At 59.1% G+C, this 230,686-nt stretch carries 213 protein-coding genes, 5 tRNA genes and 1 pseudogene (2 of these 219 cut by a window edge); 52 read left to right on the plus strand and 167 right to left on the minus strand.

Features of this window, described 5'->3' with window-relative positions; translation table 11 throughout:
- From nuoI to rpsO, 20 genes are all read right to left on the minus strand, one after another.
- Positions 1-428 carry the 5' portion of an NADH-quinone oxidoreductase subunit NuoI gene (gene nuoI, locus CLU90_RS09725; protein ID WP_010399726.1) on the minus strand. The gene continues 61 nt to the left of window position 1, outside the view, so 428 of the gene's 489 nt are visible here — the first part of the coding sequence; its start codon is at positions 426-428; the stop codon falls past the left edge of the window.
- Positions 429-442: 14 nt separating this feature from the next.
- Positions 443-1,525 (minus strand): NADH-quinone oxidoreductase subunit NuoH, encoded by a 1,083-nt coding sequence (gene nuoH, locus CLU90_RS09730; protein ID WP_034749983.1) that lies wholly within the window; start codon positions 1,523-1,525, stop codon positions 443-445.
- A complete protein-coding gene (gene nuoG, locus CLU90_RS09735; RefSeq protein WP_092710075.1) occupies positions 1,525-3,858 on the minus strand; it encodes an NADH-quinone oxidoreductase subunit NuoG in 2,334 nt (777 codons plus the stop codon). Before nuoG ends, nuoH begins: the two co-directional genes overlap by 1 nt.
- 22 nt (positions 3,859-3,880) lie before the next feature.
- Positions 3,881-5,176, minus strand: a complete 1,296-nt coding sequence (gene nuoF, locus CLU90_RS09740) for an NADH-quinone oxidoreductase subunit NuoF (protein WP_010399729.1) — start codon at positions 5,174-5,176, stop codon at positions 3,881-3,883.
- Positions 5,173-5,652 carry an NADH-quinone oxidoreductase subunit NuoE gene (gene nuoE / locus CLU90_RS09745; RefSeq protein ID WP_035820520.1) on the minus strand — a complete coding sequence of 160 codons (480 nt, stop codon included), beginning with the start codon at positions 5,650-5,652 and terminating at the stop codon, positions 5,173-5,175. Before nuoE ends, nuoF begins: the two co-directional genes overlap by 4 nt.
- Positions 5,653-5,664: 12 nt before the next feature.
- Positions 5,665-6,918, minus strand: coding sequence for an NADH-quinone oxidoreductase subunit D (locus tag CLU90_RS09750; protein WP_034749992.1), 1,254 nt, complete (start codon positions 6,916-6,918; stop codon positions 5,665-5,667).
- On the minus strand, positions 6,918-7,511 hold the full coding sequence (locus CLU90_RS09755; protein WP_092710077.1) for an NADH-quinone oxidoreductase subunit C: 594 nt from the start codon (positions 7,509-7,511) through the stop codon (positions 6,918-6,920). The genes CLU90_RS09750 and CLU90_RS09755 overlap by 1 nt, the downstream gene beginning before the upstream one ends.
- A 17-nt stretch (positions 7,512-7,528) precedes the next feature.
- Positions 7,529-8,005 (minus strand): NuoB/complex I 20 kDa subunit family protein, encoded by a 477-nt coding sequence (locus tag CLU90_RS09760; protein ID WP_010399733.1) that lies wholly within the window; start codon positions 8,003-8,005, stop codon positions 7,529-7,531.
- Between the two features lie 3 nt (positions 8,006-8,008).
- Positions 8,009-8,368 (minus strand): NADH-quinone oxidoreductase subunit A, encoded by a 360-nt coding sequence (locus tag CLU90_RS09765; protein WP_010399734.1) that lies wholly within the window; start codon positions 8,366-8,368, stop codon positions 8,009-8,011.
- Positions 8,369-8,545: 177 nt separating this feature from the next.
- A tRNA-Leu gene (locus tag CLU90_RS09770) sits at positions 8,546-8,630 on the minus strand.
- A gap of 202 nt (positions 8,631-8,832) precedes the next feature.
- Positions 8,833-9,234, minus strand: coding sequence for a preprotein translocase subunit SecG (gene secG, locus CLU90_RS09775; RefSeq protein ID WP_092710079.1), 402 nt, complete (start codon positions 9,232-9,234; stop codon positions 8,833-8,835).
- A 28-nt stretch (positions 9,235-9,262) separates the two neighbouring features.
- A complete protein-coding gene (gene tpiA, locus CLU90_RS09780) occupies positions 9,263-10,012 on the minus strand; it encodes a triose-phosphate isomerase (protein WP_100427790.1) in 750 nt (249 codons plus the stop codon).
- Between the two features lie 72 nt (positions 10,013-10,084).
- Positions 10,085-11,065 (minus strand): NAD(P)H-quinone oxidoreductase, encoded by a 981-nt coding sequence (locus CLU90_RS09785; RefSeq protein WP_100427791.1) that lies wholly within the window; start codon positions 11,063-11,065, stop codon positions 10,085-10,087.
- A 73-nt stretch (positions 11,066-11,138) separates the two neighbouring features.
- Positions 11,139-11,747, minus strand: coding sequence for a tetratricopeptide repeat protein (locus CLU90_RS09790; protein WP_092710088.1), 609 nt, complete (start codon positions 11,745-11,747; stop codon positions 11,139-11,141).
- Between the two features lie 64 nt (positions 11,748-11,811).
- Positions 11,812-12,573, minus strand: coding sequence for a GIN domain-containing protein (locus CLU90_RS09795; protein WP_092710091.1), 762 nt, complete (start codon positions 12,571-12,573; stop codon positions 11,812-11,814).
- A 121-nt stretch (positions 12,574-12,694) separates the two neighbouring features.
- A complete protein-coding gene (locus CLU90_RS09800) occupies positions 12,695-12,904 on the minus strand; it encodes a hypothetical protein (RefSeq protein ID WP_092710094.1) in 210 nt (69 codons plus the stop codon).
- Positions 12,905-13,057: 153 nt separating this feature from the next.
- Entirely contained in the window at positions 13,058-15,010 is a 1,953-nt protein-coding gene (locus CLU90_RS09805; protein WP_198511187.1) for a methyl-accepting chemotaxis protein, read from the minus strand.
- Positions 15,011-15,129: 119 nt separating this feature from the next.
- Positions 15,130-15,495, minus strand: a complete 366-nt coding sequence (locus CLU90_RS09810; protein ID WP_100427792.1) for a hypothetical protein — start codon at positions 15,493-15,495, stop codon at positions 15,130-15,132.
- Between the two features lie 86 nt (positions 15,496-15,581).
- The gene (gene pnp / locus CLU90_RS09815) at positions 15,582-17,699 is read right to left on the minus strand and encodes a polyribonucleotide nucleotidyltransferase (protein ID WP_010399742.1); all 2,118 of its coding nucleotides are present in this window, start codon (positions 17,697-17,699) and stop codon (positions 15,582-15,584) included.
- 220 nt (positions 17,700-17,919) lie between these two features.
- Entirely contained in the window at positions 17,920-18,189 is a 270-nt protein-coding gene (gene rpsO, locus CLU90_RS09820) for a 30S ribosomal protein S15 (protein ID WP_010399743.1), read from the minus strand.
- A gap of 185 nt (positions 18,190-18,374) precedes the next feature.
- On the opposite strand from rpsO, the gene bamE reads away from it, so the two are divergent.
- Both bamE and CLU90_RS09830 read left to right on the plus strand, forming a co-directional pair.
- Positions 18,375-18,872 (plus strand): outer membrane protein assembly factor BamE domain-containing protein, encoded by a 498-nt coding sequence (gene bamE / locus CLU90_RS09825; protein WP_092710100.1) that lies wholly within the window; start codon positions 18,375-18,377, stop codon positions 18,870-18,872.
- 77 nt (positions 18,873-18,949) lie between these two features.
- Positions 18,950-21,043 carry an Ig-like domain-containing protein gene (locus CLU90_RS09830; RefSeq protein WP_198511188.1) on the plus strand — a complete coding sequence of 698 codons (2,094 nt, stop codon included), beginning with the start codon at positions 18,950-18,952 and terminating at the stop codon, positions 21,041-21,043.
- A gap of 39 nt (positions 21,044-21,082) precedes the next feature.
- Here CLU90_RS09830 and CLU90_RS09835 read toward each other — a convergent pair whose 3' ends face one another.
- From CLU90_RS09835 to CLU90_RS09875, 9 genes are all read right to left on the minus strand, one after another.
- Positions 21,083-22,627, minus strand: coding sequence for a 2-isopropylmalate synthase (locus tag CLU90_RS09835; protein WP_100427793.1), 1,545 nt, complete (start codon positions 22,625-22,627; stop codon positions 21,083-21,085).
- Between the two features lie 48 nt (positions 22,628-22,675).
- On the minus strand, positions 22,676-23,527 hold the full coding sequence (gene pssA, locus CLU90_RS09840) for a CDP-diacylglycerol--serine O-phosphatidyltransferase (RefSeq protein WP_086136413.1): 852 nt from the start codon (positions 23,525-23,527) through the stop codon (positions 22,676-22,678).
- 154 nt (positions 23,528-23,681) lie between these two features.
- Positions 23,682-24,437 carry an SIMPL domain-containing protein gene (locus CLU90_RS09845; protein ID WP_092710111.1) on the minus strand — a complete coding sequence of 252 codons (756 nt, stop codon included), beginning with the start codon at positions 24,435-24,437 and terminating at the stop codon, positions 23,682-23,684.
- Between the two features lie 101 nt (positions 24,438-24,538).
- Complete coding sequence (locus CLU90_RS09850; protein ID WP_092710114.1) at positions 24,539-25,294, minus strand: SIMPL domain-containing protein; 756 nt, start codon at positions 25,292-25,294, stop codon at positions 24,539-24,541.
- A gap of 206 nt (positions 25,295-25,500) precedes the next feature.
- Complete coding sequence (locus CLU90_RS09855; RefSeq protein WP_092710117.1) at positions 25,501-26,739, minus strand: MFS transporter; 1,239 nt, start codon at positions 26,737-26,739, stop codon at positions 25,501-25,503.
- 205 nt (positions 26,740-26,944) lie between these two features.
- Entirely contained in the window at positions 26,945-27,394 is a 450-nt protein-coding gene (locus CLU90_RS09860) for a hypothetical protein (protein WP_157808785.1), read from the minus strand.
- 84 nt (positions 27,395-27,478) lie between these two features.
- Entirely contained in the window at positions 27,479-28,495 is a 1,017-nt protein-coding gene (gene ilvC, locus CLU90_RS09865; RefSeq protein WP_034750044.1) for a ketol-acid reductoisomerase, read from the minus strand.
- Between the two features lie 75 nt (positions 28,496-28,570).
- On the minus strand, positions 28,571-29,062 hold the full coding sequence (gene ilvN, locus CLU90_RS09870) for an acetolactate synthase small subunit (RefSeq protein WP_010399754.1): 492 nt from the start codon (positions 29,060-29,062) through the stop codon (positions 28,571-28,573).
- A 2-nt stretch (positions 29,063-29,064) separates the two neighbouring features.
- Positions 29,065-30,816, minus strand: a complete 1,752-nt coding sequence (locus CLU90_RS09875; RefSeq protein ID WP_082127698.1) for an acetolactate synthase 3 catalytic subunit — start codon at positions 30,814-30,816, stop codon at positions 29,065-29,067.
- Positions 30,817-31,311: 495 nt separating this feature from the next.
- Between CLU90_RS09875 and CLU90_RS09880 the strand changes: the two genes are divergently transcribed.
- From CLU90_RS09880 to CLU90_RS09900, 5 genes are all read left to right on the plus strand, one after another.
- On the plus strand, positions 31,312-31,881 hold the full coding sequence (locus CLU90_RS09880; RefSeq protein WP_034779551.1) for an RNA polymerase sigma factor: 570 nt from the start codon (positions 31,312-31,314) through the stop codon (positions 31,879-31,881).
- On the plus strand, positions 31,878-32,282 hold the full coding sequence (locus CLU90_RS09885; RefSeq protein WP_092710123.1) for a DUF3619 family protein: 405 nt from the start codon (positions 31,878-31,880) through the stop codon (positions 32,280-32,282). Before CLU90_RS09880 ends, CLU90_RS09885 begins: the two co-directional genes overlap by 4 nt.
- A gap of 2 nt (positions 32,283-32,284) precedes the next feature.
- Complete coding sequence (locus CLU90_RS09890; RefSeq protein ID WP_092710126.1) at positions 32,285-33,046, plus strand: DUF3106 domain-containing protein; 762 nt, start codon at positions 32,285-32,287, stop codon at positions 33,044-33,046.
- Positions 33,036-33,569, plus strand: coding sequence for an RDD family protein (locus CLU90_RS09895; protein WP_100427794.1), 534 nt, complete (start codon positions 33,036-33,038; stop codon positions 33,567-33,569). Before CLU90_RS09890 ends, CLU90_RS09895 begins: the two co-directional genes overlap by 11 nt.
- 64 nt (positions 33,570-33,633) lie before the next feature.
- The gene (locus tag CLU90_RS09900) at positions 33,634-34,062 is read left to right on the plus strand and encodes a group III truncated hemoglobin (protein ID WP_100427795.1); all 429 of its coding nucleotides are present in this window, start codon (positions 33,634-33,636) and stop codon (positions 34,060-34,062) included.
- Here the strand turns inward: CLU90_RS09900 and CLU90_RS09905 are convergent.
- The 13 genes from CLU90_RS09905 to CLU90_RS09965 form a co-directional block, all read right to left on the minus strand.
- The gene (locus CLU90_RS09905) at positions 34,059-34,817 is read right to left on the minus strand and encodes an rRNA pseudouridine synthase (RefSeq protein ID WP_100427796.1); all 759 of its coding nucleotides are present in this window, start codon (positions 34,815-34,817) and stop codon (positions 34,059-34,061) included. The genes CLU90_RS09900 and CLU90_RS09905 overlap by 4 nt on opposite strands.
- 178 nt (positions 34,818-34,995) lie before the next feature.
- Positions 34,996-35,913 (minus strand): class I SAM-dependent methyltransferase, encoded by a 918-nt coding sequence (locus CLU90_RS09910; RefSeq protein WP_100427797.1) that lies wholly within the window; start codon positions 35,911-35,913, stop codon positions 34,996-34,998.
- On the minus strand, positions 35,900-36,094 hold the full coding sequence (iscX, locus tag CLU90_RS09915) for a Fe-S cluster assembly protein IscX (RefSeq protein WP_034750067.1): 195 nt from the start codon (positions 36,092-36,094) through the stop codon (positions 35,900-35,902). Before iscX ends, CLU90_RS09910 begins: the two co-directional genes overlap by 14 nt.
- Before the next feature lies 1 nt (position 36,095).
- Positions 36,096-36,437 (minus strand): ISC system 2Fe-2S type ferredoxin, encoded by a 342-nt coding sequence (gene fdx / locus CLU90_RS09920; protein WP_034750070.1) that lies wholly within the window; start codon positions 36,435-36,437, stop codon positions 36,096-36,098.
- A gap of 61 nt (positions 36,438-36,498) precedes the next feature.
- Positions 36,499-38,385, minus strand: a complete 1,887-nt coding sequence (hscA, locus tag CLU90_RS09925) for a Fe-S protein assembly chaperone HscA (protein WP_092710138.1) — start codon at positions 38,383-38,385, stop codon at positions 36,499-36,501.
- Positions 38,386-38,493: 108 nt separating this feature from the next.
- A complete protein-coding gene (gene hscB, locus CLU90_RS09930) occupies positions 38,494-39,009 on the minus strand; it encodes a Fe-S protein assembly co-chaperone HscB (protein WP_100427798.1) in 516 nt (171 codons plus the stop codon).
- 66 nt (positions 39,010-39,075) lie between these two features.
- Entirely contained in the window at positions 39,076-39,396 is a 321-nt protein-coding gene (gene iscA / locus CLU90_RS09935) for an iron-sulfur cluster assembly protein IscA (RefSeq protein ID WP_034750079.1), read from the minus strand.
- A 51-nt stretch (positions 39,397-39,447) separates the two neighbouring features.
- Positions 39,448-39,837, minus strand: a complete 390-nt coding sequence (iscU, locus tag CLU90_RS09940) for a Fe-S cluster assembly scaffold IscU (RefSeq protein WP_034779562.1) — start codon at positions 39,835-39,837, stop codon at positions 39,448-39,450.
- A gap of 53 nt (positions 39,838-39,890) precedes the next feature.
- Positions 39,891-41,147 carry an IscS subfamily cysteine desulfurase gene (locus tag CLU90_RS09945; RefSeq protein ID WP_046683833.1) on the minus strand — a complete coding sequence of 419 codons (1,257 nt, stop codon included), beginning with the start codon at positions 41,145-41,147 and terminating at the stop codon, positions 39,891-39,893.
- 40 nt (positions 41,148-41,187) lie between these two features.
- Positions 41,188-41,664 (minus strand): Fe-S cluster assembly transcriptional regulator IscR, encoded by a 477-nt coding sequence (iscR, locus tag CLU90_RS09950; RefSeq protein WP_100427799.1) that lies wholly within the window; start codon positions 41,662-41,664, stop codon positions 41,188-41,190.
- 349 nt (positions 41,665-42,013) lie between these two features.
- Positions 42,014-42,565, minus strand: a complete 552-nt coding sequence (locus tag CLU90_RS09955; RefSeq protein ID WP_092710143.1) for an NADAR family protein — start codon at positions 42,563-42,565, stop codon at positions 42,014-42,016.
- Positions 42,566-42,602: 37 nt separating this feature from the next.
- Entirely contained in the window at positions 42,603-43,382 is a 780-nt protein-coding gene (locus CLU90_RS09960) for a hypothetical protein (protein ID WP_100427800.1), read from the minus strand.
- Complete coding sequence (locus tag CLU90_RS09965) at positions 43,379-43,597, minus strand: hypothetical protein (protein WP_100427801.1); 219 nt, start codon at positions 43,595-43,597, stop codon at positions 43,379-43,381. Before CLU90_RS09965 ends, CLU90_RS09960 begins: the two co-directional genes overlap by 4 nt.
- A 50-nt stretch (positions 43,598-43,647) precedes the next feature.
- Between CLU90_RS09965 and CLU90_RS09970 the strand changes: the two genes are divergently transcribed.
- Positions 43,648-45,387, plus strand: coding sequence for a diguanylate cyclase (locus CLU90_RS09970; RefSeq protein ID WP_232731149.1), 1,740 nt, complete (start codon positions 43,648-43,650; stop codon positions 45,385-45,387).
- A 27-nt stretch (positions 45,388-45,414) separates the two neighbouring features.
- Here CLU90_RS09970 and maiA read toward each other — a convergent pair whose 3' ends face one another.
- Genes maiA through CLU90_RS09985 form a run of 3 tightly spaced genes read right to left on the minus strand, consistent with a single transcriptional unit; the run spans position 45,415 to position 47,683 of the window.
- Positions 45,415-46,065, minus strand: a complete 651-nt coding sequence (gene maiA, locus CLU90_RS09975) for a maleylacetoacetate isomerase (protein WP_100427802.1) — start codon at positions 46,063-46,065, stop codon at positions 45,415-45,417.
- A 13-nt stretch (positions 46,066-46,078) separates the two neighbouring features.
- Positions 46,079-47,101, minus strand: coding sequence for a fumarylacetoacetate hydrolase family protein (locus tag CLU90_RS09980; protein WP_100427803.1), 1,023 nt, complete (start codon positions 47,099-47,101; stop codon positions 46,079-46,081).
- A 48-nt stretch (positions 47,102-47,149) separates the two neighbouring features.
- A complete protein-coding gene (locus CLU90_RS09985; protein ID WP_092710160.1) occupies positions 47,150-47,683 on the minus strand; it encodes a VOC family protein in 534 nt (177 codons plus the stop codon).
- Between the two features lie 126 nt (positions 47,684-47,809).
- Between CLU90_RS09985 and CLU90_RS09990 the strand changes: the two genes are divergently transcribed.
- Entirely contained in the window at positions 47,810-48,745 is a 936-nt protein-coding gene (locus CLU90_RS09990) for a LysR family transcriptional regulator (RefSeq protein WP_092710162.1), read from the plus strand.
- 62 nt (positions 48,746-48,807) lie between these two features.
- Positions 48,808-49,395 (plus strand): gamma-glutamylcyclotransferase, encoded by a 588-nt coding sequence (locus CLU90_RS09995; RefSeq protein ID WP_092711265.1) that lies wholly within the window; start codon positions 48,808-48,810, stop codon positions 49,393-49,395.
- A gap of 4 nt (positions 49,396-49,399) precedes the next feature.
- Here CLU90_RS09995 and CLU90_RS10000 read toward each other — a convergent pair whose 3' ends face one another.
- The 12 genes from CLU90_RS10000 to CLU90_RS10055 all read right to left on the minus strand — a co-directional run bounded on the left by CLU90_RS10000 (position 49,400) and on the right by CLU90_RS10055 (position 62,260).
- On the minus strand, positions 49,400-50,542 hold the full coding sequence (locus CLU90_RS10000) for a PA0069 family radical SAM protein (RefSeq protein WP_100429423.1): 1,143 nt from the start codon (positions 50,540-50,542) through the stop codon (positions 49,400-49,402).
- 128 nt (positions 50,543-50,670) lie between these two features.
- Positions 50,671-51,375 carry a tRNA-uridine aminocarboxypropyltransferase gene (locus CLU90_RS10005; protein WP_314606750.1) on the minus strand — a complete coding sequence of 235 codons (705 nt, stop codon included), beginning with the start codon at positions 51,373-51,375 and terminating at the stop codon, positions 50,671-50,673.
- An 86-nt stretch (positions 51,376-51,461) separates the two neighbouring features.
- Complete coding sequence (locus tag CLU90_RS10010; protein WP_100427805.1) at positions 51,462-53,219, minus strand: methyl-accepting chemotaxis protein; 1,758 nt, start codon at positions 53,217-53,219, stop codon at positions 51,462-51,464.
- A 265-nt stretch (positions 53,220-53,484) separates the two neighbouring features.
- Entirely contained in the window at positions 53,485-53,997 is a 513-nt protein-coding gene (locus CLU90_RS10015; protein ID WP_100427806.1) for a lipocalin family protein, read from the minus strand.
- A gap of 34 nt (positions 53,998-54,031) precedes the next feature.
- A complete protein-coding gene (locus CLU90_RS10020; protein WP_100427807.1) occupies positions 54,032-54,832 on the minus strand; it encodes a substrate-binding periplasmic protein in 801 nt (266 codons plus the stop codon).
- A gap of 33 nt (positions 54,833-54,865) precedes the next feature.
- Entirely contained in the window at positions 54,866-55,897 is a 1,032-nt protein-coding gene (gene tssA, locus CLU90_RS10025; RefSeq protein WP_100427808.1) for a type VI secretion system protein TssA, read from the minus strand.
- A 20-nt stretch (positions 55,898-55,917) separates the two neighbouring features.
- The gene (gene tssH, locus CLU90_RS10030) at positions 55,918-58,560 is read right to left on the minus strand and encodes a type VI secretion system ATPase TssH (protein WP_100427809.1); all 2,643 of its coding nucleotides are present in this window, start codon (positions 58,558-58,560) and stop codon (positions 55,918-55,920) included.
- Positions 58,557-59,033 (minus strand): type VI secretion system baseplate subunit TssE, encoded by a 477-nt coding sequence (tssE, locus tag CLU90_RS10035; protein ID WP_100427810.1) that lies wholly within the window; start codon positions 59,031-59,033, stop codon positions 58,557-58,559. The genes tssH and tssE overlap by 4 nt, the downstream gene beginning before the upstream one ends.
- Before the next feature lie 66 nt (positions 59,034-59,099).
- On the minus strand, positions 59,100-59,591 hold the full coding sequence (locus tag CLU90_RS10040) for an Hcp family type VI secretion system effector (protein ID WP_034750126.1): 492 nt from the start codon (positions 59,589-59,591) through the stop codon (positions 59,100-59,102).
- 31 nt (positions 59,592-59,622) lie between these two features.
- Positions 59,623-61,122: a type VI secretion system contractile sheath large subunit gene (gene tssC, locus CLU90_RS10045; RefSeq protein WP_092710178.1), complete on the minus strand. Its 1,500-nt coding sequence runs from the start codon at positions 61,120-61,122 to the stop codon at positions 59,623-59,625.
- A 1-nt stretch (position 61,123) separates the two neighbouring features.
- Positions 61,124-61,633 (minus strand): type VI secretion system contractile sheath small subunit, encoded by a 510-nt coding sequence (gene tssB / locus CLU90_RS10050; RefSeq protein ID WP_100427811.1) that lies wholly within the window; start codon positions 61,631-61,633, stop codon positions 61,124-61,126.
- A gap of 36 nt (positions 61,634-61,669) precedes the next feature.
- Positions 61,670-62,260 carry a tetratricopeptide repeat protein gene (locus tag CLU90_RS10055; protein ID WP_100427812.1) on the minus strand — a complete coding sequence of 197 codons (591 nt, stop codon included), beginning with the start codon at positions 62,258-62,260 and terminating at the stop codon, positions 61,670-61,672.
- Positions 62,261-62,539: 279 nt separating this feature from the next.
- Between CLU90_RS10055 and tssJ the strand changes: the two genes are divergently transcribed.
- Genes tssJ through icmH form a run of 3 tightly spaced genes read left to right on the plus strand, consistent with a single transcriptional unit; the run spans position 62,540 to position 65,320 of the window.
- Entirely contained in the window at positions 62,540-63,127 is a 588-nt protein-coding gene (gene tssJ, locus CLU90_RS10060) for a type VI secretion system lipoprotein TssJ (RefSeq protein ID WP_100427813.1), read from the plus strand.
- A gap of 37 nt (positions 63,128-63,164) precedes the next feature.
- Positions 63,165-64,535 (plus strand): type VI secretion system baseplate subunit TssK, encoded by a 1,371-nt coding sequence (tssK, locus tag CLU90_RS10065; RefSeq protein ID WP_100427814.1) that lies wholly within the window; start codon positions 63,165-63,167, stop codon positions 64,533-64,535.
- On the plus strand, positions 64,532-65,320 hold the full coding sequence (gene icmH / locus CLU90_RS10070) for a type IVB secretion system protein IcmH/DotU (protein ID WP_100427815.1): 789 nt from the start codon (positions 64,532-64,534) through the stop codon (positions 65,318-65,320). Before tssK ends, icmH begins: the two co-directional genes overlap by 4 nt.
- Here the strand turns inward: icmH and CLU90_RS10075 are convergent, their stop codons facing one another.
- The 4 genes from CLU90_RS10075 to CLU90_RS10090 form a co-directional block, all read right to left on the minus strand.
- Positions 65,321-66,100, minus strand: coding sequence for an OmpA family protein (locus CLU90_RS10075; RefSeq protein WP_100427816.1), 780 nt, complete (start codon positions 66,098-66,100; stop codon positions 65,321-65,323). It abuts the gene before it with no gap.
- A 9-nt stretch (positions 66,101-66,109) separates the two neighbouring features.
- On the minus strand, positions 66,110-67,090 hold the full coding sequence (tagF, locus tag CLU90_RS10080; RefSeq protein ID WP_100427817.1) for a type VI secretion system-associated protein TagF: 981 nt from the start codon (positions 67,088-67,090) through the stop codon (positions 66,110-66,112).
- Complete coding sequence (gene tssM, locus CLU90_RS10085) at positions 67,087-70,887, minus strand: type VI secretion system membrane subunit TssM (RefSeq protein ID WP_100427818.1); 3,801 nt, start codon at positions 70,885-70,887, stop codon at positions 67,087-67,089. Before tssM ends, tagF begins: the two co-directional genes overlap by 4 nt.
- A 195-nt stretch (positions 70,888-71,082) precedes the next feature.
- On the minus strand, positions 71,083-71,922 hold the full coding sequence (locus CLU90_RS10090; protein WP_100427819.1) for a M15 family metallopeptidase: 840 nt from the start codon (positions 71,920-71,922) through the stop codon (positions 71,083-71,085).
- A 139-nt stretch (positions 71,923-72,061) separates the two neighbouring features.
- Here CLU90_RS10090 and CLU90_RS29885 point away from each other — a divergent pair, with 139 nt between their 5' ends.
- Positions 72,062-72,715, plus strand: a complete 654-nt coding sequence (locus CLU90_RS29885; protein WP_232731150.1) for a hypothetical protein — start codon at positions 72,062-72,064, stop codon at positions 72,713-72,715.
- Between the two features lie 15 nt (positions 72,716-72,730).
- On the opposite strand, the gene CLU90_RS10100 is transcribed toward CLU90_RS29885, so the two are convergent.
- Positions 72,731-73,108 (minus strand): VOC family protein, encoded by a 378-nt coding sequence (locus tag CLU90_RS10100; RefSeq protein WP_100427820.1) that lies wholly within the window; start codon positions 73,106-73,108, stop codon positions 72,731-72,733.
- On the minus strand, positions 73,105-73,896 hold the full coding sequence (locus CLU90_RS10105; RefSeq protein WP_100427821.1) for an alpha/beta fold hydrolase: 792 nt from the start codon (positions 73,894-73,896) through the stop codon (positions 73,105-73,107). The genes CLU90_RS10100 and CLU90_RS10105 overlap by 4 nt, the downstream gene beginning before the upstream one ends.
- Positions 73,897-74,225: 329 nt before the next feature.
- Here CLU90_RS10105 and CLU90_RS10110 point away from each other — a divergent pair, with 329 nt between their 5' ends.
- A complete protein-coding gene (locus CLU90_RS10110) occupies positions 74,226-74,609 on the plus strand; it encodes a hypothetical protein (protein WP_232731151.1) in 384 nt (127 codons plus the stop codon).
- Between the two features lie 121 nt (positions 74,610-74,730).
- Here CLU90_RS10110 and CLU90_RS10115 read toward each other — a convergent pair.
- Positions 74,731-74,806, minus strand: a tRNA-Asn gene (locus tag CLU90_RS10115).
- 259 nt (positions 74,807-75,065) lie between these two features.
- Between CLU90_RS10115 and CLU90_RS10120 the strand changes: the two genes are divergently transcribed.
- Positions 75,066-75,773: a GntR family transcriptional regulator gene (locus tag CLU90_RS10120; RefSeq protein ID WP_100427822.1), complete on the plus strand. Its 708-nt coding sequence runs from the start codon at positions 75,066-75,068 to the stop codon at positions 75,771-75,773.
- 67 nt (positions 75,774-75,840) lie between these two features.
- Here the strand turns inward: CLU90_RS10120 and CLU90_RS10125 are convergent, their stop codons facing one another.
- The 6 genes from CLU90_RS10125 to CLU90_RS10150 form a co-directional block, all read right to left on the minus strand.
- Positions 75,841-77,139, minus strand: a complete 1,299-nt coding sequence (locus tag CLU90_RS10125) for an NCS2 family permease (protein WP_100427823.1) — start codon at positions 77,137-77,139, stop codon at positions 75,841-75,843.
- 68 nt (positions 77,140-77,207) lie between these two features.
- Positions 77,208-77,609, minus strand: a complete 402-nt coding sequence (locus tag CLU90_RS10130) for a GtrA family protein (protein WP_092710227.1) — start codon at positions 77,607-77,609, stop codon at positions 77,208-77,210.
- A gap of 140 nt (positions 77,610-77,749) precedes the next feature.
- Positions 77,750-79,219, minus strand: a complete 1,470-nt coding sequence (locus CLU90_RS10135; RefSeq protein WP_332870861.1) for a c-type cytochrome — start codon at positions 79,217-79,219, stop codon at positions 77,750-77,752.
- Positions 79,216-80,874, minus strand: coding sequence for a GMC family oxidoreductase (locus CLU90_RS10140; RefSeq protein WP_100427824.1), 1,659 nt, complete (start codon positions 80,872-80,874; stop codon positions 79,216-79,218). Before CLU90_RS10140 ends, CLU90_RS10135 begins: the two co-directional genes overlap by 4 nt.
- A complete protein-coding gene (locus tag CLU90_RS10145) occupies positions 80,871-81,530 on the minus strand; it encodes a sugar dehydrogenase complex small subunit (protein ID WP_100427825.1) in 660 nt (219 codons plus the stop codon). Before CLU90_RS10145 ends, CLU90_RS10140 begins: the two co-directional genes overlap by 4 nt.
- 119 nt (positions 81,531-81,649) lie before the next feature.
- Entirely contained in the window at positions 81,650-82,654 is a 1,005-nt protein-coding gene (locus CLU90_RS10150; RefSeq protein WP_100427826.1) for a hypothetical protein, read from the minus strand.
- Between the two features lie 156 nt (positions 82,655-82,810).
- Between CLU90_RS10150 and CLU90_RS10155 the strand changes: the two genes are divergently transcribed.
- The 3 genes from CLU90_RS10155 to CLU90_RS10165 are packed head-to-tail and all read left to right on the plus strand — an operon-like array spanning position 82,811 to position 85,037.
- The gene (locus CLU90_RS10155; protein WP_100427827.1) at positions 82,811-83,299 is read left to right on the plus strand and encodes a GNAT family N-acetyltransferase; all 489 of its coding nucleotides are present in this window, start codon (positions 82,811-82,813) and stop codon (positions 83,297-83,299) included.
- On the plus strand, positions 83,284-84,021 hold the full coding sequence (locus tag CLU90_RS10160) for an aspartyl/asparaginyl beta-hydroxylase domain-containing protein (RefSeq protein WP_100427828.1): 738 nt from the start codon (positions 83,284-83,286) through the stop codon (positions 84,019-84,021). Before CLU90_RS10155 ends, CLU90_RS10160 begins: the two co-directional genes overlap by 16 nt.
- The gene (locus tag CLU90_RS10165; protein ID WP_100427829.1) at positions 84,018-85,037 is read left to right on the plus strand and encodes a sulfotransferase; all 1,020 of its coding nucleotides are present in this window, start codon (positions 84,018-84,020) and stop codon (positions 85,035-85,037) included. The genes CLU90_RS10160 and CLU90_RS10165 overlap by 4 nt, the downstream gene beginning before the upstream one ends.
- On the opposite strand, the gene CLU90_RS10170 is transcribed toward CLU90_RS10165, so the two are convergent.
- The 3 genes from CLU90_RS10170 to CLU90_RS10180 form a co-directional block, all read right to left on the minus strand.
- Positions 85,038-85,340, minus strand: coding sequence for a hypothetical protein (locus tag CLU90_RS10170; protein ID WP_198511189.1), 303 nt, complete (start codon positions 85,338-85,340; stop codon positions 85,038-85,040). It lies immediately after the preceding gene.
- Between the two features lie 151 nt (positions 85,341-85,491).
- Positions 85,492-85,567, minus strand: a tRNA-Asn gene (locus tag CLU90_RS10175).
- Positions 85,568-85,640: 73 nt separating this feature from the next.
- Positions 85,641-85,967 (minus strand): Dabb family protein, encoded by a 327-nt coding sequence (locus CLU90_RS10180; RefSeq protein WP_092710249.1) that lies wholly within the window; start codon positions 85,965-85,967, stop codon positions 85,641-85,643.
- Between the two features lie 194 nt (positions 85,968-86,161).
- Here CLU90_RS10180 and CLU90_RS10185 point away from each other — a divergent pair, with 194 nt between their 5' ends.
- On the plus strand, positions 86,162-87,079 hold the full coding sequence (locus CLU90_RS10185; RefSeq protein ID WP_269800059.1) for an alpha/beta fold hydrolase: 918 nt from the start codon (positions 86,162-86,164) through the stop codon (positions 87,077-87,079).
- Positions 87,080-87,452: 373 nt separating this feature from the next.
- Here the strand turns inward: CLU90_RS10185 and CLU90_RS29220 are convergent, their stop codons facing one another.
- The 5 genes from CLU90_RS29220 to CLU90_RS10200 all read right to left on the minus strand — a co-directional run bounded on the left by CLU90_RS29220 (position 87,453) and on the right by CLU90_RS10200 (position 93,192).
- Positions 87,453-87,896: a hypothetical protein gene (locus CLU90_RS29220; protein WP_157808786.1), complete on the minus strand. Its 444-nt coding sequence runs from the start codon at positions 87,894-87,896 to the stop codon at positions 87,453-87,455.
- An 11-nt stretch (positions 87,897-87,907) separates the two neighbouring features.
- Entirely contained in the window at positions 87,908-88,897 is a 990-nt protein-coding gene (locus tag CLU90_RS29225; RefSeq protein ID WP_143450356.1) for an endonuclease/exonuclease/phosphatase family protein, read from the minus strand.
- Positions 88,898-89,760: 863 nt separating this feature from the next.
- Complete coding sequence (locus tag CLU90_RS10190) at positions 89,761-91,815, minus strand: hypothetical protein (RefSeq protein WP_100427831.1); 2,055 nt, start codon at positions 91,813-91,815, stop codon at positions 89,761-89,763.
- A complete protein-coding gene (locus tag CLU90_RS10195; RefSeq protein ID WP_100427832.1) occupies positions 91,812-92,273 on the minus strand; it encodes a hypothetical protein in 462 nt (153 codons plus the stop codon). Before CLU90_RS10195 ends, CLU90_RS10190 begins: the two co-directional genes overlap by 4 nt.
- A complete protein-coding gene (locus CLU90_RS10200) occupies positions 92,266-93,192 on the minus strand; it encodes a hypothetical protein (RefSeq protein ID WP_100427833.1) in 927 nt (308 codons plus the stop codon). The genes CLU90_RS10195 and CLU90_RS10200 overlap by 8 nt, the downstream gene beginning before the upstream one ends.
- A gap of 606 nt (positions 93,193-93,798) precedes the next feature.
- On the opposite strand from CLU90_RS10200, the gene CLU90_RS29230 reads away from it, so the two are divergent.
- Together CLU90_RS29230 and CLU90_RS10210 are read left to right on the plus strand one after the other, a co-directional pair.
- Positions 93,799-95,142 carry a hypothetical protein gene (locus CLU90_RS29230; protein ID WP_157808787.1) on the plus strand — a complete coding sequence of 448 codons (1,344 nt, stop codon included), beginning with the start codon at positions 93,799-93,801 and terminating at the stop codon, positions 95,140-95,142.
- 106 nt (positions 95,143-95,248) lie between these two features.
- On the plus strand, positions 95,249-95,617 hold the full coding sequence (locus CLU90_RS10210) for a hypothetical protein (protein ID WP_157808788.1): 369 nt from the start codon (positions 95,249-95,251) through the stop codon (positions 95,615-95,617).
- A 229-nt stretch (positions 95,618-95,846) separates the two neighbouring features.
- Here CLU90_RS10210 and CLU90_RS10215 read toward each other — a convergent pair whose 3' ends face one another.
- The gene (locus tag CLU90_RS10215; RefSeq protein ID WP_100427836.1) at positions 95,847-96,665 is read right to left on the minus strand and encodes a DNA translocase FtsK; all 819 of its coding nucleotides are present in this window, start codon (positions 96,663-96,665) and stop codon (positions 95,847-95,849) included.
- Positions 96,666-97,737: 1,072 nt separating this feature from the next.
- Between CLU90_RS10215 and CLU90_RS10220 the strand changes: the two genes are divergently transcribed.
- The gene (locus CLU90_RS10220; protein ID WP_100427837.1) at positions 97,738-98,031 is read left to right on the plus strand and encodes an H-NS histone family protein; all 294 of its coding nucleotides are present in this window, start codon (positions 97,738-97,740) and stop codon (positions 98,029-98,031) included.
- 165 nt (positions 98,032-98,196) lie between these two features.
- On the opposite strand, the gene CLU90_RS10225 is transcribed toward CLU90_RS10220, so the two are convergent.
- The 12 genes from CLU90_RS10225 to CLU90_RS10280 form a co-directional block, all read right to left on the minus strand.
- Positions 98,197-99,468: a PDDEXK-like family protein gene (locus CLU90_RS10225; protein WP_100427838.1), complete on the minus strand. Its 1,272-nt coding sequence runs from the start codon at positions 99,466-99,468 to the stop codon at positions 98,197-98,199.
- Positions 99,469-99,673: 205 nt separating this feature from the next.
- Entirely contained in the window at positions 99,674-103,426 is a 3,753-nt protein-coding gene (locus CLU90_RS10230) for an SNF2-related protein (RefSeq protein ID WP_100427839.1), read from the minus strand.
- Entirely contained in the window at positions 103,427-105,100 is a 1,674-nt protein-coding gene (locus CLU90_RS10235; protein WP_157808789.1) for an EH signature domain-containing protein, read from the minus strand.
- Positions 105,097-105,813: an OmpA/MotB family protein gene (locus CLU90_RS10240; protein WP_100427841.1), complete on the minus strand. Its 717-nt coding sequence runs from the start codon at positions 105,811-105,813 to the stop codon at positions 105,097-105,099. Before CLU90_RS10240 ends, CLU90_RS10235 begins: the two co-directional genes overlap by 4 nt.
- Positions 105,810-107,873, minus strand: coding sequence for an anti-phage ZorAB system protein ZorA (gene zorA / locus CLU90_RS10245; RefSeq protein ID WP_232731153.1), 2,064 nt, complete (start codon positions 107,871-107,873; stop codon positions 105,810-105,812). Before zorA ends, CLU90_RS10240 begins: the two co-directional genes overlap by 4 nt.
- Entirely contained in the window at positions 107,870-108,103 is a 234-nt protein-coding gene (locus CLU90_RS10250) for a type I restriction-modification system subunit M N-terminal domain-containing protein (protein WP_442906687.1), read from the minus strand. Before CLU90_RS10250 ends, zorA begins: the two co-directional genes overlap by 4 nt.
- A gap of 174 nt (positions 108,104-108,277) precedes the next feature.
- Positions 108,278-108,883: a DUF6037 family protein gene (locus tag CLU90_RS10255; protein WP_100427843.1), complete on the minus strand. Its 606-nt coding sequence runs from the start codon at positions 108,881-108,883 to the stop codon at positions 108,278-108,280.
- 15 nt (positions 108,884-108,898) lie between these two features.
- A complete protein-coding gene (locus CLU90_RS10260; protein WP_100427844.1) occupies positions 108,899-110,314 on the minus strand; it encodes a CBASS cGAMP synthase in 1,416 nt (471 codons plus the stop codon).
- Entirely contained in the window at positions 110,311-111,318 is a 1,008-nt protein-coding gene (locus tag CLU90_RS10265) for a CBASS cGAMP-activated phospholipase (RefSeq protein WP_157808790.1), read from the minus strand. The genes CLU90_RS10260 and CLU90_RS10265 overlap by 4 nt, the downstream gene beginning before the upstream one ends.
- A 16-nt stretch (positions 111,319-111,334) precedes the next feature.
- Positions 111,335-111,811 carry a Mov34/MPN/PAD-1 family protein gene (locus tag CLU90_RS10270; RefSeq protein ID WP_100427846.1) on the minus strand — a complete coding sequence of 159 codons (477 nt, stop codon included), beginning with the start codon at positions 111,809-111,811 and terminating at the stop codon, positions 111,335-111,337.
- Positions 111,799-113,439 (minus strand): ThiF family adenylyltransferase, encoded by a 1,641-nt coding sequence (locus CLU90_RS10275; RefSeq protein ID WP_100427847.1) that lies wholly within the window; start codon positions 113,437-113,439, stop codon positions 111,799-111,801. The genes CLU90_RS10270 and CLU90_RS10275 overlap by 13 nt, the downstream gene beginning before the upstream one ends.
- A 1-nt stretch (position 113,440) precedes the next feature.
- Positions 113,441-114,583, minus strand: coding sequence for a CBASS cGAMP synthase (locus CLU90_RS10280; RefSeq protein ID WP_100427848.1), 1,143 nt, complete (start codon positions 114,581-114,583; stop codon positions 113,441-113,443).
- A 210-nt stretch (positions 114,584-114,793) separates the two neighbouring features.
- On the opposite strand from CLU90_RS10280, the gene CLU90_RS10285 reads away from it, so the two are divergent.
- Together CLU90_RS10285 and CLU90_RS10290 are read left to right on the plus strand one after the other, a co-directional pair.
- Positions 114,794-115,690 carry a WYL domain-containing protein gene (locus tag CLU90_RS10285; protein ID WP_100427849.1) on the plus strand — a complete coding sequence of 299 codons (897 nt, stop codon included), beginning with the start codon at positions 114,794-114,796 and terminating at the stop codon, positions 115,688-115,690.
- Positions 115,691-115,819: 129 nt separating this feature from the next.
- Positions 115,820-117,046, plus strand: a complete 1,227-nt coding sequence (locus CLU90_RS10290) for a hypothetical protein (RefSeq protein ID WP_100427850.1) — start codon at positions 115,820-115,822, stop codon at positions 117,044-117,046.
- Between the two features lie 262 nt (positions 117,047-117,308).
- Here CLU90_RS10290 and CLU90_RS10295 read toward each other — a convergent pair whose 3' ends face one another.
- The 6 genes from CLU90_RS10295 to CLU90_RS29235 all read right to left on the minus strand — a co-directional run bounded on the left by CLU90_RS10295 (position 117,309) and on the right by CLU90_RS29235 (position 126,038).
- On the minus strand, positions 117,309-117,593 hold the full coding sequence (locus CLU90_RS10295) for a hypothetical protein (RefSeq protein ID WP_100427851.1): 285 nt from the start codon (positions 117,591-117,593) through the stop codon (positions 117,309-117,311).
- Positions 117,594-118,146: 553 nt separating this feature from the next.
- Complete coding sequence (locus tag CLU90_RS10300; protein WP_100427852.1) at positions 118,147-121,260, minus strand: type I restriction endonuclease subunit R; 3,114 nt, start codon at positions 121,258-121,260, stop codon at positions 118,147-118,149.
- Entirely contained in the window at positions 121,260-122,594 is a 1,335-nt protein-coding gene (locus CLU90_RS10305) for a restriction endonuclease subunit S (RefSeq protein WP_100427853.1), read from the minus strand. The genes CLU90_RS10300 and CLU90_RS10305 overlap by 1 nt, the downstream gene beginning before the upstream one ends.
- Entirely contained in the window at positions 122,591-124,429 is a 1,839-nt protein-coding gene (locus CLU90_RS10310; RefSeq protein ID WP_100427854.1) for a type I restriction-modification system subunit M, read from the minus strand. The genes CLU90_RS10305 and CLU90_RS10310 overlap by 4 nt, the downstream gene beginning before the upstream one ends.
- Before the next feature lie 86 nt (positions 124,430-124,515).
- On the minus strand, positions 124,516-125,442 hold the full coding sequence (locus CLU90_RS10315) for a Kiwa anti-phage protein KwaB-like domain-containing protein (protein WP_100427855.1): 927 nt from the start codon (positions 125,440-125,442) through the stop codon (positions 124,516-124,518).
- Positions 125,442-126,038, minus strand: coding sequence for a hypothetical protein (locus CLU90_RS29235; protein WP_157808791.1), 597 nt, complete (start codon positions 126,036-126,038; stop codon positions 125,442-125,444). The genes CLU90_RS10315 and CLU90_RS29235 overlap by 1 nt, the downstream gene beginning before the upstream one ends.
- Before the next feature lie 288 nt (positions 126,039-126,326).
- Between CLU90_RS29235 and CLU90_RS29240 the strand changes: the two genes are divergently transcribed.
- Positions 126,327-126,932 carry a hypothetical protein gene (locus CLU90_RS29240; RefSeq protein ID WP_157808792.1) on the plus strand — a complete coding sequence of 202 codons (606 nt, stop codon included), beginning with the start codon at positions 126,327-126,329 and terminating at the stop codon, positions 126,930-126,932.
- Positions 126,933-127,972: 1,040 nt separating this feature from the next.
- Here the strand turns inward: CLU90_RS29240 and CLU90_RS10320 are convergent.
- The 3 genes from CLU90_RS10320 to CLU90_RS10330 form a co-directional block, all read right to left on the minus strand.
- On the minus strand, positions 127,973-128,641 hold the full coding sequence (locus tag CLU90_RS10320) for a hypothetical protein (protein WP_157808793.1): 669 nt from the start codon (positions 128,639-128,641) through the stop codon (positions 127,973-127,975).
- Between the two features lie 91 nt (positions 128,642-128,732).
- Complete coding sequence (locus CLU90_RS10325) at positions 128,733-129,578, minus strand: OST-HTH/LOTUS domain-containing protein (RefSeq protein WP_100427857.1); 846 nt, start codon at positions 129,576-129,578, stop codon at positions 128,733-128,735.
- A 92-nt stretch (positions 129,579-129,670) separates the two neighbouring features.
- Positions 129,671-130,312 (minus strand): hypothetical protein, encoded by a 642-nt coding sequence (locus CLU90_RS10330; protein WP_100427858.1) that lies wholly within the window; start codon positions 130,310-130,312, stop codon positions 129,671-129,673.
- 449 nt (positions 130,313-130,761) lie between these two features.
- On the opposite strand from CLU90_RS10330, the gene imuA reads away from it, so the two are divergent.
- From imuA to CLU90_RS10350, 3 genes are read left to right on the plus strand one after another with little or no spacing between them, the layout of a single operon-like run.
- Positions 130,762-131,439 carry a translesion DNA synthesis-associated protein ImuA gene (gene imuA, locus CLU90_RS10340; RefSeq protein ID WP_442906739.1) on the plus strand — a complete coding sequence of 226 codons (678 nt, stop codon included), beginning with the start codon at positions 130,762-130,764 and terminating at the stop codon, positions 131,437-131,439.
- Positions 131,372-132,841, plus strand: a complete 1,470-nt coding sequence (locus tag CLU90_RS10345; protein WP_100427861.1) for a Y-family DNA polymerase — start codon at positions 131,372-131,374, stop codon at positions 132,839-132,841. The genes imuA and CLU90_RS10345 overlap by 68 nt, the downstream gene beginning before the upstream one ends.
- 3 nt (positions 132,842-132,844) lie before the next feature.
- Complete coding sequence (locus tag CLU90_RS10350; RefSeq protein ID WP_100427862.1) at positions 132,845-136,009, plus strand: error-prone DNA polymerase; 3,165 nt, start codon at positions 132,845-132,847, stop codon at positions 136,007-136,009.
- A 160-nt stretch (positions 136,010-136,169) separates the two neighbouring features.
- Here CLU90_RS10350 and CLU90_RS10355 read toward each other — a convergent pair whose 3' ends face one another.
- Both CLU90_RS10355 and CLU90_RS29245 read right to left on the minus strand, forming a co-directional pair.
- Positions 136,170-136,949, minus strand: coding sequence for a RuvA C-terminal domain-containing protein (locus tag CLU90_RS10355; protein ID WP_232731154.1), 780 nt, complete (start codon positions 136,947-136,949; stop codon positions 136,170-136,172).
- Positions 136,950-137,287: 338 nt separating this feature from the next.
- Positions 137,288-138,031 (minus strand): hypothetical protein, encoded by a 744-nt coding sequence (locus tag CLU90_RS29245; RefSeq protein WP_157808794.1) that lies wholly within the window; start codon positions 138,029-138,031, stop codon positions 137,288-137,290.
- 205 nt (positions 138,032-138,236) lie between these two features.
- Between CLU90_RS29245 and CLU90_RS10360 the strand changes: the two genes are divergently transcribed.
- From CLU90_RS10360 to CLU90_RS10370, 3 genes are all read left to right on the plus strand, one after another.
- Positions 138,237-138,899 carry an SOS response-associated peptidase gene (locus tag CLU90_RS10360; protein ID WP_100427863.1) on the plus strand — a complete coding sequence of 221 codons (663 nt, stop codon included), beginning with the start codon at positions 138,237-138,239 and terminating at the stop codon, positions 138,897-138,899.
- 709 nt (positions 138,900-139,608) lie between these two features.
- Entirely contained in the window at positions 139,609-140,043 is a 435-nt protein-coding gene (locus CLU90_RS10365; protein ID WP_100427864.1) for a hypothetical protein, read from the plus strand.
- Between the two features lie 216 nt (positions 140,044-140,259).
- Entirely contained in the window at positions 140,260-140,580 is a 321-nt protein-coding gene (locus CLU90_RS10370; protein ID WP_157808795.1) for a hypothetical protein, read from the plus strand.
- 802 nt (positions 140,581-141,382) lie between these two features.
- On the opposite strand, the gene CLU90_RS10380 is transcribed toward CLU90_RS10370, so the two are convergent.
- The 6 genes from CLU90_RS10380 to CLU90_RS10400 all read right to left on the minus strand — a co-directional run bounded on the left by CLU90_RS10380 (position 141,383) and on the right by CLU90_RS10400 (position 146,045).
- On the minus strand, positions 141,383-142,006 hold the full coding sequence (locus CLU90_RS10380) for a hypothetical protein (RefSeq protein ID WP_157808796.1): 624 nt from the start codon (positions 142,004-142,006) through the stop codon (positions 141,383-141,385).
- 105 nt (positions 142,007-142,111) lie between these two features.
- Positions 142,112-143,698: an IS66 family transposase gene (tnpC, locus tag CLU90_RS10385; RefSeq protein ID WP_100427868.1), complete on the minus strand. Its 1,587-nt coding sequence runs from the start codon at positions 143,696-143,698 to the stop codon at positions 142,112-142,114.
- Between the two features lie 29 nt (positions 143,699-143,727).
- Positions 143,728-144,075: an IS66 family insertion sequence element accessory protein TnpB gene (gene tnpB, locus CLU90_RS10390; protein ID WP_100427869.1), complete on the minus strand. Its 348-nt coding sequence runs from the start codon at positions 144,073-144,075 to the stop codon at positions 143,728-143,730.
- Complete coding sequence (gene tnpA / locus CLU90_RS10395; protein ID WP_100427870.1) at positions 144,072-144,458, minus strand: IS66-like element accessory protein TnpA; 387 nt, start codon at positions 144,456-144,458, stop codon at positions 144,072-144,074. The genes tnpB and tnpA overlap by 4 nt, the downstream gene beginning before the upstream one ends.
- A 170-nt stretch (positions 144,459-144,628) precedes the next feature.
- Positions 144,629-145,105 carry a surface-adhesin E family protein gene (locus CLU90_RS29250; RefSeq protein ID WP_157808797.1) on the minus strand — a complete coding sequence of 159 codons (477 nt, stop codon included), beginning with the start codon at positions 145,103-145,105 and terminating at the stop codon, positions 144,629-144,631.
- A gap of 265 nt (positions 145,106-145,370) precedes the next feature.
- On the minus strand, positions 145,371-146,045 hold the full coding sequence (locus tag CLU90_RS10400; RefSeq protein ID WP_100427871.1) for a hypothetical protein: 675 nt from the start codon (positions 146,043-146,045) through the stop codon (positions 145,371-145,373).
- A gap of 200 nt (positions 146,046-146,245) precedes the next feature.
- On the opposite strand from CLU90_RS10400, the gene CLU90_RS30120 reads away from it, so the two are divergent.
- Complete coding sequence (locus tag CLU90_RS30120; RefSeq protein WP_269799993.1) at positions 146,246-146,695, plus strand: helix-turn-helix domain-containing protein; 450 nt, start codon at positions 146,246-146,248, stop codon at positions 146,693-146,695.
- A 125-nt stretch (positions 146,696-146,820) separates the two neighbouring features.
- Here CLU90_RS30120 and CLU90_RS10415 read toward each other — a convergent pair whose 3' ends face one another.
- Both CLU90_RS10415 and CLU90_RS29255 read right to left on the minus strand, forming a co-directional pair.
- A complete protein-coding gene (locus CLU90_RS10415) occupies positions 146,821-147,381 on the minus strand; it encodes a hypothetical protein (RefSeq protein ID WP_157808798.1) in 561 nt (186 codons plus the stop codon).
- Between the two features lie 332 nt (positions 147,382-147,713).
- A complete protein-coding gene (locus CLU90_RS29255) occupies positions 147,714-148,262 on the minus strand; it encodes a hypothetical protein (protein WP_157808799.1) in 549 nt (182 codons plus the stop codon).
- A gap of 1,503 nt (positions 148,263-149,765) precedes the next feature.
- Here CLU90_RS29255 and CLU90_RS10425 point away from each other — a divergent pair.
- The 5 genes and pseudogenes from CLU90_RS10425 to CLU90_RS10445 all read left to right on the plus strand — a co-directional run bounded on the left by CLU90_RS10425 (position 149,766) and on the right by CLU90_RS10445 (position 154,557).
- Entirely contained in the window at positions 149,766-149,972 is a 207-nt protein-coding gene (locus tag CLU90_RS10425) for a helix-turn-helix transcriptional regulator (RefSeq protein ID WP_232731155.1), read from the plus strand.
- Between the two features lie 219 nt (positions 149,973-150,191).
- Entirely contained in the window at positions 150,192-151,829 is a 1,638-nt protein-coding gene (locus CLU90_RS10435) for a VapE domain-containing protein (RefSeq protein WP_100427876.1), read from the plus strand.
- Between the two features lie 674 nt (positions 151,830-152,503).
- Positions 152,504-152,710, plus strand: a pseudogene (locus CLU90_RS30215) (hypothetical protein); the annotation flags it as partial.
- 822 nt (positions 152,711-153,532) lie between these two features.
- Complete coding sequence (gene parA, locus CLU90_RS10440; protein ID WP_100427877.1) at positions 153,533-154,201, plus strand: ParA family partition ATPase; 669 nt, start codon at positions 153,533-153,535, stop codon at positions 154,199-154,201.
- A complete protein-coding gene (locus CLU90_RS10445) occupies positions 154,198-154,557 on the plus strand; it encodes a hypothetical protein (protein ID WP_100427878.1) in 360 nt (119 codons plus the stop codon). Before parA ends, CLU90_RS10445 begins: the two co-directional genes overlap by 4 nt.
- Before the next feature lie 340 nt (positions 154,558-154,897).
- On the opposite strand, the gene CLU90_RS29265 is transcribed toward CLU90_RS10445, so the two are convergent.
- Positions 154,898-155,224: a hypothetical protein gene (locus CLU90_RS29265; RefSeq protein WP_157808801.1), complete on the minus strand. Its 327-nt coding sequence runs from the start codon at positions 155,222-155,224 to the stop codon at positions 154,898-154,900.
- A 514-nt stretch (positions 155,225-155,738) separates the two neighbouring features.
- On the opposite strand from CLU90_RS29265, the gene CLU90_RS29270 reads away from it, so the two are divergent.
- Positions 155,739-156,047, plus strand: coding sequence for a hypothetical protein (locus tag CLU90_RS29270; protein WP_131688159.1), 309 nt, complete (start codon positions 155,739-155,741; stop codon positions 156,045-156,047).
- 1,686 nt (positions 156,048-157,733) lie between these two features.
- Complete coding sequence (locus CLU90_RS10455; RefSeq protein WP_100427880.1) at positions 157,734-158,489, plus strand: hypothetical protein; 756 nt, start codon at positions 157,734-157,736, stop codon at positions 158,487-158,489.
- Between the two features lie 82 nt (positions 158,490-158,571).
- Here CLU90_RS10455 and CLU90_RS10460 read toward each other — a convergent pair whose 3' ends face one another.
- Complete coding sequence (locus CLU90_RS10460) at positions 158,572-158,790, minus strand: hypothetical protein (RefSeq protein ID WP_100427881.1); 219 nt, start codon at positions 158,788-158,790, stop codon at positions 158,572-158,574.
- Positions 158,791-159,059: 269 nt separating this feature from the next.
- On the opposite strand from CLU90_RS10460, the gene CLU90_RS10465 reads away from it, so the two are divergent.
- Together CLU90_RS10465 and CLU90_RS10470 are read left to right on the plus strand one after the other, a co-directional pair.
- Positions 159,060-160,196 (plus strand): hypothetical protein, encoded by a 1,137-nt coding sequence (locus CLU90_RS10465; RefSeq protein ID WP_100427882.1) that lies wholly within the window; start codon positions 159,060-159,062, stop codon positions 160,194-160,196.
- Between the two features lie 2 nt (positions 160,197-160,198).
- Complete coding sequence (locus CLU90_RS10470) at positions 160,199-160,432, plus strand: helix-turn-helix transcriptional regulator (RefSeq protein WP_100427883.1); 234 nt, start codon at positions 160,199-160,201, stop codon at positions 160,430-160,432.
- Positions 160,433-160,611: 179 nt separating this feature from the next.
- Here the strand turns inward: CLU90_RS10470 and CLU90_RS10475 are convergent, their stop codons facing one another.
- The 4 genes from CLU90_RS10475 to CLU90_RS10490 all read right to left on the minus strand — a co-directional run bounded on the left by CLU90_RS10475 (position 160,612) and on the right by CLU90_RS10490 (position 163,913).
- On the minus strand, positions 160,612-161,916 hold the full coding sequence (locus tag CLU90_RS10475) for a tyrosine-type recombinase/integrase (protein WP_100427884.1): 1,305 nt from the start codon (positions 161,914-161,916) through the stop codon (positions 160,612-160,614).
- A gap of 364 nt (positions 161,917-162,280) precedes the next feature.
- Positions 162,281-162,356, minus strand: a tRNA-Asn gene (locus CLU90_RS10480).
- Positions 162,357-162,491: 135 nt separating this feature from the next.
- Positions 162,492-162,567 (minus strand) — tRNA-Asn (locus CLU90_RS10485).
- A 131-nt stretch (positions 162,568-162,698) separates the two neighbouring features.
- Positions 162,699-163,913 (minus strand): amino acid aminotransferase, encoded by a 1,215-nt coding sequence (locus CLU90_RS10490; RefSeq protein WP_198511190.1) that lies wholly within the window; start codon positions 163,911-163,913, stop codon positions 162,699-162,701.
- A 112-nt stretch (positions 163,914-164,025) separates the two neighbouring features.
- Between CLU90_RS10490 and uvrB the strand changes: the two genes are divergently transcribed.
- Positions 164,026-166,119, plus strand: a complete 2,094-nt coding sequence (uvrB, locus tag CLU90_RS10495; protein WP_100427885.1) for an excinuclease ABC subunit UvrB — start codon at positions 164,026-164,028, stop codon at positions 166,117-166,119.
- Between the two features lie 135 nt (positions 166,120-166,254).
- Here the strand turns inward: uvrB and CLU90_RS10500 are convergent, their stop codons facing one another.
- Positions 166,255-166,653, minus strand: a complete 399-nt coding sequence (locus CLU90_RS10500; RefSeq protein ID WP_092710258.1) for a DUF3224 domain-containing protein — start codon at positions 166,651-166,653, stop codon at positions 166,255-166,257.
- A 152-nt stretch (positions 166,654-166,805) separates the two neighbouring features.
- On the opposite strand from CLU90_RS10500, the gene CLU90_RS10505 reads away from it, so the two are divergent.
- Positions 166,806-167,645, plus strand: a complete 840-nt coding sequence (locus CLU90_RS10505) for a helix-turn-helix domain-containing protein (RefSeq protein WP_232731156.1) — start codon at positions 166,806-166,808, stop codon at positions 167,643-167,645.
- Positions 167,646-167,653: 8 nt separating this feature from the next.
- On the opposite strand, the gene CLU90_RS10510 is transcribed toward CLU90_RS10505, so the two are convergent.
- A complete protein-coding gene (locus CLU90_RS10510) occupies positions 167,654-168,568 on the minus strand; it encodes a LysR family transcriptional regulator (RefSeq protein ID WP_092710260.1) in 915 nt (304 codons plus the stop codon).
- Between the two features lie 112 nt (positions 168,569-168,680).
- On the opposite strand from CLU90_RS10510, the gene CLU90_RS10515 reads away from it, so the two are divergent.
- From CLU90_RS10515 to CLU90_RS10525, 3 genes are read left to right on the plus strand one after another with little or no spacing between them, the layout of a single operon-like run.
- Positions 168,681-169,772, plus strand: coding sequence for a porin (locus tag CLU90_RS10515; protein WP_100427886.1), 1,092 nt, complete (start codon positions 168,681-168,683; stop codon positions 169,770-169,772).
- A gap of 17 nt (positions 169,773-169,789) precedes the next feature.
- On the plus strand, positions 169,790-170,587 hold the full coding sequence (locus CLU90_RS10520; RefSeq protein WP_198511191.1) for a substrate-binding domain-containing protein: 798 nt from the start codon (positions 169,790-169,792) through the stop codon (positions 170,585-170,587).
- 34 nt (positions 170,588-170,621) lie between these two features.
- Positions 170,622-171,956 (plus strand): MFS transporter, encoded by a 1,335-nt coding sequence (locus CLU90_RS10525; RefSeq protein WP_100427887.1) that lies wholly within the window; start codon positions 170,622-170,624, stop codon positions 171,954-171,956.
- A 2-nt stretch (positions 171,957-171,958) separates the two neighbouring features.
- Here the strand turns inward: CLU90_RS10525 and CLU90_RS10530 are convergent, their stop codons facing one another.
- On the minus strand, positions 171,959-172,585 hold the full coding sequence (locus CLU90_RS10530; protein ID WP_100427888.1) for a flavin reductase family protein: 627 nt from the start codon (positions 172,583-172,585) through the stop codon (positions 171,959-171,961).
- 201 nt (positions 172,586-172,786) lie between these two features.
- On the opposite strand from CLU90_RS10530, the gene CLU90_RS10535 reads away from it, so the two are divergent.
- The 3 genes from CLU90_RS10535 to CLU90_RS10545 all read left to right on the plus strand — a co-directional run bounded on the left by CLU90_RS10535 (position 172,787) and on the right by CLU90_RS10545 (position 176,083).
- Positions 172,787-173,848 (plus strand): AI-2E family transporter, encoded by a 1,062-nt coding sequence (locus CLU90_RS10535; RefSeq protein WP_100427889.1) that lies wholly within the window; start codon positions 172,787-172,789, stop codon positions 173,846-173,848.
- Between the two features lie 275 nt (positions 173,849-174,123).
- Complete coding sequence (locus tag CLU90_RS10540) at positions 174,124-174,582, plus strand: hypothetical protein (protein WP_157808802.1); 459 nt, start codon at positions 174,124-174,126, stop codon at positions 174,580-174,582.
- 67 nt (positions 174,583-174,649) lie between these two features.
- Positions 174,650-176,083 (plus strand): Dyp-type peroxidase, encoded by a 1,434-nt coding sequence (locus CLU90_RS10545; RefSeq protein WP_100427891.1) that lies wholly within the window; start codon positions 174,650-174,652, stop codon positions 176,081-176,083.
- Positions 176,084-176,116: 33 nt separating this feature from the next.
- Here the strand turns inward: CLU90_RS10545 and CLU90_RS10550 are convergent, their stop codons facing one another.
- From CLU90_RS10550 to ndk, 19 genes are all read right to left on the minus strand, one after another.
- A complete protein-coding gene (locus tag CLU90_RS10550; RefSeq protein ID WP_034752016.1) occupies positions 176,117-176,422 on the minus strand; it encodes an NIPSNAP family protein in 306 nt (101 codons plus the stop codon).
- Entirely contained in the window at positions 176,419-177,345 is a 927-nt protein-coding gene (locus CLU90_RS10555) for a WD40 repeat domain-containing protein (RefSeq protein ID WP_100427892.1), read from the minus strand. The genes CLU90_RS10550 and CLU90_RS10555 overlap by 4 nt, the downstream gene beginning before the upstream one ends.
- Positions 177,342-177,851, minus strand: coding sequence for a GNAT family N-acetyltransferase (locus CLU90_RS10560; protein WP_092710290.1), 510 nt, complete (start codon positions 177,849-177,851; stop codon positions 177,342-177,344). The genes CLU90_RS10555 and CLU90_RS10560 overlap by 4 nt, the downstream gene beginning before the upstream one ends.
- Before the next feature lie 65 nt (positions 177,852-177,916).
- Positions 177,917-178,462 (minus strand): phosphoribosyltransferase, encoded by a 546-nt coding sequence (locus CLU90_RS10565; protein WP_034752020.1) that lies wholly within the window; start codon positions 178,460-178,462, stop codon positions 177,917-177,919.
- 66 nt (positions 178,463-178,528) lie between these two features.
- Entirely contained in the window at positions 178,529-179,842 is a 1,314-nt protein-coding gene (locus CLU90_RS10570; protein WP_034752021.1) for an adenylosuccinate synthase, read from the minus strand.
- A gap of 3 nt (positions 179,843-179,845) precedes the next feature.
- A complete protein-coding gene (locus tag CLU90_RS10575) occupies positions 179,846-181,006 on the minus strand; it encodes an ATP phosphoribosyltransferase regulatory subunit (protein WP_035820702.1) in 1,161 nt (386 codons plus the stop codon).
- A gap of 270 nt (positions 181,007-181,276) precedes the next feature.
- The gene (gene hflC, locus CLU90_RS10580) at positions 181,277-182,164 is read right to left on the minus strand and encodes a protease modulator HflC (protein WP_034752023.1); all 888 of its coding nucleotides are present in this window, start codon (positions 182,162-182,164) and stop codon (positions 181,277-181,279) included.
- Positions 182,164-183,456: an FtsH protease activity modulator HflK gene (gene hflK, locus CLU90_RS10585; protein ID WP_092710295.1), complete on the minus strand. Its 1,293-nt coding sequence runs from the start codon at positions 183,454-183,456 to the stop codon at positions 182,164-182,166. Before hflK ends, hflC begins: the two co-directional genes overlap by 1 nt.
- A 2-nt stretch (positions 183,457-183,458) precedes the next feature.
- Complete coding sequence (gene hflX / locus CLU90_RS10590) at positions 183,459-184,682, minus strand: GTPase HflX (RefSeq protein ID WP_100427893.1); 1,224 nt, start codon at positions 184,680-184,682, stop codon at positions 183,459-183,461.
- A gap of 114 nt (positions 184,683-184,796) precedes the next feature.
- Entirely contained in the window at positions 184,797-185,033 is a 237-nt protein-coding gene (gene hfq / locus CLU90_RS10595; RefSeq protein WP_008450615.1) for an RNA chaperone Hfq, read from the minus strand.
- A 241-nt stretch (positions 185,034-185,274) separates the two neighbouring features.
- Entirely contained in the window at positions 185,275-186,621 is a 1,347-nt protein-coding gene (gene der, locus CLU90_RS10600; RefSeq protein WP_070221915.1) for a ribosome biogenesis GTPase Der, read from the minus strand.
- Between the two features lie 4 nt (positions 186,622-186,625).
- Positions 186,626-187,771, minus strand: a complete 1,146-nt coding sequence (bamB, locus tag CLU90_RS10605; protein WP_100427894.1) for an outer membrane protein assembly factor BamB — start codon at positions 187,769-187,771, stop codon at positions 186,626-186,628.
- Positions 187,772-187,856: 85 nt separating this feature from the next.
- Positions 187,857-188,525: a YfgM family protein gene (locus CLU90_RS10610; RefSeq protein WP_092710303.1), complete on the minus strand. Its 669-nt coding sequence runs from the start codon at positions 188,523-188,525 to the stop codon at positions 187,857-187,859.
- Positions 188,526-188,579: 54 nt separating this feature from the next.
- Positions 188,580-189,941 carry a histidine--tRNA ligase gene (gene hisS, locus CLU90_RS10615; RefSeq protein ID WP_100427895.1) on the minus strand — a complete coding sequence of 454 codons (1,362 nt, stop codon included), beginning with the start codon at positions 189,939-189,941 and terminating at the stop codon, positions 188,580-188,582.
- A 57-nt stretch (positions 189,942-189,998) separates the two neighbouring features.
- Positions 189,999-191,273 carry a flavodoxin-dependent (E)-4-hydroxy-3-methylbut-2-enyl-diphosphate synthase gene (gene ispG, locus CLU90_RS10620; RefSeq protein WP_100427896.1) on the minus strand — a complete coding sequence of 425 codons (1,275 nt, stop codon included), beginning with the start codon at positions 191,271-191,273 and terminating at the stop codon, positions 189,999-190,001.
- A 38-nt stretch (positions 191,274-191,311) separates the two neighbouring features.
- The gene (locus tag CLU90_RS10625; RefSeq protein ID WP_332870862.1) at positions 191,312-192,220 is read right to left on the minus strand and encodes a helix-turn-helix domain-containing protein; all 909 of its coding nucleotides are present in this window, start codon (positions 192,218-192,220) and stop codon (positions 191,312-191,314) included.
- 67 nt (positions 192,221-192,287) lie between these two features.
- Positions 192,288-193,085: a type IV pilus biogenesis/stability protein PilW gene (gene pilW, locus CLU90_RS10630; protein ID WP_232731157.1), complete on the minus strand. Its 798-nt coding sequence runs from the start codon at positions 193,083-193,085 to the stop codon at positions 192,288-192,290.
- A gap of 11 nt (positions 193,086-193,096) precedes the next feature.
- Positions 193,097-194,272, minus strand: coding sequence for a 23S rRNA (adenine(2503)-C(2))-methyltransferase RlmN (rlmN, locus tag CLU90_RS10635; RefSeq protein WP_092710317.1), 1,176 nt, complete (start codon positions 194,270-194,272; stop codon positions 193,097-193,099).
- Between the two features lie 125 nt (positions 194,273-194,397).
- The gene (ndk, locus tag CLU90_RS10640) at positions 194,398-194,814 is read right to left on the minus strand and encodes a nucleoside-diphosphate kinase (RefSeq protein ID WP_070223377.1); all 417 of its coding nucleotides are present in this window, start codon (positions 194,812-194,814) and stop codon (positions 194,398-194,400) included.
- 221 nt (positions 194,815-195,035) lie between these two features.
- Between ndk and CLU90_RS10645 the strand changes: the two genes are divergently transcribed.
- Positions 195,036-195,722, plus strand: a complete 687-nt coding sequence (locus CLU90_RS10645; protein WP_034752039.1) for a Bax inhibitor-1/YccA family protein — start codon at positions 195,036-195,038, stop codon at positions 195,720-195,722.
- A 61-nt stretch (positions 195,723-195,783) separates the two neighbouring features.
- Here CLU90_RS10645 and CLU90_RS10650 read toward each other — a convergent pair whose 3' ends face one another.
- From CLU90_RS10650 to CLU90_RS10790, 29 genes are all read right to left on the minus strand, one after another.
- Positions 195,784-196,629, minus strand: a complete 846-nt coding sequence (locus CLU90_RS10650; RefSeq protein WP_092710320.1) for a LysR family transcriptional regulator — start codon at positions 196,627-196,629, stop codon at positions 195,784-195,786.
- A gap of 12 nt (positions 196,630-196,641) precedes the next feature.
- Positions 196,642-197,802, minus strand: coding sequence for a cyclopropane fatty acyl phospholipid synthase (gene cfa, locus CLU90_RS10655; RefSeq protein ID WP_100429430.1), 1,161 nt, complete (start codon positions 197,800-197,802; stop codon positions 196,642-196,644).
- A gap of 243 nt (positions 197,803-198,045) precedes the next feature.
- Positions 198,046-199,092 carry a cupin-like domain-containing protein gene (locus CLU90_RS10660; protein WP_100427899.1) on the minus strand — a complete coding sequence of 349 codons (1,047 nt, stop codon included), beginning with the start codon at positions 199,090-199,092 and terminating at the stop codon, positions 198,046-198,048.
- Between the two features lie 78 nt (positions 199,093-199,170).
- The gene (locus CLU90_RS10665) at positions 199,171-201,159 is read right to left on the minus strand and encodes a glycosyl hydrolase family 18 protein (RefSeq protein ID WP_442906688.1); all 1,989 of its coding nucleotides are present in this window, start codon (positions 201,157-201,159) and stop codon (positions 199,171-199,173) included.
- Positions 201,160-201,555: 396 nt separating this feature from the next.
- Entirely contained in the window at positions 201,556-202,899 is a 1,344-nt protein-coding gene (rlmD, locus tag CLU90_RS10670; protein ID WP_100427900.1) for a 23S rRNA (uracil(1939)-C(5))-methyltransferase RlmD, read from the minus strand.
- 132 nt (positions 202,900-203,031) lie between these two features.
- Entirely contained in the window at positions 203,032-204,063 is a 1,032-nt protein-coding gene (gene rpoS, locus CLU90_RS10675) for an RNA polymerase sigma factor RpoS (RefSeq protein ID WP_092710331.1), read from the minus strand.
- A gap of 8 nt (positions 204,064-204,071) precedes the next feature.
- On the minus strand, positions 204,072-204,989 hold the full coding sequence (locus CLU90_RS10680; protein ID WP_100427901.1) for a peptidoglycan DD-metalloendopeptidase family protein: 918 nt from the start codon (positions 204,987-204,989) through the stop codon (positions 204,072-204,074).
- A 42-nt stretch (positions 204,990-205,031) separates the two neighbouring features.
- Positions 205,032-205,922 (minus strand): protein-L-isoaspartate(D-aspartate) O-methyltransferase, encoded by an 891-nt coding sequence (locus CLU90_RS10685; RefSeq protein ID WP_092710337.1) that lies wholly within the window; start codon positions 205,920-205,922, stop codon positions 205,032-205,034.
- A gap of 9 nt (positions 205,923-205,931) precedes the next feature.
- Entirely contained in the window at positions 205,932-206,669 is a 738-nt protein-coding gene (gene surE, locus CLU90_RS10690) for a 5'/3'-nucleotidase SurE (RefSeq protein WP_058049368.1), read from the minus strand.
- A gap of 94 nt (positions 206,670-206,763) precedes the next feature.
- The gene (locus CLU90_RS10695) at positions 206,764-209,229 is read right to left on the minus strand and encodes a tetratricopeptide repeat protein (RefSeq protein ID WP_100427902.1); all 2,466 of its coding nucleotides are present in this window, start codon (positions 209,227-209,229) and stop codon (positions 206,764-206,766) included.
- A 19-nt stretch (positions 209,230-209,248) separates the two neighbouring features.
- Entirely contained in the window at positions 209,249-209,854 is a 606-nt protein-coding gene (locus CLU90_RS10700; protein ID WP_034752049.1) for a toll/interleukin-1 receptor domain-containing protein, read from the minus strand.
- A gap of 271 nt (positions 209,855-210,125) precedes the next feature.
- Positions 210,126-212,180 (minus strand): ATP-dependent DNA helicase, encoded by a 2,055-nt coding sequence (locus tag CLU90_RS10705; RefSeq protein WP_442906689.1) that lies wholly within the window; start codon positions 212,178-212,180, stop codon positions 210,126-210,128.
- 43 nt (positions 212,181-212,223) lie between these two features.
- Entirely contained in the window at positions 212,224-212,424 is a 201-nt protein-coding gene (locus CLU90_RS10710) for a YdcH family protein (protein WP_034752051.1), read from the minus strand.
- Positions 212,425-212,561: 137 nt separating this feature from the next.
- On the minus strand, positions 212,562-213,284 hold the full coding sequence (locus CLU90_RS10715; RefSeq protein ID WP_139178159.1) for a hypothetical protein: 723 nt from the start codon (positions 213,282-213,284) through the stop codon (positions 212,562-212,564).
- 16 nt (positions 213,285-213,300) lie between these two features.
- Complete coding sequence (gene zapE / locus CLU90_RS10720) at positions 213,301-214,398, minus strand: cell division protein ZapE (RefSeq protein WP_092710347.1); 1,098 nt, start codon at positions 214,396-214,398, stop codon at positions 213,301-213,303.
- A 70-nt stretch (positions 214,399-214,468) separates the two neighbouring features.
- On the minus strand, positions 214,469-215,899 hold the full coding sequence (lpdA, locus tag CLU90_RS10725) for a dihydrolipoyl dehydrogenase (RefSeq protein ID WP_100427903.1): 1,431 nt from the start codon (positions 215,897-215,899) through the stop codon (positions 214,469-214,471).
- Positions 215,889-216,278 (minus strand): PspC domain-containing protein, encoded by a 390-nt coding sequence (locus CLU90_RS10730; protein ID WP_092710354.1) that lies wholly within the window; start codon positions 216,276-216,278, stop codon positions 215,889-215,891. The genes lpdA and CLU90_RS10730 overlap by 11 nt, the downstream gene beginning before the upstream one ends.
- A gap of 92 nt (positions 216,279-216,370) precedes the next feature.
- Entirely contained in the window at positions 216,371-217,627 is a 1,257-nt protein-coding gene (gene odhB, locus CLU90_RS10735) for a 2-oxoglutarate dehydrogenase complex dihydrolipoyllysine-residue succinyltransferase (RefSeq protein WP_034752061.1), read from the minus strand.
- A 116-nt stretch (positions 217,628-217,743) separates the two neighbouring features.
- The gene (locus tag CLU90_RS10740) at positions 217,744-220,596 is read right to left on the minus strand and encodes a 2-oxoglutarate dehydrogenase E1 component (RefSeq protein ID WP_100427904.1); all 2,853 of its coding nucleotides are present in this window, start codon (positions 220,594-220,596) and stop codon (positions 217,744-217,746) included.
- Between the two features lie 257 nt (positions 220,597-220,853).
- Positions 220,854-221,828: a LysR family transcriptional regulator gene (locus CLU90_RS10745; RefSeq protein WP_092710361.1), complete on the minus strand. Its 975-nt coding sequence runs from the start codon at positions 221,826-221,828 to the stop codon at positions 220,854-220,856.
- A 235-nt stretch (positions 221,829-222,063) separates the two neighbouring features.
- Positions 222,064-222,606, minus strand: a complete 543-nt coding sequence (locus CLU90_RS10750) for an NAD(P)H-dependent oxidoreductase (protein ID WP_092710364.1) — start codon at positions 222,604-222,606, stop codon at positions 222,064-222,066.
- Positions 222,607-222,821: 215 nt separating this feature from the next.
- On the minus strand, positions 222,822-223,163 hold the full coding sequence (locus CLU90_RS10755; RefSeq protein ID WP_100427905.1) for a winged helix-turn-helix transcriptional regulator: 342 nt from the start codon (positions 223,161-223,163) through the stop codon (positions 222,822-222,824).
- A gap of 98 nt (positions 223,164-223,261) precedes the next feature.
- Positions 223,262-224,563, minus strand: a complete 1,302-nt coding sequence (gene gltA / locus CLU90_RS10760) for a citrate synthase (protein WP_034752071.1) — start codon at positions 224,561-224,563, stop codon at positions 223,262-223,264.
- Between the two features lie 121 nt (positions 224,564-224,684).
- A complete protein-coding gene (locus CLU90_RS10765; protein ID WP_034752073.1) occupies positions 224,685-224,966 on the minus strand; it encodes an FAD assembly factor SdhE in 282 nt (93 codons plus the stop codon).
- A 117-nt stretch (positions 224,967-225,083) separates the two neighbouring features.
- Positions 225,084-225,794 (minus strand): succinate dehydrogenase iron-sulfur subunit, encoded by a 711-nt coding sequence (locus tag CLU90_RS10770; RefSeq protein ID WP_034752075.1) that lies wholly within the window; start codon positions 225,792-225,794, stop codon positions 225,084-225,086.
- A 9-nt stretch (positions 225,795-225,803) separates the two neighbouring features.
- Positions 225,804-227,585 carry a succinate dehydrogenase flavoprotein subunit gene (sdhA, locus tag CLU90_RS10775; protein ID WP_100427906.1) on the minus strand — a complete coding sequence of 594 codons (1,782 nt, stop codon included), beginning with the start codon at positions 227,583-227,585 and terminating at the stop codon, positions 225,804-225,806.
- Between the two features lie 2 nt (positions 227,586-227,587).
- A complete protein-coding gene (gene sdhD / locus CLU90_RS10780) occupies positions 227,588-227,953 on the minus strand; it encodes a succinate dehydrogenase, hydrophobic membrane anchor protein (protein ID WP_034752078.1) in 366 nt (121 codons plus the stop codon).
- Between the two features lie 2 nt (positions 227,954-227,955).
- Positions 227,956-228,378, minus strand: a complete 423-nt coding sequence (gene sdhC / locus CLU90_RS10785) for a succinate dehydrogenase, cytochrome b556 subunit (RefSeq protein ID WP_034752080.1) — start codon at positions 228,376-228,378, stop codon at positions 227,956-227,958.
- 303 nt (positions 228,379-228,681) lie between these two features.
- On the minus strand, positions 228,682-229,548 hold the full coding sequence (locus CLU90_RS10790; protein WP_100427907.1) for a GntR family transcriptional regulator: 867 nt from the start codon (positions 229,546-229,548) through the stop codon (positions 228,682-228,684).
- A 305-nt stretch (positions 229,549-229,853) separates the two neighbouring features.
- On the opposite strand from CLU90_RS10790, the gene CLU90_RS10795 reads away from it, so the two are divergent.
- Positions 229,854-230,686: the 5' portion of a malate dehydrogenase gene (locus tag CLU90_RS10795; RefSeq protein ID WP_034752084.1), read on the plus strand. 157 nt of this gene lie beyond the right edge of the window; 833 of the gene's 990 nt are visible here — the first part of the coding sequence; it begins with the start codon at positions 229,854-229,856; its stop codon lies off the right edge, out of view.

A 230,686-nucleotide genomic window follows, 5' to 3' on the forward strand; every position in this document is an offset into this window, starting at 1 on the left:
ACGGCCAGCAACATCTCTTTCGTGTAATACAAATCCCCGCGTTTCTCGCCGTGGTATTCCAGGATTTGCGTCTCGACGATCGAATCGACCGGGCAGGACTCTTCGCAGAAACCGCAGAAGATGCACTTGGTCAAGTCAATATCGTAACGCGTGGTACGGCGCGAGCCGTCGTCACGCTGTTCCGATTCGATCGTGATGGCCATCGCCGGGCAAACCGCTTCGCACAGTTTGCAGGCGATGCAACGTTCCTCGCCGTTCGGGTAGCGGCGCAGCGCGTGCAAGCCACGGAAACGCGGCGAGATCGGTGTCTTCTCTTCCGGGAATTGCACCGTGATCTTGCGCGAAAACATGTACTTGCCTGTCAGCGCCATGCCCTTGATCAGCTCGCCTAACAAGAGGCTGCTGAAGAAATCTTTTACCTTATCCATTCGTATGCACTCTCTTACTTCCAAATATTCCAGGATGTCTGCATCCAGGCAGCGACGAAGACCAGGTAGACCAGCGTCAACGGGATAAATACTTTCCAGCCCAGGCGCATGATCTGGTCATAACGGTAGCGTGGGAAAGTACCGCGCACCCAGATGAACACCGAGACGATGAAGAAGGTTTTCGCGAACAGCCAGAAGAAGCCGCCGAAACCACCCCAGAACTCGAGGAAAGCAAATGGTGCGGACCAGCCACCGAGGAACATGAGCGAAGTCAGCGCGCCGATCAGGATCATGTTGGCGTATTCGGCCAGCATGAACATGGCGTAGGCCATGCCCGAGTACTCGACCATGTGGCCGGCAACGATTTCCGACTCGCCCTCGACGACGTCGAACGGGTGACGGTTGGCTTCAGCCAGGCCCGACACCATGTAGATGACGAACATCGGCAGCAGCGGCAGCCAGTTCCACGACAGGAAGTTCACGCCCTTGTCGGCGAAGTAGCCGATTTGCTGGCCGCCGACGATGTCGATGAAGTTCAGGCTGCCCGAGACCATCAGCACGATGACCATCACGAAGCCCATCGGGATTTCATACGAAATCATCTGCGCCGAAGCGCGCATGGCGCCCATGAACGAGTACTTCGAGTTCGAGGCCCAGCCGGCGATGATGATGCCGTAGACTTCCATCGAGGTAATCGCCAGCAGCATCAGCAAGCCCGCGTTGACGTTGGCCAGCACGGCTTGCGGACCGAAGGGCACGACCGACCAGGCGGCCAGGGCCGGCATGATGGTCATGATCGGGCCAATCACGAACAGGCCTTTGGCGGCCTTGGACGGGATGATGATCTCTTTGAACAAGAGTTTCAGCGCATCGGCGATCGGCTGCAGCAAGCCCAATGGGCCTACGCGGTTCGGGCCGACGCGGATCTGGATCCAGCCGATCAGCTTGCGTTCCCACAAGGTCAGGTAGGCAACCAGGCCCATCAGCGGCAGCAGCACGCACAGGATCTTGATCAGGGTCCAGAAGAACGGCCACGAGCCGCCCAGCAAATCCTGGCCGCTGCTGTTGATGACGTTTACAAATTCAGGCAGAGCCATCAGATTTTCCCCTCTGCTGTTTCAACTGTGATGTCACCGAACATGCCGCCCAGGCCAGCCGTCGAGGCATGCGCCGCCGACACCTTGACCACATTGGCCGGCAGGCCGGCGTGAATTGCCGCCACCAGGATGGCGCTGCCGGAGCCTTGCGCCACTTTGACCTTGTCGCCCGCCTTGATGCCCAGCTTGCCAGCCAGTTCGGCGGACAGGTGTGCTTGCGGCGCGGCGCCATCGACCGTGCGTTGCAAAGGTTCGGAACGGCGTACCAGCGCGTCGGCGAAGTAGATCGGCACGTCGGCGATGCGTTGCAGCGCAGGCGAGGCCGGTGCGTACGTTGCCGCTTCCGGTGCGTTCTTGGCGATGTTGTTCAGCTGTGCCGACAGATCGGTCACGCCGGCACCAAACGCTTCGTCGCGGATCGCTTCGGAGGTGTCGTAGTCGAAACCGGCCAGGCCCAGGATGTTGCCCAGGACGCGCAGCACTTTCCAGGCTGGGCGGGTTTCCGCCAGCGGTTTCACGGTGCCGTTGAAGCTTTGCGCGCGGCCTTCGCAGTTCACGAAGGTACCCGAGGTTTCGGCGAACGGCGAGATCGGCAGCAAGACATCGGCGTACTCCATGCCGTGCTTGAAGGCGGACATGGCCACGACCATGTCGGCGCCATCCAGGGCGGCGCGGGCCGCTTGCGGATTGGCGGCATCGAGTTCCGGCTCGGCGTGCAGCAGCACGTAGGCTTTTTTCGGTACGGCAAACGCAGCTTGCACGTTGGCGCGCGGCTTGGCGACCAGGTGCGCGCCAACCGTGTTGGCCGCTTCCGTCAGGTAGCCGAGCTTGGCGCCCGTCTGTTCGGCGATCCATTGCGCGGCAGCGTGCAGTTGCGACGCTTGCGGGTGTTGCGTTGCCGCGTTACCCAGCAGCACGGCGCCATGGTCGCCAGCCATCAGGCTGGCGGCGATGGCCGTTGCCACGTCCGAAGCGGCGACCGCTTCGAAACCGGCTGGCGCGGCGATTTCTTTGGCTTTGGCAACGGCGACAACCACTTCCGACAAGGCCGCCAGCCAATCGCTTGGCGCCACGATCATCTTGTTGGCGATGGTGATCAGTTGATCATCGTCGGAGGCGTGCAGGATCGACAGCTTGGCGCCGCCCTTGACGGACGCGCGCAAACGCGTGGCCAGCAATGGGTGATCCTTGCGCAGGAACGAGCCGATGACGAAGGCGCGCTTGATCTGGCCAAATTCGCTGATCGGCATGCCCAGCCATGGTTTCACATTCGCGTCGAGCGCGAAGTCGGTCTGGCGCAGGCGGAAGTCGACGTTCTCGGAACCGAGACCGTTGGCCACTTTTTGCAGCAGGACCAGCTCTTCGACGGTCGAGTGCGGCGTTGCCAGCGCGGCGATGGCGTCGGCGCCATGTTCGTGCTTGATGTTTTTCAGGCCGTGCGCCACGTATTCCAGCGCGGTTTGCCAATCGACTTCTTTCCACTCGTTGCCTTGTTTCAGCATCGGGGTCGTCAGGCGTTCGGCACTGTCCAGCGCTTCGTACGAGAAACGGTCCTTGTCCGAGATCCAGCATTCGTTGACGGCTTCGTTTTCCAGCGGCAGTACACGCTTGACCTTGCCAGCTTTCACTTGCACGATCAGGTTCGTACCGAGGCCGTCATGCGGGCTGACCGATTTGCGGCGCGACAGTTCCCACGTACGGGCGCTGTAGCGGAACGGCTTCGAGGTCAGTGCGCCAACCGGGCACAGGTCGATCATGTTGCCCGACAGTTCGGAGTCGACGGACTGGCCGACGAAGGACACGATTTCCGAGTGTTCGCCGCGGCCGATCATGCCCAGCTCCATCACGCCGGCCACTTCCTGGCCAAAGCGTACGCAACGGGTGCACTGGATGCAGCGCGACATTTCCTGCATGGAAACCAGCGGACCGGCTTCCTTCGGCGTGACAACGCGCTTGTCTTCCTTGTAGCGCGATTCGCTCTTGCCGTAGCCCACTGCCAAGTCTTGCAACTGGCATTCGCCGCCCTGATCGCAGATAGGGCAATCGAGCGGGTGGTTAATCAGCAAGAATTCCATGACCGACTTTTGCGCCTGCACAGCTTTATCGCTGGCGGAGCGCACGATCATGCCGGCACTGACCGGGGTCGCACAAGCGGGCAAAGGCTTGGGCGCCTTTTCCACTTCGACCAGGCACATGCGGCAGTTCGCTGCGATCGACAATTTCTTGTGATAGCAGAAGTGCGGAATGTAGGTTCCCAATTTGTTGGCGGCGTCCATCACCATGCTACCAGCAGGGACTTCGACTTTTTTGCCGTCTATTTCGATTTCAACCATGGTGATCGTTACCTGACGCAGCTTAGATATATGCGGGCACTAAGCAATGCTTGTGCTCGATATGATATTCAAATTCTTCACGGAAATTCTTAATGAAGGCCCGTACCGGCATGGCAGCCGCATCGCCCAGCGCGCAAATGGTGCGGCCCTGGATGTTGTCGGCGATCGAGTTGAGCATGTCCAGGTCGTCTGGACGACCCTGCCCCTGCTCGATGCGGTGCACCATGCGGTACATCCAGCCTGTGCCTTCACGGCAAGGCGTACACTGGCCGCACGATTCTTCAAAGTAGAAGTAGGACAGGCGTTCCAGCGCCTTTACCATGCAGCGTGTTTCGTCCATCACGATGACGGCGCCCGAACCCAACATCGAACCGGCTTTCGCGATCGAGTCGTAGTCCAGGTCGGTCTGCATCATGATGTCGCCGCGGATCACCGGAGCGGACGAACCGCCAGGGATCACGGCCTTGATCTTTTTGCCACCGCGCATGCCGCCTGCCAGTTCCAGCAGGGTCGCAAACGGGGTGCCGAGCGGCACTTCGTAGTTGCCCGGTTTTTCCACGTCGCCCGAGATCGAGAAGATCTTCGAACCGCCATTGTTCGGCTTGCCCATCGCCAGGTATTTCTCTGGACCGATGTTCAGCACGAAGGGCACGGCCGCGAAGGTTTCCGTGTTGTTGATCGTCGTCGGCTTGCCGTACAGGCCAAACGAGGCAGGGAAAGGCGGCTTGAAGCGCGGCTGGCCTTTCTTGCCTTCCAGCGATTCGAGCAGGGCCGTTTCTTCGCCGCAGATGTAGGCGCCATAACCATGGTGCGCGTGCAACTGGAACGAGAACTCGCTGCCCATGATCTTGTCACCGAGGAAGCCGGCGGCGCGCGCCTCTTCCAGCGCTTCTTCGAAACGCAGGTATTCCTGGAAGATCTCGCCGTGGATATAGTTGTAGCCCACGGTGATGCCCATCGCATAAGCGCCAATGGCCATGCCTTCGATCAGGGCATGGGGATTGTAACGAATGATGTCGCGGTCCTTGAAAGTGCCCGGCTCGCCTTCATCTGTATTGCAGACGAGGTATTTCTGGCCCGGGAACTGGCGCGGCATGAAGCTCCACTTCAAGCCGGTAGGGAAACCCGCGCCGCCACGGCCGCGCAAGGACGACGCCTTGAGGTCGGCGATGATCTGTTCCGGCGTGATTTTCTCTTCCAGGATACGCCGCAGGGCGCTGTAGCCGCCGCGGTTCACATAATCTTGCAAATGCCAGTTCTTGCCATCCAGATCCTTCAGGATCAATGGATCGATATGGCGGTTGTGGAGTGACGTCATTTCTTGAGTTCCTCCAGCATGGCGTCGATCTTCTCGTTCGACATCCAGCTGCACATGGTTTTATTACTGACCAGCAAGACAGGCGCATCGCCGCAAGCACCCATGCACTCGCCTTCAACCAGCGTGAACTGGCCGTCTGCGGTGGTTTCGCGGAAATCGATACCCAGTTTCTGCTTCAGGTACTCGGCAGCGCGCACGCCGCCCGACAGGGCGCATGGCAGGTTGGTGCACACGGTGATCTTGTGCTTGCCCACGGGTTTCACGTTGTACATATTGTAGAACGTGGCCACTTCCTGCACGGCAATCGCCGGCATGCCGATGTAGTCGGCCAGTTCCTTCATGGTTTCCGGCGCCAGCCAGCCCAGTTCATCCTGGGCATGGGCCAGCGCGGCCATGACGGCCGACTGACGCTGGTCGGCCGGATACTTGGCCAGCTCGCGGTCAATTTTCTTATAGCATTGCTCTGATAACAACATACTTTTTGCCTCTTAGCGGTCAATACTGCCGAACACGATGTCTTGCGTCCCGATGATGGTCACGGCGTCGGCAAGCATGTGCCCACGCGCCATTTCGTCGAGCGACTGCAAGTGGGCGTAGTCTGGCGCGCGCAGTTTCATGCGGTACGGCTTGTTGGCGCCATCGGACACCAGGTACACGCCGAACTCGCCCTTCGGGTGTTCCACGGCGCTGTAGGCCTCGCCTGGCGGCACGTGGAAACCTTCCGTAAACAGCTTGAAGTGGTGAATCAGGGATTCCATGTTGGTCTTCATGTCGACGCGACCCGGAGGCGCCACCTTGCGGTTGCTGGTCATGACAGGACCTTCATTGTTGCGCAGCCACTCCACGCATTGCTTGATGATGCGGTTCGACTGGCGCAACTCTTCCACGCGGACCAGGTAACGGTCGTAGCAATCGCCGTTGGTGCCGATAGGGATGTCGAAATCCATCAGGTCGTACACTTCGTACGGCTGTTTCTTGCGCAAGTCCCACTGCACGCCCGAGCCGCGCAGCATGGCGCCCGTAAAGCCCATGGCCAGCGCATCTTCCGGCGAGACCACGCCGATGCCGACCGTGCGCTGTTTCCAGATACGGTTGTCGGTCAGCAGGGTTTCGTACTCGTCCACCGAGTTCGGGAAGCGGCGCGCGAAGTCTTCGATGAAGTCCAGCAGCGAACCCTGGCGGTTTTCATTGAGCTTGCCGATCGCTTTTGCGTTGCGGATGATCGAGGCCTTGTGCTGCGGCATCGCGTCCGGCAGGTCGCGGTAGACGCCGCCCGGACGGTAGTAGGCCGCGTGCATGCGCGCGCCCGACACCGCCTCGTAGGCGTCGAACAAGTCTTCGCGGTCGCGGAAGCAATACAGGAACGGGCCCATGGCGCCAACGTCCAGCGCGTGGGTGCCGAGCCACATCAGGTGATTCAGGATGCGCGTCATCTCGTCGAACATGACGCGGATGTATTGCGCGCGCAGCGGCACTTCCAGGCCCAGCATCTTTTCGATGGCCATCACGTACGCGTGTTCATTGCACATCATCGACACATAGTCGAGACGGTCCATGTACGGCACGGATTGCAGATAGGTCTTCTGCTCGGCCAGCTTTTCGGTGGCGCGGTGCAGCAGGCCGATATGCGGGTCGGCGCGCTGGATGACTTCGCCATCCATCTCCAGCACCAGGCGCAGCACACCGTGCGCGGCCGGATGCTGTGGCCCAAAGTTCAGGGTGTAGTTCTTAATCTCAGCCATTATTTCATCCCGTAATGTTCTTCGCGGATCACGCGCGGCACGTTTTCCCGCGGCTCGATCGTCACGGGCTGGTAAATCACGCGCTTTTGTTCCGGATCGTAGCGCATCTCGACATAGCCGGAGACGGGGAAATCCTTGCGGAACGGATGGCCGATGAAACCGTAGTCGGTCAGCAGGCGGCGCAAGTCGTTGTGGCCTTCGAAGAGGATGCCCAGCAGGTCAAATGCTTCGCGCTCGTACCAGTTGACGGCACGCCAGATGCTCACCACGGAAGGCAGCAACGGCATGTCGTCGTCCGGTGCGAACACGCGCACGCGCACGCGCCAGTTGTGCTTGACCGACAGCAAGTGCGACACGGCCGCGTAACGCAGGCCATCCCAGGTGCCATCGCCATAGGTCGAATAGTCGACGCCGCACAGATCGATCAATTGCTCGAAATGCAGGGCCGGATCGTCGCGCAGGGTCAGCATCACGGCCAGGTAGTCTTCCGCCTTGACCTGCAAGGTGACTTCGCCCAGCGTTACCGTCGTGCTAACGCGATCGCCCAGGGCAGTGCCGAGGGCGTTTTGCAATACTTCTAAATGTGTTGTCATAATCTGAAGCGGCCCCGTTAGCGTGCGATCGTGCTGGTACGCTTGATCTTGTTCTGCAACTGCATGATGCCGTACAGCAAGGCTTCAGCGGTCGGAGGACAGCCAGGCACATACACGTCGACGGGCACGATGCGGTCGCAACCGCGCACCACGGAATAGGAGTAATGGTAGTACCCGCCGCCATTGGCGCAGGAACCCATCGAGATGACCCAGCGTGGCTCCGCCATCTGGTCGTAGACCTTGCGCAGGGCCGGCGCCATCTTGTTGCACAGGGTGCCGGCAACGATCATGACGTCGGACTGACGCGGCGACGGACGAAACACGACGCCGAAACGGTCCATATCGTAGCGGGCTGCGCCCACATGCATCATTTCGACCGCACAGCAGGCCAGACCGAACGTCATCGGGAACATAGACCCGGTGCGCGCCCAGTTGATCAGCTTGTCGGCCGAGGTGGTGATGAAACCTTCGCTTAATACGCCTTCAATAGCCATGGCTTATTCCCAGTCAAGGGCACCTTTCTTCCAAATGTACCAAAATCCGACCACGAATTCAGCGATGAACACCATCATCGTGACGAAACCGGCCCAGCCCAGGTCGCGCATTGCAACGCCCCATGGGAAAAAGAATGCCGTTTCCAGATCGAACAAAATAAACAGGATTGCGACCAGATAGTAGCGCACATCGAATTTCATGCGCGCGTCTTCGAATGCTTCAAAACCACATTCGTACGGGGAGAGTTTTGCTGCGTCAGGCTTGTTAGGACCTAACAGGCGCCCCAGGAGCTGGGGAGCGATACCGACACCAAGGCCGATAATAATGAACAGCAGGACGGGGAAGTAATTTTCGAGGTTCACGATTGATGAGCTTATATTGAACGATCGGTTAAATGAGGACGCTGCGATCATTTGCAGCGTATCTAACGCACGACCCCAATCAAAGCTAAGACCAGGATCGAACGACACATCCTCGTAAAAAAAGCCAGCAACTTTGTACGAGCCATGGCTCGTGCGCCGTTGCTGGCTTCTGATTTCTGGTGCCGACGACGAGACTCGAACTCGTACAGCTTTCGCCACTACCCCCTCAAGATAGCGTGTCTACCAATTTCACCACGTCGGCGGTAAGGCCCGTATTCTACTCTGCTTTGCCGCTAAAGTTAATGCACAAATGCATCAAAACACAGATAAAAACGATAAATTTTTACATCTTCCAGCGCGCCACGATTTTTTCCTGCCGCACTGCCAAAACATTGAGCAATAATCTGCTCGTAATGAGAATTACTCTCGATGAGGTATCGAGTTATTACTCGGTAAATACCAAATTACTTCGGAATCGCGCCGGCAGGGGTGCTGGCAACCGGAGCAGCCGCTGCCGGAGCGCTGGCCGCCGGAGCTGCAGGCACCGTCGTCGGGATCGCGCCCGCGCCGGTGACCGGCACTGGCTTGACGACTTTGTCCATCACGCCGCCGCCGACCGTCGTGGCGCGCTGATTGGCCATCAGCGACAGGGCCAGGGTGGCGCCAAAGAAGATCGCGGCGGCAACGCCCGTCGATTTCGACATGAAGTTCGACGAACCCGTCGCACCGAACAGGCTGCCCGAAGCGCCCGAACCGAAGGCGGCGCCCATGTCGGCGCCCTTGCCGTGCTGCAGCAACACCAGCGCGATAATCGACAATGCCGAAAGAACCTGTACTACCACTACCAGATTGAACATCATGTTCATTGCAATTCCATTCTCAGTTTAAATTAATTCAATCGGCGGCGTGAATAATCGCCAGGAAATCCGCCGCCTTCAATGCCGCTCCACCGATCAGACCGCCATCGATATCCGGCATCGCCATCAATTCCTTTGCGTTCTCCGGCTTCATGCTGCCGCCGTACAGGATCTGCACGCCGGCGGCCGCTACCGCATTCTTTGCCGCCAGCTGGCCGCGCAATACCTGATGCACGTCCTGCGCCATTTGCGGCGTGGCCGTCTTGCCCGTACCGATGGCCCAGACCGGCTCATAGGCCAGCACCAGTTTCGCCACGTCGTCGGCGGAAATCGCCGCCAGCACGGCGCCCAGCTGCTGCGCCACGACGGCGTCGGTCTGTCCCGCTTCGCGCTGGGCCAGGGTTTCGCCGATGCAGACGATAGGCGTGATGCCCGCCGCCAGCGCGGCAACCGTCTTGGCCGCCACTTGCGCATCGCTCTCGCCATGGTAGGCGCGGCGCTCGGAATGCCCGATCACCACATAGCCGCAACCGAAATCCTGCAGCATGGCGGCCGAGATTTCTCCCGTGTAGGCGCCGCTGGCGTGCGCGGACATATCCTGCGCGCCCCAGCCGAGAGCCGTGCCTGCCAATTGCGCCTGGCACTGCGCCAGATACGGCGCAGGCACACAGACGGCGCTGGCGGCGCCAGAGGCGGCCAGACCAGCAACTATTTCAGACAATAACACCGCGTTCGAGGTGCGACTGCCGTTCATTTTCCAATTTCCGACGACGAGTTTGCGACGCATAGTAGCCTAAATTCTAATAACCCGTCATTCTAACTCCGGCACCGATGCCGGTCAAACAGGCAGTGCCCCGTTTCAAGCAACTTGCAACATGATCTTGCCCACGTGCGTGCTCGCTTCCATCAGGGCATGCGCTTCGTTGGCTTTCTCCAACGGGAAAGTTTGATAGATCACGGGCGTGATCTTGCCCGCCTCGATCAGCGGCCAGACGGTCGTGCGCAAATGGTTCGCGATGGCCGCCTTGAAGGCCACGGAACGGGGACGCAGGGTGGAACCCGTCACCGTCAAACGGCGGCGCAGCAAGGTGCCCAGGTCCAGCTCCGCCCTGGTGCCGCCCTGCACGGCGATCAGGCCGATGCGGCCGTCGTCGGCCAGGCAGCTGATCTCGCGCGGCAGGTAGTCGCCGCCCACCATGTCGAGGATGACGTCGACGCCCTTGCCACCGGTCAATTCCTTGACGACGGCGACGAAATCTTCCGTGCGGTAATTGATGCCCCGTTCGGCGCCCAGCGCCTCGCAGGCGCGCGCCTTCTCGTCGCTGCCCGCCGTGGCGAACACGCGGTGGCCCAGCGCTGTCGCCAGTTGAATGGCCGTCACGCCGATGCCGGACGTGCCGCCCTGCACCAATAACGTTTCGCCATCGGCCAGCGCGCAGCGGTCGAAGACATTGCTCCAGACGGTAAAGAAGTTTTCCGGCAGGGATGCGCCTTCCAGCGCCGTCAAGCCCTTCGGCAAGGGCAGGCACTGGCCGGCAGGCGCGGCGCAGTATTCGGCATAGCCGCCGCCCTGCACCAGCGCGCAGACGAGGTCGCCCTTTTTGAATGCGATATTGCTGAAATCGCCATCGACGACTTCGCCCGCCACTTCCAGGCCCGGCAAGTCGGATGCGCCGGCTGGCGGCGCGTACTTGCCCAGGCGCTGCAGCACGTCGGGACGGTTGATGCCGGCCGCGTGCACCTTGATCAGCAGTTCACCGGCCTTGAAGGCGGGAACGGGACACTCGACGATCCGCAAGACGTCGGCGGGACCTGGCTGACTGATGGCAACTGCACGCATGGCGGGACTCTTTCAAGGGAAAACGGCGATTGTACGCCATGCCGCCAGCCCTTGCAGACCGCCGCTTCCTCCCTTAGCCGCCGCCCGTCTTCGACTGGCGCGGCAACGGCGTGCCGGGCTTCCATTTCGCCGACAGGGCCTGCCCTTCCTCGACTTGTTCGTGCGTCATCTTGCGCACGACGGCGGCGCGCTGGTCGGCCGCATTCGTGTTGCCGTTCGCCGCCGCCAGGTTCCACAGCATGTAGGCGATGACGTTATCCTGCTGCACGCCGCCCATGTGATAGCGGTACATCAGGCCCAGCACCTGCTGCGCCTCGGCGTGGTTCTGCTCGGCCGCCTTGCGGAACCAGGCCACGGCCTGCTTGTGGTCCTGCAGCACGGCGTTGCCCGTGTAATACATGGCGCCCACGACGTACTGGGCGTCGGCCTTGCCCTGGTCGGCCGCCTTGCGGTGCCAGAACATGGCCTGCTTGTAATCCTGCGGCAAGCCGCGGCCCATGTAATACATCAAGCCCAGCAAATGCTGGGCATCGGCGTTGCCGGTCTTGGCCAGTGGCAGGATTTCCTTGTAGGCCAGCGCGTAATTCTTGTTGTTGTAGGCACTGGCGCCTTCGACGAAGCCAGCCCGCGCGGGTAGCTGTATCGCCAACAGCATGAGTAATGTAATGATCAGTTTTTTCATCGGAATGGGATGTGGTCTGACTACTTATTCTTGTTTTGCCAATATGGCCTGCGGCAGGATGCGTTTACTTCCAGCTGACTTTGCCCAGACCCTCGACGCTGACGTCGCGGTTAGCCGGCTTGCCGTACACCACCACCGAACCGAGTCCACTCAGGTTCAGCTTGGCATTCGTATGGGCATTCACCAAGGCATTGCCAAGGCCGCTCAATTCCAGGTTGACGGCATCGGCCTCGAATTGCTTCGCATTCAAGCTGCCCAGGCCACCCAGGCTGGCTTTCAGGATGCGCCCGCGGCCGCCCAGCACCACCGAGCCCGCGCCCTGCAAGTCCAGCTCGGCCCGGTCGTTATTGCCGATCCACAGCTGCATACTGCCCACGCCGCCCAGGCTGGCATTAAGCTTGCGGTAATCGCCGACCACCTTGATGCTGCCCGCCCCTTCCAGCGACAAGGTCAGTTCCTCGCCCGTGAATCCCGTGACGTCCGTGCTGCCGTAGCCTTCCGAGCTCACTTCACGCAGATTCGGCAGCACCAGTTCCGCGCGGATCGACGAAGGACCGAGCTTGAAGCCGCGCACTTCCGTTTCGATGTGCAGGGTGTCGCCGCTTTGCGCCGTAGTGACATCGGCGATGTAGCGCTTGTCGGCCGTGATGCTCAGCGACGGCACGCTGCCCTGGCGAATGCGTACTTCCATCACGCCATCGAGCTTGACGCGCACCACGCGGGCGTCGACGTTGCGCATTTCCAGCAAGCGGGTCTCGGCGGCGACGCCGCGCACCAGGCCCAACGTCGCCAGGAACAGCAGCGCCAGTTGCAGTATTCTTTTCATGTAGTACATCCTCGGTATCTTGTTTTTATGTGTCGCGGCGCCCTCGTGGGGCTTGCGCGCATTGCCATTGACCACCACTGTAGCAGCGTCGAAAACGGCTGACAATCAGGCTGACAATCGATCAGGCAAAACGGGCTTTTTCGGCAGCGTTCAGGCGCTTGGCCTTGACGACCACCACTTGCATGGCGGCCTTGTTCGCGGGCGCGGCCAGGGTGGCCGTGGAACTGGCCACTTGCAGGGCCGGGGCGGCCGGGGCAATGGCGTAGCAGCTGGCGCCAAGCAGGATGGCGGCGGCAACGGCGATGATTTCCATGTTTTTAGCGACGTTCATGTTGTTCTCCTCGGGTGTCTGGCAGTGGGCTTGCGGTATGGTGTCACTATAGCCATACCGCCCCCGGCAGACACGCCGATTGCGACGAACTGCAATTTTGGCAGGCTGGCCTGACAAAATCGCGGATGAACGTGCGGATCGCTGCGCTTCTTCTTAAAACTCTTCCCACTCGTCGGCGCCGGACTTGGCCGCCTTGACGGGCTTGACCGACGCCAGCGCGCGGGCCGGCGCGCGCGGGGCGGAAGCCGGAGCGGCTGGCTTCGCCTTGAGGCGCGTCACGGGCGCGGGCGCCGCGGCAGGACCGGCATCGCCCAGGCGGAACATGCCGACGGCTTGCGCCAGATCCACGGCTTGCTCCTGCAAGCTTTCCGCGGCGGCGGCCGCCTGCTCGACGAGGGCCGCATTTTGCTGCGTCATGGTATCCATGTGCGTGACGGCCGTATTGATCTCGCCGATGCCGGCGCTCTGTTCGCGGCTGGCCACCGTGATCTCGCTCATGATGGTCGTCAATTGCTGTACCGACGCCACCACCTGATCCATGGTCTGGCCCGCTTCATCGACAAGACGGCCCCCGGCATCGACCTTCTCCACCGAATCGCCGATCAATTCCTTGATTTCCTTGGCCGCGCCGGCGGAGCGCTGCGCCAGGTTGCGCACTTCGGACGCCACCACGGCAAAGCCCCTGCCCTGCTCGCCCGCGCGCGCCGCCTCGACGGCCGCATTCAGGGCCAGGATATTCGTCTGGAAGGCGATGCCGTCGATCACGCCGATGATGTCGACGATCTTGCGCGAACTTTCCTGGATGCCGGCCATGGTGCCGACCACCTGCTGCACCACGCGGCCGCCCTTGGCCGCCACTTCCGAGGCGGACACGGCCAGCTCATTGGCCGCGTGCGCGTTTTCCGCGTTCTGCTTGACGGTCGACGTCAGCTCGTCCATCGAGCTGGCCGTCTCTTCCAGCGCGCCGGCCTGCGCTTCCGTGCGCGAAGACAGGTCGGCATTGCCGGCGGCGATGTCGGCCGACTCGCTGCGCACCAGGGTGCTGATGCTGCGGATCTGCACGAGCACGGTGGCGATCTTTTCGACGAACAAGTTGAATGCCTTGGCGATCTGCGCCAGCTCGTCCGCGCCTTCCGCGTCGAGGCGGCTGGTCAGGTCGCCGTCGCCCGTGGCGATCGCTTCCATCGCATCGCGCACCAGGCCCAGGCGGCGCAAGGCGCGCGCCACCAGCACGCTCAATACCGTGGCGGCCAGGGCCAGCACCAGCAAGGCCGTCAGGGCCGAGGCGCGCAGCATGGAGGTCAATGCCTGCGTCGCTTCCGCGCGGTCGAGCACGGTCGCCAGCAGCCAGTCGCTGCCCGGCACTTTACTCACATGCAAGATGCCGTTCCGGTCGCCCAGGCGTATGGCGGCGCCGTCGCCGCTCTTTTCGATATCGGCCAGCGCCTGCGCGCTCAGGCCCGGATCCAGCTCGGCCAGCGGTTTCAGGGTCAGCTTGCCGTCCGGGTGGGCGATGATCTTGCCGCCGCCATCGACGAGGAAGGCGTAGCTCGATGCCGTCGGCTTGATCGAGGCGACGTTTTGCACCACCGCATCCATCATCACGTCGGCCGCCATCACGCCCGTCACGCTGCCCTTGCCGCCCAGCGGCTCGGCAAACGTCACCACCAGCTTGCCCGTGCTGGCGCCGATGTACGGTGCCGTGATGATGGGGCCGCCCACTTCGGATGCCAGCTTGTACCAGGGCCGCGCCGTGGGATCATAGTCGGCGGCGCGCTTGCGCTCCTGCGAAAACACGGCGTGCTTGTCGGCAAAGCCGATATACGCCATGTCGAAGGTGCCGGCCTGCTCGGCCGCCTTCAGGGCCGGCAGCGGATCGGCCGCCGTGGCGCCCTGCTTGAGCGAGCCCACGACGGCTTGCTTGGAGCGCAGCCATTCGGCGATGGCTTGCGCGTGGCTGTGCGACAACTGCAGCATCTGCGTGTCGAGCGCGGCCAGGGTGCTGGAGCGCGTAGTAAAGAAATTGGCGATGGCGACAGCCAGCATGGCCAGCACGACGATGGAAACGGCGATGGCGATCAGCCGCGCCTTAAGGGAGGACAACATGGTGCATCCAATAAAAAAGAGAAAATCGGGAGGAATGCACCATGGTCGGGGAATAAGATTTTGTCGTCAAGCAATACTGACAGTCGATTACCCATAAACAACAATTGATACCATATAGTTCATGTCTGGCCGCGCAACTTGCGCAAGCCCGGCGATTCGCCGCCCGCCGCCTCGATGCGGAAACGGGCAAACGCCTGCTCCGGCTCGGCATAGCGGCGCAGACTGCCTTCATTAACATAGCGCCCGACGGGGATATCGCCCGCCCCGCCCTTGCGCCGCACCAGCCCGCCCAGCTCCTGCGTCGGCGCCACCTGGCTGACAAAGACGTTGACGGTGCCCTTGGGCATGATCCGATACACATCATACAGCGGCGCCTCGCTCTTCAAGGGCAAGGCGTCGAGGTCTTGCGCCGGCATGGCCGCGGACGCGGCGGCGATGGGCAGCGGCACCGGCGTGGGCGCGTTGTCCAGCTGCGCGCAGCGCAAACAAGGCGTAAAAAAAACGCCAGGGCTTGCGCGCTGGCGGTTTTGATCATGCGGCCGGGGCCGCATTCAGACTAACGTAGACTAACTTAAGCGGCTGGCGCTTCGTTGCCTTCGGCAGCTTTCATCGACAGTTTCAGACGGCCGCGGTCGTCCGTTTCCAGAACCTTGACGCGAACCAGCTGGCCTTCTTTCAGGTAGTCGGCCACGGCGTTGACGCGCTCGTTGGCGATCTGCGAGATGTGCAGCAAGCCGTCCTTGCCTGGCATGACTTGCACGATGGCGCCGAAGTCCAGCAGTTTCAGCACGGTGCCTTCGTAGGTCTTGCCCACTTCGACGGAAGCGGTCAGTTCTTCGATGCGGCGCTTGGCTTCCTGGCCGGCGGCAGCGTCGACGGAAGCGATGGTGACCACGCCTTCGTCGCTGATGTCGATCTGGGTGCCCGTCTCTTCGGTCAGCGCGCGGATCACGGCGCCGCCCTTGCCGATCACGTCACGGATTTTTTCCGGGTTGATCTTGATGGTGATCAGACGCGGTGCGAAATCGGACAGTTCGGTTTTGACGTGCGGCATGGCTTTTTGCATTTCGCCCAGGATGTGCTCGCGGCCTTCCTTGGCTTGCGCCAGTGCCACTTGCATGATTTCCTTGGTGATGCCCATGATCTTGATGTCCATCTGCAGCGCCGTGATACCGTTGCGGGTACCGGCTACCTTGAAGTCCATGTCGCCCAGGTGATCTTCGTCGCCCAGGATGTCGGACAGCACGGCAAACTTGCCGCCTTCCTTGATCAGGCCCATGGCGATACCGGCCACGTGTTCTTTCATCGGCACGCCGGCGTCCATCAGTGCCAGGCAGCCGCCGCACACCGATGCCATCGACGAGGAACCGTTCGATTCCGTGATTTCCGATACCAGGCGCACCGAGTAGCTGAACTCTTCAGCTGCCGGCAGGGCGGCGATCAGCGCGCGCTTGGCCAGACGGCCGTGGCCGATTTCGCGGCGTTTCGGCGTACCGACGCGGCCCGTTTCGCCGGTGGCGAACGGAGGCATGTTGTAATGCAGCATGAACGAATCGGTAAACTCGCCCATCAGCGCATCGATCTTCTGGCTGTCGCGGGCGGTGCCCAAAGTTGCCACGACCAGCGCCTGCGTTTCGCCGCGCGTGAACAGGGCCGAACCATGGGTGCGTGGCAGCACGCTGGTGCGGATCGAGATCGGACGCACGGTGCGCGTGTCGCGGCCGTCGATGCGTGGCTCGCCGTCCAGGATTTGCGTACGGACGATTTTCGCTTCGATGTCGAACAGGATGTTGTTCACTTCTGCGCTATCAATCGACGCGCCGCCGGCGGCAGCCGCTTCAGCCGACAGGTCGGCGATCACTTCCGACGTCGCCGCTTTCAGCTTGGCCGTACGCTCTTGCTTGTCCTTGGTTTGATACGCGTCATTGATCTTGGCGTTGGCGAAATGCGCGACGCGGGCGATCAGTGCTTCGTTTTTCGGCGCAGGCGCCCATTCGACTTCCGGCTTGCCGCCGTCACGCACCAGGTCGTGAATCGCGTCGATGACGACTTTCATCTGGTCGTGGCCGAAGACCACGGCGCCCAGCATGATTTCTTCGGACAGCTGTTTCGCTTCCGATTCGACCATCAGCACGGCCGTTTCGGTACCGGCGACAACCAGGTCCATTTCCGACGTTTTCAGTTGCTGGACGGTCGGGTTCAGGATGTACTGGCCATTGGCGTAACCGACGCGCGCGGCGCCGATAGGACCGTTGAAAGGCACGCCCGATACGCACAGGGCGGCCGATGCGCCGATCATGGCGGCGATGTCCGGATCGATTTCAGGGTTGACCGACAGCACGTGAATGATGACTTGCACTTCATTCAGGTAGCCTTCCGGGAACAGCGGACGGATAGGACGGTCGATCAGACGGGAGGTCAGTGTTTCTTTTTCGGAAGGACGGCCTTCGCGCTTGAAAAAACCGCCCGGGATTTTACCGGCAGCATAGGTTTTCTCGACATAATCAACCGTCAAAGGGAAGAAATCCTGGCCTGGCTTGGCATCTTTGCGTGCCACCACCGTTGCCAGAACGACGGTATCTTCGATCGACACCAGCACTGCGCCGGATGCCTGACGTGCGATTTCGCCGGTTTCCAGGGTCACTTGATGTTGACCGTACTGGAAGGTTTTCGTAACTTTGTTAAACATGGGGTATCCCTTTTCTAATTGCCGACAGATTTTCAGGGGCTGTCGTTCACCTCACCACAGGCGGCGGAAACACTGTTGCCGCCTTTACTACTTTACTTTTAAAACATGATATCGGTAGAGAATACTGTACTTCTCGACAAAAATCCGGAATTCAAATGACAAAATGCCCGCGTCAGCGAACTGGCGCAGGCATTTCTGTATAAACCTTGTACGGCAAAAATTACTTGCGCAGACCAAGTTTAGCGATCAGGTCGCGATAACGGGTAGCGTCTTTAGCCTTCAGGTAGGACAACAGGCTCTTACGACGGTTGACCATCATGATCAGGCCGCGGCGGGAGTGGTGATCTTTCGAGTGGGCTTTGAAGTGGCCGTTCAGTTCGTTGATGCGAGCTGTCAGCAGTGCAACTTGCACTTCAGGGGAGCCGGTGTCGTTTTGACCACGTGCGTTGTCCGCGATGATAGCGGCTTTGTTGATGTTTTCTACTGTCATGATAAACCTTTCACATGCGGTGCACAGAGTCTGAACCCTATCCACCGTGAACTACGATTATTAAAATACTGGCCTATGCTTCCAACCAGACGCGCAAGTATATCGGAAAAATGCCCGCCTGTATCCTGCCGTGCGCGCTTTTCTCGGCGCATGATAGGGTTTTCCTGCATTTCAGGAGGTCAAGCATGAAAAAATTGCTCAAATCAGCAACACCGCTGCTGTTTGCCGCGCTGGCCGGCTGCGCCAGCTGGAACGCCCCGCCGCCCCAGCCGGGCGAACCGCGCGCCGCCGTGGAAGCGCGCCTGGGCCGTCCGACGAATATCTACCAGCTTCCCACGGGAGCGGAACTCGAATACGCGACGGGACCGTACGGCCAGTACACCTACATGGCCCGTTTCGGCCCCGACGACAGGTTGATTTCCTACGAGCAAGTGCTCGACACGCCAGGCTTTGCCCGCATCAAGGTGGGCGTGTCGACCCAGCAAGACGTGCTGCACACCCTGGGCCGCCCGACGGAAACATCGTATCTGCCGCTGCCGAAACTGCACGTCTGGTCCTACCGCTACAAGGAATCGGGCGTGTGGGACTCCATGATGCACGTGCACTTCGACCACGACGGCATCGTGCGCATGATGATGAACGGGCCCGATCCGGACAAGGAGGAGCGGCGCTTCTTCTGGTAACAAAGGGGCATCACTTGTGTGCTCGTGACAATGTGTGAGTTTTTGCACGGCATTAGCCTGTAAAGTCAGGCGAAAAAATGGCCAAACTGACATGCTTGGCCGCTCGCCCACCACCAGCAAGGAAGCAGATGCCCCAACACCCGCACAAAGTCCATCGGTTCAGTCGTTTCTCTTGCCCCGCCATCCCCGCAATCCTGGTATTGACCTCCATGCTGAGCGCATGCGGCGGTGGCGGCGGCAGTGGCAGCAACACCGCACCCGTCACGCCACCCGTGACACCACCACCGACAAGCAGCGCGGATACGCCGCTTTTGCTGACCGCAATCAATGCCGACTCGGCACCCACACTTGCACTGGCCTACGGCGCCACGCCATTGGCCGTGGCGCAAATGGCGGTCGACTGGACAACACGCATCAATACCAGCACTACCGCCTCCCGGACCTGCGGCAACGGCGGCAGTCAGAGTGCCACCTTCATTGATGCGGACGGCAATGGCCGCGTCAGCGCTGGCGACAAGCTGAGCGTGACGTATGCAAACTGCCGCGTCAAGGAACTCGACGGCGTGCTCGACGGCACCATGAACATCGCCTTCACGGCACCGGTGGCACAGCAGCAAATGGCCGGCGTCATCAGCTTCATGCCAGGTTTCGGCGACCGTACGGAAACGCCACGCCAGGATATCATTGGCAGCGTACGCTTCGACTACACCAGTGGAGTCCTCTCCAGGCTGCTGCATGTTTACTCCGACACGCAGCCGTTCGTCATGGCATTTTCCGATGCCACCACCAGCAAGAAAGACACCATTACAGGGCTCGATGTGCAGCATGAATTGCGGCTCGATACCGCGCGCACGGCCACCAGCATCCGCCTCCACCTGGCAAGCAACCTTCTGGGAGGCAGCCTCGATGTCACTACGCGCGCTCCACTGAGCTCGTGGTTCGACAGCTATCCCGATGCGGGCGAACTGCTGCTGAGCGGCGCAAACAACAGCAGGGCCAGCCTGCGCGTCAATGCAAACAATCGCAATCAGTTGGATTCACTGCTTGGCGACACGGTGATCCGCGCGCAGGATAGCCTGGATGTGGGACTTCTCTGGAGCAGCGGCAACTGGCTTCCAGGCAATAAAGCCAATCTGGACTATTACGAAATCAAACCTGTCCTGGCTACCGATTTCAAGCTGCTGGTGTCGCCGGACGTCAGCGCCATGACACCGAGCGGGAGCTTGTCGTGGGCTTATTCCCGGCCGCTCGACACCACCTCTGTGACCGACGCCCTTTTTCAAGGGAAAAGCGCCGATGCTGGCACCATAGAAGCGAAAATCAGCTACAACGGCGCCATCATTACCGTCACGCCATTGAGCCAACTCAAGGCAGGCGCCATCTATGAGGTGAGCCTCAACGCGAAGACGAATGCACTCGTGCGCGATACGGCCGGCAATGCCTTGTTCACCCCAAGGGTGACCGTGAACGTGGTCCAAAGCATACACGCCGCCATCGGCACCGGCGGCATGGCGCCCTTGTTGCTGGGCCCAGCGGGAACGCTGACGCTGGACGCCGGCGCTTCGTCGGCCAACGGAGCCCCCGTCAGCGGCACGCGCTGGCGGCAGGTGTCGGGGCCGGCCTTGACGATGGACAATCCCAACGCCGCCCGCGTCACGCTCTCGAGCGCGACGCCATCAAGGGGTGTCGCGGTGATGGCGCTCGATGCAACGAATGCCGCAGGCGAAACGGACAGCCGGCAGATCAGCATAGACGTGCTGAGCGACCTTTCCCAAGCCTTGGCCTACAGTTCACGCACCGGCAACGGCGAGTTTGAGATCGACAGCACGGCCCGCACCGAGTTCGCACCGAACACGCTCTACGTGGCCAATACAAACGCCTTGCAGTTGCTGTCCCCTACGCGCATCAACGTCTTCCTGCTCGCCATTCCTGGTCTCACCTGGCAGCCGGGGCTGACATTCACTTACGGCGCAGGCAACACCAGCGGCGCCCAGGGCACGGCCAAGGTGGGCTGCTTCGGCGTGAATACAGGCACGGTCCGCGTACTCGATTTCGCGCTTGATGGCGATGGCAAGCTGGCGCGCGCCGCCATTGATTATGACGACAACTGCAACGGCATCGTCACGCAGGCATCGATCCGCTACCGCAGCGACATGCCTGTGCGCAAGTAAGCCGGCGCACGGGCAGGAGGCGCCGCGGGCACGGCGCATCTACGGCTGCGGGTCGATACGCTCATCTTTCGCATGCAGTTTATTGAGCGCCGACAGATACGCCTTGGCCGACGCGACGATGATGTCGGGATCGGCGCCTACGCCGTTGACGATGCGACCGTCGCGCGACAATCGCATCGTCACTTCGCCCTGCGACTGCGTGCCCGTGCTGATGGCATTGACGGAGAACAGGACCAGCTCCGCGCCGCTGGCGGCCGCGCTTTCGATGGCGTTGACGGTGGCGTCGACGGGGCCGTCGCCCTGCCCTTCGCAGCTGCGCTGCTCTCCGCCGACGAGAAACTCCACGCGCGCATGCGGCACGGCGCCCGTCGTCGACTGCTGCGTCAGCGCAACAAAACGGTAGTGCTCACTCTCCTGCGCCTGCTGCTCCTCGCTGACGAGGGCCATGATGTCTTCGTCGAAAATCTCGGATTTCCGGTCGGCCAGCTCCTTGAAGCGCAGGAAGGCCGCGTTGACTTCCACTTCCGACTCCAGAGAAATACCCAGCTCCTGCAGCCGCTGCTTGAAGGCATTGCGCCCCGACAGTTTGCCCAGGACGATCTTGTTGGCCGTCCAGCCCACGTCTTCGGCGCGCATGATTTCATACGTCTCGCGCGCCTTCAAAATGCCGTCCTGGTGGATGCCGGACGCGTGCGCAAAGGCGTTCGCGCCGACGACGGCCTTGTTCGGCTGCACGGCAAAGCCCGTGATCTGCGACACCATTTTCGACGCCGCCACGATCTGCGTCGTGTCGATGCCCACCGTCAGGTTGTAATAGGCGGCGCGCGTGCGCAGCGCCATCACCACTTCTTCCAGCGCCGTGTTGCCGGCCCGCTCGCCCAGGCCATTGACCGTGCATTCGATCTGCCGCGCGCCGCCTATCATGACGCCCGCCAGCGAATTGGCCACAGCCAGGCCCAGGTCGTTATGGCAATGCACGGACCAGATGGCGTTGTCGGAATTCGGTATGCGTTCGCGCAAGCGCTTGATGGTATTGCCGAAGATTTCGGGCACGGCATAACCGACCGTGTCGGGGAAGTTGATGGTGGTGGCGCCCTCGGCGATCACGCCCTCGAGCACGCGGCACAAAAAATCCTCGTCGGAGCGGCTGCCGTCTTCGGGGCTGAATTCGATGTCGTCCGTGAACTGGCGCGCAAAGCGCACGGCGTTCTGCGCCTGCAGCAAGACTTCTTCGGGCGTCATGCGCAGCTTCATCTGCATGTGCAGGGGCGAGGTGGCGATGAAAGTGTGGATGCGCTTGCGCTCGGCCGGGGCCAGGGCTTCGGCGGCGCGGGCGATGTCGCGGTCGTTGGCGCGCGACAGCGAGCAGATGGTGGATTCGCGCACGGCCCCGGCAATCGCGCGTATCGACTCGAAGTCGCCTTGCGATGCGGCGGCGAAGCCCGCTTCGATCACGTCGACCTTCATGCGCTCGAGCTGCTTGGCGATGCGCAGCTTTTCCTCGCGCGTCATGGACGCGCCCGGCGATTGCTCGCCGTCGCGCAAGGTGGTGTCAAAAATGATGAGTCGGTTGCTGGTGTTCATGGCTGCTCCTGGCTGGCTGAAGACTGGCGACGCTACCGACTCAGCGCATCAATGCTCGGGGTCGGTCTGGATAATGCTGACGGGCTTGCCCTTCGCCATGCGCCAGAAAAACACGGCGTAGCCGGACAGGCCATAGGCGACGAAAATCGGGAACAGCACTTTCGGCGGGTCGATGGAAATGAGCGCGAAGAACAGTGCCAGCAGGAAGACCACGATGAAGGGCACGGACTTGCGGAAATTCACATCCTTGAAACTGTAGAACGGCACGTTGGTGACCATGGTCAGGCCGGAGAACAGGGCGATCGTCCACGACACCCAGGCCAGCTGGTTGCCGGCAAATTCCAGGTCGTTCATGAGCAGGATGAAGCCGGCCACCATGGCCGCCGCCGCCGGGCTGGGCAAGCCCTGGAAGAAGCGTTTGTCGACCACGGCGATGTTCGTGTTGAAGCGGGCCAGGCGCAGGGCGGCGCCGGCGCAGTAGACGAAGGCGGCCAGCCAGCCCAGCTTGCCCATGCCGCGCAGCGACCATTCATAGATCACCAGCGCCGGCGCGGCGCCGAACGAGACCATGTCGGACAAGCTGTCGTACTGGGCGCCGAATTCGCTCTGCGTATTCGTCAGGCGGGCGATGCGGCCATCGAGGCCGTCGAGGATCATGGCGATGAAGATGGCCCAGGCCGCGTGTTCAAATTTCTGGTTCATGGCCATGACGATGGCGTAGAAGCCGCAAAACAGGGCTGCCGTCGTGAAGGCGTTCGGCAACAGGTAGATGCCGCGGCGGCGCAAGGTTTTCTTGCCAGTGCCATCGGTCACCGGCTGGCGCACGAATTTGCTGAAGCGGGACGCTTTGGATGCTGCGGGAGTGCCGTTCTTGCCTCTACGACGGGGGAAGTTTGCCATGTTGTTCCATATTTGTGTACTGCGGGAATCGGTGCCAGATGGCGGGCGCATGACTGTCACCGCATGCGCCCGCCGATATTGTCATTATAGAGGAGCCACCGCCAAAGAAAAGCGTGGCGGCGTCAAGCTGGCAATATTGACGCCGATTCAAGCATTATTTGAACTTGACCTTGGCCACCAGGCCCATGTTCAGGGTCGTTTCGCCCGGTTCAAAACTCGGTTCGGCCACCTGGCTGCCGCCATACGCCATCGCATCGGCGCTCATGTTGCGCGCGCCGGCCACGTTGACGCGCTGCGCATAATTGCCCGAGCCTTCGAAATCGATGGTGTCGATCACGGCGTCACCGACATTGCGGCCCATGGCGCCGGCGATGGCTGCCACGCGCTCGTTGAGGTTCTTGTAGGCGGCCGCGATGCGCTGGTCGTCGAGCTTGCGGATGGTGGCGGGCGCCAGGCCGAAATTCAGGCGATTCAGGGTCAGCACGCCTTGCGCCGCGGACACGGTCTTCGGCAAGGCGGCCAGGTTGGTCGTCGTTACCTGCAGATACTGGCCCACTCGCCAGCCGGTCGGCACTCTGGGCTTGGCGGCCACGCCCGGTGGCAGCGGTGCCGTTTCCGGGTAGACGGCATACGTGTAATAGCCCTGGGTTTTCAGCACGGCTTGCGGATCGGCTTTCTTGACGATGGCCGCGCCCTGGTTCATCTTCTGGTTCACGCGCGATGCGGCAGCGGCCTTGTCCTTGTCCTGCTCTTCGACGGCCAGGGTGACGGTCACCTGGTCGTTCGCATGCACCACTTCGCCGTTGGCGGGCACGACCACGAGGGTGCCGGAAGTGGGCAAGGCCTGGGCGTGAGCGCCCAGGGCAACGGTAGCGGCGGCTGCGGCCAGCAGTGATTTCATGACGATCATGGAGTTCTCCTGAAAAATATGGGGGCAAAAACGACCATGGGGCCAACAGCCCCATGATTTTTAAAACAGTCTAACGCGGAAGTATTTCCACGCTAATCAGCTTACTTGAACTTCACCTTGCCGACGACACGCATGTCGAGAGTCGTTTCGCCCGGTTCGAAGCTCGGTTCGGCAACGGTGCTGTCTTCGGCCATCTTGGCGCTGCGCATCATCATCGGTGCGGCGGCGGGACGGCTTTCCGTGGCGTAGTTGCCCGAACCTTCGAAGTCCACCGTATCGAGCACGGCGTCGGAGACGTTGCGGCCCATGGCCTTGGCGATGGCGGCCACGCGCTCGTTCAGGTTTTTGTACGTGGCGGCGATGCGCTGGTCATCGAGCAAACGGACGGTTTCCGGCTTCAGGCCGAAATTCAAACCGTTCAGGGTCAGCACGCCTTGCGCCGCCGACACGGTTTTTGGCAGGGACGCCAGATTGGCCGTCGTCACTTCCAGATACTGGCCGACGCGCCACGCCGTTGGCAGACGCGGCTTGGCAACGGCGCCAGCCGGCAGCGGACGCTCTTCCGGATACACGGGATAGGTGTAGTAGCCGTACGATTTCAATGCTGCCGACGGGTCGGCCTGCTTGACGATGGCGATACCCTTGTTCATCTTCTGGTTGACACGCGACGCGGCCGCGGCTTTGTCCTTGTCCTGTTCTTCGACGGCCAGGGTAGCGACCACCTGGTCATTGACATGCTTGACTTCGCCAAACGCGGGTACGACCACCAGGGTGCCGTTGGTCGGCAAGGATTGAGCTTGCGCGCTCAGGGCAACGGTGGCTGCGGCGGCAACAAGGACGGATTTCATCACGGTCATGGGGGTACTCCTAGGTAGTTAATATGGCTGACAGCCAGCGAAGGGAGCAGTTTTGCCGCCCCTTTCACTTGAGAAACTTGTCAAACTGTGTAGATTCTAACGCCTCATTCATTCCCGTGGCGCAAATTAACAAATCGTCACAAAATGCGCCAGCCAGTCACATCTGGTCACATTTCAACACAGTGTCATCATAAATAACAATGTTATCAGTGGCTGGCCACCGCACCGCCACTGCGCCGGCCCGGCTTGAAACTGTGGCGGTGCGCGCGCCAGGCGATGGTCAAGGCCACCAGCAGCAAGGCCAGCATGGCCCAGGGGAACGATGCCGCGCCATAGCCGTCGAGCAGCAGGCCGCCCGCCAGGCCGCCGCCCGCGATGGCCACGTTCCAGATGGTTGCCACCATGGCCTGCGCCACGTCCATGCCGTCGCCGGCCGCGTCCGCCGACGCCGTCTGCAGCAAGGTGCCGGCGCCGCCAAAGGTGACGCCCCAGATGGCCATGCTCACATAGATGACGATGGCCGAGTCCATCGCCAGGCCCAGCGCGATCACCACGATGGCAAAGGCGGCGATGCAGCCCAGCACGAGCTTGCGCAGCCAGCGGTCGATCAGCTGGCTGACCAGCCAGATGCCGGCCAGCGAGCCCACGCCATACACGAGCAGCACCAGGTCGACGCGGGGACGCAAGCCGGACGGCGCGAGGAATGGCGCGATGTAGGTATACAGAATGTTATGCGCCAGCATCCAGGCGACGATCACGGCAAGAATCGGCCGCACGCCCGGCGTCATGAATACCTGGCGGATCGACAGGCGCTCGCCATTCTTTTGCCCCGGATAATCGGGCACGGCCAGCAGCACCCACGCGACCAGCACGACTGCCAGGCCCGACATGATGCCGAAGATGCTGCGCCAGCCCAGCACGCCCCCCATCAGGGTGCCCAGCGGCACGCCCAAGGACAGGGCCAGCGGCGTGCCGATCATGGCAATGGCCATCGCCCTGCCCTGCTGTTCGACACGCACCATGCGGCGCGCGTAGCCGGCCATCAAGCCCCAGGCCAGCCCGGCGGCCATGCCCGTGACGAAGCGCGAAACCAGGGCAACGATATAGTTGGGCGCCAGGGCCGTCGCCGTATTGAAGATCAAGAAGCCGGTAATGGCCAGCAACAAGACATTGCGCCGGCGCCAGCCGCTCGTCAGGGCCGTCAGGGGAATGGCCGTCAGGATGGAGCCGATGGCGTAGACGGTCACCAGCTGGCCCGTCATGACTTCGGAAATACCGAGGTCGCGGGCAATCTGCGGCAGCAAGCCGGCGGGCAAGGTTTCCGACAGGAGAGCGAGAAACGCCGTCATGGCCAGGGCCAGCAAGGCCAATACGGGAAGGCGTTCGGAAACGGGGGGTTCGGCAGTGCCCGGCATGGGTACTGCGGCGGTAGTGCGGTCGGTCATAGGGGTCCTTCAGATTGCGCAAGCGGCTGGTGAACCAGCGCCTGGCGTGCTACGAAAGCGGTGATGCGCGTTGCGGTCGGCAGATACCGAAACAGATGCAGTCAAGTATGAAACTGCAAAGGAAGGGCGGGATTATATAGGAATATAAAAAGACAGGAGGCGGGCGAAAAACGTGCGGGCGAAAGCAGCCGTGCTCAAGCTGGCGTCATGCAGGCGTCATGCAGGCGTCATTGGCCGCCTTGCGTGGCGAAAACCAGGCATTCGATTTCGGACTGTACAGGAAGGCGCAGATGACGGCGAACATGAGCGCGCCAGGCAAGACGTCCATCTTCAGCGGCAAGGTCGCCAGGCAGAATGCAATGTCGATCCCGCCCCACACCAGATACGCCGTGCGCGCGCCGCGCTGCCTTTGCAGCATGGCCACCGCTGCCACCAGGTTAATGCCCATGCTAAACATCAAAATCGCGTATTGCACTTCGGCGGGAATCACGCTGTGCCCCATTCCAGCCAGCATGGCGGGATCGTTGCGGCCGAGGTAGGACGACACCAGCGCTGACAGCGAGCCGATGACCAGAAACCAGCAGCTGATGGTCACCAGGAAGGGGCGCTTGACCACATGAAGGTTGCCGACAAAAACTTTGGAAAAAACAAGCATGAGGCTGGCGGTATTGTTGAATGACCTTGATTGTAATAAAAAAAAGCCGGCTTGCGCCGGCTTCTTGTGAAGAACGATAACTACTTAGTTCTTCGACTGGTCAACCATCTTGTTCTTGGCGATCCAAGGCATCATGGCGCGCAGTTTCGCGCCCACTTCTTCGATCTGGTGCTCGGACGTCAAACGGCGGCGCGAGATCAGGGTCGGTGCACCTGCCTTGTTTTCCAGGATGAAGCTCTTTGCGTATTCGCCCGTTTGGATGTCTTTCAGGCATTGACGCATCGCATCCTTGGTGGCCGACGTCACGACTTTAGGACCGGTCACGTATTCGCCATATTCGGCGTTGTTCGAGATCGAGTAATTCATGTTGGCGATGCCGCCTTCATAGATCAGGTCGACGATCAGCTTCAGTTCGTGCAAGCACTCGAAGTACGCCATTTCAGGCGCGTAGCCCGCTTCCGTCAGGGTTTCGAAGCCGGCCTTGATCAGTTCCACGGCGCCGCCGCACAGCACGGCTTGTTCGCCGAACAAGTCCGTTTCGGTTTCTTCACGGAAGTTCGTTTCGATGATGCCGGCACGGCCGCCGCCGTTGGCCGAAGCGTACGACAGGGCGATATCGCGGGCGATGCCCGATTTGTCCTGGTACACGGCGATCAGGTGGGGCACGCCGCCACCCTGGGTGTAGGTGGCGCGCACGGTGTGGCCCGGGGCTTTCGGCGCGACCATGATCACGTCCAGGTCGGCGCGTGGCACGACTTGGCCGTAATGCACGTTGAAGCCGTGAGCAAAGGCCAGCACGGCGCCTTGCTTGGCGAACGGCGCGATGTTTTCGTTGTAGACCTGAGCGATGTTTTCATCTGGCAGCAAGATCATGATGACGTCGGCCGCTTTCACGGCGTCGTTGACTTCCGCCACTTTCAGGCCGGCTTGCTCGACCTTGGTCCACGAAGCGCCGCCCTTGCGCAGGCCGACGGTGACGTTGACGCCCGAATCGTTCAGGTTTTGTGCGTGTGCATGGCCTTGCGAACCGTAGCCGATGATGGCAACGTTTTTGCCTTTGATCAAGGAGAGGTCAGCGTCTTTGTCGTAAAAAACTTTCATGGTATTTCCTATATATTTGATGATGCGTTGTTGTTTTAAATGCGGCGCCAGGGCCGCGTAGTGCTGCTTATATTTTTATACTTTGAGGATGCGTTCGCCGCGGCCGATGCCGGAACCGCCCGTGCGGACGGTTTCCAGGATGGCGGCACGGTCGATCGAATCGATGAACGCGTCGAGCTTGACCTTGTTGCCGGTCAGTTCGATCGTGTACGTCTTTTCGGTGACATCGATGATGCGGCCACGGAAGATATCGGCGGTGCGCTTCATTTCCTCGCGCTCCTTGCCCACGGCCCGAACCTTGATCAGCATCAACTCGCGTTCGATATGCTGGCCTTCGGTCAAGTCCACCACCTTCACCACCTCGATGAGGCGGTTCAAGTGCTTGGTGATCTGCTCGATGATGTCGTCCGAACCGCTGGTGACGATGGTCATGCGCGACAGGGTCGAGTCTTCCGTCGGCGCCACCGTCAATGTTTCGATGTTGTAGCCGCGTGCCGAGAACAGGCCCACCACGCGCGACAGGGCGCCCGCTTCGTTTTCCAGCAAGACAGAAATAATATGGCGCATGATTAGAGATCCTCCGAACCGAGCATCATTTCGGACAGGCCCTTGCCGGCTTTCACCATTGGCCACACGTTTTCGGACTGGTCGGTAATGAAGTTCATGAATACCAGCCTGTCTTTCATGCCAAACGCCTCTTTCAGGGCGCCGTCGACGTCGCCCGGTTTTTCAATTTTCATGCCCACGTGGCCATACGCTTCGGCCAGCTTCTCGAAGTCGGGCAGCGAATCCATGTACGACTCGGAATAGCGCGAACCGTAATCGATTTCCTGCCACTGGCGCACCATGCCGAGGAAACGGTTGTTGAGCATGATGATCTTCGGCGTCAGGTGATACTGCTTGCACGTCGCCAATTCCTGGATGCACATCTGGATCGACCCTTCGCCCGTGATGCAGGCAACGGTGGCGTCCGGATTGGCCATCTGCACGCCCATGGCGTACGGCAAGCCCACCCCCATGGTGCCCAGGCCGCCGGAATTGATCCAGCGGCGTGGCTTGTCGAAGCCATAGTATTGCGCGGCCCACATCTGGTGCTGGCCCACGTCGGACGTGATGAAGGCGTCGCCCTTGGTGATCTGGAAGACTTTTTCCACCACGGATTGCGGCTTGATGACCAGGTCGGAGGTCGGGTATTTCAGGCATTCGCGGCCACGCCATTCGGCGATCTGCTTCCACCAGTTGCTCAGGGCATTGACGTTCGGCTTGGCTTCGGCCGCGTCCAGTTGCGCGAGGAACTCGATCAGCACGTCCTTGACGTTGCCGACGATGGGGATATCGACCTTGACGCGTTTGGAAATCGACGATGGATCGATGTCCACGTGGATGATCTTGCGCGGATGCGAGGCGAAATGTTTCGGGTTGCCGATCACGCGGTCATCGAAACGGGCGCCGATGGCGATCAGCACGTCGCAGTTCTGCATCGCCATGTTCGCTTCATAGGTGCCGTGCATGCCGGGCATGCCGACATACTGCTCGCTCGAGGCGCGGTAGCCGCCCAGGCCCATCAAGGTGTTGGTGCACGGGAAACCCAGGCGGTCGACCAGCTTGTTCAGCTCGGGAGCCGCATGCGCGAGGATCACGCCGCCGCCCGTGTAGATCATCGGGCGTTCGGCTTGCAGCAACAGCTGCACGGCCTTGCGGATCTGGCCCGAGTGGCCCTTGTCGACGGGACGGTAGGAACGCATCTCGACTTCCTTCGGATAGTCGAAGTTGCATTTGTGCATGCTGATATCCTTGGGGATATCGACCAGCACGGGTCCCGGACGGCCGGTACGGGCGATGAAGAAGGCTTTCTTGATCGTCGCTGCCAGGTCCTTGACGTCCTTGACGAGGAAGTTGTGCTTGACGACGGGGCGCGTGATGCCGACCGTGTCGCATTCCTGGAACGCATCCTGGCCGATGGCGTGGCTCGGCACCTGGCCGGAAATCACGACCATGGGAATCGAGTCCATGTACGCGGTCGACAGGCCCGTGACGGCATTCGTGACGCCCGGACCGGACGTGACGATGGCAACACCGACTTTGTTCGAGCTGCGCGAATAGGCATCGGCGGCGTGGATCGCGGCCTGCTCGTGGCGTACCAGGATATGCTGGAATTTGTTTTGCTGGAAGATGGCGTCGTAGATGTAGAGTACGGCTCCGCCCGGATATCCAAAGACGTGCTCGACGCCCTCTTCAGCCAGACAGCGCACGACAATTTCTGCGCCCGTGATCGGTCCTGTTGTGGAACCTGTTGCAGGTCCCTTTGCTTCGGTATTCATGAAACATTCCTTTCAAGGTCCATTGGAGATTGATCGGATGTTCTTTCCTGACGAAGTTCGCTGTGCGCGACAGTGCTCCTGCTTCCCTTTTCATGCGGTCACGCAATTTCTTTGGGCACCCATAGATACCTTACAAAACCACGCTTAACGCAACTCGTTTGGCTGGAGTTTCTGTGGCGCCTGTACGAACCGCTCGCGCTTGTGGCGCGGGTTAGAACAAACTGCCTACAAATGAAAGCGCGTCTTGTCGCGGATGGCCTTGTGTGCCGGTCGCGACCTGACCATAGGGCTTTGGGGTGTTCAAAGCGTCCCATACGTTATCGCGTTGCACCATTGTGGTCAAGGAAAATGTCAGCCAAAAGGCCATTTTGCTCGCACGCCGTGCAAAAAGCCTGCGGAAACGCACATTTTTTGCTAGCATGCACGGGGTTGCAAAAAGCATACCCGCCCCATTTCGCCCACCGCACCCCGCAGCCGCTAAGATCCCCATACCGCATGGCAACAGACAAAGAATTATCCGACTTTCTAGAAAATGTCGAGCGGCGCGCTTTCAAGCAGGCCGCCTACGCGGTCCGCAAGGAAGAATCGGCACTCGACATCGTGCAGGATGCCATGATCAAGCTGGCAGAGAAATACGGCGACAAGCCGGCCGCCGAGCTGCCGATGTTGTTCCAGCGTATCTTGCAGAACACCATACTCGATTATTTCCGCCGCGAAAAAGTTCGCAACACCTGGGTCAGCCTGTTTTCCGGCATGAAGCCCTCGGGCGACGAGCATGAAGATTTTGATATACTTGATACTTATGAATCGGAACAGGGCTCCAGCGCCGCCGAATCGTCGGCCGACCAGGTCGAACGCGCGCAAATCCTTGATTTGATTGATGCAGAGGTACAAAAACTGCCCTCACGTCAACGCGAAGCCTTCCTCATGCGTTATTGGCAGGACATGGATGTGGCTGAAACAGCGGAAGCGATGGGTTGCTCCGAAGGTAGCGTGAAAACACATTGCTCCAGAGCTACCCACACGCTCGCCGAATCGCTGAAAGCCAAGGGAATAAAATTATGAACACCGACGATCTCAATTTCGCTTACAAAGTGCGCCATGCACTGAACGAAAAACTCGACGACCTGCCCGCATCGGCCACCGATCGCCTGGCAGCGGCACGCAAGCTGGCCCTGTCGCGCAAGAAGGCGGACGCGCCTGCCGCCGTCGCCGTGCGCAAGGACGTGTTCGCAGGCATCGCCAGCAACCTGTTCGTCGAGCCGCTGTCGTGGCTGGGCCGCATGAGCGTCATCATCCCTCTGCTGCTGCTCGTTGGCGGCCTGGTGGGCATCTATCAGTTTGAGCAGGAACAACATATTGCCGAACTGGCAGAAATCGACGCGGCTGTGCTGTCGGACGAGTTGCCGCTGTCTGCGTACATGGACCATGGCTTCAACGCCTACCTGACGAAACGCGAGCAATAAGCATGGCACGCTCGAGCGTACGCAAAGGCTGGCTGGCTGGCGGCATCGGCCTGGGCGCCTGCGCCCTGGCGGGCGCCGCCTGGGTAGGTGCGCAGCAACATGCCGCTCCCGCCGCTCCTCCCGTGGCAGCCGCGCCCGTGGCGGCGCCTGCCCCTGCCCCGGCAGTCAAGCCCGGCTCGCCCCGCACGGGCGGCAAGGGTGGCACGCCGAAGGCCAGCGACAACCCGTCCTGGAACAAGCTGTCGCGCGCGCAGCAGGAAGCCCTGCAGCCGCTGGCAAGCGAATGGAACAAGCTGGAACCCTTGCGCAAGCAGAAATGGCTCGATATCGCCAGCCGTTTCGCCTCCATGACGCCCGACGAACAAACCCGCGTGCATGAACGCATGCGCGAATGGGTCAAGCTGACGCCGGAACAGCGCCGCCTCGTGCGCGAAAACTATACGCGCACGAAGAAGATTGATCCGGGTCAAAAAACGGCGCAATGGGAGCAATACCAGCAATTGCCGGAAGATCAAAAGAAAAAGCTGGCGACGGAACTCGTGCCGAAAAAACCGCTGGGTAAAGTGCCCGCAATCAATTCCAACACGAGCAAGCCGCCCGTGATCGTGCCTCCCGCCACGCCGGCGGCGCCTGCCGCCGCGCCTGTCATGCCGCCTGCCCCCGCAGCGGCGACCGTGCCGGCCAGCGATCCTGCGGCGGCCCCGGCCGCCGTGCCCGTCACGCCACCTGCCACGCCCGCCCCACTGCCAACCAATGCCAAATAGCACGCCTGCCGCCAGCATCACCCATCCCACCATCAAGCGCCGCCTGATTTCCATGGTGTACGAGTCGCTGCTGGCCCTGGCCGTGCTGTTTTTACCCTTCCTCGTGTTTGAACTGATCGTGCAAGGCGCGCATACGCCGTTGACGGAACACATGCGCCAATGCCTGGCCTTCCTCGTCATGGGCGCGTATTTCATCCATCAATGGAGCCGCGAAGGGCAAACCCTGGCCATGAAGACGTGGCGCTTGCAACTGGTGCTGCCAGGCCACGCCCACGTGCCGCTGCGCGTGGCCGCGTACCGCTACGTCCTGTCATGGATGTGGCTGCTGCCGGCGCTGCTGGTGTCGTATCTGCTGGACTTGCGGCACTGGACGGCCCTGGGCGCCATCGGCGTGGGCATCCTGGCCTGGTCATGCACGGCCCTGTTCACGGGCAATGGACAATTCCTGCACGACAAGCTGGTGGGCACGCAGGTCGTGCAATTGCCAGCCCCTGCCAAGAAGCCGAAGAAAGTCGCCGCCTGAGTTTTTTAAGCGGCTTGACCTGGGTCATTGAAGCGCCAAGGGGGCTCTGCGATCATGGCATGCCATGAAGAATACCGCCCCCCTCCCCCACACACGCTTCGCCCCCTACCGCGAGGAAGTCTGCAGCGAAGACGAAGTCAAGCATCTCGTCCACACCTTTTATGCGGCTGCGCGCGACGACGCCATGCTGGGCCCCATCTTTGCCGCCGAGGTCAAGGATTGGAATGCTCACCTGGCAACATTGATCGATTTCTGGTCAGGCTTGCTGCGCGGCACCATGCGCTACCACGGCAAGCCGCTGGCCCAGCACGCGCAAATGGAAAACCTCACGCCCTGCATGTTCCGCCGCTGGCTGACCCTGTTCTTTGCCACGACGGAAAGCATGGGCAATGCAGCCCTGCAAGAGAAGGCCGACACCATCGCCTTGAATATCGCCGAGCGGCTATGGAAAAGCTTTGCGGAAAGCCATTCCATCACGGCGCCGCAGCTTTAGAAGCGTTCGTAGCCTTGCAGATAGCGCCACTGGCCCGACGGCATGGCGCCCATCGGGATGCGGCCGATGCGCAGGCGCTTCATGCCGACCACGTCCAGCCCCACCATCTTGCACATGTGGGCGATCTGGCCCGGCTGCACGTTTTTCAGGGCAAAGCGCAAGCGCGTTTCATTCTGCCAGCTGACCTTGATCGGCGGCAAAGGCTTGCCATTGAAGGGCAAGCCGTGATTGAGCAGCGCCAGGCCGTTTTCCATGATGTCGCCCGACACTTCCACGATGAATTCCTGCTCCACCGTTTTCGCTTCGTCGACCAGCTTGCGGGCCACGCGGAAATCCTGCGTGAACACGAGCAGGCCGGACGCCATGGTGTCGAGCGGATTGGTGATGGTCAGACCGATCAGGTGGCGCTTGAGGAAGCGCGTGACGGAGCTGGGCGCCACATTGTCCGGCGTGAAAATCTCTTCGGGACGCAAGCAGCTGAGCGCCGGCTTGCCTTCGCTGCCGATACCGCCATTGATGCCAGCCGGCTTGTGCAGCAGGATCGTCACGGGCGGCATCTCGTCCAGGGTCGCGTTCGGCAACAGCACCACTTCCTGGTTGTCCGCCACGCGCGCGCCCGACTCTTCCACCAGCACGCCATCGACCGTCACCCAGCCGCCCTCGATATACAGCTCGGCCTCGCGGCGCGAACAGGGCACGTCTTCAGACAGGCGTTTGGCCAGGCGGACGGTGGGCATTTCGATTGGTGTGGTCATGGGAAGGCGCAAAAAGCAAGGGAGGAGAAAGCCGGTATTGTAACCGACCCGCTCCTCCCCTCTTGTTGCCGTTGTTGCTGATTGCCCGGTGGTTGTCGGATTACGCGCTTGCGCGCTAATCCGACCTACGTGGCGCATCAGGTAGCTTGGATTAGCGGCTTGCCGCGTAATCCAGCAATCAGGCTGTCGCCTTGGCCAATTCCTCGGCAAAGAAACGGTGCCCCATCTCCTCCAGGCCCAGGGTCTGCAACACTTCCTGCAGGCGCTCCGTCGGGCGCTGGCGCGGCAGGTTCTTGTAGCTGGCGATGATCAGTTCATTCTTCATCGAATGCTCCCAGCCCACCAGTTCCGTCACGCTGACCTGGTAGCCATGCGCTTCCAACTGCAGGCAGCGCAGCACGTTGGTGATCTGGCTGCCGAACTCGCGCGTGTGCAGCGGATGGCGCCACAGTTCCGTCAAGACGTTCTTGCCCAGGCTCTTGCCCTTGTTCTTCTTCAGCACGGACGCCACTTCCGCCTGGCAGCACGGCACAAGCACCATGAATTTCGCCTTTTTCTTCAGGGCGAAGTGGATCGCGTCATCGGTGGCCGTGTTGCACGCGTGCAATGCCGTGACGATGTCGATCTGCTGCGGCAATAAATTCGATTCCGTCGATTCGGCCACGGACAGCGGCAGGAACGACATGCCGGGGAACTTGAATTTCTTCGCCAGTTCCTGCGAGCGCTGCACCAGTTCTTCGCGCGTCTCGATGCCGTAGATGTGCGAACCGTCGTTGCCATTCTTGAAGAACAGGTCGTACAGGATGAAGCCGAGATACGACTTGCCGGCGCCGTGGTCGACCAGCGAGACGGCGGGATGGTCGAGCTGCACTTCGCGCAGCAGCGGCTCGATAAACTGCGTCAGGTGGTACACCTGCTTGAGCTTGCGGCGGCTGTCCTGGTTCATCTTGCCGTCGCGCGTCAGGATGTGCAATTCCTGCAGCAAGGCGACCGACTGGCCATCCTTGATCTCGGGCATGTTGCTGGCGGCCGTGATGACGTCTTTCGGCGCAGCGGGTACATTTGCGGCTGGCGCCGCGCCCTTAGCGCGCTTCATCGATCCACGCCATCTGTATCGCTTCGAGCACTTTTTCGCCGCCGCGCGTGTGGTCATCGTCGAAACCGTCCAGTTCCACCACCCAGTTATGCAGGTCGGTGAAACGCACGGTCAGGGGATCGATGTCCGGATGCGTATCGAACAAGGCTTCGGCGATCGCGGTGATGTCGGACCATTTCATGTTAGTGACTGCCTTCGCTGACCTGGTTGATCGTGTATTTCGGGATTTCGACGACGAGGTCGGCCTCGGCCACGATGGACTGGCACGACAGGCGCGACACGGCTTCCAGGCCCCAGGCCTTGTCCAGCATGTCTTCTTCCAGTTCCGTTGCTTCGTTCAAGGATTCGATGCCTTCGCGAACCAGCACGTGGCAGGTGGTGCAGGCGCACGATTTTTCGCAGGCGTGCTCGATGTCGATGTCGTTTTCCAGCAGGATGTCGCAGATGGACTTGCCGGCAGGTGCTTCGATGACGGCGCCGTCCGGGCAAAGCTTGGCGTGCGGCAGGATAACGATTTGTGGCATGGTTTCTTCTTTCAGTCTGTCATTCGGAGCGCGGCCGCAGCTTCGGCGGCGCGCTGTTCAATTAGTCTTGTACGACCTGGTCCAGCGATTTGCCGGTCAAGGCAGTGCGCACGCTGCGGTCCATGCGGCGCGAAGCGAAATCCTCGGTGCCGTCGGCGAGCTGCTCGATCGCCAGCTTCAAGGCCTGGTGGTCGATGGCGCCGCTCTGCGATTGCGCGATGGCGTCGCGCACCCGCTGCATCAAGCCATCCACCGCCACGCGTTCGGCCTCGTCGAGCAAGCCGCCGTCTTCATCGAGCGCCGACTGCGTGGCCAGCAGGATGCGCTCCGCTTCCACCTGCTCTTCACGCAGCGCGCGCGCCACCATGTCGACGTCGGCCGAGGTGTACGAGTCTTGCAGCATGCGGGCGATGTCGTCGTCACCCAGGCCATACGCCGGCTTGACGCTGATCGACGCTTCCACGCCCGAGCGCAATTCGCGCGCCGAGACGGACAGCAAGCCGTCCGCATCGACCTGGTAGGTGATGCGGATGCGCGCGGCGCCCGCCACCATCGGCGGAATGCCGCGCAGCTCGAAGCGCGCCAAGGAACGACAGTCGCTCACCAGTTCGCGCTCGCCCTGCAGCACATGCACGGCCAGGGCCGTCTGGCCATCTTTGAAGGTCGTGAATTCCTGCGCACGCGCGCACGGGATCGTCGAGTTACGGGGGATGATTTTCTCCACCAGGCCGCCCATGGTTTCGATGCCCAGGGAGAGCGGGATCACGTCCAGCAGCAGCCAGTCGTCGCCGGCGGCGCGGTTACCGGCCAGCAAGTTCGCCTGGATGGCGGCGCCCAGCGCCACCACTTTATCCGGGTCGATATTCGCGTGCGGCGTCGTGTGGAAGAATTCGCTGACGGCGCGCTGCACGTGCGGCATGCGCGTGGCGCCGCCCACCATCACCACGCCGTCGACGTCGTCCGCATCCACGTTCGCGTCGCGCAAGGCCTTCTTGATGGCGTTCATGGTCTTGGCGACCAAATGCTGCGTCATGGCGGCAAAGTCGGCAGCTGTAACGCGCAGGTGGATCTCTTCGCCCGAGTTCAGCTTGGCGTCGATCGTCGTTTCCGGCTTGGTCGACAGCAGCTCCTTGATCTCGCGCGCTTTCACCATCAGGATGGCCGTGTCTTCGTCCGACAGGGGCGCCAGCTTGGCGTGTTCGCTGATCCAGCAGAACAGGCGGCGGTCGAAATCGTCGCCGCCGAGGGCCGAATCGCCGCCCGTGGACAGCACTTCGAAGACGCCCTTGCTCAGTTTCAGGATCGAGATGTCGAAGGTGCCGCCGCCGAGGTCATACACGGCGTACACGCCTTCGGACGCGTTGTCGAGGCCATACGCGATGGCGGCGGCCGTCGGCTCGCTCAAGAGGCGCAGCACGTTGATACCGGCCAGCTGCGCCGCATCTTTTGTTGCCTGGCGCTGCGCGTCGTCAAAATAGGCGGGCACGGTGATCACGGCGCCGACCAGGTCGTCACCGAGCGAATCTTCCGCGCGCTGGCGCAGGGTGGCGAGAATTTGCGCCGACACTTCGACGGGACTTTTCACGCCGGCCACGGTTTTCAGCTGCACCATGCCAGGCGTATCCTGGAAGTCGTAGGGCAGGTTTTCCGCGTAGGCGATGTCGGCCAGGCCGCGGCCCATGAAGCGTTTCACGGAGACGATGGTGTTCTTCGGGTCGGTGGTCTGCGCGGACAGGGCCTTGTAGCCGATGTTTGCATGGCCATTCGGCAAGTAGCGCACGACGGACGGCAGCAGGGAGTGCCCTTCCTCGTCGTTGAGCACCTCGGGAATGCTGTTGCGGACGGTCGCGACCAGGGAATTGGTGGTGCCCAGATCGATGCCGACGGCCAGGCGGTGCTGGTGCGGCGCGGTCGACATGCCTGGTTCGGAGATTTGCAGAAGTGCCATTGTATTCGTGCCTCGATTAATTTTTTGCGTGGTGCGGTTGATGCCTGTCGCGCATTATAAGACGCGCGCCAGACTGGCGCTTGGCACGCCGGTCAAGCTATCCGGAGATCAGACTTCGATCGCCTCATAGGCAAAACGGACTTCCTCGCCGAATTTGTCGAGGAACATCAGGGCGCGCACGCTTTGCGCGGCATTCACATAGTCGGCCGCGTCGAGCTGGGCCGCCACCTGGGCCAGCAAGGCCTTGCGTTCGCCGCGCAGCTGGCGGTCCAGGGCGTCGAGCGCGTCGGCATCCTTGCCGGCACGCGCGTCGCCCAGTTCTTCGCGCCACTCCATCTGCTGCATCAGGAAGCTGACGGGCATGGCCGTGTTCGACTCCGTCTGCAGGTCGACACTATTGAGTTCGCACAGGTATTGCGCGCGTTTTTGCGGGCTTTTCAGTGTTTGGTAGGCTTCATTGGCGCGCGTGGCCCATTGCATCGCCACGCGCTTTTCAGCACTGCTGGCGTTGATGAAGCGGTCCGGGTGGACCTTGCCCTGCACGTCGCGGTAGGCCGCGTCGAGCGCGCTCATGTCGAGCGAGAACTGCGCCGGCAACTGGAATAATTCGAAGTGGTTTTGCATAATGGTCAGTGGTCGCTGTACCTCAATCGATGGGTACAGCGCACCGACCGGGGTCTTGCCAGCTGTTTAAATCCTGAAGGACTCGCCGCAGCCGCAGGCGTCTTTTTCGTTCGGATTGTGGAACTTGAAGCCTTCGTTCAAGCCTTCGCGCGCGAAATCGAGTTCCGTGCCGTCGATGTAAGGCAAGCTTTTCGGGTCGACGAAGACTTTCACGCCGTGCGATTCGAAGACGCTGTCTTCGGCCGCCGCTTCATCGACATATTCGAGCTTGTAAGCCAGGCCCGAGCAGCCCGTGGTCCGCACGCCGAAGCGCAAACCCATGCCCTTGCCGCGCCGTTCGATATAACGGTTGATGTGTTTCGCCGCTTTTTCGGTCAGTGTGATCATGTATTTCTCCGTAACTGCCCCGGCCTTGCGGCTGGGGCGGGCTACCAACGTTTAAGCTGCTGCCGGGTGACGGGTCTGGTAATCCAGTACCGCCGCCTTGATGGCGTCTTCCGCCAGGATGGAGCAGTGGATCTTCACTGGCGGCAGAGCCAGTTCTTCGGCGATCTGCGTGTTCTTGATGGCCAGCGCCTGGTCCAGGGTCTTGCCCTTGACCCATTCCGTTACCAGCGAGCTCGACGCGATGGCCGAACCGCAGCCGTAGGTCTTGAACTTCGCATCTTCGATCAGGCCATCGGCGCCGACCTTGATCTGCAGTTTCATCACGTCGCCGCAGGCGGGCGCGCCGACCATGCCGGTGCCGATGGTTTCATCACCCTTGTCGAAAGCGCCCACGTTGCGCGGGTTTTCGTAATGATCGAGTACTTTGTCCGAGTAAGCCATTTTGATGCTCCTTTAATATTCTTGCCGGCCCCGTCAAGGGGCCACGGTGTTGGTTAGTGGGCCGCCCATTGAATCGAATTAATGTCGATTCCATCCTTGAACATGTCCCACAGCGGCGACAGTTCGCGCAGCTTGTGTACTTTCGATTTCAGCAGGTTGACGGCGAAGTCGATGTCTTCCTCGGTCGAGAAGCGGCCGATGGTGAAGCGGATCGAGCTGTGCGCCAGTTCGTCGCTGCGGCCCAGGGCGCGCAGCACGTACGATGGTTCCAGGCTGGCCGAGGTGCAGGCCGAACCGGACGACACGGCGATATCCTTGATCGCCATGATCAGCGACTCGCCTTCGACGTAGTTGAAGCTCACGTTCAGGTTGTGCGGCACGCGGTGATCCATGTCGCCGTTGATGTAGACTTCTTCGATCTCCTGCAAGCCCTTGGCCAGGCGGTCGCGCAAGGCCTTGATACGGCCGATTTCGCTGTCCATTTCTTCCTTGGCGATACGGAACGCTTCGCCCATGCCGACGATCTGGTGCGTCGGCAGGGTGCCCGAGCGCAGGCCGCGCTCATGGCCGCCACCGTGCATCTGCGCTTCCAGGCGCACGCGCGGCTTGCGGCACACGTACAGGGCGCCCACGCCTTTCGGGCCGTAGGTCTTGTGCGCCGTGAAGGTCATCAGGTCGACCTTGGTCTTTTGCAGGTCGATGACGACCTTGCCCGTCGCTTGCGCGGCGTCGCAATGGAAGATGATGCCTTTCGAGCGGCAGAATACGCCGATCTCGTCGATCGGCTGGATCACGCCGATTTCGTTATTCACCAGCATGACCGACACGAGGATGGTGTCCGGGCGCACGGCCGCGGCCAGCTGCTCGACGGTGATGAGGCCGTTGTCTTGCGGTTCCAGATACGTCGCTTCAAAGCCGATGCGTTCCAGTTCGCGCACGGTGTCGAGTACCGATTTGTGCTCGGTCTTGACGGTAATGATGTGCTTGCCCTTGGTCTTGTAGAACTGCGCCGCGCCCTTGATGGCCAGGTTGTTGCTTTCCGTCGCGCCGGAGGTCCAGATGATTTCGCGCGGATCGGCGTTCACCAGGGCCGCCACGTAGCCGCGCGCCTCTTCCACGGCTTTTTCCGCCGTCCAGCCATACATGTGGCTGCGCGATGCCGGATTGCCGAACTGCTCGCGCAGGTAGGGAATCATCTTGTCGGCGACGCGGGGATCGATCGGCGTGGTGGCCGAGTAATCCATGTAGATCGGGAAATGCGGTGCGGTTTCAAAGTGCACTTGGCCTACGTTTTTTTCTGGGGCGTTCATCAATAACTCCTGCAATCAGCAACTTAGTATTTTGTAATATTCAACCGATGGCGGCCTGGTTACGATGCATCACCATCACGCTTTGTTCGGCATTCTTTTGTCTCTGCTGGTCGACCAGGTCCTGCAAGGACACAGAATCCAGATAATCGACCATTTTTTCATTGAGTGTGGACCACAATTCATGCGTCATGCAGCGCGCGCCCGTGGTCGCGTCGGCGCCGTGGCAATGTTCCTTGCCGCCGCACTGCGTGGCGTCCAGCGGTTCGTCGACGGCGATGATGATGTCGGCCACCGTCACCTTGTCCGCGCGGCGCGCCAGGCTGTAGCCGCCGCCGGGGCCGCGGATCGACTCGACGATCTCATGGCGGCGCAGCTTGCCGAACAGCTGTTCCAGGTAGGACAGGGAAATCGACTGGCGCTGGCTGATGCCGGACAGAGTGACCGGACCTTTACCCTGGCGCAGGGCAAGATCGATCATCGCTGTCACGGCAAAACGGCCTTTTGTAGTCAGACGCATACATCCTCGGTTCAACTGGTTTAAAATATTGCGGTTTTTCAACTTCTCAAACCCTGAGTAGTTGAATGATTTAGTCAAGTATAACAAATTCGGCGGGGTTTGTCAGAGCGCCCCTCGATGACCACAGGGCTGGCAGGGGCTTAACAGGCCACGCGTGAGATGGCGGCCTCAAGAAAACAACAATCAAACAACAATAGGACAATCGCCGGCTTCACGGCACCTGACAAAACCGTCGCGAGCGGAAGGGAGAGGTGGCCGAGAAGCGCAACCGTACTGAGTACGGGGGCGCCGAGCCGGTGAGCATCGCAGGCTACCTATACCGACGCGCAGCAGGTTTGGTCAGGCGCTATCACCCTCGTAAGGCGCTGCGTACTTTCATCAGTTCAAAACCGAGCAAGTTCAAGCCGTCCCAGCTGGCGGGGTCCAGAATGCGCGGATTGTCCGACGCCAGGCCCACGCCCCAGATGCGGTCGACGGGACTGGCTTCGACGATGACGCGCTCGCCCGTGCCCAGCAGAAACTTGCGCAGCGCCGCCTTTTGCGAGAACTTGGCAAAGTTGCCATCGAAGACGATGCCGGCGCGCGCCGCTTCCCACACTTTGGCGTCGAAGTTCGCCACTTCGCGTCCCAGCTTTTTCACTTCCGACGGCCGCGCGGCCGCCACGATACGCGCCTGCACGGCCGTGTCGCCAAACAGGGCCGCCTTTTGCGCCATCATGTAGTGCTCGGCCGTCGCATACGTCACGCCGGCCAGGCTGAAGGGCGACGGGAACCACTGGCTGAAGCAGCTTTTATCGGGCACCTGCGGCTGGGCCGGCGTGTGGCCCCAGAAATACAGATAGTCGGGCACGCCGCCCGCCGCGATCCACGCCTTCAATTCTTCCACGTTACTGATTTGCATATTCCCCGCACTTCCGCCAGATGGCGTCAATTCAATCTCAAGCACGCAATAGCTGCATCGGGCCAAACAAGGCCTGCATGTCACGATTGCCGATAAAGGACAGATTATACGGATGTTCCGCCGTCACCTGCGGCAACGATGCCGCCACCGGCAGGCGTTTGATGAGCTCGGCAATCTTGCCCCACAGCACCAGTTGCGGCAAGGCCGCCCTATCCTGCCGCGCCAGCGCTTCGAGCACCACCTGCAGGAAGGGCAGCCAGCCGCGCGCATCCTGCACGGGCGGCACGTGGGCACGGAATACCAGCGCCGCGTTGAGCAGCAAAAAGCCCTGCTCCGTCATCTTGCGCTGCAGGTCGGGCAGGGTCTGGATCACGCCGCTGCCAGCTTGCAGCGCGGCGGCCGCCACGGGCGCCATGGCGGTGCCCGACGTATCGCCGCCCTGCAGCTGGCCATCGGCCACCAACAGCATCTTCATGAAGTTGCGCAGCGAAGTGGCGCGGTTGACGGGCTTCGACAGGCCCGTGGCCGACCACAGACTGCCGACGGCGCCATCCATGAAGCACACGCCCGTGGCGCTGTCGGCGCGCGGATACGGCCCCTCGCCCACCAGCACATGGCGCACCTGCGCCAGCGGCAGGGCAAAGGCGGCGAACAGCCTGCCCTGCGTGGGCAGGTAATCGTCGGCGGCCAGCGCCGGCAGGTAGGCGGGATCGGCCGCCATCACGGCCTGCAAGCCGCGCAGCAAAATGGGACGCCAGGAAGCATGCGCCAGGGACAGGGCATCGGTGATGCTGGCAGAAACGGTTGTGACAGTCATGGCGCGTGAAGTATTTGGGCAAACGCAAATTGTAGCGCACCGGTACGCCTGCGTTGTTGAATGAGCACAATCCCCACCTTCCACAGCAATACCAATATAACAACAATCGTATCAAAAATTACACGCCGCCTGCGCCAATCGAGGCTGGCAATGCTAGACTGGTTTCCTTGGAACTTGAGCCACATCAAGAAATAGTGCTTGCCGGATTCTTCCATCCACTACCACTCATTACGCCTGTGCAAGTTCTCAACACACTGCCCTGTCCATGCCCTGTCCCTACCTCATCCGTTTGCGCGCCGCGATACGCCTGCCCTGCCTGAGCTTTCTGCTGTCGCTATGCTGCAACGCACCCGTCCATGCGCAAGACCTGGCGCAGATCAGCGCACCGCGTTTTGCGCCAAGACAGGTGCTGGTACTGTATTCGCTGGGCAGCGATGCCTCATCGCAGTGGCAAACGCTGATCCACAAGGGCATGAGCGCGGAACTGGCCAACGAGAACTGGCGCCTCGCGCCCGGCATCTACGAGGAGCGGCTCGATTCCGTGCGCGTGGGCGAACAGCCTGCCGTAGCCGGGCTGGAAACCTATCTGCAAACCAAGTACAGGATGGTGCAGTTCGACGCCATCATCACGGAAAACTACCTGGCGGCCCAGTTCCTGAGCCGGCACCCGACACTGTTTCCCGGCGTGCCCCGCTACTATGTGAACCAGGGACGGCAGGACTGGGCGCCTGCCGACGGCATCAATCTCGACGTGCGCCACGATTTCGGCAAGGCCGTCGCCGTCATGCTGCGGGTGACGCCGGGGCTGCGCCATATCGCCATCGTCGGCGACGCCAGCGCACGCGGCCAGGCGTGGATCGCCGCCATCCGCGCCGCCGTCGCGCCCTACCAGGACCGGCTCGAGGTCGAGTTCTGGGATCACCTGAGCCAGGATGAATTGTGGCGCCGTACCGGAATGCTGGGAAAGGGCAGCGCCATCTACCTGCTGCCCGTCTACCGTGACGGGCTGGGACAGCGCACCACGCCGCCCGTGATGGCGCGCGACCTGGCCTCGCGCAGCGCCGTGCCCATTTTCACCAGCGTGGAATCGCTGATACTGCCCGGCGTGGTGGGCGGCTATGTCATCAGCGGCGAGAAAGTGGGGCGCACCATCGCGCGCATCCTGCTGGGCAGGACGCCCGACCCGGACGGCATGCAGGCGTACATCTTCGACGATGCGGCGGTACAGCGTTTCGGCTTGCGCAACCTGCCCGGCGAGGCGCGTATCCTGAACCGGCCACAGGGAGTATGGGCGCAATATCACTGGCAGATCATCGCCGGGCTGTCGCTGATCGCGCTGCAAGCGGCACTGATCACGGCCCTGCTGCTGGCCCAGCGCAGCCGCCGCGCCAGCGTGGCCACCCTGCATGCGGAGCGCGACATGCTCGAGGAACGTGTCTTGCAGCGCACCCTGGAACTGCTGGTGGCCAACTCCCGGCTGGAGCAGCAAGCCACGACCGACCCGCTGACGGGCCTGGGCAACCGCCGCATGATGACCCTGCGGCTGACGGAGGAGCTTGAGCGCGCCCAGCGCTTCGGTCATACGCTGTCGCTGCTGATGATCGATATCGACCACTTCAAGCGCATCAATGACGGCCATGGCCACGACGCGGGAGACCGCGCCATCGCTGCCGTCGCGCAAGTGCTGCGCAGCGTCACGCGGGGCATGGATACGGCGGCGCGCTTTGGGGGCGAGGAATTCGTGCTGCTGATGCCGGAGACGCCGCTGACAGTGGCGCTGGACGTGGCCGAGCGCCTGCGCCTGGCGGCGGCCGGCTTGCGCGTGGAATGCGATGACGGCCAACTGGTCAGCCTGACCATCAGCATCGGCGTGACATCGAATACGCCGCAATCGACGGCGCCGGCCAAGCGGCAAGCGGACAACTTGACGGATCTGCTGATCCGCGCCGACCAGGCCCTGTACCGCGCCAAACATGGCGGACGGGACAGGGTCGAGTGGAGCTGAACCCGCCCCCCTTATTGACCGGACGCCCTATTCGGCGTCAGGCTGCCGCGACGGATGGGCGGCCGCAAACGCGGGCAAGGCGGCGCAATGCGCATGAATGCGCGCCACGCGCGGGTACGGCGCCAGGTCGATGGCGAAGCGCTGCGCATTGAATACCTGCGGCACCAGGCAGCAATCGGCTATCGTCGGACTGTCGCCATGGCAGAACAGGCCCGTGCCGGCCGGATCGCCCTGCGCCAGCAGCGCTTCGACGGCCGCCAGCCCCTCGGCCATCCAGTGGCGGTACCACTCCTGCTTGGCCTCGTCCGACAGCCCCAGCGTGTTTTTCAGGTATTTCAGCACGCGCAGATTCGTCAGCGGATGCGCGTCGCAGGCGATGGCCAGCGCCAGCGCGCGCACGCGGGCCCTTCCCAGCGCGTCCGCCGGCAGCAGCGGCACGGCCGGCCGCGTCTCGTCCAGATATTCAAGCATCGCCAGCGACTGCGTCAGGATGGCGCCCTCGTCGTCGAGCGCCGGCACCAGGGCCGACGGGTTGACGGCGCGGTAGGCTGGCAGCAGCTGCTGTCCGCCATCCTGCAGCAGATGCACGGGGATGCTGTCGTAGGCAATGCCTTTGAGATTCAAGGCAATGCGCACGCGGTAGGCGGCCGAACTGCGGAAATAGGTGTACAGCTTCATGGGCGCCCTCCCCTCAGGCGCGGCCGGCGTACAGGGCCACGGTCTGCTCGATGCTGCCGAAGATGCTGGCGCCGGCCGCGTCGCGCATCTCGATGCGCACCGTGTCGCCGAACTTCAGGTAGGCCGTCTTGGGCGCGCCGTGTTCGATGGTTTCATACATGCGCACTTCGGCCAGGCAGCAGTAACCGACGCCGCCGTTCTCGATGCTCGAGCCAAACAGGTTGCCCTGCTTGTTCGACACGGTGCCGGAACCGACGATGCTGCCGGCGCCCAGTTCGCGTGTCTTGGCCGCATGGGCGACGAGTTGCGCAAAGTTGAAGGTCATGTCTTCGCCCGCATTCGGCTTGCCGAAGGGCTTCTCGTTCAGGTCCACCAGCAGCGGCAAATGCAGCTTGCTGTCCGCCCATTCATTACCCAGTTCGTCCGGCGTGACGGCGACGGGCGAAAACGCGCTGGCCGCCTTCGACTGGAAGAAGCCGAAACCCTTGGCCAGTTCGCCCGGAATGAGGTTGCGCAAGGAGACATCGTTGACCAGCATGACCAGGCGGATGGCTTTTGCCGCGTCGTCCACGCCGGCACCCATGGCCACGTCGCCCGTAATCACCGCCACTTCCGCTTCCAGGTCGATGCCCCACTCTTCGGACAGGGCGAAGATCGGCTCGCGCGGGCCAATGAAACTGTCGGAGCCACCCTGGTACATCAGCGGGTCCGTGTAGAACGAGGCCGGCACTTCCGCGTTGCGCGCCTTGCGCACCAGTTCCACGTGGTTGATGTAGGCGGAACCGTCGGCCCACTGGTAGGCGCGCGGCAGCGGCGAGTGACACAGCTTTGCATCAAACGGCTGCGCGTCCGGCGCCTTGCCCGCGTTCAGGTCGGCGTAGGCCAGTTCCAGTTTCGGCGCGACGGCGTCCCAGTTGTCGAGCGCGGCCTGCAACGTGGGCGCGATGGCGGCCACGCGCTGGTACTGGCGCAGGTCGCGGCTGACGAGGACCAGGGCGCCGTCACGGCTGCCGTTTTTCAGGGTTGCGAATTTCATGGTGTTCCTTGTTCGGTGTGTGTTTCAGAGAGTGGGGGGCCGGGGCGCTCAGGCGTCGGCCGGCGCATGCATCCAGGCGGCGTGCTTGGGCGCGCGGCGCGTCTGCGACCATTCTTCCAGCATTTCCCATTTGACGGCGTCCAGTTTGGCCATCATCTCGGGCGTGCCCACGTTGGCCGCCAGTTCCAGGCGGTGGCCGTTCGGGTCGAAGAAATAGATCGACTGGAAGATGGCGTGGTTGACGGGGCCCAGCACCTCGATGCCGCCGGCCACCAGGCGCTCCTTGGCGGCCAGCAGTTCTTCCATGCTGCCCACTTCCAGCGCCAGGTGCTGCACCCAGGCCGGGGTATTGCGGTCGCGGTCCATCGGCGGCTGCGTCGGCAGTTCAAAAAAGGCCAGCACATTGCCCTGGCCCGCGTCGAGGAAGACGTGCATGTACGGGTCCGGCGCCTTGGTCGACGGCACCAGGTCTTCGGCGATGGCGAGGACGAAATTCATGTTCAAATGCTTGACGTACCACTCGACGGTTTTCTTCGCGTCGATGCAGCGGTAGGCGACGTGGTGGATTTGCTTGATCTTCATGTGCTTGTCTCCAATGGATGGCGCCGTGGGCGCGTTGGCTGGCCAGTTTTTCAGCTTTTCACCATTAGAATCGAGTTACAGCTATCATACAAACAATTTTTAACCATTGATTTATCGGATTATCTTATGAGTCCCAGCCTGCGACAGATGCGCGCCTTCGTGGCGCTGGCCAAGACCGGCAGTTTTACCCTGGCCGCCGAATACCTGCATGTGACGCAATCGGCCTTGAGCGGCTTGATCAAGGAACTGGAAAGCGTGCTGGGCGTGCGCGTAGTCGAGCGCAGCACGCGCAAGACGCAGCTGTCGGAAATCGGCCGGGAACTGTATCCGCTGTTTGAAAAGATGATCGAAGACCTCGATGGCGCCATGGCCGGCATCGCCCAGCGCAAGGCCCTGAAAACGGGCATGGTGCGCATCGCCGCGCCGCAGATGATGGCGTGCACCCTGCTGCCGGAAGTGATCGCCGCCTACCGCCAGGCGCACCCGGACGTGCAGCTGCGCCTCGTCGACTGCCCAGTGGAGAATGTCTCGGCGCGCGTCTTCAGCGGCGAAGTCGATTTCGGCATCGGTCCCGAGCGCGACCCGACGGCGGAAATTGCCGCGCAGGCGCTGTTCGAAATGCCCTTCGTGCTGGTCTTCCCCGAGCAGCACCCGCTGCGGCAAAAGGAAAGAGTCACGTGGGCCGACGTGGGCGACTACCCCTTCATTTCACTGCAGGGCCAGTTCACGGAACGCCTGCTGCGCGACATGCACGGCAGCTTCCGCGAGCTGTCGCTTAACCCCTACAATGAAGTGACGTTCATGACGACGGCGCTGGCCATGGTCAGCGCCAACCTGGGCATCACGGTCTGCCTGCCGTACGCGGAACCGATGGTCAAACTATATCAATTGCAGATGCGCGCCCTGCACGAACCGGAACTGACGCGGCGCTTTTTCGTGTACACGAAGACGGGGCGGTCGCTGTCGCCGGCTGCCGAAAGCTTCATGGCCTTCCTGTTCCAGTTCGTCGAGACGCACGAGTGGAACGTGGGAGCGGGCGGTCCAGCCGGCGCCGTTTTATAATCCACCATCGCCCCTTCACCGCTTACACCATGACCCAGCCTGACCAGAACGACCTGTCCGCCATCGACGCCGCCACCATCGCCATCAACCAGCGCATGAACAAATTCGACGGCCATGCACAGGTTTGGCTGTTCGGCTATGGCTCGCTGATCTACAAGGCGGACTTTCCGTATATCGAACGCCGCCCCGCCAGCATCGCCGGTTGGACGCGGCGCTTCTGGCAAGGCTCGCACGACCACCGCGGCACGCCGATGGCGCCGGGCCGGGTCGCGACCATCGTGCCGCAGGCCGGCGCCGTGTGCGACGGCATGGCCTACCTGATCACGCCCGAAGTCTTCGCCCACCTCGACCATCGCGAAAAGAACGGCTATTTGCGCCTGGCCACCGACATCACCTTCGAGGACGGCGGCAAGGTCGAAGGCCTCGTGTACATCGCCAACGAGGAAAACGCCGCTTTCCTGGGCGCCGCCCCGGAACTGGACATCGCGCGCCAGATCGCCCGATCAAACGGACCCAGCGGCCCGAACAGCGAATACCTGCTGCACCTGGCCAGCGCCCTGCGCGAACTGGGCAAGAGCGATCCGCACGTCTTCGCCATCGAGCAGCATCTGGCGCACATCCAGGCAAAGACCCACGATAACGCCGCGTAACTTCTTAAAACAGATCCAGCTGCCCCGCATTGCCATTTTTCACTTTCGCGCCCAACGGCGGCACCACCAGCGGCCGGCGGAACTGCGTGCAATCGAGCTGCTTGAAGCGGCCGCCCTTGCCGTGCAGCCCCAGCCGGTGCACGGCTTTTTCAAAGCGCTGGCGTATGAGGTCCGCCCACACGCCTTCGCCCCGCATGCGCGCACCGAACGCGCTGTCGTAATCCTTGCCGCCCCGCATTTCGCGTACCCGGTTCATCACGCGCTGCGCCCGTTCCGGGAAGTGCGCTTCCAGCCATTGCTGGAACAAGGGACTCACTTCCCACGGCAGGCGCAGCACCACGTAATGAGCGTGGATGGCGCCCGCGTCGCGCACGGCTTCGAGCAATTGCTCGATTTCCGGTTCCGTCACAAAGGGAATGATGGGCGCGATGCTCACGCCCACGGGGATGCCCGCCTCGGTCAGGGTGCGGATGGTGCGCAGGCGCCGTGCCGGGGCGGCCGCGCGCGGTTCCAGGGTGCGGGCGATGGCCGGGTCGAGCGTGGTGACAGTGACGGCCACTGCCGCCAGATGCCTGGCCGCCATCGGCGCCAGAATGTCGATATCGCGCTCGATCAGCGACGATTTCGTGATCAGCGCCACGGGGTGGTCGCACTCCTGCAGCACTTCCAGCACGCGCCGCGTCAGCTGCCGCTCGCGTTCGCACGGCTGATACGCATCGGTATTGACGCCCAGGGCGATCGGTTCTGGCACGTACGACGGCCTGGCCAGTTCGCGCCGCAACAGCTCGGGCGCGTTCACCTTGGCGTAGATGCGGCTTTCGAAGTCCAGGCCCGGTGACAGGCCCAGATAGCTGTGCGTGGGACGGGCAAAGCAATAGATGCAGCCATGCTCGCAGCCGCGATAGGGATTGAGCGACATATTGAAGGGCAAATCGGGCGAAGCGTTGCGCGTGAGGATGGTGCGCGCCTGCTCGTCGCTGACCTGCGTCTTCCAGGCCGGCGCCGCCTCTTCCCCAGCCGCCCCATCCAGGCCGCCCACGCTCCAGCCATCATCGAAGCCGGCGCGCGCATGCACCTCGTAGCGCCCTTGCAGGTTCGATACGGCACCGCGCCCCTTTTTGGCTTTCAGCGATTGCGGCGGCAGCATGGCTTGCCCGGCAAAGCTGTCATCGTGCTCTGGAATGATTGCTTTCATGAACGGCCCCATTAACTGTATATACGTACAGTATACTATGCCGCTGTCCGGCCAATATCAAGGGCTGCCATGGTGCTATTTCAAGCTTTTTCGCCCTGCGCCATGACATAACTCAACTGCTGCGCCACAAAACCGTCAAATGCCGTGATCAGGGGAACGAAGCGGGCCGCGTCCTGCTCCAACTGCATGAGGGCGTAACACGTTGCTTCCAGAGTCGATAACTGGTCTGGCGCGTGCGCCTTGCGGATCAGGTAATGGGAAGCGGGCGTATCGCGCAAAGGCAGGCGCGGCAGCTGCTGCAACAGGGGATTCAGATACAGCATCTTGCGGCTCTTGCGCCAGGTGGCGTCCAGCACCACCAGCCGCAGGCGGGCCGAAAATGGGGCCGGATCAGACAAGATGGCGGGGTCAAGCGCTGGCGGCGGCGCGATGCCCAGCGAACGGTCGCCTGGCGTATCCGGGTATAGCAACACGTTGTGCTTGCCGGCCAGCAATTCGTCGAGCGTTTCGGAAGCAAACTGCTCGCCCGTCAGCATGTGGCTGTTGGGCAGGCTCAGGTGCAGCAAGCGGGCGCTGCCCTTGGCATTGTGGACTTCCAGCGGATGCTGCAGGATCAGTACTTCCACCGCGTGGGAAACGGGGGTGATCCAGCGGCAGATGCAGCTGCTTTCAGCGCGCAGGCAGGCCGGGCAGCGCGCGCGTTTTGCGGGTTCAGCCGGGGAGGACGATGCAGCGGGTTGGCTGAAGGTATGGCTGGAAGTATTACTGGAGGGTTGGCTGGGGATACGGCGGGTGGTCATGGCGGAGCGCGTTCGCGGCTGTCTTCAAGCCGCGATTGTAGCGCCCGCGCCATGCCAGGGGGAGTTTGCGCTTAAAACTCTTCCCACTCGTCGGCGCCCGACGCCACCGGTGCCTTCGGCGCGCGTGGACGCACGGCGTCCGCTTGCGCCGACTTGCCCGGCGCGGGTGCCGCCACGGCCGGTGCCGGCGCGCGGTACTTGGCAGGCCGCATGACGGGACGGGTGGCAGCTTTTACTTGAGCAGACGCCGCCACGGACGGACTGGCACTGGCCGACACATAGTGCTGCGCTGCATCGAGCTTGAACAGGCCCACGACGTCGGCCAGCTTGGCCGCCTGTTCCTGCATGGATTCGGCCGCCGCGGCCGCTTCTTCCACCAGGGCCGCGTTTTGCTGCGTCACCTGGTCCATCTGGCCGATGGCCTGGTTGACTTGTTCGATGCCGGCGCGCTGTTCATCGCTGGCGTCCGTGATCTGGTTCATGATCTGCGTCACATGGCTGATGCTTTGCACGATTTCGTCCATGGTGCGGCCCGCCTTGTCCACCAGTTGTGAACCGGCCTCGACCTTTTGCACGGAATCGTCGATCAAACCCTTGATTTCCTTGGCAGCCGCGCTCGAGCGCTGCGCCAGGTTGCGCACTTCACTGGCCACGACGGCAAAACCACGGCCCTGCTCGCCGGCCCTGGCCGCTTCCACGGCCGCGTTCAGTGCCAGGATATTCGTCTGGAAGGCGATGGCGTCGATGACGCTGATGATGTCGACAATCTTGCGCGAGGAATCGTTGATCGAACCCATGGTGCTGACCACTTCCGATACCACCACCCCGCCCTTGCTGGCGATCTGCGAGGCGTCGATGGCCAGCTGGTTGGCGCTGCGCGCATTGTCGGCATTGAGTTTCACGGTGGAGGTCAGCTCTTCCATGGAAGACGCCGTCTCTTCCAGCGAGCTGGCCTGCTCTTCCGTGCGTGACGACAAGTCGAGGTTGCCGGCGGCAATTTCACTCGACGCCGTGCTGATCGATTCCGTGCCGGAACGCACCTGGCCGACGATGCTCACCAGCTTGTCGTTCATGTTTTTCAGCGCGTGCATCAATTGCCCCGTTTCATCGCGGCTTTCCACCACGATATGGCTGGTCAGGTCACCGGCGGACACGGCTTCCGCCACTTCGACGGCCCGCGTGATGGGGCGCGTGATCGAGCGCGTGATCCAGTACGCGCAAGCAATGCCCAGCAAGATGGCGACCACGCCAAGCGAAATCAGCAGCGTACGGCCGTTTTCGTAGCGCGAACGGATTTGCGCGGCCGTTTCATCGAGCAATTTGGCTTCCAGCACTTCCAGCTTCTTCAGCGACGCCAGGTAGATGTCGCGCTTGACGGCCATGTCGCCTTCGTACAGGCGCTTGCCCAGTTCCAGGTCGCCCGCATTCTTGGCCTTGAACACGTTCTTGCGCACTTCCGTGTAGGCCTTGCGCGTGCTCAGCACCTCCTGGTACAGCGCCTGCTCTTCGGCGCTCAGCTCGCTCTTGCCGATATCGTTCTGGATTTCCGTGGCGCGTGCGGACGAGACCGCCATTTCCTTTTCAAACTGTTTCTGGTGTTCGGGATCGCTGACTTTCCAGGCGGCCGCCGTGCGCGCCGCGTTCACCTCGATGACCTTGGTCCATTCGCCGATCAGGCGCTCGTTGCGCACCTTGACGTTGACGAGCGCATCGGTCTCCTTGCTGGCGCTTTGCATCTGCACGATGCCCACCACGGTCAAGGTCGTCAACAGAAGGAGGACGGCGGCAAAACCGCCACCAAGACGTACGCCGATTTTGAGGTTCTTCATTGCGTGATTCCTATCTGAAAAAAAACGATGCACAGACGCCACGAAACCGACCTACTGCCAGGTATCAATATAGCAGGCATCTGCCGTGCGGCAATCACGAGTGGTGGCGCGAAAGACCCTTCGCCACCGGAATGGCAGCGCGCCGCAGCGCACTACTTTGTAGCAGATTGTGAGTGAATCAGAGGGGCATTGCAAGAAATAACATGCGGAAAAGCAACAGCCAGAAGGCGCTATGCCGCCACGAACGGGCGGCGGGCAGGCAAGGTCAGTTTTGCTTCACATAGATCAATTTCGACGTATCGAAACCCAGGCCGCGGGCCTTGTCGATCAGGCGCTGCTGCACGGCAGGGTCCATGGTCGGCGTGCGCGACAGCAACCACAAGTAAGACTTGTCGGGACCGCTGATCATGGAATAGCTGTAATTTTGCTGGTCGAGGTCGAAGACGATGTAGGAACCATAGAAAGGACCAAAAAACGACACTTTCAGGTAAGCCACGTCTTTCTTGTCCACAAAATACGCCTTGCCTTCCGCCTCCTTCCAGGCGGCATCCGCATCCTTGTAGCCGCGGTTGAGCACTTTCAGGCCGCCATCCTGGCGCAGGCTGTAGTCGGCCGTCACATGACTCAAGCCCCGTTCGAACGAGTGGTCGAGGCGCGCGATCTCATACCACTTTCCCAGATAGCGGGTCGTGTCGAAGTTGCTAACTGGCACAATATTCTCGGGCCGGCCCACGCAGCCGGCCAGCACAAGCACACACAGGAACAGCAGTTTTTTCATGTTTTTCTCCATCGGGTGAAATCAGGTGGCAAGGTCAGGGTTGCAGCGCGCGATCGACGATGCGGCGGATCGCGCCATTGTTTTGCATGTGCACGATGGCGGCATTGAATTGTTCGATAAAGTCATCGCGATACGGGTAGGCGGCAGGCCGGCGCTCCGTAAAGCCCAGGTGTCCCTGCTGGCTGGCCAGCTGCGCCGTTTCCTGAATCGTCTGCATCGGCGTGCCCGGCGGTTCCTCGCGCCGGATGCGCTGCAATTCCCACTGCGCCGACAGGCGGTCGCTGACATAGCAATCGATACGTCCACGCATCAGCTTGAGCAGATTCGTGCGCGTGCCCTTGGCCGTATCGAACACGATGTTGGCCGCTTGCACGGCTGCCCTCTGCTTTGCATCGCCCAGCAAGAAACCCGCGTTCACGCCGATGTGCAAGCCGCTGTAATCGGCGGGCCACTGCCGCAGCGTGCGTTTGGCCAGCACGTCCTGGTTGCACAGCACCACCAGTTGCTCCATCAGCAGCGGCACGGAATAGCGCACGTACGGCCGCTCGCTGCGCCATGAATACGGCGGATACAGGGCAAACGCCTCGCCCGTCTGCAGCATCAGCACGCCCCGCTTCCAGGGCACGGGACGCAGCTGCACCGCATACTGCGGCATCGATTGCACGGCTTCGCGCACGATCTCCGTATAGATGCCTTTCATCTGGCCGTTGTCGACGTAGGAGTATGGCGGATAATCGTCGTCGCCATAGATCACCAGCGGCGTCGGCCCCTCGGCCCGCGCGCCGGCAGCGATGAACAGGCACAGCGCGGCAGGCAGGATGAGCATTCTGGACATGCGCGAAGAGTAGCATGGAAGGGGAAAACGCCATCACCCGTTTGCGCTGTTCGTGCCCAGCATTTCGTCGAGCTGCGCCAGGGTGCTTGAATCCTTCACGACGGCGCGCAGCCACAGGTGCAGCGGCAGCTCGCCCCAGCTGGCGGCCTTCTCGGCCAGGTAGGCGACGGGGCTGTGCGGCTCCGTGCGGCGGAAAAAATCGGCCACCTGGCGCAGCTGGGCCAGCGCCTGCTGGCGCTGCACGATGGCGACCCCGCCCCCGCTGGCGCCCTGGCCGGCGGTGGGCGGCGCGCCGGCAAAGTCCGCGCCAGGCGACAGCGGCGCGATGAAGTGAATGGCATTTTCCAGCGCTTCGCGCGCGGCGCGAAAACTCGGGCCATCAACACCAAAACGCGCATCGACGCTGCGTTCGAACGCCAGCAGCGACTGCATGCAGTATTGCGCGTCGGCCAGCAAGCCGTCGGAAAAGGCGCGTGTGTTCCTTTGCCGCGCCGCCTCCATCTGCGCCAGGGTCGCCCCTTCGTCGTGGCGCGTATCGCCCCAGCCCTGATCCGCCGCGCCCTGCGCCAGGCTGGCCGCCGCGCGCTGGCGCGCCGCATCGAAATCCTGCAGCGAATACAGGCCGTCGGCGCCTTCGGTCAGCGGGGTCTCGCGCAGCAGCTGCGGCGTGCGCGCCAGCAGCCAGAAGACATTGCCGATGCGCTGTTCCTGGTCGCCCTCTTCCGCCGGCGGATACAGGCCATCCCAGTAACGTTCGCACAGGCCGGCCAGCAACGCGTAGCCATCGCCCAGGCCACGGAAGTGGCGCGTTTTCGCGTGCGCCTCGGCCAGCCACACGGCCACGCGCAAATCCTTGCTGTGCGTGGCGAGCAGCTGTTCGCAGCGCGTCGCCACGAACGGCCAGTCGGCTTCCTTCAGCGCCGTCACCCACTCGCCCTGGTCCAGGCTCGGGTCGTCGTGCTGGCGCGCGCGCGCGATGGCGTCGAGCTCCTGGCTGAAGGTGATGTCGCCGCCGCAGGGGCTGACGGCGCTGACGGGATGCAGCAACTGCTCCAGATTGAACATGGCGCCCTCCGGGGGTGAGGTTATTTGATGGTGTACTTGAACTGCCCCTGCTTGCTGGCACTGACGCGTATCGACGCGACCGGCTCGCCTTCGGCCATGCGCGCCAGTACCGCTTCGGCGATCGCCGGCAGCAGGCTGCCGTTGAGGATCTGGTCGACATTGCGCGCGCCCGAATCGACCTCGGTGCAGCGCGCCAGCACGGCGTCGACGAGGCCCGCGTCGTGACTGAACCGCGCCAGGTGGTTGCGCGCGATGCGCGCGCCTATCCTCGCCAGCTTCAGGTGGATGATCTCGGCCAGCACCGCATCGCTGAGCGGATAAAACGGCAGCACCTTCAGGCGTCCCAGCAAGGCCGGCTTGAAGTGCGCCACCAGTTGCGGGCGCACCAGTTCTTCCAGCGCGGCCGGCGTGGGCAAGTCTTGCGCCACCCGGTTCAGGCAGGCGGCCATCATGGCGCCGGACCCCAGGTTCGAGGTGGCGATGATGATGGTGTTGCGAAAATCGACTTCACGCCCTTCCGCATCATCGAGCACGCCCTTGTCGAAGACCTGGAAGAACAGCTCCAGCACGTCGGGGTGGGCTTTTTCCGCTTCGTCGAGCAGCACCACGCTGTAGGGCTGGCGCCGCACGGCTTCCGTCAGCACGCCGCCTTCGCCGTAACCGACATAACCGGGCGGCGAGCCTTTCAGGCCGGCCACGCTGTGCGCTTCCTGGTATTCGCTCATGTTGATGGTAATGAGCTTGCGCTCGCCGCCATACAGCAGATCGGCCAGCGCCAGCGCCGTTTCCGTCTTGCCCGTGCCGGACGGCCCGGTGAATAAAAAGACGGCTTGCGGCTTGTTCGGGTCGTCCAGGCTGGCGCGCGCCGTGCGCACGCGCTGCGCCACCGCCGCGATGACGTGGTCCTGTCCCAGCACCCGCTCGCGCAGCGCCCCGTCCAGGGTCAGCACCGTGCGGATGTCATCCTTGAGCATTTTCCCCAGCGGGATGCCGGTCCAGCCGGCGACGATGCCGGCCACCACCTGCGCATCGACTTCCAGCGGCGACAGCGGCGCTTCTCCCTGCAGGGCCGCCAGTTCTGCCTTCAACGCCAGCAGGCGCGCCGCGCCGACTTCGCCCGGCCGCTCGCCGCGCAGTTGCGCGCGCAAGTCGCCGATCTGCGCCACCAGCGCCTTTTCGCGCTCCCAGCGCTGCGCCAGCGCCGCAATCGACGCCTGTCCTTCTTCATGCTCGCGCCGCAGCTGCGCCAGGCGCGCGATGCCGGCTTTGTCGGGTGCTTCGCCATCGGCGGCCTCGCGGGCCAGGGCGGCGATTTCCGCGGCGATGCGTTCCTGCCGCCGGTTCGCGTTTTCCAGCTGCGCCGGCGTGGCGCACTGGCCCAGCGCCACCTTGGCGCAGGCCGTATCGAGCACGCTGATGGCCTTGTCGGGCAGCTGGCGCCCGCTGATGTAGCGGTGCGACAGGCGCACCGCCTCGACGATGGCGGCGTCGCGCACGCGGATGCCGAAATGGCGCTCCATCAGCGGCGCCATGGCGCGCAGCATGGCGCAGGCGATATCCTCGCTCGGCTCTTCCACCTTCACCACCTGGAAGCGTCGCGCCAGCGCCGCATCCTTTTCAAAATATTTCTTGTACTCGCTCCAGGTGGTGGCGGCGATCGTGCGCAGGGCGCCGCGCGCCAGCGCCGGTTTCAGCAAATTGGCCGCGTCGTTCTGCCCCGCCTGGCCACCGGCGCCGATCATCGTGTGCGCCTCGTCGATGAAGAGGATGATGGGATGCGGGCTTTTCGTCACCTCGTCGATGACATTTTTCAAGCGGCTTTCAAACTCGCCCTTCACGCTGGCGCCCGCTTGCAGCAAGCCCATGTCGAGCGCGTGGATGTGCGCGCCCTGCAGCACCTCGGGCACGTCGCCGGCGGCGATGCGCAAGGCCAGGCCTTCCACCACGGCCGTCTTGCCCACGCCCGCCTCGCCCGTGAGAATCGGATTGTTCTGGCGCCGGCGCAGCAAAATATCGACGGCCTGGCGTATCTCCGTCTCGCGGCCGATCACGGGATCGAGCTTGCCGTCGCGCGCCAGCTGCGTCAGGTCGGTGGTGAACTGGTCCAGCGCCGGGGTCTTGCTGGCCAGGGTAGCAACGGGATCGCCCCCTATGTCGGCAAGCGGCGGCACCGCCGCGCTTTCCTCCTCGCCGGAGCCGGCCGTCAGCTTGTCCGGATGGTGCTTCAACTGCTCCACGCTGAAGCGGGCGAACAGCTTCGAGCCGCGGTAGGCGAGCTGCGACAGTTCCGGTTCCGTCAGCAGCGCCAATAACAGATGGCGGCTGCGGATCGGCCCTGGCTGCGCCGTGTCGAGCGAAGCGATCAGCCACGCGTGTTCGAACAGCAGCGGCAAATGGGGCGAAAATACGGGCGTGCGCGCGCTGCCCGTCTTGAAGCCGCCGATCTCGCGGCGCAGGTCCGCCTCCAGCGCCGTCAGGCTGATTTCGCTGCGCCGCGCGATGGTGACGAAGTCGCTGCGCTCCTGCTCCAGCAGCGCCAAAAACAGGTGTTCGATATCGACTTCATACTGGCCCAGTCCCACGCAAATGCTTGCGGCGCGCGTGGCGGCCGTGCGCGCCGTGTCGTTGAGTTTGGCGATCAGGGTCTTCAAGTTATTGCTCATGCGGCGGCTCCCTTGCGGTTGATCGAATAGCGCAGCGATGATGGCTGCAGCACGGCGTCGAAATTGACCGTCTCGCCGCCGGCCTTCATGGCCAGGGTGCCGCTGATGACGAAGCCGACCCGGTTGATGGCGCCCGCTTCGCGCTCCAGGCGGGCGCGCACATTGCGCAGGCGCGGTTCGTGGCGTTCGATGGCGGCCTTCAGCGCGGCGCAGATGCGGGCGCGGTCATCGCTGCTGGACAAGCACATGCCGGCGAAATCGATCAGGCCATAGTTGACGATGGAGGCCGCGCATTCCGGATAGGCGTCGAGCGCGCCGGGCGGCAGGGCCACGCGCGTGTTGAGCAGCTCTTCCAGGTCGCGCGCCACCGCATCCTTCAATTGTTCCAGCGACAGGCGTACCGCCACGCCGCCCGCCGCCGTACCGCCGTCGCCCATCAGGCGGTCGAACAGGCCAGGTACATAACTGTCCATGCGCTCTCCTGAAAAATCGGCGCGGCGCGCGGGCGTTGGTGGCCGCCACGCGCCGCGCACCATCGATCAAGCCACGCGGTTCGCGGCCAGGTCCCAGCCGCCCGAGGTATTGCCGCCGGCGCCGCCCGTCACTTTTTGCTGCGTGTATTTCCACTTCACTTTCGAGAATTTGAAGCCGACGTGTTCACCGAGGATGTCGCCCTCTTCCACGTTCGGCGTCACGGCGCCGATCAGCACATTCTCGATTTCGATTTCAAAGTACTTGACGCGCTCGCCCTGGCCATCGGCGCGCATGAATTCGAAGCGCGCCTTGGGGATGGTCTTGCCGGCCGAGCAGGTCTGCAGCAGCACCGGCGAGGCCAGGTCGGCCAGCTTGGAGATGACGATGTCCTTGTGCTCGCAGCGTTCGGCCGTATGGCCGCCGCCCGTCGAGGCGGTGGCGGACTTCGGCTGCTCGACGCTCCAGCTGACCGATTTGCACTCGATCCAGTCCTTGTGCTTGTCATCGGTGGACTCGCCCTTGATGCCGTCTATCTGCAGATATACATCGATTGCCATGGTGTGCTCCTCTGGTTGAAAGATGGATGAATCATGAATTGGTCGACTTCGGCAACTCCGCGACCAGTCGGAGCGAAACGGATAATTCATCGAGCTGGAAGTGCGGCCGCAGGAACGACACGGCGCGGTACACGCCGGGCCGGCCCGGCACTTCATGCACCTGCACGGACGCCTCGCGCAGGGGGAACTGCGCCTTCTGTTCCTGGCTGGCGTTATCGTCGAGCAGCACGTACTGCATCAGCCAGCGGTTCAGGAAGTCTTCCACGTTGGAGGCGGCGGCAAAGCTGCCGATCTTGTCGCGCATCATGGCCTTCATGTAATGGGCGATACGCGAGACGGCGAAGATGTACTGCAGCTGCGACGACAGCACCGCGTTCGCATTGGCCGCGTCGCTGTTGTACTTGCGGCTTTTCTGCGCCGACTGCGCGCCGAAAAACGCCGCATACGCCGTGTTCTTGCAGTGCACCAGCGAAATGAAGCCCAGGTCAGACAATTCCTTTTCGCGCCGGTCGGTGATCGCCACTTCGGCCGGGCATTTCAGGGCCACGTCGCCTTCGTCGGTCTTGAAGGTGTGCGTGGGCAGGTCGTCCACCAGGCCGCCGCCCTCCACGCCGCGGATGGCGGCGCACCAGCCATAGTCGGCAAAGGCGCGCGTCAGCTTGCTGCCGAACGCGTACGCGGCGTTACACCACAGGTATTTGTGATGGTCGCTGCCGTCGACTTCCTCGACAAAATTGAAACCTTCGACCGTGGTGCCGTCGACGGGATTGAACGGCAGCCGGCCCAGGAAGCGGGGCAAGGTCAGGCCGACGTAGCGCGCGTCTTCCGATTCGCGGAAGGCTTTCCATTTCGCGTACTCGATGGTGTCGAACACCTTGGCCAGGTCGCGCGGCTTGCCCAGGTCGCCGTAGCTTTCCAGGCCAAACAGTTCCGGCGCCGCCGAGGCGATGAACGGTGCATGCGCGGCGGCGGCGATGTGCGACATCTGCTCGACGAAATACATGTCTTCCGGCTGGCGCGAAATGGCGAAGTCGCCCAGCAGCGCGGCGAACGGCGCGCCGCCGAAGGTGCCGAATTCCTCTTCATACACCTTCTTGAACATGCTGCTCTGGTCAAACTCCAGCGCGGCCTGGAAATCCTTCACCAATTCGCGCTTGGTGGCGTTGAACATGCGGATCTGCAGGCGCGTACCCGTATCGGAATTGCCGACCAGGTAGCGCAGCCCCGTCCAGCTTTGCTCGAGCTGCTGGAACGGCGCCGCGTGCATGATTTCGCTGAGCTGGGCCGAGATCAGGCGGTCGATTTCCGCCACACGCGCGTCCAGTGTCGCCGACAGGCTGCTGGACATCAGCACCGTGCCATCGAGCACCTGCGCCACCAGCTCGGAGATCAGGTCGCGCGCACGCGCATGTTCGGCGCCGGACTTGGCGACGCGGCTTTGCTCGACGATCTGGTCGAGCAAATCGGTGGCGGCCGGCGCGTCGGGCGTGGAGACAGCAAGGGCTTCTGGGGCTTCTGCCTGGGCGCTCATCTCAATCCTCCTGCGCTGGGAACTGCGGTTTCAGGGTGGCCAGGCTGTCCGTGTTGTTCAGCACTTCCGTCAGCAGGTCTTCCAGCTTGTCGTTGCCGGCCAGCTTGTTGCGCAGGTCGGCCAGCTTGGTGCGTGCCTCGAGCAGCTTGCGCAAGGGATCGACCTGCCGCACCACCGATTCCGGGCGGAAGTCGTCCATCGAGCGGAAGTGCAGATCGACGGCAAAGGTGCCGCCCGCCTCGCTGATGCGGTTCGGCACGGTGTAGCGGGCCACCGGCTCCACGCCGGCCAGCACTTCGTCGAAGTTGGCGCCATCGATGGCGACGAACTTGCGGTCCTTCAGGCGTTTTTTGTCGCTGTCCGGATTGCCGCCAAAGTCGCCCAGCACGCCGACCACGAAGGGCAGCTCCTTGTTTTCAATCGCGTCGCCTATCTCGACGTCATAGGTCATTTGCACGCGCGGCGCGCGTATCTTCTGCAGGCGCTTTTGCACGCTGTCGGACTTGGACATGTCGCTTCCTTTGCAAGGGGATGGAGGGATACTGGGTTATTTCAGGCCGCTGAACGGGTCGGCCGCGCTGCCTGGCGCCGCCGCGCCCTTCGCCGCCGGCGAGCCGGAACCCGCCGCCCGCCTGCCAGCTGCCGGCGGGCGCTTGGCCGGCGGCACCAGCACGTCTTCGCCGATGCTCGCGCGCAGCAGCTTGGCCAGTTCCTGCGCTTCCGAACGTAGCGAACCATTCAGATTGTTTTGCCGCGACAGGTCGGCCAGCGCCTTGCCGGACAAACGCAAGCCGCTGACGGCGACGATGCTGTTGGCCACCTTGTCGTCCGGGTCGCGCTCCAGCGCTTCGAGCGCATGGCCGATGGCGTCGCCGTACTGGCCGCGGTCGAACTTCATCTGCGCCATTTGCAGCCACGGCGCCTTGTCGGCCGGGTAGCTGGTGCCGCCGCGCTGAAGCAGGGTCATGGCGCGCTCGTACTGGCCGGCGCGCGCCGCCGCATCGGCATCGCTCATCACTTGCGCCAGGGTCGGCGCGGCAGGCTTTTGGGGCGCCGGCTGTTCCGGCGTGGCGCAGGCGGCCAGCAGCAAGGCGCTGGCGAGGCAGGCAATACGGGGCAAGATGGTGGCTGGCTTCATCGGGGCACTCCTTCACGTGGAGGACGCTACCGCTGGGAACATTGGGCGGCGCCTTGGTGGAGACTATTATTGACCGGCAACTTTTTTGCCAAATTGAGATTAATCAGCAAAGAAGAAGTTCCACATCACAGCCACGTACTGCGCCATGAATCCTGATCTGGCGCAGTAATTGTCTGGATCGCAGGCCGATCTTGCGCCAACGCAAGCAGGCCGCCGGTGCATGCGCTTAAATGACTGCAGCACTTTTATTTCCACCCTTCATTTTTTCAAAGATCAGCCATGCCATTTGACGCCCCGCTCCGCCGCCTGGCCCGCGCCACCGCGCTACTGTTGCTGGCATCGTCGCAGGCCGGCTGTGCGGGTGGCGCCATCGGCAGCCTGGCCAACGCGGCGCTGCAAATGGCCGGCGTGGCCAAGCCGCCGCCGGAACTGCCGGACGCGCAAAAGCCGCCGCGCAACGTCAGCATCCGCCTGCACGCGGCGCAGCGCCTCAACACGGATGCCGACGGCCGGCCGCTGGCGCTGGTGGCGCGCATCTACAAGCTGCGCCAGAGCGCCGCCTTCGAGCAGGCACCGTACGACAGTTTCCTCGACGCGCAGCGCGAAAAGGCCGCGCTGGGCGCCGACCTGATGGAAGTGAAGGAAGTGCTGCTGGTGCCGGGCCAGCGCTATGAAGTGCAGGAAAAAGTCAGCAAGGAAGCTTATTTCATCGGTGTCGTGGCCCTGTTCCGCGCCCCTGCGGCGCAGCGCTGGCGCGCCACCTTTGCCGCCGCCGACGCGGAACGGGGCGGCATCACCGTCGGCCTGCACGCCTGCGCGCTCAGCATCAGCGGGGTGGCCGCGCCGTCGGCCCCGCGCTGCCAGTAACACGAACAGACACGCCACACATACAAGGAGAATCGAGATGGGCATGGCAGCGAAAGTCTTGTGGGGAGAAGGCCTGTTCCTGCGGCCGCAGCATTTCCAGCGCCAGGATCAGTATCACGAAGCGCGCCTGCATCACACGGCCAGCGCCCTGCATCCCTACCTGTGGGGCGTGGCGCACATGGCGTGGGACCTGGCGGCGCTGAAGACGGGCACCTTGCGCCTGCAGGCGCTGTCGGCCATCTTCCGCGACGGCGAAGTGTTCGAATCGCTGGGCGACGGCGCGCCGGGCAGCGATGCCCTGCCCCCGCCCGTGGACCTGGAAGCGCTGCCGCCGGCCGTGCAGGAAGTGACATATTACGCGGCGCTGCCCATCCTCAACCGCGAAGGCATGAATTACACGCTGCAGGCAGCAACGGCAGGCACGCCGGCCAGCACCCGCTTTGCGCACGCCATGCGCGCCACGCCCGACCTGTTCACGGAGTCCGCCGTGGCCGACGTGGCCTACCTGAAGAAAACCGTGCGCCTGATTCCCGACAGCGAAGCGCGCGGCTCCTACGACTGCCTGCCGCTGATCGCCCTGCGGCGCACGGTATCGGGCGGCTTCGAACCCGTGCCCTCGTTCATGGCGCCCAGCCTGGCGATCGCCGGCGCGCCGCGCCTGCAGGGCGTGCTGGAACACCTGCTCGACGCCTTGCAGGCGAAGGTAAGCGCGCTGCACGGCCACCACCGCGAACCGAGCCGCAATGTGATCGAGTTCCGCTCGGGCGACGTGTCCTCTTTCTGGCTGCTGCACACGGTCAGCACGGCCGCCGCCGCGCTGATGCACTATGTACGCCATCCGGCCCTGCATCCGGAGCGCCTGTACGAAGCGCTGCTGGGACTGGCCGGCGGCTTGCTCAGCTATTCCAAGCACTATACCCTGGCCAGCCTGCCGGCCTACGACCACGCGCAGCCGGGTGTCTGCTTCGACGCCATCGACGCCATCATCCGCGAACTGCTCGACACCGTCATCTCGTCGAAGTATTTTTCCATCGCCCTGCTCGAAGACAAGCCGTCGTACTACCTGGGCAAGCTCGATTCGGGCAAGATCGACCAGCACACCACCTTGTACCTGGCCATTCGCGCCGCCATGCCCGCCATCGAACTGGTCGACGTGGTGCCATTGCGCGTAAAAGTGGGCGCGCCCGACGACGTGGAAAAATGCGTGCTCACGGCCATGCCCGGCCTGAAGCTGTCGCATGCGCCGCAAGTGCCAGCCGCCATTCCCGTGCGTCCCGACACCTATTATTTTGCGATTGAAAACCGCGGCGCGCTGTACGAACAGATGCTCAAGGCGCAGTCGATTTCCGTCTACGTGCCGGCCGGCATACGCGACCTGCAGCTGGAACTGATCGCGGTGACGGCATGAGCCAGCTCATCGAACGGCGCGCGGCGCCCTCCCTGCTGGGACAAACCGGTTCCGCTGCTGCCGGCACGGCCAGCCGCCATGCAGGCAGCGCCCTGCTGGACCTGATGCACGAAGGCTTTTACATGCTGTTCATGCTGAAGCACGGTTCGGCGCCCGGCGACGAACAAAGCTTCATGGACCGCATCACGGCCTTCCTCGACGACTTCGAGCGCGAGGCGAAAAAGATCCGCGCCGATAGCGACGATATCGAGGCGGCCAAATATGCGTTCTGCGCGGCCGTTGATGAAATCATCCTGGCCTCGCCCTTCGCCCTGCGCAAGCAGTGGGAACGGCGCCCGCTGCAACTGCTGATCTTTGGCGACCAGCTGGCCGGCGAACACTTCTTCGACCGCCTCGACGCCTTGCGCGGCAAGGGCGCCATGCGCGTGCAGGCGCTGCAGGTCTTCCACATGTGTTTATTGCTGGGATTCCAGGGCAAGTATGCAATCGACGGCGGCGAAAAACTCAGCTACCTGACGGCACGCCTGGGCGACGAGATCGCCCACGTCAAGGGCAAGAGCCGTGGCTTCGCGCCGCGCGCGGAACGCCCCGACCAGGTGGTCAACAAGCGCGGCAGCGACGTGCCGCTATGGGCCTTGTCGAGCTTTTTCGCCCTGATCGCCATCTGTGCCTACCTGGGCCTGAAAACGCATCTGACGCGCGGCACGCAAACGACACTGGCAGCCTACGCTGATCTGGTCAAACTCGCGCCGCGGCCGGCCCACCTGACGATCACCTTGCCGTAATTACCGCGCAATCCTGAACTCGATGCGCCGGTTCCGCGCCCGGCCATCGGCCGTGGTGTTGCTGGCCACGGGGCGGTCCGGCCCCTGCCCCGACACCAGCACGGAATCGGCCACGACGCCCTTGCCGGCCAGGTAGGCGCGCACGGCTTCGGCGCGCGCCTGGCTCAGGGCCACGTTGCTGGCGCGCAGGCCCGTGTCGTCCGTGTGGCCGATCACTTCGACCTTGCGTCCGCGCAGCTTGAGCATGACGGCCGCCATCTCGTCGAGAATCGTCAGGCCGGCCGGCGTGATGGTGGCCTTGCCGCTGTCGAATTCGATGATGCGTTTGTCGAGCGCCGCATCGAGCAAGCCCTGCTCGGCCTCGGCCGCCCTGACCCGCAAGCCATTGTTGACGATGTAGGTGGGATTGAGGCTGGTGGCGATGTCGCTGGCGATCTGCTGGCGCTGCGCCTCGTTCGCCACCTCGCCGCGCACGCTGACGTTGTTGCCGTCGACGCTGATCTGCCCCCGTGAAATGAGCTTCAGGTTCGGCGCGATCAGCTTTTGCACGTAGCCGTTCCAGTTGGCCGGCACGGCCACGTTGCCGATGGCGATCTGGTCGACCACGCGCTCGGCGCCATACAGTTCGCGCAGGCGGGTCAGCACGGCCGCCTTGCCCGCCTCGTCGGCCAGGGTGCCCGTGACGAGGATCTGCCCCGGCATCGGCGTCTGGGGCGCTTGCGCCTGGGCGCGGCAGGGAGCGGCCGCGGCAAGCAGCAGAAAAATGATGGGGAATTTCATCGCAATCCTTCAGGCAAAGGTATCGGAAAACATGGCGCAGGCCGAGCGCAGCGACAGCTGCTCCTGCTGCAAACAGGCGGAAAACCGGCGCAGCGCCGCATCGTGTCCCAGCTGCTCCTCGACCCAGTCGAGCTGGTCGAAGACGATCAGCCGTTCGCTGCCGGCCTGCGGGTCGATCAGCGCGCGCAAGCCATGCGGGTCGGCGCCGCAAAAGCCGACCACCAGCACGGGCGCCTCGTCAAGGTGGAAAAAGAACAGCGCCAGTTCGAAATCGGCCTGGCGCAGGAAAGGCGCGATCAGGTGCAGCCAGAAGCTGGCCACCAGCTCGCGCAGCTGCGCGTCTTGCGGCAGCGGCAGCACGAGGCTTTTTTCCAGGCGCGGCAAGCCGCTCTGGCGCACGGGCAGCAGCAGCAAGCCCAGGCCCAGCAGCAATTCGCGCACCGTCACGGGAAACGCGGGCGAAGCGAGCATCGTTTGCAGGCCATGCACGGTCTGCGCCTGCAAAAAGGCCGCCAGCCGCGCCGCGTGATCAGGTGCGGCCGGTTCGATTTCGACCACGTTGCCGGCCAGCGCCAGCAGGGCCGGCCCCGGTTCGGCGCTGGCCACGATGCCTTGCGACAGCTGCTCCACCCGCTGCCACAGGGGCGCGAGCGCCAGCGGGCTGCAAGCGACAAAGGCTTCGGCATCATCGACTTCGAGCGCGCCCATGGCCATGAAGGGGAAGCGCCGCTGCGACTGGTCGTTGCTCGCTTCCAGGCGCCCGGCGATGGCGCGCCGGCTGCGCGTGCCGACGAAGGCAAAGCGCAGCGGCGGCAAGGCGTCGTAATTGAGCTTCCAGCGCGGTTCCACCGTCAAGGCGGTCATGACCTGCGCCAGCCAGTCGTCGAGCAGCTGCACCAGCGCGTGATTGTCGCAAGCCTTGATGAAGTCGCCGCGCGCGGGGATCTTGCCGAAGTAGCCTAGGCGCACCTGCTGTTGCGCGCGCATCATGGCGACACTCCTGCCACCGCGGCAATGGCCGGCGCGGGCGCGGCGGCAGCACCGACGATGGTCTCGGGCAGCTGCATGCCGCGAAAGCCCTGGTCCTGCACCGCCGCAGTTCCGCCCGCACCCGTCGCCGTCGTTTCGGCGCTGCTGGTGATCTTCAGGTCGACCGCCACGGCCACCTCGCCGCGCGCCCAGCGCAGTTCGAACACGCCGCCGTCCTTGCGCTTCTTGGCCGCCGCATCGATCATGCGCTTCAAGCCGAACTGCCCCGGCTCGTTGAACAGTTCCACCGTGCGTCCGTCGAAGGTGACGGCCGTGATGCGCGCGCCTTGCTGGCCCGCCGCGCCCTGCGGGCCCGGATGCACCATGTTCGTCCACTGCGCCGGCGTGTTGCGGTAGCGCAGTTGCTGGCCGTCGATCTCCACCGTGTATTCCAGGGTGCCGGGCGCGGGCGACGGCTGGATCTGGAAGACGGTTTGCGCCGCCGTCGACGTGGCCGCCACGCCGCCCGCGCCCAGCGGCGCGATCCAGCCGGGGAAGCGCGCCACCACCTGCGGCGCCAGGCTGATGCCCATGTCGGCCCAGGTGCGCGGCGCCAGCACGTCGCCGCGCCGCACCACCAGCGGCCCCATGGACGTGGTGACGAATTTCGCCACCAGCCCTTCCGGGCCGAAGAACTGGCCGATCTCGAGGTTGCTCGCCTCGATGCGCGCCGTGGGTGCGAACGGATATTTGTTGGCCAGCGATTTCTGGAACGGTTCGTACACCTGCGCCGCCCAGGTCTTGTTGATATCGAGTTCGGCCGGCGCGACGATGACGGCAAAGGTCTGCATCAGCGGACGCACGAGGATGGGGCGTATCGCCTGCTTTTGCGCGTCGCTCATCCCCGTGAGCACCTGCTCGTCAACCAATTTCAGGGCGGCGGCCAGTTCGGAACCGCTGCCCTCCAGGGTCTGCTGCATGAACTGGCGCGCACCCGGCCCCGCGTCGCCCTGGTTCTTCAGCTGGTTCAAACGGCTGCGCAGTTTCGATAGCGCTTCGAGGTAGGCGCGCATCAGCGAGGCATTGTTGTCCCTGGCCGCCACCAGCTTGCCCACGCCGGCAAATTCGCGCCCCACGGGGCCCATCGGCTTATCCAGGCGGGCCGGGTCGAGCTGCGCATTGACGCCGGGATTGGCCGTCAGCTGCGATGGCGCGCGGCGCAGCACGGTTTCCTTGAACCAGGCGATGATGCCCCGCTCGGCCTTGCGCAGTTGGGCGTTTTGCAGGGCCGGGTTGTCCCACGAGGTTTCCTCGTAAATCGTCGTCAGCAGCTTGGCGATCGGCGACGACTGTGGATCGCCCAGGCGGTTCATCGCCTGCACGGCGCCGTCAAAGCCTTTCAGGTCGGCGACGGCCACGCCCTGCACGAATTTCTGCCACTCGCGCGCATAGTCGGCCTTGTACATGGCCACCAGATTTTTCTCGATCTGCTCCGGACTGCCTTCCAGGGTCAGGTCGTCGGTCGAGGCGCTTTTCAGCACCCAGTCGGCGCTTTGCAGTTCGCGGTTGGCGGCGTCGCGAAACGCGCCCTCGACGAATTTTTCCCAGGCCTGGCGCGTAAAGGCGCCGGAGATGGCGTAACTGCCCGCCAGCAGCGCCTGATCCTGCTCGCCGACGATGCGCGCCACCGTCATGCCGGGAAAGCGCGTCGAAGCGCGCGCCTTGACGTCGGCATACACGCGCTCGCGCGCGGGCATGCCGCGCACCACGCGGCGCAGGTTTTCGCGGGCCTGGTCGACCAGCGCCAGCTTCTGTTCGATGCGCGGCCAGGACGGGTCGCCGATCTGCGCCAGGTAAAACGTCAGCAGCCGCTCGGCGCTGCGTATCATCTGCTCGCGCGGCATGGCGCCCCGGTTGCTCTCCAGCCAGCCGCGCCAGAAGCGCGTCATCTGGTCGTTCAGGTGGCTGCTTTCCGCATGCGTTTTGTCAGCCAGCATCAGATAGGTTTTCAGTGCGTTGTAGGCATCTTCCACATGCGTCGCACTGGCCGCCTGGTACTGCACGCTGCGCGGCGCGGCGGCCGGCGTCTGCGGCGTGCGCGCCGAGGGCTGCAGCTGGTCGGCGCTGGCGTTCATTTCGAACAGCAAGGCTTCCAGCGCGCCCGCCACGGGGGCCAGCATGACCTGGCGCGCGCCGGCGAAATATTCCTCGCGCAGCTTGCGTTCCAGTAGCTCGCCCTGGTACAGGCCCAGTCGCAAGGACCACGGCCGTTGCGTGCGGTACGCGTCCAGTTGCTCGATGCGGTCCTGCAATATCTCGAGCGCTTCGAGGCGCGACTGCAAGTCCAGGCGCCGCTCCTGCAGCTTCACCACCTTGTTTAAATCGGCCTCGACGTTGGCCACCAGTTGCCGGTTGCCCAGGTAGGACCAGCTCCAGCCGCCCAGACAAGCGCCCAGCGACACCGTGGCGGCAAAGAACACGGCATATTTGAAACGCAGCCTGGCGCGGTTGGCATAGTTGGCTACCAGGTGCTTGTCGGCAAAAATCACCTTGCGGAACAGCTCCAGCAGGAAATAGCCATGCTGGCGCGCACCGGACGGCGCTGCGGCCGCGGCCGGCGTGAAGGCGAGGTCGAAGCGACGCGCCACCTGCTGCGAAGACGCGCTGACGGGCTCGCCCTCCTGCAGCGCACTGGTGAAATAAAAGCCGCGGAACACGGGCTGGAACTGGAACGGGTTTTCCTCGAACAGGGTGGCGATAAAAGCGCGCAAGGCCGGCTTGATGGCGGCGAACTCGAGCGGAAAGGTGAATACGCCGGGCGCCATCGTCTTGCGTTGCCGGTGCGCCATGTTGGCCAGGCTGAGCTCCGTCAAGCCATCGTGCAATTCATCGAAACTCTGGTCGAAAAATGCCAGCAGCTCGGCCGTGGGCAGCTTGCGCTGGTAGGGCATGGTGGCGCCCCAGACGCGCTCGCGCTCGCTGCGTTCGGACTCCGCGAAAAATTCCGTGAAGCCGGCGATCAGGTCCGCCTTGGTAAACACGATGTACAGGGGCGCGAACACTTCCAGGCGTTCGATGACGTCCTGCACGCGCTTGCGCAGGCTGCGCGCCAGTTGCATGCCCACGTCGGGGTCGCCTTTCAATTCGTCGATGCTGACGGCGATGAGGATGCCGTTGATGGGCGCCTTGCGCCGGTATTTTTTCAGCAGGTCGAGAAAGCCGAACCACTCGCCGCGGTGCTCGTCGACGACGCAGTAGCGCCCCGCCGTGTCGAGCACGATGCCGTCCGTCGTGAAAAACCAGTCGCAGTTGCGCGTGCCGCCCACGCCTTGCACGATCTTGCCGTCGGCGAAGGGGAATTGCAGGCCCGAATGCAGGATGGCGCTGCTCTTGCCGGCGGCAGGATTGCCGATGATCATGTACCACGGCAATTCGTACAGGGCGGCGGCGCCCGACTTGAGGCCCAGCTTGGATGTCTTGATGGTCTCGATGGCGGCCAGCATGCCCGAGCGCACCGCGCCGAGTTCGCCCTGCTGGGTGTTGCCGGCCGTGGAGGACGAGGCGGCCTGCGCGGCGGCGATCTCGGCCTCGTTGAGGATGGCCTGGCCCAGCGCCTGGGCATCGCGCCGCGCGCGGCGCCGGCGCCACAGCCACAGGCCCAGCCAGGTGACAAAGGCCAGCAGCAGCAATGCCAGGGCCCAGACCAGCGCCACCTCCAGCACCTCGGCGCCCAAGTACAGGAACACGGCCAGCGCCACGAAGCCGAAGATGGTCAGTTGGCGGCTGTCGGTGAGGAAATGCCAGAGTCGTCGCAGCATGATAGGCCCAGGGTGAGGTCGCAAAGCAAGGCGGATTCGACCCATGCTGACAGCAATGCGGCGCGGCTTTGTTGACATACGACAAGTACCGGGCGCCAGCGCGCGGCAGGCACCGGCAGGCCATTGACGCTGCGCAAGCAAACTTGCAGCTGTGAAATTCGGGCCGATACGCGGCGCTAGAATGGCTGGCGCGGCTTACTTGCCCAGCACGCGCGGTTGCGGCAATTCCGTGTGGCCAAAATCCATCATGGTCCAGCGTCCGCCCCAGCGCAGGCCCACCGATTCGGCCGTCACGCCATATAAACGGTAGCCGCGCATGGCCCAGGCATTTTTTTCAGAAATGATGAGCTTTCCTTCATGCATGAATGCGCAATCGGCCGCCAGGCCATACTGGTGATAGCTTTGAAACGCCCTCGCGTTCGTCACGTTCGGGCCGGCCGCCGCCAATTGATCCTGGCGCGCGGGGCTGCGGTAGCCTTCCAGCAAGACCATGTCGTAACCATGCACGTCTTTCATGATCTTGAAGACCAGCAGCAAACGCTGCGCGAAATCGTGGTCGAGCAATTGCCAGTTGCGGCTGGCGCCGCCCAGCAGCGGGCGCAGCTGCGTTACTTCGGCAGTGGAAAACAGCAGCGGCGGCAAGGTCAAAGGCGGCACCAGCTGCTCGCCTTTCAGCAAGTCGCTGACCTGATCGTTGATCGCATGTTGTTGGTCGGCATAGCCGCGCAAGGCGATGCGGTCGCTGGACAGCCAGGCCAGCAGCGGCGGCACGATGACCAGCACGCTGCCTGCCAAACTCAGCCAGCGATGCCGCCACAGGAGCTGCCAGGCACGCATCATGCCCGAGCCCGTGTGCCGTTGCACGCGCTGCCACTGCGCGCCGCCGCCCCGCTGCAGCCCCTGCGCGCGCCGCTGCATGCGCCAGCCCAGGTTGACGAGCGCGTGCAGCACGACGGCGCGGGCGCCGGGAAACAGCAGCAGCCAGCAGGCAAGACAGGCAAGCAAAAAATACATCAGGACCAGGGCGACGAACATGGGGCGCTCCGTGACGGGAATCGGCGAGGCCGGGCAATCCATTGCTCGGCGGTATCGCTAGATCGTAGGCGTGCGCGGCCCGCATGAGCGCGGTTTACATCAAGGTCAGTCGAGTTTGATCCACTGCGGAGGTGATATTTTGTCTTTACTGAAAACCGGGGATGGCCAGATGCGCGGTCCTGACCTGCTGGGCAAGGCCGGTGCGGCTGGCGCGCGCATCGAAGGCCAGGGCATCCTGTCGCAGCTCGAGCATGGCGCCGCCGCGCCCGCCGCCAAGCCGGCCCTGCGCTGGCGGCACGGGGCCGCTGGCGCGCTGGGACTGGCGGTGCTGGTCACGGCCGTGCTCGCTTACGACACGGACGTCTTGCCCCTGCCGCCGGCACCCGCCAAGGCCATGGCGCCGCCCGCAATGCCGGCGCCAACGGTGCTGCCGCACACGGAGCAGGCGGCCACCATCGTCAATACGGCGACACCGCCCTTGCCCGAGGTGGCAGCCGTGAGCGCGTCACCCAAGAGGCCGCCGCCCGTGCGCCAGGCTACGGCGCGTCCTCAGGGGACGAGGCCGGCCGCCGCGCCCGGCGACAGCGACGTCGCCTTGCTGACGGCGATGGTGGCCCATGCGCACCGGCAGGAAGGCACAGCAAAGCCTGCGCGCGACGTGGTGCTGCGCCAGAGGAACGATGAAACGGCGGAACTGTTGCAGCGCTGTCAGCAGCTGGGCCTGATCGAAGGCATGCTGTGCCGCTCGCGCATCTGCTCGGGCCGCTGGGACAGCGATCCCGCCTGTCATTGAGTGCCTGGGTGAACGTCAGGCGCGCTCGGACACTTCGATCAGATTGCGGTCCGGGTCGCGCAGATACACGGAGCGGATGGGCCAGTTGGCGCCCGTGCGGGGCACAGGCCCTTCCTCGATGGCAATCCCCAGCGCCGCCAAATGGGCGATGAACACGTCGAGCGGGACGGCGGCAATGAAGCACAGGTCCAGCGAGCCGGGCGTGGGCAAATCCGCCTTGGGCAGGAATTCCTTGCCGGCCTCATGCAGGTTGATTTTTTGCGCGCCAAACTTGAAGGCATGGCGGCCGGCGCCAAACGTTTCGATCTGCATGCCCAGCACGCGCGTATAAAAATCGATGCAGGCCGCCTTGTCGCGGGTGGTCAGTACCAGGTGATCGAGGTGGTCTATCATGTGTTTCTCGGGTGACTGGCCGCGTCCATGCGGCCTTGCAAAAAGCCTTCCATCAGCGCCAGCAATGCTTGCGGCTGCTCCTGGTGCGGCGTATGGCCGCACTGCTCGACCATGGCGGGCATGGCGTTGAGCGCCTGCGCCACGATGGTGTCGACCTGGGCCGCGCTGCCATACTGGTCCTCGCTGCCCTGCACCACCAGCGCAGGACATTCGACGGAGGGCAGCAGATACTCGATGTTCCAGAACTGGAAGCCATAGCTGAGCCATGTGTCCGACCAGGCCTTGAAGATGGTCTCCGTCTTGTCGCCATGGTATTTCGCCAGCGCGCGCAGCTTGCCCGCGCCGAACGCCGCGTCCGCCTCGCGTATGCCATCGAGCGTGATGCCCTCGACAAACACGTGCGCCGCTTCCGTGATGATGCCGCGCAAGCGCGGCGGCTGCTGCGCCGCATAGATCAGGGCGATGCTGCCGCCATCGGAATGGCCGACGAGAAAATGGTCCTGCCCTGGCAGCAATGCCGCGAGCACTTGCGGCAGTTCGCACAGCGCGTAGTCGTGCAGATAATGGAGCTGGCGGCGCGCCGCCAGCGGCGACGACTGGCCATAACCGTGGCGGTCGTACAGCAAGCCGCGACAGCCCGTCGCCTGGCATAGCTGCGCCGGGAAATCTTTCCACATCGCGCAGCAACCGAGTCCCTCGTGCAGGAATACGAGGCAGGGCTTGGCGGGGTCGCCTTCGATCAGTTCGTAATAGATATCGGTTTCGGCACTCAGGTTCAGTATCGGCATGGGCTAGGCTCGCATCGGCAGGTCGGCTGGGCCTATTGTGCCATTGTCCTGCGCGGCATGCGTGCCGCCCCCGTAAAAATAGCCTGCGAGAAAAGTTCTGCCCCCTTGCCCGCAAGGTGTTTGCGCCAGCACAAGCGAGCGCCGCTTTTCCGGACGCCTAGCGCCCCTTTCTCCCCCTGTGCACGCCTAGAATGAATTACTCCAACAGCATGGAGCAGGCGGCTACCTTATCAGCCAGGACGTGACACTGGCCGTCACGGCAACACAGATAGGGCGTCTTGCCGCACGACGACAGGCGCGGTGTCCAAACTATCGATCAGGAGTACATCATGGAAATGAAAGTAGAACATCGCACCGGCAGCAATCTGGCATCGGAAACCACCGATCTGCCAATGGAACAGGATGGCCAGGCCGCGAAAGGCGCGGCCGCGCAAGACCTGAACCTGAGCGCCGCCGCCTTCACCACCTACTACACGTGGACGGCCAATGGCGTGCATCCTTCGGTGAATTTCACCAATGCCAACGTGCACGCCAATTCGCGCGTATTGCTCAACATCAGCGAGTATGGCGCGACTCCGCAGGACCGCTTTATCGGCTCCGCCCGCATGGCCGTGTACAACATCGCGCCGTATAACGGCGGTTTCCGTGCCTGGGTCGATATCTCGTGGGGCAGCCCGCTCAAGGTGCGTTTCGACGTGTTTGTCGATCCCTGATCCGGGAAACACTGCGTGCGTCGTTGACGCACTGAAGCGATGACTGGCGTGAACGGGAAACCATACGCGCATGACAAAAAAGGCCACGTATTGCCACGTGGCCTTTTGCTGCTGCTTGTTCTGGCTCCCCGACCTGGACTCGAACCAGGGACCTGCGGATTAACAGTCCGTCGCTCTACCAACTGAGCTATCAGGGAAAGGAGGCCGAATTATATACGTCAAAATTTCCCATGTCCAGTTGTTGCTGCATGACCAGCAAAACCGGCCGCCAGGGAGCACGCCTCGCCGGCTGGCAGGGTCCGTCTGCGCGGCGCCACGCAAGATAGTAGAATAGCCAGGCCTTGCCGGGACGGGAGGCACACAACGACATGCCGGCAGCGATGGCTTATCCGGCCAGCGCCGGCGGCATGTGATCGCAAGGCGCGTCCTTGCTCTGGCCTACTGCTCTTATCCGACATGACAGAATCAAGCGCACCAGCGGTGGCAAAATCCCATAGCGGTGACAGCTCGTCCGACATCGCCGCGCATATGGCGGCCGCCATCGTGGCGCGCCAGTTGCCGCCCGGTACGCGGCTGCGCGAAGAGGCGCTGTGCCGGCTGTATGGCGTCAGCCGCACAAAGATACGCGCCGCCCTGCTCATCCTCTCGAAAGACAAACTCATACGCATGGTGCCCGACAAGGGCGCCTTCGTCAGCCAGCCGACCGAAGCGGAAGCACGCGACATCTTTGCCGCGCGCCGCATCATTGAAGCGGCCCTGGCGCGCGAATTCGTCGCGCGGGCCAAGGCCGCCGACTACAGGATGCTAGAGCGGCACCTGAAGGCGGAACGCCAGGCGCTGGCCCAGGCGACGCCGCTGCGCTCGCAACTGCTGGGCGACTTCCACGTGCTGATGGCCGATATCGCCGGCAACGCCGTGCTGGGCGACATCGTGCGCGAACTGGTGGGCCGCAGTTCGCTCATCACCATGCTGTACCAGTCGGGCCACGCGGCCGCCTGCTCGTGCGACGAGCACGGCCGCTTTCTCGAGGCGGCGCGCAGCGGCGATGCGGACCTGGCGGCGCGCCTGATGGTCGAGCACCTGGCGCACGTGGAAGCGGCCCTGCGCTTCGACGGCAGCGCCGGCGAGGCCAAAAAAGACCTGGTGGCGGCCCTGCTGATGTAGGCTGCGCCATCAAAAAAGGCCGCCGATGCAATGCACGGGCGGCCTTGTCGCTTCGACGAAAAACCCGCTACTCGCCCAAGTAAATAAACTTGAACAGGAAGATGGCGGCGATGATGTAGGCCACCACGGACACCTGCTTGCCCTTGCCCGTCAACAGTTTCAATACGGCATAGGTAATGAAGCCGAACGCGACGCCGCTGGCAACCGAATACGTAAACGGCATCATCAGGGCCGTGATGGCGGCAGGAATGCTTTCCGTGCTGTCATCCCAGTCGATGAAGGTCAGTTCGCGCAGCATCAGGCACGCCACGTACAGCAGCGCGGGCGCCGTCGCGTACGCCGGCACCGTGTGCGCCAGCGGGGCGAAGAACAGGCTGCCCAGGAACAGCAGCGCGACGGCCACGGCCGTCAAGCCCGTGCGGCCGCCCGCCTGCACGCCGGCCGCGCTTTCCACGAAGGCCGTCGTGCTCGACGTGCCCAGGCAGGCGCCGGCGGCGATCGCCGTGCTGTCTGCCAGCAAGGCCTTGTTCATGCGCTCCATCTTGCCGTCTTTCAGCAAGCCCGCACGGTTGGCCACGCCCATCAGGGTGCCCGTCGCGTCGAACAGTTCGACCAGGAAAAATACCAGCACCACGTTGACGATGCCGAACGACAGTGCGCCCATGATGTCGAGCTTGAACAGGGTCGGCTCGATGGCGGGCGGCGCCGAGACGATGCCGTTGAACTGGTTGCCGCCAAAGAAGAAGCTGGCGATGGTGATGACAAGAATGCCGATCAGGATGGCGCCCGGCACTTTCAGGCGGTCCAGCGCGACGATGATGAAAAAGCCGACGATGGCCAGGATGGGCGCCGCCTGGTGCAAGTCGCCCAGGGCGATGATGGTGGCCGGGTTCGACACCACCACGCCCGCGCTCTTCAGGGAAATGATCGCCAGGAACAAGCCGATACCGACCGTGATGGCCGTGCGCAGCGCGGGCGGGATGCTGTTGATGATCATCTCGCGCACCTTGAACAGGCTCACCAGGATGAACAGGCAGCCGGAAATGAAGACGGCGCCCAGCGCCACTTCCCAGCTCATGCCCATGCCCTTGACCACCGTGTACGAGAAATACGCGTTCAGGCCCATGCCCGGCGCCAGCGCGATCGGGTAGTTCGCATACAGGCCCATGATCAGCGTGCCGATGGCGGCCGCCAGGCAGGTGGCGACAAAGACGGCGTCTTTCGGCATGCCCGCGTCGCCGAGGATGGACGGGTTGACGAAGATGATGTAGGCCATCGTCAGGAACGTGGTCAGGCCGGCCAGCAGCTCCGTGCGCACATTGGTCCCGTTGTCCTTCAGTTTGAAATAGCGTTCCAGGAACTGCATGATTAACCCCTTGTTTTGGTGAAACCGCGCGCCAGGTCTTGGCCTAGCGCATTTTTTCTTGCAACTATTTACTTGGTCGCCGCGCCGGCTGGCTTGAAGGCCCACCAGCGGCTGCCCGCGAAATTCCAGACCAGCCCGATACCCGTCGCCAGTACCTGCGCCAGCCAGTAATACCAGCCCAGCTGGTGTACCAGCAGCCACATCAGGCCCGTATTGATGCACCAGCCTATGCCCAGCAAGGTGAAGTACTTGGAAGCCGCCTCGCCATGGCCCTTGTCGCTCTTGAACGTGAAAAAGTAATTGAGAATGTAGTTGACGACGGAACCCATGATGTAGCCGATGCCGGACGCGGCGGCGGCGCTGATGCCGGCCCACTCCACGCCGCCCCACAGCACGCTGTATTGCACGGCCGTGCCGGAAGCGCCGACGGCGGCGAAACGGAGAAATTGCTGATGCAGGGAATGGGACATGGTCAATTTTCAAATATGGCGAACACTCTCGCCAGGATCGGGCCAGAATAAAAAATGGCTACGATTGCTCGTAACCATTTTTCAGCCTGCATTTTACTGCAAGTTGCGCCCAACGTTCATATTCGCCGCCGTTTCAGTACTTATTCCTTGCGTTGGCGACGCCGGCGCAGCCACACGAACAGCGCGATCAGCAGCAAGATGCCCACGATGCCGCCCGGCAGCATGAACGGTTGTGCCCGCGCCAGCACGGGTTTCTCGCCACCGCTGCGCGCCTGCGCCACGTAGGCCGGCGTGACGGACACGTCCGGATTGCCGTACTGTTTCAATACGTAATTGGCGATCGACGCGATCTGCTCGTCCGTCAATGGTTGCACATAGGAGCGCTGGTCGAAACGGGGCATGAACGCTTCGTGCTCTTCCCCTTCGATCTTGCGCTCGACGCCAAACAAGATGGCCGAGACCAGGTTAGCCGGCGTGTTGCCGCCCGTCGCCGTATTGTTGAACAGGGCCGGATAGCTTTGTCCCGTGCTGCCCGCGCCGCTGGCCGAATGGCAGCTGGCGCAGTAGCCGGAAAACAGCACGGCGCCGCTGTTCAGGGAATGGTGCTCGGTGGAACCGGCCATGCCGCGCAACGCAGCTTCTTCGCTGGCGGCGCTGCCGTGGCTGAAGGCAGCCTTGGTCTGCCCCGGTGCGCGCACGGGCGGCACCGTGCGCAGCCACGCCACGATGGCGGCCACGTCGTCGTCGCGCAAAAATTGCAGGCTGTTCTGGATGGCTTCGGCCATGCCGCCCGCCGCCTGTCCCTTGCCTTCCACGTGGCCCGTCTTCAGGTAGGCCGTGAGTTCCGCATCCGTCCACGCGCCGATGCCGCTGACCTTGTCCGACGTGATGTTGGGCGCATGCCAGGAACCAAGCGACGCGCCGGCCAGGGTCTGGCTGCCGATTTCCCCCATCAGCGCATTGCGCGGCGTATGGCAGGCGCTGCAGTGCGCCAGGCCTTCGGCCAGGTAGGCGCCGCGGTTGATCTGCGCGCTCTTCGCCGGGTCCGGCACGAAGCGCTTATTGTCGAGGAACAAGGTATTCCAGCCCAGCATCGACAGGCGCACATTGAACGGGAATGGCAGCGCCGTCTGGCGCGCCGGCTCGTCGACGGGCTTGACGGCCTGCATGAAGTAGTAATACAGGTCGCCCACGTCCGCATCCGTCAGCTGCGCATAGCTGGTGTAGGGCATGGCCGGATACAGGTGGCTGCCATCGGCGCGCACGCCTGCACGCAGGGCGCGCGCAAAGTCCGCTTCCGTGTAGTGGCCGATGCCGCCTGTTTTCGATGGCGTGATATTCGTCGCGTAGATCGTGCCCAGCGGCGAGTCGATGGCGTAGCCGCCCGCATACGGCTTGCCGCCCGCCGCCGTATGGCATGCCATGCAATCGGCGGCGATGGCCAGGTAGCGGCCCCGCTCCAGGCGCGCATCGGGCTTGCCAGCCACCGGCGCGGCCGGGCGGTCCGGCGTCAGGGTGACGGGCGGAACAGGTGACACAGGTGGCGCAGCGTGCGCGGCCAGCGGCAAGCCGGCCGCCAGGGTCAGGCTCAACAATAAACGGCGCATCATGCGGCCTCCCTTGCCAGGGTGCGGGCGATGTCGTCGGCCGCGCGCAGACCGAGCGCGGCCATGCTGAGGGTGGTGTTGACGACGCTGGCCGACGGCATGGCGCCGCCGCCCGGCAGCCACAGGTTGGCGTGGTCGTGGGCGCGGCAATTGCCGTCGACCACGGAGTCAAGACGATTCGAGCCCATGATGACGCCGCCCATGATGTGGTTATTCGCATTCAGGCTGTCGGTGATATGGAATTCCACGGCGCCGAACAGCTTGCCGATGTGCTTGAGCTGCGCATGCGCGGCCTTCGCGCCATCGCGCACGTAGTCGCCCACGTCATAGTAAATGTCGGGACAGGCCAGGCCCAGCGGGTCCTTGCGCGTCTTGCTCAGGGTCAAGCGGTTGTGCGCTTCGGGCAGCGGTTCCAGGCTGATCGACAAGTCCACGCCGAATGCGGCGCGGCGGCGGATTTCATCGTCGAGGTCCTTGCCCACCAGGCCCAGCTTCAACGACTGCTGGGTAGCGGGTCCCACCCTCGTGATGTTATTCAGGATCATCTTGTTGGCCGAATACTGCGCGCGGAAGGCGCCATCGCGCGGTCCCACCAGGCAGCTGCTTTGCGCGGGGCCGCGACCCGTCCAGATCGGTTCATTGGCGAGGAAGGTACAGTGGAAACCCGAATGGTCCATCATGTTGCGGCCCACCTGGTCGGAACTGTTGGCGATGCCGTTCGGATTGTTCTGGTTGGCCGCCAGCAATAGCAAACGGGGCGTTTCGATGCCGTTGCAGGCAATCACGAAAGCCTTGCCCGTCGCCATGTGCGACTGTTTCTTGGCGTCATACCAGTGCACGGCGGTGACGCGGTTGTTCTGGTCCGTGTCGATGCGGTAGACGACGGCCTCGGCCAGCACGCCCGCGCCCTTCAGCTCGGCCCGCTCCACGTGGTGGATGCCGTTGTACATGGCGCCGATGGGGCAGATCGGCTGGCAATTGTTATTGCCGCAGCAGGTCGGGCGGCCCTGCCATGGGCGCGTCGAACGGCCTTGCGGGATCGGCACGGAGCGGTAGCCGTGCGGGTTGACCACTTCGGCAAAACGCTTGTCGCCATAGCCCCAGGGCACCATGTCCATCGGATACGGTGCGCTGCGTTCGCTCGGCGACTGCAGCGCGGGATCGTTGGGGCCGGCCACGCCCATTTCCTGCTCGGCGCGGCAATAGTACGGTTCCAGTTCATCGTAGGAAATGGCCCAGTCGCGCCCTACCCCGTAGTCGCTTTTCATGCGCATGTCGGACGGCAAGTGGCGCCAGCACGACGCGGCCCAGTGCCAGGTCGTGCCGCCCACCGTGCGCAGATAGCCCTGCTGGAAACTGCTGCCGTTGGGACCGGACAATTCCACGTAGTTATTCTTCGGGAAATACAGGGGCGCGGGCGCGTTGTCCGCCTGCGGATACAGGCCCTGGAAGTCGGAACCGACGCGGTTTTCGAACGGCATGTTGCGCCAGTTTTCCACGGCCTGGCCACGCTCGATGCGCAGGCCCGCTTCCAGCATGATCACGGAATGGCCTTGCGCGGCCAGCTGGTCGGCCATCATGGCGCCGACGACGCCCGTGCCGACGATGACGACATCGGCGACGACGTCGCCATTACTCTTGAATTGGGGAGATTTCATTTTGCTTGCTTGCCTTTCGGTTCGGGGGTGCCGGTGGTGGCCGGCGCGGGCACGGGTTTCGGTTCCACGGGGGCGGAAACGCGCACGGCCGGCGGCGCCTTCAGCCACCACAGGGGGCCGTAATTACAGTAGGTCGGCACAACCTGGCCATCGGCCACCGTGCGGTACATCAAGGCCTCGGCATAGGCGACGACGATGGATTTCGTGCCCTGCGCCGCGTTGCCGGCAACAGTGCCCGTGTACCAGGCGGCAACGATGGCCAGCGCCAGCTCGCGCAAAGCCGCATCGGCGGCGGTGGCGGCCGCCAGCAGGACTTTCGCTTCCTGGCCCGTGACGAGCAGCGCGCCCAGCTGCGGCAAGCGCTCGGCGAAGCCGGGCACGTTGGCGCGCATGGCTTGTTCGATGCGCGCCGCCGTCGCGGCGGACAGGTCGCGGTGGCCCGTGATCGTTTGCGACAAGGTGTAGAACAGCATGGTGGCGGGCGCCAGGCCGGGCGCCGGAGCGCCGGCCGGCGCCTGCATGGCGGCGGACAGGGGATTGCTCCAGAAACCGGCCTGCGCCAGCAAAGCGGCCAGGCCGATCAGGGCATGGCGGCGGCTGATGCGTGGAAGGGATGACGCAGATGTTGCAGATGGTTCGTTGTCTGGATGGTTCATGAGACTCCCGCAAGACTTGTTGTTTTATTGACTACGATGATTGCGCCACATTGCATTTGCGCATATATGGAACCGGTTCCATATTATCCTACATAAATAAATTGTTTGCCAATGGAGCATTACTGCATGCCGCCGTCCCGCTCGGTCCGAGGCAAGCGCAGACGACATTCCAGACCCGGCTGGCCGCCCAGCCGGTAGCGGAAATCGAGCACGCTGCCGCCCGCCAAAACCGGCTTGCCCGGCAGGGCCAGGGGCAGGTTCAGGCTGCACTCATGGTCACCGAGGACGATGTCGCCGTGCACGCGGATACGCGTCAGCAAGCGCGGCGCCTGTTCCAGCACGTCAGGCAGGCGGATGCTGGCGGCCGGCAGGCTGTCGCCCTGCTCGCCCTGCCAGGCGCGCAAGGCGTCCGCATCGAGGGCAAACACGGGGCCCCAGTCCGTGCACGGCTCGCCAGGGCTGCGCCGGTCCAGACCCAGGTGCACGGTGACGGCCGCCGGCAGCAGCGCCGCCGCAGGCGCTTGCGCGTGCAGGTTGCGCAGGATGGCCACTTGCGGCTCCTTGCCCAGCGCCGTATTCATGGTTTCGCTGACGATCACGTCCGGCATGGCGGCGGCAGGAATGCGGTAGGCGGCCGCGTCGGCGCAAATGTATTCGGCGACGTGGCCACCGAGGCCCAGGGCGGCGATCAGCTCGCGCGCATGGCCCAGGGTCTCGGCATGCACGTCGAGGATGGCAAACTGCACCTGGGTCGCACGCAGCAAGGCCATCACAGGCAGGGCCAACAGGGCAAACGGACCGCAGCCCGCATACAGCACGCGCACGGGCCGCCCGCCGTTCACGTCCAGCCGCTCGCGCACGGCCAGCGCCAGGCCCTGGATGAAGGCGGCGCTGCGGTAGGGCTCGCGCGCGCACAGTCCCGCCTGCACGGGGGAGATGGCCCAGCCGCTGGGCAGAAAACTCTCGCCGTCGCGCAAGCCGTCCTGCCGGTCCATGGCCAGGCCCGAATGGTGTTCGACGAGCTGGCGCAGCTGCACCGTTTCGCCGACCAGGCTGGCCAGGGTACGCCGCGGATCGCACAGCGCGGCCGCCATGGCGGCCAGTTCCGCGCGCGCCGAAGTCACGCACAACTCCACGGGTAGAGCGGGATACAGACAGAATGCATGGCGGCTTCCTTGAAATGATTGCAAGTGCGCGGAAAAATTGGCAGCATAGCAAATAAATAAACGCCTGCGCATTTGGCACCATCGCCCCCATCGCCACCACCTACCGGAGCACCGATGCACGACTTGCCGCTTTCCGCCCCCTACCAGTTGCGCGTCCAGCGCGACGATGACGATGGCTTTGCCGCCGCGCTGTACAGCTCCACGCGCGACGACCTGCGCCAGATGCCGGCCGATCCCGCCGTCATCGCACAGCTGATCGCCATGCAGCAGCGCATGCAAAGCCATGGTTACCGGCAAGCGTATCCGCAGGCCATGTACCTGGTGCTGCAGCACGGCGACACCCCCATCGGGCGCCTGGTGCTGGAGCGCCAGGATCAGCTGCTGCACCTGGTCGACATCGCCATCCTGCCCGCCGCGCAGGGCCAGGGCGCCGGCAGCGCCGTGCTGCGCGGCCTGCAGGCGCAAGCGGGCGCGCAGCAATGCCGAATCCACCTTGCCGTCAACAAAAGCAACGCGGCCGCGCGCGCGCTGTACCAGCGGCTGGGCTTTCGCCCGCGCGGGGAAAACGACGTCCAGGAACAACTGGAATGGAGCGCGCCATAGTGCCGACGCCGAAGCCGCCCAGCACCTGGCTGCGGCTACCGCTGCGCTTTGACGTGGTGCGCATGCAGCGCGACAGCGACCAGTTCGCCGTCGGCGAGTGGATCCATCATTTCAATACGGGCGCCTACGACCAGGGCTGGAGCTGCGTGCCGCTGCGCTCGGCAGATGGCCAGGCCGGCCACATCATGCCCATCGACGGCGCCGCCTATGCCGGCACGCCGCAGCTGGCGCGCTGTCCCTGCCTGCGCGAGGTGCTCGCCAGCTTCGCCTGCGAGATCCGCGCCGCGCGCCTGATGGCGCTGGCACCGGGCGCCGTCATCCGCGCGCACCGCGACGGCGGCACGTCGCTGGCCGATGGCTTGATCCGCATCCACATCCCCATCCACACTTCGCCGCAGGTGCTGTTCAGCATTGATGGCGAGACTGTCCACTTCACGGCCGGCCACGCCTGGTACATGGATGCCAGCTGCCTGCACGCCGTGCGCAACGATGGCGCAACGCCGCGCATCCACCTCGTGCTCGACTGCGTTACCAATGCCTGGCTCGAAACGCTGTTCGCCTCGGCCGGCTTCGTGCCGAAAGCGGCCCATAAATATGGCGACCCCAGCATCAACGATGGCAATGTGCGGGCCGTCATCGCCCAGCTGCGGCTGTCGCCCTCGCCGGCCAGCCTGGCGCTGGCCAGCCAACTGTCTGGATTGGCAGACGGGAGCGCGCCATGAACGGCACGCCAGCGATAGTCGAGCAAGAACGCCTGCTGGCAAAGGGGGAAACGGTGGCATGGCGCGAAGGCATGGACTTGCGCGGCTGGTATCCCTTGTACGTGGAGCGTGGCGATGCTTTGACGGACGCCGCCATGTGCTGGCGCGAACTGGGGGAAACGGTGTTCAGAGACGCCTTCTTTGTCAATACCCTGGCGCGCCAGCCGCACGAGGAGCGCCGCGTCTGCCGCACGCCGCTGGCCGCGCTGGCCACGATGGCCAAGCTCGGCGATGGCCTGGCGCCCGACGCCTTCATCTTCCACGTCTCGCGCTGCGGCTCGACCCTGCTGAGCCAGCTGCTGGCATCCTTGCCGCAATGCATAGTCATGTCCGAGCCGCCCATCATCGATTCGCTGCTGCGCCTGCATCACGATGGCATGGCGGGCAGCGACAGCATCGCCCTGCTGCGCCAGGCCATCCTGGCACTGGGCCAGCGCCGCTCCGGCGCAGAGACGCAGCACATCATCAAGCTCGACTGCTGGCACATCCACAGCCTGGACTTGCTGCGGCAAGCGTTTCCCGATACGCCCTGCCTGTTCGTCTACCGCGAACCGCTGGCCGTGCTCGCCTCGCACCAGCGCCAGCGCGGACCGCAAATGGTGCCCGGCATGCTGCACCCGGCACAGCTGCCGCTTCCCGCGCACCGGCTGGCGCCGGGCGACCTCGATGGCTATGCGGGCCTCGTGCTGGCCAGCCTGTTCGACGCCGCCCTGCCCCATGCGGCCGCCGGCCAGCTGCAGTTAATTCACTACAAGCAATTGCCAGATATCGTGTTCAGCGATGTATTGACGCGTCTGGGCATCGCCCCCACGCCGGCACAGTTGCAAGCGATGCGCGCGCGCGGCGGCGTGCATGCGAAATACGGCACGGCCTACCAAGGCGACCCGCCAGTGGCCGCGACAAGCGGCCTGGCCGCCATCGCCGCGCAAGTGCAGCCCGGCTATCTGGCGCTGGAAGCGTTGCGCACGGAGCAATAGTCACAGCGCGGCGGCATTGTCCTCGCGCCACTTGCGCACCATCTCGCTGCTGATTTCCCGTTCATAGCAGATGGGGGCGTAACCGCCCTTCCGGCTCCATGCGCTGCGTCCCCCGCAAGCGCTGCCATTCTTGGCGGCATTGTAGGGACAGGGGCAACGGCCCGGATAGGCGGCAATCGACTCGGCGATGATCTGCTGCTTGACCTTCGCTTCGGTTGGCGGCTGGCGCCCCTGACCGCCGGCCAGGGGCCAGTAAGCGGTGCCGGCGGCCAGCATCAGCACCAGGGCGCAGAGATTCTTCATAAGAAAGTTGTTTTCATCGACAGGCAGCAAACGTGCGATACCAGTATGACAGATGCTTTTCGGCAAATCAGCGTGAAATGTCACGAAAATCATGGCCGCAATGCAAAAAGCCCAACCGTGAAGGCTGGGCTTTTCGATACTGCTGATGTTCTGGCTCCCCGACCTGGACTCGAACCAGGGACCTGCGGATTAACAGTCCGTCGCTCTACCAACTGAGCTATCAGGGAAAAGAGGCCGCATTCTATAGGGCAAATTTTCAGTTGTCCAGATTTACGCCAAAAAATTTACGCACGGCGACACTCAGCCCGGATTTTCCCGGGGCTGATAGTCAAATACCAGCACCCGTCCCAGCCATGGCTTGAGGAGCTCGACAAAGGCCAGATGGGCCGGATGGGCCAGGTACACGTCGCGCGCGCTGGCGCCATCGAAGGTCAAGGTAAAACAATCGGTAAAGCCGTCATCGAGACCTTCCGGACTGACGTTCGGCCCCCATTCGAATTGCAGCACGCCGGGAATGCGGTGTTTAAGCTGGGAAAACTCATAGACCAGCTCGGCATGCTTGGCCGGTGTGATGTCCTCGAGAAAATCACACAGGACGATATGGCGCAACGGGATTGAACAGGTCATGGTGGCAGCTCTCCTATGGGGTTACATTCAGGATAGCGCAAAACGGAAAAGCCCACAGGCAGCGGCCCGCCACGCCGCACATATTTTCCATACACAACATGTTATTCGGATAAGATCCCTCATGGACATCCCCTACCCGCAGGCAACCATCTCGGACCATGACAAAGCTACTGGCAGTGCTATTCATCACCCTGATGCCGTTTTCTGCATGCAAAGCGCAAGCGCTTGCCATCGACGCGCTGCTGACACCGGACATCGGCGGGATCAAGCAGTTTGTGCAAATCAAGACAGATGACGCAAAAAAACCTGTTCTTCTCTTTTTATCGGGCGGGCCGGGAAGTTCGATGATGAAGAACGCGGATGCCTTTACGTCCATCCTGAAAAACAGATTTACGCTGGTGCAATGGGACCAGCGCGATGCGGGAAAAACCCTGGCATTGAATCCGTCGCCTAGCCAGCCTTCCGTCGCGCAAATGGAGCAGGATACCTACCAGGTCATCACATTTTTACGAAAAGAGCTCAGGCAGGAAAAAATATACTTGCTGGGCAGCTCCTGGGGCAATGTGCTCGGTTTTCATATCGTCGAACAGCATCCTGAACTGCTGCATGCCTATTTCGCCGTCAATCCCGTCATCAGCCAGCTGGCCAGCGAAAAGGCATTGCTGGCCAATTTGAAGACGCATTTCCGGGACGATGCCGTCGCCAGCCAGGAACTGGCGCAGGTGCATATCCCCTTTCAACGGGATGAAGACCTGTTTTACCTGCGCAAATGGCTTTTCCATAAAGAGGGGAAAACATTCGCCACCAGCGATGGCTTCAAGACCGGCTTCCTGCAATGGTCCAAAGCCTGGTCGCCCGTGTGGAACGAAGTGATGCATATCGATTTGCCGACAACCTTGAAGAAAGTCGACTGCCCGATCTATTTCTTCGTTGGCAAGAACGACATCCAGACCTCCACCCGCATCACGCAAGACTATTTTGAGCAGCTGCAGGCGCCCAGGAAAGGGCTGTTTGTATTCGAACAGTCGGGACACCAGATACACCAGGATGAACCGGAAAAATTCCAGCAGGCGATCATCGGGACCCTGCCGGCACCAATCGCGACGCGCTGAAATGCAAAAAGCCCAACCGTTCAAGGCTGGGCTTTCTGCTGCTGCATGTTCTGGCTCCCCGACCTGGACTCGAACCAGGGACCTGCGGATTAACAGAACGGGGCTCCCGCAAGGCTATGGGCCCCAAGTCGAAGAAACGCAACGAGTTTTCCAGCCCCTACCGCCGTGGCCCTCAAGGACCGACCTAATACCGAGACAGTATGGCTGCTGCTGTGTCGTCGGCGGCAAAAAGTTGATGTAGATCGAGGGCTTGGCGCTGCCGAACGCCGAACAGGCACCGAGAGTAAGTCGCCATCATTAGCGGGTAGTTAGTTCGCCCCCTTCCCGGAGCTAATTACATATCTACTGCTGAGTCGATTTCAAGAAGAATACGTTAGAAAGGTATATCGTCATCATCCTTAGTGCGCATAGCGTAACCAATAGCTTGAATTAGTGAAGAATCGGGGTTTCGGAGAAGACTCCCGAATTCTTGAGCGATAGAATCCTTATCCTTTAACTCCTTTCCAGCAGAAAAATTCTTTGACCCTTTATCGTATTGCCCCTCGAATATTGGGTAACCACTTGCGGGGATTCTAAAGTAGAGCACATCTATAATCCGAGCTCGAACATTATTAACATCGGTATCGAAAAATACCCGAAAAGTACTACCTCTTAAGTCATTTGAAACCTCACCTAATGCCAGTGCAAATTTTTGACCAGCATTATTTTTTACAGATTCAGATACAGCTTCCACCACACCCTTCAAATCCGTCAATGCATCCTGAAATCCGTCATTAACAACAGTTAATGATTTCTTTAAAATAGAATCAAAATCCATTTCATTTATCCTCAAATATGAATTTTTGCAACAAGGGGAAGATGGTCTGACAAACCAGAACAAATTCCTTTATCAGATTTAAACTTTAAAGGAATACCATCCGCTAAAAACTTGGCGGTCGATATTACATGCACATCATTCTCATCCAAAAAAGGAACACTATCCTGCAATAGCCCCCCGCTAACTATAATTTGATCGAAGTTATGCCACGTCCGCTCACTCTCCCAGTAAAACGTCCCAGCGCAATCATAAAATTTAGCATCGGATTTGGTTGCTGAGTGGGGGATTTTTTCGCCCATGAGTCGCCAGGACGTATTATACATATGAGCACGTTCGACACTATCGTCGGCCCTGTGAACCTTAGATTTGGATCTGGCCCGATGCCTATGAGCATATAACACAGCCATATTTTCATCGAAAGGTTCTTCATTTAAGTCACCGAGAACTACACAATGCCTAGATTCCCTATCGTCATTTAGGAATTGATAAATATATTTTGATAGGTGATCCGCAATACGGAAACGAGTTCGGTGAGACGCAGCTTCATCGAATCGCGACGTCCAATGACACGCAATGAATCTTATCGTAAAATTTTCGCAAATCGCGTCCACCACCGCCATAGCCCTTGTACCTTTTGGTGTGCCACTGACAACAATGGGTTCTCCTTCTACGAATTTCACATTACCTTTACTTTCATCAAATAGAATTCCTATTTGCAATGTTGGAGCACCTTTCAACACATCCAATGAAATTATTCGGTAATTAGGAAAGGATTTGTCACGTAGATGAGTCAAAGATTCTGAAGTCATTTCACAAAAAAAGGCAATATCAGGCTTCCCAACGGCAGTGGTTAGCTCGGAGAACGCCGCATCTACAAATTGTAGTTGTTCTTCGTAAACCTCCTTTGACTTAGGCCAACGAGTTCTCGGCAAGTCTGATTTTTCAGGTAAAAAATGATAAAAGTTCCCGGCATTCCACCAAGATATATTCAGCACAGGCATATTTATCGTACTCAAAACAAAATCGATTGAACTTGAATGGGTAGAAGCCACCAAAATAAATTTCACTCATTGGAAAAACTCTTAAAGAGCCTGCCAGCTTGAGTGAATCAGTGCGAGCTTCTGTCAAAAAACTCTTAATCATGCAAGAATAACATTTTCCCAGTGCGAATGCCTAATTATTGCAAGCAAAAAAGCGGCCTATACATGCACCGCACCGCCTTCCTAAGCCGCTTCCAACATCTCCCCCACAACAACGCCCCCCACAGGCTGCCTCCCTACGCCAACGGAAGCCAGCCCTAGAGGTAGGCGATCCCAACAGCCCAACGGCCTTACCCCGAACCACTATGCACAAATAAACGGGCCCCTGAAACGCAAAAAGCCCAACCTGTAAAGGCTGGGCTTTCTGCTGCTGCATGTTCTGGCTCCCCGACCTGGACTCGAACCAGGGACCTGCGGATTAACAGTTGTACGTTGAGGCCTTAGGATGGAATTGACGTCATCCCAATCTCAATAAAATCAAGCAGTTGCGCGAAATCCACCGCATTCAAACGCACCTGCTCGAACCCGTCCGCGAGCCTCCGCGCTATCATTTGCGCTATCAAAAGGAGACCTGTGGACTAGTCTGATTATAGGCTTGAGCGAACCCAAATGACAAGACACGTTCTACTTCAGATGGCAGAACCGACTTTCCCCGTTACTTATTTACAGACCTCAACTCTCAAGGCTTCGCCCCCCCCCCCCTTGTACTCAAGGACAATGATGCGTCCATCGTCCAACTCCCCTACAAAGTCTTGTAGAACTAATCGGACGCAGTCCGCAAGCAGAAAGAACAACTTTCCAGTCACCCAATATTTTGAACTGGTTCAGGTTGAGCGCAACGGTTGAATCAGCTTGTCCCCCCACTCGATAAGTTCGTATTTAACGTTCGAGGTCGCTTCATTAAAGACACTATCAGACTCATCGAACGAGGCGGCGACGATACTTTGTAGGCCCGATTCCGCCGCCAAAAGCTGAAGGAGGGAATGCTGACTCTCAACCCGCATTGAATGTTGGCCCGGCTCATCGAACAGCAAAATTCCGAGATGGTTGCCATTCACTTCCTTACTAGCTGACGTCTGGTAGATGGCGAGCAAGTAGCTCCAAATGAGGCGAACGAAGTCACTTGCGCTTGAATCTGCCTTGATATCCGTTTTCTTCTTATTAATCTCCCGAAGTTCAAGCTGACCTAGCACTGGCGTGAGTGTGTCTCGACTAATCTCGATATCGCGGATTGGCGCACTTTCGTAGCCAAACGAGCCGGCATTTGAGCGGAACCACTTCTCGAACATGTTGATTTTTAACTGGTCTGTCTCCGCGTAGCGCTCCTTTGGAAGCACCGCTCGCAGCTTCTGGTTTTCCCTTAGTTGAAGTGCGAGGTCGCAAAAAAGGGGAAGGCGGTCCCTTATGAGCTGGTCGACATCTGCTATCCTATCGACCTGGGTCTCTAGCTGCACCTGCCGTCTAATCATCGCCTTGGATTGCACAGCACCTGTGCTAACGTCCCCGCGGAGTGCCTTCAAATGGTCGCTCTTAGCTGCCAAGCGGCGTCCTAATTCCGCGGAAATTCGCTCCGACTGCTCAATATCTGTCTTAAAGCCAGCGATTTGTCGCTCCAGCATTGAACACTGATTTTTAAGGTAAGCGATATTCTCATCGAGGCTCATGACGGGGCCAGTAATGGTGCCACCAAGTAGGGTTTCCGATATGTCTTGGAGGCAAGTTGGACACCGGTCCTCGGCGAGCTCTAGTGAGTAATCTCCGCCAAGGCCCTTCAGCTTCTGCGCAGTACGATTTCGCGCTAAGGACTCCCGGTTTTCCAAAAGCAGCTCCTCATATTCCCTGTGAGACGCTCGTTTCAGAGTTAGTTGAGTAATGCTCTGTTCGTGCAAGAAGTTTAGCTCTCGAAGCTCAGTAGCCACTGTTTCAAGGTCAATTACTGCCTCATCGCTGGTGACCTTCGAATAGTTGTCAATTTTCTCGTCCAACGCGCGATATTCATCACGTAGCTGTGTGCGATATTGAGGAAGAGTGAGCTGACGGTCACCCGACTTCCTGAACAGATTAACCGCGTCCATATTGAAGGACGAGTCTGGGTGTCCAGGCAGGCCGATGACAACAAAACCTTCACCGGACGCGGCCCGGGAAACCTCACTAGCGTATTTCGTCCAATTTTCGTGAATTTTTACGGACTCGCTGTTCAGCCTGTTTTTCAATGCGTCAGTGTCGAACACGTCCAGGCCCAACAAGTATTCGACGACCTTGGTACGAACTTCCCGTATACCGTAGAACGGAATAGTAGCGATATAGTCGGTCCAACCTCGTTTTTGCTCGACCGCGTGCGCCGCTACGATAGTTTGTAAATAGAGCTTCGCTTCACCGCCGGACGACGTGGGGACGGTCGGCAGGCGCAAACCCAAGAACTTCTCCATGAATCGGTGGAATCCCTCATCCTTTTGCGCTGCACCAGCGTCATGGATGTAGGTCGGTTTAGAATTTTCGAAGGATGCGTCGCCGGTAAGGCATTTTCCCTCGAACACTTCAATGAGTTTGGGCTGACGGTCAGGGTGTTTGATAGCGCGTCGCAGGGTTACGACCTGGTCCTTATCATTCTCGATTTCAGCAAACACTTCGGACGTTAGCACGTCTTGGCGGTTACCTTCATACAGGAAATGGTCACGCACGCCGTAAGGTAGTACGTTTTCATCACGGCCACCTACGAGCTCCTCCATACCAAGAGAATATAGAATCGTGTTGAATAACGTGCTCTTGCCAGCCGAGTTCCGCCCTCGTACAACCGTTAGCTGGCGCCCGAACTTGAAATTGAATCCGTAGTTCCCTGCTGCTGTAGAAATATGCAACTTAACAGCATTGATTTTCATACATCTCCCCACTTGTTCGACACGGCTGAGACCATCCCTTCAGTGAGAGATTTACCTAGCGCGGTCAAAAAACGCCGCTCGTTCTCAAGGTTCTCGGTGTCCTTGCAAATACTATGCGCAAATTTATCTCCGAGGTCTGTGATTTTGTAGCCAGTTGCTGTTTGCTCTATCAATTTTTCAGCTTCAGCGAACCGTAATGCGATTGCCACCACAGGGTCAAAGCCCCAAGCGGCGATATTTAATTCCCCGTTCTTTACTGCGTCAATTAAGCGCGTCCTTCTTGGCGCGGTCTTCAACGCCCAGTTGAGGAGCTGAAGTCGCGGCAACGAAGACTTACCGCCGCGGGATGCCAGTGCGAGTATCAGGAGAATTTGGGCAATTTTGTAGAGCGGCCGGTGCTCAGGAAACACTGGCGCCGCGCGCCTAACAAATCGCAATGTTTTTTTATACTCACTCATAATCTAGCTGGCATATTGCAAGCCATCGAGCGACGATATGCCTCGCTACTTGGCTGGCGTTAGTCTGATTAAATTCGGGTTGTAGGTCGTGCACAATCCTTGAAATCAAACCATTGGTAACGCTGGCAGTGAGTTCATCGGCTGAACCGCACCACACAATTGTTTTCTCTCGCACGTCATTTTCGAATTCGTTTATGAGTGCGATAAGTCGAGCATGAAGCAGCGGCGCACTTTTCTCGATGTTGTGAAGGAAATTGTCTGCTTCGATGAAGCTTTTAGACGTGCTGCCAACGAGACTATCCAGTAACCGGCCGTATGCAACGGACCCGCTTTTCGGTTCTAGCCGCGCAATGCTCTTACGCCGCAGGTTTGCTTCATATTCTTCTGGCGGCCCAGTCAGGTCATCGAGTTTCGGTGGCGTCGAGAAAAAGTCTAATGCCTGCCCTTGTGTCGATTGAATCTGCCTAATTTCTATCATGTAGTGTTCAACGTCATGTAGGAGAATTCGAAAATCGTCGTCTACATGGGGTAACTTTGCCGCTTTCACTTCCCGTTCTTTTTTCCGTGCATGCCGCAAAAGGGCGTTTGAAGCCAATTCAGGGGTAACGAATATCCAGTTCTTGATTTTGACTGGCCCCAGAATATCCTCGAGGTCTTTCTTATTGTCCTGAAACTTGTTAATGTCGGTGGTAATTTTGTCACGTTGCTTTTCGTACAGCTCGGTACGGGTATACTGCTTCTCAGGGCAGTAACATTGGAACCCATACCCGGTAATCGAAGTATAGCCCTCCAATCCGTAGTCGCCCGGACTCACTGGAATATGCTGATAGCCATCAACACCATACTTCCTCTTGAACACCAACTGGCAAAGGTTCTCCCAGCTGGTCCCATTGAAGACCCCGAACGCAGTTGCAAACATATTTACTTTGGTTATTTTTCGTTACACGAGAGACTACACATTATTTAACATCCACGCAACTTTTTCACCATTCATAAAACGCCACCTACTGCGGCATGAACTCACATCCCAATGTCAATGCGGCATCTTAAGGGAAGCTGACCCGTTTTTTGTTCCCAAACAGCCCTGTGCACCCGGTTTCAAAAAATTGTTCACTTATTCGGCGGTAGAAAATGAGCGTTAGCCCCGCTATAGTTTCTTCCAACCCCAACCAATATGGAAGGGCCTACCGACAACTCCAGGAAGAACCTTCATGACAAAATCAGGCTTAAAACCAATCGCAAGCAAGAACAGCCGCACAAACCCCAGCCAGCAGGCTAAACCCGTAGTTGCACAAGGCACACATACACCCGCCCTGCGGTCGGCACCAAAAGCTCAGCAACCCGCGCCTGCTGTGAAGCAACCGGTAGCCCCTAAGCGCTCGACCCCATGGACGGTCGAGGCGGCAAGCCGGGTTTATCGCGCCAGCGGTCTGGAAAATGGCGGACAAGTGCCGAAGGGGTCACTTGCTGCCGAAGCAATGTCCAAGGCTACCAAAGGCACATCACCGTCCAAGGCCCGCACAAGATGACCCATACTCCACGCTACGGATACGCCTCGGTCGAATCACTGGTGTTTGCGTTCGTCAAGGCCAGCTATTTGATTCCAAAGGACCATTCTGCCTACACCGACATCCGTCAACTAGCGGAAGGTAAGAGGCGTTTTTTTTCTTCACTTGAGCGGCCACAGGGCGAAAGAAAATCTAATGCAAAAGACTTACCTGCACTGGCGACTTTGTTAGGGACCGAATTGGCTCGAGAATGGGCAACACCTGACATTGCCAAAGAAGTCGCAAGGCGGTTGGCCAGCTACATCACGTTGTATCTGAAAGACTTTGTCCGTGCGATTTCGGCAGCCAATATACCAACCAGCCGGGTCCAAGAAGTCCTACGCCCGACATTATTCGCACAACAAATCGCGGTCGACCTTAGCTGGCTGGAACAGAAATGGGGTATAGGTCTCCTCCCCCGTCTCCTGCCCAAAGAAGCAGACCACACGCGAGTTGCACCGATTTCAATCGCTCTCTGCTGGCTTCGCAAGCTCGAAGGGCGGTCTGCTGCTGAGGCAGCGCGCAAAGCGGGCCTGCCACCAGAAGAGTGTGTTGATAAAATGAACCGCTGGGAGACGGGAAGGCAGAAGACACGCAGAGATTCGTTTGCACTCATAAAGCAACTCTATCGCATGAATGAAGAACCGAGGTATCGGTTCTGGTTCTGGATTGCGCTGGTGCTCGATGCCGCCGGCTCCGCTTTTCGGCAGGAAATTGCGGCTTGTCTGGGCCGTGGATTTGACCTGGACTCGGCCCAGCATCCTTTCATCATGCTCTCCAACAGTTGCATCATCAAAACGGGCACACCAGAGTCCTTCCTTGTATTGGACAAGCTTCTATGCCGCCAATCGACAACCAGAGCACCTGACGACCGCAGCAAGGCGAAGGCCGCCTTGGAGGAGCTGCGCAGATTCGTCGCTGAACACAACGGTATTGCCGAATTCCAAGTCCACGCCATGGAGGCCCGTATCGCTGTCTTTTCAGACGAGCCAACTGAGGCAAAGAGGTGCTATGAACGTGCGGTAGCCCTGTCGCGATATGCTGAACCGGTTTCAGCAGAACGGATACTGCGAGAGTTCGCAGCATTATGTGCTCACGAGTCGTATGCAATTCCACTGAAGAATGCAACCGACACGCAGTGGCTTTTCGGACTACACCCGGTACAAATCAGGCGAATGCCACTCGAAGGTGACGAGACGCCAGCCACTGCAACCGATACCAAGCGTGTCTTCGACTATTTCCGTTATTTCCCACCTCAGTTGTTTTTTTCAAGAGCCATAGCGTCTCAAGATTTAGCGTCGGTGGCACATAAGGGGATTTAGAAGTGTCGGGAGGCAAGCAATGCTTTTCTTAAGTGTCGCTATATGAGATACCCCTCCCCCACCGGTCATCTCAATGCCCCCACGCGAACTCATCTACGAACTCCACTTGGCCACAGCCACCCCCTCCAACAATGCCATCAAAGGAATGCATTTCCACGCATACAAAAAATTGCGTAATGGCTGGCGCGCCAGCGTGTTGGCGGCGATTGGGGGCAAGCTACCTGCGGCACCGATTTCCAGGAGTGCGCTGGAGATAGAGCGATATTGCGCGGGCAGCTTGGACTGGGACAACGCCTACGGCGGACTAAAGCCCTTGCTAGATTGCCTTGTGGTGCCGAGCGCGCGGAACCCGGACGGACTGGGGCTCATCACGGATGACGGCCCAAAGTTCATGCCCGAGGCGCCACGCGTGTTCCAGTTGCCAGCAAAAAGGGGCGCGGGTTACGCAATCGTACGCATTTACGCCATCGGCTAGTTGGCCACGAGTGATGGCAATGGCGATGATGCCCGCATTCTACCTGCCCATGTCCGCGCTCATCGAGTCTTTGTACTTGATTCCAGTCCTGTCGGGCAGAAAACGCCCCAAAGCGACCTGTCAAACTGAGGCGGCCATCAGAGTCGAAACGTACGCCTAGCATCGCATCCGCGTCTCTTCGTCATAAATTCTCAATAACTTCCGAGAACTACTTGGCGAATTTACACATTCAATTTTCCACTTCAGTAACTCCATCCCGCATAAACTCTTTACCAAGTAACGCTTTAATCATTGGATGCCATTGCGGCCAACTATAGCGAGAAGGATGGGGAACCCAGCAAGCCAGTGCTTTACCTCCATCATATTGATATATCAAAGTTTCTCGCGTGTCCTGTCCATAGGAAAGGAGCGGGCCTGGCAGACCATCTGTAGGCATGTTTTCCCATAGCCTATTAGAGAGAACCAAGATTTTTTTGGGGGCCAACTGGCTTAACACCGAGAAAAAAGCTTCTTTCGATAAGGCAAACATTTCAGCGCTTGGTGCGACCCCAGCCGTCTCAGCAACAGGCTGCTGCACATAATTATAGAATGCGACGCTTTTCCAGAATTCTTTCCTGTCCAGCTCCCAATACGGCTGACCCCGTACGCCCTGCATAATAGATGTCCAAAAACGATGGTTCTGTCCGTCTACATACTCCTGGGTGAATGTAATAGTAGAGTTCCCAGGCATAGATTCGTCGCCGTAGTGGGATTCGCCCAAAATAAGTAGACGCTCTTCTGATGCTTCATAATCAGCACCGACCCACGGAATGAAGAATGGCGCGGCTATACTTTTCACAACTGCGTCCATAGCTGTTTGAGTGCTGTCGTCGACATTTTCGCTTGGAGTGTTTAAATTTAGGAAAACTCCGTTTTTCTCCATCTGTGCTCTCAGCTCAACCGCTTTTTCGTAACCGATATGCAAGTTTCGTTGCAGTCCAGCACAAGATGTGTCATTTTCCTGCGTGACATATGCCACAGCTCGTTCATACATCAAGTCATTAATCATTTCAACCTACCTTTCTAAAGAACTCAACAAGTCAAAAAAACGATGCTAAGATGGCACCACATACGCAAGGCATCAAGCGAACCCTGGAAAATGTCATTGTTGCTGACAATTAATGATATATAGAACACATCAAAAATACGTTCTGCATACAAAATGAACCTCCCTATGAATCTAAAAAACCTTTTTCGAAGTAGTCCGCCAATTTTTTCTTTAAAAATATGGCAAGGACTATTTTCTCGACGAAATTAAATCCTTGATAAAGTATTCAGATTCTAATTTTTCAAATTCAGGAAAGCAGATTTGACCGTGCGCTCTTGGCTAACTCTCCCCCACCCTTCGTGCCGTAGGACCTATCACTAATGCTGAAAAATCCCCAGTCCCAAGGTATGACATTCGGACACAACATCATAATCCGTATATGACTCAATCACTGCCTGAATGTCAGACTTGACCTCGACACTTCACAAAGCTGTTGGCAAATAGGATTTTTACTATATCAACCCAAGGGCAAATAATACCGGAACAGGAATTCGCCCAGAAAATTTAAAAAGCGTCGAACCATTTGGCTTTTTCAACTCAGATGCTGAATATTTAAAAATTACCGTTCCATTCATTTCCTTAATTTCACTTCCGGTGTATTTATAGATTGAAGAACCGTTAGTTTTCTTAATCTCATCGCCTGTAAATTTAAACAAAGTTGAACCATTTGGCGCCTTTATCTCACCACTAGTAATTTTAAATAGAACAACACCATTTGGCTACTTAATTTCACTACCTGTAAATTTGTATAAAACAGAACCGTTTGTTGCCTTTATCTCAGAATCTGACATTACTCACCCTTAATTTTTTGATTGGTTATTAAATCACTCATCGGCATGAACCAAGCCGAAATATAAAGCCACATATCAATTGCAAATAAACCTCTTGCAAAAAGAGCCAGACATCTCTAAAAATAACTCATTGCCAGACAAACCCAATTTCCCGAAACCTACTATAACTGAAAAAAATTTCCATTTATGTTACATGTCGCGTATATTAAAACCGTTTGAATCACCCATCCCTTGGAGACACTATGACATCGTACGCAGAGTATGTTGAACAAATCGCAAAATTGCAATCCTTGGCCGAGGCTGCCCGCAAAGATGAGCTCAGTGCTGCAATCAAGACAATCAAAGACTTGATGCAGTTGCATGGAATCACTGTGGAAGACATCGCGGGCGGAAGTCGTGCAAAGCCCGCAAAAGTGAAGAGCTCGGTGCCAGCACAATTTAAGAACCCTGAATCTGGTGAGACCTGGACTGGTCGCGGTCGCGCGCCACGCTGGCTTGATGGCAAGGACAAAGAGGAGTTTCGCATCACGAACTAATTCGATTGGGAGAAGTCCAAAGTCAGCGGGCAGCCGCACATATGCGACGACAATGCGTTGAAGCATCAGACAGCTCCCGTCTGTTTGAAAGCTGGCGCCGGTCCTACCGGGCGGTGCCTTACTTTCGTCATCAGAGGTCCAGTCGCTGAACCATGCATTGATTTGCTAAGCTAAAACATTGTTAACGACTTTTGACGTTCTTTCAAAAAGTTTTTGAAGTTCCGACTCCACATCTTTCTCGCCAACATTCGTTTGACGACCGAGAGTTCGATAATTAGCAACAAGTCTTCCCTTTGCCAATTCGGGAAATTCTTTCGTAAGTGCATCTCGCAATTTTATTTCCAATGCGTCATCCACCGCACTAGCGCAATAGTAAGTCGCTATGTTGTAGCTAATACCAGAAGACTTTGGAATTTTCTTGCGCCGGACTCTCAAGAAAACTGGCCATGCACTATCGGAATTCATAAGTTTCCTCCATGATTTTTCGTGAAGATTCAAATACTGAGCCCCGTATTCTGAAATCAATTCGAATTTTGGCAACCTCTTCTTCATGCCGGTCTCAATAAATGCTAATGCCTTCATATCGAGCATTCTGTCTATTATTTCAGAATGATGATTAACATATATCCACATATCGCCCTGCAATTCAGTTGGTGTTAAGTCGGACAGCTTCCTTTTCCGAACTTCTGCGAAGTCATCCAGTATCGGACGATATTCTTGAACTAAAACGGCTAACGTATCGTTGAGTGTCTCGGTTTCTGGAGGAACATAGTCAGTTTGCATTTGGCAGTAGGCAATTACCAAAGAAGCAGATTGATTTCCCCTTCGCATCTGCATCTCTGCCCTCCTCGCACCATTTTCCAACCACTGATAATCCACGTGAGCCCACCTGTTAGATAGTTTATCCTTGCGCTCAAGGTCATTCTCTTGTTTCACATAGTTTCTATCTAAAGTAATATAGGCAGTTTTGAAACCAGAGAATGCCGGCCGCTGGCGGAGCTCCGTGGCGACCTCTGTGTAGTATTTTTCGAGCTGGGTCTCTCCGAAATTCGCTCCGTGCTTATTTTCTACTATAATAAATATTTCGTTGTCTGCGTCGACCATTAGCAGGTCAAGTCGCTTACCGCTTCCAAGGCGATATTCTCGAATCAAAAATATAGAGTGAAATCCAGTACTTGCTATTCTGCTAGGAGTCCAATGTTCAAAGAAGTTTTTATTCGAATATACGCACTCCTTTCCAGACCAATACGCCGCAGTCAAAAAGTCCTTAAGTATCGTATCACCTTGACCATGCCCCTCCCGAGGGTTAAATAGCCATTTTAAAATTTCCGAATGCTGGTTCTCTGATGGTTTGATAATGTTAAAAATATCGTTTGACCTCTTAAGGGATTCAATCGCCTCTCCAAGTCGCGCATCACTCACAAATCTCTGAAACATGTCATTATTCTTCACTCCAACCTTAATTTTTCTTTGAAAAACGGAAAGTAATTCAATAAAATTGAACGTCACCTTGGGAAACGGTTTTCCGCGGCCCAAGCAATTACGCTAGGAAGTCGCTTTTTAGAAAGGTGCTACCAATTCTTCGTCACAGGTATGGAGCATGCCTAACCAAAAAAAAACTCTGATTTTCATTCACGAGCTACTATTCTTGGCCCCATGCTGCATACAGCATTCTCTCAACCTCCAGCATTGTCACCGTGTGCGACTCTAGCAAGGCCGCGAGGTGGGCCTGGTCGTGTAACTCAACTCCGTTCAACGCTGCATTCTCTACCGCGTGAGAATTAAAGAACTGGTTCGTTATACAGATTTTTTCAAACCTGACTTCGGGGTGCCGGCGTTTGTAAAACGCTTCGCCCGCCACCACCTCTTTAACAGCATCCCAACCCAGTCTGGTGCCGTCGGTGCCACAGGTTTTTGCCTGAATTAACTTTCCTCGTTCGCCTTGAAGAGCCACCACGTCGACACCATAATCCTTTGTGCTGGGTGTTCTATAACAATCGTAATCAAGTTTGGACCAGAGCACGCCGACAAGGCACTCAAAATGCTGACCGCTCATACGCAGCGCAGTATCGAGGCTAACGCGCTCGTCGATATCGCTTGCGTCGGCGTCGGAGACAACATCGGCTAGACTAAACTCTCCCGGCCCGATATCTCCTGCCCCGTTCAGCATGTCCTCGGCCAATTTTCGCTTGTACGTTAGCAATTGGTCCAGTTTTACGTCGAAGGTGGTGAAGTCATGGGCGCTAACTACCGGGTAGTAGACGTATACCGGCTTTTCTTGGCCAATTCGATAGGCTCTGTCCGTCGCTTGGTCTTCCTTTGCAGGATTCCAAGTACGCGTGTAATGAATAACGTGGTTGGCCTTTTGGATGTTGACGCCGAATCCAACAGCAACCGGCGAGAGAATTATCACGCCGAAGCCTGGCTTATCCTGAAACGCTTTGATGCGCTTTTGACGGCTCTGTGTATGGCTGGCTGACGCACTTGTGTCGCCGTTAATTATGTCAGAGCGAACACCGAATTCAACCTCGACGTAATGCTGTAACAGTCTCTGAATTTCGCGGAACTCGCAGAAAACAATTACCTTTTCTTCTTTACTCTTAATTGCCTTAAGAGTAGTGAGGAGCCAATCAAGCTTAGGAGCCTTGCTGCGATATACTGCTAGCGGTTCTGGCTTGAACACAGCAAGCCCATGAGGCCTCGGGTCAGTACAAACGAGCCGAAGGTAATGCAGAAGACCAAGGTGGTTCTTGAAAGGAGACTGGCTTGATTCGTCGTTACGCTTCTTGAAGCTTTCAACGGCCCTGGCGTAGAGGTTCCTTTGGGCCGTCGATAGCGCCAACGCCCTGCAGTCTTCCATGATAATTTTTGGCGGTAGGTTCTTGGCCACCACGGATTTCATGCGCCGAAGTACTTGCGGCGCAATCCTCGCACGGAGCTCTGCGACGCGCTCCTTTTCTTCGTCGGTGTTTGCCTCAATTGGCTTGCGATAACGTTTGCCAAAGTCATTCAGCGCCCCCAATAAACCTGGCTGAACAAAGTCGAATAGACACCATAAATCTGCCAGTGTGTTCTCAACGGGTGTACCCGTGCAAGCGATTTTGAAATCAACGTTTTGCTTTTTAGCCGCACGCGTAACCATGGCTGCGGGATTCTTTATCTTTTGGGCCTCGTCACAAACCATGAGTGACCACTTCTGCGCAGCAAATGAAAACTCCAAGTCTCGCAACGTCTCATACGTGGTCAGCACAATTTTTGCAGACCCGACCCAGTTAGGCACGAGGAACTTGACCAACCTGTCGTCTGTCTGCAGCCGCTGTTCAATCTGGTTCCGTGGAACTTTTAGCCCGTCTAGTCCCGTGCCATATGCTGTAAGTAACGGTAGCGAACCAGGCGTGAAAAATTTCCCGGCTTCCTCTGCCCAGTTTTCAAGAAGCGAAACTGGTGCGACTACAAGCATCGGCGATATTGACGGCTCGCGTTCGAGCAAGCCAGCCATCAGAGCAAGAAGTTGGAAGGTTTTCCCCAGTCCCATATCGTCGGCGAGTATCGCTCCTCGGACTTGAAAGTCCGTTTGCAGGCTGTACAAGTGCTGCATCCAAGCTAGCCCATCGACTTGGTGCGGTAACAGGGACACTTCCGGGCGAATCGCCTTGGGTATCATCGGAACTCGGGGTACCGCTTCTAGCGCCTCTCGACGAAGCTCTTCGTATTCAACCTTCTGGATGTTCGCGCGTAAAATCAACTGGGTGGGCGGCGCCCCCGGGTGTCCTTTTGTCTTCTCACCAACGGACGGAAGGGCTGACGAGCAGGCCTCTATCTCATCGAAGATATTCTTGAAAGTCTGGACAATAGCTGTCGCCTCGCCTGTGGCAATGGCATCTGGCAGCCATGAAACTCGCACAGTACCTTTGCCGGCATGAATAGCGGCAGCAGTCTCTCTCTCCAGGGACTCAATAGCTAGCTTCGTTGTCGGCACAGCGACGGGCTCGCCGCCATCCTTGGGTCTGTAGACCACTAATGGGACAACATTGTCTGGGAACCAGCCATCGCCAGCAGCCTTCTTTGCAATGTATGGCGAGTAATATGGCTTTTCTACTCCGATTCCTTCAATTCGCGCCGAGTACGCACTTAAGTCGTGAACTTGCGCATAGGAGACCAGTGTAGTGGCGCCCTGCCAACGTACATAAGCCACCGTCAGCTCATCGAGATGGCGTTGTGAATCACCCTGCAGTTCTAGTTCAAAACCGCGCCAGGCCAGCAATTGGTGTCCCATTTGCAATGCCTTCTCGGCGGTACGGATGAACGCCGGAAGCGTTGTCTTATCGAACCATTCTGTCTCCGAGGAGGCAGGACCGCTCACATCAGCGGTCTCTATCAAGATTCCCACACGCACCGGAAATCCTGCCGCGTCGTGCTCTACTACGGGCGAAAATCGTTCGTAATTCAGCCCGGCCGCAGCGCGTGCATTTTCGAACTCGGCCTCATCAATGACATCAACCGCGTCCGGTCCCAGCGCAGCGAATGGATTGAGAATGAAGGCCTGGGCTCGCGCGCCAGCAATTCGCCTGTGCTCAAGACGCTTTACCTCTTGTAGTACCGTTCGGACCTTCGGCTCAATTAGCACTTGCACGATGCCGTCCTCGGTGACAACGTCGTAACGGTCCCTTACCTCCTTACTGCTGTCGAACATATCCAACCATCCTGCTGGAGCGCCCGAGAACATCGGCATAATTTCGACAACTCGGTCGTCCGCCACAACTTCAGACTTCCGCATCTCCAGCATTAATTTCTCTGGAGTCAGCACAGTTGAACGGACGAGAAAATCGTCGAGCGCTGCATCAGCCTGCAGTGCAAGTCTCCGGATACGGCCCCATGCCTGTCTATGAAAGATGTCGTTGCGTTGCTCGACCGGCCGCCGGGAAAAAGCAACCACAGAAGTGAACAGCTGCCATTGAGTAGGCAGCATAAGCCGTTCCTGCGAGCCATCCCTCATAATCGGCCCGGTCAACTTTACCGGCAACGTTGAGCCGTTGGCGTTGCGCCAGGAGGCCACCGCAATCGAGAAATCCGAATCTGCTAATGACCCGCTGCTTCGCAAGCCAATTCTAGCCTCGGTGAAGCTGGGCATTTCTAGAACTTCGGCCAAACCGTCAAATGTAGATTGGCCGACGGCTTCGTAAAACGATTCCCAGGCAATTGCAATCCCTTCGGGAACTTCTGTGGCCAACCCTTCATCGAGAAGCTGCGAAGCGAAGCCGTTAATTTGGCCGCTATCGACTCTGCAAGCTGAATCGTCGCGCTGTGCTGACACCCGGATTCCTGAGGCGGTTAGCGTTCTGAAAACCTGGGGCAGTTCGTCCGCGATTCGGTCTTTTTTCAAAAATTTGAACATCTATTTCCACCACCCTTTACCTGGCTTGTGACAAAATCCCCAGTTCGTCAACACACGCGTCACATCCTCATTTTCCCCATCAGTACGCGCCCACAGACTTCCTCCTAGCGATGAGTTGTCCTCTATCTTAAATCCCATCTGCTTGCCAAACATCTTCAACGCGTCAAGCGAGTAAGGCCTGCTCGCCATTACAAAACTCGGATTTTTAATTTCGGCTCCAGGGACTGCTGATGCTATTGCACGGACTGGCTGCCGAGGTCGATGGATGGTCTTCTGCGGCGAGATTCCAAAGTCTCGCTGCAAAATCGTTTCAAAGTTTTGCTCCCATTTCGCCCAAGAACCAACGCCATCTTTGTGAGACTCCTTAAGGACACTGCGGGCCTTCTGTTTGAGCGAATTTGCCGCGGTAGTTGGGAGTCGAAGGAGCTTTTTGGAATCGAATGGCAACCCTTTTCTCTTATCGTAACCGTAGAGAGCATTCCCCATCCCGCTGAACTCGACGGCCACAAGATTCCCCATCGTCATGATGAAAGCATTGTTGGCGCCAGATGCATCGAGGTTGCATGTAAGACCATGCATCTTCTTGCGTAGCGCCACGAAGTCCGATTCGGTTGAATTTCGCGCGCTTGACCCAAGCGCGAATTCCATGTGGTCGATGGATTTCACGTACCGCTTCCAGAACTGCATCCTGCGAGGGTCCGCCGAGCCATCCTCAGCTAGCTTCGTGAAGAACGTCTCAATAATTTCGGCCTTGAGCCAATCGGACACCATTGCACGGGCCTCAGGAATCACTCCGCCCCATCGGGTCTCATTAGATGGTAACCATGGGTTACCCCACCAATTGACAGTCAGCTCTTGTAAACGCGCATGCAGTGGCGCTGCCGGGACAGTAACGTAACGGTCTAGAAGACTGACAAGACCAGTGTCCCGAAGTACCTCATTCTCAGCGAGGACGTTGAGTAGCCGCGGCAGAAGGCTCAGATAGTCCTTGTCGTCCATTTGGACCGCCCGCTTTACTTGGGCTAATACCAATCGTTTCAAGAACCAAGACGCCTTACCGATGTGAAGCCGCTCGCAAAGAACATCAACTACCGATGAGTCCCCCCAAAGCAGCGCATCTACGTAGGGCGCGTAAGGCTCACTGGTGAATACGCGCTTGTTTTCGATTGCGGTAAGCACCCAGTCGGGAGCGACCCGTATATCGTTAATGCAGTCATTGCGTTCAAGCAGGTAGTCACGCAATAGTCGCCAATTGTTGACGCGGCTATCCGTCTCTTGAGTTTGCGCGGGCGCATAACTGAAATAGCTACGGACGAGGCCCTGGTAGCACCGGCGGTATGCTGATGGCTTTTTTGTCCAATCATCCGCGCCGGCGAGGACGCGCTCCAGCCTGGGACGATTATCGAGGACACATTCGCCATTTGGACGATGAGGTAGACACAGGCCCCACGAGAGAAGATAGGCGTCACGAAAACTTGAGACCTCTTGGGTTTGCCAAAAGCGGCGCACTGCATCTAACTGATGGTCTTCAGAAAAACGTGGGCTCGCCCCCTCCCTCGCACGAGACTGTAGCTCCGCGATGACCACATCTATTCGAGGGCTCGGAGTCATACTTTGCGCACCCTCTTGCGTTCCGCGCATTAAGAGGCTGGCAAGATTGCCAAGCGCACTCATGTTAGGGCACATTCGCCAAAATTGCCGGGCAGCTGAGAAACTTCCTGCCTGTGCTCATCCACCCCAAGAAATTCCAAACGCATCTCGACGCGGCGACTTTCGTCATCGTTGCCCTTTGCAGCGTTGAAGGAGTATCCGCCGACCAGGAATAGATTCCTCACTTGCTCTTTCTCGGATTCCGAGAGTAGAGTGTTCCCCCTTACAGCAAACATTGCGCAAAGCACCCGCTGACTACGTTGCAAACTAAGATTCAGGTTGCTAAGATATGTCCCCGTTTTATCCGTGTAGCCCTCGACCACCAACCTCTTCAGCACTCTTTTTCCAAGCTCATCATTGGATAGCTTCAGAACCTCTGGGACAAACCTGCGCAGAACTTCTTCTTGGCTCCTGTCGAGATTTGACTTACCGAATGCGAAAAGAGCCCGCTGCCCAAAGTCGATAACCTGACGTCGTCGGTCTATCTTGATGCCATCATCTTCGTGTCGTTTGGCTGCGGCTTCAAAGCGGTCAAGGACCATTTCGATTTCCTTGTTGTGCTGTGCTTCCTTCTTTTCTCGTTCCGTGACGTCTTTTGTAACAGCAAGAAGAGCTACGCCCATCACAACTAAGAACAATACCATTAGTGCCGTCATCAGGTCGGCGAACGAAATCCAAAATGGCTTCTCTGCCTCGTCCTTCCCACCACGTTTCAAGTATATCTTGGGGCCAGTCATGCGGATTTCCGAACAGGCGTCATAGTACCCATCGAGGCGAGCGTGACCTCAAGCTCAGCAACGGCCGACGAGAGTAGCCCAACAGCAGAGCTCAGTTTGGTGTGGAATTCATTATTTGCCTTGTCTAGTGTCCGCTTGACCTCTGTGGCGAATGAAGTGTGCGCATCACCCAAGACCTCACTAACACCAGCTAAGTATTCGTCAGCTTGCGTCTGAGCGATACCAAGTTTCTGCGCAGAGCCTTCGATGCGAGCAAGTATGTCGGTGGTTAGGCTGGCTTCTCTGCGCGCCGCCTCGACTGTCGTACGTAACTCTGTGACCAAGGTGGCCACCGCAGCGCGCTGCGAACTATAGTCACGGAGAAGCTCCTGAATTGCGGATGCGCCGCTCGTTAGTGCTCCCGATGTCTCGGAGAATTTTGCAGACACCGTAGCTGCCTGACCCATGACTCCAGAAACGCGGTCGCCAGCTAAAGCGAAATCCTGTGAGGCGCTACCCAATTTCTCAGCGCCGGCATACATCTTTTCAACAGACGTCGATGTGACTTGAGTTAGAGAGGACACGCTCCTGACTATCTCGCCGATAGCGGCGTTAAGCTCCATGACGACTGACTCGACCGATTCTGACATTGCACTGACAACCTGGCTCGAGCGGTCAGACATAGTCTGCTCCCGCACTTGGTTGCTTTCGAAAACCTGTTTCTGCGAATCATTGAGCTTGCCAAGCATCGTCTCAACTTGAGAACCCATAGTATCCAACGTAGACTGCAGCTTGTTGCTCGTTTCCGTCTGCGATGTCGAAACAAGTTGGCGAAGCTGGTCAATGAAATCGGTGGAAGTCGCGTTGATTGACTCTTGGCGAGCCTCCATCTTTTCGATAGCTTCTGCCATCCTTTCCGCCATTGTGTCAGTCGAGCGCCGACTGGAATCTTCAATATTCGAAACAAGTGTCTGGAGGGTCGTCACGGCGTCCTGCATGCTGCGCGCTGTTTGTTGGTTGAGGTCGCTAAGGCCGGAAATCTGCCCACCGAACAGGTCATTCAGGCGCTGGCTAAAGCTAGCCATCACATCCTGAAGCATTCGAGATGCATTTGAGCTTTGGTCACCGCTGGCCGCCTTGACCGTATCAGCGATTTCCTTCATCGGCCCCTCAAGGCTTTGTTTGATACTATCAGCTATGGTCGCACCCAACGCTTGATTGTCTTGTCTAGCAAGTTCAGATTGCTCCTGTGCGGTGCTTGCCAGCCTGTTGGCGAGTGCTTCCTGCTGCTCCTTAGCAGCCGAGATTTGCGATGCGGTCAACTCCCGCAGCAACTGGCTCATGTCCTTTACGAGTGCGTCTTTCAAAATTTTCGCTTGGCTAGCTGACTCTTCAGAAGCCTTCACCAGTCGTGACAGATACTCTTCACCTGCCCCTGATTCGAAATAAGCGTCGATTGACCGGACGATATCCTCAGTCTGTTCATACAGGGCTGCCAAAAGCAGTTTCTCGAGAAGAGTAACGAGCATTGCTGCAAAAATTGCTGCGGCGGAGATAAGAAACGCCTCACCGACAGAGTGCATCAGTGACTCGAGTCCTGCGCGAACAATGGCCGCATTTTCGCTGACCTTGAATGCTTCCAGCCCTGTTATAAGCCCACTAAACGTTCCGATGATGCCGATGCCAGTGAAAAGCCCTGGGACGTGCTTGAAGAACTCTGTCCTCAATCGACCATCGACGACCGCCTGGGTACTGAAATACACCTCGGCCGGAACCGTTGAACGGGAGGCCACTACTACCATCTGACCATCACGCTCTTCTTCTTGGTCATGTAGCGATTCGCGAAACTCAGTCCACAAATGTGCCAGCCGTTTGTCCACTGAAAATACAGCAGTAAATTCCGCGACTGCATCACCTTTGCCGAAGCCAGCAGCCCGCTTTTTAATCTTCCGGAGTCGATTCAGGTGCAACACACCAGGTATCAAGAAGACGGTGATGAACGCAATACTTAGGCCTACAATTAATGCCCCGGTGACCAGGACTGATGTGGGTGTAGTTACAACGATATCTTGAATGCTCACGTAGTGCCCCATTTCGCCTTGCACACCAGGAATGACTCTGGATTCAACCCAGCCTTAGTTTTGGCATCAAACTCGGCTAGCACAGCGGATTTCGTAGCTTCCAACACGCAATCGAGGCGCCGCAGGATGGTAAACGGCAAGATTACCTTACCATAGTCGGATTGCATGTAATCGCCGCGCAGGAGGTCAGCGACAGACCAAATGAAGGATGAGAGGGCTTGATGGTTCATTGAAACTTTGCAAGGTAAGGCTAAAGGAATGAGTAGCTGTCAAGACCGGCCGCTCACTGAATGTCGACAATTATACGTTGCTGAAGAGGAAAAATTCGCCATCTGTGGCCATCTTAAAATATTACATATATACCAACCAATGCCGACCAATTGTCACCGCGAGGCTCGACAGCATCAAGACATTTCCGAACTAGTCTGCCGGCGCATCGGTATAGTCTTCCACTCACGCCCAGTCGGCGTGGCGCTCCATTTGCTTGAGCACTTAAACTCAAGACTATGGTGAAGTGCATCCTCTCCCATCAACGCAAGCGTCTTCGCCTGATTTTCCGAGCTTGCTCCCTCTCTTTCGGTCCAGTAAATCCAGGTGTCGAAATACGGCCGATTACGATGCTCAGTGATGTCAGGTCGCAGCCTAATGACGTCTTCAGCGGGAACCTGTCGATGCCTTGCCACAGTCGGAATTGTCGAGTCCAGCCCTGCCAAGAATTCTTTGGGAATCAATTTATTTCCGCTGCTGCCGTCAGTCCGAAGAAGTTTCGCCAGAAGCTTGTAACCATCGTCGTCAATTCGATTTGGTATTTCAAAGGTCTCGGCATCAACCTTAAATTTTAAAAAAAGAGGAGAAAGCCCACGAGATGTTAGACACAGCAGAAATGGTTTTTGGTTTGCCACAAAAAGACAGTCAAACTCAGCATTGTTGACGCGATACGGGAACTGCTGCATATTCGCTCCGATACGTTGCATTGCGTTGTGAAGCTGTCGAAGATTTTCCATTTCCATATTGCTTGACTCCTTTTATATCAAGTTCAATTTCCGCTTAATCATGCAGCGAATGTCTTCGAGCTTCGGTAACGAAGCTGACTGTTCTTCACCTTTATTTAAAACCAAAACCTGCACGTTCCTTGTAGCATAAACTCGACCATTCACACGTATAACGCTGCTTATCTGGTGGAGACCCACGCGCTGCATGACCATTTTTTTCGTAGTCGCTCGAACGCCAATTTCACGTTCACCCAACACAGCGGCACCAGAGATTCCAACGTCGGCATACCGGACTAACCACTCCACCGTGGCATGGTCAGGGAGCTCACTTGGTCTGGCGATAGCAAGATGAAGCGCGCTACCGATAGAAACGCTGGGTATAGAATTGCGATGACTGCGTGCAGCCTTTCGGCCGCTTGGGGTCATTATTTCGATGTCGATATCAGGCACCGGAAGAAGCGGGCTTATACTGCCCTCTTCCAAGAATTCAACGGAGGCAACGCTAGGTATCGGCATGAGAAAGGAAAACGCCTCGGACCATGCTAGAGCCGCGTTGATTTCGTCCATGGCCTGCTCAGCCCGCTCGACAGCGTCACGCAAACAGCGCAAGCGAATCATGAAGGCACTCCACGCATCCAAGGGAATGCGATTTAGGTTTTCCCGCTTGTCTATAGGGCAAGCGACAAGTGGACTCTCGCTGAGTCGACCGAACATCCTCTTTACCACTGCAATGAGCGCATCATCATCAGCCGGCACTCCCCAGTACTTCCAACGTACGGATTCAAACGCCTGCGCGACTAAGACCGTCAAAAAAATTGACGATGGCCTTGCAGCCGGTGCGTTCTGAAATACGATAGACACCCAAGCTTTCAGGTAGCGAACCAGTCGTCGGACTAATTCGCGGTTGTCTGCATCAAATGCCTGTTTGAACCAGAGATGGAACGCCTTGGCGTCGCTTTCTTCCCACTCTCCTGACAAGCACGCCAAGCGCCGCTTTCCCTTTCGAGGTTCAAAGTGGTAAACGGGCAGGTCGATATGAAAGCGGCTGGAATATATCGCTCTTGAGCAGCGTTCTTTTGGAGGCGCTTCAACCTTCAGGATATCCGTGCACGTCGCTTGATACGCCAAGACCTCACACTGCACCATTGCGCGGAGTTCGTGAGCGGTCTTTCCCATCGAGCTATCGCGCCACTCAAAATACACTCCGACGTCAACGTCGTACTCATCTTCAGCATGCACGGGACGAATGAGAGTCCCGTATTTGTAAGAGCCTTGCAACCAGGTGTGGACTGGAAGTCCGGACTTTTCTGTCAAAGTCACACGAAGATGCTTTGCCAAAGCATTCCACTGCATCTGTAAGAAATCCCGTTGCTCTCCAGTTGGCGTCACACGGCTTATTAGGCTTTGCCTGCCTGCCCCATTGAAAAGTGATGCCGCCTTCCCCATCATGCGCCCCTGAAAATTTCCAGCTTCGGTGAGTGTTTCAAAAATGGACTTAAGGGACCACCCAACATATCTGAGGCCGCCTTTTCTGCCAAGCCAAGCAAGGTCTTTTTCGCAACCAAAGTGGCCACGTCCAAACCTAAGTCATCGGCTTGTTCTTGGGATGGTTCATGGTCCAAGCGTAAATAGTTGGTTCCCAACCGATGACTCACTATTTGCTCAACGAACTGCTGCTGTGCTGATATCATTACCGATAAAAGCCGCTGCCCCTTCATCCAATCGGCGATACCAAAGTTTCGGCCGGCGGCATAAGAAACAGAGTAGCTTTTCGTTGTCGTACCAATGCTTAGCAGCCGAATACAATCCAAGGGCACACCGAGAAAGAACTCAGCTTCATGAATCGCCACCTGGTCCGGCGCGTTGGCAAACAGCCCCCCATCGGCAAATAGATTGTTACCAATCTCAGCTAACTCAAAGAACGTTGGTGCCGCAGCTGTGGCTAAGGCGATATCCACGGCCTTCATCTTCCAGTCACGATTCCATTCCTTCACGTGCCGGGTCTTAAAGACCTGAGGACGGCCTTTAGTCAAATTCACCGCTGGAATTGCGACTGGATGCAAGGCGTCTCCCAGCAAGGCATCCGCCGGAATCAAGTTTTCTATGGCTTCGCGTAACGGTTCTGTTGAATAACGAGGCTCACGTGCATATCTGAACAAATCCCAGTATTGTTTAAGTCGACCAGCACCTACTTTCGGACGCCGCGACGCCGGAAAAATCGCTTCGCCTTTCTCGCTAAAAACTTCGACAACTTTCCACATCGGCACCTCAAAGGCTACCGCCAACGCAATGATTCCACCTATGGAGGTTCCGCTCAACAAATCAAACCGACGCCCAATTGGCTCACCGATACTATCCTCCATTGCCTGTAGAGCTCTGGCGGTAAAAAGTCCACGGTAACCACCGCCAGTCAACGCAAGCGCTTGAAACGGATTCTCTTTGGTCCATGCCATGCAATTACCTCTATTTTTAACGTATCGACTCAAGAACCAAACGCTGGCCAGCGTCATTAATAAATTCAACATGCAGGCCCGCTCGTCCAACAATCACAGCTAACAATGGACGGCCATCATTTCGCTTAGCCGACAGTGTCCGCCACTCCACCAAATCCACCGATGAGGGTTGCGGGAGTTCCTCAGGATGGGTATGCCATTCGCCCAAATACCGAACTGTGCCGCCGCTGCACCGCCATCGCTCGTCCGCGATTTGCCTGTGCTGCCTGGCCTTGCGTATAAATAAAAACGGGAATCGCTCATCAAACCGCGACGGTACCGTCGCTTCAATGATTTCCAAATTCGAGCCTCTGACTCTCCCCAGCAAAATTCCGCCACTTTCCCGGCTACTTCCAATCAATTGGACATGACGGGCGAATACTTCAAGAACGCAGCGCTCCAGATGAACGAGCGTCCTACGGTCTGTAGTTCCCCAATCGCTTAACGAGAGCATGCTGGACAGTCCTTGAATTGTTCGAGACTACAGTCTGGTGTTGCAGCGTCATGCAGGGAGTTGAGCACTCGTGTTCTTAGTGCCGGCTCACAAATATCGTTCACCCAGTCCAGCACCATTTCGGCAGCGAGACTTGCGGCCTGAACAGATACATGCGCTGGAAATGGCACATACAGCCCTTCACAACCCTGGCCGGCCAGGACGACAGGAATACTCACCTGCACTGAACGATAGCGACCGTTCCTGTTATGCGTAGTGAGGCACCGAAAACAGGCTCCCAAATCGCCTTGCTTCAACAGCCCGCGTACTGCGATGCCAGCTCCTTCAATCCAGACATGAAGATTTGCCAAATTCCGCTGCGACGATTGTTGCGCAATCCAATGCCCCAACGCCTCCTCGCCGGTGGCGTCAATGAGCAAATCGACGTCGGATAAGTTAGCTTGCTGAACCTTGACAGGCAACGCGCGAATGTCTGCACCGGGCGCACCATATTGCAACTCGATGCGCAATGCCAATGCTTTCCTCATGAATATCGATGGAAATCCAAGCCGGTGACGTCCTATGTTTTTAGGGTACAGCGTGTCGGGGTCGACTAACGTCAGGCACCCTCCCTCCGTACCTACGCCAGCTTTCACAAGCATCTCAGCTAGATAACCGCCAATCGTCCCGCATCCAACTAATATAATTCGCTTTCCTGCCAACGTTCTCCGCCCTGGACTATTGCGTGTTGCCATGTAGCCGTCGTCTATCCGTACCATATGCAAAGGCCTGACTGCGCAGGAAAAAATCTCCGGCATGGTCGGCACCCATTTTTTTTCGGTGCCGATAATTTTCTGACGATTAAAATTTACACAAAACCCATACGTCATAAGCGGAGATTCAATTAGAAGCACTACAGCTTCAGCAGACGTACGCGCGGCCTCGGTGATGCGTTGTTGTAGCTTTTTACGACATCGCTGGTCGAGCAATCCCTGCCAGTTCAAAACATCACGGACATTGTGAGGCGGCCAATCGGCCAGACTCGGCCGAGGCTTGGCCAAAGTTTGTACACGATAGGTGCGTATCTGCGACCAATTCGCTTTCCAGCCTATACCCGTTAGCTTCGTCATGGTGCGAACGCGGTCATCAGTAACGACAACGTACATCGATTCCGCGATGGTTGCGACAAACGCATCTTGTCTGCCAAGATTTCGTTTACTGAGGTCGGATAAGCAGAAAGCATTCTCGCCGCCCCAGTATGCAAAAAACTCCTCCTCCAAGTCGTCCAGCATCTCGCCAGCAAGAATGGCGGCCAAGACCTCCTCGGCCCGCTTCAAGCAGGCTAGCGCCTGCCCGACCGGGTCAAATATATCTAGCACTACCGTTCCTTCTGCGATATAGCATAGGCCTCCTTGGCTTCCGATATGCGGAACAACTTCCCCCAAGGATTTCGGCACTTCGAGCAATCTTATTCTGGGCAACTCCATGAATCTCGTGTCAAACGAGAACTCACATTCATACGACTTGTCTTCCACCACTAAAGGTCCAGCGAGGACGACCCATTCGCCTACAACCTGGCGCACATAATAAAAGCCGTGCCGGCCTAATGCCGCGACTACATCGGCCACCTGGCTATTCAACTCGCTCATCTCAGCCCGCTTTGGTTCTACCAACAAGCGGAGATGCAGCGACTTGAGCTGGCGCAGCGGCAATAGTCGCAGCTACTGAGACGGTGAGAACGCGGCTAGGCTGATATGGGAAGCGGCTTCCCAACTTTTCAATCAGCCATGTGCACGCTAGCGACTCACTGCTCGCATTCACCGCGCCACGAACGAAGCGCTCGAATTCTTCAAAATGCGTCGCAGCATCTTCCACGCCTTCGGCACCGAGACGGTCTGTTAAGGATTCGTTTTCCTCAGCAGGATTTTTTACCCCGGCCCGAAGTGCAGCTGGAAGTTGAGCAAGTACATCAAGTAGGGCCAAGTCGTCGCGACCGGTTCGGCGTTCAAACAGAGGAGCCGCAACGGCCATCAACAAAATGGACGCTGGACCACCGCTTGTCCATTGCCAGTCACGAAACGCTTTCAAGTAACGCACAACGCGGCAAAATTGCTCGCCCCGCACCTTAACCTCTCCCAAGAACCAGTCCTTCACGGGGCGGGGGTCCGACTCCTTCCAGTCCTCCTCACGATGCGCGAGTAGCACGCGATTGCTCGGCAGGCGGGTCCAAGCATCTTGTTCGGCCTGGCGCATCGCCTCCTCAACACTGTCAAATCCATAGGCATTCAGTGCCGCCTTGGTCAACGTCAAAAACTCATCATCGGGAATCGCATACAAAGGTATGTCGATATGCGCATCAGATGAAATTTCGATACGAATACAAGTAGACTTATTGGTGATAAGACGCCAACCACGCTCCTTCACCAGCGGGACCAAGGCCTCTTGAGCCGCCGCAAAAAACAATGAACTGGCCATGCTGGGCCGCGCCGTAAGAGAAACAAAACCCAGTGGGAGATAGCACCCGTCATCCACATCGGCCTGCTGTGTTGGCTTGGCTGGGGCATTAAGAGTCCCGTACGCCCAAGAGCCTTGAGTGAAAAAGCGCGGTCGCGGCACCTCGCCGTTGTATCCGCGCTCACGCAACACACGAGGAATGCCGTCGCGCAGACAGCTCCGCACTTCAGTCTTGGCAGCTGCGATAAATGCTTTCCGCGCGGGCGACAAGTTCAGATTGTCGAGGAAGGTGACGTCATCGCCTTCAGATTTATAAAATAACGGGCTAAGATTTAACATATTTGACCTATGCGAATGCTGAAAAAGTTATCGAAAACAAAATCAGCTAGTCGGTGGCCAAAACTAGAGTAGGCAGATAGCCCACGATTGCTTGTGTGAAACCAGCTGAGTGCGAATAAATACTATACGCGTAGTAATTATACGCATATTTTCTATACGAACGCTAGTAAACCGTGCCATAATTATTTTGCTTCTTAATTTGATACACTTATGACATCAGAAATCTCCGCTGCACAGCCGACTCAGACCACTTGGGGGCAAGGGCGAAGGCTTGAATTCCTCGACTTCAGGCTGCATTGGGACGGGCGTATCAATCGCAGCGCACTTACGGATTTTTTCAACATTTCTGTTCCCCAAGCCTCGCTGGATATTTCGAAATACCTAGAGTTGGCACCCGGAAATGCGGTCTATGACCGCAGTTCGAAGGTTTATCAAGCAACGGCGAACTTTCAGCCGTACTTCCCAAACAATGTGCCCGAGAGGTATCTCAACGAACTTCTGGCGATTGAGACCGACATCATCCGTCCTGAGCAAAGTTTTATAGGGTGGCGCCCACCGGTCGCCGCGGTACCCACCCCGGTCAGGTCCGTCCCAGATAGAACACTCATCGGACTTCTATCCGCCATCAGGGACAAGACTAAAGTCATAATTCGCTACCAGTCGATGACCACCACCGAGCCGTCAAGCCGCCTGATTTCGCCACATGCGATTGCGAATGACGGATTCCGCTGGCACGTGCGGGCCTACTGCGACCAACGCGAAAAATTTATTGATTTCGTCATTGCACGCATTCTGGAAATTTCGGTAACGGACGTCCCCGGGGCGGATAGCGCTAACGACCAAGGATGGAATCGTGTCGTGAAGTTGGTTCTATGTGCGAACCCGGCGTTAGCCGAAGGGCATAGGCGGGTCATTGAACTCGACTATGGAATGACTGACGGGGTAATCGAACTAAACTGTCGACAGGCGTTGCTCTACTACGCGCTCAAGCGACTCGGACTACACAAATTTGACAGCGATGTCGCTAGACCTGAGAAGCAACAAATCGCCTTGAAAAACTATGCTGAAGTGAAGAAATTTTTACCTCGGTCCGATGCTCCTCGATGAACGCAACGTCAGTGTTTTTATGTGAGGCATACGAACGAAATATATAAATCATATCGTTTATACTATTTGCATCTAAACCCTAGCCTCGCCCCACACAAGGCACGATTAGCTTTGTCTATAACAATTTTTATGAGCACCTACAAATGGCAATTCGCCCCTCGCTTCCGCCGCAACGCATTTGGCTGGAAATCAGACACACCAATCCAGCGCATCAAAGAGGCACTTGTTGAAATCAAGGCGGTAGCCAAGAAGGAACCATTGCTGGCCGCCGAGGGCGCCGTGCTGTTCCTGGAAAAGCTGGCGCCGGCCATTGAACAAGTCGATAGTTCCTCGGGTGGTATCGGCAGCACCGTAAACCTTGCCATCAAAACCCTCGTGCCCATCATCGCCAAGGTGGATGTCGCTCGCGCCGTGCGGGAGAGATGGCTGGAGCGCCTGTGGAATGCAATCCAGGAAGACTCGATGCCTTACCTGGAATACCTGGGCGAATTCTGGGGCGAGCTGTGTGCGGCACCGGAAATTGCTTCCAAATGGGCCGACGACCTGGCACCAACTGTGACGACGATGTGGGACCATTGCGCGAGCACCGGGGAATATGGATACTTCAGGGGAACGACCGCATGCTTGAGCGCGCTATACGCGGCGGGTCGGCACGACGAACTGCTTGCATTGATTGCGAAGTCGGAGTACCGGCACAAGTCTTGGCATTACAGGGTATGGGGCGCAAAGGCGCTGGCCAAGATGGGAAAGCGCGACGAAGCGATTCAATATGCTCAGGAATCCAAAGGGCTGAATGAACCACTGATAGCGATAGCGGAGTTCTGCGAGGGTGTCTTGCTGGACGCAGGGTTTGTGGACGAGGCATACGCACGCTATGCGGTTGAGGCCACATACGCGACGACCAACCTGGCAACGTTCAAGGCCGTAGCAAAGAAGTACCCGGGCATACCAAAGGAGACCATCTTGCGTGACCTTGTTGCGAGCCAGCCAGGCCAAGAAGGCAAATGGTTTGCTGCTGCCAAGGATGCTGGTTTCTTCGAGTTAGCCATCGAACTGGCAAATAAGAGCCCGGCGGACCCTCGCACTCTAATCCGGGCAGCCAGAGATTTCGCGGTCAAGCAACCGGCCTTCGCCATGGCGGCCGGCATGACTGCCTTCACCGGCATCATGCGCGGATATGGCTACGACATCACTGGCATCGACGTGCTGGACGCGTACGCCGCCGTAATGCTGGCGGCCGGGGCTATGGGTGTGGATGAGGCCACCGTCAAGGAAAATGTACGAGCGGCTATTACGGCGAGCGGTGTCGGCGGCATGTCCGTACAACGCGTTCTTGCTCACCAATTGGCGATGTAGCCAGATGCCGCAGCGACACGGTGGCGGATTCGCCGCTCCGCCAATGCCTCCAACAAGGAACTTTTTTGCAGCGCCGCTATGATTCGTACAGTACGAAGCATTATACGGTTTGTACGATACTTCGCCGCTTACTGTATAAACGATATGATTATTTATATCGTTTATATTGTTAATGAACACTCCGAACAATCGGTCTAGTCTTTGAAAAAATCAGCAATAGGGCACCGCACTAATACGTGAGCCTTGAACGTCATCTCCCCCCTCAGCCTTGACCACCTGTGGGCACACTCTTGACACGCGCCAAATCAACAGAGCGCCCAAGGCACGCCCCACCAAACAGGCAATAGGTAGAAACCTCGGAGCTATCCTGCACCTCCTTTGCCTTCTCGAAAAATCGATTACCTAGCTCTTTCCACTCATCACTTTCTGTCGAGGCTGCCAGAGCCTTCAGTAAGCGAACGACCTCATCAAATGCTTTCTGAGAGACATCAGGGAAAGCTAATTTCACGACCTCTACCAGCAAATCGACATTATATTGTTGATGCATCGCAATTACTCCATTAAGCAATTATAGTGCAACAACTATAACAAACAATGTTATGCACTACACAATTAAAATTGAAGACGATACTTTCTGCCTCATGCATTGATGACCGTCCTTACAGCGCAAGTTCCGCCGAATAGCGGGGGCGCTACCAGTTCAACCAACATCAACGTGCTTCTATGGCTATAACATTACAAGGGACGGCGTGCTGGGCGCTCCGTGCTTACCCAGCTGCAATAGCGCGACCAGCGCCATAGATGAATCCAGCGACGGTCAAGCGCGCTGGGTAGTTGAGCGCAGCCCCGAAGGCAAAATTTTATCGAAAAAAAACCCGCCAACTTGAGGGCGGGTTGAATCCAATTCTTGGAGGAGTTGGAGGAGACAGGTTAATTATGCTGCATTGCGACATATTTTGCCAATCATCATTTGTAATGAGACCCATCACGGATGGGAATGATACTCGAGGCTGGCGTGAATATGTTTGAGTGCCCTCAAGACCTAGCGCCGGCATCCGACTCGAAATCAGATAAAACAGCTGTGGCCCTACCATTACAGACTAAGGGCGAGCGCTCCCCGAGTTCGCGGAGCGCGCCCGTAGCGCCTCATACAACTGCGCAGGCCCCAGCAGCGTATCCTTCAACCCGTCACGTACACGCTGCGAATCAAGCGCTTGCGTACTCATACTGGTATGGGCGTCAAGCGCATCCATGATGGCATTGAGCAGCGCATTCGACAGGTCCGGCGAGTTAGCGAACTGCTCTTTGCTGTTATTGGCCGCCTGCTGAATCAAGGTCTCGTTCTCAAGTAGCTTACCCTTAATCACGCCATTCACGTAGACGAGCTGGTCATTGTCGGACAGCTCGCCCTCGAACAAACCGTTTACCTTTTCAATGATTTCGTTTAGATAGCTCTTCTCCTTGTCTTGGGCCGAGCCGCTGCCGGCCCCATCCATGGGAGGTAGTTTGGGCGTCTCACCTTGCCCCAGGGTAAGCGCCTGTTTACCAATATTCTTCAAGGTGTGGTGGGTCAGAGTCACCTTGGATAGGTCGACAGTGTCGCGTTCCCGACCAAACGTCAGTAATGGCAACAACAGCTTGTAAAACAAGAAGCGCTTTTCGATGTCCGTGTTACCGTAGTCGAAAATCTGAGACAGGAAGGAATACAAGCGGACGAACGCGCCCATGTCATTCTTGAACAAGAGCAGCGCCGCCATGCCATCCTTGGCCGCCTGCACGCTCTTCTCATCGTTCTGCGCCTCGGCCGCCACCTTGTTCGCCAGCGCCGCCGTGAATCGCTTCAACAGTCGGTCAGCAACCGGAGAAATCGCCGCAAATAATTGACTCTGGGTGCCTTTTGGGTCCGTCGTAACCCTGGCGACGCGGTCCACTTCGAAGTCGTCATAGTGACCGGCACTATCAAGCTTTGCGCGCAAGTCATACACCATGTGTGGGTCAGTAGTGGCCTCAAGTTCGGCCGTTTCGTAGTAGGTCTTAAAGGCTGCCAGCACTTCCGCCGCGTCGTTCACGAAGTCGAGAATGTAAGTCGTATCCTTACCTGGGGCGGCGCGATTCAAGCGAGACAGCGTCTGCACCGCCTGGATACCGCCTAGTTTCTTGTCTACATACATGCCGCACAACAGCGGCTGGTCGAAGCCGGTCTGGAACTTATTGGCCACCAACAGAAAATGGTAATTCTGCTCGCTGAAAGCATCTCGGATATCACGTCCCTTCAGACCGGGATTAAGGTCCTTGCTATTCTCGTTTACTGGTTCGGGGAAGCTAGCTGGGTCATCAACCTCACCGGAAAAGGCCACAAGAACGCCTAGCGGATAGCCCTGCTTCTGGATATATCCAGCAATCTCTTTCTGCCAACGGACCGCCTCCTTTCGGCTGCTGACAACTATCATCGCTTTGGCACGCCCTTGCAGAAGCGGCTGTACATTCTCACGGAAGTGCTCGACGACGACCTTGACTTTCTGAGCGATGTTATACGGATGCAGTCTGACCCACTGCATGATGCCCTTCATTGCCTCGCTCTTTTCAACTTCTTTTTCGTCGTATTCCTTACCATCGTTGGCGAGCTTGAACGCGAGCTTGTAGGTCGTGTAGTTCTTCAGTACATCGAGGATGAAGCCCTCTTCGATTGCCTGACGCATCGAGTAGACGTGGAATGGCTGCGGCAGACCATCGACGCCCGTTCGGCCAAACAACTCCATGGTTTTCGATTTTGGAGTTGCCGTGAAAGCGACATAGGTCAATCCATCTGCACCGGTCCGCGCAGCCATCTGCGCGGCGAGCAAATCCTCAGTACCGATTTCTCCGCCATCCTGCAACTCGGCCAGCTCTTCGGCCGACAGCAATTGTTTCAATTTTGAAGCAGCCTCCCCAGTTTGTGAACTATGGGCCTCATCAGCGATGACGGCGAAAGTCTTGCCCTCTGTGCTGGATAGCTCCTGCGCCGCCTTCAAAGCGAATGGGAAGGTTTGTATCGTACAGACGATAATCTTCTTGCCGTTCTTCAGCGCCTGCGACAACTGGGCACTCTTGCTACCGTTCTCGTTGGTGATGCTCTCGACGACGCCGGTAGTGCGTTCGAAATCAAAGATAGCCTCTTTCAATTGCGAGTCCAACACAGTACGGTCAGAAACCACCAGCACGCTGTCGAATATTTTCTTATTATCTGTACCGTGTAGGTCAGCTAAGAAGTGGGCAGTCCAAGCAATCGAATTCGTCTTCCCCGACCCAGCCGAGTGCTGAATCAGGTATCGCTCACCTGCACCGTTAGCCAGAACGTCCGCCACCAATTTTCGCGTTGCATCGAGTTGATGGTAGCGCGGGAAAATCACACTGGTCAGCTGCTTCTTGTCGTTGCGCTTCCCTATTAGGTAGCGGCCCAAGATTTCCAGCCAGCTGTCTCGAGAAAAGACGTCCTCCCAAAGGTAGGACGTTGCGTAGCCATCGGGGTTCGGCGGATTACCAGCTGCTCCATGATTACCCTTATTAAAGGGCAAGAACCGAGTAGCAGCGCCGGCTAGGCGAGTCGTCATCTGCACTTCTAGCTGGCTAACGGCGAAGTGAACCAGTGCACCACCCGGGAAAGACAGCAGGGGCTCAACCATGCCACCCTTGGGTGCCGGGTCGCGGTCATAGCGATACTGGTCAACAGCGTCGTCTACGCTCTGCGTGAAGTCGGATTTCAGCTCCAACGTTGCCACCGCAATGCCGTTCACGAACAGCACCAAGTCGATGGACTCTTGTCCCTTGTTGAGAGAGTGATGCACCTGGCGAACCACACGCAACCTGTTCGCAGCATAGTGCTGCTGGATGACAGGATTGATGGAAAGTGCCGGTTTGAACTGCACTAAGAACAATGGCTTCGCCAGGCCCAGCATTTCAACACCACGGCGTAGGACATCCAGAGTGCCACGTTCGTTAAGGCTCTTACGTACGCGCTCCGCCAAATTCTTGGAAGTCGCAGCTCCATGAGCTTTGTTCAGGCGCTGTAAGCTGTCTGGTTGGGTGGCTTCGAGCCACGCCAATAGGTCCGGCATGTAGAGTGCATTCTGACGGTCGTAGTTGGCGGCATCGCCTTCTGCGAACAGCCAGCCGGTGGCCAATAGGTGTTCGCCGATAGCGGTTTCAAAGTACAGTTCCTTGTGCAGTGCAGACATTAGGCGGCTTTCTGTATTGTTGTTTTCTCAAGCCGACCAACATCACGGACGTCGATTTTACCTGTCACAGCAGCCGAAATGAGAGCATTCCGACGCTCCTTCAGCAGCGCGATGCCACGCGTTGCCTCCATCGATAAAAGTTCAAGACGGCTAATTTCCGTTTTCAAGAATCGGACTATTGCAAGTTGTTCCTCAACTTGAGGAAATGGAAAACGATATCGCCGTAGCTTTTCAGCTGGCAAATGCTCGATAGTAGTTTCATTTCCACCGGCCACAAATACCCCTTGGTTAGCGGCCCAATACATCAGAAAATATGCAAATTCAGTCGTATCCTCAGAAGGTCGTATTGCTCGCAATCTATGTAGCGCCTTTTGGTAATAACACTCTTGATGCTCTGAGCCATACCAAATTGCCGAACGGCCGGGATAACTCCCCCCTTCATTTACTAAGAGGTCGCCAGACACGAGTCTAAATTTACTTCTATCTGCCTCGTTGAAGTCCATTTGCGGAAGATTAGCCAAGTTTATATCGCCCCACTGGACATCAAATACCCGAAGATAGGGGCGTAAGTTTTGGCCGGTTGCCTTAGCGTTATCAAGCATCTTCCCAAGTTGAACGTTATAACGATACCCCAGTGGCGATACCGTCCAAGGTTCCGGCACCTGCCCCAACCACTCCACACCAGAGTCCTTCATCGGCGCATCTGGATTCAATCCCTTGGTCACAGCACGGGAGATGGTTGTTTGGAGCTTTTCAGCCAGCAACGTGATGAGCTTCTCCTGCGCTGAAATCAGGGCATCAATCTTGACAGTCTCTTTATCAAGAAAAGTAGCAATCGCGACTTGTTCTTCGATATCGTTCGGAATAGCCATTGTAATATTGCGCATTTCCGAGTAATTCGTACTCCAGAGGTCTGCAACAATTCCTTTTCCGTAGCGATAAAATTCCTCTTGGAACGCTTCACTTCGTAGAAGATGATGAATAAATGCACCGACTACATCAGGGCCTGTGCGAAGCACGGTGCTAATTAAAGATACCGAACCATCAAGCGGGGCAAGTCCAGATGAGCCCTTGCGGTCCGACCGGCTATTAATAACAAAATCTCCCTTGCAGACCTTTTTCCTATTTTCGCCATCATCAGTCTTTGCCGCTGTTTCTAACTGAGGAACAATACCGTTTTTAGTAACCGATAAAGGTTGAAAATCTCTGTCACTCACTTTCTCGCGGCGCTCTTCGAAAAAGAACCCAAGCCTCCGGATTCGCCAATGCTCAGGGGCATCGCCAATCCATTCAACGCCACTGCTTTGGTAACTAGGGTAACGTGGCAAGCTCATTCCGCCAACTCCTCAAGCATTTTCATGATTGTGGCCGTTACTCCTTTGAGTTCCTCGTCAATGGTATGCAAGTCACGAGGCGGCTCGAACACGTAGAAATACCGATTGAACGGAATTTCATAGCCAACCTTCGACTTGTCGTGGTCTATCCAAGCATCCGGAGCATGCGGCAATATCTCCCGCTCAAAGTAGGACTGAACTTCATCGGTCAGTGGCACGTTTTCAGTGTCGCGTAATGAGCTGTCAGATTGCTGGAGGCCCTTCTGTTTTCCCTTGAGGCCAACTACAACGTTACCGTCATTGTCACGCAGCGGGCGTTCAACCGTGATAGTGGTGTAACCGAATTCGTGGTTCTTGAACACGCGGGATATTGGTGCGACCTTCACCTTGCCGCCCGCAGGCGCATCTGGCGCTTTGTCACCCGGCGCCAATAGTTTCCGCTCAACCTCTTTACCCTTGACATCAACCACCGTGGCCAGGTCACCTTCGCTGAAGTCGCCGAACAAGCGCGTGATGTCAGCGATATGCTCGTCCGATAGCTCTTTCCGCTTGCTACCTAAGTTCTTGTGCATTTTCTTCCAGAAACTACTGGCATCAATGAGTTGCACCCAGCCCTTGCGGTCATCCGGCTTCTTGTTCGACAAAATCCAAATGTATGTCGAGATACCTGTGTTATAAAACATGTCGGAGGGCAGGCCAATGATGGCCTCGACCAGGTCGTTCTCTAGCACATAGCGACGAATCTCACTCTCACCTGAACCAGCTCCGCCGGTAAACAGCGGCGAACCGTTCAGCACAATACCGATGCGGCTGCCGCCGTCCACCGCCGGACGCATTTTGGCGATGAGGTGCAGCAGGAACAGCATCGAGCCATCGGATACACGCGGCAGACCTGGGCCGAAGCGTCCATCGAATCCCTTCTCAGCAGCCTCTTTGCGCACTTCCTTCTCGACCTTCTTCCACTCGACGCCGAATGGAGGATTAGACAACATATAGTCAAACTTTTTGCCACCGTGTCCGTCCTCGGACAGCGTATTGCCCACAACGATGTTGCCTACGTCCTGCCCTTTGATAAGCATGTCTGCTTTGCAGATGGCGTAGGACTCGTCGTTCAATTCCTGGCCAAACATGGTCAGGCGAGCGTCGGGATTGTGCTCCGACAGATATTCACCCGCTACGGACAACATGCCACCCGTACCGGCAGTCGGGTCGTAGATAGTTCGCACGACAGCGTTGCCTGGTGTGAGGACATCGTCATCCTCAATGAACAACAAGTTCACCATCAAGCGGATAACTTCGCGCGGCGTGAAGTGCTCCCCGGCAGTTTCATTTGAAATCTCTGCAAATTTACGAATCAGTTCCTCAAAGACCAAGCCCATGTCAGCGTTGTCAACGACATTCGGATGCAAATCGATATTGGCGAACTTCTCGACAACCAAGTACAGAAGGCCGGCCTTGCCCAGACGCTCAATTTGAGTGTAGAAGTCAAATCGCTCGAAGATGTCCCGCGCAGCTGGCGAGAACGCCTGAATGTAGGCATAAAGGTTCTGCCGGATGTGGTCTTGGTCGCCCAGCAGCGTTATCAGGTCAAGTGACGACGTGTTGTAAAACGACTGCCCTGCCTTACGCACCAAGAATGGCTCTGGATTCAGCCCTGCCTTGGTCTTGGCATCAAACTCTGCAAGCACTGATGGCTTCGTGGCCTCCAGTACGCAGTCAAGGCGACGCAGAATGGTGAAGGGTAAAATAACCTTGCCGTAGTCGGACTGCTTGTAATCTCCACGCAAAAGGTCCGCGACGGACCAGATGAAGGATGAGAGGGCTTGATGATTCATTTAAATTTCTATCGCTACGCCAAACTAACTGGCATTAATTTTATAAAAATATTACTTAAGGGCATAAACCAATATCCCCAAGTAAATTATATTATGGCAATTGCACTCTGCACATCATATAAAGTCTGGTGATGAGACTTTAACCTATGGTCTAACAAAGCTTGAAATATATCAGGACACGTTTCAACTGTTGGAACTATTTTTCCATTATTATCGTATTCCAATCGCAACCCATAAGCCACATAGTTCATCTTCAAACTAACCAAAAAGTCTGGATTTTTGTAATGTCCTTTTTGTTTTATTGCCGACATACGGCGTAATTGCATTGCGTTATTTCCGACATACTCCGTTATTGGTTCAAACCCGGAGAAAATGGCACTAAATTCCGGCTCATCGCGCAGAGATGAAAAATCATCAACGTGCCCCTGCTTATAGCTCAATATGGATTCGAATGCTGACTTATTTTCCGCAAAAATAGTTCCTTCAATTACAAAAAAATCGAAATTCTTAGAAATATTAAACTTTGGCTCAACCTCCAAGGATAACATCTCATCCTTATAAGTAGCAAAAAGGAAGCCCCCTGATTTTTTTGCACTCCAAGAGCCATCGCACTTTCTAAAACAGTAAACAGCACCGTTGTCGTTAATTATTTTTACAACATAAAAAAAAGCATTTTGAAGCTCTTTTGTCTTTTTTGCTTTTTTGACATCCAACTCATCCGATATACTATCAATAATAGAATCTGCATGCGTCTCGAGCGACTCTAACCTAAGTACACTGGCCTCGTTGTTTTGCTCCAAAATGCTGTAATCGAATACTTCTTCGATACGATTTCTTGCGGCATTAAATGCTGCCATCAATGCATCTCCGAGAGCGGCATCACTAGGAATCCAGCGCCCGGTAAAAACTGGTGTAGGAGGCTCACCAGGAGCGGTTGATTTCTTAAATACCCAGATTACTGCCCGAGCACCTTCTATTGAAAATTTCTTTAATAGAGCCAAATCTGCAACCATCACGCCCTCTTTTTCTTAGCAACAAAAACATCTTGAAATGAAAATATCTCATAACGAGATTTTGGAATAATTTCATTTCGACACATTGCACGACGTTGGTAGTCAGTGTCGCCCGTAGGATAAGTAAATTTAATTTCGAAAAGTCGCCATCCAAACACTGCAAGCAAAGGATTTAAAAGAATATTTCCTGAACGATATGTTATTAAAAACATCCAAATTAAGAATAAAAATGCACCGCAAATTTTCAAAACACTCGAATAATCAAAACTCATAAATGAAACAATGTACGGAAATACATAACTCATTAAGTCCGCAGGAATGTGTTTTGATTCCTTTATATCGATATCATGAGTCGATTGCACATTTTTCAATGAAAGTAAAAAAATGGAAAGACAGACGAAAGAGACTATCAATACCGAACTGGCAATCTTCGGATGCAACAAAGGAACTGCGCAGTCATTCAAAAAGCCAGTAACCGACCGGCAGACAGGATGCTTCAACAGTTCAGCATCAATGTCTTGCACAAACAAGATTAGCGCAAGCGGAAAATATGACCCGAAAAACATTAACGCTGCAACGAGGACGCGAAGTTCCATAGGATTCTAGCCCAAAAAAGTGTTTCCTAACAAAAATAGCAACAACGAATTCAGCCATACTATTGATATACCATGAAACGCGCCTACTGGCATCCAACCTAGGGCCGGTGCAACGGCTTAGAAGTGTTCAGTTTGACCAATATATTTTTAGCGAGAATCTGCATTCTACTGTATTTTCATACAGCAAATACATGAAAATATAGCCACACAACGCCGAAGTTAGCGGACGAACACCACACAGTCAACAAGTGATATCCTTGACTCCGCTGAATTTTATCGAAGAAACGTATGCACCAGTACCTTATCGACACAAAATTTGCCACTACCGGCTTGATTACTCTTATCACTCATGATGCAAAAGAACTCAACAAACTTGTTGCGGAGCTAGAATCTGCAGTGGCTAAAAAAACTTATATGGCCTCAACATTTTCACAGCACGAATCCGGATTCCAAGCAAATTATTGGCATTCCTGGGCATGTGAGGCCCACCAAGAGCATTTGACCATTCAACAAGAAATCACATTCTTAGAAAAGAAAATAATCGATAAACGTGGTTCACTAGATGCACTTTCCAGCGCTCTGCTACAAATAGCGAAACAAGGAATTTCATCGGTAATTGGCTCCCCATCCAAGTGCCCGCCCGGACGCTCGATACACGGCACAACTTTGCAGCAAGTGATTTGGGCGGGCCGCAATCAATCGCAGCACTATGAAGAAATCAAAAAAATTGACAATAATACGGCTGGTGTTTTTGAACAGTTGAATATTTATAGAACGGCGGGTCAATCCCTCGACCCAAAAGCCAAAAGAAACCTAGCTCTCAACATCATAGAATTGCTAAATTGGCACTGCCAGAATCAATACGAGCAAGACATGATAAGTCTCATTGGCTAATGGATTTTTTGAGCTAGCCATCGAACTGGCAAACCGGAGCCCGGCGGCCCTTCGCACTCTAATCCGGGCGGCCAGAGATTCCGCGGTCAAGTATCCAGACTTTGCCATGGCGGCCGGTATGACTGCCCTGACGAGCATCATGCGCGAATATGGCTATGACATCACTGGCATCAACGTGCTGGATGCGTGCGCCGCCGTAATGCTGGCGGCCAGCGCTATGAGAGGGATGAGGCCTCAGTCAAAGAAAATGTACGAGCGGTTATTACGGCGAGCGGTGTCGCGGCGTGTTCGTGCAACGCATTCTTGCTCACCAATTGGCGCTGTACACAGATGCCACAGCGATGCGGTGGTGAGTTCGCCGCTCTGCCAATGCCTCCAACAAGGAACTTCTTGCAGCCACCGCTATAATTCGTACGGTAGGTACACACTATACGGTTTGTACGATACATCTCCGCATACGATACAAACAATATAATTATTTATATCGTTTATATCATTAACAAATACTCCGAACAATCGGTCGACGCCATGAGCATGGATGCCCCCACGGTCAAGCACTGTAGGTCATTGGCGCTGACCCAGAAGCTGAATTTTTGGCTAAAAAAAACCCGCCAATTGAGGGCGGGCTGAATCCAATTCTTGGAGGAGTTGGAGGAGACAGGTCAATTATGCTGTACTGCGCCATACCTCTCCAATCATCAATTGTGCTGAGATGTATCACAGGTAGGAATGAGACTCGAGGCTGGCGTGAATATATTTGAGTGCGCTCAGGACCTAGCGCCGCCAAACGCCGGCACCGCATTGGGTATGAGTTGGCCACCAAAATTCTCCATTGTGTCGTGGAGAGCCCTACCCAACAACCCCAGCGCAACGAACATGTCCGTCGAGCGCCGAGATGTCCAACACAGTCGCCTGAAGTTACCCACAGCTGACGTGGACATGCCTGAGGATAACTGCCGCAAAAACTCCGCAAAGCCATTGCCTCTAGGGTTTCCACAACAACCTGATGCCAGTCTATTGGCCACTAAGCCTCTGGCAATTCAACCGTCTGTCTGCAGAGCCTCGATGAAGATTTGCCGACCGCTCTTTCCCTTGTACTTACGCATGGGAGTGTGCCACCAACGAGTAGCCGGATGCGGGGTAAAAGCGAAGCGGACATGCTGGTGCCCTTGAACTGACTCTTGTGCAACTCGCCATGCCAAGACGCTACAGAAAATGACAATCTGCGGATTAAGAATTTCTAGGACAGCGTTCAACACCGCCGAACTGCGGCTCTTATCAAGCGCGGAAACCACAATAGACTTCCCGGAAACCTGTGCAGGTCGCTGGAAGTAGTTCATGAAGGCCATGCTGTGAAATGGCGAGACTAACGTCGATGCGCCAACGCCGGCATCTACAGCAGCGGCTTCAATGTTGCGATATATGGTCTTCGACTTCTCCCTCCACTTGTTTACTAGGCCGTTGGCGATGATTCCGCGCGTGACAATCCCAGCCTTATCACGGTTTGTTTGATTTCTTATACCGGCATACCACGCGGCCGCGTCGTGATGAAAATCGATGCTTGGTTCCAAATAGTGGCTCTCCCCCAGCACAAGAATCCGAGGACTTTGGCTGTGAAAGGCATGGCCGACCCAGGGATACAACTCTGAGTACAGTTGAAAATGGCCAACGCCGGAAAACTGTTCGTCGTACATTGTGCTTGATGTCATTGCGGTCATCCGAATCAGAGAGGAAGTGCCGCCGAACTGGCTATTTGATTTAGAGAAATATGATTATCCTGCCAAGATTTTGAACGGCCAGCTAAGTGGCCCACGGCAAAGGTTCTTGCTCGTCTTGTGGTGGAGCTGTTTGACTGCGATACAAAGTTTCCCTACTCTTGCCATCTGAACATCCGATTTTCCGAAGTTCGAACAGTCCTGATTTTCTCAAGACTTGGCGCCATGTCTTGCATCCATATCTGCTCGGTACCTGGTCTCGATTTTCCTTCGAGATAAACTCTATCGCGGCGTCGAGGAAGGTCCAACCGCCTACCTGGCAAGCCGTCTCTGCCTTGTGCAAACATTCGACTATCGTGCTCCTCGCCCAGCACACTGAACCGTCAGGATTGATGCCGTGTACGAACATATCCTCGAACGACTTTGACTGCAAGAATGAAGACGCCAGCGCTTGGGTCTCGGCTAAGCTCCTGGCCCAGTCCTTCAGGCGTTCAAAATGCGCATCAATTTGCTCGTAGCAGGCATCGAGGTGGGTGGCAGCTGCGCAGCAGCCGTTTTCATCAAAGATGTCAAAACGTTCGAGGAAATGATGGATGAGGCCATTGCGCAGCGCAACTAGCTCGGCGAGACCATCCTTGCTTTGCGCGTAACGCTCAGGCGACATCGAGATATTGAAGCGCATGCTGGCCCAAGCGACATCAACAGATTGGATGCCGGAACTGGTGTCATCATCCGGTCTAGCCTCGACATCAGATAATGCCGCAGTTAAGTGGTTACCGGTGAACATGCCGACGAGAGTGCCCAAAGTCTTGGTACGCATGTCGGCGAGTTTTTGGTCCTGCGCGGCTTGGAATCGTTCTATCGGGCCTTTCACTGCCATGCCCGCGACCATTGTCTTCAACAACCGCTCGTACTGCTGCAGACGCAGCATGCAGCGTCCTAGCTTACGCTGGACTTCGTGCTGTAGCGCTTTCAAAACACCGTCGGCGTCAACTGTGAATTGAGATGCCTCTGGCTCTGTCGTCACTTCTTCCCGATGCTCTTGTAAGCGCCGAGCGCCGCACCGGCAGTGGCCCCGGTAACGGTGCTGATTATGGGAATTGGAATCATCGAGGCCAAGACACCACCTACCACTGCGCCAGCTGCTGCGTCTTGGACCAGCTTTGACTGAAGAGCGCTTTTGCCCAATTTGCCAATCTCTCCGGCTGCGGCACCTGCAACTTCTCTCACCTTAGTCGCAGCAATTTTCGCATCTTCGAAATCGACTTTACCGTCGCCATTCAAATCGCCGATAAGCACTCCCAGTGCGCTAAGCGTGTTTCCGGCAGCGCCGGTCACCACGCCGAGAGCTGTACCGGCGGACTTGGCGCCAGCTGAGGCTGAGTCACCGACGATACCAGCACCATGTTTAACGGCAGCGAATGACTTTGCCGCGTTTTCCGAAATGGAGTCACCTGCTTTATATGCAAAGTTCGACGTTGTCTGGGCGGCATCACCAACTGCTTCGCCGGCCGCTTTTCCGAATTCGAGCGCCGAGTGGCTAGCCCGTTCGACAGAATTTTTAGCGGCGCTGAGCGAGCTATCGACTGCCGACGATGCAGTATCGGCGACCGACGCGACGGCGTCCCCCATATTCTTTACCAACCCTGCGATTTTGCTTTTCATATTTCATACCCTGATAGAGAACGCATCTTATTTGCATACGTGGTGTTGCGAGTTTAAGCATAGAACGTGGAAATGTCCAATAAGCAATTTTTTCACTTTCTATTAATGAGCCTCAAGGCTCCGATATCTTCGCTCAATACTAATGTCCGACCGAACGTGGCCAACGGCGGGTCGATGATTGTAAAGTTCTCGGTCATTCCAAACCCAACTTCCCAACCGACAAAAAGTACCAGCTCGTTCCCAATCACATCCAAAGTGGCAACGTTCCTTAAAAGCAACAAAATCAGAGATGTCTTTTTTCAGCTCTTGAATTATACTGTATGCATATACAGTATTTTTCATAACACCCTAACCCTTCAACTCTAGCCAAGTGACCAAATACAATGCTGTGCCCACCCCTTATTCAAAGCGATTCAGCCCGCGCGCTTCTGCAACTGCCTCTGCAGGATGTGTGGCGTGCGAGCGAGCTCGCTCTATCCAGGTCAACGACCTGCACGACGGGCCATGCGGTTTTGGATGCGGAACTGCCGAACGGTGGATGGCCCAGGTCCGCCCTGGTGGAAGTGTTGCTGCAACAAGCCGGCATCGGCGAGATGCAGTTACTCAAACCCGCTCTCGCCGAGTTGGCGGCTACACAGCGCATTGCCTTGATTCAGCCGCCATATCTACCGCACGCCATGACATGCAAATCCTGGGGGCTTGTTGACCGCAATCTGCTTTGGCTTCGGCCGAGCAGTTCGGCCGATGCGCTCTGGTCAGCCGAACAAATCCTGAAAAATGGCTCGTGCGGGGCCGTCGTGCTTTGGCAGTCGAATGTCCGCGCGGAGTCCTTGAGACGGTTGAACCTGGCAGCCCAAAGCACAGACACCTGGCTGTGGCTGATGCGGCCGCTTTCCAGCAGTGTCGACTCGTCGCCATCACCGCTTCGAATCGCGCTTCGGCCGGCTCTAGGCGGTGTGTTGGTCGACATTATCAAACGTCGGGGGCCTCATTGTGAAAATCCCTTTTTTATACCGCTTGCGGACATGCCCGCTGGTCGTCAGCATCTGGATGTAGACCATGAAATTACTGTTAAGCGTGCACCTTCCACTACTGCCATTAGAAACGCTGCGGCCATCTTGGTCTGAGCCAGGTCCGTATGCAGTAATGCATCAGGAGCAGGTCACGGCAATATCCCCCGGTGCCGCGCACAGCGGCGTACGCTTGGGGATGCGCATTGGGGGCGTGTCGGCCATCGCACCTGGTACGGTGATACTTGAGCGCAGTCTTGAGAAGGAAGCCTTGGCGCTGGACGCCATCGCAATGGCTCTGTTGCAGTACACCCCAGAGGTGACGCTTCAAGACGATTTCTCTATCCTGATGGATGTGAGCGCCAGCCTGCGTTTATTCAAAGGGCCGCATGCCATCTGTAGTGCCATAGCTCGCAGTATCGCTGCGCTGGGTTTCACCGCGCGCCTTGGCGCAGCGCCTACCGCGCAAGGCGCGTGGCTGCTTGCGCGGAGTTTTCGCCGCAAAGGTACCGTGTTCCGCCGGCGCGCGCTGACTATGAAATCGCTGGAACGCTTGCTCGACAGACTGCCGTGCGGATTGCTTCCCGCCGCCGCGGCATACGACGAATGGCTGGCCGGCATTGGAGCCAAGAACCTCGGCGCATTGCAACGTCTGCCACGCACAGGCCTACTTCGACGCACTAGCAAGGACCTGCTTGCGGACCTCGACCGAGCGTATGGCCAGGCGCCGGAGATGTTCGAGTGGATTAAGGTCCCGTTGACGTTCTCCGAACGGGTTGAGACCTTCGACCGTATCGAACATGCTGATGCACTGTTGCATGGCGCGACGCGACTTATCCTCCAACTCGTGGGTTGGCTGACGTCACTCCAACAGGCGGTCCGTGTTTTCACCATTGTTTTGGAGCATGAGCGCGGGCGTGCGGCGATGCCTCCGACTGAACTCGAAATCGCGCTTGCGGAGCCAGCCTGGCACGAGGCCCACTTGGTGCGATTACTCAAGGAGCGCCTCAGCAAGGTTGAACTCATCGCGCCAGTTATCGCATTGCGGCTCGACGCCAAAAAAATCGAACCAATGCTTCCGCCTAACGAGTCCCTGTTCCCAGAGCCAGGTGGGTCGCCACAGGACTTCCATCGGCTGCTGGAGCTGCTTACGGCACGCCTCGGGGCTGAGAACGTGCTAACGCCGGCGGCAATGCAGGATTACCGGCCCGAGGTCTGCAACGAATGGGTGCCACTTACGGAAAAGTATCGCAAACTGGATGGCGATGAAGTCCTGGAAGGACGCCCGTTCTGGCTCCTGCCAAAACCGATTCCACTGTTGATGCGTGGCGAGCGGCCGTTCTACGGGAGCCCGTTGAAAATTATTCAAGGTCCGGAGCGTCTCGAGGCCGGATGGTGGAACGACCAAACGGCGGCACGCGACTATTTCATTGCGCAGGGCACCGACGCGTCCTGCTACTGGGTCTATCTCGAACGGACGAAGGAAGCCCGCTGGTATCTGCACGGCCTGTACGCCTGAGCCATGAGCGCATCCCACCTTCCATCGCCGGCTCCAGTACTGCCAGACTATGCCGAGCTTCAGGTTTTCAGCCACTACACGTTCCTGCGGGGAGCATCGGCTCCCGAGCAACTGGTCGCGCGCGCCGCAAAGCTAGGGTACGCCGCCATTGCAATTACAGACGAATGCACATTGGCCGGCGTCGTCAAGGCCCACATTGCCGCCAAGGAGCTCGGAATCCACCTTGTCATCGGCAGCCAGATGACTGTGACACCAGAGGATGGCAGTCCGCCCTTCGTTCTCATCATCCTGGCGACGAATAAAAATGGATACGGGAACCTCAGCGAATTGATTACCGTCGCACGAACTCGTTCAGAAAAAGGGACTTACCTGGTGCTGCCCCGCGACATTGCCATGCCGGTCGGGGACCTGGTTCATCTTCGATGTCTACCGGATTGCCAGTTCATTCTTGCACCGAAATATAACGCAAGCTACGAAGAAGTCGAACGGCAGGCTGCGTGGTTAATCCAGTGCGTTCCCGGTCGCGCCCGCATCGCGCTCACCTTGCACCACCGCGCCCAGGACGAAAAACATCGGCAACTGGTGTCCGGTATATCCGAGGAATTCGGGATGCCCGTCGTCGCAACCGGTGATGTCTGCATGCACGTCCGTTCCTACAAGCCGCTTCAGGACACGATGACCGCCATCCGCCATGGCGTTCCGGTCGCGCAATGCGGGTACCGGCTGGCGCCAAACGCTGAGCAACATCTGCGTTCCCGAGTACGCCTGGGTAACCTCTACTCGCGGGAAGCGCTCGACGAATCGGTCCGGGTCGCGCAGCTTTGTGAATTCTCACTCGATGAGCTGCGATATGAGTACCCGCAAGAATTGGTTCCCGACGGCGAAACGGCGACGTCGTACCTTCGCAAGGAGGCATACATTGGCGCGCACTGGCGCTTTCCGGCAGGTATCCCAGAGAACGTCCAGGCGCTACTGGAACGCGAACTGGGTATCATCGCCGAACTCCAGTACGAATCGTATTTTCTAACGGTATTCGATATCGTTCGGTTCGCCAGGTCGCAGCACATTCTCTGCCAGGGCCGTGGCTCGGCCGCAAACTCGGCTGTATGCTATTGCCTGGGCGTCACGGAAGTGGACCCGTCGCGCGGCACGCTATTGTTCGAAAGGTTCATTTCAAAGGAGAGAAATGAGCCGCCTGACATCGACATCGATTTCGAGCACCAACGCCGCGAAGAGGTCATTCAGTACATTTACAAGAAATATGGTCGGATGCGTGCCGCCCTTACCGCCGTGGTCATTTCGTATCGGCCGCGCAGCGTGCTACGCGATGTCGGAAAGGCCCTGGGCGTTGACCTCTCGGTCGTCGATAAGGTCGCGAAGGCCTCCCACGGTTGGGGTGGGAAATCGGACCTTCAAGAGCGCCTGGTCTCATGCGGCTTCGACCCAAACTCACCCATCGCTGAGAAGTGGGCGGAGCTGGCAGACAGGTTGATGCGTTTCCCGCGCCACCTCTCACAGCATCCGGGCGGGTTCGTCATCTCGCACACCAAGTTGTCCAGGCTGGTGCCTATCGAAAACGCTGCGATGGCGGAACGTAGCATTATCCAGTGGGACAAGGACGACATCGATGCCGTCGGTCTCCTCAAGGTCGATGTGCTCGCACTCGGAATGCTATCGTGCATTCGGCGCGCACTTGACCTTGTATCTGAGCAGCGTGGAGCGCGGTTCGAACTAGGTGACGTTCCGGCTGAGGACCCCGCGACATACGAGATGATTTGCCAAGCCGACACTGTAGGTGTATTCCAAATCGAGTCGCGCGCGCAGATGTCGATGCTGCCGCGGCTTCAGCCCCGCACGTTTTACGACCTCGTCATTGAGGTTGCCATCATTCGTCCCGGCCCTATTCAAGGCGGCATGATTCATCCCTTTCTACGGCGACGCCAGGGCATCGACCCGGTGTCGTATCCGAGCCCGGAAATCGAATCGGTCCTCGAACGCACTTTGGGAATTCCAATTTTCCAGGAACAGGTCATGCAAATCGCCATGGTTGCAGCAGGATTTTCTCCTGGTGAAGCTGACGCCTTGCGCAGAGCGATGGCGGCATGGAAGCGCAAAGGCGGTCTCGAGCAATTTGAAGACAAACTCATGCACGGCATGGCGGAACGTGGGTATAGCAGCGAGTTCGCGACATCAATCATCGGCCAAATCAGAGGGTTTGCCGAGTACGGTTTCCCCGAGTCTCATGCCGCCTCTTTTGCGCTCCTGGCGTATGCATCGAGTTGGCTGAAGTGCCATGAGCCAGCAGCGTTCCTGACCGCGCTGCTGAACAGTCAGCCGATGGGGTTCTACTCGCGTTCCTCCCTCGTACAGGATGCCTGCCGCCACGGTGTCGTGGTGCGCCCTGTCGACGTGTCCGTTAGCAACTGGGATGCACAGCTTGAATCCCTTGCAAAAGGCTCGCAGCCTGCTGTTCGCCTGGGCCTCAACAACATCAAAGGCCTCGAGCAAGAGGCGGCCTGGCGCATTGAGGAGGCACGCGCCATCCAGCAGTTCGAAACCACGGCCGACCTAGCATCACGGGCAAATCTGAATGCAGGCCACCTTAACGCGCTGGCGAGCGCCAATGCCTTGGAATCGCTGTCAGGCAATCGACGCCAAGCACTGTGGGAGGCTGTTGCCAGCGTGCCTGACAAAGGGCTCCTACGGTCCGCCACGGTCATTGAAGAGCCTGTCGAGATGGACGCGCCGAGTGAAGCCGAAAATATCGTGGCCGACTACAGGCACCTGGGACTGACACTGGGACGCCACCCGCTTGCACTCCTGCGCCCGCGAATCGCCGCCATGAAGTTTCTCCCGGCAGAAATTTTGAACCAATTCGACAATGGTCGATTGGCCCGCGGCTGCGGCATCGTCACGGTTCGCCAGCGACCGGAGACCGCCAAGGGGGTGGTATTCGTGACCATTGAAGATGAGTCCGGTACTGTGAACGTCATTTGCTGGCCCAACCTTGTCGAGCAGCAGCGTAGGGAGCTGATGGGTGCCAAGCTACTTGGCGTCTACGGTGTGTGGCAGTGCGAGCGCAACGTACGGCATCTGGTAGCAAAACGGCTTGTGGACCTGAGCCACATGCTCGGGGAGCTGGACACGAGGTCGCGGAATTTTCATTAACTTGGAGGGGCGGAAGAACCCATCACCTTAAGACGGCAATGGGCGACTAGCTGCTGCCGCTCCAAAGCAGACCTAGTGGTCATCGGTCATTGCGTCAGCTCACGCATTCGCAGGCGGATAGGCGGCGCTGGGCGCCTTCTAGGAACATCATCGCCCACACTTACAGTTTAGTAAGCGCAAGTTTGATTCCATCAGCCACAGTTACGCCGAATGGTATGCTCTGCAACGTAATCATAGCTTCTTCTTTCTCGTACCCTAAAGCTAACAGAGCATGCAGGATGTCTTCGCGAGTTTCATCGTAGGCCCTTCCCGTGGAAGTCTTTTGATGAGCAGACGGCGGATACTCAATCAAAGGAAGTATACGTTTTGCCACGTCATCTGTAGGAATCCTGTCGTAGATAGTGTCCAGGACCAGTTCATGCACTGCTTCCAGCCTGTTACGTACCGAAACGATGTAGCGAACATCAGCCCTTGCTATCTCTAAATCAATGCGTTTATACCGATGGATGATGCCGTTCCTACTAGACCTCGTTTTCACTTTGATGTACGCATCGGCGCGCAGCCCGAACCAATCCGCGTGTGCATATCCATTGCGAATTGTCGCGGCTAAGTTGAGGTCCTTTTCCAGCTCTACAACCTCACCGTCGGGCAATCGGGCTGCACCATGCGCAATCGCTTGGCCGTACAGATGAACCAAAGCGCGGGCTTTGGCTGTGTATCCCATTTCAGCTAGGAACACATCGAGCCGTTCGTCTTGGTCAGGGTCACGAAGAATCATCTCTCTTGAGAAGCTACCGATTAAGTCTTCCAAGGAGTTAAAACAGATGACAATCCAACCTATCTCTTCTGCAATTCCTGAAAGATATTCGTTTAGCTCCATTTCAGAAGCGACAGTTTCAGGGTGGTTATCATAGTCGGAATGAAAAATTTCCTTGTTCATGACACATTGACCTCGATAATTTTTTAGACAACATTAATGTAGAGCGAAAAGCACGTAGTACTATCCAGTTTTGCCTCTACCATCGGCCTCGCTACATGCAGAAAACACCCCTAAGCGGACGTTCAGGTTCTTAGGAAAAGCCAATAAGCAAAACGCTAAAGCGGAAGTTCATTCTTATTTTCCGGGTAACTCTAGAGCGGCATTCTCAATGCCGATGCTACTTTCCGACAATGCAACATAGGTCGCGTACTCTCTGCGAATCGACTAAAATTTCTGCACATAGCCATGTCATTTTTCTGGCAGAAACTGCGATACAGTGAAATATATATACCAAATGGTCAGGTACTTGGGCGCTCAACGAATTTTGCATGGAAAGCTTCGTAAGTGAACCGATTGTCAATCATCTCTTCTTCCCATTTTTTTAGAGGAAAGATTCGCCCAGTTAAAATGTCGGAACGAAAAAATTCATCCGTTTCTATTTCATGCAAGGCATAAGGAAAGTTCATGCGGAAAACTATCCCGAAGACAGAGAAATAATGAACTTCTAACCCTGCCGTTAACCTATCTTTCCAAGGTGCCATTAGGGTACGGTCCGTTAGAGGAAGGTCTAGAACCTTAAGAAAGCTCACACTAATAGCCAACTCCGGCGGTAGAGGCAAGCTTCCTGCTGATAGGGCCAATCTGAGACGTTCTTCGACCGTGCCTGGAAGCTTATAAAAGCCTAGTCGCGATGATATTGATGCTCTCCAAAATACCGAATATGCGAACGCAATCAATGCTGCTACCGCACCGGCCGGCACTACGTAAGTCGCAGCCCCTCGCTCTCGCCAAGCTACGCGACACGCCTCTATAGCCACGCCTTCGAATTTTGAAAATTCCTGTTCGCACGTAAAACATAGTAATAGGTCAGTAAAATCAGTTTGATTATTCCGCTTGAAGATTCCATTTCCGGACGCCAGCAGAACATTCCTTCCGTTTTGTTTAGTGTTTCGATGTGCTGAAGCGGGCAATATATGCGAATTTTGTAAAACTGCATTTTGCCCACAAAGGCGACAAGGCCCTGTAGTTTCAACACCCATCATTACGCTCCAAATAATTGCCTCATATATGACAAGAAATCTTCAATGGCGGCTTTTGGCCGATTGCGGACAATTGTACGTTATCCCAAGACTGACATGCTCAGTCTTCGCCGGCAGGAAAGGTGGGCACGCAAGTCTAAACGACAGCCACCACGTCGGCCAGAATGCCGGATAAAATCACCAATCTACATTCAACTCGGAGAACGCCATGTGCGTCAACTACGTGACTATTTCACGGCAACTGGCCTTTGACTTCTTCCGCACTTCCATGGAGGAAAGCGACGATTGGCGTGATGAGCTCTACCAGGACTATGTCGGCCCCATCATTGTTCATGACGACGCCGGTAACCGCAAAGGTCTCACCGGCACCTACGGGTTCATCCCCAAACGACACATGCCGCCTGGTCAGCGTCTCACGACAATGAACGCCCGTGCCGAAACCGTTGGCCAACTGAGGACCTACAAGTCCGCATGGGCCAAGTCTCAACTTTGCCTTGTCCCTATGGTCCGTTTCTTCGAACCAAACTGGGAGCAACCTGCGCACGTGCGCTGGTCCATTGGGATGGCCACCGGCGAGCCGTTTGCAGTCGCCGGCCTTTACAGGGAATGGGAAGAAGAGAATGGAAAGAAGTCGTTTTCTTTCACCCAGCTGACCATCAACGCCGACGACCACCGGCTCATGAAGCGCTTCCACCGTCAAGGCGAGGAAAAGCGCTCGCTGGTCATTGTCCCGAACGCCGACTACGACGATTGGCTTGGATGCAAGGACACCGAACGCGCGCGGACATACCTACAGCCCTACCCGGCCGAACTGATGGCAGGACAACTGGCACCAAAGGTAGCCGTGGCCTTGCAGAAAGAGCTATTTTGAGCTGACTGGAATAAGAGCAAACTGCAGTCACCGGCATCCAAACGGTTCCAACGCAGGGACAAGATTTCCGGCTACCGCACGCCTGTACGAATAGGACGATTCAAACGGATAGTACGATTTAAATCGGAAATATCGTTTGTATCATTTGCAACATTTCAATCAATACCATCGTTTGGGTCATCGGCGCCGGCCACATGCTCAACCGCTGCTTGCCGGCCGTTTCGTGATTATGACCTCACCAAGATTTCGTTTGTCAAAAAGCAGGAAAACGTCGGTGCAACCTGGAGGAATGTGTCGGCCTAGACCACGGCCATCTCGTCCACTGAAGTCCTAGATATTTTATTTTAAAAAAAGTTGCCACATGGAATTTATTCTGACATAATCAAAAATATTCATCCATTGATTAGCCGAGCCCCGGAGTACGCAATACTTCGCTAACTGAGCACCATAGCTCATTTCCCGGTTTTTCAATTATATAGCCTTGAACGCAAGAACTTCTACGGCTACTGGATGTTACTAGCCTTCAGCGCAAATCCTAGCGCCTCCATTATGACGGAAACACATCGGTTTCCGGCCAATCTAAATAATTATTGCGACTATACGCTATAGCCACGTCCACATTCAGGGCCACATAAATGGTGTTGAAAATGGCGAACTCTGGCACGACGCAAAAATAATCACATAATCGTAGGCCTATTGGAGAATCACTGTGACCATCAAAAAAAACAATGCACCAAACATCACCGCAGCTGAGCTGGCGGCGCTACTGACAATCTCAGATGAGTTTGAGAATGGACCTGTGGCGCTACTAACTGAGCTAGTACAGTTTGTCGCTGAAGAAGAGACTGAATCCGGTACTATCGAAGAAGCTCTTCATTATATCGCGACCGAAGGACTAGGTTGGGATGGGGGGCGCGACGGAAATATCGGCTTGAATGTACGAATATTCAGCGAGACCTCCGATACCACGTACTGTGAGTGGACAAGCAGTGGAGACTCGACCTGGACTAGGCTCAGGGATTTGGTCGACGCCATCAACAACAAAAACGAAGTTCCAGATTGGTTCGACGCAGATTGGTTCACAGTACAGATAAGGCCAGGAGTTTGGGTTACACGAGCAGCGCTCCGTAGCGACAACGACTAGGCCCCCCATCCTACGCCCCTTATTCGGGGCGTATTTGATATCGTTACCCTGAATATCGCGCGGCAGCGACATACGAACAAGCATTGTGGGCAAATGTTTAAGTGTACCTACACTTTGCAGGACATCAAAATTCATCCGTCCCAGCAATGCCAATATTGCCATATGGTAAAATTTCATTTGGTCAACATAGACCAAAAATAACTAACTGAGGTCATCATGAGCAACAAACAAATCACGAATGCAGTGCGCCTTGCAAACAGTCTTACCAAAGACATCTCCGGAAACTTGCTTTCAGGTCAAGAAATGCGCGTCGTCGAGTATCTGCAAATTTTGCGTTCTGTACTAGATGGCTTGGAAGAAAAGTTGGAAGCAGGCAGTGATTTCAAAGCCGAGCAAAATCTGGAAACAGTCATGGTGGCCGTAGATGCGAAGCTGAATAACATGACACCGATAGATAAAGACCGTGTTGGGCCGTCAATGGAAAAATGGGCGAAAAAAGGTATTACTTTGGCTATGCTGGTTGAACCACAGGCCTAAAAACCCAGTATTAATTTATTCCAAGAGCCCGCTCAGACCGAACTATGGTCTGGCGGGTTTCTTTTTTTTACAAGGTAGTACAAGCGCGGTGGGCCACCGTACAGGTAGAAGATGGCACCAAGCGCTAACGGCTGATAGTTTTGCCATGGACAAACGGTCGATACAACCCTGTTGACAGGCAAACAACAGCCTCGACAACACCCAAACACACCACACATGCGGACTCTAGGGCATTCCAGCACGCGTCCGGACGGGTTGAGTCCCCCTTCTTTGCCTCCAGCCCCCTATATAAAGACGTTGCTATACAAGAGGTACCAGAACAACTTCTGTCCGCCTAAATAAGCGTGCAGCCGGCACCTCTACGTGTAAAAAAACCCCTTTTGTGAGCAATGACAAAATGAACCACAACCTACAGGAAACCTCGAACGGCATCCGTATCTGCGTCTACAAATCAGACAGAACAAAATGGACGACGGTCTTCGCTAGCAAAGCGTACCTCGATAAAGTGCTGGTAATCTGCGGTAACGACATGAGTGCCGTCACGCACCAAGCCCGGTATGCTAGCCTCACTTGTGTGCAGAAAACTGGTGAGACTTGGACGCACGCAGTCCTGGGTGGAGCGCGTCGGCTGCTGGTTGCAGAAGCAAAGAAGCTAGCCGTGCGGCGTCGGCAAGCAGGGGCTGCAGTTGCTATCAAAAGTGAGGCGGAGGCACTTTACTGAGCTTGCAGCTGAAAATAACTCCGCCTAGGAGTTGGCTCTTGCTGAAACAGACGGGGAATGCTAAGCGCGGCAGCTAGGAATTTATCGTATTGCTCTGCCTTCGGCGTCATACATCGGCGTGTACGTAAAGCCGTATTCTTTGATACTGACAGGGTACGGGGTATTGGTTTCACCAAAACCACGGTGCTTGCCAATACGGGGTTGACGGTCCAGACAAGCTTCATAGTCCGGTGTTCCATACTTGCACAGGATGCGAACAACGATGTTGCCTTCGCCTTTGCTTGCAAAGTCTTTGTTTACCTGAAATGTATCTGTTTGACGTATCTCCACGAGGTCGTACATGTGCAGTTTCGGCAAGTGGTCAGGCACAACCGCCGAAGTAAGCCACATCCTGTCGCCAGTGGACGCAAACAATCCACTGAACTCAAAACGGGTGTTCACCCGAACAACCCGTAGATTGAATTCAGGGGTACCTTTTGCAATACCCTGAGCGTACAGCTGATTACGTGCGGGAGAGGTCATCGAGCCCGCCCACTGCTCGTCCCAAGCGACAGCGGCACCCAGATTCCTTCCTTTCATGTTGTCATCCAGGTTAATGCCGAACAGGCTGTTGGTGACAGTGATGGCAGGGCTTTGGCAACCAACAACTAAAAATAGCGATGAGAGCCAACCCGTCGCATTCAATACAGATTTTATTTTTTTCATCAAACGTCCTTGTTCCTGCTCTGTAAGCGTAAAGCCTGCGCCGTCTTGAGCCTGGCGTTGATTTGCTAGATGATGGCATCACACCGCTGGGAAGCGGCGTGTTGTTTAAGCCGAAGGGAGCTGCGCGGCGCAGTTCCAAGGCAGGAAGTCGTCGACCTGATTGACCGGATGATCGGCGATGTTGGTCAGCACATGGCGCAGCCAGGCCTCGGGGTCAACACCGTTGAGCTTGGCCGTGCCGATCAGCGAGTAGATCGCGGCAGCACGCTCGCCGCCGCTGTCGGCACCTGCGAACAGGTAATTGCGGCGGCCGATGGCGACACCGCGCAACGCCCGCTCGGCGGCCGAGTTGTCGATCTCAATGATGCCGTCGTCGCAGTAACGCAGTAACGCCGGCCATAGGTTCAGCGCGTACTGGATTGCCGCCGCCGTGTCCGACTTGCGCGACAGCTTTTCAAGCGTGGCGCGTAGCCAGCCATTAAGCTCGTCGAGCAATGGTCGTGATCGTTGCTGGCGCGCCAGTTGTCGTTCGTGCGGCGGCTTGCCGCGTATCTCGGCTTCGATCACATACAGTTCGGCGATGCGTCGTAGAGCCTCGGTCGTGATGGCAGATGACCTGGCCGCGTGCAGGTCGTAGAATTTTCGCCGTGCGTGCGCCCAGCATGCCGCCTCCTGGATGGTGCCGTCGACGTACAGCGCATTGAAGCCGGCATAGGCGTCAGCCTGCAGCACGCCGCTGAAGCTGGCCAGGTGGGTTTGCGGATGGATACCCTTGCGGTCCGGCGTGTAGGCGAACCAGACCGCTGCTGGCGTGGTGTCGCCCGACGCGCTATCGTCACGCACGTAGGTCCACAGCCGCGCTGTTTTCGTCTTGCCATTGCCGGGCGCCAGGACCGGAATCGGGGTGTCGTCGGCGTGCAGCTTGGCGCCAGCGAGCACATGGCGCCGGATCGCCTCGACCAGCGGGCGCAGCAGCGCGCTGGCCGCCCCGACCCAGTTCGCCAGCAGCGCACGTTCCAGTTCGACGCCTTCGCGGGCATAGATCACCGACTGCCGGTATAGCGGCAGATGGTCAGCGAACTTGGCCACCAGGATATGGGCCAGCAGCCCCGGTCCGGCAATGCCGCGCGCGATCGGCCGGCTTGGCGCCGGTGCCTGCACGATGGTGTCGCAGCACTTGCACGCCAGCTTCGGACGTACATGACGGATCACGCGGAAGCTGGCCGGCACGAACTCCAGTTGCTCGGCGACGTCCTCACCCAACTTGCGCAGCCCGCCACCGCAGGCCGGGCAAGCCTCGGCCTGCGGTTGATACACGCGCTCGTCGCGCGCCAGGTGCTCCGGCAGCGGTTTGCGCGCCGACTTGGTGCGCGGTGCCTTGTCTGCCGGCGGCCGCTCACGCTCGGCCTCACCCTCGGTCGCTTGCAGGTCTTCCAGTTGTAGTTCCAGCTGTTCGATCTGGTGGTCCAGCTTCTCGGATTTGCGACCGAACTGCATGCGACGCAGCTTGGCAATCATCAGCTTCAGATGCTCGATCTCGACCTCGGTCGTCGTCAGTTGCGCGCGCAGTCCTGACACCAGCTCGTCGTGCGCGGCGATGACGGTGTCGCGCTCACGCAGCGTCTGCTCGGCCGCCAGCAGCAATGCCTTGAGGGCATCGATGTCGTTGGGCAGATCGGCTGAATTGAGCATGGGCCAAGTTTACGCGAGGGCGCCGACGTTTACAAGCCCGACGATGGTTGCCAGGTGCGTACTGGCTGGCGCCAGTCGATGCCTTCGAGCAGCATCGACAGTTGGGCCTGCGTCAGCGTGACCGTGCCGCTGCTGGCCTGCGGCCAGATGAAACGGCCCCGCTCAAGCCGCTTGGCCAGCAGGCACAGGCCGTCGCCAGTCCACCACAGCAGTTTGATGATGTCGCCGCGCCGGCCACGAAATACAAACACATGGCCGTTGAATGGATCGGCCTGCAGCGTCGTCTCTATCTTGGCCGCCAGGCCGTTGAAGCCGCAGCGCATGTCGGTGATGCCAGCGACGATCCAGATCCGGGTGTGGGCCGGCAGGCCGATCATGGCAGCAGCCGCTGCAACACCAGGTGCAGCACGGCAGTGTCAACGGCGCCTTCCAGCCGCAGCCGCGCTTTGCCAACGGTCAGTTCGATGATGCCGCCGCACGCTGGTGCCTGCTCGGCCACGGGCTGTGCCATGACCGACGCCACCACCGTCACCGGCAGCAGTGTGCAGACATTATTGCCAGATTCCTGCTGGCCTTCTCCGAACAGTTTACGCCAAGCGAATACCTGATTGGCGTTGAGGTTGTGCTGGCGGGCGATGCGCGAAACGGATGCGTCAGGCAGCAGCGACTGGGCGACGACGGCCCGCTTGAATTCATCGGAGTGGCGCCGGTAGCTGCCACGTTTTGAGGGTCTTGCGACTGGTTGAATTATTGTGTCCATAATCGAGTTTGTGGACACAATCGATTTGTGTCTCAACCTCAAATCATGCTGGCAGGAGTAGTCAAGGTAAAGACGGCGCTGGCTTTACGCTTACCTGCTCTTGGCCTCGGGTTCCAGAAAAATAACGATTTCATGGAAAAATTCAGTGGCACCGACCGTGCAATTTTCTATCACTTTGATGAGTGCTCTTCAAACACCCTAAACGCTTTTTTTGCGTACTCTTTATGGTCATCAATTGGTTTTGTTAGCGATTCAATATTTGGAAATTTCGGGTTACATAAAATTTCAAAAAAATCCGCACTGTATGTACCTGGAATGAGAGGCAGAAAATCTGTTGGAACATTTGACACCGAAGTCGGCTTTCCATTCAAATCGTGAGTTACAACGCTCAATACTTGAATTGTACGCTTAGCGCAATTCGCCTCCCAACGCCCCTGCCGAGAGTAAAAGTCGCCCACGTTCACATAACGAGGATTTTCTATTTGTTGTATCGAGGCCCTAACAATTTTTTTATTTTTTTCAATATCCTTTTCAAAAATAAATATTGCCTTTTCTTTGCTGCTTAAGTGCAGCATGAAGCGGGCCGGTTCAGCATTTGCAATGCCAATCAGAGAAAATAAAGCCAAGCCTATCAGAGTTTTTTTCATGAGCAATATCCAATTGTATCGTTAAAACAACTCAACTCTACGAATTTAAATTCTGGCCAATTCTTATGATTTTCAATAGCGTAATTGGCAAATACGCCTTCCCTTGGACAGAGGGAGGCGTACCCAGAATTTCTGCACGCAGACCAGCTGGGCCAGAAGCCGTGCTTCAAACAGCCGCAACCTTAATTTTTTGCCACCAATTTTATTGCTGGCGTTCTATAGAGCGCCTTTGCAATTCGGCGCGCAAGATAGCAGCGATGCGCGTTTAGCCGCGACTGAGCTTGTCGACAGCCGGCAACGGCCCGAGTTCTGGTTGTCCTTCAACATGCACCGCTCGCGTACCAGCTGCGCTTTCGATGGTGCGCACGGTGTCAATAATCGTTTTGTTTACCCACGCTTCTGGTGTACCGATTAGTGCATCTGAGCCGCTTTGAAGCACGCCAGTCAGGCCCCCGCGTGTCTTGGAGAACACCGCGTACATGTCAAGGTTATAGCCTGACTGATAGCGATAGAGGCAACTGTACAGGGTCAGATTGCTCGAGCCCGAAATGTTTCTGACTGCTTTTGATGTCCAGACAGCACCGTCGCATTTAGCTACTTTTACTCCGACGCCGCCGTTTTGAGCCGCAGCGAGTTGCATCATTGCCCCCATGCCACCACCCATTGCACCCGCCATATCTACCAAGGTGAATTTTCCTGGCTCTGCGGGTACCGTGATGCCAAGCTGCAGCGGCGTCGAGCTCTGCACGCTGTTCGTGTTTTGAGCCAGACCATTTGCAGCAGCACGGGACACCGTGGCGACGTCGGCTTGAGTCTTGAAATCGAAAATGTGATAAATCTCGACTACCTCCTGGCGATTAGCTAGGCTTTGGTTCACTGTGTTGCAGCCGCTGAGCAGGACAACACCAGCAACGGCGGTCAGGATGATTTTTTTAGTCATTCTATTTCCATAGGATTCTGTCAATGGACGGCAGACGCGGGGCTCAAAAACAGGCGCTCTACCGCGTAAGTGACGTTAGTTTTAAAAAGCACAATTATTTTCTATGTGGCAATATATTGTAGATTTAAAACCAGTAGAAGTAAATAGAGTAGAGTTTTTAGCTGTAGATATAAAACAAGTATTGCTTGACCCTTCGTCTCATGAACGAACCGTCATCCTCACCAGAGCGCCCCACTTTTCGGCATCGATGTGCCGCGGAGCTAAAATCCAAGCGCGAGACGGCAGGGCTATCGCAAGAAAGTCTCGCGGAACGCGCGGGCTTTCATCGTAGCTATGTAAGCCAAGTCGAACGCGCGGTGCAGAATATGTCACTCGACAACCTGGAGCGGCTACATTTGGCACTTACACAGATGCAACTGAGCGGCGACATAAAATCGCTGAGAATGAGGTTTGCCAAGAACATGAAGCGCGAGCGGGTCGACCAAGGGCTATCTCAGGAAAAACTTGCGGAGTTGGCCGGGCTACACAGGACTTATGTGAGCCAGGTCGAGCGAGGTGTTACATCTATCTCGCTCGACAATGTGGAGAAGTTGGCGGCAGCGCTGGGACGGGACGAGGAGTCTTTACTAGACACGCATATAAATTCGTAGGTTCTGGACAGGTACTGAGCATCCTGATGCACCAGGCGGAATCTTTGCAAAACAACGCCCGCATTCGCTACATTACCGACAAAAAGCCCTGCACCACAGAGCTCTCCGAGCATATCCCCTTTTGTTTACAGCTTCTTCGAGCTCCTGACGGCAAGCGATTTCTGCCAACTCGCGCCCAGCCAATCTAGTTGATGAGGCGGCGGCTTAGCATCCCAGGGCGTGCCTGCATCGCGGTTCGCTTCAAGCCAAACCTGAAACAGGTCTTCGATACTCGCCCCGTCGTTTAGCGCGTCGAGCGTGGCATCAAAATCTTTTGCGGACATCCATCTAAACGACTCCAGCACCGCATCAACGCTCAGCACTTCCCTGCTTACAGCTCCCGCTGCTTTCAAATGCTCTGTAATCAAGCCACGGGCGTAGCTAGCCGCCTGGGTGTGGCGGTCGATTGTTATCAACGCCTCGACCAAGCCATCAGCTTCAGGCATGTAAACAGCGTGAACAACACGCCCCCAGCGATTTTTTGTCAGCAATGCAACCTGACCATGTTCGACAATGAAAACTGGGCCCCCGGCTCGGTCTTTGGGTGTGATTTTGGGTGCAGGTGCAGGTGGTTTTACACGTTTGAGAGCAGCGATGGCGGCGCGTTTGGCAAGGCTGCTGCATTCGGCAAGGTTGAGCATGTTCATGGTTGGTTCCAAATTTTTGATGGGTAAGTGAGCCCTCTTCTTGAGTTGCTCTACCATGTATAGATACGTCTGGCCCATCATGTCGCGCATAACGTAAGGAGCAGCCCGGCGCTGACCGACTGCTACGACTGCTACGACCGCTACAACTACTGTAACTACTGCAACCAGGGCACGCTCGGCGCTAACGCGCGTGCCCCTCGCAACAGCAAGAACAAGGTCGGACGAAAATTCAAGTTAGGCATCCATTTCATGGCCTTGTTCGGATATCGTCCCTCAAGCTATCGCGCCAATGGCCTTGCACCCCCTCTGCCAATTCGACGCAACCTATGAGGTCATGGACGCGCAAATGGAGATTCAGCAAGTGACAAAACATCCGTCCAGCTACTCTCAAATATCGGCCCCATCACATCGGGTTGGTATACCAGCGCAATAGAACGCCAGAAGTTCAAGCACTCCTCGAATTGACTCCGCGTCGCGATGCTTGAGTCCCAAGGCTCTTTTTTAGCAAATGTGCCAATCCACGAAGTGATAAGGTCATACTGATTTTTGATACGACCTGGCTTGGCGATGACTACCATTCGCGTCGTTTCACTCCCGGCTGTATTCATACTGGCAACACGCGAAGGCAACTTGCGATTAGCACGGATAGCAAATAATGTTCGCTCCTTGGCATCGACAGGAGCGGTCTCAATAATCCCTTGGCGGCCAACGATACGCCCCATGTCGACCTCAAATTCAATTTTTTGTGGCGTTGCAGGCAGCCGTATTTTAGAGATGGCCTCCTCCAGGTGAACAAGAACATCTGGATGCGCCTTCAGATGATTCCAGCCTTGGTGAGTAACGTTGATTTTTCCACCACATTTAGTTTCATAATTATTCATATATTCCCTTAGCTTTAATGAGATTTTCTAAAGAACAACTTACGTTCGCGCCATCCGCTTTCATCGCTAGTCGAGGAGTCAACCAACTAATCGTATAGCTTGATAATTTATATACGGTACGAGTGAAGACCTGGCGACCAATAAAAAGTAGGATATTTTTGTGGCTTCAAATGGTTTAATCATTTTTTGGCGACACGAATCCAACAGCATTTAAAATGCCAACTAAAAAATAGTGTAAAGAACGTTAAGACGAATGAGCGCGAACGAAACGCGGCCGCAACTGGAAATAGAAACTAAGGAAATGTGAAAAACCCCGGCTGACGACAGATGTGAAAAATGACGCAGTTATGCCGTGAGGATATAAAAAATGTATTATTTTTGGAAATTTTATTGGCAACAATGAATGCATGATAGTCCTCCTTATAGAAACGTTATTGAACTCAAATAGAGTGTAATAACGTCAAGGGGGCGTGCGTTGCCAAGACGGTGCTTCGATTAATACATGGACCTAAAAAATTCTTTCACCATAAGAGTTCATACTCTTTGCAGCGGCAGGTCATCAATCGCTTTAGCAGTTAACGCCTTCAGTCCATAAGTTGCATCATAGCATTATTCGCTTAATTTTGTCAATCGACTTTATGGGGTTGGTTCATTTTTTTTGTTTGCAGGATAGAAATATGATGCTAGCTCTCCAAAAAACTTGTTTTTTACAAATATTAATGAGAGATGCACTGGCAGAGTCGACACGGCTAAATTCGGCACAATAAAGTACATCATTTCAAATGATGGCTACAATCCGGCTAGCATGCTAGGTTGCATCCAGGTCTCTTGTTCCAAGGTCCAAGTTTCATTGTTGAGAGGGCGACTTTTCACCATCTTCCGTGACGGCCCTCTCACTTTTGAAGTGAAGGTACGCTAGAGCAACCTGCTTTGAGACCACTTAATGGCAGGCGATTTTTCACACTAGGTCACACAGCAGGAAGGAGGAGCCAGCATCTTGAATGTGCTCGGCGGAGAAAGCAATGTATCCACGAAGAAATTTTCTTGACAGAGACTATTTAGCATGGCATGATTTCTCTACTGCAACACAATTCTTACCGGCAAATTTCTTTTGCCGCGTCAAAAGAGTGATTTATCAAATGAGAATATATCTCATTTTTAATAAACTCTATCTTAAGCAAATTAAATAATATTTTTTACAAACTGCGCTCAAGCACCTTTGGCCGCTGCATTTTTCAAAAAACTTTGCGCACAACGCGCGGAGAAGATTCGCTCTTTAACAATTCGATACTCCCTTTGACCGCAGCGTTAGCAAGCATACCTGTCCAATGGATACCCTGCGCCGAAGTTGGCCCATGCAAATCGCATTGCCCCGTCTTAGTTGACCACCAATATAAATTCATCCCCTATAGCTGTTCACCGGTACGTCATGTACTGGCACGTATCGCGGTCCACATACCGAGAGCGGCCTATAAATTCACGCTAACAATGAATGGGAGCAGTATGAATAGCACATTAGTCGATTTAAACGAGCTCAGCACGATGCTTGGTCGCAGCCCGGAGACCATCAAGAAGGACTTGAAGCGGAACAGGCTTGCGGTACCGCCGCGCCTGCATATACCGGGCACACGGTTGCTGCGATGGCGGCAAATCGATATCGACCGTTGGCTCGCCAGTCACGTCGAAAGCCAAGTTGAGGTCAGCAAATGACAGCGCACTTCGAGCCTCCCCGGGCCAACTGGGCGCGAACGGTTTCGGCCGAAACCGGAACGACCATAGCTGGGAGCTTGGCCGTCTTGGCTTGCTCCAACGACGATGCGCTGCCCAAGGACATATTCGACCACATCGACGTTAAACGCATCATTGCAAAATTTGCAATGCACTCAACTACAAATAACACCAATGACATCTAATTGAGACTCCAAAGAAATGAATATTGAACAACCTATACACTCCGCCCACGTCACAAATAATTTTGAAGTACAAAAAAAACTGATAGAGGAAATTGCTAGTAACGACCCATTGTTCGCACAATCCAAAAGCCGCGGAAGCGCGCAGGACGATTGCAACTCCGACGCAGCTATCGCAGGTAGCCGAGCAGTTAGCACTGATAGCTGTTCGAGTACAACCGCCTTACCTGCAACCGTAGATGACGACTCTATCGCTAGCGTTGACGAGAGGGCTGTAGATACGCAGGCATTCAAGGGGGCCGACGCAGTCAAATTGCAACCAAACGGGAAACTTGCCGCTATCAACTGGCCCGTCACCACACTTCGACCTCGAGGCAAGGACTTCATCGAGACCCCCGACCCGGTATTCGACAACGTGCGATATTTATTGAACGAGTACAAAGTGTTAGTCAGATATAACGAACTCAAGCGCAAACCCGAGATTAAAATTCCAGATATTGAGTACAACGAGGACAATCGCCGTGAGCGCAACCGCGGCAAGGTCTTGGACTTGGTCATTCTCAACGGTTTGCGCATGCCAGAGAGCCGTGTCGATGAGGCTATTCAACAGGTTGCGGACAAGAATGCCTTCCATCCCGTTCGCGACTGGATTGACTCAACGGCGTGGGACGGCGTGTCGCGCTTGAACGAATTCTTTGCCACACTGGAGGTTGCACCGCGGTTTGAAGCGCATCGAAATGCGATGGTCCGCCGCTGGCTCATTAGCGCGGTTGCAGCGCTATACCGCCATTCGCGTGAAACCGTCACGAAATACGAAGGATGCTTGGTACTGCAAGGTGCGCAAAATGCAGGTAAAACTACGTGGTATGCATCGCTAGCACCGGCAAACACGATGGCTATCAAGACTAGCTTCAAGCTCGTACCCAGCAATAAGGACCACATTTTCACCCTGGCGGCGCACTGGATTGTTGAGCTTGGCGAGTTGGACTCGACGTTCTCGGCCAGCGAAATGGGTAGTCTCAAAGCGTTCATGTCAGACACCGTCGATTGTCAACGCCGCGCTTATGGCCGGGAAGACAGCGAACTGACCCGCCAGACCATAATGGGTGCGTCGGTAAATAAGCCAGACTACCTCGTCGACGACACGGGCAATCGTCGCTGGTGGACGGTGCCTGTAACGTCAGTGAACTCTCGGCACGGCATCAACATGCAACAGGTATGGGCGGAGGTAAAGTCACTGTTTATGGAGGGCGAACAGTGGTGGCTGACAGAGCACGAGATGAATGGGCTGACGGCCGTAAATCGCGAGTTCGGCGCTATCGTACCAGTCAAGGAACTCATTACCGCTACTTTCGAATTCGACAGAGTGGCACACCAAATGTCGCTGGTCGGCTCCGAACCAAAAAAAGATGAACGCCAACGAGTCCGCCTGACGGTGACGGAAATCGTGATGCTGGTCGGACTGCGAGCCGACGACCGCAAAACCATCGGCGAATGCGGCCGGGCACTGCGCGAGTTAACCGGCGGTGAACCAGAACCTAGCAATGGTCGGGACGTATGGCGCTTGATACCTCGCGAAGACAGCGTCCACTACGCTGAGCTGAAAGCTATTATCGCGCGGCAAAATGGCTATGCCAAACGCAAGAAAGCTGGTTGACAGACAATCACAACCCTTGGCTTACGCCTTTTGCGCCAAGCTGGACAATTTGACGCGTTCTAAGTGAGCCGGCCGCAAGCTAGCAGGTCTGCCGCATCCGGTGCCGCAGGAAAGCGGCGGAGCGGCTCTCCTGCGGCCATCCCCCCCCCCCCCCGCGAGCCATCGTCATTGCTGAGTTCGGCGCGGGCCTGGCTAAGCGTGCACTTTGAGTTGCCACACAAAGCGTCACGCTTAACCTGTCCGAGCATGCGAACCTGAGCGGCGCCATCTACCACCAATCCAGCCATCCACATTGACCGGAGCAATAAACGATATAAACAATTTGTAAAATATACGGCAGGCCGCCCTGATACGGCCCGTCATGTCACGAAAAGATGAGCCATGAGGCATAGGGCGTCACGCAACCAAGCATAAGCTGACCCGCCTGAAACTGTTCGGCATGGCGCGCGGCTTTCCGAGTAGTCCATGTTGAGCCTGAACCCTGGCTTCGAAGAACGGCCATGCTTGCTGGTTTTCCACAAGACGACCGAATGCGATGGCACAGCATTTGGCCAGCACCAGAAGCGCGCCAAGTTCAAGTCCAACACGACCACTCAGGACAACTACCACTACGCTCGCACGCTTGAAAAGGCGCTGTACCAAAGGTGCTGTCCCGCTAATGGCTATTCGACAAACAGGATGTGCTATTTACTAGCCCGACGGACCTGGGCAAGACTTGGCTGGCGTGTACTGTGGCTCATCAGGTCCACCCCAGAGCTACAGCGTCTATACGTACGTCTGTCTCGCTTTTTGGTGAACTGAGCATCCGCCTCACTGACGAGCACTACGACAAGTCGCTCAAAAATTTGGCCATGGCGAATTCGCTCGTGATTGGCCAATGAGGATTGTCCATACTCAACGATGCCCACCTCCAATATAGAACCACATCCGATTAGGGAGCCGATGGGGTACTATTCAAGAAGCGACACCCTTCTTGAAACCCGCATGGATACTCAGTTTCCAAGAATTAGGGTATAGAGTGTAGCGTTTTAAAAGAGTTACTGAAGGGTATTCTTTACCTCCCATTCAGCGCTGTAATAAACGAAAACTTCCGTCGGCTTAGTATTGCCCCCCTTCCCCCCTAATACCGCTGAAACCCGCATGAATACTAGCTTACTGGAAGGTGGGCAACCAGGGTACTTCATTGATTTACGCCCACTTCTTGCCATTTACTCCCGCCAAACATAGTGTTTGCCATTACGCCCGCAGTCATGAGCGGCCTACATACTGGCTCACGACGGTCAAACAGAGACATTTACACCGCGCAAGCCCGAGTGTCGCCGGCTCCACGACTGCGTACTCAAGGCTGGTACTTGTATTTGCCTCAGTGGCGCCGCCAAGGGCAAAGTCGTCCAGTGTCAAACGGGTAATTTGCTCCTCCCGCCCCAGCCATCACCTCGGTCTCAAAAAATTTGATATCGCCACCGCTATCTCCCTCCACGAGTTCGCTATACGGTTTCAGGCCACGATGTGAACATGATTTTCAACACATCCTCACGCGCGCCATTGCGCTCGACCACTACCTATTGCTAGTGCCGGGGTAGTCCGGCCAGCGGGGTAATTTAGACACCGCTTTGCGCCGACGACATAAATCATGTCGCTACATATCAGTAGAACGGATATCACCGTCCCAATCGATTCCATCATTAATAAAGGATAATCATATGCATAAACAAGCGCGCATCATTGCAATTTGCCACCCAAAAGGAGGGGTCGGTAAAACCACAACCACGATGATTCTCGCGGCCGCACTCGCAGAACGAGCCTATCGGGTTTTAGTAGCGGACTGCGATGCGCAAGCATCGGCATCCGCCTGGGCAAGCGCGGCACCAGAAGGAAAGCCATTTCCAGCGGCGGTAGTCAACCTTTCGACGTATGCAGGGAAAGTGCATCGAGAGATTCAAAAGCATCTCGATAACTACGATTTTATCGTTGTCGATTGTCCGCCAGGCCTGGAGTCTTTAAGTCCCCAGTCTGCGATTCTCGTAGCCGACTTAGTCATCGTGCCCTTGCCTCCATCGCCCGCGGACTTTTGGGCCGCACGTGGGGTCAAACTTTTGATTGAGCGGGGAACAGATTTCAATCCTGGCATGAAGGCGGGCATCCTGCCGAATCGAGTTGTGCGCACGTCTCTCTCAAGAGCAATCATGCGGGAGCTAAACGATTTTGGCATTCCGCTGCTGTCGTCGCGGTTGACGAATCGAACTGCATACCAAGAAGCTGTCGTGAGCGGTATGTCGGTTTCCGCGTTAGGACCAGATGCAAAGGTCGCGGCGGATGAGGTCAGTGTCCTCGCCGACGAGGTGCTGGCCTTACTAGGAGAGAGCAAGTGACGAAAAAGATGTTTGACAAGGACAAATTGCGTTCGACAGTTGCGCAACAAGATGCAGCCCTGGTCAACCGTTTCGACAAAGCAGATTCTATCCTGCTGAAGTCTCCGGAACCCGCCAAGGAACTGAAGCCGGCCCCGCAAAAATCATCCGTTGTGAGGGACACGTTTTCCATGCCCCTGGATGACTATACAAGAATCGAGGAACTACGCATTACTGCGGCTAGGGAAGGCCGTGTTTCGACCAGCAAGAGTGAGGTCGTGCGCGCCGGATTACATGCCTTAAGCGCGCTCAATGGTCAACAATTGGTCGAGGCTCTCGGCCGACTTGAGAAGCTCGTACCCGGCAGAAAAAGCTGATTGATTTCATACCGTTATAACGATTAACTCGTTATAACGGTATTTTTTCGTGATACTGCACCGTCAAAGGCCGCAGCCTGCTTCACTACGGCGTGTTCGTGACACCATTGGTCGCCACCAACGCTCAGGGGCGGAGGCTTACGTTGGGCCGAACCGTAGCGGTGCAATTGGCGAACTGCATTCGACCTTTGACTGCTCAACGCGTGGTACGAGCGACGGCTGTTCAGAAACATGGGACACCCTCCCCTCTCAGTTACATTCCGAGTCGTCAAATCGTGCAAACCCGGCATCGCCATTGGCAAGTTATCAGGCGCCGAAATCTATCTCCATTGACGGTAACTCAGTCAAACATCGAGCCGCTGTCGAACATCGAGCTGCTGCCAAATGAATCCGCGGAATGGTCAACTGACGAGTAATGGCCGTGGTCGCTGGACGTGTCGGACTGCCCCCAAAAATTTCCTGTTACGTCAACGCCACCGATACCGCCCATCATCGGCATCCCGTTTGCCGGATTGACCAACATAGATTCATGCTCAAAAAAATTATCGTCAATACCACTGGCTGATGAACCCGAGCTCGAACCCGAATCAGAATCAGAATCAGAATCAGAATCAGGGGTACCCGATGGCGGGAACATCAAATCGAAGAATTTCGATAGAAAATTCATTTTATTTCCTTTATTTTTATTATAGGGGAATGAATGTTAACACCGGATTTACGAGAAAGATAGCCTATTTTTTAGGCAGCATTAAAGAACAAGTTTTTTGGTGCCAATGAAGTAATTTAAAAATTCCGTGTCTACTACACCTGCTTTTAATACGTCGCTATACGGGTAAGCAGAGAAAATACTGCCAACCAAAAATAAGGACATACGGTATGACTAGTACAACGTATATGTTTGAATTCAGTAAATCGGGACAAGTTTTCGCGTACATTTCGGCAAAAAACAAGAAACAAGCGCGTCGGAGAACTCAGCATGTGAGCCATCTTGCTTGCATCCCTCAAGGTTGCGGAGTGAAAGTCGTCGAGGAGGCTATACGAGGCAGGGCACCCATTTTTTTCGAAAAGCACCTTCGTGCTATAGAGAACATCTTCAAGGAAGCCCTTGCTGAAGCATAACGCCCTGCCGTCAATCTTCATCGGATGAGCCGACACTGACCAAAAACATCGAGGAAAGAAGTATGAAACTACTGGATATCGCAGACATCATTGAGAAGCTTTTGGACTTGCGCATTTGTCGCCCAGAATTAGCTCGTAGAATGCCGCATGAAAAAGAACTCCCGGATGATGCAGTACCGTATTTAATAGAACGTGTTGAGGCTGCATTTGCAGCATGCCAAAATATTACTCCAAAAACGAAGGCAATAATTTTTTCTGAACTAACGACCTGGCTAATTATCAGTCATAATTTTTACTTGATACGTCTTGTACGCGAAGAAAATCCGTGGACGTTTACGTATCCAAAATCAGAACTCCTTACTTATCATTGATTCAGCCAGGAATCTAGACTAGAGGAGCGATGGTCTGATAAGTCACAAAAATATAGGCTATATTTTCATTCTTTTCATGGCGGAACCCAGCAATGGATTCCGCCATTTTTTTCATTATTTCTTCGTATCACATCAACGAAAGTTGGACTCGTCGCCATTGACCGCACCATTTATCCTGAATTTCCACGAAAAATGTAGAGCGATTTACTATGTATTTACCCTCGGCTCAGGATTCAAAGTTCGAGGAAAACGGGGGCAAGTAAACCTGCCCCCGTTTTAATTATCAAAATAAAAAACGCACCTATTTTTCAGAAATATGAAAAATCAGCGGTCACCTAAATATCATCAGCATTTGCACCCGCCAAGGTGCTTTATACTATTCCAATTCCTGCCAAGGAATCAGACACCTGGCCACTGCCAAGCAGCACAGGTATAGCCTTATATATCACACAGTCGACGCTTTTCGCGTCGGTTAAGACTTTCGTGTCACTCCCGAGAGAGCAAGCAAACAGGTTTTCGTGCGAACCCTCCGTTTGCCTGGCTTGCGCCATCACTAATCATCTTGCAGCCGTCGGCGCGATACGGTTACCCGCATCTCGGTTGAAGCATTGTCTCAAGGGTAGTCAGCCCCATCATTGACAACGCCGTTTCCGGCCAACATTCCCGTCTTCACCATGGAGTATCTTCGAATAAGTAGCCGTGCTTAAGAATCATTGAATCCCGTTTCCAGCGGGCGAACACCGAGGTGTCCCGTCGCGCAGCCAAGAGGCCCAAACGCTTGCGCTTCTCCAAAGTTCCATCAGTTCGCACAAATGAGGGGCACTACCCACCTCATCCCACGGCAAGACCTTCCGGTCCGTTTCTTACTCTCCCAATGCGACGCCTGGTCGATAGCATCCCTGCTATCGACGTTAGTCGCAATTACACCCTTAAGCTCTCCCCGAACCCAACGTGCTTGCGCTAGTTGGTGCCCCGCGTTCATGCCGCGCTCTGTCGAGCTCACGGACATGTCTCTTCGTTTGTTGAGATGCGCACCAAGCCCCTTGCGGGTACCTGGCAGAGTTCTAGGTGTGGGTAGCTTGCGGACGCTTTCGCGCCCCGATACAAGTCCAGGATTTAAAACCTGGTCTCTCCATAGTTTCGGATTTCATCTGCTTTCACATATCGGGAGCCCTGGTGGACACCGAATGTTCCTGCAGCACCGCGCTCTTACGAGGCGGTCCTTTGAGACGGTCGCGCCCTCTCATAAATACATGAGACGGTGTGGGTCAACCAGGGAGTGGCGCTCCCTGGCTGCCCGTTATCGCCGGACGGGCACGATTATGTGCATCCGGCGGTCCCGACGCTACTGCAATTTGCTCGACTAAAGCATACGGCAGTGCATCAACTGTGTGTAAGACTCAGGGGCGTTGGCGCGCCCCCAGAGCCAAGAAAATTGGCTTGAGGGTGGCTGGCCCCGTAATAACACTGGCTATGAGTGTCCTGGCCTGTATAGCGACGTAACAAAAGCCTTCGCAAAATTTGCTTGGCCTCTTTTTAGGTGCCTTCGGCACAGTGGATGAAAACACGTTGCTCCAGCTGGAGCCACCTCAAAGCAGAGCCTGTTTTCCCCCTATTCCGCTTTCCCGCTCTTACATGGCGCCATGTCGCTATACAAGGAGAAATCAATTTTAAGGAAGTCGGAAAATGAACAAAAAACCCTGCGCAGTACACGTCGCCGTGACCAAAACCGCAGCGATGCGCTATATCGCTGAGACGGCGGGACATGGCTATCATCTATTTCAATCTGGTATCGTCCCTGCGGCTAAGGTACTTCAACTAATAAGAAAATTCGACGATAGCTATCGTATCCTGGCGACCCGCGGCATGCGAGATAACGACCGCTTGCGAGGTCGCTCTTGTGCGCGACTGGTGCTTTTCCCGAAGGTAAGCTTTCCCGAAGAAAAGCCCGAACGCGAATGGCTATTCTGGCTCATGGCCACCGAAGGAGTTGGAGAACTGAGCAAAGAAAAGCGAACTATGGATGCGCGTGAACCGGCCTCGCGTCTTCCTTGGGAAAAGCAGTACGCTCTGGTGTCGCGTCCCGTCCGCCGCCGAAATGGTGACCTTGACTATGTCTGGACGTGGGTGCTTCAAGATGTCTTCACAGCACGCTGGCGCCACGCTTTTGCTAAAGCTGCGGGGCGCGTGCGTTCCAGCAGGGAACGAAAGCCGGACTATCTCATCAAGCTCGTGACGTCATTGCGCAGGCTTCCTGGTTTTCAAGGCATCAATCGTCAAAAGAAAGCCCTAATCACCGGTGCCGACATCCCGCGCAATTGGCATGCTGAATTGAACCTGATGCAACTGGGAACGGTGGTCAACAAAGCTCTGCCTGTGTTCCATCCAGAGCGAACAATCGAAAATATGCTGAGCGGCGCCAATCTGCCGCCACAGCCCTAACCTTTTCACGACCGCAAACGTAGGGTCCCAAAGTGAGATGCGGTACCAAAGTAAAGACCCCGCATCTGCGGGGTCGAATCAATCAGTGCCAGGTACCGACCTGGCTATCCAGGAACGTAACGAATTCTTCGCTGAACACCGCGCCGTCATAGGTGTCGTTGAACTCGTAAGCGTCTGACACCTCGACGCCAGAAATCCGCTCGCCCATTTCCACCGCGCGCTCCAGTGATAGCGCCTCGATAACCATGTTTCGGTAATCGCTGACCGGGTGTGCTGTGTGCACAATATATGTTTTTTCCATTGCTGTTGTCCTTTTAGATTTTAGATGTCCTGCATTTCATATAGACACCTGCGAAAAAGGAGGTCAGACAGCCTTTCCTTTCTTGCTAATCCCGCTCAGACAACGACCGCAACGAATTGGTCACACGCTTCCGCCACGCAACGCCCCGGTCTTGTCTGCTACCGCCGCAGTCAAAAGAAAATTTACTTCATACTCAGCGCATAATTTTTCAAAAGGAATAAATCTTTTACGTATACGAAACTTCACAACCGTAATCGTAAAAGGTACTCATGAAAAAGGCAGCGAAAATCACCAGCTCCGTCGCGACGGCGCCAAAACACGCAAATAGGAAAACAGGCGCGGCACAAGCACATCAGGACACGCGAAGCAACCGCAAGCTGACCCTCACCCGCATCGCGGTCTCGGATGTAGGTGACACCAAGAAAGCCCTGATTGCCGCTATCCGCGCCGTGGGACTACCCGGCAATCCGGCAAACGTCGCCCGCGTGCAGGAACTCCGCGATGAATTTGATGCCGCACGACGCCACCGCCGCCTCAACCAGGTCAATGCCAAGACCACCAAGGCGATTTCGGCGCTCCCTGCACCTACCGGCGGCCCGGCCATCCGATTACCTCTTGGAACGCCTGCAACGCGCCTGATAGAGCTACGCAGGAGGACCGTGACGCACTACGCTCAGCAAGTATTTCGCAATGGAGCATCAGGCGGCACCAAATTTACGGTGGGTTTCGCAGATAGGACGAGCGATGTCATTTATACGACTAATCTCGACCGAAATTATGACGTTTATCGGGGGGCGTACAAAGGCTGGGGCGCGAACGTTGACTTGCACCAAATTTGTGTGCCTGCAGACTGGCGCCTCCGTGTTGAGCGCAAAGGTCTTGCACTACTTGGTGGCTTGATGACACTAGATGCGCTTCAAATAGAGGCGCCGGCCGGCATCGAACTCTACGCAGCCGTATGGGCCAGCCAGGGCCGTGGTTATGCTGTCAATACCGACCGTGGATTCATCGCTGTTGCCGACAGCGCCAGTTTTCATAGTGATACGGCCGAGGGAGCAATTTCGGGTCTGCTGCGGAAAGGTCGAAGCGCACCGACAAGGGCAGCGACGATTGCCGACATGAAGTCAGCGGTTAATGCTTTCATCGCAAAATACACGAGCTACGACATAGATGTCAGTCTTGACGACGCGCGCAGGTCAGGGAGTTGCGAGTATGGCATCAGCTCTTGGTGCGCTTCCGTTGGCATTGATATCAGGCGCGCGCAAGTGCCGATGGTTGAATTGCTGGAGGGATTCCGCTGCATGCCCCAGACTGAGGTGCGCCGCGCGGTCTTGGGTGCGGTAAAGCGCGCCAAAAGGCTAAATCGGCTACCTACTACTTTAGACCGTAACCAAACAAAGGTCTAATAATGTCTGCTCGTATTTCTCTGCTTGAAAAAAGTGCTGTCACGCAACGACTCGGCATTTGTGAGCGCACCCTCGAAAATCTTGTAAAGGCACAGAAATTCCCAAGAGGCCTGAAACTAGGCAAGAACATCGTATGGGATGAGGTCGCCGTCGAGAAATGGTTGGCCAACGCCCTGGAGCCGCAGTTGAATTGGTCGCCACCGCAGCGCCCCCGGAAAAGCGCGCGTTTTGGCTGACCAATAAGCGCCAACGATATGATGAATTCATATCGTTGGCGCGCATCTCAGTTCGGCTCCAGGCTGAGATAGTAGGGCTGCTCCAATTTTCCGCTCATTCCAGAACCCATTAAGCCAAACAATCTTTCACTCCCGAGCCCCCTTGGCCCCCTGATCGGGGGCCAAGGGGGCTCAATCGCTTACTGCTGTGGAAAATTAGCCTCGCGCGTCACATCCGTGGGACACTTGGCAATAATTCCCATGCGCTCACGTACAGCCATTGTGAGACGGGTTGACCGTTTTCGATTGAGCATGTCGGTTCCGGAACCACTCGCTGGCGGGGGTACTTGCAACACCGGCGACGCCGGTTCCGTGCGGTCCATCACATCGAGCACGTCCTGGCTGACCAAATTTACATACGTCTGCGCCATTGTGATGGTTTTATGTCCCAGGACTTTCATCAACTGATGGCTACTGAAACCGCGGCGGGCGAAATCAGTCGCGGCAACGTGGCGAAGGTCCCTGAATTGCAGGTCAGGGATACCTGCTTTCGTACGCACCCCATCCCAGGCGCAATCAACTGCATTGGCAGTCATGGGAAACACCACCCCGGACTCGTGCCGCGCCATTTCCCGGAGCACCCGGACCGCATGCTGAGTCAGTGGAACGGCAATTTGCCCTGTCTTAGACTCCACTACGAAGATTCGTCCATCAAGGTCGACCTTGTCCCAGCGCAACGCGAGAAGACTTGAACGACGCAAGGTCGTTTGCAATTCAAGTTCGACCAACGGCCAGAAATAGGGGTTGTCGCATTCAGCGAGGGCGTCCCACAAGCGCTTGCGCTGCTCTTGCGTGATAAACACAAATCGTGCATTCGACTTGCCGAGTTTGATGCCTTTGCAAGGATTTTCGAAGCCCTTCCAGCTCCATTCGTTGGCCGCCATGTTGAACATGTGCTTGAGTAGTGCGACCTCCTTTTGAACGCTGCTCTCGCTCAGTCCTTCCTTTTTCATATCAGCAACGAGACGTCGCAGGTCGGCCGTCGAGACGGCGCTGCAGCGCGTTTTGGCCAGCTCTCCGATACGCAGGTAAGTTTGAGAGCGCGCGGCACGGCGTGCGTCGTTGTGGCCCTGCCAGGACTCGGGCAGAGTGGAACGGTCGTACTCCGCCAGCGCGTGCCCCAAGGTATCATTCTGCACCCTCTTCAGCCGCGCCATCCCGGCACCTTCCAGATAGTGGTTGATGCGGTTGAGCTCGCTGGCGAAGCCGCGTTTGTTGACAGTGTAGAGCTGCGCATACAGGCGCAGCGCGTCGGCAAGCGTGGCCATGGTCGGGCCGCCCAGCTCCGGTGCATGCTGTGCATTGGCGTTCGCCAACTGCTCGGCAATCCACTGCACGGCATCGTCGTATCGGTCGAAGTCCTGCGCGGGACGCTTGCCGTTTGCTAGTGTGACTGTTGCGCGCCATTTGCCACGGTACCTGAATGGTTTTGCACCCTTAGCCATGGCTCACCTCCACAGCCGGGAAGATGAACTGCTGGACAGATACGGGATGCGAAAAGGAACCGGCATCGAGAAGATACGGCTTGGTGCGTTGTGCTGGATAGTCAAGTAGAACAGTTTTCATGCGTTGCCTTTGTAAAATGAAGGGACAACGCATTACAGCTACCGAACTTATATGCCGGGAATCCGGCTGTGGCGGTGCTGCAAGCAGCGCGAGCGTGCAAAGGCGCAAATGACCGCAACACGACGCATAAGGGCGCCGGTGCTGCCAGGGTTGCGCGCTATCACTTGCGCTATCAAACTCCACCCTTTGGCCGTAAACGACAAAGGCCTTCCGAAGAAGGCCTTTATTTTCAACGCTTTATTCTGGCTCCCCGACCTGGACTCGAACCAGGGACCTGCGGATTAACAGTCCGTCGCTCTACCAACTGAGCTATCAGGGAAAAGAGGCCGTATTATATAGGCCAAACCGGGTGCTGTCCAGATTTCCATAGGGGAAATCTTACCGTGGCCCAAGCTATGCGCCAGCGGCGCAAAAACAAAAAAGGCCACGTTTTTCAACGTTGCCTTTCGAATTCTGGCTCCCCGACCTGGACTCGAACCAGGGACCTGCGGATTAACAGTCCGTCGCTCTACCAACTGAGCTATCAGGGAAAAGAGGCAATATTATATGTCGCTTGTTCCATATTTGCAAGACTCATGCTGCATCTTGACAAACACGGCCATCGCCGACTTTCTACCGCCATCAGCGCCGCACTTGCATGCAGCGCCGAAGAAGCAAGATATTAAAGCACTTTGGCGATCGCGTCAATGACGATGTCGATATTGCGCGAATTCAATGCTGCCACGCAGATACGGCCCGTGTCGACGGCGTAGATCGATTGCTCGCGCAAGGACGCCACCTGCTCCTTGGTGAGGCCCGAGTACGAGAACATGCCGATTTGCTGGCGCACGAATTCGAAATCGTGGCCTGGCGCCTTGGCTTTCAGCTTTTCCACGAAGGCATTGCGCATTTCGCGGATGCGCACGCGCATGCCGGCCAATTCCTCTTCCCACAGCTGGCGCAGTTCCGGCGTGGCCAGGACGGTGGCGACCACCTTGCCGCCATGCGTAGGCGGGTTCGAGTAGTTGGTGCGCACGACGCGCTTCAGCTGCGACAGCAAACGGGCCGCTTCGTCGGCGCTCGAGGCGACGACGCTCAGGGCGCCCACGCGCTCGCCGTACAGCGAGAACGATTTCGAGAACGAGTTCGACACCAGCAGCGGGCCGCCCGCGTCGGCAAAGCGGCGCACCACGGCGCCGTCTTCGGCGATGCCGTTGGCGAAGCCTTGGTAGGCCATGTCCAGGAACGGTACCAGGCCGCGCGAAGTCACCACGCTGATGATCTGATCCCACTGGGCCACGCTCAGGTCGGCGCCGGTCGGGTTGTGGCAGCAGGCGTGCAGCACGACGACGGAACCGGCTGGCATGGCGTTCAGGCTGGCCAGCATGCCATCGAAGTTCACGCCATGGGTGGCGGCATCGTAGTACGTATAGTTATTCACGACGAAACCGGCATTTTCAAACAGCGCGCGGTGGTTTTCCCAGCTCGGGTCGCTGATGTAGACTTGCACGCCCGGCGCGAAGCGCTGCAGGAAGTCGGCGCCGATCTTCAGTGCGCCCGTGCCGCCGATGGCTTGCACGGTGACGGCGCGGCGCTCTTGAATAACGGCGCTGTCGGCGCCAAATACGAGTTCTTGCACAGCCTTGTCGTAGGCGGCCAGGCCTTCGATCGGCAGATAGGTGCGTGGCGCCGCCTGTTCGATCAGGATGGCTTCTGCCTTGCGTACGCAAGCTAACAGAGGCACTTTGCCGTTGTCGTCATAATAGACGCCAACGCCCAGATTGATTTTGGCGGGATTCTGGTCCGCGTTAAATGCTTCGGTGATGCCCAGGATCGGGTCGCGTGGGGCCATCTCGATGGCGCTAAACAGACTGGCAGAAACAGTTGGGTTCGTCATGATAAGATTGGATTCGATTGGAAGCAGGTTCACAGCGGAGTTGTAGACAGCGCCCCAAAATACAACGCCAGGGCCGCCAGCAGAGCACTATTCTAACAAAGGTCTGATTCACATGCCCGAATTATCTACCGCCAGCGAGGCGGAAAGCGCAATTATCTCTTTCCCGGACTCACCGTTCAAGCTGCACCAGCCCTTCCCTCCGGCCGGTGACCAGCCCACGGCAATCGACCAGTTATCAGAGGGGATTGCCGACGGACTGGCCTTCCAGACCCTGCTGGGCGTGACCGGTTCGGGCAAGACCTACACCATGGCCAACGTCATCGCGCGCATGGGCCGGCCCGCCATCGTCTTTGCGCCCAACAAGACCCTGGCCGCGCAGCTGTACAGCGAGTTCCGCGACTTTTTCCCGCAAAACGCTGTCGAATACTTCGTCAGCTATTACGATTACTACCAGCCTGAAGCCTATGTGCCGCAGCGCGACCTGTTCATCGAAAAGGACTCGTCGATCAACGAACATATCGAACAGATGCGGCTGTCGTGCACCAAGTCGCTGATGGAACGGCGCGACGTCATCATCGTTGCCACCGTCTCGGCCATCTACGGTATCGGTAACCCGAACGAATACCACCAGATGATCCTGACGTTGCGCGTAAAAGACAAAGTCGCCCAGCGCGACGTCATCGCGCGCCTGATCCAGATGCAGTACACGCGCAACGAAGTCGATTTCGGCCGCGGCACCTTCCGCGTGCGCGGCGACACCATCGACATCTTCCCCGCCGAGCATGCGGAGCTGGCCGTGCGCCTGGAAATGTTCGACGACGAGATCGAATCGATCCAGCTGTTCGATCCGCTGACGGGCCGCGTACGGCAAAAGATCCCCCGCTTCACCGTGTATCCGGGCTCGCATTACGTGACGCCCCGCTCCACCGTGCTGCGCGCCGTGGAAACCATCAAGGACGAGCTGCGCGAGCGCCTCGAATTCTTCCGCAAGGAGAACAAACTGATCGAGGAGCAGCGGCTGGAACAGCGCACGCGCTTCGACCTCGAAATGATGGCCGAAATCGGTTTCACGAAGGGCATCGAAAACTACTCGCGCCACCTGTCCGGCGCCCTGCCGGGCGAACCGCCGCCGACCCTGGTCGACTACCTGCCGCCCGACGCCATCATGTTCCTCGACGAGTCGCACGTGCTGACGGGCCAGCTGAGCGCCATGTACAACGGCGACCGCTCGCGCAAGACGAACCTCGTCGACTATGGCTTCCGCCTGCCGTCGGCGCTCGACAACCGCCCCTTGAAATTCGAGGAATTCGAGCAGAAGATGCGCCAGACCGTGTTCGTCTCGGCCACGCCGGCCGAATACGAAAAGAACCATTCCGACCAGGTGGTCGAACAGGTCGTGCGCCCCACGGGCCTGGTCGACCCGCAGATCATCGTGCGCCCCGCCAGCAGCCAGGTGGACGACCTGATGTCGGAAATCGTCGAACGCATCAAGAAGGACGAGCGCGTGCTGGTGACCACGCTCACCAAGCGCATGTCGGAGCAATTGACTGAATACCTGGGCGACCATGGCATCAAGGTGCGCTACCTGCACAGCGATATCGAGACGGTGGAGCGCGTGGAAATCCTGCGCGACCTGCGCCTGGGCACCTTCGACGTGCTGGTGGGGATCAACCTGCTGCGCGAGGGCCTGGACTTGCCGGAAGTGTCGCTGGTCGCCATCCTCGACGCGGACAAGGAAGGCTTTTTGCGCTCCGAGCGCAGCCTGATCCAGACCATCGGCCGCGCCGCGCGTAACCTGAACGGCACGGCGATTTTGTACGGCGACCGCATCACGGACTCCATGCGCCGCGCCATCGACGAGACGGAGCGCCGCCGCGCCAAGCAGATCGCCTTCAATACGGCCAACAACATCATCCCGATCGGCGTGAAGAAATCGATCCGCGAAATGATCGACGGCGTCTACAGCCCGCAGGAAGCGCGCGAAACCCTGCAAGTGGCGCAGGAAGCGGCCAAGTTCGAATCCATGAGCGAGAAGCAGGTCAGCAAGGAAATCAAGCGCCTGGAAAAACTGATGGTCGACCACGCCAAGAACCTGGAGTTCGAAAAAGCGGCGCAAGTGCGCGACCAGCTGCACATCCTCAAACAGCAGCTGTTCGGCGCGCCCGGCACCGACAATGTGACATCGATACTGGGTAGGTCGGATTAGGCCCTGCGGGCCGTAATCCGACAACATCGTTGACGCTGGTGGTGGTGTCGGATTACGCGGCCTTGCCGCTCATCCGACCTACTTGAAAAGCCTTGACCGCACCAGCGAGTACATGATTTCTGTCCATGGTTCGCCCTACTCCGGCAGCGAATAGTCGATGTCGTAGAAATGCTGGCCGTTTTCAATGCGGATGGCGAGCGTCCCGCTGATGCCCGTCAGCTGCCCCGTGCCGGAATGCGGCACGATGACGATGGACAGCAGCTGCTTGCCATCGGCCATGGTGCCCGCATGCTGCGCCACGAAGCTGCCTTCCCTGCCCTGCAGCACGCCCGTGATGGCTTCCATGGCAACATAACCGGCCGCGCCCTTGGTGTCGGTGACGGCACTGAGCATCTCGCCCTTCGCCGTGGCGACCAAGTCGCCGGCATAGACTTTATCGAGCAGCACCTTGCCCAGGGTCGTGCGCCCCGAGCGCTGGGGCGCCGCGGATGGCGTCATGGTGATGCTGAAACTTCCCGTAGCGTGTACATGCATGCGATGATCCCCTTCTGCAGATGAAGCGGCGCCGGCTGGCGCCACCGATAGACAACAGGCGGCCAGCATCAGGGCCGACAAACTCTGTGATTTCATGATTCCACTTTAATCGATGAGAGACAAGCAGCTTAAGGCCGCGCAGGAGACAAATATTGGATAAAGCCGACAGCACGCGCAATGTGCTCGCCGCGCGCGGGCTGACGCCCAAAGGCATCGTCGACCCGCAGGCGGCGGCGCGGCGCATACGGCTGGCGACCTATCCACCGGCTGGCGCGCTGGCGCCGTTCATCGAGTACTTCTGGGTGGTCGAATGGGACAGGCGGGGCTGCGCGCCGGAGACGCAGCGCGTACTGCCCTACCCGAACGCGCACCTGGTATTCGACCTTGGGCGCACCGCCATCCATGGCGTGGTGCGCGGCGCCTTCGACCGGCCTTTGAACGGCGCGGGCAAGGTGCTGGGCGCGCGTTTCGCGCCGGGCGGCCTGCGCCCGTTCATCACGCAGCCCCTGTCATCGTTCACCGACGCGACCATCGCCGCCGATGCCCTGCTGGGCATGCCGGCCGCACAAGCCGAAGCGCTGGTGCTGCTGCAAGCCGACGATACGGCCATGGTGGCGCAAGCACAGGCGCCGCTGCTGGCAAGGCTGCCGCAGGTCGATGACGCGGCCCTCCTGGCCGCCAGGCTGACTGCGGCGGCGGCGGCCCACAATGGCCCGGCGAGCGTGGCGCAGCTGTGCGAAAAAATGGGCATCGGCGAACGCCGGCTGCAGCGCCTGTTCGCCAACTACGTGGGCGTGCCGCCAAAATGGGTGATCCAGCGTTACCGCCTGCAGGAAGCGATCTGGCGCCTGGCGCAGCCCGATGCGCCCGACCTGGCCAGCCTGGCGCAGGAACTGGGCTTTTTTGACCAGGCCCATTTCAGCCGCAGTTTTGCGGAACTGGTGGGCAGCACGCCGCTCGACTATCGCCGCTCGCAGCGGGAGACAGCCTAGCACCGCGCTCATGCCCGCCGCCCCTGCTTGCCTATGCTCGCAACCATCATGTCGAACAGGGTGCGTGACGCGGGCGGCATCGCGTGCTGATGCCGGCTGATCAAGCCCAGCGTCCGTTTCACGACAGGATTGACGAGCGGCACGCCGATCACCGTGCCTTGCCGCTCCGGCAAGATGGACAACCCCGGCACCGCCGCCACGCCCAGTCCCGACTCCACCAGCGCCAAGATGCCTGACACGTGGTTGACCTCGCACGAGATCCACGGATGCTTTTCCACGCCGGCCAGTGCCGCGTCGAGCACGCTGCGGTTGCCGCTCGACTTGGCCACCGAGATATAGCGTTCGTCGACGGTATCCTTCCAGCTCAGCTTCTTGCGCCTGGCCAGTCGGTGATCGTTGCGCATCGCCAGCACGTAGGTCTCGACATAGATGGGCTGGAAATGGATCTCCGGATTTTCCGCGCCGGTAAAGCAGATGCCGAAGTCCGCCTCGCCGGTCAGCACGAGATTGAGCACGTCCTGCGCGCTTTCGTCATGCACGCGCACGCGGATTTTCGGGAACTGCGCGCTGAAACGCTTGAGCACGTCCGGCAGGAAGTGCCACACGGCCGAAGGCACGCAGGCGAACGTCACCGTTCCGGTACGGTGCGCGGCCAGGTCGGCGACACCGAGCACGGCATCCTCGAGGCCGTTGAGCGCATCGCGCACATTCACCAGGAACACCTGCCCCACATTGGTCAGCTGCACGCGCCGGGTGGTGCGCTCGAACAGCTTGACCCCCAACGCATCTTCCAGTTTTTCGATGCGGCGGCTGAGCGCCGGCTGCGACAGGAACAGGTCGGCCGCGGCCTGGCGAAAGCTGTTGCGCTCGGCCACGGCCACGAAAGCCTGCAAATCGTGAAGTTCGTAATTGATGCGCTGCATGCATTAATCCCCGGAAAAATTGCAATTATCAAATTATGCCATTTCAACGATGATGGGGTCTTAATGCTGAGCCTCGCCAAGAAGGCATCACCCAAAAAAAGATGGAGACACCATGCGACATTGTTCCACGTTCGCGCTGTTGTTGGCGGCCAGCGGCACCAGCCTGGCCCAGAGCAGCGCGGTTTTCTATGGCATCGCGGATGCCGGCATCCGCGATGGCAAGGGCTTGAACGCCGCCAACGCCCCCATCGCCGGCGGCACCACGCCCGCCATCAGCAGCGGCATCAACAACACGAGCCGCTGGGGCTTGCGCGGCCAGGAAGACCTCGGCGGCGGCTGGCAGGCGCTGTACCGCCTCGAGGGCGGACTCAATCTGGACACGGGCAGCGCGGCCAAATCCGACAAGTTGTTCGACCGGCAGGCCTGGGTCGGGCTCAAGACGCCGCTCGGGTCCGTGACGCTGGGCCGCCAGGCGACCTTGCTGGCCGACGCCATCGCGCCGGTGGACCCGCTGGGCATCCGCTACGCCTCGTTCAATCCCAACGTCAACATCACCGGCTTGAGCAACACGGCTTTTGGCCGGCACTCGTTCGGACAGCAATACGGCAGCAGCGGCTATGCCGACAACTTCTACCGGCTCGACAACATGGTGAAAGCCAGCGCCAGCCTCGGGCCGGTGGTGGCGCGCGCCGCCTACTCGTTCGGCGAAGTGGCGGGCGCCGCGTCGCCATTGTCGACCTGGGGCGGCGCCCTCACGTACCAGCAGGCTGGCCTGGCCGTCTCCGGGGCGGCGATGCGCTTTCGCAACCGCGACAACCTCAATCTCGACGCCGCCACCGTGGGTGCCGCCTACAAGGTGGACGCCTGGCAGTTCAAGGCCAATCTGGGCGTCAACCGCGCCGACGCGGGCGCCGGCAAATCCATCCGCCAAAACGTGGCATCGGCCGGCGTGAGCCGGCAATTGGCGCAGGACCTGCTGCTCACGACCGCCTATTACAAGGTGCGCCGCAGCGCCACGGGCCACGTCGATGACGGCTTCCAGCGCGCTTTCGCCTACCTGGAAAAAACGCTGTCGCCGCGCTCCACCCTGTACCTCGAATCGGACTACACCCTGTGGCAAGGCGATGCGGCCGGCGTCACCGGCACGCGGGCCAACGACCGTCACGGCATGGGCTTGACGCTCGGCCTCATGCACAAATTTTAACGACAGGAGAAACAACCATGCTTCCACATACCCTGATGCGGCGATCCGCCCCCCTGCTGGCCGGCTTCATGCTGCTCGCCGCCGGCGCGGCCCACGCCGCCGAACTGCGCGTGGTCAGCTCGGGCGGTTTCGCCCAGGCCTACAAAAACCTGGCGCCCGCCTACGAACGCGCCAGCGGCGACCATCTGGTCTCCGAATGGGGACCATCGATGGGCACGACAAAAAATGCGATTCCCGCGCGCCTGGCACGCGGCGAGCAGATCGACGTCGTCATCATGGTGGGCGACGCGCTCGACAAGCTGATGCAGGAAGGCCGTTTGGTCCCCGGCAGCAAGGTGGTGCTGGCCAATTCGCCGATTGCCTGCGCTGTGCGGCGCGGCGCGGCCAAGCCCGACATCAGCACCACCGAAGGCTTGCGCAGCGCTTTCCTGCAGGCGCACAAGGTGGCCTATTCGGACAGCGCCAGCGGCGAATACATCGAGAAGCAGCTGATGAAGAAACTGCAGATTTCGGAACAGATGCAGGGCAAGGCGGCAAAGATCCCCGCCACTCCCGTCGGTGAAATCATCGCGCACGGCGACGCCGATTTCGGCTGCCAGCAGCGCAGCGAACTGCTGCCGGTCGAGGGCATCGCCATCGTCGGCCTGCTGCCGCCGGAAGTGCAGCAGATGACGCAGTTTTCGGCCGCCCTGGTCCCGGGCAGCAAGCAGCCGGAGGCCGGCCGCGCCCTGCTGCGCTTCCTCGCCTCCCCCGACAACGCCGGCGCGATCGAAGCGACCGGGCTGGAACCGGCGTCGGCGCCGGTCACGCACTAGCCGACGTCACTCATCTTTCATCAATAGGTAAATCATGGCCACTCCATCGACCGCCACGCCCATCGCCGAGGCCACACCGCCCCGCGCACAGGCACGTCCTCCCTCGCGCATCGCCACCGTCATCCGGGTGACGAGCGGGAACTTCATCGAAATGTACGATTTTTTCCTGTTCGGCTTTTACGCGACGTATATTTCCAAGGCCTTCTTCCCCGCCACCAGCGAATATGCGGCCCTGATGATGACGTTCGCCACCTTCGGCGCAGGGTTTTTCATGCGGCCGCTGGGCGCCATCCTCCTCGGCAGCTATATCGACCGCATCGGCCGCCGCAAGGGCCTGGTGCTGACCCTGGCCATCATGGCTTCCGGCACGGCGCTGATCGCCTTCGTGCCTGGCTATGCCACCATCGGATTGCTGGCGCCGTTCCTCGTGCTGATCGGGCGTTTGCTGCAAGGTTTTTCCGCCGGCGTGGAACTGGGCGGCGTATCCGTCTACCTGTCCGAGATGGCGACACCCGGCAACAAGGGATACTACGTCAGCTGGCAATCGGCCAGCCAGCAGGTGGCCATCATCTTTTCCGCCGCGCTGGGCTACTTCTTGAACGAAACCTTGAGCAAGGAATTCATCGCGGACTGGGGCTGGCGCATCCCGTTCTTCATCGGCTGCTCCATCATCCCGGTGGTGTTCTACATCCGCCGTTCGCTGCAGGAGACCGAGGCCTACCTGACGCGCAAGTCGCATCCGACGTTCCGGCAAATGCTCAAAACCATCACCCTCAACTGGCCGCTGGTCGTCACCGGAACGATGCTGATCGTGCTGACGACGGTCGCGTTCTACCTGATCACCGTCTACACGCCGACCTTCGGCAAGAACGTGCTCAAGCTGAGCACCGAGGAAAGCCTGCTCGTCACCTTGTGCATCGGCCTGTCGAACTTCATCTGGCTGCCCGTCATGGGCGCGCTGTCCGACCGCATCGGGCGCTGGCCCATCATGGCCGTGTGCTCGGCGCTGACGGTGCTGACGGCGTATCCTGCCCTGTCCTGGCTGGTCGCCCATCCGAGTTTCGACCACATGCTGATGGTGGAGCTGTGGCTGTCCTTCCTGTACGGCAGCTACAACGGGGCCACCATCGTCGCGCTGACGGAAATCATCCCGGCCAGCGTGAGGACCACGGGCTTTTCTCTGGCCTACAGCCTGGCCACGGCGCTGTTCGGCGGCATGACGCCGCTGGTGTCGACCCTGCTGATCGAGAGCACCGGCGACAAGGCGGCGCCAGGCTACTGGATGGCCGGCGCCGGCGCCATCAGCCTGGTGGCGACGTGGCTGATCTATCGCGGCATCGTCAGGGAGCGCCATCCGCTCCCGGCATGATGTTACGGCCAGGCGGGCCGGCGCATGTGGAACAGGCTGTCCGGCCCGATCTCGAAATAATCGGCCGGACCGCCGCCGCGCAAGATCGGCGCGGCCGCCGCCGTGTCGTACACGCCATCGTTGAGCAGGTGGCGCGCAATGTGCACGCCCACCACTTCCCCCAGCACCAGCCAGCTGCCGACACCGTCGCCATTAAGGCCTTGCAGCTCGATGATCTGCGTGCGCCGGCATTCGAAGGAGACGGGGCTTTCCGCCACGCGCGGCACATTGACGATGCGCGAGGCGGCCGGCGTCAGGCCGGCCAGCGCGAATTCATCGACTTCGGGCGGCGCCGGCGCGCAACTGATGTTCATCGCCCCGGCCAGCGGACGCGTGGCCAGGTTCCACACGAATTCGCCCGTCTGTTCGATATTGCGCAAGGTATCCTTGCGGCCGATGCTGGAAAAACCGATCAGCGGCGGATGGTAATTGAAGGCGTTGAAAAAACTGTAGGGCGCCAGATTGAGCACGCCCTCGCTGCTGCGCGAAGCGATCCAGCCGATGGGCCGCGGCCCCACGATGGCGTTGAACGGGTCATGCGCCAGGCCATGGCCCTGCGCAGGTTCATAAAAGTGAATATTGTCGGCCACGCGCGTTCCTGAAGTCAAAAGAAGTCAAAGGCGCCCGGGATGGAACGCCTGGAACGACAGCTTACTGGAATTGCCGCCACCGCGTTGCCAGCCCGCCGGCGCCAGGTGCGCTCGCGCACGCATCGCAACAATTGTGTAGCACATGGCCCTGGGCCTCGCTTATGATGGGACAACTCAACCCTTGTCATTACGCTACCGCCCATGCCTACGCTCACGCTGCACCAGAAAGTGTTCCTGCTCCTCCTGAGCATCGTCACCATCGGCTTCGGCTGGATACTGGCGCCATATGCGGGCGCCATCTTCTGGGGTGTGATCCTGGCGATCCTGTTCGCGCCCGTGTACCGCTGGCTGCTGCTGAAAACCAGGGGCCGCGCCGGCCTAGCGTCGCTGCTGACTTTGCTGCTGATTATCGTCATCGTGATCCTGCCGCTGTCGCTCGTTTCCGTGTCGCTCGTGAACCAGGCGGCCAGCGTCGTGGAAATGGTGCGTTCGGGCGAAATCACGGTCGCCATGTTCTTCAATAAAATCATGGCCGTGCTGCCGCAATGGCTGATCAACTTGCTCGACCGCTTCAACCTGACCAGCCTGGCCAGCCTGCAGGACAAGCTGGCCGAGGGCGCCACGCAGGTGAGCCAGGTGGTGGCGGTGAAAGCCATCAACGTGGGCCTGTACACCTTTGAATTCCTCACCAGCCTGTGCATCATGCTGTACCTGCTGTTTTTCCTCATGCGCGATGGTTCGACCCTGTCGGCCCGCATCAAGGGTGCCGTGCCGCTGAGCCGCAAGTACAAGCAGCGCCTGTTCACCAATTTCACCACCGTGATCCGCGCCACCGTGAAGGGCAACATCCTCGTGGCAATCGCCCAGGGTGCCCTCGGCGGCCTGGCATTCTGGTTCCTCGACGTGCCGGCGCCCCTGCTGTGGGCCGTGCTGATGGCCTTCCTGTCGCTGCTGCCGGCCGTCGGCGCCGCCCTCGTCTGGGCGCCCGTGGCCGTCTACTTCCTGGCCACGGGCGCGATCTGGCAAGGCGCAGGGCTGGCCGCCTTCGGCGTCTTCGTCATCGGCCTGGTCGACAACGTGCTGCGCCCCGTTTTGGTCGGCAAGGACACCAAGATGCCCGACTACGTGGTGCTGCTGTCGACCGTGGGCGGCATGGCCCTGTTTGGCCTGAACGGCTTCGTCATCGGCCCCGTGGTGGCGGCCCTGTTCATCGCCTCGTGGGACCTGTTCGTCTCGGCCAGCGAATTCCAGGCCCAGGATTGAGGCGCCGTCCCAGCTGCAAAAATAAACCCGCCAAAACCCGGCGCTGTCGGCGCCGCCACTTGCGCTTCCCGAAACAGGCCGGAGCGGCCTGGCGGCACAGTGTCCGCCAGCGCGGACCAGCCCCGGCAACTATCCACATGAGACCGCATTTCATGGCAACTATCATGTTGCAATAGTATACATTTAGCAACAAATACAAAAATATAGTTTTTGACGCAACAGGGGCTGCGGCGTAGTGTCGGTCGTCCCGACAACCACGTAATGAGGAGCCTTCCATGGCAAATCCACTGTGCTTACTGATGCCGGTACTACCCGGCACCAATCCGATCTCCATCGCCGCCGCGTTGCAGGAATACCAGACGAAGATCAATGCCGCACTCACCAATATCGGTACCGTGCACTTTGCCCGCTTCACCCTGCTTGACCGCTCCCAGGCCAATCTGCTGCCCAACATCGGCAAGACGGCTACTTCCGATACCCTGATCATCGGCGTCATCACCGAGTATGACGGCAATTTCAATGCCTACATCGAAGATTTCGTGGCCCAGCTGGGCGAGGTATTCGACGCGCTGCTGCAGTTCGTCGTGGGCGGCAAGGCGCTGATGCCCGTTGCCGACCACGTGGCCGCATTCGAATCCTTCATCACCGCCAACGACGCCGCGCAGCATGTGCCCAACACGGGCCTGTATAGCGCCTATCCGCAGACCGTCCAGCAAATCCTCGCTTCCGTCTGAGCCTGAACCGAACGCCGCGCCGGGGCTGCGCAAGCGGCCCCGCCAACCCAGCCCCCGGAGAGACAGCATGGCCGATCCCATCATCGATTACGACGACGTGCAAGGCACGATCCTGCGCGGCTACCGCGTCAACCTGGCGCGCCATTTCATCTTCAGCATCACGGATGCGGCGCAGGCGCGGCGCACCATCGCGGCCCTGCTCGACGGCAGCGACGGGCTGCCATCGATCACCACCGCGCGCCATATTCACCCCAAGCCGCCCTGCTTCGTCAATCTCAGTTTTACCGCTCCCGGCCTGTCCGCGCTGGGAGTGGCCGCGGCCGACCTGGCCACCTTTGACCAGGCATTCCAGCGGGGCGCGGCCGACCCGGCCAGCGTCGCCGCCGTGGGCGACGTGGGCGACAGCGCCCCCGAACATTGGCTCGGCAACCTGGGACAAGCCACCGAGGCCGGACAGGTGCATGCGATGCTGAGCCTGTGGGTCAGCGAATCGGAGGTAGTGCTGCAGGCAACGTCGGCCACGCTGCGTGGCGCCTTTGCCGCCGGCTGGCGTGAACTGTATGCGCACGACGGCGTGGCCCTGCCAGGCAACCGCGTGCATTTCGGCTACCGCGACAATATCGCCCAGCCCGACGTCGATGGCGCCCCGCCGCGCAAGCACGAGCACGAATACGACCCGGACCCGCTCAACAGCGTCAAGACGGGGGAATTCCTGCTCGGCTATCCGAATGAAAACGGCGGCACCTACCAGGTGCAGCCGCCGCAACTGTCCACCAACGGCAGCTATGCCGCCTTCCGCATCCTGGAGCAGGACGTGCCCCTGTTCGACAGTATATTGAGCCAGGGCGCGGCCAGTTCCGGGCTCAGCACCGAAATGGTGGCCGCCAAGATGTGCGGACGCTGGCGCAACGGCAATCCGCTCGTGCTCGCACCGGACGAACCGGGTCCCGTGCTGCCGAACGCCAGCCTGAACCACTTCCACTATGTCGATGCGCAGCCGGAAAAGGACGACACGCTGGGCCTGAAATGCCCGATCGGCGCGCATATCCGGCGCAACAATCCGCGCGACGAAGGCGTCGTGGGCACCTCGGCCCGCAACCACCGCATCGTGCGGCGCGCCATGCCCTATGGCAGCGAATACGATCCTGCCTCGCCCACCACGGAACGGCGGGGACTGGTCGGCTATTTCATCAATGCGAATCTGCGCAACCAGTTCGAATTCCTGATGCAGCAATGGAACGATGACGCTACCTTCGTCAAAGCGGCCGTCGGCCCGGCCGGTCCCGAAGCGGGCAATGCCACGCTCAACATCAGCGGCCAGGACGTGTTCCTGGGTATCAACGACCCGGCCGTCAGTTCCTTCACCTTGCCCGGCGTGGGCCCCAAGGGCAGCGGCAATACGAAACTGCAGCATTTTTCGCGCAGCGTCATCACGCGCGGCGGCGTGTATTGCTTCTTCCCCAGCATCACGGGATTGCGCTACCTGGCAAACCTGAGTTAGGCGGCGGGCGGGCCGCAGCGCGATTGACCCCGTTCAGGCAAACACGGGGCGGAAGAAACTGCGCTCGTAGCTGACGATGCAGCGCGTCTCTTCGGCGTAGCGGAAGGCGGCCTGGCATTCGGCGTCCTGCATCGAATCGCTGCGGTACTGCTCGTACAGGGCCAGGCTGGGAAACGAGAACATGGCCAGCGCCACGTTGCTGGCGCCCTCGGACGGCAAAAAGTAGCCGTGGTGCTGGCCGCCGAAGCGTTCGACCAGCGGTATCCACAGCTTGCCGTAGGCTTCGAATTCCCGCAATTTGTACGGGTCGATGATGTAACGCAGGTAACAGGTGATCATGCGGTTTCCTTGTGAACGTTCAGATCCATCAGCATGCCAGATTCCCAGGAACCGATGGCGGCCAATGGCAAGCCAGGCAAAAAGTCCAGCGCGCACGGATACGTAAAATCTTCCTGCGCCAGGACGCCTAGACCCGGCCAGGCGTAGAACAACAGCTTGCCCTTGCCGATGCGTCCCAGCGCGCTGCCGTCGGGCAGCCAGCGCAAGGCGTCGCCCGTGCCGCCGCCTCCTTCAACCGGCGCGGTGGCCAGACAGCGGCCGTCGTCCATCGCATGCACGGACAAGAATTCCTCGCCGTGCGCGTAATGCAGCACGGCCAGGCGCTCGCCATCGGGCGATGGGGCGCACGACGCCAGCTTGGGCAGCGACAGCCGCACGCGGCCGCCTCCCGCTTGCAGCGGCCAGTCCCACACGCTGCAGTAGTCGGGCGGCTGCACCTGCCCCTCGTCCACCGATTTGACGCCGTGCAGGACCAGCAAACGCCGCCCGCCATCGATGGCGTAGATTGCGCGCAGCATCTCGCCAGGGTGCTCCTGCGTGAACAGCAGGTCGCCCGTCTGCGCGTCGCGCACGCGCAGGCGGCCATCCCAGCCGCCGTCGACGAGATACCGGCCGCACGGCGACCACGCGGGGCCGCAGCCTTCGCCATCCTTCTTGTTCTGGAAGTTCAGCAGCGGCTGGCCTGCGTGGGCATCCACCACGGCCATCTGGCCAGTCGTGCTCTTGATGGCCAGCCGGCCGCCGTCGGGCGAAAACGCCATGCTGGAACAATGGGCGATGAATTTGCCGCGCCACAGCTTCTGGCGCGCCGTCACGTCCCACAGCGCCAGATCGCGCCCCAGCACGGCCAGACGCGCGCCATCGGGCGAAAACCGCACGCCGTAGGCGCAGCCCAGCTTCAGGGGCTTGCGCGTTGCCGTCATGGGCGCGCCAGCCGGTACACGACGCTGTCGATATCGTAATGGCGCTCCATGCCCGCGTATTGCATGCCCAGGCGCGTCATGACCTTGATCGATGCCGCATTGTCCGGGTGGGCCACGGCCACCACTTCGGGCGCACCGACGACGTCGAAGGCATGCGCGACGATGGCGGCCGCCGCTTCGCTGGCATAGCCCTGGCCCCAGCCCGTGCGGGCCAGGCGCCAGCCGATTTCATGCGGCTTGCTCTTGTCGCCATCGAGATGCTGCAGGCAGGCCATGCCCACCATCTCGCCATCATCGAGGCGTATCAGCGCCCACCACGAATAACCCCACTCGGCCCAGCGGCCGGTGACGCGCGTGACGCCCGCGCGCGTGTCCTCTTCCGTCTCGGGCTGGCCCGCGTTCAGATAGGTCATCACCTCGGGGTCGGTGTTGAGCGTGCGCATGCGCTCATAGTGGTTTTCCGTGATCGGTTCCAGGCGCAGGCGCGCCGTCGTGAGTATGGTCATCGCATTTCCTTGGACGAAAAAAAAGACGATACACGATCGTCTTTTTTTTGCAAGTGCGCACGCAATTACTTGCCTGCTTCGCCCTTCTTGATCCACGCCGCCAGCTGGTGGGGACGCAGGCCATCGTAGTCTTCGAATGGCTGATGGATCCACGGATTGTGCGGCAGTTCGTCGAGGAAGTAGTCGGGACGCACGACGGAGCAGCCCTTCAGCCAGATCACGGCCGACTTGACTTCGGTCACGTCAGGGAAGTTTTCCTTCAGGTGACGCGTGACCTTGTCCAGGGTGACACCCGAATCGGCCAGGTCGTCGACCAGCAGGATGCGGCCGGCCAGCGGGCCCTTGGTCATGGTCATGTACTTGGCGATATCGAGGTCGCCGCGCACCGTGCCCGCGTCTTCGCGGTAGGAGCTGGTCGACAGGATGGCCAACGGCAAGTCAAAAATGCGCGAGAAGACGTCGCCGGGACGCACGCCGCCGCGCGCCAGGCACAATACCTGGTCGAATTTCCAGCCCGATTCGTAGACCTTGAGCGCCAGGCGCTCGATCAGGCGGTGGTATTCTTCCCAGTTGACCCAGAGGTGTTGATCGTTCGATTGTGGGGTAGTCATGATAGTGGAATCTTATTATTAGCGTGATTAAAAAAATCCGCCTTGCGGCGGATTGTGTCCAGCAGCTTATTCGAATGGGTGGCGCAGCACGATCGTTTCTTCACGATCCGGACCGGTCGAAACCATGTCCACCGGTACGCCGACCAGTTCTTCGATGCGCTTGATGTAAGCGCGGGCCGTTGCCGGCAGGGCCGCCAGCGATTTCGCGCCGACCGTGCTTTCCGTCCAGCCTGGCATCTCTTCGTACACCGGCACGCAACGGGCGGCTTCTTCGGCGCCAGATGGGAAGATGTCCGTGGCCACGCCGTCGATGGTGTAGCCGGTGCACAGCTTCAGCGTTTCGATACCGTCCAGCACATCCAGCTTGGTCAGGCACATGCCCGTCACGCCGTTGATCTGCACAGAGCGGCGCAGCAAGGCGGCGTCGAACCAGCCGCAGCGGCGGGCACGGCCCGTCACGGTGCCGAATTCGTGGCCGACTTGCGCCAGGTGGTGGCCGACGCCCGCATCCGTTGGCAGTTCCGAAGGGAACGGGCCGGAACCGACGCGCGTCGTGTAAGCCTTGGTGATGCCCATGATGTAGTGCAGCATGCCAGGACCGACACCCGAACCGGCGGCGGCATTGCCGGCCACGCAGTTCGACGAGGTGACGAACGGGTAGGTGCCGTGGTCGACGTCGAGCAGGGAACCCTGCGCGCCTTCGAACAGCAGGTTCGCGCCGGCCTTGTGCGCCTTGTACAGCGCGCTCGACACGTCGGTCACCATCGGACGCAGGCGCGGCACATAGGCCAGCGCGTCGTCGAGGGTCTTCTGATAGTCGACCTTCGGCGCCTTCAGGTAGTTTTCCAGCACGAAGTTGTGGTAATCGAGGTTTTCGGCCAGCTTTTCGGCAAAGCGCTTCTCGTTCAGCAGGTCGGCGATACGGATCGCGCGGCGCGCCACTTTGTCTTCGTAGGCCGGGCCGATGCCCTTGCCTGTGGTGCCGATCTTTGCATCGCCACGCTTGGCTTCACGCGCCAGGTCGATCGCGGTGTGGTAAGGCAGGATCACGGGCGCCGCGTCCGACACTTTCAGGCGCGAGGCGACTTCGACGCCGACGGCTTCGAGCTTGTCGATTTCGCGCAACACGTCCGGCACGGAAACGACCACGCCGTTACCGATGTAGCAGGCGACGCCTGGACGCATGATGCCCGACGGGATCAGCTGCAGCGCGGTTTTGACGCCGCCGATGACCAGCGTGTGGCCTGCATTGTGGCCGCCCTGGAAGCGCACCACACCCTGGGCGTGATCGGTCAACCAGTCGACGATCTTGCCTTTACCTTCATCGCCCCATTGGGTGCCGATGACAACGACGTTCTTTGCCATAATTTTCTTTGACATCACTTAACCTAAGTTTTTAAGAATCCAGCTACTACCATTATCGGCAAGTACCAGCACGCGATCGCACTCGAACTCGTCTTGTTCATTACTGTGACCCGGCATACTCTGGATCACGACCTCGCCCGCCTTGCGCAACTCGGCGATTTTTTCCTTCAATTCTGGCGCGCTGCCCCATGGGGCGCGGATCGAATGCTTCCGTTCCGCCGTTGGCAACAAGCGCGCCAGTTCGCGCAAATCGAGCGAGAAGCCGGTCGCGGGACGTGCCCGGCCGAACGCTTCGCCGACGTGGTCATAACGGCCGCCGCGCGCAACCGCGTTCGGCAAGCCAGGTACATACAGCGCAAACATCGCGCCACTTTCATATTGGTAGCCGCGCAGGTCGGCCAGGTCGATCGCCACTTCGGCGCGGCCCAGCGCGGATCCTGCCAGCGCGGCCAGTTCGGCCAGCGCCTTCAGCACGCCCGGCAGCGGCGGCAGCACTTCGCGCGCACGCGCCAGCACATCGATGTCGCCATACAGGTTCGGCAAGGCCAAGAGCGCATCGCGCGTGACGGCATCGTAGGATGCGGTCAGGGCGCGCAGGCCCGGCGCATCTTTCGCGCGCAGCAGGGTGTACAGCGCAGCTTCGTCGCGCACGGCGGCGGCGTCTTGCGCAATGATAGCGCGCAACAGGCCGACGTGCGACAAATCCAGGCGGACGCTATCGAAACCGGCCAGCGCCAGCGAGGCGAGCGCCAGTTCCTGGATCTCGGCATCGGCTTCCAGGCCGGCGTGGCCATAGATTTCGGCGCCGATCTGCAGCGGCTCGCGGGTGGCGTGCAAACCCGACGGACGGGTATGCAGCACGCTGCCGGCGTAGCACAGGCGGGTCACGGTGGCACGGTTCAGCAGGTGGGCGTCGATGCGCGCCACTTGCGTCGTCATGTCGGCGCGCAGGCCGAGCATGCGGCCAGACAGCTGGTCGACCAGTTTGAACGTGCGCAGGTCGGTATCCTTGCCAGCGCCGGTCATCAGCGATTCCAGATACTCGAGCAGCGGCGGCATCACCAGTTCATATCCGTACAGACGGAAATTATCCAGCATGAGGCGGCGCAGCTCTTCGATCTTGCGCGCTTCCGACGGCAGAACATCGGCAATATTTTCGGGCAAAAGCCAATTCGGCATGAGGGAGCGAGATACGGAAGAAAGTTGAAAAAATGCATCATGCGAGGCAGCGGCGGGCGCGCCAGGCAAGAGGCCGAACCTGATATTTTACGCGAAAACACGGGCCTTTAGGGATAAGTTGTCCGAAACGCTGCCGCACAACCCTAAAAACACCGCATTTTACGCCTTCCCGCAACAGCCTGGCGGGCACAAAAAAACGGGGCCGGCAATGACGCCGGCCCCGCTCATGCTGCACCCGTCCTCGCGGCCGGGGGCAGTGTCGATGCCGCCTTACTTCTTGGCCGAACCGGCTGCGCCGCCGCCCTTGAAGTACTTGAAGAACTCCGAACTCGGATCGACCACCATCACGTCGCCCTTGTCCTTGAACGTGGCGCGGTAGGCTTCCAGGCTGCGATAGAACTTGTAGAACTCCGGATTCTTGCCAAACGCTTCCGCGTAGATCTGCGATGCCTTGGCGTCGCCCTCGCCGCGGATCTTCTCGGCTTCGCGGTACGCTTCGGCCAGGATCACCGTGCGCTGCTTGTCGGCGTCGGCGCGGATTTTCTCGGAGTCGGCCGAACCGGTCGAACGCAGCTCATTGGCCACGCGCACGCGCTCGGACTTCATGCGTTCGTACACGGAGTTGTTGATCTGCTCGACGTAGTCGACGCGTTTCAATCGCACGTCGACGATTTCCACGCCGATGGCCTTCGCTTCCGCCGACACCTTCGCCAGGATCGCTTCCATCACCTTGCCGCGCTGGCCCGAGATCACTTCGCGCACGGTGCGCTTGGTGATTTCATCGTTCAGCGCCGCCTTGACGATTTGCGACATGCGGTTGCGGGCCGGCTTCTCATCGCCGCCGAAGCTGCGGAAATACAGGCGCGGGTCGGCGATGCGCCATTTCACGTAGGCGTCGACGAGGATGTTCTTCTTCTCGGCCGTGATGAAGCGTTCCGGTTCCGGCGTGTCCAAAGTCAGGATGCGCTTGTCCAGGTACAGCACGTTCTGGAACGGCGGCGGCAGCTTGAAGTACAGGCCCGGCGTGCTGATGACTTCCTTGACTTCGCCGAGGGCGAAGACGACCGCATACTTACGCTGGTCGACCACGAACACGGTCGAGGACAAGAGCATGATCGCGATAAAGCCCGCGATCAGGGCGGCTACGATACGGTTCATTAGCGGCTCTCCCGTTCACGCGAAGAGCGGCTGTCGCGGCGCTGATTGACTTCTACTGTCGGCATGGCTTCCTGTGGCAAAACGGTGTTGGCTGCGGGTGTCGCGGCAGCACGGGCGGCTGCAGCGGCAGCGTCGGTGGCGGCCGTCTGGGCGATCAGCTTGTCGAGCGGCAGGTACAGCAGATTGCTGCCCGTCTTCGCGTCGACCATGACCTTGCTGGCACTGCTGAACACCTGCTGCATCGTTTCGAGGTACATGCGGTCGCGCGTGACGACCGGCGCCTTCTGGTACTCGACCAGCACCTGCTTGAAGCGCGAAGCATTACCGGCCGCGTTCTCGGTCACCAGCGCGCTGTACGCTGCGGCTTCCTCCATCAGGCGGAATGCGGCGCCGCGGGCTTTCGGAATGACGTCGTTGGCGTAGGCCTGGCCTTCATTCTTCTGGCGTTCGCGGTCCTGGCCTGCCTTGACGGCATCGTCGAAGGCGGCTTGCACCTGCTCCGGCGGCTGCACGGCCTGCATCGTCACGTTGGTGATGACGGCGCCGACCTTGTAGCGGTCGAGAATCTGTTGCATCAGCTGCTGCGTATCGTAGGCCACCTTTTCGCGGCCTTCGTACAGCACGAAGTCCATCTTGCTGCGGCCGACCACTTCGCGGATCGCCGTTTCGGCGACCTGGCGCAAGGTGTCTTCCTGGTCGCGTGTGTTGAACAGCCACGCCACGGGATCTTTCAGGGTGTACTGCACCGCGAACTGGATGTCGATGATGTTTTCATCGTCCGTCAGCATCAGCGATTCGCTGGCCTGCTTGTTACGCAGCGACTGGCGGTAGCCCACTTCCACCGTGCGCACCTGCGACACGTTGACGGTTTCGTCGGTCTGGAACGGGTACGGCCAGCGCCAGTTGAAACCGGCCGGCGTGGTGTGGCTGTACTTGCCGAACGTCAGCACGACGCCGTTCTGGCCCTCCTGCACGATGAAGGCGCCGCTGGCGAGCCAGATGAAGACGGCGATCACGCCGACCACGCCGGCGGTGATGCCTGCGCCCTTCATGTCGGGACGCGGACCACCGCCACCACCGTTGTTATTGCCACCGTTGTCGGGACGGTTCTTCTGTCCGAAAAAGGCGTTCAGGCGCTGATTGAAATCGCGCCACAACTGATCGAGGTCCGGCGGACCTTCGCCGGGCTTTTTGCCTTCTTGGGCTTTCTTGCCGTCGTCCTTGCGATTGCCCCAGCGGGGATCGTTCAGGGACAACTTCAAGCCTGTTTTTTTGAGTAGGGAGACAAGCATAACTATCGTGTTCCGACTTGGGAGTGGGTGGAAATCCTATCGTCCTCGCCAGGCTCTTCGTCCTGGTCCGGGGCGGCGCCATCGTGCTGGTCGTACTGACCGTCAAACTGATCTTCCTGCGATGCTTCATCGTTCTGATACAGGTGGGCCGAACCGGGCGCCTTCCTGGCCATCTCGACGATCGCATCGCGCAGCAGGTCGAGCCCGCTGCCCTTCTGCGCACTGACGAACACGCGACTGATCGTAGCATATTCGTCGCGCTCCACCGAAGGCTCCAGCCCGGCCGCATCGATCTTGTTCCACACGAGGATTTGCGGAATATGATCAGCGCCGATCTCTTTCAAGACCAGGTTGACCTGCTCGATCTGCTCCATGCGCACCGGCGACGCGGCGTCGACGACGTGCAGCAGCAAATCGGCATGGATGGTTTCTTCGAGCGTGGCGCGGAAGGCGGCCACCAGCTGATGCGGCAACTCGCGCACGAAGCCGACCGTGTCGGAGATCACCACGTTGCCCACTTCCTGGCCCAGGTAAACCCGGCGCGAGGTGGTGTCGAGCGTGGCGAACAACTGGTCGGCGACATACACGCCGGCCTTGGTCACGGCATTGAACAGGGTCGACTTGCCGGCATTGGTATAGCCGACCAGGGACACCGAGAATGTGTGATTGCGGCCGCGCGCGCGGCGCTGCGTTTCGCGCTGCTTGTGCAGCTTTTCCAGACGTGCGCGCAAGGCCTTGACGCGCTCGCCGATCAGCCGGCGGTCGGTCTCGAGCTGCGTCTCGCCGGGACCGCGCAAGCCGATCCCGCCCTTTTGCCGCTCAAGGTGGGTCCAGCCGCGGATCAGGCGCGTGGCCAGATGTTGCAGCTGGGCCAGCTCGACTTGCAGCTTGCCCTCGTGGCTCTTGGCGCGCTGCGCGAAGATGTCGAGAATCAGGCTGGTACGGTCGAGCACCCGCACATTCAGGCGCTTTTCCAGATTGCGCTGCTGGGCAGGCGAGAGGGCGTGGTTGAAGATGACGATTTCCAGGCCATCGTTGACGACGACGTCGCCAATTTCATCGGCCTTGCCGCTGCCGACGAAATACGCGGAATCGGGACTGGAACGCTTGGCCGTGATGGTGGAAATCGGGTCCGCGCCAGCAGAACGCGACAACAGCATGAGTTCCTCCATGCTGGCGGCGAAGTCGCTGTGACCGAAGTCAACCCCGACTAGTGCCGCGCGCATGATGGCATCTGATGAGTTGCGGCGAACGCCGACGCCGATGCAAACGCATCAGCGCCGCTGGCGCGGACGGGGGTGATGGACGGTGAAAGGCGCTGGGCCGTCAAGCTCAACGCTTTACTCCGCTTCAGATTCAATATTGAGATTGACGGCACGGGCCGGCACCACTGTCGAGATGGCATGCTTGTACACCATCTGGGTCACCGTATTGCGCAGCAATACGACATATTGATCGAACGATTCGATATGGCCCTGCAATTTAATGCCATTGACCAAGTAGATCGAGACAGGAACATGCTCTTTGCGTAATGCATTGAGGAATGGGTCTTGTAACAGTTGCCCTTTGTTGCTCATAACAGCTCCGTTGTTTATGTTGTTGTGTAAGAATTGGAGGCGACTCGCTTGATTTCAAGTGCTCTCACACCTTTCAAATAAAGAAAGATGCGTCATAGCTACTGTAACCTGTTTTCGCGATCGCTGTCGCGCATGGCGCATTAACACTTTATTATTTTCGTGCAAACAGCCATTAAATCGCTGTCGGCGCCGCATTATCTCCGCGGCGCCTTAATATGCACTTAATTCAGCATTTAAAACATTACTTGCTTGGCGTGCGTGCAAACGGGTTTTTACCCGTGCGCAGCTCGATGCGCAATGGCGTGCCGACCAGCGCAAACGTATCGCGGAAATGTTTTTCCAGATAGCGCTTGTACGGGTCGCCGACGGCGTCGAGCGCATTGCCGTGAATAACGATCACAGGCGGGTTCATGCCGCCCTGGTGGGCATAGCGCAGCTTCGGACGGATCGACCCCTTGCGGCGCGGCTCCTGCTTCTCCACGGCCTCGATCAGGGCGCGCGTCAGCTTCGGCGTCGACAGGTCGCACATGGCGGCCGCATACGCGGCGTTGAGCGACTTCATCAGCGGACCGATGTTGGTGCCCTTCAGCGCCGAAATGAAATGCATCTGCGCGAACGACAGGAAATCGAGCTTGCGGTCGATATCGATCTTGATTTCGTCGCGCTGGTGCGACTGCAGGCCATCCCATTTATTCACGGCCACGACCAGCGCGCGGCCCGATTCCAGGATGAAGCCGGCGATGTGCGCGTCCTGCTCCGAGATATCCTGCTGCGCGTCGAGCATCAGCACGACCACATTGGCTTCGGAAATCGACTGCAGCGTCTTCACCACCGAGAATTTCTCGATCGCTTCAAACACCTTGCCGCGGCGGCGGATACCGGCCGTGTCGATCAGGGTGTATTGCTGGCCATCGCGCTCGAACGGGATTTCGATCGAATCGCGCGTCGTGCCCGGCATGTCGAAGGCGATCACGCGCTCTTCGCCCAGCAGGGTGTTGATCAAGGTCGACTTGCCCACGTTCGGACGGCCGACGAGGGCGATCTTGATGCCGCGGTCGGTCTTTTCCAGCTCTTCAGGCTCATCCGGACGCTGCGCGAACGCCAGGTCCAGCATCACTTCGACGAGGTCGTTGACGCCGTCGCCGTGCGCCGACGAGATCGCATACGGATCGCCCATGCCCAATTCATAGAATTCGGACACGACGGCCGTATAGCGCATGCCTTCGCTTTTATTGACCACCAGCAAGACCGGACGGCCGCTCTTGCGCAGGAAGTCGACGATGGTCTTGTCATGCGGGGTCAGGCCTTGACGGCCGTCCACGATGAACACCACCACGTCGGCCTCGGCCACGGCCTGCTTGGTCTGCAGTGCCATCTGGTGCATGATGCCTTCCTTGGCGACGGGTTCGAAACCACCCGTATCGATGACGAGGAAGGGACGTTCGCCGACACGGCCTTCGCCATAGTGACGATCGCGCGTCAACCCAGGCAAATCCGCCACCAGCGCATCGCGCGAGCGGGTCAGACGATTGAATAAAGTCGATTTCCCAACATTGGGTCGACCTACTAGTGCAATTACCGGCTTCATTGTATTACTCGACCGCGAGAGCGGTCACTGTCCCTGATTGGGTTTGAAAAATCAAATTCGAACCGGCAACAACGGGAGCCGAAACAATCGGGCTGCCGTCGGTGCTGACACGACCTATTAATGCGCCATCTTCCCGTGACAGGAAGTGGATGTAACCTTGATAATCGCCGACGGCGACGCTGCGGCCGTAGGAGGCCGGCGTCGACAGGCGGCGGCGCGCCAGCGCCTCGTTCTTCCAGGCGCTCTGGCCGCCTTCGCGGCTGAATGCCACCACGCCGCCCTGATCATCGGCGACAAACACGAAACGCTGGTCGACGGCCACGCCCACATCGGACGAGATCGGCTTGGTCCAGCGCGGCACGCCCGTGGTAGCGTCGAAGCAGCCCGCCTTGCCCTGGTAGGTGACGGCGCATACTTCGCCTTCGTACACCACCGGCGTGCCGGCGATATCGGAGACGCGCTCGAGTTCGGTGGCGCCGCGCGGTTCGCTGACGACGATCTCCCAGCGTACCACACCGGTGGCCGCCGTCAGCGCCAGTAGCTTGCCGCCAGGCTGGGCCACGTAGATGTTCGCGCCGCCCAGCACCATGCCCGGCGCATTGCGCAGGGTCAATGCCGGCGTGGCGCGCTGCACCGTCCACTTGCGCTCGCCCGTCTTGGCGTCAAAGCCGACGATGCGGTTGTCGACGCTGCGCACGACGACCACGCCCTGCCCCACGACGGGCGCCGTCAATACTTCGCTGGACGCTTGCGCCTTCCACAGCTGCTTGCCATCGGCATCGAATGCCAGCACGGCGCCCTTGGCCGCACCAACGGCCACGACCGTGCCATCGCTGCCGGCGCCGGACGTGATGTCGCTGCCAACCTTGACGCGCCACGTTTCACGGCCGCTGGCCGCATCGAGGCGCGCCAGCGCGCCATCGGCGCTGACCACGTACAGGCTGCTGCCGGCCAGCGCAGGCGTGAACGCGTACACGCCCGCCTTGCCGATCGAATACTTCCAGGCGTCGCGCACGGCGATGCTCGATTTTAACTCGACCAGCTTGGCCGGCTCGACTTTCGGATCCTTCGAAGCGAACGGGTTCCAGGACGAGCAACCTGCCATCAGGGCCAACAGACTTGCAGCTACCAGCTTTTCAGTGACACGCATAAGTGTTATCCAACCTTTTTCTTGTACTTGTAAGGGCAAGGCAGGCGGCGTACAACGCCGCGCCGCACAACCATCAGTGTTCCTGTCAGGCGGCAGCCTTGTCGGCCTTGGCCTTGTCTTCCGGCACCGTACCGCCGATGGCTTCCAGTTTGACCTGGATCAGTTGACGGCCTGGATTGTTCTTGTCCGTCGCGGCTATCGCGGCCAGGTAAGCCGTGCGGGCATCGGCCAGCTTGTTTTGCGCCACCAGGATGTCGCCCTTGCGGTCGGCCACGGCGCCGGCAAATTGCGCCACGGAAGCCGTTGCCAGCACTTTCAGCGCTTCATCGTAGGCTTTTTCATCCAGCAGGACGCCGGCCAGGCGCAGCTTGGCGATGGCCTTGTACTCTTCCGTGCCATGCTCGGCCACCCACTGCAGCTGGGTCTTGGCCGTTTTCAGGTCGTTCGCGTCGAACGCCACCTTGGCCGCGGCCAGGGCGCTCATCTGCGCATACGCCGTGCCGCTGAAACGCGACTGCATGTCGCCGGCCGCGCGCATCACCTTGGCCGTGTCCTTGGCGGCGATGGCGTTTTGCAGTTCGTCGTACAGCTGGCCCGCTTGCGCAGCCTGCGTGCGCTGGTAGTACTGCCAGCCGGCCCAGCCGCTGTAGCCTGCCAGCGCCACGATCAGGACCCAGGAGGTCAGATTGCCATTGCGCTGCCACCAGGCCTTGAGGGTTGCCAGTTGTTCTTGTTCTTCGTGATCGTATGCCATGGGTCGTCAGTTTTAATGAGTAGTTGATCGAGGGTAGAACGGTCTTGCTGCAAATCAGTGGTGGTGATGCACGTGGCCGCCAGGACCGTGGTCATGGCCGCAATCGTGGTCGCCGATGATCTGGTCCACCACGTAATCGACGACATCGTCGAACGGCACCGTGTTCTGCTGCGCGCCGGCATCGGCTTCGCGCATGGCTTTCACCGTCGCGACGCTGTTGGCGATTTCATCGTCGCCCAGGATCACGGCAAACGCCGCGCCGCTGGCATCGGCCTTTTTCATTTGCGTCTTGAAGCTGCCGCCACCGTTGCTCGCTGCGCAATGTAGCACAACGTCCAGGCCCGCATCGCGAATCCGCTCGGCCAGCACGAACGCTTGCAAGCCTGCCTGCTCGCCCTGGTGCACCAGGTAGACGTCGCATTGGGCTGGCTGTTCCGGCTCGGCCGCGTCCTTCATCAGCAGCACCAGGCGCTCGACGCCCATGCCGAAACCGACGGCCGGCGTCGATTTGCCGCCAAACATTTCCACCATGCCGTCATAGCGGCCGCCGGCGCAGACCGTGCCTTGTGCGCCCAGCTTGTCGCTGACCCACTCGAACACCGTGCGGTTGTAGTAATCGAGGCCGCGCACCAGGCGTGGATTGATGGTGAACGGAATGTTGTTGTGGTTCAGGATATTCTGCACGCCGTGGAAGTGGGCCAGCGATTCCTCGCCCAGGTACTCGAGCAGCTTCGGCGCGCCATTGACCAGGTCCTGCATGGCAGGGTTCTTGGTGTCGAGGATGCGCAGCGGATTGCTGTGCAGGCGGCGCTTGGCTTCTTCGTCGAGCAGCTCGCTGTGGCTTTCCAGGTAGGCGATCAGGTCGGCGCGGTGGCGCAGGCGCTCGGCCGCGTCGCCGATCGAGTTCAGTTCCAGGCGGATGCCTTCCAGGCCCAGGTCATCCCACAGGCGGCGGGTCATCATGATCAGCTCGGCGTCGATATCCGGGCCCGTAAAGCCGATGGCTTCCGCGCCGAACTGGTGGAACTGGCGGTAGCGACCTTTCTGTGGACGCTCGTGGCGGAACATCTGGCCCTTGTACCACAGGCGTTTCGGGCCTTCGTAGACGAGGTTGTGCTCGACCACGGCGCGCACCACGCCAGCCGTGCCCTCAGGACGCAGGGTCAGGTTGTCGCCGTTCATCGAATCGATGAACGAATACATTTCCTTTTCCACGATATCGGTCACGGCGCCGATGGCGCGCGCGAACAATTTCGTTTCTTCCACGATCGGCGTGCGGATCTGCTGGAAGCCGTAGCTTTGCAGCACGGATTGCGCCGTGTTTTCAAACAATTCCCACAGCGGGGCGTCAACGGGCAGGATATCGTTCATGCCTTTGACGGCGGTAATCTTATCTGCTTTTTTATTTTCGGACATAGTGTTCTTCTTTGCTTTAACTGTGGCGTCGGATTACGCGCGTGGCGCTAATCCGACCTACGCGGCAACCGGCGCGGTCTTGCCATAATGGCTTTTAACATAATTGAGGACGATGTCCTGGAATTCCTCGACGATGCGTTCGCCGCGCAGGGTGACGACTTTTTCGCCGTCGACAAACACGGGCGCGGCCGGCGACTCGCCCGTGCCGGGCAGGCTGATGCCGATGTTCGCATGCTTCGATTCGCCGGGACCGTTGACGATGCAGCCCATGACGGCCACGTTCATCGCTTCCACGCCCGGATACGATTTTTTCCATTCCGGCATCTGCTCGCGCAGATACGTCTGGATATTGTCGGCCAGTTCCTGGAAGGTGGTCGACGTCGTGCGGCCGCAGCCGGGGCAGGCGATGACCATGGGCGCGAACTTGCGCAAGCCCATGGTTTGCAGGATTTCCTGGCCGACGATGACTTCGCGCGTGCGGTCGCCGCCCGGTTCGGGCGTGAGCGAAATGCGGATGGTGTCGCCGATGCCTTCCTGCAGCAGCACGGCCAGGGCCGCCGTCGAAGCGACGATGCCCTTGCTGCCCATGCCCGCTTCCGTCAGGCCCAGGTGCAGCGGATAGTCGCAGCGCCGGGCCAGTTCACGGTACACGGCGATCAGATCCTGCACGCCCGAGACCTTGCACGACAGGATGATCTTGTCGCGGCCCAGGCCCAGTTCTTCGGCGCGCACGGCGTTTTCAATGGCCGACGTCACCAGCGCTTCATACATGACGGCTTGCGCCGGCCACGGTTCGGTTCGGCCCGCGTTTTCGTCCATGATGCGGGCCAGCAAGGCTTGATCGAGGCTGCCCCAGTTCACGCCGATGCGCACCGGCTTGTCGTAGCGACACGCCGCTTCGATCATTTGCGCAAATTGCGTGTCGCGCTTGGCGCCCTTGCCCACGTTGCCCGGATTGATGCGGTACTTCGACAGCGCGCGCGCGCAATCGGGGTAGTCGTTGAGCAGGGTATGGCCGTTGTAATGGAAATCGCCCACCAGCGGCACGTCGATGTCCATCTTGTCGAGCTGCTCGCGGATGTACGGGACGGCCGCGGCCGCTTCCGGACGGTCCACCGTCAGGCGCACCAGTTCCGAACCGGCACGCGCCAGTTCCTTGATCTGGATCGCCGTGCCGATGGCGTCGGCCGTATCCGTGTTCGTCATCGACTGCACCACCACGGGGGCGTCGCCGCCCACCCAGATCTGGCGCTGGCCGTGCGCGATCAGCACCTTGCGGCTGTCGCGGCGGCCGGATGGACCGGAGCCGATCGCTGTTTTCGAGGTAGCCATAATATTATCTTCTGAGTTTGCTTGAACGGTTACTGCAATTATTTAATGCTGACGCGCGAGATCGTGCCGCCGGCAACGGTCGGCAGCTCCAGCTTGGCGCCGCGCAGGGTTGCCTGCACCACACCAGGTTTACCCACCACCAGGGTGGCCGGACCCGTGATATCAAACGTTTCCGTGCTGCCCGCCTTGACCATGCGCGAAATCAGCGGCGTGCTGCCGGGGCGGCGGATTTCCACCCAGGAATCCTGCTCCACTTTCAACACGAGCGCATTCGCGCCCACGGCAGGGGCAGCGTCGGCAGCGGGCGGCGTGGCGGCGGCCGCTGGCGCGGGGGCTGGCGGCACGGCGGCGGCCGGCACCGAAGCGGCGGCGGAAGCCGGCGCGCCCGTCTGCGTATCGTTGCCTGGCGGCGGCGGTACGGAAATCAGGGGCACGGACGGCGTCTGCACGGGCGTCAAGTCCTGGCCCGGCTTGATCAGGGTCGTTTCCACGGGGCCCACTTCCGCGTGCGATGTTTCTTTCCCCGTCTGCGAGGACAGCAGGCTGGCCGGCACATAACCGAGTTTATACGCGCCAAAGGCGGCCGCCACGACGACGGCCACGGCACCGGCGATCCAGAGGGGAGTCTGGTTCGACGAGCGCTGCGTCATCGACGGGAAGCGCGATTCGGAAAACGTGGCGGAAATCTCGCGCCGCACGGGCGCGGCCGGGTCTTGCGCCGGCGCCGGGTGGACTTCGATCATGGCCACGAGCGGCGCCGCGTCGAGACGCACGACCTTGGCATAGGCGCGCACGAAGCCACGCACCACGGCCAGGTTCGGCAAGGCCGCCATGTCGCCCTCTTCCAGCGCGATCACCTGGCGCGGCGCCAGCTTGAGCTGGTCGGCCACCTGCTCCACAGGCCAGCCCAGCGCTTCGCGCTGCGCCTTCAACTGTGCGCCTGCCAACGCAAGATTGCCCTGGGGCTGCTGCTGAGGCGTTTCTGCCCACTCTGAATTCATTGGTATCCCTGTCTCACTCATCAAACGCCCCATTTTGATAAGCAGCATATTCGGGCGAGCCGGAATGGTGGTTGCGCAAATGCGCCCCCAGGCCAGCTTCCGCACCCGCATCCCCGAGCTTATGCTGCACCTTGATCCCGAGCCACAGCACATCGGCCGTCTGGCTCTCCATTGTTGCTATCTTACCGAGCCGCTGCAAATAATAAGCCGCTTGCCGGTAATCTTGCTGTTGGTAATGCACGCGCACCAGGCCGGCGTTCGTCACTGCCACGTCCGGTGCGATGCGTATGGCGCGCATCAAATATGCGCCCGCACGCGGGTAATCGTTCAAGGCCAGGCTGCAAGCGCCCCCATTGTTGAGCGCTTTTTCCGGCGATACATACGCAGCGTCCGCCAAGGCCGCATCGAAATATGCCAGCGATTGCGCGGCGCGTCCCGTCTGGCACAAAAACAGGCCGTAATTATTGCTCAAGTCGGGATTGTGGGGCGCAAGGCGCAAAGCGTAAAGGAAATCTTTCTCGGCAGACGCAGTTTGCCGCTGTGCCGCGAGGATCAGGGCGCGCACGCCATAGGCTTGCGCATCGCTTGGCGCCAGCTGCACGGCTTGCTGCACTTCCGCCAGGGCCACGTCGAGCTGGCCTTGCGCATAATAGGCACTGGCCAGCTGCAGCCGCAGCGCGGCGCGTTCCCCGGCATTCGCCTGCCCATCCTGGGGCAAGGCGGCGCCCGCCTCAACGGGAGTGGAAGCACAGCCGACCAGCAGCACGGCCAGGCAGACAGCGGCCACAGCGAGCGAGCGTTGGTAAGCCATGCCTTCCCTCATCAGGAGCGGATCTCCACGATCTTGCCGAAATTGGCGCCAAATTTCTGTTGATACTCGGTCATCTTTTCCATGCGTTCCTGTACCCGCGTACGGTCCTTGACTTCGCCGGCCAGCTGGCCGCAGGCCGCATCGATATCGTCGCCGCGCGTCTTGCGCACGGTGGTGATGATGCCGCCATCCATCAGCACCTGGGCGAAGGCCTTGATGCGCGGGTTTTTCGAGCGGAACAGGCCCGACTCGGGGAAAGGATTGAATGGAATCAGGTTGAACTTGCAGTTCACGCCGAACTCGCGGTCTTGCACCAGCGCCAGCAGTTCGCGCGCGTGCTCGTCGCTGTCGTTGACGCCGTCGAGCATGCAGTATTCGAACGTGATGAAATCGCGCGGGGCGAATTCCAGGTAGCGCTTGCAGGCCGCCATCAATTCCTTCAGCGGGTATTTCTTGTTCAGTGGAATCAGCCCGTCGCGCAAGGCGTCGTTCGAGGCGTGCAGCGAGACGGCCAGGGCCACCGGCACTTCCTGCGACAGCTTGTCCATCATCGGCACGACGCCCGACGTAGACAGGGTCACGCGGCGGCGCGACAGGCCGTAGGCGTTGTCGTCGAGCATCAATTTCAGGGCCGTGACGGTCGGCTCGAAGTTCAGCAGGGGCTCGCCCATGCCCATCATCACCACGTTGGTGATCTGGCGTTCGCCTTTCGGGCCCGGTTCAATGCCCTTGGTGCGGCGCAATTCGAATTCCGCCATCCACAGCTGGCCGATGATCTCGCCAACACTGAGGTTGCGGTTGAAGCCTTGCTTGCCCGTCGAGCAGAAACGGCAGTTCACGGCGCAGCCGGCCTGGGTCGAGATGCACAGGGTGCCGCGGTTGTCTTCCGGAATGAACACGGTTTCCACGGCATTGCCATTGCCCACGTCGACCAGCCACTTGCGCGTGCCATCCGTCGACGTATGGTCGCTGATGATGGCCGGGGCGCGCACTTCGGCGCGCGTGGCCAGCTTGTCGCGCAGCGACTTGGCCAGGTCCGTCATGGCGTCGAAGTCGGAGGCGCCGAACTGGTGTATCCAACGTTGCAATTGTTTCGCACGAAACGGTTTCTCTCCCAACTCGGCGCAGTAGGCGATGAGTTGCGCGGGATCGAGGTCCAGCAAGTTGGTGAGGGTCGTCGTATTCATGATCTTGTCTATTCTAAAAATCCGTCCCCGCGCGCATCCGGAGCGAAAACTCCACAGCGCAGCGGGAACAGGGGGTGATAAGTTATTTCACAGATAACGCCAGGAAATAACGTTATCTAAGGCAATTAAGCCTTCAGTTCTGGGAAGAAGTAAGCGATTTCCACTTTAGCAGCTTCGACGGCGTCGGAACCGTGTACGGCGTTAGCGTCGATCGAATCGGCGAAATCGGCGCGGATCGTGCCTTTTTCTGCTTTCTTCGGATCGGTCGCGCCCATCAGGTCACGGTGGGCCAGAACGGCGTTTTCGCCTTCCAGGGCTTGGATCATGACTGGACCGGAAACCATGAAGTCGACCAGGTCTTTGAAGAAGCCGCGCTCTTTGTGCGCTGCGTAGAAGCCTTCAGCTTGTTCGCGCGACAGTTGGGTCATACGCGCTGCAACGATTTTCAGGCCAGCGTTTTCAAAACGGGTGTAGATTTGACCGATTACGTTTTTTGCAACTGCGTCTGGTTTGATGATCGACAGGGTGCGTTCGATTGCCATGTGTGAAAACTCCAATAAAAAGAAAGGTTTAAAACGGTAAATTGAGAACTCAATCAACCTTTGATTTTACCATACTCCACCCCATATCACCCAGACAGGCAGGGAGCATCTTGCCGCCCTGCACCTGTTTAATGAAATCTTAAGCTGCTTTTTTGGCAAATTCCGGCCCTCATGCTATCCTTGGACAAAGCAGTAATTTGAATTGACAACACGGAGGCACTATGAATCAGAACATGCAACGCACCTTTGATCTGTCGGGGGGCATGCAGCAAGTCCGCCACCAGGTCTTGCGCAACACTTACTGGCTGCTGGCGCTGTCCATGATCCCGACCGTGCTGGGCGCCTTCATCGGCGTGCAAATGCATTTGCCGATGCTGACCGGCGGCATGGGCTTCATCATCTTCATGGCCGTCGCATTCGGCTTCATGTACGCGATTGAAAAGACCAAGAACTCGGGCCTCGGCGTCGCCGTCCTGCTGGGCTTTACCTTCTTCATGGGCCTGATGCTCACGCCTATCCTGACGCGCACGCTCGGCTACTCGAACGGCGGCATGCTGATCATGACGGCATTTGGCGGCACGGCCACCATCCTGGCCGTGATGGCGACGATCGCCACGGTCTCGAAGCGCGACTTCTCGGCCATGGGCAAATGGCTGTTCGCCGGCGTGATCGTGCTGATCCTCGCATCGGTGGCAAACATTTTCCTGGGCCTGTCGGCACTGTCGATCGTGATCTCCATGGTCGCCATCGCCATCTTCTCCGCCTACATCCTGTATGACGTGCAGCAAATCATCAACGGCGGCGAGACCAACTACATCTCGGCCACCCTGCGCATCTACCTGGACGTGTACAACATCTTCACCAGCCTGTTGTCCTTGCTGGGTTTCGCCGGCGGCAGCCGCGACTAAGCGCTGCGATTGAAACAGCAAAAAGCCGACCCTCGGGTCGGCTTTTTTACGTCCGTCGAACCTACTTGATTCTCTCCGCCACCTCGAGCAGGCAGGCGCGGGCCCGGTCGAGGGTAGGATTATCGCGTTGGGCAGCATACACGGCGCAGGCGGAATGCGAGAATTCCGGCGCGTCGCGCACGCGGTGCAGCAAGCCCGCATCAAGGTAGGGTTGCGCGCTGCCGATGCGGAAGTAGCTGGCGCCGCCCACTTCCAGCAGGTAGACGAGGGCCAGCGGCCCCAGCGAGATCGACACGGGCGGGCTGCTCAGCTCCGGATACGCCGCCTGGTGATTGGCCGCGAAGCTGGGCCCCCAGTCCACGTACACATAGGTATCGGCATGCATCTGCCCGTCGGCGCGCGTGGTCACCATCACGAGCTTTTCCTCGGCCAGCAATTCGCTGGCCAGGCCCGGGCGCTGGGGCGGGTTGTACAGCACGGCCAGGTCCAGCGAGCCGTCATGCACGGCGTCGAGCAGGCGCGCGGGACTGTCGACCTCGGCGCGCAAGGCGATCTCGGGACAGTCGCGGCTCATGCGTATCAGCCAGTCGCCCAGCAGCGGCGGCCACAAGCTCAGTTCGCAGCCGATGCTGACGGCGTCGTCGCGCCCCGGCGGCAAGGCCACCTGGTGGCGCGCCCGCTCCCACACCTGCACCATCGTGGCCGCGTGGCGCATGAAGCGCTCGCCGGCCGACGTCAGGCGCGCGCCCGCCTTGTTGCGCACGAAGAGCTGGCGCCCCAGCTGCTGCTCCAGGGTGCGGATGCGGGCGCTGACGGCCGTCTGCGTCACGTGCATGCGCTCGGCGGCCATGATGAAGCTGCCGCAGGACGCCACTTCGAGGAAGGTCCGCGCTTGATTGATATCCATCAGTCCATGATATCAGCTGACACGCTCATACCCTCCCAGCACACCCTGCTTCGACAGCACCCACTGCCACAACTGCAGGTCGCGCGCGCGGAAAGCGCCCGCGCAGGACAGCAGATAATATGACCACATGCGGTGGAAGCGCTCGCCCAACTGGGCGGCAAAGCGTGGCCACGCCTGCTCAACATTGTCATGCCAGGCCATCAGCGTCTTGTCGTAGTCGGCGCCGAAGTTGTGCAAGTCCTCGACAACGAACAGATCGTCCATGGCGTCGCCGATCTGGCCGATCGACGGCAAGTCGCCATTCGGGAAGATGTATTTGTCGATCCACGGATCGCACGTGGAATGGCGCTTGTTTTTGCCTATCGTGTGCAGCAGGAACAGGCCGTCGTCTTCCAGGCAGCGGTGCGCCACTTCCATGAAGGTGCGGTGGTTTTTATGGCCCACGTGCTCGAACATGCCGATGCTGACGATGCGGTCGAATTTTTCATCGGTGTCGCGGTAGTCCTGCAGGCGGAAGTCCAGGTGCCCGCCGCCCGGCATGGCGCGCGCATACGCGGCCTGCTCTTGCGAGATCGTCACGCCCACGCATTGCACCTGGTATTTTTCCGCCGCATAGCGCATGAAGCTGCCCCAGCCGCAGCCGATGTCGAGCACGCGCATGCCCGGTTCCAGCCCGAGCTTGCGGCAGACCAGATCGAGCTTGGCTTCCTGCGCCTCGGCCAGGTTGCCCGCATCCTTCCAGTAGCCGCAGGTATAGGTCATGCGCGGGTCGAGCATGGCCGCATAGAAGGCGTTGCCCAGGTCGTAATGCTCCTTGCCCACCATCCAGGCGCGGCGTTCCGTCTGCAGGTTGAACAGGCGTGCATACAAGGCGTGGAAGGCCAGACGCATGGGACGCACGTCGTCGGCCACCCGGGCGCGCAGCAGATGGCAAAAGAATTCGTCGAGCTGCTGCGCATCCCAGTCGCCGTCCATGTAGGCCTCGCCCAGGCCCAGGTTGCCGCTGGCGACGGCGCGCTCCGGCACGCCCGGTTTGCGCAGCTGCATGTCCCAGGCGGCGCGGCCATTCAGATGGATATCGGCCCTGGCCAGCAGTTCGGCCGCTTCGCGTATCAGCCGCGTGTCGAGCTTGAGTTCGGTACTACCTGCTGGTGCTTGCTGTAACTGCGTCATTTGCTGCGTGTTCATGCCCTGCCGCCTCCAGATGGTTGTCGGTGCTGGCGCCGCGCCAGCCATCAAATTATCCGCCCGCCACCGCCATCTGGATAATGAAACATCATGGCCATTCATATCAAAATAATTGCTGCAAAATGATTTGAATCAATTATTTTATGGAAATATCTTATACAAGAAGCGCGCCGTAGCATGAAAAAAGCCGCCCGTAAGGCGGCTGTTCGCGACACATTTGCAGCGTAATCAAAAGTCGTGATTCGGCGGATACTTGCTATAAAAATCGTTATCCCATTTGAAGTTGGTAAACGCCACCGTCATCGATACGTCGAGCGCTTCGACGAAATGCCAGCAGCCGACAGGCAAAAACAGGATCTCGCCCGGCGCCAGCACACATTCGCGCACCTGCACGTCGGCCATCAGCGGATAGCGCCGCACGTCGATGTCGCGCCCGTCGACGGGCGTAAAACAGTGGCGCTGGTTGTACACGCGCGCCACCTCGCAGGCGGCCATGATGCGCAGGCGCTTGCGCCCTTTCACCTGCGCCATGAAATTGTTCGTCAGGTCGTGGTGGAACGGCGTCACCGTGCCGGCCGGGCCGAACCACAGAAAGCCCGTGGGGCCGCCATCCTGCTTCAGGTATTCGGGCAGCTGGCCGATATCGTCCCACAGCTCGCGCAAGGCTTGCCGGTTTTGCGAATCGTTATTCGCCGTCATGTAGAAATCGTTCGTCGCGCCGCTGCCCTCGACCAGGCTCGCGTACTCGCCGAAGGCCATCTTGCGCTTGTGGGCCACGCTGTTCATTTCGTACTGATCGTCCGCCTCGCGGCCGAACTGCACTTCCACTTCGCGCTGCGCGTAATGCGCGCGGAAATAGGCGGGACTCCACTTGGCCATGGCGGGCCAGTCGTCCATCATGCCCGTGATGATCACGGGCTGGTTGGTGGAGTAATACTCGTCGAGGAATTCCTGCGCCGTCAATTTGTCGCGGCGGGGAATCTCGGGGTCGCGCAGCTGGTTCAGCTTGCGCTGGATGTCGATCACCCAGTCGCGCTTGGCCAGGCGGTTCGACAGGCGCACGGCGCCGGCCAGATAGGGGCTGTGCAGCGCCAGCTCGATTTCGCGGCGCGCCAGGCTTTCCGCGATGCCGGCCTGTTGCAGCACCGGCATCAGCGCCGACGGATGGCTGCCCAGCATAAGGTTTTCCGCGATCCAGCTGCGCCACTCGCGGCTCAGTTCCTGTTCCGGCTGCTGTTCTTTCTGTTTGACTCCGAATGTCGATACCGCCGCCATCGCCCGTCTCCTGTTTTTTTATGTGCACAAGCGGCCGGGCAGCAATGCCGCCCGGCCGCGTCTTGCGCTACTCCAGTGTTACCGCACTTTCCACACCTCGGTCGCCAGCACGCCATTCGCATCGCCATCGAGTTCCCACGAGAACGCGCCCCGCAAGCCCTGGTCCTTCACATATTTCACCTTGGTGCCGATGACGGTCGGATCGTCATAGCTCCACCACTGGCCGCCCGCCCCCGTGTACAGGTACAGCTGCTTGGTCACGGGATGGTAGTAGCGCGTGCCGGCCTTGGCGACGAGGATTTTATAGTCCTCGATGCCCGACTCGTAGGTGCCTGGCGCCATGCCCGTGGCGGCCTGGTACAGGCCATCGCCATTCGGTCCCGGCGCCACGCCCGTCCAGCCGCGGCCATAGAACGGTATGCCCAGCAGCAGCTTGTCGCGCGGCACGCCGGCGGCAATCATGTACTGGACCGCCTTGTCGCCCACGTATTCGCGCGCCATGCCCGTCGACGGATCGGCGGGGTCGGCAAACAGCTGGGCGTTGAAGTTGGTGCTCGTTTCCCAGCCGCCGTGGAAGTCGTAGGTCATCAGGTTGATCCAGTCCATGTACTGCGAGTACAGGGCCGGTTCCGTGTTGTCGATCTTGTCCTTGCCCGCGCCGACAGCGGCCGTCAACAGGTAGCGCTTGCCGTTGGCCGCACCCAGCGCATCGAGCTGGCTGCGGAATTCCGCCATCAGCAAGGTGAAGTTGCGCTTGTCGTTCGGGCTGACCGTGTTGTACGGCTGGCCGCCGCCGACCGGATATTCCCAGTCGATGTCGATGCCGTCAAAGATGTTGGCCGCCGCGCCCACGCCACCACGGCCGCCCTGCACCGGCAGGTTGCCCTTGATGTAGATATCGATGCACGAGCGGACCATCTGCTTGCGCAGCGCATCCGTGGCCGAACCGACGGAGAAGTTCTTCGACCAGCTCCAGCCGCCCAGCGAGATGAACAGTTTCAGGTTCGGGTGCGCCGCCTTCAGTTTTTTCAGCTGCAGGAAGTTGCCCGACAAGGGAGCATCCCAGGGAATGGCCTGGCCATCGACGGTGCGCTTCGGCGTGCGGATGTAGTCGGCCTCGGCATCGCCGCCCGTGCCCGCATCCGGCGCATTCGGATTCGTCGCGCCCGGCTCCGCCTTCGTGATCATGCCGCATTCATAGCCGCCGTTTTTCGGGTAGATATTGCCGAAGGCGTAGTTGATGAAGGTCAGCTTGTCGGCCACGCCGCTGGAATGCACGTTCGCCACTTCATAGTCGCGGCCATACACGCCCCACTGCGCGAAATAGGAACCGACTTCGCGGCCCGTTGGCGTTGGCGTTGGCGTAGGTGTCGGTGTCGGTGTCGGTGTCGGTGTCGGTGTCGGTGTCGGTGTCGGTGTCGGTGTCGGTGTCGGTGTCGGTGTCGGTGTCGGTGTCGGTGTCGGCGTTGGCGTTGGTGTTGGCGTCGGCGTTGGCGTAGGAGTCGGCGTGGTGCTGCAGATTTCCTGGCTGGTCCATGGCTTGCCCGTGCCGGCGGCGCCGCTGCTGGTCGACGGGTTGTCGCCCTGCGTCCAGTAATTGGCGCGGTAATTCGTGCCCGCGTAGCTGACGGTGGCGCCCGCGCTGTAAGCCGTGCCGGCCACCCAGGCCAATGCGCACGTGCCGCCGGTTGGCGTCGGTGTCGGGGTGGGCGTTGGGGTCGGAGTTGGATTCGGTGTCGGGGTCGGTGTCGGTGTCGGCGTTGGTGTGGGAGTAGGTGTCGGGGTCGGCGTGGTGCCGCCGTCGCAGGTGCCGCCGGCGCTCCACAGGCTCGGCGTGGAGACGGGGTTCCATCCGGAACCCACGTGATCGGTCTGCGTCACGAGGGCCGTGTAGTTGGCGCCCAGGTAAGTGACGACCGTGCCGGCGTTATACGTGCCGCCCTCCTGCCATGGCACGCACGCGACGACCGCGCTGGCCGCCAGCAATTGCGAGCCGCCCGGGGCGCTGGCGTCGCCGCCACCGCCGCATGCCGCCAGCACGCCGCCGCTGGCCAGACATACCATCATGTTCCTGATTGTTTTTTTAAGTATTAAATTTTCCACGCTGTCTCCTGTTCAGGTTTGCGGAGTGCCACTGTGCTTCGTAAATAACTACCCTGTGATCTTGTTTTTTTGCAGTTGCAAGAACAGCATGCTGCTGAAAAAATAGGCGGTCAAGTGGTTTTAAAGTGGCATCAAAGCGAGCAATACCACTTCGAACAGAAAGCGCAGCGGAAGATGCAGACGGCGTGTTGTCCTACTGGACAATGAAAAAATGGCAGAGGGAGAATGGAAAAAGACGCTGGAACGGGAAAAGACAGACCAGTTTTATAACACGGTGTAAGTGGTATTGGGGGAGTTCGCCGCGCCGCTGAATGCGGCAACGGCGGGTGCCTGCCTGGCCACCCGCCGTGTTTTGAATGCTTATTGCGCCAGATCAAACACGGCCATCGACTCCACGTGCGACGTATGCGGGAACATGTTGACCACGCCCGCCTTGCTCAGCACATAACCGGCTTCCAGCGCCAGGATGCCGGCGTCGCGCGCCAGGGTCGACGGGCTGCACGAGACGTAGACGATGCGTTTCGGCATCAGGTCAGGACGCACTTGCGACAGGCCGACCAGCGCCTGGCACAGCGCCATGGCGCCGTCGCGCGGCGGGTCGACGAGGATGCGGTCGAACTTGCCCAGCGCGATCAGGTCGTCCGTCGTCACTTCGAACAGATTGCGCGTCGAGAACGATGTTTTTTCCGCCAGGCCATTGGCCAAGGCGTTTTCCAGCGCCCGCTCCGTCAGGGTGGTGCTGCCTTCGATGCCGACCACTTCGCTGCCTTGCGTGGCCAGCGGCAAGGTGAAATTGCCCAGGCCACAGAACAGGTCGGCCACGCGGTCCGTCGGCTGCACTTCCAGCAGACGCAGGGCTTTCGACACCAGCACGCGGTTGATGTGATGGTTCACCTGGGTGAAATCGACGGGCTTGAACGGCATCTTGACGCCGAATTCCGGCAGCAGGTAGTGCAATTGCTTGTCGAGCGGATAGAACGGCACGGCCGTTTCCGGGCCTTTCACCTGCAGCCACCATTGCACGCCGTATTCGTCGGCAAAGGCCTTCAGTTTCGTTTCATCGTCCGCCGTCAACGGCGCCATGATGCGCAAGACCATGGCGGTGACGTCTTCGCCGACGGCCAGCTCGATCTGCGGCATCTGGTCGAAAATCGACAGCGAACCGATCAGCGCGCGCAAGGACAGCAGCATGGCGGAGATGTGCGGCGGCAAGATTTCGCAGCTATCCATGTCGGCAACGAAAGCCGATTTCTTTTCATGGAAGCCCACCAGCACGGCGTCTTTCTTCTTGACGTGGCGCACGGACAGGCGCGCGCGGTAGCGGTAGCCCCACGTCGGGCCGTACATGGGACGCATGATGCTTTGCGGACGCACCTTGCCGATATGCCACAGGTTGTCTTCCAGCACGCGCTGTTTGATCGCCACCTGCGCCGACGGTTCCAGGTGCTGCATCGAGCAGCCGCCGCAATTGTCGAAATGCTTGCACTTTGGCGTCACGCGCATGGACGATTCGCGGTGCAGCGCCGTCATGCGGGCCATTTCCCAGTTCTTCTTTTTCTTGAACGTCACAAAGCTGACGCGCTCGCCCGGCAACGCGCCTTCGACAAACACGACCTTGCCCGGCGAGCCGTCTTCGTTCTCAATATGGCCAACGCCACGGGCGTCCATGTCGAGCGATTTGATTTCGATGATATTTTCTTGCATAGCGATCAATAGGTAAGAGTGGGCCAGGACGCAGGGCCGCGCTGGAACTTGAAAGAATGGGGGACAGGTCAGGCGCCGCGAGCGGGGCGTATGATAGCAGATGCGGCCCCGGAACTACCGGGACCGGGCGTCCTACAATAATGAGTCGCGCACGACGCCGCGTGCCGCCATGGCGCGTTTCAGTTTAATCAGCGCTTCCTGCTGGATCTGGCGCACGCGCTCGCGCGTCACGCCCATTTCCTCGGCCAGGGTTTCCAGGGTGGCCGGGTCGTCGTTGTCGAGACCGAAACGGCGCATGATGACGACACGCTGCTTGTCGGGCAGCTTGGTCAGCCAGTCGCGCACCAGCACCGTCATTTCATGGTGTTCCGCGCGCGCGTCGGGGCTGTCTTCGCTGGCGCCGGGCAGCATGTCCATCAGCGACGATTGGGGGTCGTTGTCGAGCGGCGCGTCGAGCGAGGTGGCGTGCTCGGACAGGGCCAGGATATCCTGCACCTCTTCCACGGGACGGCCCACGAGATGGGCGATGTCTTCCGCGGTGGCATCCTTGCCGTCGTGGTGCTGGGCTTCCAGGTGGTATTTGCCGCGCAATATCTGGTTCAGTTCGCGCACCATGTGCACGGGCAGGCGCACCGTGCGCGCCTGGTTCATGATGGCGCGCTCGATGCTCTGGCGTATCCACCAGGTGGCGTAGGTCGAGAAACGGAAACCGCGTTCGGGCTCGAACTTGTCGATGGCGCGCATCAGGCCGATGTTGCCCTCCTCGATCATGTCGAGCAAGACCACGCCCCGGTTGATGTAATGCTTGGCGATCGACACGACGAGGCGCAGGTTGTGCTCGATCATGGTTTGCCGGGCTTCGAAATTGCCCTGCTTGGCGAGGGTGGCGTAATGCACCTCTTGCGCCACCGTCAGCAGGGGCCGCGTGCCGATCTGATTCAGATAGTGCTGCGTGGTATCGGTCGACAGCTCGGCCGCCAGCACTTTTTTCAGTTCATCGACACTTTCGACCAGCACGCTGACGCTGGCCACCTCGCCGCCCTCGCCCGCCTCGACGGCGTCAATGCCGTCGAGCTCGCCGACATCGTCCGTCACGACTTCGTCTGCCCCGTCTTCCGGCAGTTCCGGGTCATCGTCCAGCTGGTCGTGCGGCGCGTGTGTCATTGCTTTACCTAACGGTTAGGCAGGAATTTCGAAGGGTCGACGGGCTTGCCCTGCTGGCGGATTTCAAAGTGCAGCTTCACGCGGTCGGCATCGGAATCGCCCATTTCGGCGATGGCCTGGCCTTTGTTGACGTTCTGCCCTTCCTTCACCAGGATGCTGCGGTTATGCGCATACGCCGACAATAAACTATTACTGTGCTTCACGATGACAAGATTACCATAACCACGGATTCCGCTCCCGGCATACATGACTTTTCCCGCTCCGGCGGCCACCACTTGCTGGCCCGCCTTGCCTGCGATATCGACGCCCTTGTTCTTGCCTTCGTCGAAAGTGCCGATGACCTTGCCTTCGGAAGGCCACATCCAGCTGATCTTGTCTTCGCCAGGCGCCGATGCGGCCGGGGCTGCCGCGGCGGCGGCCGGTGCGGCGGCGGCGACTGCTGCCGGTGCCGGCGCAGGCTTGGCGTCGCTGGTGCCGCCATCGGCGCGCAGTTCGGCCAGGGTGGCGTCGGAATAGGCGCGCTTCTCGCCGCGCGGGCCCGTTTTCTTCGGCACGACAGGCGCGGCCGGCTTGATTTCCGTCGATGGCGGCATGACGATGGCCGACGTTTGCGCGCCGCCCGTGTCGCCGGTCGGCGGCAGCACGCGCAATACCTGGTCGACCTTGATGTCGTTCGGGTTGCTCAAGTCGTTCCAGGCCACCAGGTCGCGGTAGTTCTGGCCGTGCTCGAGGGCGATGCGCAACAGGGTGTCGCCGCGCTTGACGGTGTAATAGGCCGGGTCGCGGTCGCGCGGATCGCTGGCGGCGGCACTGCTGCTCGTTGGGTGGCGCTCCACGACGGGCGCCTGGACGCCCGTCGTGCCGCAACCGCTCAACAGCGCGGCCAAGGTGATGCTACATAGAAGTATGTTACTTTTCTTAATCATTCGCATGTAATTGTATGTCCTGCTTGCTAGCTGATCCGGGGATCATATGGTGCCCGGGCGCAAAGGCACGAAATGGCAATCTTCCAGGGTCTGGCTGGTCCATTCCATTTTCCCCACCCGGGTAATGAGTTGTAAGTGTTGCAATTTAGCCCCCACTGGCGCAACCAGACGCCCGCCGGGCGCCAGCTGTTCCAGCAAGGCTTGCGGGACTTCCAGGCCGGCTGCGGCAAGGATGATCCCGTCGAAGGGCGCCGCCTGCGGCAGGCCAAGCATACCATCTCCGTACTGCAAGCGCAGATTCGACACGCGCAGCGGGCGCAAATTCGCCTTCGCCAGCTCGTGCAGAGGCCGGATGCGCTCGATCGAATACACCTCTTTCGCCACCAGCGACAGCACCGCGGCCTGGTAGCCGCAACCGGTGCCGATTTCCAGCACGCGCTGCAGATTGCCGCCCTGACGCATCACTTCGATCATGCGCGCCACGATGTACGGCTGCGAAATGGTCTGGTGGTGGCCGATGGGCAAGGAGGCGTCGATATACGCCTGCGACGCCAGCGCCTCGTCCATGAACATGTGGCGCGGCACGGCTTGCAGGGCGTCGAGCACGACCTGGTCCTTGACGCCCTGTTTTGCCACGCGGGCCACCATGGCCCGGCGCACGGCTTCCGAGACGAGCGGGTTTTGCCGCGGCGGCGCCACCACGGCCGGCTGCGCCCGCTCATTGGCGATGGCTTGCGCGCGCGACGGCGCGATGGCCGCGTGCGCGCCATACGGCTGCGCCACGCCGCGCGCCGCGTTCTGCGCCGCATTCTGCGTGGCCGTCTGCGGCGTGGCGATCCGGGACTGGGCCAGCGACTGCCCCCCGCCCTGCCTGGCGGGCTTGCCGGCCAGCGAATCGAGGGAAAGGGGGAAGGTACGCGGCTTGTCAGTCATAGTGAGCGCTCATGCCAGGCCTTTTGCCAGCGCATCGAGTTGGGTGGTATGGGTCAGGTCGATCTGCAGCGGCGTGATCGATACTTTTCCATGTTCAACGGCATGGAAATCCGTGCCCGGACCGCCTTCCTTGGCCGCGCCGGCGGGACCGATCCAGAAGATTTCACGGCCACGCGGGTCGAGCGCGCGGATGACGGGCTCGGCCGAATGGCGCTTGCCCAGGCGCGTGGCCGCCATGCCTTGCAATTGCTCGTAAGGGATGGCCGGGATGTTCACGTTCAGCAGATACGGTTTTTGCAGGGCGTCGAACTGGCGCTCGACGATTTCCCTGGCCACGCGGGCGGCCGCGTCCAGGTTGGCCCAGCCGAACTGCGACTGGGAAAAGGCGATGGCGGGAATGCCGAACAGATAGCCTTCCGTGGCGGCAGCCACGGTGCCCGAATACAGGGTGTCGTCGCCCATGTTGGGGCCGTTGTTGATGCCGGACACCACCAGGTCGGGGCGCTCGATGAGCATGCCCGTCAGCGCCACGTGCACGCAGTCGGTGGGCGTGCCGTTGACAAAATAAAAGCCGTTGGCCGCCTTGTGCACGGACAAGGGCCGGTCCAGGGACAGCGAATTGGATGCGCCCGAACGGTTGCTGTCGGGCGCCACCACGACGATGTCGGCGATGGGCGCGAGTGCGTCGGCCAGGGCTGCCAGGCCTGGCGCCAGGTAACCGTCGTCGTTACTGATAAGAATTCTCATAACGAGATTTTACCTGAAGCAATGCCCACACTGCGCATGCCGCACACCGATAGGCAGCATTTTTTGTGCTGCCGTGCGAACATGGCGCGCAGCCTCAGCGCTGCTCGATGCGCGCTTCCGACAACGCTCCTTCCAGCGCCTGCACTTCATCTTCCTGCAAGGCCAGCAAGGCATTCAGGTCGCCTTGCAACTTGTACATTCTTTTCAGCTGCGCCATGCCGCGCCGGCGCAGCTTGCCCGGCACACCGGGGCGCAGCAGGCAGGACTTCAAATGTTCGGCCAGTTCGCCCGCCTGCGCATACTGTTCCCGTTCGATCATGCCTTGCAACATCGAGACCATGCTGCCCAGGGTGTCCGGTTCGGCCACGTCGTGTCCGCTGGCGCGGCCGGCCAGGATGGTTTCCTGCAAATGCCGCGCCCCGTCCAGCACGCTGTCCGCATGCCCCGTGACGGGCGCATTCAACAGCCGGTCGCTGCCGCTGAGCACGGCGTCTTCCAGCAGGCGCGCCGCCTCGCTGTCGCCCTGCTGCTGCAGGGTACCGGCCAGCTGCTTCTTGCTGTGCAAGGTGTCGAGGTGGTCTTCGCCCAGCAGGCGCGCATGCACTTCCAGCACCTGCTCCTGCACGCTGCGCGCCGCATCGAGCTCGCCGCGCCGCAGCAGCGCCTCGGCCAGCTTGCGCTGGCTCATCAGGGTTTCCGGATGGTCGAGCCCGTGCGTGCGTTCGCGCGCCGCCACCTGGTCTTCGTGCAGCTGGCGCGCGCCGGCCCAGTCGCCCTGCCCTGCCACGATGTCGGCCAGCAAGTCGCGCGTGGCCAGGGTGGCCGCATTGTCGCCGCCCAGGCGCCGCTCCTGCGCCTGCAACACGGCAACGAGCAGGCGCCGCGCGCCTTCCAGGTCACCTTCGCGCCCCAGCGCCTGCGCCAGGGCCAGCTTGCTGCGCAAGGTATCGCCATGCTCGGCGCCAAACAGGCGCTCGCGCGCCGCCACCACCGTGCCCAGCACTTGCTGCGCCTGCGCCAGCCGGCCCATGCGCAGCAAGGTGGCCGCGCGGCCATCCATCGCTTCCAGGGTCAGCGGATGCTCGCCGCCCAGCTGGCGCGTATAGGTGGCCAGCACCGCATCCTGCAGCAGCAGCGCCGCCGCCAGTTCGCCCTGCAGCAACAGGGTTTGCGCCAGGCAGGCGCGGGCGGCCAGGGTGTCGGGATGCTCGCTGCCCAGTACGCGCTCGCGCACGTCGACCACGTCTTCTTCCAGGAAGCGGGCTTCGTCGAGCTTGCCCAGCTGGCGCAGCAGGCGCGCCATGCCGCTCTTGCACGCCAGGCTGTCGGGATGCTCCTCGCCCTGCAGGCGCACGCGGATCTCGACGCTCTGGCGAAAGGCGTCGAGCGCCTGCGCGCTGCGCCCATCCTTGCGGTACAGCTCGCCCAGGCGGGCCAGGTCGCGCGCCAGCGGCAGGGCCACGGCCCGACCCGGTTCGGCCTGCAAAGCCTGGCGCGCTTCGCTGATGGCGCCCAGCAAGGCGATTTCACGGCTCGACTGCCACGGGAAGTAGCCGCCCGTCAACCAGTGCAAAAACGCTTCGAAGGTGCGCGTGAGGGAAAAGCGGTCGCCGCCCTGGTCGATGCGCACGGCCAGCTGCTCGCCATAGGCAAAGGTTTTCGTCTGCTGCAGCTGGACTTCGTCGAAATAGCTGTCGAGGGCGATCTGCGGCAAGCCGTAGGAAGTGCGCAGCAGGCGCTCGAACATGGGCTGGAAGCCGGCGATGCCCTTGTGTACATCGCCGCGGCGCCACTCGGCGCGCTGCGCCCCATCGCCCATCTCTATGCGCGAGGGCAAGGGGTAGACGAGCAGCGGGCGCTGTTCGTCTTCATGGCTGCGCCGGTACTCGATGGCCCGCGTGACGAGCGCGTCGACGCCTTCCAGGCTTTGCCGGTTCGGCGTGAAGACCACCACCAGCTTTTTCGGCAGCAAGGTGGTGCAGATGCCGGCGCTGTCCGTGCGGCCCGTGCGCGAATCGACGAGCACGTAGCGGAAATGCTGGGCCAGGGTATCGGCGAAGCAGCGGAACAGGGCCGGGCACGTGTCGAACAGCTGATCCCAGCGCATCTGCGCCAGGCGCTCGCTGTAGCTGGCGTCGAAGCGTCCCGCGCGCATCAGGTACAGCGGACTGCCCTGGTCGACGCGCACCACGTACTGCTGCCAGTCGATGGCGTCGAGCACGCGCTGCGCCAGCGCCGCATCTTCGCGCCCACCGCCCTGTCCGCCGGCGCGCCCGCCCGGCGTTTCCAGGCTGATGCGTTCAAGCTGCTGGCGGCACGCCTCGAAGAACTCGAGCACGCCCGGTCGCTCCTCGTGCTGCTCGAAATAATGGTGCAGGCCCGGCGCTTCCATGTCCCAGTCCAGCATCAGCACGGGCACGCTGGCGTTTTCACGGCGCGCCAGCAGGACGGCGATGTTCGACAGAGCCATGGTGCGGCCGGTGCCGCCCTTGTAGGAATAGAAGGTGACGACTTCGCCAGGGGCGCTCAAAGGCGGCAGGGAGAGGCGTTGGCATTCCATGACAGGACCTTTTACGTGATTAACGCGGAAAGTGGGGAGGCGGAATGGCGCGCCATTCCGGTGGAATATCGGGCAACACGAAACGGCTGCAATCGTGGCCGGGCGGTGTCGACCGCTTGAGCAAGTGGTAATGCGTGGCGATGCGCTGCACGATGCGTTCGATGTCGGGCAGATATTGGGGGTTCGATTTCAGGTCGCCGCTGGCCAGGGTATAGCCGGAAAAATCGACGTACAGTCCCGATTCCGTGATTTGCGGCGGCAAGCCGTCCGGATGGCGCGTCATGATGATGGGGATGATCAGGTGGCTGGGCAGTTCATACCAGGCGCGCCGCTCCTGCTCGATCAGCTGCATGGCGGCAAATTCACGCCGCGTGTAGCCGTGCGCTTCATATTTGGGCGTGTACAGCACGATCATGCAGACGCTCTGGCACATGGCGCGCGCCACGCGCAGGTCGATATCGTCGCCGCCGCCCAGTTGCTCGCTGTCGATGAACAGGACTTCCTCGCGGTCGAGGTGCGGTTCCAGATAGCACGCCAGCGCCTCGATGAGGTCATTCTTGAACTTGTTCATGAACGCATATTGGCCGTGTGCATAACTCAAGAAACAGCCGTAGCGGATCTCCATGGCATCCCCCTGTTCCCCGTGCGGCCCTGCCATCGCCGCGCCCTGGTCCTGCAAGGCATGGGCTCACTGTAGACTGCCCGGCAACAGCCCTATTTGCGCTGGCGCAAAGATGTGTCTGGCGTCCTGGACACGCGTCACAATGCCAGAAACTGGCGCGATCGCGCCGCTTTCTGGCATACCGGGCGCGCAAGCGGGCGCCGCGCGAAAAACGCTACTCGCTTGATAACAAAGGGAAATATGCCGGCGCGCGGATGGCGCCGGCAAGCTGAATTTAAGCGCCCTTGGCGGGCAGGTTGCGGAAGAACTCCACCACTTCGGCGGTATCGCGCGTGCGCTTGAACGGCGGCAGGCTTTGCCAGATGCGCTTGCCATACGGCTTGGAAATGAGGCGCGGATCGCAAATCATCAGGACACCCCGGTCGCCTTCGTCGCGGATCAGGCGGCCCGCGCCCTGCTTCAGGTTGATGATCGCTTCCGGCAGCGAATGGTGCATGAAACCATTCTTGCCCTGCTTTTCCATCACTTCGATGCGGGCCGCCAGCACGGGATCGTCGGGCGGCGCGAACGGCAGCTTGTCGATGATGACGAGCGACAAGGCATCGCCGCGCACGTCGACGCCTTCCCAGAAGCTCTGGCTACCGATCAGCACGCCATTGCCGGCCGCGCGGAACTGGTCGAGCAATTCCGTACGGCCCCGGTCGCCCTGCACGAACAGGGGGAAGTTCAAACCGCGCTGCTTGAATTCGTCGGCCAGGCGTTCGGCCGCGCGCTTGACGGCACGCAAGGTCGTGCACAGGAAGAAGGTGCGCCCGCCCGCCGCCTCGATGATGGGCAGGGCGCAGTCGATGACGGCGTCCGTGTAGCCGAGCGAGTTCGGCTGCGGCAGGTTTTGCGGCACGAACAGCAAGCCTTGCTGGCCATAGTCGAAGGGACTTGGCCACGTATGCGACGGCTCGCCCGTCAGGCCCATCTGTTCGGAAAAATGCTTGAAGTCGTTTTTCACGGCCAGGGTGGCGGACGTGAAAATCCAGCTGCGCGGCGTGCCTTCGCGCTGGTTGTTGAAGATCGGCGCGATCGACAGCGGCGTCTTGTGCAATTGCAGGGAGCTGGAAAACGCTTCCACCCAGAACACGGCTTCTTCGCCGGCCGCCACTTTCGCCTTCGGATCGAACTTCCAGCCGCTCAGCTGCTGCGCCAGCTCGACGCCGCGCACGCGGCACTGCTCCAGCGTTTCCGCCCGTTCCGCCTGGGTTTCCAGCACGGCCACCATGCCGTCGAGCTCATCCTTGAGCGTATCGAGCGCGGGGAAAAAGTCGCTCGACGGGGCGATCTGCGGCAGGGACATGCGCACGATATCTTGCGGGAAGGTCAAACGCAGGTCGCGCGCCGCCTTTTCCACCACCGTGACGGTCTTGGCCCAGTCGATGCCGCGCGCGTGCGCGAGGCCCTCGGCCAGCACGTCGCGGCACAGTTCCAGGATTTGCGAGGTCGACACCGTGTTACCGAAGAACAAGGTCGCCGTATCGGGCAGCTGGTGCGCCTCATCGAAGATGATGGTATTGGCCGACGGCAGCAATTCCGCCACGCCCGTGTCTTTCAGGGCCACGTCGGCAAAGAACAGGTGATGGTTGACCACCACGACGTCTGCCTGCTGGGCTTCCTTGCGGGCCTTCATGACGAAGCAATCCTGGTAATACTGGCACTCGGCGCCCATGCAGGTGTCGCGCGTGGACGTCACCAGGTTCCAGATCATGGCGTTTTCAGGCACCTTGGCCAGCTCGGCCTTGTCGCCGGAACTGGTCATCTTGATGAAGCGCGAAATTTCCCGCAAATGGCCCACGTCGTCGCGCGACGTCATGCGGCCATTCTGCAGCGTGCGTTCCAGGTGGTAATGGCAGACGTAGTTCGAGCGGCCCTTGAGCAAGGCGACGGAAACGGGCGCCTGCAGCGCGGCGCGCACGGTGGGGATATCGCGCAGGAACAATTGATCCTGCAAGTTCTTCGTGCCGGTGGAGACAATGGTCTTGCCGCCCCACATCAGGGCCGGCACCAGGTAGGCGAAGGTTTTACCGGTGCCCGTGCCCGCCTCGGCGATCAGGGTCGTCTGGCTGTCGATGGCGCTGGCGATGGCTTTCGCCATTTCCGTTTGCGAACGGCGCGGCTTGTAGCTGCCCACGGCCGGACCGAGCGGGCCGCCGGCGCCGAACAGGCGCTCGATGTCGGCATCGTGCTTGCCGGGCGCCGCCTGCGGTTCGGCTGGCACATCGGCTGGCAAGGCAGCAGGCTGGCCATCTTGGCTTGCGGGCAATAAATTGTGATCGGTCAAAATATACTTAGGTGAAGGCTGGACTGGACGCTACTGGCGCCCCTCAGGCGGGAACGTCGGGCACCAACTGCATTTTCAGCAAGGTGATGTGATCCTTCAATTGCAATTTGCGCTTTTTCAGGCGGCGCAGCTGCAGCTCGTCATGGTGGCCATCGAGTATCAGCAACTCGATGACGGCATCGAGGTCGCGGTGTTCCACGTTGAGTTCAATCAGGCGCCGCTCTATTTGCTGTGCATCGCTCATGTGTTGCGTTCCAGGCAGTGTTGGTAACAGTGTTGGGAAACCGGCGCACGCAGCGTACGCAGGCAGCCATGGTGCGTAGTTTAACCTGCCGCGCGCCTTAGGGCACGCCATTTCCGGCATTCCCCTGCGCGGCAGTGTTATTTGGCCGGCGGCACAGGCACAGCGGCGGCCGGCGTGCCGGCGGCGGCAGCGGCCGCCTTGGCAGCCTTGGCCTGCGCCTCGGCCTGGCGTTCGGCCAGGCGTTGCGCCACCCGCTTCTGGCGCGCCTCGGCATCCGCCTGTTTTTTCGCATATTGCGCTTCACGGGCCGCGCGGCGCGGCGCGTCGGCGGCGTCGGCGGCAGCCTGTTTCGCCACCTTCGCCGCTTGCTCGGCCTCGCGTTCGGCTACGCTCTTGCCTTGCGGCTTGGGCGGCGCCGGCTCGGGCGTGACCACTTTCACGGGCTTGGGCACGGCTGCGGCGCGCTGCTCGGCATCGAGGCGCGCACTTTCCTGCGTACGGGCCAGCTCGATATCGCGCAGGCGCACGGACTCGGCCCGCTTGAAGTAATTGGCTTCCGCGTCGATGGCGCGCAGGCGCACGAGGATCAGGCGGCGCTTTTCCTTGGCCTTGTCGAGGCAGTTATTCACGAAAAACTTGTCGTAGCACTCCAGTTCGCGCGCGGCAAACTCGTTCTCCGCCGCCTCGCGCTCGCTGGCCGATTGCTTCAGCTTGGCGTCCGCTTCTTCCACGGACAGGGTCGCGGGCACCTGCGGTACGCCGACCTCGTCCAATGCCGCCGCACCCTGGTGCGCGCAGGCGGACAACGCCAGGACCAGGCCCAGCGCCGCACCCAGCTTGTATAGTGTATTTGCCATCATGTTCATTATCCCTGCCTCAAACGATCGCGTCGGCCGCGCCGCGCTGTTCTTTTTCCATGTATTCGCGCGATTGCATCTCGATGATACGCGAAACGGTGCGGTGAAACTCGTTGGCCAGCATGCCGTTCGTGTACAGCTGCTCCGGCGGCACTTCGGCCGACATGATCAGCTTGACCTTCTGGTCGTAAAACACGTCGATCAGCCAGGTAAAGCGGCGCGCCTCGGACGACTGCGCCGCCGACATGGCCGGTATGCCGGACAATATCACCGTATGGAAGCGGCTGGCGATTTCCAGGTAATCATTTTGCGAGCGGGGACCGCCGCACAGGGTGGCGAAATCGAACCAGATGATGCCGCCGGCACGGCGCAGGCAATGGATTTCGCGGCTCTCGATACGGATGCGCGCGTCTTCGTCGGCCGTCTCGGCGATGCGCGCGTAGGCGTCGCGCAAGGCCTTGTCGGTCTCCGCACCGAGCGGGGTGTAGTAGCTTTCCACCTGTTCCAGCGCGCGGCCGCGGTAATCGACGCCGGCGTCGACGTTCATCACGTCGAGTTTTTCCTTCAGCAGCGCGATGGTCGGCAGCATGCGGTCGCGGTGCAGGCCGTCCGGATACAGCAGGTCCGGATCGTAATTCGACGTCATGATGAAGGACACGCCATTGGCGAACAGGGCCGACAGCAGGTTGTACAGGATCATCGCGTCGGCGATGTCGGAGACGTGGAATTCATCGAAACAGATGAGGCGGTATTTCTTGGCGATGCGCTTGGCCACCTCGTCGAGCGGGTCGGCCACGCCTTTCAATTCGTCGAGCTGCTGGTGCACGCCGCGCATGAATTCATGGAAGTGCAATCGCGTCTTGCGCACCAGGGGCACGACCGAGTAAAAACTGTCCATCAGGAACGATTTGCCACGCCCCACCCCACCCCACATGTACACGCCTTTCGGCACGGCGGGACGGTTCAGCAGGCGCTTGAAGGTGCTCGAGCGCTGGCCCTTGTAGGCCACCCACTCGTCATAGCACAGCTGCAGGCGGTCGACCGCGCGCCGCTGGGCGGCATCGGCCTTGAAATCACGCTTCTGCAGCGCGTGCTGGTAAAACTCTTCTACGTTCATGGGATTCGCTTTAACGCACAAGGGCGCCGGCGGAAAAAATCCGCGAGCGCCCCTGCAGGACTAACTACAATTAAAAGTTCAACGTGCGCTTGTCAATCGCCAGTGCCGCTTCCTTGGTCGCTTCCGACAGGGACGGATGGGCGTGGCAGATACGCGCGATGTCTTCGGCCGAAGCCTTGAATTCCATCGCCACGACGGCTTCGGAAATCAGTTCGGAAGCCATCGGGCCGACGATGTGCACGCCGAGGATTTCATCGGTGTTCGCATCGGCCAGGAATTTCACCATGCCCGAGGTGTCGCCCAGCGCGCGCGCACGGCCGTTGGCCATGAACGGGAAGGTGCCTGCCTTGTAGGCGACGCCTTCGGCCTTCAGGGTTTGCTCGGTCTTGCCGACCCACGCGATTTCCGGCGAGGTGTAGATGACCCAAGGAATCGTGTTGAAGTTGGTGTGGCCATGCTGGCCGGCGATACGCTCGGCCACGGCAACGCCCTCTTCTTCCGCCTTGTGCGCCAGCATCGGGCCGCGCACGACGTCGCCCACCGCCCACACGTTCGGCAGGTTGGTCTTGCAGTCGCCGTCGACGGCGATGAAGCCGCGCTCGTCCAGCTGCAGGCCGACCTTGTCGGCACCGAGGCCGTTGGTGTTCGGCGTACGGCCGATCGAGATGATCAGCTTGTCGAACACGGCTTTTTGCGCTTCGCCCTTGGCGTCCACGAATTCCACGGTGACGTCTTTCTTGCCTGGCGTGATCGCACCGATCTTGCAACCGAGATTGATCTTCAAGCCTTGCTTGGTGAACAGCTTCGACGCTTCCTTGGCGATCTGCTCGTCCACGGCGCCCAGGAAGACCGGCAAGCCTTCGAGCACGGTGACGTCGGAACCCAGGCGGCGCCATACGCTGCCCATTTCCAGGCCGATCACGCCGGCACCGATGACGCCCAGCTTGGCTGGTACGGCGTCGATGGCCAGTGCGCCCGTGTTCGACAGGATCAATTTCTCGTCGAATGGTGCGCCCGGCAGTTCGCGCGCGTTCGAACCCGTGGCGATGACCACGTGCTTGGCGCTCAGGGTTTCGTTGGCTTCGCCCGTCACGCTGATCTCGTACGCGCCAGCGGCGGCGGCAGCGAATGCGGCGCGGCCGTGGAAGAAGGCGATCTTGTTCTTCTTGAACAGGTACAGGATGCCGTCGTTGTTTTGCTTGACGACGGTGTCCTTGCGCTTGAGCATCTGGCCCAGGTTCAGCTTCAGGCCGGCGACGTCGATGCCGTGCTCGGCGAAGCTGTGGCCCGCGTGTTCGAAATGCTCGGACGATTGCAGCAGCGCTTTCGACGGGATGCAGCCGACGTTGGTGCAGGTACCGCCAGGAGCGGCGCCGCCCTTGGCGTTCGACCACTCGTCGACGCAAGCGACGGAAAAGCCCAGCTGCGCTGCGCGGATGGCGGCGATGTAGCCGCCAGGGCCCGCACCGATGACAACTACGTCAAATTGTTTAGTACTCATGTTTTGTTATTCCAATCTCTTCGTCTGGTACGAAAATCCACAATAGAAGGTAAATCACCACGCCGAAGCCGAAGGTCAATGTAAACAGGACGAAGACGAGGCGCCAGATCCACGCATCCATGCCGGAAGCGCGGCCAAGGCCGCCGCAGACGCCGCCGAGCCAGCGGTCGTTGCGCGAACGGCGCAGGCGGTTGAATTCCTGCACCAGGTCGTTCGACGGAGCGGCAGCCGCACCGGCATTGGCGCCGGAAGTGCCGTCCGGCTTGTCCAGGTTGATACTGCTCAGGAGCTTGGCTTTCGCTTGCGCGAATTCCGCGTCGCTCAGGGCGCCCGCCAGGTGCAACTCGTGCAGACGCTTGATTTCTTCAGAGATGTTCATAGGAATCCTCTTTCATTGAGATCAGCCAGCTGCGTCTTCTGGCAAGGTATCAGCTACATTGCCCCGGCGGCTACGCCGGGGGACTACGGTGCTTACAGGTCCAGCAGCAGGCGTGCAGGATCTTCCAGCGCTTCTTTCATCGCCACCAGGCCCAGGACGGCTTCGCGGCCGTCGATGATGCGGTGGTCGTAGGACATGGCCAGGTAGTTCATCGGACGTACCACGATCTGGCCGTTTTCGACAACGGCGCGGTCCTTGGTCGCATGCACGCCCAGGATGGCCGATTGTGGCGGGTTGATGATCGGGGTCGACAGCATGGAGCCGAAGGTGCCGCCGTTCGAGATCGAGAACGTGCCGCCCGTCAGGTCGTCCAGGGTCAGCTTGCCTTCCTTGGCTTTCGCGCCGAATTCACCGATTTTTTTCTCGATGTCGGCGATCGACAGCTGGTCCGCGTTGCGGATGATAGGCACGACCAGACCGCGTGGCGAACCGACGGCGATGCCGATGTCGAAGTAGCCGTGGTAGACGATGTCGTTGCCGTCAACGGAGGCATTGATGATCGGGTACTTTTTCAGGGCGGCGACGGCGGCCTTGACGAAGAAGGACATGAAGCCCAGCTTGACGCCGTGCTCTTTCTCGAACTTGTCCTTGTACTTGTTGCGCAGGTCGATGACCGGCTGCATGTTCACTTCATTGAACGTGGTCAGGATGGCGTTCGTCGATTGCGATTGCAGCAGACGCTCGGCGATACGTGCGCGCAGGCGGCTCATCGGCACGCGCTCTTCCGGACGGTCGCCCAGGTTGGCGGCCGACGGCGTGGCAACTTGTTGCAGCGCCGGCTTGGCAGCGGCTGGCGCCAGTGGCGCGACAGCTGGCTTGGCGGAAGCGGCCAGGGCGTCGCCCTTGGTCACGCGGCCGTCTTTGCCCGAACCGGCGACGTCGCCAGCGGACAGGCCTTTTTCGGACAGGATCTTGGCGGCGGCAGGCATGGCGACATCGCCCTTGGTCGCGGCGGCTGGCGCCGAAGCGCTAGCGGTATCTTGGGCGGCGGCAGCCAGGGCTGGTGCAGGCACGGCCGACACTTCCATCGGGCTGACCTTGGCCGAGCCGTCGGTGTCGATGATGGCGATGACTTCGCCGGCAACGACGGTGGCGCCGTCAGCCTTGATGATCTGCACGATCACGCCAGCGGCAGGCGCCGGCAGTTCCAGCACGACCTTGTCGGTTTCGATATCGATCATGTTTTCGTCGCGCGCAACTGCTTCGCCGACTTTCTTGTGCCATGCCAGCAGGGTCGCTTCTGCAACCGATTCCGACAACTGGGGAACTTTGACTTCGATTTGTGCCATGTAAAACTCCGTTTATTTTGTTATTGCGGCGCCGCCCCTGCGTAGCAAGGGCGGCGCTCCGTCATGATGTAACGAGCAAGCGCCATGCAATCGCATGGCGCCCCTCATCCTGCCGCTTACTTGGTCAGGATAAAACCCTTCAGCTTCGAGAATGCCGTTTCCAGCAGATCTTTTTGCTGGGCGTAGTGCTTGTCATAGTAGCCGACAGCTGGCGACGCCGAAGCGGGACGGCCGGCGTAAGCCAGACGCTGACCCGATTCCAGGCCTTCGAAGATGTTGTGCTGGATCTGGAACCAGGCGCCCTGGTTTTGCGGCTCGTCCTGCGCCCATACGACTTCGACCAGGTTCGGGAACTTCTTCAGTTCGGCAGCGAACGACTTATGCGGGAACGGATACAGCTGTTCCAGGCGCACGATGGCCGTGTCGGTCTGGCCACGGGTCTTGCGTGCGTTGACCAGGTCGTAATAGACCTTGCCCGAGCAGGCGACCACGCGCTTGACTTTCTTGGCGTCGATTTTGTCGTCGACTTCGCCGATGACGGTCTGGAAACCGCCCTTGGCCAGGTCGGTCAGCGGCGAACCGGCATCCTTGTTGCGCAACAGCGACTTCGGCGTCAGGATGACCAGCGGCTTGCGGAACTGGCGCACCATCTGGCGGCGCAGCAAATGGAAGATCTGCGAAGCCGTCGTCGGCTGCACCACTTGCATGTTGTTGTCTGCGCACAGCTGCAGGAAACGCTCGGGACGCGCGGACGAGTGCTCAGGGCCCTGGCCTTCGTAACCGTGCGGCAGCATCATGACCAGGCCCGAAGCGCGGCCCCACTTCACTTCGCCGGAGCTGATGAACTGGTCGATCACCACTTGCGCGCCGTTGGCGAAGTCGCCGAACTGGGCTTCCCAGATCGTCAGGGTATTCGGTTCAGCGGTCGAGTAGCCGTATTCGAAGGCCAGTACGGCTTCTTCGGACAGCACCGAGTCGATGACGGTGAACGGCGCCTGGTTGTCCGACACGTTTTGCAGCGGAATATAGGTACCCGCATCCCAACGCTCGCGGTTCTGGTCATGCAGCACGGCGTGGCGGTGCACGAAGGTGCCGCGGCCCGCATCCTGGCCGGTCAGGCGGATGGCGTAGCCGGACGATACCAGCGAAGCGTAGGCCAGGTGTTCGCCCATGCCCCAGTCCAGGTTCATTTCGCCGCGGCCCATGGTGGCGCGGTCGCCCAGGACTTTTTCAACCAGCGAGTGGACCTTGAATTCTTCCGGCACGGTGGTGATGCGCGCGGCCAGGCGTTTGAGTTCCGTCATCGGCACGGCGGTGTCGGCCGAGTCGGTCCATTTCTTGTTCAGGAACGGCAGCCAGTCGACGGCGTACTTGTTCTTGAAGTTCGAAATGACCGGGTCGACGGTGTGCTTGCCGGCGTCCATGGCGTCGCGGAAGGCGGCCACCATCTTGTCGCCGCCATCGGCAGGGATCACGCCCTGGGCAACCAGCTTGTCCGCGTACAGCTTGCGGGTGCCTGGGTGCTGGCCGATGCGCTTGTACATCAGCGGCTGCGTCAGTGCCGGCGTATCTTGCTCGTTGTGGCCAAGTTTACGGTAGCAGATGATGTCGAGGACGATGTCCTTCTTGAATTCCATGCGGTAGTCGAGCGCGATTTGCGTCGCCAGCACCACGGCTTCAGGATCGTCGGCGTTGATGTGCAGGACCGGCGCTTCGATCATCTTGACGACGTCCGAGCAGTACAGGGTCGAGCGCGAGTCGCGTGGGTCCGAGGTGGTGAAACCGATCTGGTTGTTGATCACGATGTGCACCGTGCCGCCCGTGCCGTAGCCGCGGGTTTGCGCCAGATTCAAGGTTTCCATGACCACGCCCTGGCCGGCGAAAGCGGCATCGCCGTGCACCAGGATAGGCAGCACTTGCGCGCCGTGCACGTCGCCGCGACGGTCCATGCGGGCCTTGACGGAACCTTCGACCACAGGGTTGACGATTTCCAGGTGCGACGGGTTGAACGCCAGCGACAGGTGGACCGGGCCGCCCGCGGTGGAGATGTCCGACGAGAAGCCTTGATGGTACTTCACGTCGCCGGCAGGCAGGTCGTCGCCATGCTTGCCTTCGAATTCTTCGAACAGTTCCTGCGGCGCCTTGCCCAGGGTGTTCACCAGCACGTTCAGACGGCCGCGGTGGGCCATGCCGATGACGATTTCCTGCACGCCTTTTTCGCCGGCGCGCTGGATGGTTTCATCCATCGAGGCGATGAAGGTTTCGCCGCCTTCCAGGGAGAAGCGCTTCTGGCCCACGTAGCGGGTGTGCAGATAGCGTTCCAGGCCTTCAGCCGCAGTCAGGCGGTCGAGGATGTGGATTTTTTTCTCTGGGGTGAAATTCGGGGTGGAGCGGATCGATTCCAGTTTCTCTTGCAGCCAGCGCTTTTCGGCCGGGTCGGAGATGTACATGAATTCGGCGCCGATCGAACGCGTGTAGGTATCGCGCAGATAGTTGAGCAGATCGCGCAGGGTGGCGGTCTCGGGGCCAAAATAAGTATTGCTGATGTTGAACACGGTGTCCATGTCCGCATCGGTGAAGCCGTAGAAGCTCGGCTCGAGTTCCGGGATCATCGGACGTTCCTGGCGCTGCAGCGGATCCAGGTTGGCCCAGTGCGTGCCCAGGTAGCGGTAAGCGGCGATCAACTGCGTGGCGGCGACGCGCTTGCGACCCATTTCGGCGTCGAAGGAAGCGGTCACTGTGCGGATCGGGCCTGCTTTTGCGCGCTCGGCGAACGAGGCGACGACGGAGGCGTGGGCCACGTCAGGCTTGTTGGTGCCATCGACGGCAGGCACGTGCTGCATGGCGTCGAAGTAGGAACGCCAGTTGTCGGGTACCGAGCCTGGGTTGTTCAGATACGCCTCGTACAGGTCTTCCACGTACGGAGCATTCCCACCGAACAGGTAGGAGTTGGTCGTTAATTGCTGCATATATTGCTCACCTTTCTTCGCGCTTCGCGAGGAATTAGCGGGTTAATCTAACCTTCCGCGACACGGCCTGACCGGTTAGCGGATTGCACATCAAGTTGTGGGGAAGGGCTTTTTTATTGCACCAGCATTCTGCATACCGTCATTTAGAATAGCACGCGGTATTGTAACGCAACAACTGCCAGTTGGATTTTATTTGGCAAGCAAATGTAAGCTGTGTTGTTGATTTTACCGGGCTTGCAAGCCTGCCACTGTTGCGCTTACGGCACGTCGGCGCCCCTGCCGGCCTGCCGTTTTCGCCCCACTGGTCTGCCCGGCAAAGGCGCCGCCGCGATGGCGGCCAGCCAGTCGGCATCGCCGGCAAACCACTCGACCAGGAAGTCGAGCATGGTGCGCAGCAGGGGCGACATGTGCTGGCGCGACGTGTAGACGCCGTAGATGCCCATGTTCTGCGGCTGGTAGGCGGGCAACAGTTCCACCAGCTGCCCGCTGGCGATCAGCGGCGCGGCAGAAAAGCGCGGCTGCATGGCGATGCCCGCACCCGCCACCGTGGCCACCAGCAGGACCAGCGACTCATTCGCCGACAGGCGGCCGCTGACGGGGACAGTGAGCGCTTCCCCGTCATGCGTGAATTGCCACAGGCTCTTGCCGAAATAGGTGTACGTCAGGCAGTTGTGCAGGGCCAGGTCTTGCGCCCGTCGCGGCGTGCCGTGCGCCGCCAGGTACGATGGTGCGGCGCACACCACCGACGCGCAGCTGGCCAGCTGGCGCGCGATCAGGTTCGGCTCGAGCGCGTTGGTGATGCGGATCGCCAGGTCGATGCGCTGCTCCACCAGATTGACGGCGCGGTTCTCCATCTGCAGGTCGACGGCGGCGCGCGGGTAGCGCCGCAGGTAAGCGGTTACTGCGCCAGCGAGCGCCGTCTGCGCCAGCGATTGCGAGCAGGTAATGCGCAGCAGACCGTGCGGCGTATCGAGTCCCTCGGGCGAAGTGACGGCCATGGCGCCGGCCACCTCCAGCATCTGGCGGCAGCGCGCCAGGGTGGTCTCGCCCGCATCCGTCAGGCTCAGACGGCGCGTGGTGCGATGCAACAGGCGTGCCTCCGCCCACTCCTCCATCTCGGCCAGATAACGCGTCACCATGGCGCGCGACATGTCGAGCGCGTCGCTGGCGGCCACCATGCTGCCCCGCTCGGCGATGGTGACGAATACTTGTGCGGCGGTGATACGGTCCATCTGCGGCTCCCTCTTGATTCGTCCGATCCATGCAACTAAGTATTGCAATCTACCCTATTTGTCCCGTTTGGTCGAAAGGATCTATGCAAGGAGAGTATCGAATAGCGAAAGAATCATATGCTTGCACGCGCCGCCCGCCCCTTCCGCCCCTTGGAAACCTTTCCGATGCGGCGCAGTTAGCGCACACCATCGCCGCCACCGGCAAGCGGCATTGAACTGAGGCTGGCCCCGCTGCCTACAGCGCCGCCAGGAAACCCACGTACTCGTGCGCGCTGCGCGCCAGTCGCTCGGCATAACCGGCTTCCTTCGGCCCGTCTTCCGCGCCATAGAAGGCAAAGAAGCGGCGGTTGTCGGCGCCCACATACGCCAGGGTGACGTCGAATGGCGCCAGCAGCTGCGCCAGGGTGACTTTCCACTTGCCTTCCGGCCTGAATTCTTCCTCGCGGATGCCGGCCGTGACGGCCAGTGCCACCTTGCGCCCCCGGAAAGCATCGCCGCCCGTGCCGTAGGCCCAGCCATACGCCAGCACCTCGTCAAGCCACTGTTTCAGCAAGGGCGGGCAGTTGAACCAGTACACGGGAAATTGCAGGACCACATTGGCGTGCGCCTCCACCAGCGCCTGCTCTTGCGCCACGTCGATGATGCCATCGGGGTAGGCCCGATGCACGTCGTGGATGGTGTACTGCTCCGGGTATTGCGCCACTTCCTGCAGCCAGCGCTTGTTGGCCACCGAAGTTTCAATGGCGGGATGGAAGACGATAACGAGGGTTTTCAACATGCTGTTTTCCTGAAAATGGATGGATGCACCGGCCCCGCGCCCACAGAAAATCAGGCAAGCCGGTACCCTGCCCCATGGCGCGTGGTAGCGCCCGCAGAGGCAAAAACAGCATAACCATCACGATTACTTTTCACAAGTACGCACATTGACTGGTCATACAGTAAGAAAAGTAAGTTACTTGACGAGGAAAAACCCCTTGGCCATGCGCATCGGGCTCAGGCTGGCTGGTGCCGTTCGCCCCACTCGCACAGGGTATGCAGCACGGGGATCAGCGAGACGCCCTTGCTTGACAGCGAGTATTCCACCTTGGGCGGCACTTGCGGATATTCCTTGCGCACGATCAGCGCGTCCGCTTCCAGTTCCTTCAGCACGACGCTGAGGGTCTTGAAGGCGATGCCGCCAAGATGGCGCTTGAGTTCGTTATGCCGCAGCACCGTGTTTGCCGCCAGCGCGTACAGGATCAGCATCTTGTATTTGCCGCCAATCAGCGACAAGGTGTAGCCAAACGCCGTATCGGCCAGGGCCACGCCGCTGGGGGCGCAGGTTTCTTCATTCATCGCGTGTGCTTCCTGTTGAACCAGGGCCCGAGCATAACAGCCCGGCATAAAAAAACGGGCCGAAGCCCGTTTTTTTGTTTGCTCGATACCGCTCTGGATTAACGCTTGTCCAGTGGCAGTACTTCACGCGTGGTCGAACCGACGAACAGCTGGCGCGGACGGCCGATTTTCTGTTCCGGGTCGGCGATCATTTCGTTCCACTGGGCGATCCAGCCGATGGTGCGGGCCATGGCGAAGATACCGGTGAACAGCGACACAGGGATGCCCAGCGCCGATTGCACGATGCCCGAGTAGAAGTCGACGTTCGGGTACAGTTTGCGCGACACGAAGTACTCGTCGTTCAGTGCAATCTTTTCCAGTTCCATCGCCAGCTTGAACAGCGGGTCGTCTTGCAGACCCAGTTCTTGCAGCACTTCGTAGCAGGTTTCACGCATCAGCTTGGCGCGTGGATCGAAGTTCTTGTACACGCGGTGGCCAAAGCCCATCAGCTTGACGCCGGAGTTCTTGTCCTTGACTTGCGCGATGAAGGCAGGGATGTTCTCGACGGTGCCGATTTCTTTCAGCATGTTCAGTGCCGCTTCGTTGGCGCCGCCGTGGGCAGGGCCCCACAGGCAGGCGATACCGGCAGCGATACAGGCGAACGGGTTGGCGCCCGACGAACCGGCCAGACGGACGGTCGATGTCGATGCGTTTTGCTCGTGGTCCGCGTGCAGGATCAGGATGCGGTCCAAGGCGCGCACCAGCACGTCGTTGACCTTGTACTCTTCGCACGGGTTGGCGAACATCATGTGCATGAAGTTGGCGCTGTACGACAGGTCGTTGCGTGGGTACACGAACGGCTGGCCGACCGAGTACTTGTAGGTCATGGCGACCAGGGTAGGCATCTTGGCGATCAGGCGGATGGCCGACACTTCGCGGTGACGCGGGTCGTTGATGTCCAGCGAGTCATGGTAGAACGATGCCAGCGCGCCGACGGTGCCCACCAGGACCGACATCGGATGCGCGTCGCGGCGGAAGCCACGGAAGAAGAATTGCATCTGTTCGTGCACCATCGTGTGCTTGGTGACGGTGTCGACGAACTTGGCTTTTTGCGCCGCGTTCGGCAGTTCGCCGTTCAGCAGCAGGTAGCACGATTCCATGAAGTCGGCGTTGACGGCCAACTGTTCGATCGGGTAACCACGGTACAGCAGCTCGCCCTTGTCGCCGTCGATGTAGGTGATCGACGAGTTACAGGCGGCCGTCGACATAAAGCCTGGGTCGTAGGTGAACTTGCCGCTACCGGCGTACAGTTTGCGGATGTCGATGACGTCCGGGCCAACCGTGCCTTTGTAGATTGGAAATTCAAGCGATGGGCTGCCATCGGAGAACGACAGGGTAGCTTTTGTGTCAGAGATATTCATGGGCTCTTCCTTCTCGGGAGTGAGTCGAAATTAAAATCAAAAATTCTGGCTGCAATTCGCACCGCACTCGGCAGTGCTACAGCGCGCCACTCGCACCGTTTGCAATATATCGCCCAGGCGTCTAGGCAATGCGCAGTCGTTGCAGCAGTGCGCGCACATGCGGCAGATCGACTTCGCCTTCCGGCTCTTTACGGGCCAGTACCAGATCCATTAACGCATTGTCCGATAAATCCAGCAAACGCGTCAGCGCGTCAACTTCTTCATCGGTCAATTCGGTTTCATACGCATCGAGAAAACGGGTCAGGATAATGTCGTTTTCCAGCAGGCCACGGCGTGAACGCCAGCGCAGGCGGGCGCGGTTGGCCGGGTCGGCCTGATGCGAGGACAAAATTGATTCTGTCATTTGGTTTACCACTTTACGTGTGCCTTGCGGCACGGTGCTGCTTTGCAGGCGCCGCCTGCAGGCAAGAGAGGATACCCTCTTCCCGCAAACGGCGCCCGGCGGATGCGATCAGGGGGATCAGATCGCGCGGCGGACCATCAATTCCTTGATTTTGCCGATCGCCTTGTTCGGGTTCAAACCTTTAGGGCAGACGTCGACGCAGTTCATGATCGAATGGCAGCGGAACAGGCGGTAAGGGTCTTCCAGGTTGTCCAGACGCGCGCCGGTGGCTTCGTCGCGCGAATCGGCGATGAAGCGGTAGGCTTGCAGCAGGCCGGCCGGGCCGACGAATTTGTCCGGATTCCACCAGAACGACGGGCACGACGTGGAGCAGCATGCGCACAGGATGCACTCGTACAGGCCATCGAGTTCTTCGCGCTGTTCCGGCGATTGCAGGCGCTCTTTTTCAGGCGGGATCGAATCGTTGATCAGGAAAGGCTTGATCGAATCGTACTGCTTGAAAAATTGCGTCATGTCGACGATCAGGTCGCGGATGACCGGCAAACCTGGCAACGGGCGCAACACGATAGGCTCCGACAGTTCATTCAGGTTGGTCGTGCATGCCAGGCCGTTCTTGCCGTTGATGTTCATCGCGTCCGAACCGCACACGCCTTCGCGGCACGAGCGGCGCAGGGCCAGCGAGTCATCGACGTCCGCTTTGATGCGCTGCAGTGCGTCGAGCAGCATCTTGTCGGTGTCTTTCAGTTCGACCGTCAGGTCTTGCATGTACGGCTTTGCATCCTGGTCAGGATCGTAGCGGTAGATTTTGAATTTAAGAGTGCGTGCCATGGTATAGCCTTAGAAAGTACGTGGTTTCGGTTTGAAGGTATCAACCGTCAGCGGCTTGGTCACGACTGGCTTGTATTCCAGTCGGTTGCCTTCCGAATACCACAGAGTGTGCTTCATCCAGTTGTCGTCGTCACGTTGCGGATGGTCGTCCTGGGCGTGGGCGCCGCGCGATTCCTTGCGCGCTGCCGCCGAAACGATGGTCGCTTTCGCCGTTTCGATCAGGTTGTCCAGCTCCAGCGCTTCCACGCGGGCCGTGTTGAAGACCATCGATTTATCCTTGAACGAGACGTGCTTGCGGCGCTCGTCGAGCTTCATGATTTCTTCGACGCCCTTGTTCAGCATCTCGTCGGTACGGAACACGCCGCAGTACTTCTGCATGGTGGCGCGGATGTCGTTCGCCACGCCCTGCACGGTTTCCGTGCCGGTCGAGTTTTCCAGGCGCTGCAAGCGGCCCATGGCAAAATCGGCGGCATCGGCTGGCAAAGGCTTGTTTTCCTTGGCTTTCAGGCCGCTGCCCACGATGTGGTTACCGGCCGCGCGGCCGAAGACCACCAGGTCGAGCAGCGAGTTCGTGCCCAGGCGGTTGGCGCCGTGCACGGAAACGCAGGCGCATTCGCCGATCGCATACAGGCCGTTGACGACTTTCGCCGAACCTTCAGGACCGGTCGGGGTGACGACCTGGCCGTGGATGTTCGTCGGGATACCGCCCATCTGGTAGTGAATCGTCGGCACGACAGGAATCGGTTCCTTGGTGGCGTCGACGTTGGCGAACTTGTGGCCGATTTCCAGGATCGACGGCAGGCGCTTGGCGATGGTGTCGGCGCCGATATGGCGCAGGTCCAGCATCACGTGGTCCTTGTTCGGACCGCAGCCGCGGCCTTCCTTGATTTCCTGGTCCATCGACCGCGAGACGAAGTCGCGCGGCGCCAGATCCTTCAGGGTAGGCGCATAGCGCTCCATGAAGCGTTCGCCTTCGCTATTGATCAGGATGCCGCCTTCGCCGCGCACGCCTTCGGTGATCAATACGCCCGCGCCGGCAACGCCGGTCGGGTGGAACTGCCAGAATTCCATGTCCTGCAGCGGCAGGCCGGCGCGTGCCGCCATGCCCATGCCGTCACCGGTGTTGATGAAGGCATTCGTCGACGCGGCGAAGATGCGGCCTGCGCCGCCCGTTGCCATGACCGTCGTCTTTGCTTCCAGGATCATGCATTCGCCGGTTTCCATTTCCAGCGCAACAACACCGATCACGTCGCCTTCGGCGTCACGGATCAGGTCGAGCGCCATCCATTCGACGAAGAAGTGCGTACGGGCGCGCACGTTGCGCTGGTACAGCGTGTGCAACAGGGCGTGACCGGTACGGTCGGCTGCCGCGCAAGCGCGCTGCACCGGCTTTTCGCCAAAGTGGGCCGTGTGGCCGCCGAAAGGGCGCTGATAGATGGTGCCGTCAGGGTTGCGGTCGAATGGCATGCCGAAGTGTTCCAGTTCGTACACGACCTTCGGTGCTTCGCGGCACATGAATTCGATGGCATCCTGGTCGCCCAGATAGTCGCCACCCTTGACGGTGTCGAACATGTGCCAGAACCAGTTGTCTTCGGCCATGTTACCGAGCGACGCGCCGATACCGCCCTGCGCCGCCACGGTGTGCGAGCGGGTCGGGAAGACTTTCGACAGAACAGCGACGTTCAGGCCGGCTTCAGCCAGCTGCAACGACGCGCGCATGCCGGAACCGCCGGCGCCAACGATAACCGCATCAAAGCGGCGGGTAGGGATTGCAGATTTATATGCTGCCACGATTACACACTCCAGAGTATCTGTACCGTCCAGCCGGCACAAGCGATCAACCACAGCATGGTGGCAATTTGCAGGGTCAGACGGAGGCCAGCGCTTTTCACGTAGTCCATCCAGATGTCGCGTACGCCGACCCATGCGTGGTAGAACAGGGCGACGAAGGTCACCAGGCTGAACAATTTAAACCACTGCTGTGCGAACAGACCAGCCCAGCCTTCATAGCTGAAGTTGCTGCCGGTCAGGAAAGAAATAAGCAGGATGGCCACATAGGCCACCATGACGATGGCGGTAACGCGTTGCGCCAGCCAATCGCGCAAGCCGTAATGGGCACCGACGACGAGGCGTTTCGGTCCGATATTATTGTCTGCCATGTTTAAAATACTCCAAACAGTTTCAAAGCGACCAAGGCCGTCAACACCAGGCTCACGACCAGCACGGACGACGCGGTCTTGCGTGCCGAATCTTTTTCGATGGCAACGTGCACGTCCATGAACAGGTGACGGATACCGGCGCAGAAGTGGTGCAGGAAGGCCCAGACCAGACCCAGGGTGATCAGCTTGACGAACCAGTGCGAGGCGATGCCCTGGAAGTAGGCGTAGGACATTTCGGAACGCAGGCTCAGTTCCAGCATGTACAGTATGCATGGCAGCAAGGCGAAAATGATGAAACCGCTGATGCGATGCAGGATCGAGACGATGGCGCCGACAGCCATGCGGTAGTTCGACAATTCGGTAACATGAATGTTACGGAATTGCGGCCGTTCTTTTTTTGGTACTTCTCTTACGGCTTCAGACATAACAAAAACCTCCCCTTTGAATTTCAACTAAATATTGAAGCCGCGATTTTCGCCGATTTTCGCAACCGATACCAATATCTATTGTTACATATAACCAAAATGGTTTTTTACTACAAAATACCGCGCTACTTTCCGTAGTTCACGTAATTTAATTACAGAATCGCCGGCAAAACACGGCCCGCCGGGGCCGGCCATGCTTTACCTGCGCGTTCTGTTGTCTCCATGCCCGCCTCGCGATGGGCACTTCAAGCGATGCACTTCCGCCTTGCCGCTTGTTCGGGCACCCATGGGCACCCCGCCGCTTCAGCTGAGTTCATTCTGATAATGGTGGCGACTGGTCAGGTACAGGCCCCGGCGCAGTTCGACCGGCTTGTCGCCGTAGGTAAACGACACGCGCTCGGAACTGAGCAAGGGCGTGCCGAGGTCGATATTCAACAGTTGCGCGGCGCCAGCATCGGCGCACACGGCGCGGATCTGCTCGGACGCGCGTATCATGCGCGTGCCAAATTCCGTTTCAAACAGGCCGTACATGGGGCCCTTGTATTCCACCAGGCGCTCGGCCGTCAGCCCCTTGAAGATCAGGCCGGGCAGCCACAGCTCTTCCACGATGGTGGGAATGCCGTCGAAATACTGCACGCGCTTGATGAAGATGACGGCGTCGCCGGACTTCAGGTCCATCAGGCGCGCCACGTCGGCCGGCGCACGCACGCGCTTGACTTCGATAAATTTGCTTTCGGGATAATGCGGCACGCCTTCGTCCGGCACCAGGCGCAGGAAGCGGAAATGCGCGCGCGCCTCATGGTGGGTGGAAACGAAGGTGCCCTTGCCCTGGCGGCGCATGACGAGATTCTCGGCGGCCAGCTCATCGATGGCCTTGCGCACGGTGCCCTGGCTGACCTTGAAACGGCCGGCCAGCTCGACTTCGCTGGGAATCAGCTCGCCCGGCTTCCATTCGCCCGATTGCAGGCTTTGCGTGATGAGCGCCTTGATCTGCTGGTACAGGGGACTGAAGGTGGGCGAAGCGGTCGCGGCAGGCGCGGGCGCGGATACGGCCGTGGCAGGGGTGGCATTAGCGCTGGCGGCAGGGGTGGCCGGGGCGCCCGCGGTCGGACTGACCGCCCCGCTTGCAGCAGTGGCATTGTTGGTCAGATTGGACGAGGCGGAATTCATAGTCCGACATTTCAACACAAATCACTGCCCGCGTCCAGTAAAACGCATGTAGTTATCTGTCTTATATAAGACATAAGATATGATTGACAGATAGGGATCAGAGGCCTAAACTGCCCTCGATAAAACTTGTGAGCCAGCGTTTTATGTTGTCGGCCAGCCACTCTGGCCTCGTGCAGCACATGCGTCGCGGCAGCGTACACCAGCAATTCGGTGGCGCGGGCCGGTTTTGGTATCATTACAGTTTTTCCGGATAAGCGTAAGCCCAGCTTCAAGCCCGTTTTCTTTCCCATTTTTGGAGATTCATCATGGCTAAAACCCCAATGCGTGTTGCAGTGACCGGCGCCGCCGGCCAGATCGGCTACGCCCTGTTGTTCCGCATCGCCAATGGCGACATGCTCGGCAAAGACCAGCCTGTCATCTTGCAACTGCTTGAAATCCCGGACGAAAAAGCCCAGAAGGCGCTCAAGGGCGTGATGATGGAAATCGACGACTGCGCGTTCCCGCTGCTGACGGAAATGACCGCCCACTCCGATCCGCTGACCGCATTCAAGGATGTCGACGTGGCCGTACTGGTTGGCGCGCGTCCGCGCGGCCCAGGCATGGAACGCAAGGACCTGCTGGAAGCGAACGCCCAGATCTTCACGGTGCAAGGCAAGGCGCTCGACGCCGTCGCTTCGCGCAACGTCAAAGTGCTGGTGGTCGGCAACCCTGCCAACACCAACGCCTACATCGCCATGAAATCGGCGCCATCGCTGCCAGCGAAGAACTTCACCGCCATGCTGCGCCTGGACCACAACCGCGCGCTGTCGCAAGTCGCTGCCAAGACCGGCACCGCCGTGAAAGACATCGAGAAGCTGACCGTCTGGGGCAACCACTCGCCAACGATGTACGCCGACTACCGCTTCGCCACCGTGAACGGCAAGGCCGTCAAGGACCTGATCAACGACCAGGAATGGAACGCCAACGTGTTCCTGCCTACCGTCGGCAAGCGCGGCGCGGCCATCATCGAAGCGCGCGGCCTGTCGTCGGCAGCGTCGGCAGCGAACGCCGCCATCGACCACATCCATGACTGGATGCTGGGCACGGCCGGCAAGTGGACCACCATGGGCGTTCCTTCGGATGGTTCGTACGGCATCCC

Origin of the sequence: Janthinobacterium sp. 67, from assembly GCF_002797895.1 — a bacterium.
In the GTDB taxonomy this organism is placed as follows: domain Bacteria; phylum Pseudomonadota; class Gammaproteobacteria; order Burkholderiales; family Burkholderiaceae_D; genus Janthinobacterium.

Coding starts and splice junctions, on each gene's coding strand:
- CLU90_RS10170 (WP_198511189.1), bottom strand. CDS start 85,340: ATGAAGAATCTCTGCGCCCTGGTGCTGATGCTGGCCGCCGGCACCGCT.
- CLU90_RS10020 (WP_100427807.1), bottom strand. CDS start 54,832: ATGTCCAGAATGCTCATCCTGCCTGCCGCGCTGTGCCTGTTCATCGCT.
- CLU90_RS10415 (WP_157808798.1), bottom strand. CDS start 147,381: ATGAACATGCTCAACCTTGCCGAATGCAGCAGCCTTGCCAAACGCGCC.
- zapE (WP_092710347.1), bottom strand. CDS start 214,398: ATGAACGTAGAAGAGTTTTACCAGCACGCGCTGCAGAAGCGTGATTTC.
- CLU90_RS09845 (WP_092710111.1), bottom strand. CDS start 24,437: ATGATCGTCATGAAATCACTGCTGGCCGCAGCCGCCGCTACCGTTGCC.
- CLU90_RS10455 (WP_100427880.1), top strand. CDS start 157,734: ATGAACAAAAAACCCTGCGCAGTACACGTCGCCGTGACCAAAACCGCA.
- CLU90_RS10770 (WP_034752075.1), bottom strand. CDS start 225,794: ATGGCACGCACTCTTAAATTCAAAATCTACCGCTACGATCCTGACCAG.
- CLU90_RS10105 (WP_100427821.1), bottom strand. CDS start 73,896: ATGCCGATACTGAACCTGAGTGCCGAAACCGATATCTATTACGAACTG.
- CLU90_RS29220 (WP_157808786.1), bottom strand. CDS start 87,896: ATGGATTTTGATTCTATTTTAAAGAAATCATTAACTGTTGTTAATGAC.
- cfa (WP_100429430.1), bottom strand. CDS start 197,802: ATGACGCAGTTACAGCAAGCACCAGCAGGTAGTACCGAACTCAAGCTC.
- CLU90_RS10300 (WP_100427852.1), bottom strand. CDS start 121,260: ATGTCTGCACTGCACAAGGAACTGTACTTTGAAACCGCTATCGGCGAA.
- CLU90_RS10325 (WP_100427857.1), bottom strand. CDS start 129,578: ATGCTGCGTCTGCAGCAGTACGAGCGGTTGTTGAAGACAATGGTCGCG.
- CLU90_RS10545 (WP_100427891.1), top strand. CDS start 174,650: ATGGCCGATCCCATCATCGATTACGACGACGTGCAAGGCACGATCCTG.
- fdx (WP_034750070.1), bottom strand. CDS start 36,437: ATGCCACAAATCGTTATCCTGCCGCACGCCAAGCTTTGCCCGGACGGC.
- CLU90_RS10745 (WP_092710361.1), bottom strand. CDS start 221,828: ATGGACCGTATCACCGCCGCACAAGTATTCGTCACCATCGCCGAGCGG.
- CLU90_RS10155 (WP_100427827.1), top strand. CDS start 82,811: ATGCACGACTTGCCGCTTTCCGCCCCCTACCAGTTGCGCGTCCAGCGC.
- ndk (WP_070223377.1), bottom strand. CDS start 194,814: ATGGCAATCGAACGCACCCTGTCGATCATCAAACCAGACGCAGTTGCA.
- lpdA (WP_100427903.1), bottom strand. CDS start 215,899: ATGAGTACTAAACAATTTGACGTAGTTGTCATCGGTGCGGGCCCTGGC.
- nuoG (WP_092710075.1), bottom strand. CDS start 3,858: ATGGTTGAAATCGAAATAGACGGCAAAAAAGTCGAAGTCCCTGCTGGT.
- tnpB (WP_100427869.1), bottom strand. CDS start 144,075: ATGATCGGCCTGCCGGCCCACACCCGGATCTGGATCGTCGCTGGCATC.
- CLU90_RS10520 (WP_198511191.1), top strand. CDS start 169,790: ATGCTTCCACATACCCTGATGCGGCGATCCGCCCCCCTGCTGGCCGGC.
- icmH (WP_100427815.1), top strand. CDS start 64,532: ATGAGCCAGCTCATCGAACGGCGCGCGGCGCCCTCCCTGCTGGGACAA.
- tssK (WP_100427814.1), top strand. CDS start 63,165: ATGGGCATGGCAGCGAAAGTCTTGTGGGGAGAAGGCCTGTTCCTGCGG.
- CLU90_RS10100 (WP_100427820.1), bottom strand. CDS start 73,108: ATGATAGACCACCTCGATCACCTGGTACTGACCACCCGCGACAAGGCG.
- CLU90_RS09965 (WP_100427801.1), bottom strand. CDS start 43,597: ATGGAAGAATCCGGCAAGCACTATTTCTTGATGTGGCTCAAGTTCCAA.
- rpoS (WP_092710331.1), bottom strand. CDS start 204,063: ATGACACACGCGCCGCACGACCAGCTGGACGATGACCCGGAACTGCCG.
- CLU90_RS10790 (WP_100427907.1), bottom strand. CDS start 229,548: ATGAATTCCGCCTCGTCCAATCTGACCAACAATGCCACTGCTGCAAGC.
- CLU90_RS09835 (WP_100427793.1), bottom strand. CDS start 22,627: ATGAACACCAGCAACCGACTCATCATTTTTGACACCACCTTGCGCGAC.
- sdhC (WP_034752080.1), bottom strand. CDS start 228,378: ATGTCTGAAGCCGTAAGAGAAGTACCAAAAAAAGAACGGCCGCAATTC.
- CLU90_RS10055 (WP_100427812.1), bottom strand. CDS start 62,260: ATGAAGCCAGCCACCATCTTGCCCCGTATTGCCTGCCTCGCCAGCGCC.
- CLU90_RS10250 (WP_442906687.1), bottom strand. CDS start 108,103: ATGAACCATCAAGCCCTCTCATCCTTCATTTGGTCTGTCGCTGACCTC.
- CLU90_RS10710 (WP_034752051.1), bottom strand. CDS start 212,424: ATGAGCGATGCACAGCAAATAGAGCGGCGCCTGATTGAACTCAACGTG.
- CLU90_RS09795 (WP_092710091.1), bottom strand. CDS start 12,573: ATGAAAAGAATACTGCAACTGGCGCTGCTGTTCCTGGCGACGTTGGGC.
- hisS (WP_100427895.1), bottom strand. CDS start 189,941: ATGTCCGAAAATAAAAAAGCAGATAAGATTACCGCCGTCAAAGGCATG.
- tnpA (WP_100427870.1), bottom strand. CDS start 144,458: ATGGACACAATAATTCAACCAGTCGCAAGACCCTCAAAACGTGGCAGC.
- CLU90_RS10235 (WP_157808789.1), bottom strand. CDS start 105,100: ATGAGTGCGCTTGGCAATCTTGCCAGCCTCTTAATGCGCGGAACGCAA.
- CLU90_RS10475 (WP_100427884.1), bottom strand. CDS start 161,916: ATGGCTAAGGGTGCAAAACCATTCAGGTACCGTGGCAAATGGCGCGCA.
- iscU (WP_034779562.1), bottom strand. CDS start 39,837: ATGGCTTACTCGGACAAAGTACTCGATCATTACGAAAACCCGCGCAAC.
- maiA (WP_100427802.1), bottom strand. CDS start 46,065: ATGAAGCTGTACACCTATTTCCGCAGTTCGGCCGCCTACCGCGTGCGC.
- CLU90_RS10275 (WP_100427847.1), bottom strand. CDS start 113,439: ATGAGCGAGTTGAATAGCCAGGTGGCCGATGTAGTCGCGGCATTAGGC.
- CLU90_RS10515 (WP_100427886.1), top strand. CDS start 168,681: ATGCGACATTGTTCCACGTTCGCGCTGTTGTTGGCGGCCAGCGGCACC.
- CLU90_RS10130 (WP_092710227.1), bottom strand. CDS start 77,609: ATGTCCCATTCCCTGCATCAGCAATTTCTCCGTTTCGCCGCCGTCGGC.
- CLU90_RS09890 (WP_092710126.1), top strand. CDS start 32,285: ATGGCACGCTCGAGCGTACGCAAAGGCTGGCTGGCTGGCGGCATCGGC.
- CLU90_RS10195 (WP_100427832.1), bottom strand. CDS start 92,273: ATGAGTGAGTATAAAAAAACATTGCGATTTGTTAGGCGCGCGGCGCCA.
- tssA (WP_100427808.1), bottom strand. CDS start 55,897: ATGTTCAATCTGGAGCAGTTGCTGCATCCCGTCAGCGCCGTCAGCCCC.
- CLU90_RS10000 (WP_100429423.1), bottom strand. CDS start 50,542: ATGCTGCCGCCGCAATCGCTGAAAGCCAAAAAGGGGCGCGGTGCCGTA.
- CLU90_RS10255 (WP_100427843.1), bottom strand. CDS start 108,883: ATGGAAATGGAAAATCTTCGACAGCTTCACAACGCAATGCAACGTATC.
- CLU90_RS10215 (WP_100427836.1), bottom strand. CDS start 96,665: ATGATTAATGACTTGATGTATGAACGAGCTGTGGCATATGTCACGCAG.
- CLU90_RS10555 (WP_100427892.1), bottom strand. CDS start 177,345: ATGACGGCAACGCGCAAGCCCCTGAAGCTGGGCTGCGCCTACGGCGTG.
- CLU90_RS10190 (WP_100427831.1), bottom strand. CDS start 91,815: ATGAAAATCAATGCTGTTAAGTTGCATATTTCTACAGCAGCAGGGAAC.
- CLU90_RS09805 (WP_198511187.1), bottom strand. CDS start 15,010: ATGTTGTCCTCCCTTAAGGCGCGGCTGATCGCCATCGCCGTTTCCATC.
- CLU90_RS09875 (WP_082127698.1), bottom strand. CDS start 30,816: ATGAATACCGAAGCAAAGGGACCTGCAACAGGTTCCACAACAGGACCG.
- tssE (WP_100427810.1), bottom strand. CDS start 59,033: ATGGACAGTTATGTACCTGGCCTGTTCGACCGCCTGATGGGCGACGGC.
- secG (WP_092710079.1), bottom strand. CDS start 9,234: ATGAACATGATGTTCAATCTGGTAGTGGTAGTACAGGTTCTTTCGGCA.
- CLU90_RS29235 (WP_157808791.1), bottom strand. CDS start 126,038: ATGGAACTTCGCGTCCTCGTTGCAGCGTTAATGTTTTTCGGGTCATAT.
- CLU90_RS10285 (WP_100427849.1), top strand. CDS start 114,794: ATGACATCAGAAATCTCCGCTGCACAGCCGACTCAGACCACTTGGGGG.
- gltA (WP_034752071.1), bottom strand. CDS start 224,563: ATGAATATCTCTGACACAAAAGCTACCCTGTCGTTCTCCGATGGCAGC.
- CLU90_RS10750 (WP_092710364.1), bottom strand. CDS start 222,606: ATGTTGAAAACCCTCGTTATCGTCTTCCATCCCGCCATTGAAACTTCG.
- CLU90_RS10265 (WP_157808790.1), bottom strand. CDS start 111,318: ATGGCATGGACCAAAGAGAATCCGTTTCAAGCGCTTGCGTTGACTGGC.
- CLU90_RS09755 (WP_092710077.1), bottom strand. CDS start 7,511: ATGACAACACATTTAGAAGTATTGCAAAACGCCCTCGGCACTGCCCTG.
- rlmN (WP_092710317.1), bottom strand. CDS start 194,272: ATGAATACGACGACCCTCACCAACTTGCTGGACCTCGATCCCGCGCAA.
- tssB (WP_100427811.1), bottom strand. CDS start 61,633: ATGTCCAAGTCCGACAGCGTGCAAAAGCGCCTGCAGAAGATACGCGCG.
- CLU90_RS10290 (WP_100427850.1), top strand. CDS start 115,820: ATGAGCACCTACAAATGGCAATTCGCCCCTCGCTTCCGCCGCAACGCA.
- CLU90_RS10560 (WP_092710290.1), bottom strand. CDS start 177,851: ATGACCATACTCACGACGGCGCGCCTGCGCCTGGAACCGATCACGGAA.
- pssA (WP_086136413.1), bottom strand. CDS start 23,527: ATGGCAAACTTCCCCCGTCGTAGAGGCAAGAACGGCACTCCCGCAGCA.
- CLU90_RS10535 (WP_100427889.1), top strand. CDS start 172,787: ATGCCTACGCTCACGCTGCACCAGAAAGTGTTCCTGCTCCTCCTGAGC.
- CLU90_RS10665 (WP_442906688.1), bottom strand. CDS start 201,159: ATGATGGTATGTCTGGCCAGCGGCGGCGTGCTGGCGGCATGCGGCGGT.
- CLU90_RS10310 (WP_100427854.1), bottom strand. CDS start 124,429: ATGAATCATCAAGCCCTCTCATCCTTCATCTGGTCCGTCGCGGACCTT.
- CLU90_RS10540 (WP_157808802.1), top strand. CDS start 174,124: ATGGCAAATCCACTGTGCTTACTGATGCCGGTACTACCCGGCACCAAT.
- CLU90_RS10355 (WP_232731154.1), bottom strand. CDS start 136,949: ATGAACAAGGAAATTTTTCATTCCGACTATGATAACCACCCTGAAACT.
- nuoF (WP_010399729.1), bottom strand. CDS start 5,176: ATGACGTCACTCCACAACCGCCATATCGATCCATTGATCCTGAAGGAT.
- CLU90_RS10755 (WP_100427905.1), bottom strand. CDS start 223,163: ATGAATGAAGAAACCTGCGCCCCCAGCGGCGTGGCCCTGGCCGATACG.
- CLU90_RS10240 (WP_100427841.1), bottom strand. CDS start 105,813: ATGACTGGCCCCAAGATATACTTGAAACGTGGTGGGAAGGACGAGGCA.
- tssH (WP_100427809.1), bottom strand. CDS start 58,560: ATGAGCAATAACTTGAAGACCCTGATCGCCAAACTCAACGACACGGCG.
- iscR (WP_100427799.1), bottom strand. CDS start 41,664: ATGCGTCTGACTACAAAAGGCCGTTTTGCCGTGACAGCGATGATCGAT.
- CLU90_RS09860 (WP_157808785.1), bottom strand. CDS start 27,394: ATGCTTGTTTTTTCCAAAGTTTTTGTCGGCAACCTTCATGTGGTCAAG.
- hfq (WP_008450615.1), bottom strand. CDS start 185,033: ATGAGCAACAAAGGGCAACTGTTACAAGACCCATTCCTCAATGCATTA.
- CLU90_RS10460 (WP_100427881.1), bottom strand. CDS start 158,790: ATGGAAAAAACATATATTGTGCACACAGCACACCCGGTCAGCGATTAC.
- CLU90_RS10610 (WP_092710303.1), bottom strand. CDS start 188,525: ATGGCATACGATCACGAAGAACAAGAACAACTGGCAACCCTCAAGGCC.
- CLU90_RS10570 (WP_034752021.1), bottom strand. CDS start 179,842: ATGTCAAAGAAAATTATGGCAAAGAACGTCGTTGTCATCGGCACCCAA.
- CLU90_RS10110 (WP_232731151.1), top strand. CDS start 74,226: ATGGAAATGAAAGTAGAACATCGCACCGGCAGCAATCTGGCATCGGAA.
- CLU90_RS09905 (WP_100427796.1), bottom strand. CDS start 34,817: ATGACCACACCAATCGAAATGCCCACCGTCCGCCTGGCCAAACGCCTG.
- sdhD (WP_034752078.1), bottom strand. CDS start 227,953: ATGGCAGACAATAATATCGGACCGAAACGCCTCGTCGTCGGTGCCCAT.
- CLU90_RS29240 (WP_157808792.1), top strand. CDS start 126,327: ATGCACCAGTACCTTATCGACACAAAATTTGCCACTACCGGCTTGATT.
- CLU90_RS09790 (WP_092710088.1), bottom strand. CDS start 11,747: ATGAAAAAACTGATCATTACATTACTCATGCTGTTGGCGATACAGCTA.
- CLU90_RS10230 (WP_100427839.1), bottom strand. CDS start 103,426: ATGTTCAAATTTTTGAAAAAAGACCGAATCGCGGACGAACTGCCCCAG.
- CLU90_RS10075 (WP_100427816.1), bottom strand. CDS start 66,100: ATGAAATTCCCCATCATTTTTCTGCTGCTTGCCGCGGCCGCTCCCTGC.
- CLU90_RS10145 (WP_100427825.1), bottom strand. CDS start 81,530: ATGAACCATCCAGACAACGAACCATCTGCAACATCTGCGTCATCCCTT.
- CLU90_RS10525 (WP_100427887.1), top strand. CDS start 170,622: ATGGCCACTCCATCGACCGCCACGCCCATCGCCGAGGCCACACCGCCC.
- CLU90_RS10040 (WP_034750126.1), bottom strand. CDS start 59,591: ATGGCAATCGATGTATATCTGCAGATAGACGGCATCAAGGGCGAGTCC.
- CLU90_RS10490 (WP_198511190.1), bottom strand. CDS start 163,913: ATGACGAACCCAACTGTTTCTGCCAGTCTGTTTAGCGCCATCGAGATG.
- CLU90_RS09945 (WP_046683833.1), bottom strand. CDS start 41,147: ATGAACGCCCCAGAAAAAAACGTAGGCCAAGTGCACTTTGAAACCGCA.
- CLU90_RS10370 (WP_157808795.1), top strand. CDS start 140,260: ATGAGCAACAAACAAATCACGAATGCAGTGCGCCTTGCAAACAGTCTT.
- pnp (WP_010399742.1), bottom strand. CDS start 17,699: ATGTTTAACAAAGTTACGAAAACCTTCCAGTACGGTCAACATCAAGTG.
- CLU90_RS29250 (WP_157808797.1), bottom strand. CDS start 145,105: ATGAAAAAAACTCTGATAGGCTTGGCTTTATTTTCTCTGATTGGCATT.
- CLU90_RS09960 (WP_100427800.1), bottom strand. CDS start 43,382: ATGACTGTCACAACCGTTTCTGCCAGCATCACCGATGCCCTGTCCCTG.
- ilvN (WP_010399754.1), bottom strand. CDS start 29,062: ATGCGCCATATTATTTCTGTCTTGCTGGAAAACGAAGCGGGCGCCCTG.
- CLU90_RS29245 (WP_157808794.1), bottom strand. CDS start 138,031: ATGATGGGTGTTGAAACTACAGGGCCTTGTCGCCTTTGTGGGCAAAAT.
- CLU90_RS10360 (WP_100427863.1), top strand. CDS start 138,237: ATGTGCGTCAACTACGTGACTATTTCACGGCAACTGGCCTTTGACTTC.
- CLU90_RS10575 (WP_035820702.1), bottom strand. CDS start 181,006: ATGCCGAATTGGCTTTTGCCCGAAAATATTGCCGATGTTCTGCCGTCG.
- uvrB (WP_100427885.1), top strand. CDS start 164,026: ATGCCCGAATTATCTACCGCCAGCGAGGCGGAAAGCGCAATTATCTCT.
- CLU90_RS10500 (WP_092710258.1), bottom strand. CDS start 166,653: ATGCATGTACACGCTACGGGAAGTTTCAGCATCACCATGACGCCATCC.
- CLU90_RS29230 (WP_157808787.1), top strand. CDS start 93,799: ATGACCCATACTCCACGCTACGGATACGCCTCGGTCGAATCACTGGTG.
- CLU90_RS09885 (WP_092710123.1), top strand. CDS start 31,878: ATGAACACCGACGATCTCAATTTCGCTTACAAAGTGCGCCATGCACTG.
- CLU90_RS09955 (WP_092710143.1), bottom strand. CDS start 42,565: ATGCAAATCAGTAACGTGGAAGAATTGAAGGCGTGGATCGCGGCGGGC.
- CLU90_RS10645 (WP_034752039.1), top strand. CDS start 195,036: ATGAATCAGAACATGCAACGCACCTTTGATCTGTCGGGGGGCATGCAG.
- tssM (WP_100427818.1), bottom strand. CDS start 70,887: ATGCTGCGACGACTCTGGCATTTCCTCACCGACAGCCGCCAACTGACC.
- CLU90_RS09895 (WP_100427794.1), top strand. CDS start 33,036: ATGCCAAATAGCACGCCTGCCGCCAGCATCACCCATCCCACCATCAAG.
- CLU90_RS09980 (WP_100427803.1), bottom strand. CDS start 47,101: ATGAAATTCGCAACCCTGAAAAACGGCAGCCGTGACGGCGCCCTGGTC.
- CLU90_RS09760 (WP_010399733.1), bottom strand. CDS start 8,005: ATGGCTATTGAAGGCGTATTAAGCGAAGGTTTCATCACCACCTCGGCC.
- CLU90_RS10125 (WP_100427823.1), bottom strand. CDS start 77,139: ATGCAGTTCCTGGAACGCTATTTCAAACTGAAGGACAACGGGACCAAT.
- iscA (WP_034750079.1), bottom strand. CDS start 39,396: ATGATCACACTGACCGAAAAAGCGGCGAAACACATCAACCGTTATATC.
- CLU90_RS10650 (WP_092710320.1), bottom strand. CDS start 196,629: ATGGATATCAATCAAGCGCGGACCTTCCTCGAAGTGGCGTCCTGCGGC.
- CLU90_RS10550 (WP_034752016.1), bottom strand. CDS start 176,422: ATGATCACCTGTTACCTGCGTTACATCATCGACCCGTACAAATTGCGG.
- der (WP_070221915.1), bottom strand. CDS start 186,621: ATGAAGCCGGTAATTGCACTAGTAGGTCGACCCAATGTTGGGAAATCG.
- CLU90_RS10165 (WP_100427829.1), top strand. CDS start 84,018: ATGAACGGCACGCCAGCGATAGTCGAGCAAGAACGCCTGCTGGCAAAG.
- bamB (WP_100427894.1), bottom strand. CDS start 187,771: ATGCGTGTCACTGAAAAGCTGGTAGCTGCAAGTCTGTTGGCCCTGATG.
- CLU90_RS10400 (WP_100427871.1), bottom strand. CDS start 146,045: ATGACTAAAAAAATCATCCTGACCGCCGTTGCTGGTGTTGTCCTGCTC.
- CLU90_RS10700 (WP_034752049.1), bottom strand. CDS start 209,854: ATGGAGATCCGCTACGGCTGTTTCTTGAGTTATGCACACGGCCAATAT.
- ispG (WP_100427896.1), bottom strand. CDS start 191,273: ATGGCTACCTCGAAAACAGCGATCGGCTCCGGTCCATCCGGCCGCCGC.
- odhB (WP_034752061.1), bottom strand. CDS start 217,627: ATGGCACAAATCGAAGTCAAAGTTCCCCAGTTGTCGGAATCGGTTGCA.
- CLU90_RS09985 (WP_092710160.1), bottom strand. CDS start 47,683: ATGAAGATCAAGCAAATCCACCACGTCGCCTACCGCTGCATCGACGCG.
- CLU90_RS10660 (WP_100427899.1), bottom strand. CDS start 199,092: ATGGCGGCGGTATCGACATTCGGAGTCAAACAGAAAGAACAGCAGCCG.
- nuoE (WP_035820520.1), bottom strand. CDS start 5,652: ATGTTGTTATCAGAGCAATGCTATAAGAAAATTGACCGCGAGCTGGCC.
- rlmD (WP_100427900.1), bottom strand. CDS start 202,899: ATGCAAGAAAATATCATCGAAATCAAATCGCTCGACATGGACGCCCGT.
- CLU90_RS10680 (WP_100427901.1), bottom strand. CDS start 204,989: ATGATTAAGAAAAGTAACATACTTCTATGTAGCATCACCTTGGCCGCG.
- CLU90_RS09855 (WP_092710117.1), bottom strand. CDS start 26,739: ATGACCGACCGCACTACCGCCGCAGTACCCATGCCGGGCACTGCCGAA.
- tnpC (WP_100427868.1), bottom strand. CDS start 143,698: ATGCTCAATTCAGCCGATCTGCCCAACGACATCGATGCCCTCAAGGCA.
- CLU90_RS09830 (WP_198511188.1), top strand. CDS start 18,950: ATGGCCAAACTGACATGCTTGGCCGCTCGCCCACCACCAGCAAGGAAG.
- CLU90_RS10220 (WP_100427837.1), top strand. CDS start 97,738: ATGACATCGTACGCAGAGTATGTTGAACAAATCGCAAAATTGCAATCC.
- tssJ (WP_100427813.1), top strand. CDS start 62,540: ATGCCATTTGACGCCCCGCTCCGCCGCCTGGCCCGCGCCACCGCGCTA.
- CLU90_RS10185 (WP_269800059.1), top strand. CDS start 86,162: ATGCCGTTTTCTGCATGCAAAGCGCAAGCGCTTGCCATCGACGCGCTG.
- CLU90_RS10090 (WP_100427819.1), bottom strand. CDS start 71,922: ATGTTCGTCGCCCTGGTCCTGATGTATTTTTTGCTTGCCTGTCTTGCC.
- CLU90_RS10465 (WP_100427882.1), top strand. CDS start 159,060: ATGAAAAAGGCAGCGAAAATCACCAGCTCCGTCGCGACGGCGCCAAAA.
- CLU90_RS10180 (WP_092710249.1), bottom strand. CDS start 85,967: ATGACCTGTTCAATCCCGTTGCGCCATATCGTCCTGTGTGATTTTCTC.
- CLU90_RS10270 (WP_100427846.1), bottom strand. CDS start 111,811: ATGCTCTCGTTAAGCGATTGGGGAACTACAGACCGTAGGACGCTCGTT.
- CLU90_RS10320 (WP_157808793.1), bottom strand. CDS start 128,641: ATGACATCAAGCACAATGTACGACGAACAGTTTTCCGGCGTTGGCCAT.
- CLU90_RS29255 (WP_157808799.1), bottom strand. CDS start 148,262: ATGAATAATTATGAAACTAAATGTGGTGGAAAAATCAACGTTACTCAC.
- parA (WP_100427877.1), top strand. CDS start 153,533: ATGCATAAACAAGCGCGCATCATTGCAATTTGCCACCCAAAAGGAGGG.
- iscX (WP_034750067.1), bottom strand. CDS start 36,094: ATGAAATGGTCCGACATCACCGCGATCGCCGAAGCCTTGTTCGATACG.
- CLU90_RS10135 (WP_332870861.1), bottom strand. CDS start 79,219: ATGATGCGCCGTTTATTGTTGAGCCTGACCCTGGCGGCCGGCTTGCCG.
- CLU90_RS10685 (WP_092710337.1), bottom strand. CDS start 205,922: ATGACTGACAAGCCGCGTACCTTCCCCCTTTCCCTCGATTCGCTGGCC.
- CLU90_RS09850 (WP_092710114.1), bottom strand. CDS start 25,294: ATGACCGTGATGAAATCCGTCCTTGTTGCCGCCGCAGCCACCGTTGCC.
- CLU90_RS10350 (WP_100427862.1), top strand. CDS start 132,845: ATGAGCGCATCCCACCTTCCATCGCCGGCTCCAGTACTGCCAGACTAT.
- CLU90_RS10345 (WP_100427861.1), top strand. CDS start 131,372: ATGAAATTACTGTTAAGCGTGCACCTTCCACTACTGCCATTAGAAACG.
- CLU90_RS10695 (WP_100427902.1), bottom strand. CDS start 209,229: ATGGAATGCCAACGCCTCTCCCTGCCGCCTTTGAGCGCCCCTGGCGAA.
- CLU90_RS10425 (WP_232731155.1), top strand. CDS start 149,766: ATGAATAGCACATTAGTCGATTTAAACGAGCTCAGCACGATGCTTGGT.
- CLU90_RS10715 (WP_139178159.1), bottom strand. CDS start 213,284: ATGATGGCAAATACACTATACAAGCTGGGTGCGGCGCTGGGCCTGGTC.
- CLU90_RS29270 (WP_131688159.1), top strand. CDS start 155,739: ATGAAACTACTGGATATCGCAGACATCATTGAGAAGCTTTTGGACTTG.
- CLU90_RS10470 (WP_100427883.1), top strand. CDS start 160,199: ATGTCTGCTCGTATTTCTCTGCTTGAAAAAAGTGCTGTCACGCAACGA.
- CLU90_RS09900 (WP_100427795.1), top strand. CDS start 33,634: ATGAAGAATACCGCCCCCCTCCCCCACACACGCTTCGCCCCCTACCGC.
- CLU90_RS10225 (WP_100427838.1), bottom strand. CDS start 99,468: ATGTTTCAGAGATTTGTGAGTGATGCGCGACTTGGAGAGGCGATTGAA.
- CLU90_RS10295 (WP_100427851.1), bottom strand. CDS start 117,593: ATGCATCAACAATATAATGTCGATTTGCTGGTAGAGGTCGTGAAATTA.
- CLU90_RS09750 (WP_034749992.1), bottom strand. CDS start 6,918: ATGGCTGAGATTAAGAACTACACCCTGAACTTTGGGCCACAGCATCCG.
- CLU90_RS10305 (WP_100427853.1), bottom strand. CDS start 122,594: ATGAGCTTGCCACGTTACCCTAGTTACCAAAGCAGTGGCGTTGAATGG.
- tssC (WP_092710178.1), bottom strand. CDS start 61,122: ATGAGCGCCCAGGCAGAAGCCCCAGAAGCCCTTGCTGTCTCCACGCCC.
- CLU90_RS09800 (WP_092710094.1), bottom strand. CDS start 12,904: ATGAACGTCGCTAAAAACATGGAAATCATCGCCGTTGCCGCCGCCATC.
- CLU90_RS10200 (WP_100427833.1), bottom strand. CDS start 93,192: ATGTTTGCAACTGCGTTCGGGGTCTTCAATGGGACCAGCTGGGAGAAC.
- CLU90_RS10010 (WP_100427805.1), bottom strand. CDS start 53,219: ATGAAGAACCTCAAAATCGGCGTACGTCTTGGTGGCGGTTTTGCCGCC.
- CLU90_RS10120 (WP_100427822.1), top strand. CDS start 75,066: ATGACAGAATCAAGCGCACCAGCGGTGGCAAAATCCCATAGCGGTGAC.
- CLU90_RS10140 (WP_100427824.1), bottom strand. CDS start 80,874: ATGAAATCTCCCCAATTCAAGAGTAATGGCGACGTCGTCGCCGATGTC.
- CLU90_RS09910 (WP_100427797.1), bottom strand. CDS start 35,913: ATGAAGCGCGCTAAGGGCGCGGCGCCAGCCGCAAATGTACCCGCTGCG.
- nuoH (WP_034749983.1), bottom strand. CDS start 1,525: ATGGCTCTGCCTGAATTTGTAAACGTCATCAACAGCAGCGGCCAGGAT.
- hflK (WP_092710295.1), bottom strand. CDS start 183,456: ATGCTTGTCTCCCTACTCAAAAAAACAGGCTTGAAGTTGTCCCTGAAC.
- rpsO (WP_010399743.1), bottom strand. CDS start 18,189: ATGACAGTAGAAAACATCAACAAAGCCGCTATCATCGCGGACAACGCA.
- CLU90_RS10160 (WP_100427828.1), top strand. CDS start 83,284: ATGGAGCGCGCCATAGTGCCGACGCCGAAGCCGCCCAGCACCTGGCTG.
- CLU90_RS30120 (WP_269799993.1), top strand. CDS start 146,246: ATGAACGAACCGTCATCCTCACCAGAGCGCCCCACTTTTCGGCATCGA.
- CLU90_RS09785 (WP_100427791.1), bottom strand. CDS start 11,065: ATGCGTGCAGTTGCCATCAGTCAGCCAGGTCCCGCCGACGTCTTGCGG.
- CLU90_RS10435 (WP_100427876.1), top strand. CDS start 150,192: ATGAATATTGAACAACCTATACACTCCGCCCACGTCACAAATAATTTT.
- CLU90_RS10330 (WP_100427858.1), bottom strand. CDS start 130,312: ATGAAAAGCAAAATCGCAGGGTTGGTAAAGAATATGGGGGACGCCGTC.
- CLU90_RS10260 (WP_100427844.1), bottom strand. CDS start 110,314: ATGATGGGGAAGGCGGCATCACTTTTCAATGGGGCAGGCAGGCAAAGC.
- bamE (WP_092710100.1), top strand. CDS start 18,375: ATGAAAAAATTGCTCAAATCAGCAACACCGCTGCTGTTTGCCGCGCTG.
- CLU90_RS10565 (WP_034752020.1), bottom strand. CDS start 178,462: ATGACTACCCCACAATCGAACGATCAACACCTCTGGGTCAACTGGGAA.
- CLU90_RS29265 (WP_157808801.1), bottom strand. CDS start 155,224: ATGAATTTTCTATCGAAATTCTTCGATTTGATGTTCCCGCCATCGGGT.
- hflC (WP_034752023.1), bottom strand. CDS start 182,164: ATGAACCGTATCGTAGCCGCCCTGATCGCGGGCTTTATCGCGATCATG.
- CLU90_RS10765 (WP_034752073.1), bottom strand. CDS start 224,966: ATGACAGAATCAATTTTGTCCTCGCATCAGGCCGACCCGGCCAACCGC.
- CLU90_RS09880 (WP_034779551.1), top strand. CDS start 31,312: ATGGCAACAGACAAAGAATTATCCGACTTTCTAGAAAATGTCGAGCGG.
- CLU90_RS10510 (WP_092710260.1), bottom strand. CDS start 168,568: ATGCAGCGCATCAATTACGAACTTCACGATTTGCAGGCTTTCGTGGCC.
- CLU90_RS09970 (WP_232731149.1), top strand. CDS start 43,648: ATGCCCTGTCCCTACCTCATCCGTTTGCGCGCCGCGATACGCCTGCCC.
- CLU90_RS10015 (WP_100427806.1), bottom strand. CDS start 53,997: ATGAAAAAACTGCTGTTCCTGTGTGTGCTTGTGCTGGCCGGCTGCGTG.
- tpiA (WP_100427790.1), bottom strand. CDS start 10,012: ATGCGTCGCAAACTCGTCGTCGGAAATTGGAAAATGAACGGCAGTCGC.
- surE (WP_058049368.1), bottom strand. CDS start 206,669: ATGAGAATTCTTATCAGTAACGACGACGGTTACCTGGCGCCAGGCCTG.
- CLU90_RS10315 (WP_100427855.1), bottom strand. CDS start 125,442: ATGGTTGCAGATTTGGCTCTATTAAAGAAATTTTCAATAGAAGGTGCT.
- ilvC (WP_034750044.1), bottom strand. CDS start 28,495: ATGAAAGTTTTTTACGACAAAGACGCTGACCTCTCCTTGATCAAAGGC.
- CLU90_RS10730 (WP_092710354.1), bottom strand. CDS start 216,278: ATGAACATCTCTGAAGAAATCAAGCGTCTGCACGAGTTGCACCTGGCG.
- hscB (WP_100427798.1), bottom strand. CDS start 39,009: ATGCAAAACCACTTCGAATTATTCCAGTTGCCGGCGCAGTTCTCGCTC.
- CLU90_RS09990 (WP_092710162.1), top strand. CDS start 47,810: ATGAGTCCCAGCCTGCGACAGATGCGCGCCTTCGTGGCGCTGGCCAAG.
- tagF (WP_100427817.1), bottom strand. CDS start 67,090: ATGATGCGCGCGCAACAGCAGGTGCGCCTAGGCTACTTCGGCAAGATC.
- CLU90_RS29225 (WP_143450356.1), bottom strand. CDS start 88,897: ATGCCTGTGCTGAATATATCTTGGTGGAATGCCGGGAACTTTTATCAT.
- CLU90_RS10280 (WP_100427848.1), bottom strand. CDS start 114,583: ATGTTAAATCTTAGCCCGTTATTTTATAAATCTGAAGGCGATGACGTC.
- hscA (WP_092710138.1), bottom strand. CDS start 38,385: ATGGCACTTCTGCAAATCTCCGAACCAGGCATGTCGACCGCGCCGCAC.
- CLU90_RS10740 (WP_100427904.1), bottom strand. CDS start 220,596: ATGCAGCAATTAACGACCAACTCCTACCTGTTCGGTGGGAATGCTCCG.
- pilW (WP_232731157.1), bottom strand. CDS start 193,085: ATGGCTTACCAACGCTCGCTCGCTGTGGCCGCTGTCTGCCTGGCCGTG.
- hflX (WP_100427893.1), bottom strand. CDS start 184,682: ATGCGCGCGGCACTAGTCGGGGTTGACTTCGGTCACAGCGACTTCGCC.
- CLU90_RS10380 (WP_157808796.1), bottom strand. CDS start 142,006: ATGAAAAAAATAAAATCTGTATTGAATGCGACGGGTTGGCTCTCATCG.